This window comes from Curtobacterium sp. BH-2-1-1 (assembly GCF_001806325.1).
GTDB lineage: Bacteria > Actinomycetota > Actinomycetes > Actinomycetales > Microbacteriaceae > Curtobacterium.
The window spans coordinates 1,252,828-1,478,715 of sequence record NZ_CP017580.1; the positions used below are offsets into that span (position 1 = coordinate 1,252,828).

Annotated in this window: 222 protein-coding genes, 1 tRNA gene and 1 pseudogene (2 of these 224 cut by a window edge); 92 read left to right on the plus strand and 132 right to left on the minus strand. The window is 72.0% G+C overall.

Annotation, left to right across the window (positions count from 1 at the left end; genetic code table 11):
* Positions 1-492, plus strand: the final stretch of a protein-coding gene (locus tag BJK06_RS05785; RefSeq protein ID WP_070417083.1) for a polysaccharide biosynthesis tyrosine autokinase. 1,005 nt of this gene lie to the left of the window's left edge; the window shows 492 of its 1,497 coding nt (coding positions 1,006-1,497); the start codon falls outside the window, past its left edge; it ends in the stop codon at positions 490-492.
* Between the two features lie 67 nt (positions 493-559).
* Here BJK06_RS05785 and BJK06_RS05790 read toward each other — a convergent pair whose 3' ends face one another.
* From BJK06_RS05790 to BJK06_RS05805, 4 genes are all read right to left on the minus strand, one after another.
* Entirely contained in the window at positions 560-1,738 is a 1,179-nt protein-coding gene (locus BJK06_RS05790; protein WP_156794777.1) for a hypothetical protein, read from the minus strand.
* Positions 1,739-2,027: 289 nt separating this feature from the next.
* The gene (locus BJK06_RS05795; protein WP_070417085.1) at positions 2,028-3,338 is read right to left on the minus strand and encodes an oligosaccharide flippase family protein; all 1,311 of its coding nucleotides are present in this window, start codon (positions 3,336-3,338) and stop codon (positions 2,028-2,030) included.
* On the minus strand, positions 3,335-4,618 hold the full coding sequence (locus BJK06_RS18490; RefSeq protein ID WP_070417086.1) for a hypothetical protein: 1,284 nt from the start codon (positions 4,616-4,618) through the stop codon (positions 3,335-3,337). Before BJK06_RS18490 ends, BJK06_RS05795 begins: the two co-directional genes overlap by 4 nt.
* Positions 4,619-4,667: 49 nt before the next feature.
* Positions 4,668-5,534, minus strand: coding sequence for a hypothetical protein (locus tag BJK06_RS05805; RefSeq protein ID WP_156794778.1), 867 nt, complete (start codon positions 5,532-5,534; stop codon positions 4,668-4,670).
* A gap of 90 nt (positions 5,535-5,624) precedes the next feature.
* On the opposite strand from BJK06_RS05805, the gene BJK06_RS05810 reads away from it, so the two are divergent.
* A complete protein-coding gene (locus tag BJK06_RS05810; RefSeq protein ID WP_156794779.1) occupies positions 5,625-6,521 on the plus strand; it encodes a hypothetical protein in 897 nt (298 codons plus the stop codon).
* Between the two features lie 62 nt (positions 6,522-6,583).
* Here BJK06_RS05810 and BJK06_RS05815 read toward each other — a convergent pair whose 3' ends face one another.
* The 7 genes from BJK06_RS05815 to BJK06_RS05845 form a co-directional block, all read right to left on the minus strand.
* Complete coding sequence (locus BJK06_RS05815; protein ID WP_156794926.1) at positions 6,584-7,771, minus strand: family 1 glycosylhydrolase; 1,188 nt, start codon at positions 7,769-7,771, stop codon at positions 6,584-6,586.
* Positions 7,772-7,779: 8 nt separating this feature from the next.
* Positions 7,780-8,652, minus strand: coding sequence for an alpha/beta fold hydrolase (locus tag BJK06_RS05820; protein WP_070417089.1), 873 nt, complete (start codon positions 8,650-8,652; stop codon positions 7,780-7,782).
* Entirely contained in the window at positions 8,649-10,433 is a 1,785-nt protein-coding gene (locus tag BJK06_RS05825; protein ID WP_083295092.1) for an ABC transporter ATP-binding protein, read from the minus strand. Before BJK06_RS05825 ends, BJK06_RS05820 begins: the two co-directional genes overlap by 4 nt.
* Positions 10,430-11,362: an ABC transporter permease gene (locus BJK06_RS05830; RefSeq protein WP_070417090.1), complete on the minus strand. Its 933-nt coding sequence runs from the start codon at positions 11,360-11,362 to the stop codon at positions 10,430-10,432. Before BJK06_RS05830 ends, BJK06_RS05825 begins: the two co-directional genes overlap by 4 nt.
* Positions 11,359-12,339 carry an ABC transporter permease gene (locus BJK06_RS05835; RefSeq protein WP_070417091.1) on the minus strand — a complete coding sequence of 327 codons (981 nt, stop codon included), beginning with the start codon at positions 12,337-12,339 and terminating at the stop codon, positions 11,359-11,361. Before BJK06_RS05835 ends, BJK06_RS05830 begins: the two co-directional genes overlap by 4 nt.
* The gene (locus tag BJK06_RS05840; RefSeq protein WP_254789384.1) at positions 12,336-14,066 is read right to left on the minus strand and encodes an ABC transporter substrate-binding protein; all 1,731 of its coding nucleotides are present in this window, start codon (positions 14,064-14,066) and stop codon (positions 12,336-12,338) included. Before BJK06_RS05840 ends, BJK06_RS05835 begins: the two co-directional genes overlap by 4 nt.
* Positions 14,067-14,301: 235 nt before the next feature.
* Entirely contained in the window at positions 14,302-15,408 is a 1,107-nt protein-coding gene (locus BJK06_RS05845) for a LacI family DNA-binding transcriptional regulator (RefSeq protein WP_070417092.1), read from the minus strand.
* Between the two features lie 208 nt (positions 15,409-15,616).
* Between BJK06_RS05845 and BJK06_RS18495 the strand changes: the two genes are divergently transcribed.
* Positions 15,617-15,772, plus strand: a complete 156-nt coding sequence (locus BJK06_RS18495) for a hypothetical protein (protein WP_156794780.1) — start codon at positions 15,617-15,619, stop codon at positions 15,770-15,772.
* A gap of 81 nt (positions 15,773-15,853) precedes the next feature.
* Here BJK06_RS18495 and BJK06_RS05850 read toward each other — a convergent pair whose 3' ends face one another.
* Positions 15,854-16,555 (minus strand): GntR family transcriptional regulator, encoded by a 702-nt coding sequence (locus BJK06_RS05850; protein WP_254790679.1) that lies wholly within the window; start codon positions 16,553-16,555, stop codon positions 15,854-15,856.
* A gap of 107 nt (positions 16,556-16,662) precedes the next feature.
* On the opposite strand from BJK06_RS05850, the gene BJK06_RS05855 reads away from it, so the two are divergent.
* Positions 16,663-17,808 (plus strand): MFS transporter, encoded by a 1,146-nt coding sequence (locus tag BJK06_RS05855; protein WP_070419265.1) that lies wholly within the window; start codon positions 16,663-16,665, stop codon positions 17,806-17,808.
* A 68-nt stretch (positions 17,809-17,876) separates the two neighbouring features.
* Here BJK06_RS05855 and BJK06_RS05860 read toward each other — a convergent pair whose 3' ends face one another.
* Positions 17,877-19,040, minus strand: a complete 1,164-nt coding sequence (locus BJK06_RS05860) for a Vms1/Ankzf1 family peptidyl-tRNA hydrolase (RefSeq protein ID WP_070417093.1) — start codon at positions 19,038-19,040, stop codon at positions 17,877-17,879.
* A gap of 192 nt (positions 19,041-19,232) precedes the next feature.
* Between BJK06_RS05860 and BJK06_RS05865 the strand changes: the two genes are divergently transcribed.
* The 5 genes from BJK06_RS05865 to BJK06_RS05885 all read left to right on the plus strand — a co-directional run bounded on the left by BJK06_RS05865 (position 19,233) and on the right by BJK06_RS05885 (position 27,701).
* Complete coding sequence (locus BJK06_RS05865; RefSeq protein WP_070417094.1) at positions 19,233-20,597, plus strand: extracellular solute-binding protein; 1,365 nt, start codon at positions 19,233-19,235, stop codon at positions 20,595-20,597.
* Complete coding sequence (locus tag BJK06_RS05870; RefSeq protein WP_070417095.1) at positions 20,594-21,691, plus strand: carbohydrate ABC transporter permease; 1,098 nt, start codon at positions 20,594-20,596, stop codon at positions 21,689-21,691. The genes BJK06_RS05865 and BJK06_RS05870 overlap by 4 nt, the downstream gene beginning before the upstream one ends.
* The gene (locus BJK06_RS05875) at positions 21,688-22,623 is read left to right on the plus strand and encodes a carbohydrate ABC transporter permease (protein WP_092384698.1); all 936 of its coding nucleotides are present in this window, start codon (positions 21,688-21,690) and stop codon (positions 22,621-22,623) included. Before BJK06_RS05870 ends, BJK06_RS05875 begins: the two co-directional genes overlap by 4 nt.
* Positions 22,620-25,634, plus strand: coding sequence for a glycoside hydrolase family 2 TIM barrel-domain containing protein (locus tag BJK06_RS05880; protein WP_156794781.1), 3,015 nt, complete (start codon positions 22,620-22,622; stop codon positions 25,632-25,634). Before BJK06_RS05875 ends, BJK06_RS05880 begins: the two co-directional genes overlap by 4 nt.
* A 90-nt stretch (positions 25,635-25,724) precedes the next feature.
* Positions 25,725-27,701, plus strand: a complete 1,977-nt coding sequence (locus tag BJK06_RS05885; RefSeq protein ID WP_070417096.1) for an Ig-like domain-containing protein — start codon at positions 25,725-25,727, stop codon at positions 27,699-27,701.
* Positions 27,702-27,955: 254 nt separating this feature from the next.
* Here the strand turns inward: BJK06_RS05885 and BJK06_RS05890 are convergent, their stop codons facing one another.
* Entirely contained in the window at positions 27,956-28,375 is a 420-nt protein-coding gene (locus BJK06_RS05890; RefSeq protein WP_070417097.1) for a DUF3151 domain-containing protein, read from the minus strand.
* Between the two features lie 288 nt (positions 28,376-28,663).
* Between BJK06_RS05890 and BJK06_RS05895 the strand changes: the two genes are divergently transcribed.
* Positions 28,664-30,238: an ABC-F family ATP-binding cassette domain-containing protein gene (locus BJK06_RS05895; RefSeq protein ID WP_070417098.1), complete on the plus strand. Its 1,575-nt coding sequence runs from the start codon at positions 28,664-28,666 to the stop codon at positions 30,236-30,238.
* Between the two features lie 20 nt (positions 30,239-30,258).
* Here the strand turns inward: BJK06_RS05895 and BJK06_RS05900 are convergent, their stop codons facing one another.
* From BJK06_RS05900 to BJK06_RS05950, 11 genes are all read right to left on the minus strand, one after another.
* Complete coding sequence (locus BJK06_RS05900; RefSeq protein WP_070417099.1) at positions 30,259-30,954, minus strand: SDR family oxidoreductase; 696 nt, start codon at positions 30,952-30,954, stop codon at positions 30,259-30,261.
* 106 nt (positions 30,955-31,060) lie between these two features.
* Entirely contained in the window at positions 31,061-31,549 is a 489-nt protein-coding gene (locus BJK06_RS05905; protein ID WP_083295094.1) for a DedA family protein, read from the minus strand.
* 36 nt (positions 31,550-31,585) lie between these two features.
* Entirely contained in the window at positions 31,586-32,617 is a 1,032-nt protein-coding gene (locus BJK06_RS05910; protein ID WP_070417101.1) for a YihY/virulence factor BrkB family protein, read from the minus strand.
* Positions 32,618-32,621: 4 nt separating this feature from the next.
* Complete coding sequence (locus BJK06_RS05915) at positions 32,622-33,140, minus strand: hypothetical protein (RefSeq protein ID WP_070417102.1); 519 nt, start codon at positions 33,138-33,140, stop codon at positions 32,622-32,624.
* A 384-nt stretch (positions 33,141-33,524) separates the two neighbouring features.
* The gene (locus tag BJK06_RS05920) at positions 33,525-34,568 is read right to left on the minus strand and encodes a Gfo/Idh/MocA family protein (protein ID WP_070417103.1); all 1,044 of its coding nucleotides are present in this window, start codon (positions 34,566-34,568) and stop codon (positions 33,525-33,527) included.
* A 70-nt stretch (positions 34,569-34,638) separates the two neighbouring features.
* Positions 34,639-35,565, minus strand: a complete 927-nt coding sequence (locus BJK06_RS05925; protein ID WP_070417104.1) for a prenyltransferase — start codon at positions 35,563-35,565, stop codon at positions 34,639-34,641.
* Positions 35,562-35,942 carry a lycopene cyclase domain-containing protein gene (locus tag BJK06_RS05930; RefSeq protein ID WP_070417105.1) on the minus strand — a complete coding sequence of 127 codons (381 nt, stop codon included), beginning with the start codon at positions 35,940-35,942 and terminating at the stop codon, positions 35,562-35,564. The genes BJK06_RS05925 and BJK06_RS05930 overlap by 4 nt, the downstream gene beginning before the upstream one ends.
* The gene (locus BJK06_RS05935) at positions 35,939-36,280 is read right to left on the minus strand and encodes a lycopene cyclase domain-containing protein (RefSeq protein WP_070417106.1); all 342 of its coding nucleotides are present in this window, start codon (positions 36,278-36,280) and stop codon (positions 35,939-35,941) included. The genes BJK06_RS05930 and BJK06_RS05935 overlap by 4 nt, the downstream gene beginning before the upstream one ends.
* The gene (gene crtI, locus BJK06_RS05940) at positions 36,280-37,911 is read right to left on the minus strand and encodes a phytoene desaturase family protein (protein ID WP_083295095.1); all 1,632 of its coding nucleotides are present in this window, start codon (positions 37,909-37,911) and stop codon (positions 36,280-36,282) included. The genes BJK06_RS05935 and crtI overlap by 1 nt, the downstream gene beginning before the upstream one ends.
* Positions 37,908-38,840 (minus strand): phytoene/squalene synthase family protein, encoded by a 933-nt coding sequence (locus tag BJK06_RS05945; protein ID WP_070417107.1) that lies wholly within the window; start codon positions 38,838-38,840, stop codon positions 37,908-37,910. The genes crtI and BJK06_RS05945 overlap by 4 nt, the downstream gene beginning before the upstream one ends.
* Complete coding sequence (locus BJK06_RS05950; protein WP_070417108.1) at positions 38,837-39,895, minus strand: polyprenyl synthetase family protein; 1,059 nt, start codon at positions 39,893-39,895, stop codon at positions 38,837-38,839. The genes BJK06_RS05945 and BJK06_RS05950 overlap by 4 nt, the downstream gene beginning before the upstream one ends.
* 21 nt (positions 39,896-39,916) lie before the next feature.
* Between BJK06_RS05950 and idi the strand changes: the two genes are divergently transcribed.
* The 6 genes from idi to BJK06_RS05980 all read left to right on the plus strand — a co-directional run bounded on the left by idi (position 39,917) and on the right by BJK06_RS05980 (position 47,504).
* A complete protein-coding gene (idi, locus tag BJK06_RS05955; RefSeq protein WP_070417109.1) occupies positions 39,917-40,459 on the plus strand; it encodes an isopentenyl-diphosphate Delta-isomerase in 543 nt (180 codons plus the stop codon).
* Between the two features lie 285 nt (positions 40,460-40,744).
* A complete protein-coding gene (locus BJK06_RS05960) occupies positions 40,745-41,794 on the plus strand; it encodes a magnesium and cobalt transport protein CorA (protein ID WP_070417110.1) in 1,050 nt (349 codons plus the stop codon).
* A gap of 130 nt (positions 41,795-41,924) precedes the next feature.
* Positions 41,925-42,947, plus strand: coding sequence for a LacI family DNA-binding transcriptional regulator (locus tag BJK06_RS05965; RefSeq protein ID WP_070417111.1), 1,023 nt, complete (start codon positions 41,925-41,927; stop codon positions 42,945-42,947).
* A 559-nt stretch (positions 42,948-43,506) separates the two neighbouring features.
* Complete coding sequence (gene mmsA, locus BJK06_RS05970; RefSeq protein WP_181015175.1) at positions 43,507-45,030, plus strand: multiple monosaccharide ABC transporter ATP-binding protein; 1,524 nt, start codon at positions 43,507-43,509, stop codon at positions 45,028-45,030.
* Entirely contained in the window at positions 45,027-46,319 is a 1,293-nt protein-coding gene (mmsB, locus tag BJK06_RS05975; protein ID WP_070417112.1) for a multiple monosaccharide ABC transporter permease, read from the plus strand. The genes mmsA and mmsB overlap by 4 nt, the downstream gene beginning before the upstream one ends.
* A gap of 78 nt (positions 46,320-46,397) precedes the next feature.
* Positions 46,398-47,504 (plus strand): sugar-binding protein, encoded by a 1,107-nt coding sequence (locus tag BJK06_RS05980; RefSeq protein WP_070417113.1) that lies wholly within the window; start codon positions 46,398-46,400, stop codon positions 47,502-47,504.
* 122 nt (positions 47,505-47,626) lie between these two features.
* On the opposite strand, the gene BJK06_RS05985 is transcribed toward BJK06_RS05980, so the two are convergent.
* From BJK06_RS05985 to dcd, 3 genes are all read right to left on the minus strand, one after another.
* A complete protein-coding gene (locus tag BJK06_RS05985; protein ID WP_070417114.1) occupies positions 47,627-48,004 on the minus strand; it encodes a DUF86 domain-containing protein in 378 nt (125 codons plus the stop codon).
* Positions 48,001-48,516, minus strand: coding sequence for an XRE family transcriptional regulator (locus tag BJK06_RS05990; RefSeq protein ID WP_083295096.1), 516 nt, complete (start codon positions 48,514-48,516; stop codon positions 48,001-48,003). The genes BJK06_RS05985 and BJK06_RS05990 overlap by 4 nt, the downstream gene beginning before the upstream one ends.
* A 121-nt stretch (positions 48,517-48,637) precedes the next feature.
* On the minus strand, positions 48,638-49,225 hold the full coding sequence (gene dcd / locus BJK06_RS05995; RefSeq protein WP_070417116.1) for a dCTP deaminase: 588 nt from the start codon (positions 49,223-49,225) through the stop codon (positions 48,638-48,640).
* 88 nt (positions 49,226-49,313) lie between these two features.
* Here dcd and BJK06_RS06000 point away from each other — a divergent pair, with 88 nt between their 5' ends.
* Together BJK06_RS06000 and BJK06_RS06005 are read left to right on the plus strand one after the other, a co-directional pair.
* Positions 49,314-50,405, plus strand: coding sequence for a GNAT family N-acetyltransferase (locus BJK06_RS06000; protein WP_070417117.1), 1,092 nt, complete (start codon positions 49,314-49,316; stop codon positions 50,403-50,405).
* An 82-nt stretch (positions 50,406-50,487) separates the two neighbouring features.
* Positions 50,488-52,533 (plus strand): cytochrome c oxidase assembly protein, encoded by a 2,046-nt coding sequence (locus BJK06_RS06005; RefSeq protein ID WP_070417118.1) that lies wholly within the window; start codon positions 50,488-50,490, stop codon positions 52,531-52,533.
* Between the two features lie 69 nt (positions 52,534-52,602).
* Here BJK06_RS06005 and BJK06_RS06010 read toward each other — a convergent pair whose 3' ends face one another.
* The 3 genes from BJK06_RS06010 to BJK06_RS06020 form a co-directional block, all read right to left on the minus strand.
* The gene (locus tag BJK06_RS06010; RefSeq protein ID WP_070417119.1) at positions 52,603-55,536 is read right to left on the minus strand and encodes an Ig-like domain repeat protein; all 2,934 of its coding nucleotides are present in this window, start codon (positions 55,534-55,536) and stop codon (positions 52,603-52,605) included.
* A gap of 210 nt (positions 55,537-55,746) precedes the next feature.
* Positions 55,747-56,094 carry a hypothetical protein gene (locus tag BJK06_RS06015; protein ID WP_070417120.1) on the minus strand — a complete coding sequence of 116 codons (348 nt, stop codon included), beginning with the start codon at positions 56,092-56,094 and terminating at the stop codon, positions 55,747-55,749.
* Complete coding sequence (locus tag BJK06_RS06020) at positions 56,084-57,151, minus strand: DUF6177 family protein (protein WP_070417121.1); 1,068 nt, start codon at positions 57,149-57,151, stop codon at positions 56,084-56,086. Before BJK06_RS06020 ends, BJK06_RS06015 begins: the two co-directional genes overlap by 11 nt.
* Positions 57,152-57,361: 210 nt before the next feature.
* Here BJK06_RS06020 and BJK06_RS06025 point away from each other — a divergent pair.
* The 13 genes from BJK06_RS06025 (at position 57,362) to BJK06_RS06085 (ending at position 71,947) form a co-directional block, all read left to right on the plus strand.
* Positions 57,362-57,435 (plus strand) — tRNA-Gly (locus tag BJK06_RS06025).
* A 14-nt stretch (positions 57,436-57,449) separates the two neighbouring features.
* Positions 57,450-58,067, plus strand: a complete 618-nt coding sequence (locus BJK06_RS06030; RefSeq protein WP_070417122.1) for a GntR family transcriptional regulator — start codon at positions 57,450-57,452, stop codon at positions 58,065-58,067.
* Between the two features lie 303 nt (positions 58,068-58,370).
* Positions 58,371-59,699, plus strand: a complete 1,329-nt coding sequence (locus tag BJK06_RS06035; RefSeq protein ID WP_070417123.1) for an MFS transporter — start codon at positions 58,371-58,373, stop codon at positions 59,697-59,699.
* 71 nt (positions 59,700-59,770) lie between these two features.
* On the plus strand, positions 59,771-60,673 hold the full coding sequence (locus BJK06_RS06040; RefSeq protein ID WP_070417124.1) for an ABC transporter substrate-binding protein: 903 nt from the start codon (positions 59,771-59,773) through the stop codon (positions 60,671-60,673).
* Positions 60,670-61,680 carry an ornithine cyclodeaminase family protein gene (locus BJK06_RS06045; protein ID WP_070417125.1) on the plus strand — a complete coding sequence of 337 codons (1,011 nt, stop codon included), beginning with the start codon at positions 60,670-60,672 and terminating at the stop codon, positions 61,678-61,680. The genes BJK06_RS06040 and BJK06_RS06045 overlap by 4 nt, the downstream gene beginning before the upstream one ends.
* A 26-nt stretch (positions 61,681-61,706) precedes the next feature.
* Positions 61,707-62,669, plus strand: a complete 963-nt coding sequence (gene bla, locus BJK06_RS06050) for a class A beta-lactamase (protein WP_070417126.1) — start codon at positions 61,707-61,709, stop codon at positions 62,667-62,669.
* A gap of 69 nt (positions 62,670-62,738) precedes the next feature.
* Positions 62,739-64,007, plus strand: coding sequence for an FAD-binding oxidoreductase (locus BJK06_RS06055; RefSeq protein ID WP_070417127.1), 1,269 nt, complete (start codon positions 62,739-62,741; stop codon positions 64,005-64,007).
* Complete coding sequence (locus tag BJK06_RS06060) at positions 64,004-65,134, plus strand: FAD-dependent oxidoreductase (protein WP_070417128.1); 1,131 nt, start codon at positions 64,004-64,006, stop codon at positions 65,132-65,134. Before BJK06_RS06055 ends, BJK06_RS06060 begins: the two co-directional genes overlap by 4 nt.
* The gene (locus BJK06_RS06065) at positions 65,131-66,693 is read left to right on the plus strand and encodes an ABC transporter substrate-binding protein (protein ID WP_070417129.1); all 1,563 of its coding nucleotides are present in this window, start codon (positions 65,131-65,133) and stop codon (positions 66,691-66,693) included. The genes BJK06_RS06060 and BJK06_RS06065 overlap by 4 nt, the downstream gene beginning before the upstream one ends.
* The gene (locus tag BJK06_RS06070) at positions 66,690-68,045 is read left to right on the plus strand and encodes a M20/M25/M40 family metallo-hydrolase (protein WP_083295097.1); all 1,356 of its coding nucleotides are present in this window, start codon (positions 66,690-66,692) and stop codon (positions 68,043-68,045) included. Before BJK06_RS06065 ends, BJK06_RS06070 begins: the two co-directional genes overlap by 4 nt.
* 490 nt (positions 68,046-68,535) lie before the next feature.
* Positions 68,536-69,651: a glycerate kinase gene (locus BJK06_RS06075; RefSeq protein WP_070417130.1), complete on the plus strand. Its 1,116-nt coding sequence runs from the start codon at positions 68,536-68,538 to the stop codon at positions 69,649-69,651.
* A gap of 142 nt (positions 69,652-69,793) precedes the next feature.
* The gene (locus tag BJK06_RS06080) at positions 69,794-70,840 is read left to right on the plus strand and encodes an NAD(P)-dependent alcohol dehydrogenase (RefSeq protein ID WP_070419271.1); all 1,047 of its coding nucleotides are present in this window, start codon (positions 69,794-69,796) and stop codon (positions 70,838-70,840) included.
* A 147-nt stretch (positions 70,841-70,987) separates the two neighbouring features.
* Positions 70,988-71,947, plus strand: coding sequence for an AraC family transcriptional regulator (locus BJK06_RS06085; protein ID WP_070417131.1), 960 nt, complete (start codon positions 70,988-70,990; stop codon positions 71,945-71,947).
* Here the strand turns inward: BJK06_RS06085 and BJK06_RS06090 are convergent.
* The 4 genes from BJK06_RS06090 to BJK06_RS06105 form a co-directional block, all read right to left on the minus strand.
* Positions 71,944-73,344, minus strand: a complete 1,401-nt coding sequence (locus BJK06_RS06090; RefSeq protein WP_070417132.1) for a hypothetical protein — start codon at positions 73,342-73,344, stop codon at positions 71,944-71,946. The genes BJK06_RS06085 and BJK06_RS06090 overlap by 4 nt on opposite strands.
* On the minus strand, positions 73,334-74,113 hold the full coding sequence (locus BJK06_RS06095) for a TIGR03943 family putative permease subunit (protein WP_070417133.1): 780 nt from the start codon (positions 74,111-74,113) through the stop codon (positions 73,334-73,336). Before BJK06_RS06095 ends, BJK06_RS06090 begins: the two co-directional genes overlap by 11 nt.
* Entirely contained in the window at positions 74,100-75,131 is a 1,032-nt protein-coding gene (locus BJK06_RS06100; RefSeq protein WP_070417134.1) for a permease, read from the minus strand. Before BJK06_RS06100 ends, BJK06_RS06095 begins: the two co-directional genes overlap by 14 nt.
* 72 nt (positions 75,132-75,203) lie before the next feature.
* On the minus strand, positions 75,204-75,782 hold the full coding sequence (locus BJK06_RS06105; RefSeq protein WP_070417135.1) for a TetR/AcrR family transcriptional regulator: 579 nt from the start codon (positions 75,780-75,782) through the stop codon (positions 75,204-75,206).
* A gap of 97 nt (positions 75,783-75,879) precedes the next feature.
* Between BJK06_RS06105 and BJK06_RS06110 the strand changes: the two genes are divergently transcribed.
* A complete protein-coding gene (locus BJK06_RS06110) occupies positions 75,880-76,194 on the plus strand; it encodes a multidrug efflux SMR transporter (protein ID WP_070417136.1) in 315 nt (104 codons plus the stop codon).
* A 1-nt stretch (position 76,195) separates the two neighbouring features.
* A complete protein-coding gene (locus tag BJK06_RS06115) occupies positions 76,196-76,600 on the plus strand; it encodes a multidrug efflux SMR transporter (RefSeq protein WP_070417137.1) in 405 nt (134 codons plus the stop codon).
* Positions 76,601-76,761: 161 nt separating this feature from the next.
* Here the strand turns inward: BJK06_RS06115 and BJK06_RS06120 are convergent, their stop codons facing one another.
* From BJK06_RS06120 to BJK06_RS18795, 4 genes are all read right to left on the minus strand, one after another.
* A complete protein-coding gene (locus BJK06_RS06120) occupies positions 76,762-77,901 on the minus strand; it encodes an LLM class flavin-dependent oxidoreductase (RefSeq protein ID WP_070417138.1) in 1,140 nt (379 codons plus the stop codon).
* Positions 77,902-78,006: 105 nt separating this feature from the next.
* Positions 78,007-78,963 carry a DUF4436 family protein gene (locus tag BJK06_RS06125; protein ID WP_070417139.1) on the minus strand — a complete coding sequence of 319 codons (957 nt, stop codon included), beginning with the start codon at positions 78,961-78,963 and terminating at the stop codon, positions 78,007-78,009.
* Entirely contained in the window at positions 78,960-81,422 is a 2,463-nt protein-coding gene (locus tag BJK06_RS06130; RefSeq protein WP_156794783.1) for a hypothetical protein, read from the minus strand. The genes BJK06_RS06125 and BJK06_RS06130 overlap by 4 nt, the downstream gene beginning before the upstream one ends.
* A gap of 96 nt (positions 81,423-81,518) precedes the next feature.
* Positions 81,519-82,313 carry a phosphatase PAP2 family protein gene (locus BJK06_RS18795; RefSeq protein ID WP_181015154.1) on the minus strand — a complete coding sequence of 265 codons (795 nt, stop codon included), beginning with the start codon at positions 82,311-82,313 and terminating at the stop codon, positions 81,519-81,521.
* A gap of 340 nt (positions 82,314-82,653) precedes the next feature.
* Between BJK06_RS18795 and BJK06_RS18800 the strand changes: the two genes are divergently transcribed.
* Entirely contained in the window at positions 82,654-83,106 is a 453-nt protein-coding gene (locus BJK06_RS18800) for a DUF4383 domain-containing protein (protein ID WP_175473751.1), read from the plus strand.
* 111 nt (positions 83,107-83,217) lie between these two features.
* Here BJK06_RS18800 and BJK06_RS06145 read toward each other — a convergent pair whose 3' ends face one another.
* From BJK06_RS06145 to BJK06_RS06200, 12 genes and pseudogenes are all read right to left on the minus strand, one after another.
* Entirely contained in the window at positions 83,218-84,540 is a 1,323-nt protein-coding gene (locus tag BJK06_RS06145) for an ATP-dependent RecD-like DNA helicase (RefSeq protein WP_070417142.1), read from the minus strand.
* Complete coding sequence (locus tag BJK06_RS06150) at positions 84,537-86,471, minus strand: cytochrome c oxidase assembly protein (RefSeq protein WP_070417143.1); 1,935 nt, start codon at positions 86,469-86,471, stop codon at positions 84,537-84,539. The genes BJK06_RS06145 and BJK06_RS06150 overlap by 4 nt, the downstream gene beginning before the upstream one ends.
* A 166-nt stretch (positions 86,472-86,637) precedes the next feature.
* Positions 86,638-86,925 (minus strand): HU family DNA-binding protein, encoded by a 288-nt coding sequence (locus BJK06_RS06155; protein WP_022908191.1) that lies wholly within the window; start codon positions 86,923-86,925, stop codon positions 86,638-86,640.
* Positions 86,926-87,213: 288 nt separating this feature from the next.
* Positions 87,214-87,519: a 30S ribosomal protein S14 gene (gene rpsN / locus BJK06_RS06160; RefSeq protein WP_070417144.1), complete on the minus strand. Its 306-nt coding sequence runs from the start codon at positions 87,517-87,519 to the stop codon at positions 87,214-87,216.
* 2 nt (positions 87,520-87,521) lie between these two features.
* Complete coding sequence (gene rpmG / locus BJK06_RS06165; RefSeq protein WP_022908193.1) at positions 87,522-87,692, minus strand: 50S ribosomal protein L33; 171 nt, start codon at positions 87,690-87,692, stop codon at positions 87,522-87,524.
* Positions 87,692-87,928: a 50S ribosomal protein L28 gene (gene rpmB / locus BJK06_RS06170; RefSeq protein ID WP_022903747.1), complete on the minus strand. Its 237-nt coding sequence runs from the start codon at positions 87,926-87,928 to the stop codon at positions 87,692-87,694. The genes rpmG and rpmB overlap by 1 nt, the downstream gene beginning before the upstream one ends.
* Positions 87,929-88,333: 405 nt before the next feature.
* Entirely contained in the window at positions 88,334-89,029 is a 696-nt protein-coding gene (locus tag BJK06_RS06175) for an alpha/beta fold hydrolase (protein ID WP_070417145.1), read from the minus strand.
* A gap of 10 nt (positions 89,030-89,039) precedes the next feature.
* On the minus strand, positions 89,040-89,453 hold the full coding sequence (locus BJK06_RS06180; RefSeq protein WP_070417146.1) for a Fur family transcriptional regulator: 414 nt from the start codon (positions 89,451-89,453) through the stop codon (positions 89,040-89,042).
* A pseudogene (locus BJK06_RS06185) lies at positions 89,450-90,396 on the minus strand (metal ABC transporter permease). The gene BJK06_RS06180 and the pseudogene BJK06_RS06185 overlap by 4 nt, the downstream one beginning before the upstream one ends.
* Positions 90,396-91,277 (minus strand): ABC transporter ATP-binding protein, encoded by an 882-nt coding sequence (locus BJK06_RS06190; protein WP_083295100.1) that lies wholly within the window; start codon positions 91,275-91,277, stop codon positions 90,396-90,398. The pseudogene BJK06_RS06185 and the gene BJK06_RS06190 overlap by 1 nt, the downstream one beginning before the upstream one ends.
* Positions 91,274-92,185, minus strand: a complete 912-nt coding sequence (locus BJK06_RS06195; protein WP_070417147.1) for a metal ABC transporter solute-binding protein, Zn/Mn family — start codon at positions 92,183-92,185, stop codon at positions 91,274-91,276. Before BJK06_RS06195 ends, BJK06_RS06190 begins: the two co-directional genes overlap by 4 nt.
* 115 nt (positions 92,186-92,300) lie before the next feature.
* Positions 92,301-93,566, minus strand: a complete 1,266-nt coding sequence (locus tag BJK06_RS06200; RefSeq protein ID WP_070417148.1) for a PTS transporter subunit EIIC — start codon at positions 93,564-93,566, stop codon at positions 92,301-92,303.
* A 178-nt stretch (positions 93,567-93,744) separates the two neighbouring features.
* Between BJK06_RS06200 and BJK06_RS06205 the strand changes: the two genes are divergently transcribed.
* Together BJK06_RS06205 and BJK06_RS06210 are read left to right on the plus strand one after the other, a co-directional pair.
* Positions 93,745-93,981: a PTS transporter subunit EIIB gene (locus tag BJK06_RS06205; RefSeq protein ID WP_022907163.1), complete on the plus strand. Its 237-nt coding sequence runs from the start codon at positions 93,745-93,747 to the stop codon at positions 93,979-93,981.
* Positions 93,978-94,430 (plus strand): glucose PTS transporter subunit IIA, encoded by a 453-nt coding sequence (locus BJK06_RS06210; RefSeq protein WP_070417149.1) that lies wholly within the window; start codon positions 93,978-93,980, stop codon positions 94,428-94,430. The genes BJK06_RS06205 and BJK06_RS06210 overlap by 4 nt, the downstream gene beginning before the upstream one ends.
* Before the next feature lie 93 nt (positions 94,431-94,523).
* Here the strand turns inward: BJK06_RS06210 and BJK06_RS06215 are convergent, their stop codons facing one another.
* Positions 94,524-95,264 (minus strand): GntR family transcriptional regulator, encoded by a 741-nt coding sequence (locus BJK06_RS06215; RefSeq protein WP_070417150.1) that lies wholly within the window; start codon positions 95,262-95,264, stop codon positions 94,524-94,526.
* Between the two features lie 115 nt (positions 95,265-95,379).
* On the opposite strand from BJK06_RS06215, the gene BJK06_RS06220 reads away from it, so the two are divergent.
* From BJK06_RS06220 to BJK06_RS18500, 5 genes are all read left to right on the plus strand, one after another.
* Positions 95,380-96,003: a response regulator transcription factor gene (locus BJK06_RS06220; RefSeq protein WP_217647220.1), complete on the plus strand. Its 624-nt coding sequence runs from the start codon at positions 95,380-95,382 to the stop codon at positions 96,001-96,003.
* The gene (locus tag BJK06_RS06225; RefSeq protein WP_083295101.1) at positions 95,996-97,198 is read left to right on the plus strand and encodes a sensor histidine kinase; all 1,203 of its coding nucleotides are present in this window, start codon (positions 95,996-95,998) and stop codon (positions 97,196-97,198) included. Before BJK06_RS06220 ends, BJK06_RS06225 begins: the two co-directional genes overlap by 8 nt.
* Positions 97,199-97,295: 97 nt before the next feature.
* On the plus strand, positions 97,296-99,335 hold the full coding sequence (locus tag BJK06_RS06230; RefSeq protein ID WP_156794784.1) for a bifunctional lysylphosphatidylglycerol flippase/synthetase MprF: 2,040 nt from the start codon (positions 97,296-97,298) through the stop codon (positions 99,333-99,335).
* Complete coding sequence (locus BJK06_RS06235; RefSeq protein WP_156794785.1) at positions 99,332-100,612, plus strand: esterase family protein; 1,281 nt, start codon at positions 99,332-99,334, stop codon at positions 100,610-100,612. The genes BJK06_RS06230 and BJK06_RS06235 overlap by 4 nt, the downstream gene beginning before the upstream one ends.
* The gene (locus BJK06_RS18500) at positions 100,609-100,770 is read left to right on the plus strand and encodes a hypothetical protein (protein WP_156794786.1); all 162 of its coding nucleotides are present in this window, start codon (positions 100,609-100,611) and stop codon (positions 100,768-100,770) included. The genes BJK06_RS06235 and BJK06_RS18500 overlap by 4 nt, the downstream gene beginning before the upstream one ends.
* A gap of 40 nt (positions 100,771-100,810) precedes the next feature.
* Here BJK06_RS18500 and BJK06_RS06240 read toward each other — a convergent pair whose 3' ends face one another.
* The 5 genes from BJK06_RS06240 to BJK06_RS06260 all read right to left on the minus strand — a co-directional run bounded on the left by BJK06_RS06240 (position 100,811) and on the right by BJK06_RS06260 (position 106,394).
* Positions 100,811-101,386 carry a GNAT family N-acetyltransferase gene (locus tag BJK06_RS06240; RefSeq protein WP_083295102.1) on the minus strand — a complete coding sequence of 192 codons (576 nt, stop codon included), beginning with the start codon at positions 101,384-101,386 and terminating at the stop codon, positions 100,811-100,813.
* Between the two features lie 79 nt (positions 101,387-101,465).
* Positions 101,466-103,067 (minus strand): dihydrolipoamide acetyltransferase family protein, encoded by a 1,602-nt coding sequence (locus tag BJK06_RS06245; protein WP_070417154.1) that lies wholly within the window; start codon positions 103,065-103,067, stop codon positions 101,466-101,468.
* A gap of 41 nt (positions 103,068-103,108) precedes the next feature.
* Positions 103,109-104,068 (minus strand): alpha-ketoacid dehydrogenase subunit beta, encoded by a 960-nt coding sequence (locus tag BJK06_RS06250; protein WP_070419276.1) that lies wholly within the window; start codon positions 104,066-104,068, stop codon positions 103,109-103,111.
* A gap of 86 nt (positions 104,069-104,154) precedes the next feature.
* On the minus strand, positions 104,155-105,291 hold the full coding sequence (locus BJK06_RS06255; RefSeq protein WP_070417155.1) for a thiamine pyrophosphate-dependent dehydrogenase E1 component subunit alpha: 1,137 nt from the start codon (positions 105,289-105,291) through the stop codon (positions 104,155-104,157).
* Positions 105,292-105,314: 23 nt separating this feature from the next.
* Positions 105,315-106,394: a histidinol-phosphate transaminase gene (locus tag BJK06_RS06260; RefSeq protein ID WP_070417156.1), complete on the minus strand. Its 1,080-nt coding sequence runs from the start codon at positions 106,392-106,394 to the stop codon at positions 105,315-105,317.
* Positions 106,395-106,444: 50 nt separating this feature from the next.
* Here BJK06_RS06260 and BJK06_RS06265 point away from each other — a divergent pair, with 50 nt between their 5' ends.
* From BJK06_RS06265 to purB, 3 genes are all read left to right on the plus strand, one after another.
* Positions 106,445-106,843, plus strand: coding sequence for a phage holin family protein (locus tag BJK06_RS06265; RefSeq protein ID WP_070417157.1), 399 nt, complete (start codon positions 106,445-106,447; stop codon positions 106,841-106,843).
* Positions 106,844-106,962: 119 nt separating this feature from the next.
* Positions 106,963-107,475 carry a low molecular weight protein-tyrosine-phosphatase gene (locus tag BJK06_RS06270; RefSeq protein WP_070419277.1) on the plus strand — a complete coding sequence of 171 codons (513 nt, stop codon included), beginning with the start codon at positions 106,963-106,965 and terminating at the stop codon, positions 107,473-107,475.
* Positions 107,472-108,857: an adenylosuccinate lyase gene (gene purB / locus BJK06_RS06275; RefSeq protein WP_070417158.1), complete on the plus strand. Its 1,386-nt coding sequence runs from the start codon at positions 107,472-107,474 to the stop codon at positions 108,855-108,857. The genes BJK06_RS06270 and purB overlap by 4 nt, the downstream gene beginning before the upstream one ends.
* Before the next feature lie 125 nt (positions 108,858-108,982).
* On the opposite strand, the gene BJK06_RS06280 is transcribed toward purB, so the two are convergent.
* Complete coding sequence (locus BJK06_RS06280; protein ID WP_070417159.1) at positions 108,983-109,897, minus strand: LysR family transcriptional regulator; 915 nt, start codon at positions 109,895-109,897, stop codon at positions 108,983-108,985.
* A 72-nt stretch (positions 109,898-109,969) separates the two neighbouring features.
* Here BJK06_RS06280 and BJK06_RS06285 point away from each other — a divergent pair, with 72 nt between their 5' ends.
* Positions 109,970-111,073, plus strand: coding sequence for an EamA family transporter (locus tag BJK06_RS06285; protein ID WP_083295103.1), 1,104 nt, complete (start codon positions 109,970-109,972; stop codon positions 111,071-111,073).
* On the opposite strand, the gene BJK06_RS06290 is transcribed toward BJK06_RS06285, so the two are convergent.
* Positions 111,042-112,019 (minus strand): epimerase, encoded by a 978-nt coding sequence (locus BJK06_RS06290; RefSeq protein WP_070417160.1) that lies wholly within the window; start codon positions 112,017-112,019, stop codon positions 111,042-111,044. The two genes, BJK06_RS06285 and BJK06_RS06290, sit on opposite strands and share 32 nt — an antisense overlap.
* Before the next feature lies 1 nt (position 112,020).
* Entirely contained in the window at positions 112,021-112,686 is a 666-nt protein-coding gene (locus BJK06_RS06295; protein ID WP_070417161.1) for a DUF4166 domain-containing protein, read from the minus strand.
* Positions 112,687-112,733: 47 nt separating this feature from the next.
* Here BJK06_RS06295 and BJK06_RS06300 point away from each other — a divergent pair, with 47 nt between their 5' ends.
* Entirely contained in the window at positions 112,734-113,654 is a 921-nt protein-coding gene (locus tag BJK06_RS06300; protein WP_070419278.1) for a cation diffusion facilitator family transporter, read from the plus strand.
* A 37-nt stretch (positions 113,655-113,691) separates the two neighbouring features.
* Here BJK06_RS06300 and BJK06_RS06305 read toward each other — a convergent pair whose 3' ends face one another.
* Together BJK06_RS06305 and BJK06_RS06310 are read right to left on the minus strand one after the other, a co-directional pair.
* On the minus strand, positions 113,692-114,303 hold the full coding sequence (locus BJK06_RS06305; RefSeq protein ID WP_070417162.1) for a hypothetical protein: 612 nt from the start codon (positions 114,301-114,303) through the stop codon (positions 113,692-113,694).
* Between the two features lie 173 nt (positions 114,304-114,476).
* Positions 114,477-115,751, minus strand: coding sequence for an MFS transporter (locus BJK06_RS06310; protein ID WP_070417163.1), 1,275 nt, complete (start codon positions 115,749-115,751; stop codon positions 114,477-114,479).
* Positions 115,752-115,799: 48 nt separating this feature from the next.
* Between BJK06_RS06310 and BJK06_RS06315 the strand changes: the two genes are divergently transcribed.
* Complete coding sequence (locus tag BJK06_RS06315) at positions 115,800-116,729, plus strand: LysR family transcriptional regulator (protein WP_181015155.1); 930 nt, start codon at positions 115,800-115,802, stop codon at positions 116,727-116,729.
* 73 nt (positions 116,730-116,802) lie between these two features.
* On the opposite strand, the gene BJK06_RS06320 is transcribed toward BJK06_RS06315, so the two are convergent.
* From BJK06_RS06320 to BJK06_RS06350, 7 genes are all read right to left on the minus strand, one after another.
* Positions 116,803-117,582, minus strand: a complete 780-nt coding sequence (locus BJK06_RS06320; protein ID WP_156794787.1) for a hypothetical protein — start codon at positions 117,580-117,582, stop codon at positions 116,803-116,805.
* Positions 117,572-118,111 carry an RNA polymerase sigma factor gene (locus tag BJK06_RS06325; protein ID WP_083295411.1) on the minus strand — a complete coding sequence of 180 codons (540 nt, stop codon included), beginning with the start codon at positions 118,109-118,111 and terminating at the stop codon, positions 117,572-117,574. The genes BJK06_RS06320 and BJK06_RS06325 overlap by 11 nt, the downstream gene beginning before the upstream one ends.
* 104 nt (positions 118,112-118,215) lie before the next feature.
* Positions 118,216-119,664, minus strand: a complete 1,449-nt coding sequence (locus BJK06_RS06330) for a DHA2 family efflux MFS transporter permease subunit (protein WP_258027725.1) — start codon at positions 119,662-119,664, stop codon at positions 118,216-118,218.
* A gap of 19 nt (positions 119,665-119,683) precedes the next feature.
* Positions 119,684-119,947, minus strand: coding sequence for a hypothetical protein (locus BJK06_RS06335; protein WP_070417166.1), 264 nt, complete (start codon positions 119,945-119,947; stop codon positions 119,684-119,686).
* Positions 119,944-120,585, minus strand: coding sequence for a DUF308 domain-containing protein (locus tag BJK06_RS06340; protein ID WP_258027726.1), 642 nt, complete (start codon positions 120,583-120,585; stop codon positions 119,944-119,946). The genes BJK06_RS06335 and BJK06_RS06340 overlap by 4 nt, the downstream gene beginning before the upstream one ends.
* Before the next feature lie 118 nt (positions 120,586-120,703).
* Complete coding sequence (locus BJK06_RS06345; protein ID WP_070417168.1) at positions 120,704-122,674, minus strand: DUF11 domain-containing protein; 1,971 nt, start codon at positions 122,672-122,674, stop codon at positions 120,704-120,706.
* A gap of 98 nt (positions 122,675-122,772) precedes the next feature.
* Positions 122,773-124,410, minus strand: coding sequence for an alpha-amylase family glycosyl hydrolase (locus BJK06_RS06350; protein ID WP_070417169.1), 1,638 nt, complete (start codon positions 124,408-124,410; stop codon positions 122,773-122,775).
* 103 nt (positions 124,411-124,513) lie between these two features.
* Between BJK06_RS06350 and BJK06_RS06355 the strand changes: the two genes are divergently transcribed.
* From BJK06_RS06355 to BJK06_RS06375, 5 genes are all read left to right on the plus strand, one after another.
* A complete protein-coding gene (locus tag BJK06_RS06355) occupies positions 124,514-125,071 on the plus strand; it encodes an NADPH-dependent FMN reductase (protein ID WP_070417170.1) in 558 nt (185 codons plus the stop codon).
* 138 nt (positions 125,072-125,209) lie between these two features.
* Positions 125,210-125,722: a MarR family winged helix-turn-helix transcriptional regulator gene (locus BJK06_RS06360; RefSeq protein WP_070417171.1), complete on the plus strand. Its 513-nt coding sequence runs from the start codon at positions 125,210-125,212 to the stop codon at positions 125,720-125,722.
* Between the two features lie 92 nt (positions 125,723-125,814).
* Positions 125,815-126,321 carry a Dps family protein gene (locus tag BJK06_RS06365; RefSeq protein WP_070417172.1) on the plus strand — a complete coding sequence of 169 codons (507 nt, stop codon included), beginning with the start codon at positions 125,815-125,817 and terminating at the stop codon, positions 126,319-126,321.
* A 10-nt stretch (positions 126,322-126,331) separates the two neighbouring features.
* On the plus strand, positions 126,332-127,132 hold the full coding sequence (locus BJK06_RS06370) for an SDR family NAD(P)-dependent oxidoreductase (RefSeq protein ID WP_070417173.1): 801 nt from the start codon (positions 126,332-126,334) through the stop codon (positions 127,130-127,132).
* Between the two features lie 8 nt (positions 127,133-127,140).
* Entirely contained in the window at positions 127,141-128,334 is a 1,194-nt protein-coding gene (locus BJK06_RS06375) for an NAD(P)/FAD-dependent oxidoreductase (protein ID WP_070417174.1), read from the plus strand.
* 92 nt (positions 128,335-128,426) lie between these two features.
* Here the strand turns inward: BJK06_RS06375 and BJK06_RS06380 are convergent, their stop codons facing one another.
* The 5 genes from BJK06_RS06380 to BJK06_RS06400 all read right to left on the minus strand — a co-directional run bounded on the left by BJK06_RS06380 (position 128,427) and on the right by BJK06_RS06400 (position 133,507).
* Positions 128,427-129,506, minus strand: coding sequence for an alpha/beta fold hydrolase (locus BJK06_RS06380; RefSeq protein ID WP_070417175.1), 1,080 nt, complete (start codon positions 129,504-129,506; stop codon positions 128,427-128,429).
* A gap of 89 nt (positions 129,507-129,595) precedes the next feature.
* Complete coding sequence (locus tag BJK06_RS06385) at positions 129,596-130,471, minus strand: SMP-30/gluconolactonase/LRE family protein (RefSeq protein ID WP_070417176.1); 876 nt, start codon at positions 130,469-130,471, stop codon at positions 129,596-129,598.
* A 48-nt stretch (positions 130,472-130,519) separates the two neighbouring features.
* Entirely contained in the window at positions 130,520-131,353 is an 834-nt protein-coding gene (locus tag BJK06_RS06390; RefSeq protein ID WP_181015156.1) for a DUF1206 domain-containing protein, read from the minus strand.
* A 123-nt stretch (positions 131,354-131,476) separates the two neighbouring features.
* Positions 131,477-132,643: an RtcB family protein gene (locus BJK06_RS06395; RefSeq protein ID WP_070417177.1), complete on the minus strand. Its 1,167-nt coding sequence runs from the start codon at positions 132,641-132,643 to the stop codon at positions 131,477-131,479.
* Positions 132,644-133,033: 390 nt separating this feature from the next.
* On the minus strand, positions 133,034-133,507 hold the full coding sequence (locus BJK06_RS06400) for a MarR family winged helix-turn-helix transcriptional regulator (RefSeq protein ID WP_083295107.1): 474 nt from the start codon (positions 133,505-133,507) through the stop codon (positions 133,034-133,036).
* A 63-nt stretch (positions 133,508-133,570) separates the two neighbouring features.
* Between BJK06_RS06400 and BJK06_RS06405 the strand changes: the two genes are divergently transcribed.
* The 4 genes from BJK06_RS06405 to BJK06_RS06420 all read left to right on the plus strand — a co-directional run bounded on the left by BJK06_RS06405 (position 133,571) and on the right by BJK06_RS06420 (position 137,405).
* Positions 133,571-134,098, plus strand: coding sequence for a phenolic acid decarboxylase (locus BJK06_RS06405; protein ID WP_070417178.1), 528 nt, complete (start codon positions 133,571-133,573; stop codon positions 134,096-134,098).
* Positions 134,098-134,865: an alpha/beta fold hydrolase gene (locus BJK06_RS06410; protein ID WP_070417179.1), complete on the plus strand. Its 768-nt coding sequence runs from the start codon at positions 134,098-134,100 to the stop codon at positions 134,863-134,865. Before BJK06_RS06405 ends, BJK06_RS06410 begins: the two co-directional genes overlap by 1 nt.
* 94 nt (positions 134,866-134,959) lie before the next feature.
* On the plus strand, positions 134,960-136,789 hold the full coding sequence (locus BJK06_RS06415) for a glycoside hydrolase family 15 protein (RefSeq protein WP_070417180.1): 1,830 nt from the start codon (positions 134,960-134,962) through the stop codon (positions 136,787-136,789).
* Between the two features lie 13 nt (positions 136,790-136,802).
* Complete coding sequence (locus BJK06_RS06420) at positions 136,803-137,405, plus strand: DUF1992 domain-containing protein (protein WP_070417181.1); 603 nt, start codon at positions 136,803-136,805, stop codon at positions 137,403-137,405.
* 95 nt (positions 137,406-137,500) lie between these two features.
* Here the strand turns inward: BJK06_RS06420 and BJK06_RS06425 are convergent, their stop codons facing one another.
* Positions 137,501-138,181 (minus strand): hypothetical protein, encoded by a 681-nt coding sequence (locus tag BJK06_RS06425; RefSeq protein WP_070417182.1) that lies wholly within the window; start codon positions 138,179-138,181, stop codon positions 137,501-137,503.
* A gap of 209 nt (positions 138,182-138,390) precedes the next feature.
* Here BJK06_RS06425 and BJK06_RS06430 point away from each other — a divergent pair, with 209 nt between their 5' ends.
* From BJK06_RS06430 to BJK06_RS18505, 5 genes are all read left to right on the plus strand, one after another.
* Positions 138,391-140,862 carry a phosphoketolase gene (locus BJK06_RS06430; RefSeq protein ID WP_070417183.1) on the plus strand — a complete coding sequence of 824 codons (2,472 nt, stop codon included), beginning with the start codon at positions 138,391-138,393 and terminating at the stop codon, positions 140,860-140,862.
* Between the two features lie 434 nt (positions 140,863-141,296).
* Positions 141,297-141,512, plus strand: coding sequence for a hypothetical protein (locus BJK06_RS06435; protein WP_070417184.1), 216 nt, complete (start codon positions 141,297-141,299; stop codon positions 141,510-141,512).
* 34 nt (positions 141,513-141,546) lie between these two features.
* Positions 141,547-142,230: a fumarylacetoacetate hydrolase family protein gene (locus tag BJK06_RS06440; protein WP_070417185.1), complete on the plus strand. Its 684-nt coding sequence runs from the start codon at positions 141,547-141,549 to the stop codon at positions 142,228-142,230.
* 159 nt (positions 142,231-142,389) lie between these two features.
* Positions 142,390-143,352, plus strand: a complete 963-nt coding sequence (locus BJK06_RS06445) for a sugar phosphate isomerase/epimerase (RefSeq protein WP_070417186.1) — start codon at positions 142,390-142,392, stop codon at positions 143,350-143,352.
* A gap of 10 nt (positions 143,353-143,362) precedes the next feature.
* Entirely contained in the window at positions 143,363-143,539 is a 177-nt protein-coding gene (locus BJK06_RS18505) for a hypothetical protein (RefSeq protein ID WP_156794789.1), read from the plus strand.
* 27 nt (positions 143,540-143,566) lie between these two features.
* Here the strand turns inward: BJK06_RS18505 and BJK06_RS06450 are convergent, their stop codons facing one another.
* The 6 genes from BJK06_RS06450 to BJK06_RS06470 all read right to left on the minus strand — a co-directional run bounded on the left by BJK06_RS06450 (position 143,567) and on the right by BJK06_RS06470 (position 148,947).
* Positions 143,567-143,896, minus strand: coding sequence for a hypothetical protein (locus tag BJK06_RS06450; protein WP_070417187.1), 330 nt, complete (start codon positions 143,894-143,896; stop codon positions 143,567-143,569).
* Positions 143,893-144,462, minus strand: coding sequence for a hypothetical protein (locus BJK06_RS06455; protein WP_070419284.1), 570 nt, complete (start codon positions 144,460-144,462; stop codon positions 143,893-143,895). The genes BJK06_RS06450 and BJK06_RS06455 overlap by 4 nt, the downstream gene beginning before the upstream one ends.
* Positions 144,459-145,073 (minus strand): RNA polymerase sigma factor, encoded by a 615-nt coding sequence (locus BJK06_RS06460; RefSeq protein ID WP_258027727.1) that lies wholly within the window; start codon positions 145,071-145,073, stop codon positions 144,459-144,461. Before BJK06_RS06460 ends, BJK06_RS06455 begins: the two co-directional genes overlap by 4 nt.
* Before the next feature lie 173 nt (positions 145,074-145,246).
* On the minus strand, positions 145,247-145,402 hold the full coding sequence (locus tag BJK06_RS18510) for a hypothetical protein (RefSeq protein ID WP_156794790.1): 156 nt from the start codon (positions 145,400-145,402) through the stop codon (positions 145,247-145,249).
* 135 nt (positions 145,403-145,537) lie between these two features.
* Complete coding sequence (locus BJK06_RS06465) at positions 145,538-148,060, minus strand: ATP-dependent DNA ligase (protein ID WP_070417188.1); 2,523 nt, start codon at positions 148,058-148,060, stop codon at positions 145,538-145,540.
* Positions 148,057-148,947, minus strand: a complete 891-nt coding sequence (locus tag BJK06_RS06470; protein WP_070417189.1) for an SDR family oxidoreductase — start codon at positions 148,945-148,947, stop codon at positions 148,057-148,059. The genes BJK06_RS06465 and BJK06_RS06470 overlap by 4 nt, the downstream gene beginning before the upstream one ends.
* A 106-nt stretch (positions 148,948-149,053) precedes the next feature.
* Here BJK06_RS06470 and BJK06_RS06475 point away from each other — a divergent pair, with 106 nt between their 5' ends.
* Positions 149,054-150,031, plus strand: a complete 978-nt coding sequence (locus BJK06_RS06475) for a Ku protein (RefSeq protein WP_070417190.1) — start codon at positions 149,054-149,056, stop codon at positions 150,029-150,031.
* Between the two features lie 49 nt (positions 150,032-150,080).
* A complete protein-coding gene (locus BJK06_RS06480) occupies positions 150,081-150,686 on the plus strand; it encodes an antibiotic biosynthesis monooxygenase (protein ID WP_070417191.1) in 606 nt (201 codons plus the stop codon).
* Here the strand turns inward: BJK06_RS06480 and BJK06_RS06485 are convergent.
* Genes BJK06_RS06485 through BJK06_RS06500 form a run of 4 tightly spaced genes read right to left on the minus strand, consistent with a single transcriptional unit; the run spans position 150,683 to position 154,933 of the window.
* A complete protein-coding gene (locus tag BJK06_RS06485; RefSeq protein ID WP_070417192.1) occupies positions 150,683-151,618 on the minus strand; it encodes a Ppx/GppA phosphatase family protein in 936 nt (311 codons plus the stop codon). The genes BJK06_RS06480 and BJK06_RS06485 overlap by 4 nt on opposite strands.
* Positions 151,619-151,668: 50 nt before the next feature.
* Complete coding sequence (locus BJK06_RS06490; RefSeq protein ID WP_070417193.1) at positions 151,669-152,526, minus strand: ribokinase; 858 nt, start codon at positions 152,524-152,526, stop codon at positions 151,669-151,671.
* Positions 152,523-153,932 (minus strand): MFS transporter, encoded by a 1,410-nt coding sequence (locus tag BJK06_RS06495; RefSeq protein ID WP_070417194.1) that lies wholly within the window; start codon positions 153,930-153,932, stop codon positions 152,523-152,525. Before BJK06_RS06495 ends, BJK06_RS06490 begins: the two co-directional genes overlap by 4 nt.
* Before the next feature lie 5 nt (positions 153,933-153,937).
* Positions 153,938-154,933, minus strand: coding sequence for a nucleoside hydrolase (locus BJK06_RS06500; RefSeq protein ID WP_070417195.1), 996 nt, complete (start codon positions 154,931-154,933; stop codon positions 153,938-153,940).
* A gap of 179 nt (positions 154,934-155,112) precedes the next feature.
* Between BJK06_RS06500 and BJK06_RS06505 the strand changes: the two genes are divergently transcribed.
* Positions 155,113-156,111, plus strand: a complete 999-nt coding sequence (locus BJK06_RS06505; protein WP_258027729.1) for a LacI family DNA-binding transcriptional regulator — start codon at positions 155,113-155,115, stop codon at positions 156,109-156,111.
* 348 nt (positions 156,112-156,459) lie between these two features.
* Here BJK06_RS06505 and BJK06_RS06510 read toward each other — a convergent pair whose 3' ends face one another.
* From BJK06_RS06510 to BJK06_RS06565, 12 genes are all read right to left on the minus strand, one after another.
* Positions 156,460-158,154: an MDR family MFS transporter gene (locus BJK06_RS06510; RefSeq protein WP_070417196.1), complete on the minus strand. Its 1,695-nt coding sequence runs from the start codon at positions 158,152-158,154 to the stop codon at positions 156,460-156,462.
* Positions 158,151-158,771, minus strand: coding sequence for a TetR/AcrR family transcriptional regulator (locus BJK06_RS18910; RefSeq protein ID WP_070417197.1), 621 nt, complete (start codon positions 158,769-158,771; stop codon positions 158,151-158,153). The genes BJK06_RS06510 and BJK06_RS18910 overlap by 4 nt, the downstream gene beginning before the upstream one ends.
* A 53-nt stretch (positions 158,772-158,824) precedes the next feature.
* On the minus strand, positions 158,825-159,307 hold the full coding sequence (locus tag BJK06_RS06520) for a GNAT family N-acetyltransferase (protein WP_254790950.1): 483 nt from the start codon (positions 159,305-159,307) through the stop codon (positions 158,825-158,827).
* A gap of 14 nt (positions 159,308-159,321) precedes the next feature.
* On the minus strand, positions 159,322-159,834 hold the full coding sequence (locus BJK06_RS06525; protein WP_070417199.1) for a VOC family protein: 513 nt from the start codon (positions 159,832-159,834) through the stop codon (positions 159,322-159,324).
* Entirely contained in the window at positions 159,831-160,550 is a 720-nt protein-coding gene (locus BJK06_RS06530) for an HAD family hydrolase (RefSeq protein WP_070417200.1), read from the minus strand. The genes BJK06_RS06525 and BJK06_RS06530 overlap by 4 nt, the downstream gene beginning before the upstream one ends.
* Before the next feature lie 54 nt (positions 160,551-160,604).
* The gene (locus BJK06_RS06535) at positions 160,605-161,246 is read right to left on the minus strand and encodes an MBL fold metallo-hydrolase (RefSeq protein ID WP_070417201.1); all 642 of its coding nucleotides are present in this window, start codon (positions 161,244-161,246) and stop codon (positions 160,605-160,607) included.
* A gap of 58 nt (positions 161,247-161,304) precedes the next feature.
* Positions 161,305-161,736, minus strand: coding sequence for a MarR family winged helix-turn-helix transcriptional regulator (locus tag BJK06_RS06540; protein WP_070417202.1), 432 nt, complete (start codon positions 161,734-161,736; stop codon positions 161,305-161,307).
* 61 nt (positions 161,737-161,797) lie between these two features.
* Positions 161,798-163,705 (minus strand): amylo-alpha-1,6-glucosidase, encoded by a 1,908-nt coding sequence (locus BJK06_RS06545; RefSeq protein ID WP_070417203.1) that lies wholly within the window; start codon positions 163,703-163,705, stop codon positions 161,798-161,800.
* Entirely contained in the window at positions 163,702-164,526 is an 825-nt protein-coding gene (locus BJK06_RS06550; protein WP_070417204.1) for a Type 1 glutamine amidotransferase-like domain-containing protein, read from the minus strand. The genes BJK06_RS06545 and BJK06_RS06550 overlap by 4 nt, the downstream gene beginning before the upstream one ends.
* A 10-nt stretch (positions 164,527-164,536) precedes the next feature.
* The gene (locus tag BJK06_RS06555; protein ID WP_083295110.1) at positions 164,537-165,502 is read right to left on the minus strand and encodes a carbohydrate ABC transporter permease; all 966 of its coding nucleotides are present in this window, start codon (positions 165,500-165,502) and stop codon (positions 164,537-164,539) included.
* Positions 165,499-166,539 (minus strand): carbohydrate ABC transporter permease, encoded by a 1,041-nt coding sequence (locus BJK06_RS06560; RefSeq protein ID WP_229086498.1) that lies wholly within the window; start codon positions 166,537-166,539, stop codon positions 165,499-165,501. Before BJK06_RS06560 ends, BJK06_RS06555 begins: the two co-directional genes overlap by 4 nt.
* 5 nt (positions 166,540-166,544) lie before the next feature.
* Positions 166,545-167,810 (minus strand): extracellular solute-binding protein, encoded by a 1,266-nt coding sequence (locus BJK06_RS06565; RefSeq protein ID WP_070417207.1) that lies wholly within the window; start codon positions 167,808-167,810, stop codon positions 166,545-166,547.
* A gap of 96 nt (positions 167,811-167,906) precedes the next feature.
* Between BJK06_RS06565 and BJK06_RS06570 the strand changes: the two genes are divergently transcribed.
* Positions 167,907-168,893, plus strand: a complete 987-nt coding sequence (locus BJK06_RS06570) for a LacI family DNA-binding transcriptional regulator (protein ID WP_070417208.1) — start codon at positions 167,907-167,909, stop codon at positions 168,891-168,893.
* A gap of 28 nt (positions 168,894-168,921) precedes the next feature.
* Here BJK06_RS06570 and BJK06_RS06575 read toward each other — a convergent pair whose 3' ends face one another.
* The gene (locus BJK06_RS06575) at positions 168,922-169,893 is read right to left on the minus strand and encodes a nucleoside hydrolase (protein ID WP_070417209.1); all 972 of its coding nucleotides are present in this window, start codon (positions 169,891-169,893) and stop codon (positions 168,922-168,924) included.
* Positions 169,894-170,030: 137 nt separating this feature from the next.
* Here BJK06_RS06575 and BJK06_RS06580 point away from each other — a divergent pair, with 137 nt between their 5' ends.
* Positions 170,031-170,687: a hypothetical protein gene (locus tag BJK06_RS06580; protein ID WP_156794791.1), complete on the plus strand. Its 657-nt coding sequence runs from the start codon at positions 170,031-170,033 to the stop codon at positions 170,685-170,687.
* On the opposite strand, the gene BJK06_RS06585 is transcribed toward BJK06_RS06580, so the two are convergent.
* Positions 170,684-171,295: a helix-turn-helix domain-containing protein gene (locus tag BJK06_RS06585; RefSeq protein ID WP_181015157.1), complete on the minus strand. Its 612-nt coding sequence runs from the start codon at positions 171,293-171,295 to the stop codon at positions 170,684-170,686. The two genes, BJK06_RS06580 and BJK06_RS06585, sit on opposite strands and share 4 nt — an antisense overlap.
* Before the next feature lie 67 nt (positions 171,296-171,362).
* Between BJK06_RS06585 and BJK06_RS06590 the strand changes: the two genes are divergently transcribed.
* Positions 171,363-172,352 carry an NAD(P)/FAD-dependent oxidoreductase gene (locus BJK06_RS06590; RefSeq protein ID WP_070417212.1) on the plus strand — a complete coding sequence of 330 codons (990 nt, stop codon included), beginning with the start codon at positions 171,363-171,365 and terminating at the stop codon, positions 172,350-172,352.
* Here BJK06_RS06590 and BJK06_RS06595 read toward each other — a convergent pair.
* The 5 genes from BJK06_RS06595 to BJK06_RS06615 form a co-directional block, all read right to left on the minus strand.
* Complete coding sequence (locus BJK06_RS06595; protein ID WP_070417213.1) at positions 172,337-173,002, minus strand: pentapeptide repeat-containing protein; 666 nt, start codon at positions 173,000-173,002, stop codon at positions 172,337-172,339. The genes BJK06_RS06590 and BJK06_RS06595 overlap by 16 nt on opposite strands.
* A 4-nt stretch (positions 173,003-173,006) precedes the next feature.
* Entirely contained in the window at positions 173,007-173,426 is a 420-nt protein-coding gene (locus tag BJK06_RS06600) for a DUF6314 family protein (protein WP_070417214.1), read from the minus strand.
* 9 nt (positions 173,427-173,435) lie between these two features.
* Complete coding sequence (locus BJK06_RS06605) at positions 173,436-173,834, minus strand: SHOCT domain-containing protein (RefSeq protein ID WP_070417215.1); 399 nt, start codon at positions 173,832-173,834, stop codon at positions 173,436-173,438.
* Positions 173,835-173,910: 76 nt separating this feature from the next.
* The gene (locus BJK06_RS06610) at positions 173,911-174,948 is read right to left on the minus strand and encodes an NAD-dependent epimerase/dehydratase family protein (RefSeq protein ID WP_070417216.1); all 1,038 of its coding nucleotides are present in this window, start codon (positions 174,946-174,948) and stop codon (positions 173,911-173,913) included.
* On the minus strand, positions 174,948-176,141 hold the full coding sequence (locus BJK06_RS06615) for a zinc-dependent alcohol dehydrogenase (protein ID WP_070417217.1): 1,194 nt from the start codon (positions 176,139-176,141) through the stop codon (positions 174,948-174,950). The genes BJK06_RS06610 and BJK06_RS06615 overlap by 1 nt, the downstream gene beginning before the upstream one ends.
* A 233-nt stretch (positions 176,142-176,374) precedes the next feature.
* On the opposite strand from BJK06_RS06615, the gene BJK06_RS06620 reads away from it, so the two are divergent.
* Complete coding sequence (locus tag BJK06_RS06620) at positions 176,375-177,193, plus strand: polysaccharide deacetylase family protein (protein ID WP_070417218.1); 819 nt, start codon at positions 176,375-176,377, stop codon at positions 177,191-177,193.
* Here BJK06_RS06620 and BJK06_RS06625 read toward each other — a convergent pair.
* Complete coding sequence (locus BJK06_RS06625) at positions 177,185-177,829, minus strand: TetR/AcrR family transcriptional regulator (RefSeq protein WP_070417219.1); 645 nt, start codon at positions 177,827-177,829, stop codon at positions 177,185-177,187. The two genes, BJK06_RS06620 and BJK06_RS06625, sit on opposite strands and share 9 nt — an antisense overlap.
* 54 nt (positions 177,830-177,883) lie before the next feature.
* On the opposite strand from BJK06_RS06625, the gene BJK06_RS06630 reads away from it, so the two are divergent.
* The gene (locus tag BJK06_RS06630; protein ID WP_070417220.1) at positions 177,884-178,210 is read left to right on the plus strand and encodes a hypothetical protein; all 327 of its coding nucleotides are present in this window, start codon (positions 177,884-177,886) and stop codon (positions 178,208-178,210) included.
* Here BJK06_RS06630 and BJK06_RS06635 read toward each other — a convergent pair.
* Complete coding sequence (locus BJK06_RS06635; protein ID WP_070417221.1) at positions 178,194-178,694, minus strand: GNAT family N-acetyltransferase; 501 nt, start codon at positions 178,692-178,694, stop codon at positions 178,194-178,196. The two genes, BJK06_RS06630 and BJK06_RS06635, sit on opposite strands and share 17 nt — an antisense overlap.
* Before the next feature lie 51 nt (positions 178,695-178,745).
* Between BJK06_RS06635 and BJK06_RS06640 the strand changes: the two genes are divergently transcribed.
* The gene (locus tag BJK06_RS06640; protein WP_070417222.1) at positions 178,746-179,330 is read left to right on the plus strand and encodes a TetR/AcrR family transcriptional regulator; all 585 of its coding nucleotides are present in this window, start codon (positions 178,746-178,748) and stop codon (positions 179,328-179,330) included.
* Between the two features lie 84 nt (positions 179,331-179,414).
* Here the strand turns inward: BJK06_RS06640 and BJK06_RS06645 are convergent, their stop codons facing one another.
* Complete coding sequence (locus tag BJK06_RS06645) at positions 179,415-180,311, minus strand: aminoglycoside phosphotransferase family protein (protein ID WP_070417223.1); 897 nt, start codon at positions 180,309-180,311, stop codon at positions 179,415-179,417.
* Positions 180,312-180,333: 22 nt separating this feature from the next.
* Between BJK06_RS06645 and BJK06_RS06650 the strand changes: the two genes are divergently transcribed.
* Positions 180,334-180,702 carry a nuclear transport factor 2 family protein gene (locus BJK06_RS06650; RefSeq protein ID WP_070417224.1) on the plus strand — a complete coding sequence of 123 codons (369 nt, stop codon included), beginning with the start codon at positions 180,334-180,336 and terminating at the stop codon, positions 180,700-180,702.
* Positions 180,703-180,741: 39 nt separating this feature from the next.
* On the opposite strand, the gene BJK06_RS06655 is transcribed toward BJK06_RS06650, so the two are convergent.
* The 6 genes from BJK06_RS06655 to BJK06_RS06680 form a co-directional block, all read right to left on the minus strand.
* Entirely contained in the window at positions 180,742-181,392 is a 651-nt protein-coding gene (locus tag BJK06_RS06655; RefSeq protein ID WP_070417225.1) for a DNA alkylation repair protein, read from the minus strand.
* Complete coding sequence (locus BJK06_RS06660) at positions 181,389-182,192, minus strand: sulfite exporter TauE/SafE family protein (protein WP_070417226.1); 804 nt, start codon at positions 182,190-182,192, stop codon at positions 181,389-181,391. The genes BJK06_RS06655 and BJK06_RS06660 overlap by 4 nt, the downstream gene beginning before the upstream one ends.
* 38 nt (positions 182,193-182,230) lie before the next feature.
* Positions 182,231-182,632, minus strand: a complete 402-nt coding sequence (locus BJK06_RS06665) for a sigma factor-like helix-turn-helix DNA-binding protein (RefSeq protein WP_070419286.1) — start codon at positions 182,630-182,632, stop codon at positions 182,231-182,233.
* 205 nt (positions 182,633-182,837) lie between these two features.
* Positions 182,838-184,034 carry a peptidoglycan DD-metalloendopeptidase family protein gene (locus BJK06_RS06670; protein ID WP_070417227.1) on the minus strand — a complete coding sequence of 399 codons (1,197 nt, stop codon included), beginning with the start codon at positions 184,032-184,034 and terminating at the stop codon, positions 182,838-182,840.
* A gap of 152 nt (positions 184,035-184,186) precedes the next feature.
* Positions 184,187-184,663, minus strand: coding sequence for an SRPBCC domain-containing protein (locus BJK06_RS06675; protein ID WP_070417228.1), 477 nt, complete (start codon positions 184,661-184,663; stop codon positions 184,187-184,189).
* The gene (locus BJK06_RS06680) at positions 184,660-185,049 is read right to left on the minus strand and encodes a helix-turn-helix transcriptional regulator (RefSeq protein ID WP_070417229.1); all 390 of its coding nucleotides are present in this window, start codon (positions 185,047-185,049) and stop codon (positions 184,660-184,662) included. The genes BJK06_RS06675 and BJK06_RS06680 overlap by 4 nt, the downstream gene beginning before the upstream one ends.
* A gap of 89 nt (positions 185,050-185,138) precedes the next feature.
* On the opposite strand from BJK06_RS06680, the gene BJK06_RS06685 reads away from it, so the two are divergent.
* Positions 185,139-187,040 (plus strand): gamma-glutamyltransferase family protein, encoded by a 1,902-nt coding sequence (locus tag BJK06_RS06685; RefSeq protein ID WP_070417230.1) that lies wholly within the window; start codon positions 185,139-185,141, stop codon positions 187,038-187,040.
* Positions 187,041-187,059: 19 nt separating this feature from the next.
* Here the strand turns inward: BJK06_RS06685 and BJK06_RS06690 are convergent, their stop codons facing one another.
* Positions 187,060-188,103, minus strand: coding sequence for an NAD(P)-dependent alcohol dehydrogenase (locus BJK06_RS06690; RefSeq protein WP_070417231.1), 1,044 nt, complete (start codon positions 188,101-188,103; stop codon positions 187,060-187,062).
* A 239-nt stretch (positions 188,104-188,342) separates the two neighbouring features.
* Here BJK06_RS06690 and BJK06_RS06695 point away from each other — a divergent pair, with 239 nt between their 5' ends.
* The 3 genes from BJK06_RS06695 to BJK06_RS06705 all read left to right on the plus strand — a co-directional run bounded on the left by BJK06_RS06695 (position 188,343) and on the right by BJK06_RS06705 (position 190,698).
* Positions 188,343-188,783 (plus strand): OsmC family peroxiredoxin, encoded by a 441-nt coding sequence (locus BJK06_RS06695; protein ID WP_070417232.1) that lies wholly within the window; start codon positions 188,343-188,345, stop codon positions 188,781-188,783.
* 99 nt (positions 188,784-188,882) lie between these two features.
* Positions 188,883-189,140: a hypothetical protein gene (locus tag BJK06_RS06700; protein WP_070417233.1), complete on the plus strand. Its 258-nt coding sequence runs from the start codon at positions 188,883-188,885 to the stop codon at positions 189,138-189,140.
* A gap of 52 nt (positions 189,141-189,192) precedes the next feature.
* Positions 189,193-190,698: a threonine/serine exporter ThrE family protein gene (locus BJK06_RS06705; protein ID WP_070417234.1), complete on the plus strand. Its 1,506-nt coding sequence runs from the start codon at positions 189,193-189,195 to the stop codon at positions 190,696-190,698.
* 156 nt (positions 190,699-190,854) lie between these two features.
* Here the strand turns inward: BJK06_RS06705 and BJK06_RS06710 are convergent, their stop codons facing one another.
* Positions 190,855-191,529: a TetR/AcrR family transcriptional regulator gene (locus BJK06_RS06710; RefSeq protein WP_070417235.1), complete on the minus strand. Its 675-nt coding sequence runs from the start codon at positions 191,527-191,529 to the stop codon at positions 190,855-190,857.
* Positions 191,530-191,697: 168 nt separating this feature from the next.
* On the opposite strand from BJK06_RS06710, the gene BJK06_RS06715 reads away from it, so the two are divergent.
* Entirely contained in the window at positions 191,698-192,021 is a 324-nt protein-coding gene (locus tag BJK06_RS06715) for a hypothetical protein (protein WP_022907826.1), read from the plus strand.
* A gap of 73 nt (positions 192,022-192,094) precedes the next feature.
* On the opposite strand, the gene BJK06_RS06720 is transcribed toward BJK06_RS06715, so the two are convergent.
* Positions 192,095-193,006 (minus strand): SDR family oxidoreductase, encoded by a 912-nt coding sequence (locus BJK06_RS06720; protein WP_070417236.1) that lies wholly within the window; start codon positions 193,004-193,006, stop codon positions 192,095-192,097.
* Between the two features lie 194 nt (positions 193,007-193,200).
* Between BJK06_RS06720 and BJK06_RS06725 the strand changes: the two genes are divergently transcribed.
* Positions 193,201-194,004: a hypothetical protein gene (locus tag BJK06_RS06725; RefSeq protein ID WP_139219854.1), complete on the plus strand. Its 804-nt coding sequence runs from the start codon at positions 193,201-193,203 to the stop codon at positions 194,002-194,004.
* A 10-nt stretch (positions 194,005-194,014) separates the two neighbouring features.
* Here BJK06_RS06725 and BJK06_RS06730 read toward each other — a convergent pair whose 3' ends face one another.
* Both BJK06_RS06730 and BJK06_RS06735 read right to left on the minus strand, forming a co-directional pair.
* On the minus strand, positions 194,015-194,797 hold the full coding sequence (locus BJK06_RS06730; protein ID WP_070417238.1) for an endonuclease/exonuclease/phosphatase family protein: 783 nt from the start codon (positions 194,795-194,797) through the stop codon (positions 194,015-194,017).
* Between the two features lie 25 nt (positions 194,798-194,822).
* Positions 194,823-195,383 (minus strand): sigma-70 family RNA polymerase sigma factor, encoded by a 561-nt coding sequence (locus BJK06_RS06735; protein ID WP_156794792.1) that lies wholly within the window; start codon positions 195,381-195,383, stop codon positions 194,823-194,825.
* A gap of 48 nt (positions 195,384-195,431) precedes the next feature.
* Between BJK06_RS06735 and BJK06_RS06740 the strand changes: the two genes are divergently transcribed.
* Entirely contained in the window at positions 195,432-196,073 is a 642-nt protein-coding gene (locus BJK06_RS06740; RefSeq protein WP_070417239.1) for a TetR/AcrR family transcriptional regulator, read from the plus strand.
* On the opposite strand, the gene BJK06_RS06745 is transcribed toward BJK06_RS06740, so the two are convergent.
* Both BJK06_RS06745 and BJK06_RS06750 read right to left on the minus strand, forming a co-directional pair.
* Positions 196,066-197,601 (minus strand): LCP family protein, encoded by a 1,536-nt coding sequence (locus BJK06_RS06745; protein WP_070417240.1) that lies wholly within the window; start codon positions 197,599-197,601, stop codon positions 196,066-196,068. The two genes, BJK06_RS06740 and BJK06_RS06745, sit on opposite strands and share 8 nt — an antisense overlap.
* A gap of 138 nt (positions 197,602-197,739) precedes the next feature.
* A complete protein-coding gene (locus BJK06_RS06750) occupies positions 197,740-199,086 on the minus strand; it encodes an MFS transporter (RefSeq protein ID WP_083295113.1) in 1,347 nt (448 codons plus the stop codon).
* Between the two features lie 78 nt (positions 199,087-199,164).
* Between BJK06_RS06750 and BJK06_RS06755 the strand changes: the two genes are divergently transcribed.
* From BJK06_RS06755 to BJK06_RS06760, 3 genes are read left to right on the plus strand one after another with little or no spacing between them, the layout of a single operon-like run.
* Complete coding sequence (locus BJK06_RS06755) at positions 199,165-201,441, plus strand: FAD-dependent oxidoreductase (RefSeq protein ID WP_374930691.1); 2,277 nt, start codon at positions 199,165-199,167, stop codon at positions 201,439-201,441.
* Positions 201,442-201,486: 45 nt separating this feature from the next.
* A complete protein-coding gene (locus BJK06_RS18520; protein WP_156794793.1) occupies positions 201,487-201,660 on the plus strand; it encodes a hypothetical protein in 174 nt (57 codons plus the stop codon).
* 26 nt (positions 201,661-201,686) lie between these two features.
* Positions 201,687-202,463, plus strand: a complete 777-nt coding sequence (locus tag BJK06_RS06760; protein ID WP_070417242.1) for an IclR family transcriptional regulator — start codon at positions 201,687-201,689, stop codon at positions 202,461-202,463.
* A 120-nt stretch (positions 202,464-202,583) separates the two neighbouring features.
* On the opposite strand, the gene BJK06_RS06765 is transcribed toward BJK06_RS06760, so the two are convergent.
* Positions 202,584-203,234, minus strand: coding sequence for a GntR family transcriptional regulator (locus BJK06_RS06765; protein WP_083295114.1), 651 nt, complete (start codon positions 203,232-203,234; stop codon positions 202,584-202,586).
* Between the two features lie 12 nt (positions 203,235-203,246).
* Positions 203,247-205,373 (minus strand): efflux RND transporter permease subunit, encoded by a 2,127-nt coding sequence (locus tag BJK06_RS06770; RefSeq protein WP_070417244.1) that lies wholly within the window; start codon positions 205,371-205,373, stop codon positions 203,247-203,249.
* 76 nt (positions 205,374-205,449) lie between these two features.
* Here BJK06_RS06770 and BJK06_RS06775 point away from each other — a divergent pair, with 76 nt between their 5' ends.
* Positions 205,450-205,872, plus strand: coding sequence for a MarR family winged helix-turn-helix transcriptional regulator (locus BJK06_RS06775; RefSeq protein WP_070417245.1), 423 nt, complete (start codon positions 205,450-205,452; stop codon positions 205,870-205,872).
* A 63-nt stretch (positions 205,873-205,935) separates the two neighbouring features.
* Positions 205,936-207,150 carry an LCP family protein gene (locus BJK06_RS06780; RefSeq protein WP_083295115.1) on the plus strand — a complete coding sequence of 405 codons (1,215 nt, stop codon included), beginning with the start codon at positions 205,936-205,938 and terminating at the stop codon, positions 207,148-207,150.
* Positions 207,151-207,214: 64 nt separating this feature from the next.
* Here the strand turns inward: BJK06_RS06780 and BJK06_RS19105 are convergent, their stop codons facing one another.
* The 8 genes from BJK06_RS19105 to BJK06_RS06820 form a co-directional block, all read right to left on the minus strand.
* Entirely contained in the window at positions 207,215-207,898 is a 684-nt protein-coding gene (locus BJK06_RS19105; protein ID WP_070417246.1) for a transglycosylase family protein, read from the minus strand.
* Positions 207,899-208,233: 335 nt separating this feature from the next.
* On the minus strand, positions 208,234-209,385 hold the full coding sequence (gene rlmC, locus BJK06_RS06790; protein ID WP_070417247.1) for a 23S rRNA (uracil(747)-C(5))-methyltransferase RlmC: 1,152 nt from the start codon (positions 209,383-209,385) through the stop codon (positions 208,234-208,236).
* Between the two features lie 37 nt (positions 209,386-209,422).
* Positions 209,423-210,397, minus strand: a complete 975-nt coding sequence (locus BJK06_RS18525) for a hypothetical protein (protein ID WP_070417248.1) — start codon at positions 210,395-210,397, stop codon at positions 209,423-209,425.
* Positions 210,394-211,524 (minus strand): glycosyltransferase family 4 protein, encoded by a 1,131-nt coding sequence (locus BJK06_RS06800; RefSeq protein ID WP_156794794.1) that lies wholly within the window; start codon positions 211,522-211,524, stop codon positions 210,394-210,396. Before BJK06_RS06800 ends, BJK06_RS18525 begins: the two co-directional genes overlap by 4 nt.
* Positions 211,521-212,657, minus strand: a complete 1,137-nt coding sequence (locus BJK06_RS06805) for a DUF1972 domain-containing protein (RefSeq protein WP_070417250.1) — start codon at positions 212,655-212,657, stop codon at positions 211,521-211,523. Before BJK06_RS06805 ends, BJK06_RS06800 begins: the two co-directional genes overlap by 4 nt.
* 71 nt (positions 212,658-212,728) lie before the next feature.
* Positions 212,729-213,607, minus strand: a complete 879-nt coding sequence (locus BJK06_RS06810) for an SMP-30/gluconolactonase/LRE family protein (RefSeq protein WP_070417251.1) — start codon at positions 213,605-213,607, stop codon at positions 212,729-212,731.
* Between the two features lie 25 nt (positions 213,608-213,632).
* A complete protein-coding gene (locus tag BJK06_RS06815; protein WP_070417252.1) occupies positions 213,633-214,292 on the minus strand; it encodes a FadR/GntR family transcriptional regulator in 660 nt (219 codons plus the stop codon).
* Entirely contained in the window at positions 214,289-215,011 is a 723-nt protein-coding gene (locus tag BJK06_RS06820; RefSeq protein ID WP_070417253.1) for an SDR family oxidoreductase, read from the minus strand. The genes BJK06_RS06815 and BJK06_RS06820 overlap by 4 nt, the downstream gene beginning before the upstream one ends.
* Before the next feature lie 61 nt (positions 215,012-215,072).
* Here BJK06_RS06820 and BJK06_RS06825 point away from each other — a divergent pair, with 61 nt between their 5' ends.
* The gene (locus BJK06_RS06825; protein ID WP_070417254.1) at positions 215,073-215,873 is read left to right on the plus strand and encodes an SDR family NAD(P)-dependent oxidoreductase; all 801 of its coding nucleotides are present in this window, start codon (positions 215,073-215,075) and stop codon (positions 215,871-215,873) included.
* Between the two features lie 21 nt (positions 215,874-215,894).
* Here the strand turns inward: BJK06_RS06825 and BJK06_RS06830 are convergent, their stop codons facing one another.
* Positions 215,895-216,311 (minus strand): MarR family winged helix-turn-helix transcriptional regulator, encoded by a 417-nt coding sequence (locus tag BJK06_RS06830; RefSeq protein ID WP_070417255.1) that lies wholly within the window; start codon positions 216,309-216,311, stop codon positions 215,895-215,897.
* Positions 216,312-216,384: 73 nt separating this feature from the next.
* Here BJK06_RS06830 and BJK06_RS06835 point away from each other — a divergent pair, with 73 nt between their 5' ends.
* The 7 genes from BJK06_RS06835 to mnhG all read left to right on the plus strand — a co-directional run bounded on the left by BJK06_RS06835 (position 216,385) and on the right by mnhG (position 223,709).
* Positions 216,385-217,329: a zinc-binding alcohol dehydrogenase family protein gene (locus tag BJK06_RS06835; protein ID WP_070417256.1), complete on the plus strand. Its 945-nt coding sequence runs from the start codon at positions 216,385-216,387 to the stop codon at positions 217,327-217,329.
* Between the two features lie 109 nt (positions 217,330-217,438).
* Positions 217,439-220,327, plus strand: coding sequence for a Na+/H+ antiporter subunit A (locus BJK06_RS06840; RefSeq protein ID WP_070417257.1), 2,889 nt, complete (start codon positions 217,439-217,441; stop codon positions 220,325-220,327).
* On the plus strand, positions 220,324-220,734 hold the full coding sequence (locus BJK06_RS06845) for a Na(+)/H(+) antiporter subunit C (RefSeq protein WP_022907807.1): 411 nt from the start codon (positions 220,324-220,326) through the stop codon (positions 220,732-220,734). The genes BJK06_RS06840 and BJK06_RS06845 overlap by 4 nt, the downstream gene beginning before the upstream one ends.
* On the plus strand, positions 220,731-222,431 hold the full coding sequence (locus BJK06_RS06850; protein ID WP_070417258.1) for a Na+/H+ antiporter subunit D: 1,701 nt from the start codon (positions 220,731-220,733) through the stop codon (positions 222,429-222,431). The genes BJK06_RS06845 and BJK06_RS06850 overlap by 4 nt, the downstream gene beginning before the upstream one ends.
* Positions 222,428-223,015 carry a Na+/H+ antiporter subunit E gene (locus tag BJK06_RS06855; protein WP_070417259.1) on the plus strand — a complete coding sequence of 196 codons (588 nt, stop codon included), beginning with the start codon at positions 222,428-222,430 and terminating at the stop codon, positions 223,013-223,015. Before BJK06_RS06850 ends, BJK06_RS06855 begins: the two co-directional genes overlap by 4 nt.
* Positions 223,012-223,356: a hypothetical protein gene (locus tag BJK06_RS06860; protein WP_070417260.1), complete on the plus strand. Its 345-nt coding sequence runs from the start codon at positions 223,012-223,014 to the stop codon at positions 223,354-223,356. Before BJK06_RS06855 ends, BJK06_RS06860 begins: the two co-directional genes overlap by 4 nt.
* Positions 223,353-223,709, plus strand: coding sequence for a monovalent cation/H(+) antiporter subunit G (mnhG, locus tag BJK06_RS06865; protein WP_070417261.1), 357 nt, complete (start codon positions 223,353-223,355; stop codon positions 223,707-223,709). Before BJK06_RS06860 ends, mnhG begins: the two co-directional genes overlap by 4 nt.
* Positions 223,710-223,769: 60 nt before the next feature.
* Here the strand turns inward: mnhG and BJK06_RS06870 are convergent, their stop codons facing one another.
* Complete coding sequence (locus BJK06_RS06870) at positions 223,770-225,008, minus strand: MFS transporter (RefSeq protein WP_070417262.1); 1,239 nt, start codon at positions 225,006-225,008, stop codon at positions 223,770-223,772.
* A 188-nt stretch (positions 225,009-225,196) separates the two neighbouring features.
* On the opposite strand from BJK06_RS06870, the gene BJK06_RS06875 reads away from it, so the two are divergent.
* Positions 225,197-225,888: the 5' portion of an aldo/keto reductase gene (locus BJK06_RS06875; protein ID WP_070417263.1), read on the plus strand. Its footprint extends 337 nt past the window's final position; 692 of the gene's 1,029 nt are visible here — the first part of the coding sequence; the start codon lies at positions 225,197-225,199; its stop codon lies off the right edge, out of view.

Here is a 225,888-nt window from a genome sequence, read left to right on the forward strand (position 1 = left end):
TGGGGACACACCAAGCTCGACGTCCTGCCCGCGGGACTGGTCCCGCCGAACCCGAGCGAGCTGCTCGGATCGACGGCGATGCAGGCGCTGCTCGAACTCCTGACCGACCAGTACGACCACGTCCTCCTCGACGCTCCGCCGATCCTGCCGGTCACGGATGCGGCTGTGCTCGCCGCGATGACCTCCGGAGCGGTCGTCGTGACGTCCGCACGGAGCAGCAGGACACCGCAGCTCCGTGCTGCCGTCGACCGGCTCGAGCGGGTCGGGGCAACGGTGCTCGGCGTCGTGGTCAGCATGGCTGCGTTCCGTGGACGCCAGCGGTACGGCGGTGCGTACGGGAGCGCCTACGGCACCTACTACGGCGGTCAGGAGGCGGTCGACCTCTCGGCAGCCACGCCGAAGCGCGGTCGCCGTCTGCGCGACGAGGACTCCGCGACCTTCCCGGTCGCACCGGCGACGCCTGCGCGTCCACAGCGCGGAACGACTCGCTGAGCGGAAGGGAATGCCCGCCCCGGTCCTCAGGAGAAGGATCGGAGCGGGCGTTCGCTCGTCTCCGGGTTCAGGGGAGGGACGTGAAGGTCGATCGATGCTCCAGACCGGTGGCCGCGCTCCACGCCCGGTGCTCGGGCAGACGTTCCGACCGCTGCCACTGCAACCGGACGGAGTCGGCCAGCGCGATCGTGTTCTCGTCGCTGGTCAGCCCAGCGGGAACGCCGTCGTGCGCGTACAGGTACGCGTGAGCAGCTCCGGAGAAGTCGTTCCCGCGCACCGCGAGTCTCGGCCGCACGCCGTCTGCGTAGAACAGCAGATGGCTGCCCTTGCCTGCCCTGTCGGGCCGCACGGCAGCGCTCCAACTCGAACCGGCGTCGTGCGCTCGGTTGCCCCGCACGCTGCACGTCGAGGACCCGGCACTCTCGGTCCCGCCGGTCGACCAGTACTCGAAGGTCTGCATCGTCCGTTCGACGGAGTTGCCGTTGAACTCGACGTTCGACCACGACACACCCGTCGCGACGCCCGGACCCTGGATCGTCATCGCGGCGTCCCAGCAGTCGACGATCGTGTTGCCGCTGACGAGCACGCCGGACGCGCCGGACCACACCTGGACGCCGTTGCCCATCCGCGACACCCCGTCCGATGCCAGGGCACCGCCGGCCTCGCCGATGATGCAGTCCCGGACGACCGCGCCGTCGGTCCGGCTCGCTGACGTCGTCTGGACCGCGTTCCTCCCCGTTCCGACGACCGCGAGGTCGCGGACGGAGAGCCCCGACCGAACTTCCACGATGGGATCGGCGACGGCGAGCCACACACGACGGCCACCGGCGCTCGGGTTCGTGGCGCAGCGCACGGTGACGACGGATCCCCTCGACGTGAACTGCCAGTCGCGTACGAGCGCGCTGGGATCGGTCTTGCGATCGCCGTGGAGAGTCGAGCCGACCTTGAGGAAACCCACCTCGGTGGTCCACGAACTCACGTAGCCGTGGTGCGTCCGTCCGACGTTCGCCGCACTGATGTCGACCGACCAGAGACCGTCCCCGGCCCTCGTCCAGCACGCGGCGGCCTGCACGTACTTGTACGCCGTGACGACGGGCGGCTCCGGCTCGTCTCCCCACGATTCGAACCTGAGCGCGCCGACCGTACCCGGGCGGATCACTCCGGGGTGCCGCCGACCGCGTCGGAGCCGCACCGTGCTGCCCGGCGCGATGGTCGACGCCGTGAGTGCTGCGTTGACCCGCGCCATCGAGGCCCACGGCCGCGTGGGAACCGTCCCGTCGTCCGCATCGTCGCCGGCCGCCGGGTCGACGAAGTAGGTCGTCGACCCCGCACCGCGCGCTGGCCGAGTCCACAGGCTCAGCCCCACCGCGGCGCTTCCGACTGCGGCCCCGGTCAGGAGGGTCCTCCGACTCAGGGCGGTCGATTGCGGGATCGGGCTCTGTCGGTGTTCCATTGGTGCCTCTCCGCGCCGCTCCGGCAGCGACGCCGAGGGGAAACTAGTCGCTCCGCGTTCTTCGACACGAGGTTCCGGAATGTCACATGGCGTTGCGTCCCGCGAGTCGGCGGATCGCTCGCAGACACAACCGGATGTCGCTGCGTCGGACGCCGTAGAAGGACCTCGGGTCGATCCCGTGACGGTGCCACACCTGCAGCACGTTGAGCGAACTCGAGACGAAGCATCCGACCAGGGTCCCCGTCGCCGCCCCGAGGGCCCCGTGGGACGGCACCAGGGCGACGAGCAGCGCGGTGTTCACGAGCGCGGCGACGACGAGCGACATGCTGCGGCGGCCCGGGGCACCCCTCGCGCTGAGAGTGACCCCAGCGAGGGCGCCCTGTCCGCCGACCGCAGTCGCGAGCAGCAGCACCATGCAGGCCGGCATGGCATCGACGAACTCGGCTCCGAAGACGAGCGGGACCCACCACCAGGCGCTCGCGGCGAGCGCACCGGCCGCCACGACGGTCAGTGCCGAGGACATCCGTGAGGCGGCGAGCATCCGGGCGTCGTCCTGCTCGGCGGCGTCCGCGGCGAAGGAGACGTCGCGGACGGCGTTGCTGATGACGAGCGGCAGATCGGCGACGTTCACCGCCACGACGTACAAGCCGAGTTCCGCGGCGTCGGACAACGGAGCGATCAACGCCTGGTCGAGGCGGGTCAGGAGCACTCCGGCGATGGATCCGAACCAGACCCTGGCTCCGAACGACACCAGTGCACGGCTGCTCGGCGTCTCGGCGTCTTCAGGACGCGTCGCTCCTGTCCCGCGTCGCAGCCCGGTGTACGCGACGGCTCCGAGGATAGGCGAGACGGCGAGCACCCCGACCGCGTGGGCGATGTCGAGTGACCCGACAGCGGCGAACGACGCGAGCGCGATGAGCCGGACCCCGGCGGTGATCGCTCGCTCCACGGTCACCAGCCGCCACCGGTGCATGCCTGCTGCGACGGCCTGGAGCAACGCCACCATCAGCGTCGGCACCAACATGACCGACGCGAGGGTGACGAGTCGGACCAGGGCGTCGTCGCCGGCGGCGGAGAACGGCGCTGCGGCGATCAGGAGCGCGGTGACGACCACGCCTGCTCCACCCAGGACCGCGACGGCACGCCACACGAACCCGCCGCGCGCCCAGGGGTGCCGGGCGATCGTCCGTGTGACGGCAGCCGGGACGCCGAACGTCGCGACGGCCGTGGCGAGGAACAGCGGCGCCGTCACCGCTGCGACCGCTCCTCGTCCGTCGACTCCGAGGGTCTGCGCGAGGATCGGCGCCGTGGCGATCGAGGCGATCGGAGGGAACACGTTGCCGATCAGTGCGGCGACGATGTTGCCGACTCGATTCCGTCCGCCGACGCTCACCGGGGCACCGTCGCGGGGCGCGTGGACCGGACGAGGTCGTCGGGGAAGGGGCCGACGTGCGGGGCCCGTCCGGACGGTGGCGGAACGAGTGCGAGCAGGACGAAGACCAGCACGCCGGTGGGGGCGTTCGCGCTGAGGGAGTTGAAGCCCAGGATCGATGCCAGGACGAGGAGGGAGCCGAGCCGTGCCCCCCGCGCACCAGTGGTGTTCCCCGACGCACCGCGGAGTGCGAGGCTGACCAGGGCCCCGAAGAACAGCAGGGTCGCGAAGAGTCCGAAGTCGATGGAGAACATCAGGAACGGGTTCTCGAAGGTCGTGCCGATGAGCGCGTTGCGGGTGACCTGCTCGCTCGCGCCGAAACCCTTGCCGACGAGCATCGTGTCGGCCCAGCGCTCCACCGCGAGACCGACGGTCTTGAGCCGGGCCGACGACGATCCCCCGTCGTCGGCGAACCGCTCCGTGACGGTCATGCTCGCTTCACTGGCGAGGAACCCGACAGCGCCGATCGACGCGAGCGCAGCAGCCCCTGCCTTCGCGAAGACACCCCCGCGAGCCCGCAGGATCATCACCGCGACCGCGACGACCGCCACGAGCAGTGCGAACCGGGATCCGGTGAGGGCGATCCCCACGATGAGCAGGACCGGCGCAGCCACACGCATCCACGCCGTCCGGAGTGACGCGGTGAGCGGGACCGCAGCGGACATCCACAGCGCGGCGATGAGGGGATGGTCGAAGGTCCCCACCATGCGGCCGGCATCGGTCCCCCACCACCGGAGCCCCTCGAGCGTGGAGAGCCACGGCTGGGGAACCGCACCGGCCCAGACGGCCAGGACGAGCGCAGCTTGGGCACTCCCGATCAGGACCAGCAGCCGTGCAGCGCGTGTGGGGAAGTCGGCGCCGTCCGCACCCCGACTGCGGACCCAGAGGAAGAGCAGTGCCGGCCCGAGGAGCTGGAGCACCAGCGTGCCGAGGTCGCCGGCGCGGCCGGTGAACCACGACGTGGCGAACGCGATGACGAGGAACGTGCCGAGCATCGCGCAGACGACCAGGTGCTGTGCGACGACCCGTCCGATCCCACGCGGGTCACGGACGCAGTCGACGATGACGATGGCGAGTGCGAACGTCGTGGCTGGCTGCCAGCTCGTCCCGACGGCGGTCCGCACGACCTCGAACGGCAGGAGCGACGCAGCGACGAGGACGGCTCCGAACGCCCAGGTGGGGCGTCTGAGTGCGACGACCCCGACGACGATCGACAGCGCGAGTTGTGTGATGAAGAGCATCCGGTTGCCTTCCCTGTATGCCCTCCATTAGAACATAGAATGTGTTATTTCAACAGGCGTCCCAGTGGTCCTGGAGGACGATCCGCAGGTCGTCGGGAGACCACAACGCCGCGCGGACACGGTCGTTCCGACCCGCGCGGACGTTCTGGTCGAGCAACGCGGGCGACGGGCGGAGACCCCGGATCGGCCAGAAGCCCGCTCCTCGCAGCGTCACGACGGGGAGCACGGGGACGCCGGCGCGGAGTGAGCAGTGGTGGAGCCAGGTGTCGGACGAACCCGGAGCGACATCCGTGAAGCCGTCACCAGTCGCGCGCAACAGATCGAGGAACGCCGGCGGGTAGAGGACCCCCTTGACACCCACTGCGTAGTTGCGCGGCGTCGGCCGCTCGGACGTCGCCCGCCCCCAGCGTTCGTACGGCGCCACGGCGGCCCCGTCGACCACGATGCGGTTCACCCGGTGTGCGACGATCGCGTCCGGGTGCCGACCGTGATCGGCCACGAGCGTCTCCAGCCATCGCGGCGGGTAGAGCACGTCGTCGTCGGCCGTGACCATCGGGACCCGGTGCCGCGCGATGCTCGACACGTACGGGAAGTACTTCTTGTGCGGCCCGAGGTCGTCGCAGAGCCGGACCTCGACCCCGCGACGGCAGAGTCTGGACAGGCCCCGCGGCGGCGAACTGACGAGTGCCGCATCGTCGAGCCAGACGATGAGTCGAGAAGGTCGCACCGAGCCGCGTCCGATCGACGCGAGCGTGAGGTGGACCGACCTCGCCCGCACGCCGAAGGTCGTGAGCGACACCACGGGTCCACCGGGAGCCACCAGGGACCGTCGACCGAAGCGGCCCCGGATCGCCGCCGAGCTCATGGGAACGTACGAGGAGACGAGGCGGATCGGGTCGCGAGGCAGTCGGCGCATGCCCTCAGTCTGGGCGATCCGACCGGCCGATCCGAGCTTTTTGCATGTCATATACACAAGGTCGAATCATCGTGCCGGTAGGCTCGCACCGTGCGATGGAGTCGAGTGGGCTGGCCCGCGGTCGGGTACGTCTCCCTCGAGGACGTCGACGGCTACGCCGAGCACCTCGCGCGCCTGGTGTCGGACGCTCCGCCGTCCGTGGCCGCCCTCGCGTCCGTCACGTGGAGCGAGTCCCGCATCCAGAGCTGGCGCGTGGAAGAGGCCGGCCGCCATGGCGACGCCGGCGTCGACGCGACACCGACCCACACCGTCCACGCCGTGTTCGTCGTCCGCAACGACGAGGTGCTCGACACCCCGGACGGCCTCTGGCGCCGGTGGAACCACGCGCGGGTGTCCCTCCGCTTCGACCGTGCCGTCCTCGATCCGTCCGACACGGAGGCGCTCGACCTGCTGGCCGGTGACGTCCAAGTCTCCCGCGGTGAGATCGCACACGTGGACGCCGACGTCTGGGAACTGCGCCTGCTCGTCTCCCCCACCGGCGAGCTCGCGATCCACTTCCGCGACGTCGTGGTCGAGGTGCGGCCGGTCGACGAAGAGGACTGGGCAGCGCTCGAGTCACGCCCTGCCCACGGCTGGCACGGCCCGGTCCCGGACGGCTGGGTCGAGTGGGCGACCCCGGCGGTGCGGGCTGCGGCACACGGAGACGTCGGCGGCCTCTCGCTGGCGCTCGACGGCATCGGTCAGGACCCCGCTGGCATCGACGAGGTCGACCCGCGGTGGGGCTTCGCGCCGCTGCACGCGGCCGTCTGGTTCGACAACCGCGGCACGACCGAGGCACTGCTCGAACGCGGTGCGGACGTCCGGGTCGAGGACGCCGAGGGGCGCACCGCGATGGACATCGCCCACGAGCGCGGCGCACGCCGGGCGGAGGAGATCCTCCTGGCCTGGTTCGACCGGCCGGCGCACGAGACGACCCAAAGCGACTGACGACGGACGGGAGGCGCGGTGCCAGCTGGCACCGCGCCTCCCGTCCGCCGTCCGGCTGCGTCTCAGACCGTGAGCGCGTTGGCGGCGGCGACCCGCCCGTACCACCGCGCCGAGTCCTTCGGCGTCCGGGCGAACGTCACCGGGTCCCACGACACGAGCCCGAACGTCGGGCGGAAGCCCGACGCCCACTCGTAGTTGTCGAGCAGCGACCAGTGCTGGTAGCCGAGGACCTCGATGCCGTCCTCGATGCAGGCGTGGATCCCCTCGAGGGCACCCTGCGTGTAGGCCACCCGGCGGGAGTCGTCGGCGGTGGCGATCCCGTTCTCGGTGATCATGAGCGGCACGTGCCCGGAGAGCTCCCACGCGCTGCGGAGCCCGTCGGCCGAGGCCTCGGGGTAGAACTCCCACCCGGTCAGGGTCGTCTCGACGTCGTCGGCCACCGGGAGCGGGCCCGACGGTCCGATGAAGGTGCGGGTGTAGGCCTGCACGCCCAGGAAGTCGTCACCGGCGGCGTTCTCGAGGTACCAGTCGTCGCGCGGGTACCCGTACTCGCGGAGCATCTCGTCGGCACCGGGTTCGCCGTTGGACTTGAAGGCCTGCGTCGCGATCGTCCAGCCGGACTGCAGGCCGGACACTTGCGACAGGACCTCCCGCGAACGCTTGTGCGAGGCGAGCAGGGCGTCGGCGACCCCGAGGTCCGGGTTCGGCAGGCCGTAGGCGATCAGGTTCGCCGCGTCTTCACCGCCGGCGAGCATCGCCGCGATGTTCGGCTCGTTGATCGTGCAGACGTAGCGGACGCCGTCCTGCACGACGGGGAGCGCAGCCTCGGTGTAGCGGGCGAAGAGGTCGGCGGCGTCGGGGGCGCGCCAGAAGCCGTCGCGTTCGAACCAGCGCGGCACGGTGAAGTGCATGAGCGTGACGATCGGTTCGATGCCGAACTCGTGGCAGGTCTCGACCATGCGGCGGTAGTGGTCGATCTCGGCGCGGCTGACGAACCCGCGCTCGGGTTCGATCCGCGCCCACTCGATGCTGAACCGGTAGGAGTTCAGTCCGAGGTCGGCCGCGATGCGGATGTCCTCGCGGTACCGGTGGTAGCTGTCGGCGGCGTCACCCGAGGGCTCGACGATGGTGGTGTCGGGCTCGTGCTCGTGCACCCACCAGTTGCTGTTGACGTTGTTGCCCTCGATCTGGTGCGCGGCGGTGGCGGCGCCCCAGAGGAAGCCCTTCGGGAACTGCAGCGTGGTGATGATCGTGCCTTTCAGTGCTGTGACAGGAAGCGGTCGAAGGTGTGGAGCGTCGCCGACGGGTTCTCGACCTGCGGGCCGTGGTAGCTCTCCGGGATGACCTCGTAGGCGGCGCCGGTGTCCTCCGCCATCTGCCGCTGCCAGGGGATCGGCCAGGCGCCGTCCCACTCGCCGTGGGTCACGAGCACCGGGAGCCCGGTGGCACGGAGTGCGGCGGAGGAGTCGGTGTGGTCCTCGAGGATGTGCCCACCGGCGACGACGCTCGCGGGGTCGTGCGCGTCGAAGCGGTCACGGACGAACCGGGGGTCGTCGGGGAGTTCCTCGTCGGGCCGGTACGCCCAGAGCGGGTTGGTGGAGTCGAACAGCTGGCGGAGGTTGCCGCCGGTGTCGTGCAGGATCGTCAGCTCGGCGACCTTGCGGTAGGGCCAGCCGTACGGTCCGGAGCAGAACTGCACCACGTCGCGGAAGGCGCTGGGCTCGGCGATGGCCGCCTCGCGGACGATCACGCCGCCGAGCGAGTGGCCGATGAGGTGCACGGGAGCGCCGTCGTCGAGCAGCCGTGCGACCCGGACGACGTCGGCGGCCTCTTCCGCCAGCGTGTAGCCGGACGGCCCCGATGCGCGCGCCGAGTCGGCCTGGCCACGGCGGCTGATCGCCACCGCGGTCCAGCCGGCGTCCCGGAGGAGCGGCATGAACGTGCGCCAGTCCTCCTTCGAGCCGGTGTACCCCGGGACGACGAGGACGGTGCCCTTCGACGGCCCGGGAGGCACGACGCGGTAGGCGGTGAGTCGGCCGACGGGGAGGTCGATGCCGACGACGTCGACGCCCTCGGGGGTGGGCAGGTGGCCGAACGGCGGAACGGACGGGAAGTCGCGGAGCGTGCTCATGCCAGCAGCGCCCGTCGTGGGTTCGGTACCGCGTCGAGCAGCGCCACCGTGTAGTCGTCCTGCGGGTGCTGCAGCACCTCGGCCGTGCGGCCCCGTTCGACCACGGCACCGTCGTGCAACACCATGATGTCGTCCGTGATGAGCCGCGCGCTGAGCAGGTCGTGGGTGATGTAGAGGAGCGAGACGCCCCACTGCTCGCGGAGGTCCTCGAGCAGTGCGAGCACCCCGGCACGGAGCGTCACGTCGAGCATCGAGACCGGCTCGTCGGCGATGATCACCTGCGGGTCGGACGCGAGCGCCCGGGCGATGACCACGCGCTGGCGCTGGCCGCCCGAGAGCTGGTGCGGGAGCTTCTGCGCGAACTGCTCCACCGGGGTCAGGCCCACGGTCTCGAGCAGCTCGAGCACACGCTTCCGGGCATCGCGCCCGCGCAGGTTCGTGTAGTTCGCGACGGGGCGGGACAGCGTGTACTCGACCGTGTGCAGCGGGTTGAGTGCGGCGTACGGGTCCTGGAACACCATCTGCACCTCGGAGCGGAGGTCCTTCAGCCCCCGTCTTCCGAGCTTCGCCACGTCCGTGTCGCCGAACCGGACCGTGCCGGTCGTCGGCTTCTCGACGCCGGTCAGCATCTTCGCGATCGTCGACTTGCCGGATCCGGACTGGCCGACGAGGGCGAGCGACTGCCCGGGTTCGAGGGTGAACGACACGTCGCGCACCGCCTGCACCGGCTGCTCGCCGCGACGGGGTGCCGGGTAGGTCTTGACGAGGTGCTCGACCACGATCGGGTTGCGGGCGGCGCTGCGCTCGCGGGAGCCGACCGTGCTGAACGACGTCGTGGTCTCCTGGCGGGTCGCCGACGGGTCGCGCTGCGACCGGTCCGGGAAGCCCGGCAGGCTCACGACCTCGGCACGCGGGTCGGCGTAGTGCGACAGCAGCATCTGCGTGTACTCGTCCTGCGGGTCGCGGAGGATCTCCTTCGAGCCGCCGTCCTCGACGATGCGGCCCTCGTGCATGACGAGCACGCGCTCGGTCGCCTCGAGGACGATGCCGAGGTCGTGGCTGATCAGGATGGCCGTGAAGCCCTCGGCCTGCTGCAGCTCGATGATGGTGTCCATCACGGCGTGCTGCACGAGGACGTCGAGCGCGGTGGTCGGCTCGTCGAACACCATGAGCTGCGGCTCGAGAGAGAGCGCCAGGGCGATCGACACGCGCTGCCGCATGCCGCCGGACAGCTCTCCCGGGTACCGCGCGAGCATGGCGGTGGGGAGCTTCACCTTCTCGATGAGCTCCTTCATCCGGGCGTCCCAGCGATCACGCGACACGTGGCCGTGGGCCGTGAAGATGTCGATGAAGTGGTTGCGGATGGTCCGCACCGGGTTGAGCGCGTTCATGCCGGACTGCAGCACCATCGCGAACCCGCCCTGGCGCTGCTGCCGGAGCGCTTCCTCGTCGAGGTCGCGGATGTCGTGGCCGCCGAAGAAGATGTTGCCGCCGTTGGTCCGAGCCGGCGGCTTCTGCAGCCGGGTCAGCGCGTAGCCGAGGGTCGACTTGCCGGAACCCGACTCGCCGACCAGGCCGACGAACTCGCCCTTCCGCAGCTGGAAGGACACGTGGTCGACCGCCTGGACGGCCTCCTGACCGGCCGATTCGTACACGACCGACAGGTCGCGGACGTCGAGCAGCACGTCCTGCGTGGCGCTCGTGGTGTCGGACGGGAGGCGCGTGGCGGCGCCGTCCCGCGCCTCCAGGCCGTCGATCGGTTCGGAACGCGAGCCGCTCATGCGGTGGCCTCCTTGCGCTTGCGACGCGCGCCTTCGCGCAGTCGCGGGTTGGACACGGCGTCGACGCCGAAGTTGATCAGGGTCAGGCTCATCGCGAGGAGTGCGATGCAGAGACCCGGGGCGAACAGCAGGATCCACTGACCGGTCAGCAGGGCGTTCGAGTTCTGCGCCCAGTAGAGGATCGTGCCCCAGCTCACGATGGACGAGTCGCCGAGTCCGAGGAACTCGAGGCCCGCCTCGGCGAGGATCGCGCTCGTGGCCGCACCGAAGAACGAGCCGACGATGAGGCTCGTCATGTTCGGCAGGATCTCGCGGAACACGATGCGCGTCGCACCGTCCCCGGAGAACTGGGCCGCGGTCACGAAGTCACGACCGCGGAGGGACTGCGTCTGGCTGCGCAGGACGCGCGCGCCCCAGGCCCAGCCGGTGACCACGATCACCGCGATGATGACCGCGATGCCGCCGTTCTGCAGGTACGCGGCGATGACGATCATGAGCGGCAGACCGGGGATGACGAGGAAGAGGTTCACGATGAACCCGATGACCTCGGCGATCCAGCCGCGGACGTAGCCCCAGCTCAGGCCGATCGCGACGGCGACGAGCGTGGACAGGAGCCCCGCGACGGCACCGACGAGCACGGAGATCCGGGCGCCGTAGATGATCTGCGACAGGACGTCCTCGCCGGCGGCGGTCGTGCCCATCCAGTGCGCGCCGGTGGCGTCGGCGCTCCGCGCGAACCCGTTCTGGCTCGCGCCGTACGGGGCGAGGAGCGGGGCGAAGATCGCCACGATCACGAAGACGGCGAGGATGATGATGCCGATCCGGGCCTTGGTGTTGCTCCAGACGACGCCGAACTGGCGGGCGGCGGCTCGGAGTTTGCTCGGGGCGGTCGGTTCTTCTGCTTGCGTGCGAACTGCGATCGTGGTCATCGGCGCGTCCTCGGGTCCAGGACGCCGTAGAGGACGTCCACGATGAAGTTGGCGATGAGCACCGACACGGTGATCATCAGGAAGAGGGCCTGCATGAGCGGGTAGTCCTGCCCGATCACGGCGTTGAACAGCAGGTAGCCGATGCCCGGGTAGCCGAACACCTGCTCGACCAGGACCGAACCGCCGACCACACCACCGAGGGCCAGACCGAAGCCGGTCAGGTTCGGCAGGATCGCGTTGCGGGCCGCGTACCGGATCGCCACGGTGCGACCGCGGAGACCGTTCGCCTCGGCGAAGGTCACGTAGTCGTCACCGAGGGTGTTGATCATGGCGTTGCGCATGCCGATGATCCAGCCGCCGAGGCTCGTCACGAGGATCGTGATCGCCGGCAGGACCGCGTGCTGCAGGGCGTCCCCGAGGAACGCACCGTTCAGGCCCGGGGTCGTCGTCGCGGAGTAGGCGCCCGTGGTCGGGAACCAGTGCAGGACGTAGCCGAGGAAGAAGAGCAGCAGGAGCGCCGTCCAGAAGTACGGGAACGTCGACATGAACGAGCCCGACAGGGTCGGCAGCGAGTCCAGCCAGGTGCCGCGCTTCCAGGCCGCGCCGACACCGATCAGGGTGCCGAGCACGAACGCGAGGATCGTCACGACGCCGACGAGGATCAGCGTGTACGGCAGGGCCTGGGCGACGAGGTCCCCGACGGGCTGCGGGTAGAACGTGTAGCTCGTGCCGAAGTCGAGGGTGATGACCTGGTGCAGGTAGCTGACGTACTGGTCCCAGAGGTTGCCGCTCGGGACGCCGAGCTGGGCCTCGATGGCCTTCTTGGTGGCGTCGGTGACCGGGCCGTTCTGGCTGAGCTTCGCGAGAGCGGCGTCGGTCGGGCTGCCGGGCATGAGTCGCGGGAGCACGAAGTTCAGCGTGACCGCGGCCCAGAGGGTCAGGACGAAGAGGACGAGTTTCTGGAGGATGTACTTCACTTCTGGTCCTCTTCGGCCTTGATGATCGCCCGGCCGGCTGCGCTGTCGCGGAGCCGCAGCTTCGAGAAGATGAGCAGCGGTGCCGAGTCGTAGTTCTGCGGCGCCATGTACGGGTCCTCGGCGCTGGGCCAGCCGACGAACTTGCCGGTGTTGAACAGGCCCCAGAGTCCGCCGTAGTACATGCCGATCACGGGCAGGTCGTCGTACACGATCTCCTGCAGCTGGTTCAGGATCTCCTGCTGCTTCGCGGTGTCCGTCGTCGCCTTGTACTCGTCGAGGAGCTTCTGCGTGTCGGCGTTCTGGTACCGCTCGTAGTTGTTCACCGTCGACTTGCCGACCGGCTGGTAGAAGTCGCTCGAGAGCAGGGAGTTGAACGCCTGGTAGACGTCACCGTTGCCCATGCCGCCCATCGCCATGTCGAACTGGCCGTTGTTGAGGTTCGACTGGTAGCCGGCGGGCTGCGGCGCCTGGATCGACACCTTGATGCCGATGGCCGTCAGGTTGCGCTGGACGGTCTGCGCGGCGCGGAGCCAGTCCGAGTAGCCGTTCGCGGTCATGATCGTGATGGACAGCTGCTTGCCGTCCTTCATGATCTTGCCGTCCTGCTCGGTCCAGCCGGACTTCGCGAACGCCTGCTTCGCGGCGTCGACGTCCTGCGCGACCATGCCCTGGTCGGGGATGTCCGGGTTGAGGTACTTCTCCTGGTTCGGCAGGATCAGGCCGGTCTGGCCCGCCGCCGCCAGGTTGCCCTCGGACGCGGTCTCGGCGATGTCGTCGCGGTCCAGGGCGAGGGAGATGCCCTTCCGGACGTTGACGTCGTTGTACGGCGCCTTCGTCAGGTTCGGGATGAGGCCGATGACGCCGCCGGCCGGGAACCACCACGTGTTCGTCTTCGACGCCGCTCCCCAGGTGCCCTTCACGTCGGAGATGAAGGAGTACGCCCAGTCGTAGCCGCGCGTGACGGTGTCGAGCTGCGTGTTCGTCGCCGGGAGGATCAGGTGCTTGATGGCGATCTTGTCGGCCTGCCAGTACTTCGGGTTCTTGTCCATCGAGTACTGCTGGTCGGTGTAGTTGCCGAGCACGAACGGACCGGTCCCCACGGGGTTCGGGTCACGCCACGTCGTCGGGTCCTTCACGCCGCCGTAGTGCTTCTCACCGAGGATGTACGTCGCGCCGATGATGTTGAGGCTCGGCACGTCGTCGCCCTTGAGGTGGAAGACGACGTGGCCGTCCGTGCTCTCGATGCTGTCGATGTGCTGCCAGGCGCCCTTGACGTCCATCGCCGGGAACTTCTTGAGCAGGTCGAACGTGAAGACGACGTCCTTCGCGCTGAACGGCGAGCCGTCCGACCACTCGACGCCCTTGCGGATCGTCATGTCGATCGTGCGCGCGTCCGGCTGGTCCCAGCTGCTCGCGAGCCACGGGGTGCCCTTGCCGTCGAGGGGGTTGATCTCGATGAGCGGCTCGTACATCCACTTGCTCGCCGTGCGGGCGTTCGCGATGTACGGGTTGAAGTTGCGGTCGAACAGCGGGTTGCCGTGGTCCGCGTTGATGAGCATCGTGTCCTTGCCGATGCTCGGGTCCGGCTGGGACCGGACCTGGATGCTGCAGCCGGTGGCCGCGAGGGCCACGACCGCGATGCCGGCGATGGCCGCGATGAGGCGGCCTCTCCGTCCCCGGCGGGTGCCCGGGGTGCGCGCTGGGACGCGCTGTGGGGGAAGCGTCATTGCTCGGTCGACCTCCGTGTCGAGTCGGTACGGAGACAATGTATGCGCTTACATCGCGTCGCGCAACCGGGCGGGTTGTTTCGCGGGGCGGCACGTGTGGGCGCGCGGTCCGGACCGCAGTGTGCGAGGTTCCGACCAGCGTGCGGGGGCGCGAGCGTCCCACGGTGCGCGGAACCTCGCACACTGCAGCGACGCGGCACCGCGGGTCCTCGCGCACCGGCGCCGCAGCCGCCGCCTACAGCGCCGGCGGGCAGCTCTCGCGCAGGAGCACCTCGACCGGCAGGCGCATCGCCCGCGGCGGCCCCTCGCGGCGCTCCAGCCGGTCCACGATCGCCCGCACCGCCGCGCGCCCGAGCTCCCCCATCGGCTGGTGCACGGTGGTCAGCCGCGGCGACGAGAACCGACCCGCGTCGATGCCGTCGAAGCCCGTCACGACGAGGTCCTCCGGCACCCGCACACCACGCGCCCCCGCGGCGTCGAGCACCCCGAGCGCCGACTGGTCGTTCGAGCAGACGATCGCCCGCGGGACGGCGTCGCCGTCGAGCAGCTGTGCCGCGAGCTCCCGGGCCCGCGCACGCCCGAAGTCGCCGTGCACGACACGCACCGACGACGCCGGCACCCCGTGGTCCTCGAGCGCCTGACGGAACCCCGCGGAGCGTTCGATGTCGTCCGGCGAGTCGATCGGCCCCGCCAGGTACACGAGCGACGACCGGATGCCGAGCCGCCCGATGACGTGCGCGCCGAGCGTCCGCATGCCCGCGGCGTTGTCCACGCTCACCGAGTCGAACCCGTGCGAGCGCCGGTCGTCGGCGAGCACCACGACCGGGATCCGTCGGGCGACGTGTTCGAGCAGGTCGTCGGGCACCGTCTGCGCGAGCACCGCGAGACCGTCGACCCGGCCGGCGACGTCGTTCACGATGACGTCCCGCGAGGACCCCCGCCCCGCGGCCACCATCAGCGCCAGACCCCGCTGCCAGGCCTCGGTCTCGGCGCCGCGCAGGACCTCGTCGAAGTACAGGTTGGACGAGAACGGCTGCGTCACGTGCCGCCGGTCGTCGACGACCCGCACGCCGCCGTCCGTGACGAGGTCGGGGCGTTCGTCCGGCACGACGTCGAACCCGGGCAGCAGCAGTCCGACCACGCCGGTGCGCTTGCCCGCGAGGGCCCGTGCGTTCCCGGAGGGCACGTACCCGAGCGTCCGGATCGCCGCCTGGACCCGGTCGCGCGTGCCCTCGCGGACGGCATCCGGCGTGCGGAGCACGCGGGAGACGGTGGCGATGGAGACGCCCGCCGCGGAGGCCACGTCGTAGACCGTGGGAGGTGCGGTGCGCTGCTCGGCCAAGCCCGTCCCTCCTGTCCGACGTCCGCTGGTGTCGCGCCGCGAGCCGCGCGGCCGGACCATCCTAGGCATGGTGCCGGCCGGGACTTTCCCACATGTGACGGAAACCCCTTGCGCGATCCGGACAGCGCGCGCGACACTGTCACGACCTCAGCACGTCCCGTGAGGAAGCGCACCAACGACGGTGCCCACACACACAGGAGAAGACGCGATGTCCCAATCGACACGGTCCGGCAGCAAGAGCGCGATCCGGCTCACCACCGACGAGGCCGAGGTGCGCGACGCACTGCTCGACCACTCCGACGGCGGCAACGCCTGGATCTTCGACCAGATCGACGCGGCCGAGGACGCGGCGACGAAACCGTAGCGGCCTTCCCGGAGGCGCGGTGCGGGTCCGCCCCGCACCGCGCCCTCCGCAGGTGGGCGCGTCCACAGCACGGCCGTCGCGTCAGCGCTCGGTGCTGCCCACGATCGCCATGCCAGCGCCCCGCAGACGCCGGCGCTCCTGCGCGATCCACGCCAGTAGCCGGTCGTTCGTGCCGGCGACGTGCGCCGCGAGCAGCTCGGCTGCGCGGTCCGCGTCCCCGGAGCGCACGGCGTCGATGATGGCGCTGTGCTCCTCCCACGCGGCGTCGCGGGCCTCGGGCGTGCGCACCTCGATCCAGCGCGTGCGCTCCAGACGGGTGAGAGCGTCGGCGATGGCGTCGGTGATGAACCGGTTGCCGCCGAGCGCGGCGAGGTCGAGGTGGAACGTCGAGCCCATCCGGATGCCGGCCTGCTGGTCGGGCGTCGGCCGGAGGGTGTCGAGGTGGCCGCGGACCTCGGCGAGCTGCTCCTCGGACGCGCGTGCCACCGCGAGCCGGGCGGCGGCGGGTTCGAGGACGCCGCGGAGTTCCGCGAGCGAGGCGATCTCGTCGAGGTCGATCGGGGTGACCGTCCACGAACGACCCTCGTGCAGGATGAGCCCCTCGCGCTCGAGCCGCGACAGGGCTGCGCGCACGGGGGTCCGTGAGGCGTGGAACCGCGCCTCGAGCCCTCGCTCGGAGATGCGCTCCCCCGGGGCGATCTCGAGCGTGAGGATCGCGGCTCGGAGGTTGTCGTAGAGCTGGCTCGTCTGCGACACGGGCGCTGCATCGGTCGTCTCGGTCACGGCGATCCAGCCTAGCGGCGATCCGGACCGGATGGTATACCGTAATGGTATACCAATCCGTTCCACACTGAAACGATCTCGTGACCACCACCTCCCGCGCCTGGGCGATGCTCGGCCTCGGCGTCGCCGCCCAGGCCGCCGGCACCCTCGTGGTGTCCGCCCCCGCGCTGCTCATCCCGTACCTGCACGCCCACGGCACGACGCTCACCCTCGCCGGGCTCCTGGCCGCCGCACCGACGTTCGGCATGGTCCTGACGCTCATCGCCTGGGGTGCGATCACCGACCGCGTCGGCGAGCGCGCCGTCATCGCGGGCGGGCTCGTGCTCACGACCCTCGCGGTCGTCGGGGCCTGGCTGGCAGCGGGCGACCCGGTGCTGCTCGGCCTGGCGTTCCTCGCCGCCGGCATGACGAGCGCCTCGACGAACGCCGCGAGCGGACGGGTCGTGGTGGGGTGGTTCCCGAAGGAGCGGCGCGGCCTCGCGATGGGCATCCGGCAGATGTCGCAGCCGCTCGGGGTGACGCTCGCGGCCGTCACGGTCCCGCAGCTCGCCGAGGCGGACGGCATCCGCGTGGCCCTCGTCCTGCCCGTCGTCCTGTGCGCCGTGCTCGCCGTGCTGTGCGCGATCGGCATCGCGAACCCGCCCCGCCCCGCGCGTGCGTACGCCCCGGTGGAGCACGTCGCGAACCCGTACCGGGCGAACGGGTTCCTGTGGCGGATCCACGCGGTGTCGGTCCTGCTCGTCGTGCCGCAGTTCACGCTGTCCACGTACGGCCTGGTGTGGCTCGTCGGCCTCGGCTGGTCGACCCCGGCTGCGGGACTGCTCGTCGGGGCGTCGCAGTTCGTCGGCGCCGTCGGGAGGATCCTCGTCGGCGCCTGGAGCGACCGCGCCGCCTCGCGCGTCGGCCCGCTGCGGATCGTCGCGGTGAGCGCCGCCGTGGTGATGGGGCTGCTGGCGCTGGTGGACGCCACACACATCGCCGCCGCCGCAGTGTTCCTCGTCGTCGCCACGAGCGTCACCGTCGCGGACAACGGGCTCGCGTACACATCGGTGGCCGAGGCCGCGGGGCCGTTCTGGTCGGGACGGGCGCTCGGGGCACAGAACACCGGGCAGTTCATCGCGGCGAGCGCCGTGGGTCCCGGGGTCGGCGCGCTCGTCGGGGCGCTCGGGTTCGCGGCGTCGTTCTCGATCGTGGGGGTGTTGCCGCTGCTGGCGCTGCCGCTGGTGCCCCGGCGAGATCGTTCCCACGACTGACCGCGGGACGGACGGGAGGCGCGGCGCCAGCCGGCACCGCGCCTCCCGTCCGTCAGGTGCTCACCGCATCAGGCGGGGACGGCCGGCCCCACCGGCCACCGCAGCAACGCCGCCGCCGCGACCCCGCCCGGCAGCGACGCCGCGTTGACGAGCACGAGCTCCGCGTCCGTCAGCACCGCCGCACGCACGAGCGCGCACACCGCCGGCACCGCTCCGATGACGGGCGTCCCGGCAGCCTGTTCCGGCGCCGTCGCCACCCACGGGGCACCGGCGAGCGCGAGGAGCGTCCGCTCCCCGACCGCCACGGCGTCGAGCGCGACGACCGATCCCTGCGCCTGCTGCAGCGCCCCGACGACTGCTCCGAGCCCGGTCACCGCGAGGTTGTCGCCCCGACCGACGTGGGTGCGGAGCAGGTCCTCGAGGTCGTGGCGTCGGGTGGCGACGACCCGGGCGAGCGCGGTCTCGACGTGCTCGACGAACGCCTGCTTCGACGAGGCGTCGGCGCGGGGGTCGCCCGGGAAGACGGAGGTCAGCGCACGGGTCTCCGAGGACAGCGCCTTCACGAGGAGCTCCCGCGCGGTGACGTCCCCGGCGACCACGACGAGTCCGGGTCGGAGTGTCCGGACGGCCTCGTCCACGGCGGCGGCGGTCTCCGACGAGTTCTGCTTCCAGATCTCCTCGGTGTGCTGCTGCCAGTGCGGCTGCTTCCACCCGGTCCCGGCCTTGGCGTAGTGCAGGGTGTCGTTGCGCCCCTGGACCTGCTGCTCACCGCCGGTCGCGTCGAGCGGCGCGTGGCCGAGTCGGTAGGCACGGAAGGCTCCACCCTCCTTGCCGGCGTGCACCACCAGGAACGGCAGGTCGACGGGCCGGTGGGCGACGAGCGGCACGAGGTCGGGGACGGCACCGACGCCGACCGACTCCGCGCCGTGCAGGTGCCCGGGCAGGACCTCGCTCAGCACGATTGCACCGTCGTGGACCAGCACGTACCGGGTGACGGGCGAGGGGATGCCGGGTTCCTGCTCGAACTCGCCGGCGACGAGGTCGACCACGTCGTCGGTCGCACCCTGCGCACGCAGGGCCTCCTCGACCACACGCAGCTTCAGTGCCGCCTGCCGTCGGGGGTCCTCCACTTTGCCGGAGACGTCGGCGTACGCCCAGGCCCAGGTCCCACCGCCCTCCAGCCGCTGTCCCAGGATCCCGTGCAGTTCGCTCGTCGCGTTGGTCGACGTCATGGCAGCTCCTCTCGACGGATGCCGGGGCTGTCACGGACCCCGACGTTTCGTGTTGGCCCACACTCCACCCCGGCGGGGCACGGTGTTCCACGTCCGGAGGGAACGTCCAGAATCTTCGTGAAAGTACAGCTGCGCTCGGTTTTGTGGTTGGGTTGGAGGCATCCCGCTCGACGACGAACCGGAGTCCCGGCAATGACGCCTCCACCGAACCGACGGCCCATCTCCCGACGACAACTGCTGGGCTTCGGCCTCGGCGCGGCCGCGACCGGACTGCTCGCCGGCTGCGCGGTGCCGGGCTCGACCAACGTGAACAAGGCGGCGCTGATCCCCGCCGCCGCGAGCGGGCAGAAGGTCGAACTGACCTACTGGGCCTGGCTCAAGGACCTGCAGAAGGTCTGCGACGTCTGGAACAAGACGCACCCGGACATCCAGGTGACCGCGAACTGGATCCCGGGCGGCAACAGCGGCGGGTACCAGAAGATGTACTCCGCGCTCGCGGCCGGTGGTGGCCCGGACATCGGGCAGGTCGAGCTCCGTCAGATCCCCGAGTTCATGCTCGCCAACGGCTTGGTCGACCTCGCCCGCTACGGCGCGAAGGACTTCGAGTCGAAGTACGACGACGCCGCCTGGGCGCAGGTCTCGTTCGTGGACGGCATCTACGGCATCCCCCAGGACACCGGCCCCATGGGCTTCTACTACCAGACGGCGCTCCTGGAGCAGGCCGGCGGCGAACCCCCGACGACGTGGGACGAGTGGCGCGACCTCGCCGAGAAGGTCCGGAAGACCGGGGCGCAGAACTACCTCGAGGTCTTCCCGGTCTCGGACGCCTCGCCCTTCGCCGCGTACGCGCAGCAGGCCGGCGCCCGGTGGTTCAAGGTCGACGGCGACGAGTGGGTCGTCGACATGACCGACGAGAAGACCCTGATGGTCGCCGAGTTCTTCGACGGCGTGATCGACGACAAGCTCGTCGACACGAGCGCCGGCGCGTACTCCCCGGGCTGGTACGCCTCGGCTGCGAGCGGCAAGATCGCGGCCGTCACGAGCGCGAGCTGGGGCGACGCCCTCATCGAGTCCGTCCAGGGCGGCGAGGGGAAGTGGAAGGTCGCACCCATGCAGAAGTGGGGCGACACCGGGTTCGGGTCGAGCGCGATCGGCGGTTCGACGGCTGCGGTGCTCGCCAACGCGAAGCACCCGAAGGAAGCGCTCGAGTTCATCACGTGGATGACCACCTCGAAGGAGGGCATCGACGCGATGATCAAGTACTGCGGCATCGGGTGGTCGCCCGCGAAGGACTACATCGGGGCGCAGCGCGAACAGCCGAGCAAGTGGTTCTCCGGGCAGAACTACAACGAGGACGTCTTCGTCCCCGCCGCCCAGGAGCAGAACGTCGAGTGGTCCTGGTCGCCCGTGACGCAGTCGGCGTTCACGAGTCTGCAGAACCAGTTCCGCCGCAAGCTCACGAGTGGGCTGAAGCTCACCGACGCGGTGGAGCTCGCCCAGAAGGAGATCGTCCAGTCCTTCAAGGACAAGGGCCTCAGCGTGAGGACGGCACGATGACCACGACGCAGCCGAAGAACGGCTTCCGCACGAGCACGAAGGCCACGGTCGCCCAGAAGCGCGCCCCGTGGATCCTGCTCGCACCCTTCCTCGCCCTGTTCGTGCTGACGTTCATCATCCCGATCATCAGCGCGCTGTTCCAGTCGTTCACGACCGTCGACCGCGAGGGGCTGTTCGGCGAGGACGGCGTCGTCGGCAAGTTCGCCGGCTTCGACAACTACGCGATCGCCCTGCAGGACGCCGGCTTCGTCGCCTCGATCGGCCGCATGCTGCTGTTCGGCATCGTGCAGGTCCCGGTGATGATCATCGCCTGCACGATCCTCGCGCTGCTGCTCGAGTCGGCGAGCGCCCGCTGGCCGGGCTTCTTCCGTGCGATCTACTTCATGCCGTACGGCGTCCCCGGCGTCATCGCGACGATCCTGTGGTCGTTCCTGTACGTGCCGGGCCTGTCGCCGATCGTGTCGCTGCTGCAGGGGATCGGGCTCCAGCCGGACTTCCTCGGCGCGAACAGCGTGCTCTGGTCGATCGCGAACATCGTCACGTGGACGTACACCGGCTACAACATGCTCATCATCGTGGCGCAGCTGAAGTCCATCCCCGGCGAGGTCTACGAGGCCGCCAAGGTCGACGGCGCGAACGCGTTCCAGGTCGCGTGGCGGATCCAGATCCCCCTCATCGCGCCGGCACTCGTGCTCACGACGGTGTTCTCGATCATCGGCACGCTGCAGCTCTTCGCGGAGCCGCAGATCCTGTCCACGGTCGCCCCCGCGATCGACACCGAGTACACGCCGAACTACGCCGCCTACACGAACGCGTTCGCGTTCAACGAGTACGGCGTCGCGAGTGCGCAGGCGGTCATCATCGCGCTGGCCGCGTTCATCCTGTCGTTCGCGTTCCTCGCGTTGACGAACCGTCCGCCGAAGGACGAGCGGGATCGCCGCAAGCGGGCGAAGCGGGACGGCCAGGAGGCGCGGGTCGCGCTCCAGACGCGCGTCGCGTCCGCCGGGACGGTCACCACCCAGGCCGCACCGCACCTCCCGGGCCGCTCCGGTCCGGACCACGGCACCACCGTCACGAAGGGGGCGGACGCATGAGCAGCGAAGCCATCGAAGCGCCGGCCACCGCGAAGACCGCGGTCCCGGTGGACACCACGTCGATCTCGGCGCACCAGCGCCGCAAGCTCGACCGCTCCGGCAAGTCGCAGATCGTCGTGACGGGCATCCTCGTCATCGTCGCGATCTACTTCCTCGTCCCGCTGTACTGGGTGATCATCGCCGCGACGAAGACCACCGGCGCACTGTTCGCCACGAACGGGTTCTGGTTCGGCGGCGACTTCGCGCTGTTCAGCAACCTCCAGCAGGTGTTCACGTACGACGGCGGCATCTTCGTCCGCTGGATCGCGAACAGCATCCTGTACTCGGGCGTCGGCGCCGTCCTCGCGACGTACTTCGCCGCGGCGGGTGGCTACGCGCTCGCGAAGTACGAGTTCCGGGGTCGGCAGCTCGTGTTCGGCACGATCCTCGGCGGCGTGCTCGTGCCGGGGACGGCGACGGCGCTGCCGCTGTTCCTGCTGTTCTCGACGCTGGGCCTGACCGACACGTACTGGAGCGTGCTCATCCCGAGCCTCGTCTCACCGTTCGGCCTGTTCCTCTGCCGGGTGTACGCCGCGGCGTCGGTGGACACGGCGCTCCTCGAGCAGGCACGCATCGACGGGGCCGGCGAGCTCCGGATCTTCCACACGATCGTGCTCCGGCAGATGACGCCGGCACTCGTCACCGTGTTCCTGTTCCAGGTCGTCGGCATCTGGAACAACTTCTTCCTGCCGCTCATCATGCTGGCCGACCAGAAGCTGTACCCGATCACACTGGGACTCAACAACTGGCGCTCGCAGGTGGACCGGCTGCCGGAGTTCTACCAGCTCACCACCGGCGGGGTGCTCGTCTCGGTCATCCCGCTCGTCATCGCCATCATCGTCCTGCAGCGCTTCTGGCGCGGGGGCCTCACGGAAGGATCGGTCAAGGGTTGACCATCGCCGCACTCTCCTCCACCGCCCCCGGTTCGGACACCCGGCTGGCCCCACGGGCCTGGCTGCACACGGACGCTCCCGCCCTGTCGTTGGACGGGGAATGGGACTTCCGGTGGTCGCCCGTCGCGGACGTCCCCGAACCGGGGCCGGAGGACGAGTGGGGCACCATCCCGGTGCCGGCGCACTGGGTGCTGCACGGGCACGGCGCGCCGAGCTACACGAACCTGCAGTACCCGTTCCCGATCGACCCGCCGCACCCGCCGGAGGAGAACCCGACCGGCGACTACCGCCGCACCTTCGACCTCCCGTCGTCCTTCGACGCCGCGGCCCGGGTGCTGCTCCGGTTCGACGGGGTGGAGTCGCACTTCCGGGTGTGGGTGAACGGCGTCGTCATCGGATGGTCGACCGGGTCGCGGCTCGCGACGGAGTTCGACGTCACGTCCGTGCTGCGACCGGGGGCGAACGAGGTCCGCGTCCGGGTGCACCAGTGGTCGGCGGCCTCGTACCTCGAGGACCAGGACCAGTGGTGGCTGCCCGGGATCTTCCGCGACGTCACGCTGCTGGCGCGGCCGACCGCCCCGATCGACGACGTGTTCGTGCAGGCCGGCTGGACCGCCGTGCTCGGGAGTGCGGCGAGCGCCGGGACAGCGGCGTCCGGCCGACCGTCGACCGGCACGGGGACGATCTCGTTCCCGACCGTCGATGCTGCGTTCCCGGTGCGCTTCACGGTGCCCGCGCTCGGCGTCGACGTCTCGTGGGCGTCCGCCGACGAGGTCGGACCGATCACCGTCGAGGGGGTCGAGCCGTGGAGCGCCGAGCTCCCGACGCTGTACGACGCGACGCTGTCCACCGGGACCGCAGCCGGTGGGAGCGCCGGTGGTGAGACCGTGTCGCTGCGGCTCGGCTTCCGCACCGTGTCGATCGAGGGCGATCGGTTCCTGGTGAACGGCGAGCGCGTGGTGTTCCACGGCGTGAACCGGCACGAGACCCACCCCGTGCGCGGTCGGGTGTTCGACGAGGAGCACGCACGCGCCGACATGGCGCTCATGAAGCGGAACAACGTCAACGCCATCCGGACGTCGCACTACCCGCCGCACCCCCGCGTGCTCGACCTCGCCGACGAGCTGGGCTTCTGGGTGATCCTGGAGTGCGACCTCGAGACGCACGGGTTCATCTTCACCGGCTGGGTCGGCAACCCGTCGGACGACCCGGCCTGGCGCGACGCGTACCTCGACCGCATCGCGCGGACCGTCGAGCGCGACAAGAACCACGCGTCGATCGTGATGTGGTCGCTCGGCAACGAGTCCGGGACCGGCCGCAACCTCGCCGCGATGTCGCAGTGGGTGCACGACCGCGACGACGAACGTCCGGTCCACTACGAGGGCGACTACACGGGTGCCTACACCGACGTGTACTCGCGCATGTACCCGTCGCTGCAGGAGACCGAGTCGATCGGCGGCGGTCCGGCAACGCCCCTGCTCGGCTGCGGCCCGGCCGAGGCGGCTCGCCAGCGGTCGAAGCCGTTCATCCACTGCGAGTACGTGCACGCGATGGGCAACGGACCCGGCCAGATCGCCGAGTACGAGGCCCTCGTGGACAAGTACCCGCGGCTGCACGGTGGGTTCGTGTGGGAGTGGCGGGACCACGGGTTGCTCGCGCACACCCCCGACGGACAGCCTTACTACGCGTACGGCGGCGACTTCCACGAGGTCGTCCACGACGGCAACTTCGTGATGGACGGCCTGGTGCTGCCCGACGACACCCCGACGCCGGGGCTGGCCGAGTTCGCGGCCGTCGTGGCGCCGATCCGGCTGTCCGCGTCGGACACCACCGTCCTCGTCGAGAACCGGTACCACTCGGCCTCGACCGCGGGACTGCGGTTCCACTGGACGCTGTCCCGGAACGGCGTGGTGGAGCACGAGGGCCGGTTCTCGCCGGGCGTCGTCGCGGCGCGGTCCTCCGCCACGGTGCCGGTGCCGGACGAGGTGCTCGAGGCCGCGACCGCGACGCTCGCCCCCGGTGACGAGCTGTGGTTCGACGTCACGGCGGAACTGGCGGGGCCGACCGCGTGGGCGGACACCGGCCACGTCCTGGCACGCACCCAGACGCTCGTCGCATCGCGCGAGGCGGACGTGCCACGGGCCTCCGGTCAGGGGTGGGACGGCGACCGACTCGGCGACGGGACGTTCTCGGCCCGCGGTGACCTGGTGTCCTGGAAGGGGCACGAGGTGGCGGGGCCGCGACTCGAGCTGTGGCGCGCACCGACCGACAACGACAGTCTGGCGTCGCAGGGCGGGTACGAGACGGCCGACCCGGTGCTGACGCACGGCGTGGGCGACCCGGACGCTCCCCCGTCGGCCACACGCTGGCGGGAACGCGGGTTGGACCGGCTCACGCACCGGCTCGTGTCGGTGTCGCGGACGGACTCCGGGCTCGAGCAGCGGGTCCGCGTCGCGGCGGCGAACAGCGGGTGGGGCGTCGACGTCACGCACCGCTGGACCCTGACCGACGCCGGGCTGCTGCTCCAGACCGACGCGGTTCCGTTCGGCGCGTGGGACGTCACGTGGCCACGGATCGGGGTGCGGTTCGACCTGCCAGCGTCCCTGGCTGACTCGGACGCGTCGTGGTTCGGCACGGGGCCGCTCGAGTCGTACGCGGACTCGTCGCACGCCGCCCGCGTCGGACGCTTCTCGGCACCGGTGCGGTCGCTCGGCGTCGAGTACTCGATGCCGCAGGAGACCGGGCACCGGCCGTCGCTGCGCGAGCTGTCGGTCGGGCCGTTCACCGTGTCGACCGTCGGCTCGCACCGTGCGGGGTTCACCCTGTCGCCGTGGACCGCGCAGCAGATCGGTCGCGCGATGCACCCGTACGAGCTGCCGGTGTCGGAGCACCTGTACCTGTACCTCGACGCCGCGCAGCACGGCCTGGGGTCGCGTGCGTGCGGCCTCGACGTGCTGCCGGAGCACCAGCTCTGGCCGCAGGCGTTCTCGTGGAGCGTCGTGCTCGGCTGAGCGCAGCCCGGAAGTCGTATATCTGATACATATTCCTTGCGCCTGCGTCGGGCGTACGGAAGGGTCTTCTCCACCAGCAGAGAGGACCCCATGCACAGCACTCCCAGGCGCGCCGTCGCGAGCGCCGCCCTGACCGCCCTCGTGGTGGTCGGCGGCGGCCTCGCGACCGCGGTCGCCACGACGTCCCCCGCGCACGCGGTCGCGCCGTTCCCGGTCACCGACCCCTTCGTCGGACTGCCGGTCGGCACGACGATGCCCGCCGGCTGGACCCGGATCGCGACGGACGACGGACAGGCAGCGATCGTCGACCACGGCGCCGCCGGACGGTGGCTGCGGCTGACCGACGACACGAAGCGGGTGAGTTCCGCCGTCTACAACGAGTCGCCCTACGACTCCAGCCACGGCCTGACGGTCGAGTTCGACCAGCGGATGTGGAGCACGACGGACACCGGGTACGCCGACGGGATCGGGTTCTTCCTGCAGGACGCCGCCGTCCCGCTCGACGCGATCGGGCCCGTCGGTGCCGGCCTCGGCTACCACGACGGCACCCGCCCCTGCGAGGAAGGCCTCGACGGCGGGGTCGTCGGGATCGGGTTCGACCGGTTCGGCAACTTCGCGCGTCCCGACGTCGTCCCGAACGCGATCACCGTCCGGGGTCCGGAGCGCGAGTGCTACCCGGTCCTCGCGACCACCGGGGACCTCGGCGACGGGTTCCTCGAAGACCGCGAGACCACGGCCGAGGCGGCCACGCACCGCCACGTGAAGATCGATCTCCTGCCGACCGACGCCGGCGGGATCCGGGTGCTCGTCGCCATGTCCGAGCCGACCGACCCCGGCGCCGACGCGGGCGAGCTGCGCGAGGTCGTCAGCGCCGACCTCCCCGCCACGGCGCTGCCGGAACAGGTGCGGTTCGGCTTCAGCGCATCGACCGGTGGCCGGACGCAGTTCCACGAGATCCGGAACCTGCGGGCGACGCAGCCGACCGACGTCGTCACGACCGCCCACACGCTGACGAACGCGCCGGTCACACCCGGCGAGGACGTCACGTTCGAGCTGCGGTCGGTGAACGACGGGCCGGCGACGATCGGCGGAGCGGTCGACGCCGTCGCGCGCACGGTGGCGGTGACCGAGGGACTGCCGCTGACGGACGTGCGGTGGACGTGCCGTGCGGAGGCCGGGGCGACGTGCGGCACCGCGGCGGGACAGGGTGCGGTCGCCGCCGACTGGTCTGGCCCGCCCGGTGGTGCGGTCACGATCGCGGTGCGGGGGACGGTGCCGGTGACGACCCGCTCCGGCCTCCACACGATGCCCGTCGAGAGCGTCACGGACTTCACGAGCGACCGCCTCGACGCAGCCCGCCCCGCGATCGCACTCGACGGTTCGGTGACCGACGTCGACCTGTCGAACAACGCCGACCGGACCGCGTTCGAGGTCGTCCTGCCCGAGGCCGTCGCGGTCGACGACGAGGGCACGACGAAGCAGGGCGAGCCGGTGACGATCGACGTCCTCGGCAACGACCCGCTCGACGGGAGCTCGGCGGACCCGGACTTGCTGCGCTTGAGCGGCGACGGGATCGAGGGGGCGGAGCTCTCGGCGGACGGCAAGCGGCTCCGGGTCCCCGGCGAGGGCGTCTGGACGGTCGAGGGCGTGCAGGTGACGTTCACCCCGGAGTCGTCGTTCTCCGGACCGGCGACGGCGGTGCGGTACCAGGTGACAACGCACGCGGGGCAGACCGTGGTGGCGGTCGTCCGGGTCGTCGTGGAGCCCGTCGAGTCGGTGGTCGTACCGCCGACGCCTGGCCCGGGCGCGGGCTCGGGCGGCGGCGCGGGCTCCGGCTCGGGCTCCGGCGCGGGTGCCGGCTCGGGCTCGGGACCGGGCGCTGGTGCTGGTGCTGGTGACCGCGGGGCGTCCGACGCCGTGGCCGAGCGGGCGAGCGCGCGGGGAGTGCTGGCGTACACGGGCGTGTCCGGGCCGGCCGCTCTCGTCACCGGGGCCGTGGCGGCGCTGCTGCTCGCCGCGGGTGCGTGGGTGCTGCTCGCGCGGCGGCGCGCCGTGGCCGCGCGCTAGCCGCCGGCGGCTCGCCGCGGCTCGCACAACGGAAGTCACCTCGAACCAGGCGGAAGCGCGGTTCGAGGTGACTTTCGTCGTGCGCCAGCCGGGCGCGAGCCAGCCCGCTGCGCAGGCAGAGGGAGGTTCCACGGCGTTCGTGACCGTTCTGGTTCGCGATTCCCGGGTTTCACGAACCAGAACGGTCAGCGAGCCCGAAAGATGCGCGTACCGGCGGAGACGAGCGACGAACCGCCCGCGCCTGCGCTCGCCCGCTACGCGCTCAGCGCCGGGATCGCCGCCGGGTCGGACGCATCGAGGAACTCCGTCAGCCGCTCGGGCTCGCCCGGCTCCTCGATCGCCGAAGCCGCCCGCCGCAACGCGAACAGCGCCCGCAGCACGCCCCGGTTCGGCTCGTGCGACCACGGCACCGGCCCGGCGCCGCGCCAGCCCGCCTTCCGCAGCGCATCGAGCCCACGATGGTACCCCACCCGCGCGTAGGCGTAGGACTCGAGGGTCGCCCCACGCTCCCACGCCTCGTCGGCGAGCAGTGCCCACGCCAGGCTCGACGCCGGGTGCGACACCACGACGCTCGCGACGGGGGCGTCGGCGGCGAGGGCGGCGGTCACCTCCGGGTCGGCGGGCAGGAGCGTCTCGGGGTTCGCGGTCGGGTTCGGCAGCAGGTTCTCCGGCATGCCCCCAGCCTGTCACGGCTCGAGGGCCTTGCGCGGCGCGAGACTCCCGGCGTACCGTGGGCGGGTCCTCGTCGTCATCGCGAGGCCACCGGTGCGGGACGACCGACCGGCGGTGCGGGTGGCGGTCACGCAGGGCTCCCCGACGGAAGTGGACGCATTGCTGTCGATCACCGGATCTGCTCAGCCCTCGCGCTGACACCGTGATCGTCGCGCCCCGTCGGGCGCTCCGCCCTCCCGTGGCGGGTCCGGTGTCGTGCGCCCAGCATCGACCACCGGGGAGGCACCCGTATGCCCATCAGTCCGTCCGTCGTCCTGAACGACCTCAGTTTCGCCTGGCCCGACGGCACCGTCGCGCTCAGCCACCTCACCACCGCCTTCGGCCGTGGCCGGACCGGCCTGGTCGGGAGGAACGGTGCCGGCAAGTCGACCCTCGTCCGGCTGGCCACGGGTCGGCTCCACCCCACGTCGGGCACCATCACGACGTCCGGCCCCGTCGACCACCTGCCGCAACGCCTGCAACCGCAGAACGACGACGCGGTCGCCGACCTCCTGCGCATCCGTCCGACCCTGACGGCCCTCCGCGCGATCCTCGGCGGTGACGCCGCTCAGGAGCACTTCGACGCCGTGGGCGACGACTGGGACCTCGAGGAACGTGCGGCCGCGGCGCTCGACGGCATCGGCCTCGGCATCGGCGCCGAACTCGAGCGTCCGGTGAGCACCCTGTCCGGAGGTCAGGCCGTCCTCGTGGCGGTCGCCGGCATCCGGCTGCGGGGGCTCCCGATCGCGTTCCTCGACGAGCCGACGAACAACCTCGACCGTCGTGCGCGGAGCATGTTGCTCGACATGGTCGACGACTGGCCGGGCACCCTCGTCGTCGTCAGCCACGATCGCGAGCTCCTGGAGCACGTCGACGAGGTCGCCGAGCTCCGCGCGGGCGGCATGACCGTGTTCGGCGGGACCTTCAGCGCGTTCGAGGAGCACCTCGCGGTGCAGCAGGCTGCCGTCGAACGCGAGGTCCGGGTCGCCGAGCAGCGACACCGCACCGAGAAGCGCCAGCGCATCGAGGCCGAGACGAAGATCGCCCGTCGGGCCCGGTCCGGGGTGAAGGCCGCCGAGGGGATGCCGAAGATCTTCGCGAACGAGATGCGGAAGCGCGGCGAACAGACCGCCGGGCGGCTCCGCACCGGGTACGCCGAGGACGAGGCCGCCGCACTCGCCACCAAGCGCGAGGCGGAGGGACGGTTGCGCGCGGACGAGTCCATCCACGTGACGCTCCCCGACCCGGACGTGCCGGCGTCGCGGCAGATCGCGACCATCACGCTGCGCGGGCGGGCGACGATCGTGCAGGGTCCGGAGCGCATCGCGGTCGCCGGGGACAACGGCGTCGGCAAGACGACGCTCCTCGAGCAGCTCGTCGGGGTCCCCGGCGCGCGGGCGCACCCGTTGCCCGACACGACTGCGGTCCCGCACGTCGAGCGCATCGGCTACCTGCCGCAGCGGAAGGACTCACTCGACGACGCGCTGTCGGTGCTCGAGAACGTCCGGCGGGATGCCCCGCACGTCCCGCCGGCCGAGGTGCGGAACCGGCTGGCGAAGTTCCTGGTGCGCGGGGACACCGTCGACCGCCCGGCCGGCGCGCTCTCGGGCGGGGAGCGGTTCCGGGTGGCGCTGGCGAGCCTCGTGCTCGCGGATCCGCCGCCGCAGCTGCTGGTACTCGACGAGCCGACGAACGACCTCGACCTGACGAGTGTCGACCAGCTCGTGGACGCGCTCCGGGCGTACCGGGGAGCCCTCGTGGTGGTCAGTCACGACGAGACGTTCCTCGACCGCCTCGACCTCACCACGAGGATCGAGCTCGGGTGACCCGCCCCCGTCGCAGCGGGTCAGCGCCGCCGCGTCGGCCGGATCGCCAGCGACTCGATCGTGCCCCGCTCCGGCAGGTCGACCACGGTCCGGACGGCGTCGGCCACGTCCGAGGGCGCGAGGTAGTAGTCGGTGTCGTAGTCCTCGCCGAGCTTCTCGGTCAGCGCCCGCTGCATGTCCGAGTCCGTCCGGCCTGGGTGCACGCTCGACACCCGGACGCCGTTCGCCCGTTCCTCTTCCCGCAGGGCATCGGCGAACGCCCGCAGCGCGAACTTCGACGCCGCGTACACGCCGCCGCCGGGGCCGGAGTGGAACCCGGCTCCGCTGTTGATCGGCACGACGATGCCGTGCGCCGCGCGGAGGGCAGGGAGGGCGAGCCGCGTCAGCTCGGCGACCGCGAACACGTTCGTGGCGAAGACCTGCTCCCACACCTCGCGCGGGGTGTCCGCGACGGTCGAGCCCTGCTCGACCCCGGCGGAGTGCACGAGGACGTCGAGGCGCTCCGGCAGCGGCGGGAACTCGCCCGCGCCGAGGTCCCCCACGAACGGCGACGCGCTGGGCAGCTCGGCGACGAGCGCGTCCACGGCGGCGGCGGTCCGGCCGCCGACGAGCACGTGGTGCGTGCGTCCCAGGTCGAGCGCGATGGCCCGGCCGATCCCACGGGTCGCGCCCGTGACGAGTGCGGTCGGGCGGACGGGAGGCGCGGTGTCGGTCATGCGCACCACCCTACGGAAGGCGCGGGGCGGGCCGGCACCGCGTCTCCTGGGCTGTGGAGAACCGGACGACGGCCGCGGGGCGGGCCGGCACCGCGTCTCCTGGCCGTCAGACCCGGGACGTGTCCGCGGCGAGCCGGCGACGACGCCGGACCGTCCACACGGCGACCGCGGCGGCCGCCGCCAGCACGACGAGCACGATCACGCCCCACGGCGACCCCGCGAACGCCGCGAGCACCGCCCAGAACAGCGCGATCCCCACCGTCGCGTACACGAACGCCCACGCCACGCAGCCCGGGACCATCGCGATCGTGTACCGCCACCACGGCACCCGGGCGATGCCGGCAGCCGCGTTCATGATCGTCTGCAGCCCCACGGTGAGGAAGCTGACCGTGACGACGGGCAGCCCCCAGCGGTCGAGCAACGCCGAACCCCGACGGACCGCCGCCGAGTCGAGCCAGCGACCCCAGCGGGACCGCGCCGCGCCGGTGACCGCGAGCCGTGCCAGCCAGTAGGTCGCCTGCGCGCGGCAGAGCACCACGACGAAGAGCGCGAGGACCAGCCACCAGAACGGGAGCCCCTCGAGGAAGGACGGCACGGGCGAACCGTAGCGACCCCGACCGGGAATGTCCCGTCAGCGGCGGTCGGCGTCCTCGCGGATCTTGATGCCGTCCAGGACGTCCTGCGCGCGCTTCTCGTCCTGCTTCTCGATCTGCCGGGTGTCGCGTTCGGGGAGCTGGATGTCCTCCTCCGCACGGATGCCGGCCTGCAGCTGCCGTCCGCGCTCGAGCTCGGCGTCGAACTCCGCGCCGAAGAGCAGCGCATTGTTCGTGATCCACACCCACAGCAGGAAGACGATCACGCCACCGAGGGATCCGTACGTGGCGTTGTAGTTCGAGAAGTTCCCGACGTAGAAGCCGAACCCGACGCTGGCGATGACGAGGATCAGGATGGCCACGATCGACCCGCCGCTGACCCACCGGAACTTCGGCTGCTTGACGTTCGGCGCCCAGTAGTAGAGCACCGCGACGACGATGATCGCGATGACGAGCAGGATCGGCCACTGCACGATGCTCAGGACGGTCGCGGCGGCGTCGCCGAGCCCGATCACGTCGCCGAAGCTGCGAGCGAGCGGGCCGGACACGAGCGCGAGCAGCCCGAGGACGAGCAGGACCACGGTGAAGAGCGTGACACCGAGCATGGTCGGGCGGAGCTTCCAGATCGGACGCCCCTCGCGGACGTTGTAGATCCGGTTCATCGCGCGGCCGAACGCGCCGACGTACCCGGAGGCCGACCAGAGCGCACCGACCACACCGACGATGAACGTGATCGGCGCCGCTGGCGAGCGCACGAGTCCCTCGATGGGGTCCCGGAGCAGGCTGACGACCTGCTCGCCCCCGATGTTGTTGACGAGGTCGAGCAGCGTGTCGATCGTCTTCTTCGGGTCGGACACGAGCCCGAGGATCGACACCACGGCCAGCAGACCGGGGAAGAGCGCGAGCACGGTGTAGTAGGTCAGGCTCGCGGCGAGGTCGGTGCACTGGTCGCTGGAGAACTCGCGGAGCGTCTTCTTCAGCGTGTAGACCAGCGTGGGCTTGGTGAGGTCCGCCGGACTGTCGGGCTTGCGGGGGTCGTCGGGTTCGGGCTTGTGCTGCTCGCGTGCCACGGGACTACCCCCTCGCCTTCAGTGCCTGCTTCGAACGCTTGGCGGCCTGCTTGCGGTTCTTCGTCGCCCGGCGCTGGACCGCGGCGATGCCGGCGCGCTGCTTGACGCGTGCGCGGTGCTGCGGGTCGCGTTCGAGCGACTCCTCGGCGGCCTTCGCACGGGCCTTGCGCCCCTTGCGCCCGGGCTGGCTCTGCTCGGCGGCGCCCGGGCCGTCGCCACCACGGGCCCCGAACGGCAGCAGCGCGGTGAAGGCCGACGACGCGGGCGGCTCGGCGAGGTGCCCGGCGGGGTTGTTCCGGATCGCGATGCCGACGACGATCGCCGCGACACCGGCTGCAGCGGTCACGCCCATCGCCACGAGCGGGGTGGGGTCGCGGTGCCAGCGCTGCTTGGTCTTCGCGATCGCCAGGCGGGTGCGCGCCGGGATGTCCGCACGACGACGGATCTCGGTCACGGTGTCCGTGATGCCCTCACGTGTGCGGACGTTCGCGAGTTCGAGCTCGGGGAGACTGTCCTTGGCCATTCCCCATTTCGTACACGCTCGGGCCGGGGTCGTGTCCAGCCCCGGGCGTGTCCCGCGCACGGCGGACGCGGCCGGCGGGCACCGCCGGTGCCGGTGCCGGTCTCGCGAAAGCGACAGATCCGCGGGCCGGCCCGCCGTCCGTGTCGCGAAAGCGACAGGGTGCCGCGGGAACGCGACGGCAGACTGTCGCTTTCGCGGGGCGGGAGCGCGACCGGACGGCGGCCTGGAGGCGCGGGTCGGGCCCGCACCGCGCCTCCAGTCCGTGCCGCCGGAGCGACAGACCCGTGGGCCGGCCCGTCGTCTGTGCCGCGGAAGCGACAGGGTGCCGCGGGACCGCGGCGGCAGACTGTCGCTTTCGCGGGGCGGGGCGGGGCCCGCCGGGCGTCAGGATGGGACGACGACGTCCTCGGGCAAGCCCGACGCAGCGGAGCGGCCCGCCGCCTCCATGAGCGCGAGGCTCCGCAGGTTGTCGCGACCGCTCGTCGCCGGCGCGGGACCACCGGACACCGAACGCGCGAACGCCTGCAGCCCGCCCTGCCGGTCGGTGTGCGCCATCGTCGGCAGCTCGACCGCCTCGGCCTCGTCGTCCTGCGTCCGGCGGACGGTCACGCGGTCCCCGGCCACCGCGTTCGGCTCCCCCGAGCGGCTCGTGAACCACAGTTCGCCGTCCTCGCCCTGGATGCTCCACTCGCCCGCCCAGGCCGTCCGGGGGCCGCGCGAGAGCCAGCTGCCGCGGTAGCTGACCACGAGGCCGTCGTCGAGCTCGATGATCATCGAGGCGACGGCTTCGTCCTGGTACTTGCTGTACGACGGGTACGACGACTTCGCGAACACGCGGACGGCCTCGCGACCGGTGATCATCCGGAGGAGGTCGAAGTGGTGGATCGCCATGTCGTTGATCATCGCGTGCGGGAACCGGTAGTGCGGGTGCTCCTCGAACGCGAGGTCGTTGTCCCACTGCCGGAAGTCGACGTTGATCGCCGAGAGCTCGCCGACGGTGCTCGCGGCGAGCAGGTCCTGCACGACCCGGGGTGCGGGGTACCAGCGGTAGTTCTGGCTGACCTGGAGCACGAGCCCGAGCTCCTCGGCGCGACGGACCGCGGTGACGGCCTCGTCCGTGGTGTTGGCGAAGGGCTTCTCGACGAGGACGTGCTTGCCGGCCTCGAGCGCCTCGAGGGCGAGCGGCACGTGCGTCACGGCGGGGGCGGTGATCACGACGGCATCGGCTTCGACCCCGGCGAGCGCCTCGGTGAGGGACGCGAACGCCGCCGACTCGGGCAGGCCGAGGTCCGACCGCACGGCGTCCAGTGTCGCCGGGACCGGGTCGACGATCCCGACCACCTCCACTTCGGTGACCTCCGGGATGGCGGTGCGGGCCCAGTTGCCGCCCCACCCTCCGAGACCGACGTGGATGATCCGGACCGTCATGCGTGCACTCCTTCGTGGCTGGCGCCCCACGACTCCCGCGGCGCGTGCGTCCAGTCTGTCAGGGCACGGGTCAGTGCGTGAACGCGTACGCGATGAGTGCCATCGTCACGATGAACCCGGCGAGGTAGTTGATCCAGAGGAACCGCTTCCACCCGGCGTTCGCGGACTCGGCGCCCGCGTCGGTGACGTTCCACCACGGCAGCACGTTGAGGGCGTACGGCACCACCACGATCGCGGCGATCGGACCAGGGAACGCCGAGAACAGCAGCGCGACACCGGCCACGAGGTACGCCACGAACGCCAGGCGCACGGTGGCGCGGGCACCGATGACGGTCGCCACGGAGCCGATCCCGCCGGCCCGGTCGGCGAGGACGTCCTGCACGGCACCGAACGCGTGCGACGCCACGCCCCACAGGAAGAACGCCACGCACACGGCGACGAGCTGGCCGGTCCAGTGCGGGCCGGCGAGCGCCAGGCCGTAGATCGCCGGCGAGACGAAGTGGGTGCTCGACGTGAGCGAGTCGAGGAACGGCTTCTCCTTGAAGCGCAGCCCCGGTGCCGAGTAGGCGATGACGGCGAACACGCTGATCGCGAGCACGAGCCACGACCACGGCCCGTTGCCGGACACCGCGCCGAGCACGACGAGCGCGACCAGGAACGGCACGTTCGTGACGACGACGGCCCACAGTGTGGTGCGGTGCACGCTCTTGTCGAGCAGGGCACCCTCGACCCCGCCCTTGCGCGGGTTCCGCAGGTCGGACTCGTAGTCGAAGACGTCGTTGATGCCGTACATCGCCAGGTTGTAGGGCACGAGGAAGTACACGACGCCGACGAGGAACGCCACGAGCGAGAACCCGCCCCCGCCCTCGACGCCGACCCCGCTGCCGAGCAGGTACGCGGCGCCGAACGGGTACGCGGTGTTCACCCAGCTGATCGGGCGGGACGACACGAACAGGGCGCGCAGGGTCGACGGCCTGGAGGCGGTGCTCGCGTTCATCGGGTCGGTTCCTCTTCGTGGGATGGCCGGGTGGGTCGGTCGAACAGGACCCACAGGCTGGGGAGCAGCACGGTCGCGGCGATCGAGTACGCGAGGTCCTCGACCGGGATCGCCCCGATCTTCGCACCACTGATGAGCGCCGGGTCGTACGCCACGATCCGCAGCGTCACGATGACGTTGTCGAACACGATCGTCATGACGAGCAGGGCGATGCCGGCGACGAGTCCGGTCACGAGGGCGATCCGTCGGCCGGTCGGTGCGCGGCGGCCCCGGGCACGAGCACGTCGTGCGGCGACGACCCCGGCGGCGACGGCGACCACCGCGACCGCGGCGAAGAACGGCAGCGCGAGCAGGGCGTAGGCGCCGGAGCCGGTCACGATCGGCTCCGCTCGGCCCGCCGCAGGCCCCGCGCGACGAGGGGCTGCACGAAGCCGACCAGGTTCATGGTCGTGTAGCAGAGCAGCAGGAGGAAGAAGAGCTCCTCGAGCGGGACGTCCGGCGCGAGGAGGACCCCGGTCAGCAGGTTCTGCGGCCCGATGAAGAAGATGCCGAGGGCGACCCCGAGCACGTCCCACAGCAGGAAGAACGCCACGCCGACGACCATCACGGCCGCCGCCCGCCACGGCGCCCGCCAGAAGAACAGGTGGAGCCGGGCATCGAGCACGGTCATGCCGACGAGCGACACCAGCAGCCCGGCGAGGTAGAGCCCGGGCATCAGTCAGTGGCGCCGGGCCGCCGGAGCGGTGCCGGGAGCGGTTCGGTGCTGGTGTCCCCGTGGATGCGCTTGAGGAGCACCTCGGCGCTGATCAGGCACATCGGCAGCCCGATGCCCGGGATCGTCGAGGCACCGGCGTAGTAGAGCCCGTCGACCTTCGCCGAGGCGTTCTTCTCGCGGAAGAACGCGCTCTGCTTCAGGGTGTGCGCCGGCCCGAGCATCGAGCCGCTCCAGGCGTTGTAGTCGTCGGCGAAGTCCCGGGGACCGATCGTCCGGCGGACCCGGATCCGGTCGCGGAGGTCCGGCACCCCGGCGCGCTCGGCGACGACGTCGATGGCGCGGTCGGCGATCCGCTCGACCTCGTAGTCGCCGGCACCGTCGATGCCGCCCTTGCCGATCGACAGGTCGGCGGGCAGCGGCACGAGGATGAAGAGGTTGCTCGATCCCCGCGGGGCGACCGAGGCGTCGGTCTCCGAGGGAGCGCAGACGTAGATCGACGCCGGGTCGGGGACGTGCCGGTCGGCGCCGAAGATCGCGCCGAAGTTCGCCTTCCAGTCCTCGGTGAACACCAGCGTGTGGTGCAGCAGCCCCGGCACGGGCCCGTCGACGCCGAGGTAGACGAGCACCGCGCTCGGCCCCGGGTCACGCTTCGCCCAGTGCGCGGCGGGGTACGTGCGGTGCTCCGCGTCGAGCAGCTGCAGCTCGGTGTGCCGGAGGTCGGCGGCGCTCACCACGAGGTCGGCGGGCGCCGTGTGCTGCGCACCGGCGCGGTCGCGGTGGACGACACCGGTGACGTGGCCGTCCTCGACGACGATGCGCTCGACCTTGGCGCCGGCGATGATCTTCGCGCCCTCACGGCGGGCGACGCGTTCGACGGCGGAGATGACCTCGGTGATGCCGCCCTTCGGGTAGAGCACCCCGTCGGCGAGGTCGAGGTGGCTCATGAGGTGGTACATGCTCGGCGCCGCGTACGGGCTCGTACCGAGGAACACCGCCGGGTAGCCGAGGACCTGCCACAGGCGGCGGTCCTTGACCGCGGACTCGGCGAAGGTCGAGAGCGGCTCGATGAGGAGGCGCGCGAGCTTCGGCAGCCGTCGGAGGACGTCGGGGGCCGCGAGCTTCGTGAGGTCCTGGAAGGTCGTGTAGAGGAACCGGCGGATCGCCATCGCGTAGGTGTCCTCGGACGAGGCCAGGTACTTCCGCATCCGTCTGCCGGCGCCCGGCTCGACGGACTCGAACAGGGCGATGTTCGCCTCCCTGTCGGCACGGAGGTCGATCGGGTCGTCGTAGCCCTCGCTGTACACGCGGTACCCGGGGTCGAGCTTCTCGAGGTCGAGCTCGGCGTCGGCCGAGGTGCCGAGCAGCTGGAAGAAGTGGTCGAACACCTCGGGCATGAGGTACCAGGACGGACCGGTGTCGAACCGGAAGCCGTCCTGCTCCCACGACCCGGCGCGGCCGCCGAGCTGCCCGCGCTGCTCGAGCACGGTCACCGAGAAGCCGTCCCGCGCGAGCAGGGCGGCGGACGCGAGTCCGCTGATGCCGCCGCCGATGACGACGGCACGTCGGGCGGGCACCTTGCGCTTGGTCGTGGTGCCGGCATCCTTCGGACTGGAGGCGCGGGGCGGGGTCACGCCGTGCCTCCCGTCCGGTGGTGGGTCGCGCGCGACCGCAGCGGCGCACGTCCGGCGAGCACCTGCGCGGCCAGGCGGGCCTTCACCGGGTTCGGGACGCGCACCCGGGTGGTGACCAGGCGGTCGGCGGGCGTGGCGGCGATGCGGTCGTTGAGCTCCTGGAAGAGCGCGTGCGCGAGGCCGACGGCGTTCCGCGCGTCGGCCGGCAGCAGCCGGACGGTGCGGGCGGCCCGGTCGAGGTCGGACCGGACGTCGGCGACCAGCCGGTCCTTCGTCGCCTCGTCGAAGCTGCGGATGTCGACCCCCGGGAAGTAGGAGCGGCCGAGCACCTCGAAGTCGGCGTGCAGGTCGCGCAGGAAGTTCACCTTCTGGAACGCGGCACCGAGCGCTCGGGCGCCGTCGACGAGCACGGTGCCGTCGAACGTCGGCCGGCCGGCGCGGTGGACGAACGCACGCAGGCACATCAGGCCCACCACCTCGGCCGAGCCGTACACGTAGCGGTCGAAGGACTCCTGGTCGTGCTCGGTCCGCTCGAGGTCCATCCGCATCGAGGCGAAGAACGGCCGCGTGAGCTCCGGGCCGAACCCGGTGACCCGAGCGGTGCGGGCGAAGGCGTGCACCACCGGGTTGACGGAGAAGCCGAGCGCGATCGCCCGCTCGGTGTCGGCCTCGAGCTCGTCGAGGACCGTCCGGGCGAGGTCGTGGTCGAGTCCGGCCTCGGTCGCGGGCCCGTCGACGACCTCGTCGGCGACCCGGACGAGGGCGTACACGTTGCGGATGTGCTCACGCGTGTCCTTCGTGAGCAGCCGACTGGCGAGCCCGAAGGACGTCGAGTACCGGTCGATGACGACGCCCGACGCGGCCTCGGCCGTGGCGTCGTAGAGCGGGAGCCGGGTCGTGGGACGCGGCTCCGTTCGGCTGTGGCTCACCGGGCGCGCTCCACGAGTTCGGTCACGAGGGCCTCCAGGCGGTCGGCGAGGTCGTACGGCAGTCCGGCGAGCTCGGCACGGGCGAGTGCGGTGTGCTCGGCGATCCGCGATTCGGCGGCGGCCCGGGCGCCGCAGGTGACAAGGGTCGCACGGAGTTCGGCCGCGCGCTCCTCGCTGAGGTCCGGGTCGCCGAGGTACGGCGCGATGTCCGGCCAGCACTCGGTCGTCGCGGCGTGGGCGATCAGCATGGTGCGCTTGCCCTCGCGTAGGTCGCCGAGGACGGTCTTGCCGGTCGTGCCCTCGTCGCCGAAGACCCCCAGCAGGTCGTCCACGATCTGGTAGGCGATCCCGATCTCGCGGCCGAAGGCGCCGAGCGCCTCGACGATCGGTTCGGCGGCGCCGGCCAGCACCGCACCGGACTGCAGCGGGGCCTCGAACGAGTACACGCTCGTCTTCGCACGCTCCATCTGCAGGACCTCGTCCACCGTCGGCATCACCCCGAGGGCGAGGTCGACGTCGGTCATCTCGCCCGCGGCGCTGGCGAACACGGCCTCGTCGAGGAGTTCGAGCAGGCGGGCACGGCGGTCACCCGTGACACCGGCCGACTCGATGAACCGGGGTGCGCCCGCGAGCGCCAGGTCGCCGGCGATGACCGCGGCGCTCATGCCGCGGTGCTCGGCGGTGGGCAGCGGCAGGCCGCCCGTCGTGCCCGTGTCGCGGAAGGACCCGGCGACGTTCGGCTGGCCGCGGCGCGACCAGTCGCGGTCGATGACGTCGTCGTGCACGACGAGCGCGGTGTGCAGCAGCTCGTACGCGGCACCGACGTGCGCGGCCGCGTGCAGGTCGTCGCCGCCGAGGCCGGTGTAGGCGGTGAGGACCATGCGCGGGCGGAAGCGCTTGCCGCCCATGCTCGCCTTGCGGAGCACCCGCCAGAGTTCCCCGGACGGTCGTCCGTACCGCTCGGCGCGCGCCGACGACACGGCGAAGAAGCGCTCGAGGCATTCGTCGACGAGCGCGAGGTCGATGTGCGCCACGGTGGCCGCTTCCTCGCTCATTGGCCTAACCTATCGATGCAGATGACGACTTTCCCTGAATCCGTGGTGCTCCTGGCCGATGACCGTACCCCGATCGGTACGGCGGACAAGTTCACGGTGCACACCGACCACACGCCCCTCCACCTGGCCTTCTCGTGCCACGTGCGGAACACCGACGGCGACGTCCTGGTGACCCGTCGTGCGCTGTCGAAGAAGACGTGGCCCGGGGTGTGGACGAACACGTTCTGCGGCCACCCCGGCCCCGACGAGTCGTTCGAGGACGCGATCGCCCGACGGGCCTCGCGTGAACTCGGCATCACCGTCCGCGACGTCGAGCTCGTGCTGCCGGACTTCCGGTACCGCGCCGTCGACGCCTCCGGGATCGTCGAGAACGAGGTCTGCCCGGTCTTCCGCGCGGTCACCGACGACGTCCCGGCTCCGGCCGACGACGAGGTCGCCGAGTACGCCTGGGTCTCCGAGGCCGCGCTGCGCGAGTCGGTCGCCGGAGCACCGTTCGCGTGGAGCCCGTGGCTCGGGTGGCAGCTCACCGAGCTCGCGACGGCCGGTCTGCACATCACCCGCTGACCCCCGCCGCGGGCCGCCGAGGCAGTGGTGTGTGAGCGTTCGTTCACTTGGCTCCGCCGACCCGACGGAGTAGGGTCGGGCGTCGGTCACGGGTGTGGCCACGAGGCTGCGCACCGCGGCCGACGGACCGGCAGAAGGGCAGGTGAGGCGCGATGTCGGGTGACCATCCTCGATCGGGCCGGCCGCCCCTGACGGTCGTCGCCGAGCCCGTTCGCTGAGCAAACCCCTCCCCCGGACCACTCCGGGGTCACTTCGCGCCTGCCCGCTCCCGAGAGGAGCACGCACATGGCACTGATCGACAACGCGATCTACGTCGAGGGACGTCGCGTCGGGTCACCGTCGACCCTGTCGCTCGCCACCGGGGGCGACCTCGCCTGGATCGGGCTCTTCCGCCCCGACGACACCGAGCTCGAGGCCGTCGCGACCGAGTTCGACCTGCACGAGAACGCGGTGGAGGACGCCCGCAAGGGACACCAGCGCGCGAAGCTCGAGCGGTACGGCGACACACTCTTCCTGGTGCTCCGGCCGGCGTGGTTCGACACCACTGCGGAGACCGTCGAGTTCGGTGAGGTGCACCTGTTCGTCGGCGACCGGTTCGTGGTGAGCGTCCGGCACGCCGAGCGTCCCGACCTGGCGGCGCTCCGAGCCCGGGTCGAGGCCGACCCGGAGTTCCTCGCCCGGGGCTCCGAGGCCGTCACCGCCGCCGTCCTCGACGAGGTCGTCGACGGCTACGCCCCCGTGGTCGAGATCCTGCAGGACCACGTCGACGCCATCGAGGACCAGCTGTTCGCCGGGCAGGTCGACCCCGGCGTCTCGAAGCGGATCTACCAGCTCCTCAGCGAAGTGCTGGCCTTCCAGCGCGCCACGAAGCCGGTGCCCGCGATGGTGAAGGGGCTGCTCCGCGGCGCCGACAAGTACGGCGTCGACGACGAGGTCCAGCACCGCCTGCGGAACGTGCTCGACCACGCGCTGCGGGTCACCGAGCGGGTGGACTCGTTCCGGGCCCTGCTCGAGAACGCCCTGACGCTGCACGCGACCCTGGTGTCGCAGGAGCAGAACGAGGCGATGCGCCGCATGACGAGCGCCAGCCTCGCGCAGGGCGAGGAGAGCCGCCAGCTCGCACGCGCCGCGCACCGGCAGGGCGAGGAGGTCAAGAAGATCTCCTCGTGGGCGGCGATCCTCTTCGCTCCGGGGCTCATCGCGGGGGTCTACGGGATGAACTTCGACCACATGCCCGAGCTCCACTGGCGGTACGGCTACCCGGTCGCGATCCTCGGGATGCTCGCCCTGATGGGCGTGCTCTGGGCGATCTTCCGGAAGCGCAACTGGCTGTAGGCACGTCCTGCACCCGGCCAGGGAGCGACAACTCAGGTGGCGTGGATGCCGGAGGCGTGCATAATGATCTGGCTCGGAATGTGAACGTGCACATGGGCGTGCCACGGCCCCGGGCAGGAAACGAGTAGCAATGGCGTCGACGCGGGCACAGCAACCGCGGTCGCCCAGCATCCGCGACGTCGCGCGGGTTGCCGGTGTGTCCCACCAGACGGTGTCTCGGGTGCTCAACAACTCGGACGCGATCCGGGCCGAGACCCGCGACCGTGTCCTCGCGGCGATGGAGCAGCTGCAGTACCGGCCGAACCGTGCCGCACGGGCACTGGTCACCAGCCGGACGCGGACGATCGGTGTGCTCACCGCGCAGCGCTCGCACTACGGGCCGGCGGTGACGATGCAGGCGATCGAGGACGCCGCGGTCAGCCGCGGGTACTCCGTGACGACGGCGAACATCGCCGAGCCGACCGACACCGCCGTCCGCGACGGCCTCGGGCACCTGCTCGACCAGGACGTCGAGGGGATCGTGGTCATCGCGCCGCAGCAGCGGGTGTTCGACCTCATCGAGGAGCTCGGGATCCGGACGCCGTACGTCACGATGCGCTCGAGCGTCGGCGAGGACCCGACCGCGCTCTGGGTCGACCAGATGGAGGGCGCCCGGCTCGCGACGGCGCACCTGCTCGACCTCGGGCACGAGTACGTCCGGCACATCGCCGGACCGCAGGACTGGATCGAGGCGGACGCCCGGATGCAGGGCTTCCTGCGCGAGATGTCCGACCGCGACATGCCCGTCGTCCCGCCGATCCTGGGCGACTGGTCCGCCGACTTCGGGTACCACGCCGGCCGGGAGCTCCTGCGCTGGCGGGACTGCACCGCGATCTTCTGCTCGAACGACGCGATGGCGCTCGGGGTGGTGCACGCCGCGCGCTCGTACGGCCTCGACGTCCCCGGGGACCTGTCGGTGGTCGGTTACGACGACATCCCCGAGGCGAAGCACTTCTGGCCGCCGCTCACGACCGTGCAGGTGGACTTCGCCGAACTCGGCCGGCGGTGCGTGGACCTGCTCCTGCCCGGCGACGACGACGCCGTCCTCCGGCCGATCGACATCGTGCCCCAGCTCGTGGTGCGCGGCTCCACGGGCGCCCCGCGCAAGCGCTGAGGGCGGCGCGGGCGCGCGTCGCGCCGGCCTTCGTGAGCAGAAATGGTCGGGTCGGGGAACGCGACCCGACCATTTCTGCTCACGAAGCGGGGCGGGCGCGCCCGTGCGGGGCGGGCACGGCCCCGCGGGGCGGGCGCGGCCCTGCGGGGTGGGCGGGCGCGTGCGCGGACGGGAGGCGCGGGGCGGCGCCGACCCGCGCCTCCAGGCCGTCATCGACCCACCCGGGTACCCCAACGCGGGGGACGTGCGGTGCCCGGTTCCGCCAGATCACGCGGCCCGTTACACAAACGCGACCAAACCGAATTGACAGGCGCGCCGATCGCGTGCGTAGTATTACCTCCGTTCCGCCGATGTGAACGGTCACATGACCGTCACGACGCGGGACTCCGGACGCGACAACGAAGTCCACACAGGCCTCCTGTGCCCTTCGTCGCCGCTCGCAGAACCACCCGAAGGACTGCCGCATCGCAGCGGCAGAAGGAGATGCACCGTGGCGTCAACCCCGATCGACACCGGCCTCGAGACCCGGTCGATCACCGCACCCGAGACGATCCTCGAGATGCGCTCGATCACCAAGGAGTTCCCTGGTGTGAAGGCGCTGTCCGACGTCTCGCTCAGCGTCCGTGCCGGCGAGATCCACGCGATCTGCGGCGAGAACGGCGCCGGCAAGTCGACCCTCATGAAGGTCCTGTCCGGCGTCTACCCGTACGGCACCTACGACGGCGAGATCGTCTTCGAGGGCGAAGAGGTCCGGTTCAAGGACATCAAGCAGTCCGAGCAGTCCGGCATCGTGATCATCCACCAGGAGCTCGCGCTGATCCCGGAGCTCTCGATCACCGAGAACCTGTTCCTCGGCAACGAGCCGGGCAAGTTCGGCGTCATCGACTGGACGAGCGCCCAGCTCCGTGCACAGGACCTGCTCGCCCGCGTCGGCCTCGCCGACGACCCGGACACGCAGATCAAGAACATCGGCGTCGGCAAGCAGCAGCTCGTCGAGATCGCCAAGGCCCTGCACAAGGACGTCAAGCTCCTCATCCTCGACGAGCCGACCGCGGCGCTCAACGAGAACGACTCGCAGCACCTCCTCGACCTCATCGTCGGGCTGAAGGCCAAGGGCATCTCGAGCATCATCATCAGCCACAAGCTGAACGAGATCGAGCAGATCGCCGACGAGATCACGATCATCCGCGACGGCAAGACCATCGAGACGCTGAACGTCAAGGGCGACGGCGTCAACGAGGACCGCATCATCCGCGGCATGGTCGGCCGCTCGCTCGAGAGCCGCTTCCCGGACCGCACCCCGAAGATCGGCGAGACCTTCTTCGAGGTCCGCGACTGGACCGTCCAGCACCCGCTCGATTCCTCGCGCCTGGTCTGCAAGAGCTCGAACTTCCACGTGAAGCGCGGCGAGATCGTCGGCTTCGCGGGTCTGATGGGCGCCGGCCGCACCGAGCTCGCGATGAGCATCTTCGGCCGCTCCTACGGCACGTGGCTCGGCGGGCAGATCATCAAGGACGGCGAGGAGATCAAGGTCACCAACGTCCAGCAGGCGATCGAGCACGGCATCGGCTACGTCTCCGAGGACCGCAAGGCGCTCGGCCTCAACCTGCTCGACACGGTCAAGCGATCGACCGTCGCGGCCGACCTGCAGAAGATCTCGAAGGCCGGCGTCGTGGACTCCCTCGAGGAGTACAACGTCGCCGAGAAGTACCGGAAGCTGCTCCGCACGAAGGTGCCGACCGTCGAGGAGAACGTCGGCAAGCTCTCCGGCGGCAACCAGCAGAAGGTCGTCCTGTCGAAGTGGATGTTCACCGACCCGGACATCCTCATCCTCGACGAACCGACCCGCGGCATCGACGTGGGCGCCAAGTTCGAGATCTACGGCATCATCCAGCAACTCGCAGCCGAGGGGAAGGGCATCATCCTCATCTCCTCCGAGCTCCCCGAACTCCTCGGCCTCTCCGACCGGATCTACACGATCTTCGAGGGCCAGATCACGGCCGACATCCCCTCGGAACAGGCCGATCCAGAAACGCTCATGCGCAGCATGACCTCCGCGCGGAAGGGCGCTCTCGTCTCATGAAGAACCTGAAACTGCTGTTCGGCAAGGGCAACAGCATCGGCCAGTACGGCATGATCATCGCGTTGATCGCGATCGTGATCTTCTTCTCGATCACGACCAAGGGCCTGATCCTCGAGCCGACGAACGTCATCAACCTGTTCCTGCAGTACTCCTACATCCTCATCCTCGCGCTGGGGATGGTGATGGTGATCATCGCCGGCCACATCGACCTGTCGGTCGGTTCGGTCGCGGCGTTCGTCGGCATCATCGTCGCGCAGTCGATGTCCGTGTGGCACTGGCCGGCATGGGCCGCGATCATCCTCGGCCTGGCCGTCGGCGCCCTCGTCGGTGCCTGGCAGGGCTTCTGGGTGGCGTTCGTCCGGGTCCCCGCGTTCATCGTGACGCTCGCCGGTCAGCTCATCTTCCGCGGTGCGAACCAGATCATCGGCCAGTCGACCTCGGTGCCGACCCCGGACTCGTACAACGCCATCGGTGCCGGCTACCTCGGTGACTTCGGCCCGGACTTCGGGTACTCGAACGGCACGCTGCTCATCGGTCTGGCCACGATCATCGCCCTGATCGTCATCGAGGCCCGTGGCCGCTCCCGCCGCAAGAAGATGCAGGCCGAGGTCCCGCCGCTGTGGGTGTCGATCGTCCGCACGGGCGTCCTCGTCGCCGTCACGCTCGTCGCGACCTACCTGTTCGGCGCCGGCCCCGTCGGTACCTCGATCCCGATCGTCGCGATCATCCTCGGTGTCCTCACGATCATCTACGGCTTCATCACGAAGAACACGATCTTCGGTCGCCAGGTCTACGCGGTCGGCGGCAACGCGAGCGCCGCGGTGCTCTCCGGTGTCAGCGCCCGCAAGGTCAACTTCTTCGTCATGGCGAACATGTCCGTGCTCGCCGCGGTCGCCGGCATGGTGTTCGTCGGCTACTCGAACGCCTCGGGTCCGGCTGACGGCACCGGCTGGGAGCTCGACGCGATCGCCGCCGTGTTCGTCGGTGGCGCCGCGGTCGCGGGTGGCATCGGCACGATCTCCGGGTCGATCATCGGTGGCCTCGTGATGGCGCTCCTGTCGAACGGCCTCCAGCTCATGGGCATCGAGTCGAACAAGGTGCAGATCATCCGTGGTCTCGTCCTCCTCGTCGCGGTCGCCTTCGACGTCTACTCGAAGTCCCAGGGCCGCCCGTCGCTCATCGGCGGCATGATGCGGCAGTTCCAGAAGAAGGACACCGAGCAGAACACGGTGGCAGCCCAGCAGCCGCAGTCCATCCAGGACCAGCCGGACAAGGTCAACACCCAGTAAAGACGTGGCGCCCCGGGCTCCCGGGGCGCTCGAACCCCTCACCACAGCACCACCCCTCAACGAAGAGAAAGCACTCACATGCGCAAGAAGCTCATCGCCGGCATCGGCCTGGCGCTCGTCGCGGGCCTCGCCCTCAGCGGCTGCTCGGCTCGCGGCACCTCCGGCTCGGACTCGGGCTCGAGCACCGAGATCAAGAAGGGCGACCTCATCGGTGTCGCCCTGCCGGCCAAGACCTCGCAGAACTGGGTGCTCGCGGGCGCCGCGTTCGAGAAGTCGATCGAGGACGCCGGCTTCAAGGCCGACATCCAGTACGCCAACGCCGGCAACCCCGTCCCGGACCAGCAGTCGCAGATCTCGGGCATGGTCACCAAGGGCGCCAAGGTCGTCATCATCGGTGCCGCCGACGGTTCGCAGCTCGGCTCGCAGGTCAAGGCCGCCAAGGCGAAGGGCGTCACCGTCATCGCCTGGGACCGCAACATCCTGAACACCAAGAACGTCGACTACTACGTGGCGTTCAACAACTACAAGGTCGGCCAGCTGCAGGCGCAGGCACTCCTCGACGGCCTCAAGGCCGAGAAGGGTGACGGCCCCTACAACATCGAGCTCTTCGCCGGTTCGGCGGACGACGCGAACGCCACCGTGTTCTTCAACGGTGCGATGAACGTCCTCGAGCCGAAGATCAAGGACGGCACCGTCAAGGTCACGTCCGGCCAGGAGACCTTCCAGAAGGTCCAGACCAAGGGCTGGCTCGCGCAGAACGCCCAGTCCCGCATGACGGACCTCCTGTCGCAGTACTACTCGGGTGACACCAAGCTCGACGGCGTCCTGTCGCCGAACGACACCCTCGCCCGTGCGATCCTGACCGCGACGAAGGCCGCCGGCAAGCCGAACCCGGTCGTCACCGGCCAGGACTCGGAGACCGCGTCGATCCCGCTCATCATGCAGGGCACGCAGTACTCGACGATCTACAAGAACACCACCGAAGAGGCCCAGGCCGCCATCGACCTGGTGTCCGACCTCTCGAAGGGCAACAAGCCCGACACCAAGATCGACAAGACGAACAACTACAACGGCGTCAAGACGGTCCCGGCGATCGAGCTCACCCCGGTCCTCGTGACCAAGGAGAACGCGGTCGAGGCCTACAAGGGCAACGACACCCTCGAGGCACTCGCCAAGAAGGGCTGATCTCCCCGATCACACGACGACGGCCCCGTCTCGCTCCGGCGAGACGGGGCCGTCCCGCGTTCGCGGCGAGGGCACGGTCGGACGGGAGGCGCGGTCCGGGGCCGACCCGCGCCTCCCGTCCGTCACTGCGTCAGGTCCACTGCCCCTGCCGCGCCCCGACGGTCACCGCGCGCTGCGTGCGCGGCGCGCAGGCGGTGGACCGCCTCGCAGAGCGAGGGCACGTCCACCCGGGCCGTCCCGAACACGACGGCCGGCGTCGTGTCGAAGTACCGCCGGGTGAGGCGTTCGCCGAGGAGCGACACCCGCGACCACGGGATGCTCGGCTCGGTCGACGTCACCGCGCTCGGGAGCATCCGGACCGCCTCGCCGATCTCGACCAGTCGCATCCGGACCGCGTCGTACACGAGGCCCTCGGGCAGTGCGTCGTCGTCGACGTAGGCACGGATCACCCCGCAGGCACGGATCACGTCGTCGAGCCGGTCCCCGACGTCGCGGCTCACAGCGGCACCGCGTCCCGGACGGCGTCGGTCCCCATGCCGGCGGCGTCCACCACGTCCACCCGCACGCCGAGGAGCTGCTCCGCCTCGTCCTGGATCCGCATGAGCGCGAAGATGCCGAGTCCGGGGTCGAGGTCCACCATCAGGTCGACGTCGCTCGCCGGGCCGTCCTCGCCCCGGGCCACGCTGCCGAAGAGCCGGGGGTTGCGGCCACCGAGGCGCTGCACGATCGCGACGAGTTCCCGCCGTGCGGCCATCACCCGTTCGCGGAGGGGCGGCGGTTCCTCGACGGGGTGCAGGTCGATCGCGGCCGTGAACCCCGCTGCGAGCAAGAGCCGCTGCAGTGCGGCGAGGGACGGCTCGCGGCGTCCGTTCTCGTAGGTGCTGATGACGCTCTGCGTGACGCCGGCGCGGTCGGCGAGCTGCACCTGGGTGAGTTCGGCGCGGAGGCGGGCGTCCCGGATGAGCCCGGCTGCCGACACTGGCGGCGCGGGTCGTGGGAGTACTGCGGACATGGGGCCACGATACACAGAATGCGACATTTCTTTACGCACATCCTGCGGTTCGGAGTGCCGCGTCCAGAAGATTGCGACGGGCGATATCGCGGGCCGCGTTATGCCCAGCCAGCGGCGACCGTCAGGAGCGGCGGGAGACGTCCGTCCGCAGGAAGTTCTGCGCCGAACGGGACGGCGTCGGACCGCGCTGCCCCTGGTACCGCGACTGGTACTCGGCGGAGCCGTACGGCTTGTCGGCGGGGCTCGACAGCTGGAAGAAGCAGAGCTGGCCGATCTTCATGCCCGGCCAGAGCTTGATCGGCAGGGTCGCCACGTTCGAGAGCTCGAGGGTCACGTGCCCGGAGAAGCCCGGGTCGATGAAGCCTGCCGTGGAGTGGGTGAGGAGGCCGAGGCGCCCGAGCGAGCTCTTGCCCTCGAGCCGTGCCGCGATGTCGTCGGGCAGCGTGACGACCTCGTACGTCGAGCCGAGCACGAACTCCCCCGGGTGCAGGACGAACGCCTCGTCCGGGTCGGTCTCGACCAGCCGGGTGAGATCGGGCTGGTCGACCGCCGGGTCGATGTGCGGGTACTTGTGGTTGTCGAACAACCGGAAGAACTTGTCGAGCCGGACGTCGATGCTCGACGGCTGGACGAGCGAGGCGTCGTACGGGTCGAGGCCGATCCGGCCCTCGGCCAGCTGGGCGGTGATGTCGCGGTCGGAGAGCAGCACGCGACGAGCCTAGCGGCAGCGGAACGGCACCGGTAAGCTGCGAGGCTGCCCAGCGTCGGGCGGCGTCACACGGCCAGGAGGAACCGACATGACCGCGTACACCGTGCACGAACTCGACGTGCCCGCCACCATGGACGACGACGCCGCGACGGTGCAGGCCTTCCGCGACTGGGTCCGCGTGCAGAACGCCGCCGAGGTCGCCGTCACCCGGTTGCCCGAGATCCTCTGGACGCCCGAGGAACAGCTGCCGTACCTGCTCGACCCCGAGGCACCGAGCCGCCTCTTCGTCGTGCGCGATCCCGACGGCGACGTCGTGGCCGCCGGCTCCTACGACACCAAGCAGGCACCGGGGACCCCGAACTGCTGGATCGCGGTCGCCGTCGCGCCGGACCACCAGCGGCGAGGCATCGGCACGCTGCTGGCCGAGCACCTCGAGGGCATCGCCCGCGACGACGGTCGCACCCAGTGGAAGACGTACGCGGTGTCACGGCAGGTCGGGCCGGCGTCCGGACCGGGGTACCTCGTCCCGCCCACCGGCCACGGCGCCGTGCCCGAGGACGAAGCCGGCGCACGGTTCCTCACCGGGCGCGGCTGGCGCTTCGGGCAGGTCAACCGGATCAGCCGCCTGGCGCTGCCGGCCGACCACTCCGTGGTGCGCGAGCTCCACGACCGCGCAGCGGCCGCCGCCGGACCCGGCTACCGGGTGCACGCGTGGGCCGGGCCGACGCCGGAGCAGTGGCTCGACGGCATCGCGCTGCTCGAGACCCGGATGAGCACCGACGCTCCGGAGGGCGACATGGAGGAGCCGGAGGACGTCTGGACGCGCGAGCGCCTGCAGGAGCACGAGGCGCAGCTGCACCGCTCGCCGCGCACGATGGTCACGGTCGCGGTCGAACACCTCCCGACGACCACCTTGGCCGGTTTCACGCAGCTGGCAGTGCCGGACGCGGTGCACCAGCCGGTCATGCAGGGCGACACCCTCGTGCTGCGGGAGCACCGCGGGCACCGGCTCGGCTGGCTGCTCAAGGTGGCCGGGATCGAACGCGTCGAGCAGGACTTCCCGGGGCGACCCTCGATCATCACGTTCAACGCCGAGGAGAACCGCCCGATGCTCGACGTCAACGAGGCGGTCGGGTTCGTGGGCGTCGGGAGCGAGGGCATCTGGGAGCGCCGCGTCTGACGTCGTGACCTGAGGCGGGCCGCAGCCGGTGCGCGCGACGCACGCCGCGCCTCCAGGCCGACGCGCCTACGATTGGACGGTCATGACCGTCACGTCACCCGAAACCCAGCCAGGAGGCGCGGCGCCGGAATCGGCGCCCGTCACCGCGCGCACATCCACCGTCGCGACGGTCCTCGTCGTCGCCGTCCCGCTCGCGGTGGCGTGCTCGATCCTCGGGATGACGCTCACCGGCGCCTTCACCGCGAACCAGCAACTGGTGTCCGCCGGCGACCTCGTCGAGTACGGGCTGCCCGTCGCGCGCGTGGTGCACGACACCATGGCGGCGCTGACGATCGGCCTGCTCGTCGTCGCGGCGTTCGCGCTCCCGGCGCAGAAGAAGGACCACCGGGCGATGTCGAGCGTGCAGCACCGCGCCGCTCGCTGGGCTGCCGCGACGGGTTCGGTGTGGTTCCTCGCGGCCGTGGTGAGCATCGTGCTGACGGGCGCGAACACCCTCGGCGTCCCGCTGACGAACCCGGTGTTCGCGCGGAACTTCACCCTCTTCGCGTTCCAGGTCGAGATCGGGCAGGCGCTCGTGGTGTCGGCCGTGGCGATCCTCGTCGCGACCGTTGTCGCCGCCTTCGCCACCCGGGTGACGACGCTCGCGGTGGCGACGGTCGCCGGGCTGTTCGCGCTGCTGCCGCTCGCCCTGTCCGGGCACGCGGCCGGGTCGCTCGAGCACGCCAACGCGGTGAACTCGCTCGCGGTCCACCTCGTCGCCGTCTGCGTCTGGGCCGGTGGCCTCGTCGCCGTGCTCGTCCTGCGCACCCGGACGAAGGGCGCCACCGGGCGGGTCGTGTCGCGGTACTCGACGCTCGCGGGGTGGGCGTTCGCCGCGGTCGCGTTCTCGGGCATCGTGAACGCGTCGCTCCGCCTGACCGGCCCGCTCGACCTGTTCACGACGACCTACGGGTGGCTCATCACGGTCAAGGCCGCCATCCTCGTGCTGCTCGGGCTCGCCGGGGTCGTCCAGCGGCGGCGGCTCGTGCCGGGGCTCCTCCGCGCGCCGCTCGACCGCCGCGTGTTCGTGCGGTTCGCCCTCGCCGAGATCGTGTTCATGGCGATCGCCATCGGGGTCTCCGTCGCCGTCTCCCGCTCGCAGCCGCCGATCCCGCAGACGCCGGAGACCGGGGACGACACCCGCTCCGGACTCATCGGGTTCCCGTACCCGCCAGCGCAGACCGTGCAGACCTACCTGACCCAGTGGCACATCGACTGGGTGTGGCTGGCGCTCGCGGTGGTCGGGGCCGGCTGGTACCTGCTCGCCGTCCGGAAGCTCCGGAAGCGGGGGGACAAGTGGCCCGTCGGACGCACGATCGCGTGGCTGCTCGGGTGCGCGCTGTTCATCTGGACGACCTCGGCGGGGCCGGCGGTCTACGGGATGATCCACTTCTCGTCGCACATGCTCCAGCACATGCTGCTCATGATGTTCGTGCCGCTGCCGCTCGTGCTCGGCGGGCCGGTGCTGCTCGCGCTGCGGACCCTGCCGGTGCGGAACGACGGCTCGCGCGGTGCCCGTGAGTGGCTCATGCTCTTCACGCACTCGCGGTACATGCAGTTCCTCGCGAAGCCGGCCGTCGCCGGGGTGATCTTCGCCGGGTCCCTCGTCGTGTTCTACTTCACGCCCGCGTACGAGTACGCCATGCAGTCGCACGAGTGGCACGTGGCGATGATCGTGCACTTCGTCTTCAGCGGGTACCTGTTCTTCTGGGTGTTCGTCGGCGTCGACCCGGGCCCGAAGCGACCGCAGTACCCGATCCTCATCATCGCCCTGCTCGCGACCCTGGCGTTCCACGCGTTCTTCGGCGTCGCGGTGATGACGTCGGAGTCGGTCTTCGCGATCGACTGGTTCCACGCGCTCGGGCAGACCAACGACGCCGCACTCCTGGCCGACCAGCACACCGGGGGCGGGATCGCGTGGGGTGCGTCCGAGCTGCCGATGGTGTTCGTCGCGCTGCTCGTCGTGCGCAACTGGGTCAGGTCGGACACCCGTGACGCGAAGCGCCTCGACCGCAAGGCGGAGCGGGACGGGGACGCGGACCTCAAGGCGTACAACGAGCGCCTCGCCGCGATGCACGACCGCGACTGACGGGGACAGGGCCGTGCGCCGTGCGAGGTCGCACGGTGCACGGCCCTGTGGGTCGGCCCGACCTGCGTGCTACTCCGAGGCGTCCCGGGCAGCGCGGGTCCGGCGGACCATCAGCAGCACCAGGCCGCCGAGGAGCAGTGCGGCCGCGAGGCCGATGCCCGTGCCCATCGCGAGCGGCGACCCGGTGAACGCGAGCGCACCGGTGCCCGACCCGACCGGCGCGTGCGACGGAGTCGCCGCTGCGGTCGGGTCGGCGGTCGGGTCCGCTGCCGGGGTGACCGTGGCGGATGCGGCCACGACGACGACCTCGATCGTGGTGGTCGACGCCGCGAAGGACGCGTCCCCGCTGTAGGACACCGTCACGGTGTTCGTCCCGACGGGCAGCGCGTCGGTCTCGCAGCTCGTCTCGGGGAGCGTCGCCGTGCACAGGACGGTCCCGTCCGCCGCGGTGAAGGTCACCGTGCCGGTCGCGCCGGTCGGCAGGCCGGACGCACTGAGGCGGACCGTGGTGCCGACGACCGCGCGGGTCGTGTCGGTCGAGCCGACCAGCTCGGTCGGCTGCGCGGTCACGACCAGGTCGAAGGGGTCGCCCTCGGCCGGCTCGTAGTTGTCGTCGCCGCTGTACCGGGCGTGCACGCGGTAGGTGCCGCCGGCGAGGTCGGCGGGGACGTCGCAGGTCGTGTCGGGCAGGGTCGCGGTGCAGAGCACGGTGCCGTCGTCGGTGACGTAGTCGATCGTCCCGGTGGCGTCCTTCGGCACGTTCGGGCTCCCGAGCGTGGTGGTCTCGCCGTGCGTCACGGTCACCGTCGTGTCGGTGCCGGGGCCGGACGGGTCGGACGGTCCACTCGGGTCCGTCGGGTCGGACGTGCCCGGCGTGATGGTGGTCGCGGCCTTCCGGACGGTGAGGTCGACCGCCACGGCCGTGGAGCCCTCGTACCGACCGTCGCCCGAGTAGACCGCGGTCACCGAGTGCGTCCCGGCGGCGAGCCCGGAGACGTCGCAGCTCGTGGCCGGCAGGGTCGCCGTGCAGAGGACCTTCCCGCCGGCGCGGAACTCGACGGACCCGGTCGGTGCGGGCCGGTCGCCGTCGACGGCGTCGAGGCCGTCGACCGCGAGGGTCACGGACGCGCCGTACGTCGTGGACGCCGGCGTCGACGTCACGGTGATCGCGGTCGGGACCTTCGAGACGACGAGCGAGCCGTCACCCGTGGCCGAGGCGTGGTCGGCGTCACCCTGGTAGGTCGCGGTGATCCCGCGGGTGCCGACCGTCGAGGTCGGGACGTCGCAGGACGCGACTCCGGAGGCGAGCGTCGCGGTGCAGAGCACGGCGCCGGACTCGGTGTCCGTGAACACGACGGACCCGGTCGGCGTGGTCGCCCCGTCGGACTCACCGGAGGCGACGCTCGCCGTCAGGGTGGCGCGGTCGCCGACGACCGCTGCGGCCGCACCGACCGAGACGGTGCTCGACTGCGGCTGGACCTCGAGGGCACGGGTGACGGTCACGGCCTCGGCGTCGGTGGAGGCGACGACGGTGGAGACGGTGGCGGTGCGGGCGGCGCCGGACACCGTGTACGGGATCGTCAGCGTCGGCAGGACGGTACCCGGCGTGCGGTCCGCCGCGGCCTGGTCGCACGTGACGACCTGACCGGCGGCGGTGCAGCTCCAGCCGTCGCCGCTCGCCGTGGCGACGTCGGGCGTGACACCCGTCGGGAAGGTGGTGGTGGTGCGCACGAGCTGCGCTTCCGAGCCACCGTCGGCCGACACGGTGGGGGTGAGGGTGTACGTGCCCGAGCCGGCGTGCGCGACCTTCGCCGCGCCTCCCGTCTGGGCGGTCAGTACCGGCACCGGACCGGCGACGGTCGTGGTCTTGAGTGCGTTGACCTCGTGCACGTCGTTCGACCCACCGGTACCCGCGACCCATCCGTAGGTGAGCTTGTACGGGTACCCGGTGGTCTGGTCGACCCACGAGGACGGCACGCCCGCGACGTTGCTGCCGCCCTTCAGCGTCGGGAGCGCGCCGGCCAGGACCTGCCGGGTCCCACCGCTCGACGTGAAGACGACCTTGAACGTGCCGGGATCGACCGACACGTCCGTGTTCCCGGTGCCCTGCGCGCGCAGGGTCGAGGTCGTCGGGTTGATGACGATCTCGACGGGGACCTTCGCGGTGGTGCGGTCGGTCACCCCGGTCCGGCTGAGCGTGCCGTTGCCCGCGAGCGGGGTGCCCGCGGTCGTCGAGACGATGCAGTAGCCGTTCAGGCCGTTGCCGGGGCCCCGGACCGTGACGTTGTTCGCGTAGGCGGCAGCGGACGCGTCCGCGGTGCAGCCCGAGCCGCCGAACGCCTTGTTCGAGAAGTTGCCGAACCGGTCGAGGCCGACGCCGAGGTAGGCGTGGGAGAGCCCCGACGCCTTCGTGCCGATGGACGCGTTCTGGCTGTCGGTGATGCTCGCGCTGTAGCCCAGCGAGCCGCCGAGGTACCCGATCTTCTCGGGGACCTCGGGGTTGTACGGGTCGGTCGCGGCGAGGTAGAAGACGATCCCGTCCGCGCCGTTGCCGTTGTACTGGTAGCTGTGGAAGACGGCGTCGATGCCCTTGGTGATCGGGACCGACTGGCGGGAGCCGACGCCGCCGGCCTTGTCGCCCTGCGCGGTCGTCAGGCGGAGCGCCCCGTTGCCGCTGGCGTCACGGACCGAACCGGAGGCGATGCCCTTGCCGTCCGTGGTGCAGGTCGGGATGCTGCCGTCGTTGCTGGTGCCGGAGGCCGGGGCCGCGGTGAGGCACGCCTCGTTCGCCGCGCCGGACTGCGTGGACGGCAGGAGGTAGCCGTCGCCGACCGAACCGGTCGTGAACCCCTCGTTCACGAACGTGGTCTGCGCGGGAGCGGCGGCGGACGCGGTGGACGCACCCGCCCCCACGAGCGCGAGACCGGCGAGGCCGGCGACGACGACGCCGGAGAGGATGCTGCGAGCGCGCGCGACGGCACGCTTCTGGGGTTGTGTACGCACTGGAGCCCTGTTCAGTGAGAAGAGCGGTGCCGACGAGGAGCGTGCGCGCCCGGCTCGTCGGCTCGGGTCCTCACACCGTAGGGCCGGATCGGGTACCCGCGGGTCTCGAAACGACCGTTCGCACCACAACTGGGGACACGCCCGGGCCCGCGAGTCGCGTCGAGCGCTCGCGCTGACCCCACTCCGGGTGACCGCAGAGGCGGTCGGTGCTCAGTCGCCGTGGACGATGCAGACCGCGTCGAGGTCCATCGCGGCCTCGAGCGCGGCGGAGATCCCGGACTCGCCGTCCGCCCCCTCGGGCGTCACGGTGTCCACCCACCACAGCGGCGTCGACAGCGTCGGGGCGTCCGGCAGGATCCGCTCGACCTCGTCGAGGGCGTCCACGCGCCGCACCGCGAGCACGGTGATCACGGGGTGCGTGGCGTCCCGGCAGACCTGCATCATCGGGCCGTCGTCGAGCGCCCGGACACCCCAGGACTCGTCGTGCAGGAGCAGCGCCTCGGCGACGTCGCGCGTCTCCACCGGCCCGCGGCAGAGCAGGGTGACGTCACGGGGCACGGTGACCGCCGAACACGTGCGAACCGTCCCCGACGTGGCCGTCCAGCGTGCCCTCGTCGTGCGCCGGGTCGAGCGGGGCACCACCGACGAGCTGCAGGAACCGGTCCTCGTCGATGCGGTCGAGGAACGCCTCGAGCGCTTCCCAGCCGTCGTCGAAGCGCACGACGAGACCGCCGCCGCCGAACGTCGAGGTGGTCGTGCGCGGCGGGGGCCACACGCCGTCCCGGTCGAGGAACTCGGTCGCCTCGGGTCCGACCACGACCGCCAGCGGCGCGGGTTCGCCGTGCGAGACGGCACGGACGAGGTGGTCGGCGTCACCACGACGCTGCATCACCACACCGAAGACGGGTTCGACGTCCTCGGCGACGCGGTGCACGGCGTCGAGGAGCCGCGGCGCGAGCGTCTGGTCGGCACCGTCCTCGGGGATCGTGAGCACGGCGGACATCGTCTCGACGACCACGCCGTCGAGCAGGTGCGCGGTCATCGTCGCCGAGAAGCCCTCGCCCACGGCGTACGACGTCGACACCGCCGGGGCCTCGTGCTTGGCGTACTGCGTGACGACCCAGCGGTCCCACGGCACGGTGAGCGGTTCGGCGGTGCCCCAGCGCGTCGGGCAGGTGCCGACCGTCTCACACAGGGCCTCGATCGCGGACCCGATGTCGATCGCGCGTTCGGCGTGGTGACGCAGCGTGAGGTCGATGCTGATCTGCCGCACCGAGTCGCGCGCGACGGGGTGCTCCGGCGAGGGCGTGCCGACGAGCTCGGGTCCGCGGTGCACGAAGTCCTCGATGCGGGAGGCTGCGACGCCGGTCCGCCCGTCGCGGAGCGTGCCGTCGGGATCGGTGACGGCCCACGCGGCCCCGTACGCGCCGAGGGCGTGCCGGAGCGCCGGTGTGAGTGCAGAGCCGGGCCCGGTGCGGAGGACGACGAAGCGTCCGGACTCGGATGCCCGACGGAGCAGGGAGGCGAGCGCCTCGGTCAGCCACACCACCGGCGAGGCCGAGTCGACCACGATCGCGGGGCCGACCACGTCGTCGATGAGGGGATGTCTGACCATCCGGGTCCTCCTCGGGTTCGCGGGTCGCTCGATCCACCTGGACGGTACACACGGGGGCGACACCTGTCCGTCAGACGGACCGGCTCACAGCGGAGACACGGGTCCGGCCAGGAGGCGCGGTGCGGGTCGGCAGCGCCACGCTCGGCGGGCACTCGGCTGGCGTCCAGCGCGGAATCCGCTAGGCTTGCGACGTCCCGCTGAGCGGGGTGCGCGAGTGTAGTTCAATGGTAGAACTCCAGCTTCCCAAGCTGGTAGCGCGGGTTCGATTCCCGTCACTCGCTCCAACTAGCATCGTGCTGTGGAGTCCAAGCCGGCATCTGTCCTCAAGGCGATCAGGGCCGAGATCATCGCCGGTACGCTGCCACGCGGCTCCCGCCTGAAGGAAGACGCCCTGGCCGAACGCTTCGGGGTCTCACGGGTCCCCGTGCGTGAAGCACTCCGTCAGCTGGAGACCGAGGGGTTCGTCGAGTCCGAGAAGTTCAAGGGCGTCCGCGTCGCCGACTCCTCGACCGAGGTCGTCATCGAGCTCATGCAGATCCGCCGCGGACTCGAGGTGCTGGCTGCCGAGCTCGCCGCTCGTCGCCAGGGCGGCGAGTGCGCCGACCTGCTGCGCGCCGTCGGTCACGAGGAACGGTCCGACCAGGAGATCGAGGCCGCGCAGTCGCCGCGGTTCGCGTTCCACGGGCTGGTGGCGCGCGCCGCGGGGAACAGCCGACTCGAGACGATGATCGACCACCTGATCCACCAGACTGCCTGGGCCTTCGAGCGCGTGACGCAGGACGAGGTGGCGTCGAGCAGCGATGACCACACCGCCGTCGCCGGCGCGATCCTGCGCGGCGCCTCGGTGCAAGCGGGCCTGCTGATGGACGAGCACCTGCGCCGCGACGAAGCGATCTACCGGGCGCTGAACCCGTAGGAACGTATACGAAAACCCCCGAGGGGCTTGGTCGGCGCCAGCCGTGATGCTTGGATGTCCGGGTGACACAGGCAGCCGTAACGAACCGTCTCGTGTTCGAAACCAGCCTGAAACAGCTTTTCGTATACAAAAGAGTGACCGCACGGTGCACCGCCCTCACTCTTCCCCCGCTGGAGTCACGAATGTCCGCTGTCACCCGCTCCACCGCACCAAACCCGAACCGCGTCCGCCGCCCGACCCGAGGGCGGCATCGGATCCGCCCTCGACTCGATCGGCTTCACCCGGGCCCAGTTCTGGGTCCTCATGCTCATCCTCGCCGGGGAGTTCTTCGACACGCTCGAGCAGAACTCCGTCGGCGCGATGGCCACCAACATCAAGGCCTCGCTCGCCATCGGCGACGTGCAGCTCTCGACGATCAACACCGCCACCGTCCTGGGTGGCCTGGTCGGACGGTTCCTGGCCGGCTGGCTCGCCGACAAGTACGGCCGACGGTTCTCGCTCGGCCTCAACCTTCTCGTCTACACGCTCGGCGGCCTGCTCAGCGCGGTGTCGTTCAACTTCGACATGCTGCTCGTCAGTCGGTTCATCGTCGGCATCGGCGTCGGCGGCGAGTTCATGATCGGCATCGCGATGCTGTCCGAGATGGTGGCCACGAAGTACCGCGGTGGTCTCATCGCGACCATCAACGTCGGTGCCGGCGGCATCGGCAACTTCATCTCCTACGGCCTCTTCCTGCTGCTGCTCGGGCCGCTGGCCGTCCCGCTCGGTGGTGACGACCAGGTCTGGCGCTGGACCTTCGTGATCCTCGCGATCCCCGCACTGTTCGTCGTCCTGTACCGCCGCAAGCTGCCTGAGACGCCGCGCTGGTTGCTCTCGAAGGGCCGTGTCGACGAGGCGAACCGATCGCTCGCGATCCTCGCTTCGAACACGCTCACGCCGCCCGCCGAGACCGCGCCGCCGGTGCGTCTGACGCCGGCGGACCTGCCCCCGGTCGCACTGCACTCCTCGCCCGCCGCGGTCTTCCACAAGCTGATGCTCCGCCGGACGATCGCGATCGGCGTCGCGTCGTGGATGGCCTTCGGCGTCCAGGTCACGCTGAACTTCCTGATGCCGACCCTGCTCGTCGAGCGCGGCTACACGGTGTCGCAGAGCCTGCTCTACACGATGATCATGAACGTCGGTTCGCTCCTCGGGTGCACGGCAGCGGCACTCCTCGCCAACCGCGTCGGACGCCGGCCCCTCATCGCCGTCGCGGGCATCCTCGGCTGCCTCACCGCCCTGGCGTTCGCGGCGTTCGGCAACGACACCGCCGCGATCCTCGTGCTCGGCGCCCTCTTCCAGTTCTTCACGATGCTGACGAACACCACGCTCGCCGCCTGGACCGCCGAGGTCTACCCGACCGCGATCCGTGCATCCGGCGCCTCGATCGTCAACGGCATCGGCAACATCGCCGGAGCGGTCATGCCCTTCGCGGCCATCGCCCTGTACGGCTCGTGGGCCTTCGCCGGTGTCTTCGGACTCGCCGCCGTCATGTACGCGGTGCTCGTGGTCGCGTCGCGCTTCGCCCCCGAGACCCGCGGACGTTCCCTCGAGGACGTCAACGAGAACGCCCTCTCGACCTCCACCGCCTGACCGACGGCACCACCCGCACCACCCCGGTGGGCCGGACATCCCGGCCCACCACCCCACGATCGGAGAACACCATGGACACCCTGAAGATCTCGGCGACCGCGAACGGCCTGAACTACCTGCCCGAGTACGTCGCCGACGTCGGCGGACTGTTCGCCGAGCGCGGCCTGGCCGTCACCGCGAAGGCGTGCGACCCGTGGACCGGCGTGCTCGACGACATCGACTCGCACGAGGCCGACCTCGCGCTCGGCGGCCTGTGGGTCCCCGCGATGTACGCCGGCACCTCGAGGAAGCTCTCCGTCGTGGGACAGCTCAACCACGGGTTCCCGATGACCATCGTCGCCCGCGACGAGACCGCCCCGATCACCCTGGACTGGCTCGCCGGCAAGGTCGTCCTGGCGCCCGGGGCCGGCGGCAGCGCACCGTACGAGTTCACCGCCGGACTCGTCCGCGAGGCCGGGTTCGACGTCGCCGCGACCCGCTTCGTCCGTGACCTCTCCACCGCGATGCTCATCGAGCTCTACCAGGGCGGCCTCGGCGACGCGATCATCCTCGACCTCGTCTCCGCCCAGGAACTCGTCGCCGCCGGTGGGGGCACCATCGTCTTCCGGCACCTCGACGCCGGTGGCGTGATGCCGAACAGCGTCTACTACACGCGCACGGACCGCATGGACGAGCTCGGCGACCGGGTCGACCGGTTCGTCGACGGCATCGCCGCCGCGATGGCCAAGATCACCGCGGGCGACGCCGACGCCGAGATCGCGGCCGTGCTCGCCGCCCGGTGGCCGGAGAAGGACGCTGCCCTGCTGCGGCGGGCCGCCGACGAGATGGCCGCCGGGGGCGTCTGGGACACCGCGGTCGTCGACCGCGAGGCCTCCGACCGCTGGATGCGCATCCTGTTCGACGGCGGGCTCACGACCCACACCCCGTCGCTCGAGGAACTGCTCGGCGCCTCGACCGCCGTCGCCGCGTCGTGACCGTCGTCCTCGGCGCCGCCGACGTCGCCGGTCTCATCGACGCCGTCGACGTCGTCGGGGCCGTGGAGGCCGTCCACGCCGACCTCGGGACCGGCGCGATGCAGCAGCCGGCTCCGGTCGCCCTGACCGGCGCCGACGACGCGCTCTTCCTGCCGATGGCCGTGCGGTCCGACCGACTCGGGCTCGTGGCCGTCAAGCTGATGGCCGACATCCCCGAGAACAGCGCACGGGGGCTGCCCTCGCAGCGGTCGACGATCCTGGTGTCCTCATCGGTGACGGGTGAGTGCGTGGCGGTCCTCGACGGCATGGCCATCACCCGGGCCCGGACCGCGGCGACCAGCGTGGTCGCGACGAAGCACCTCGCCCGCTCGGGCAGCCGGACCCTCGGGATCCTCGGCGCGGGCAACCTCGCCGTCGAGCACGTCCGCGCGTTCGAGGCCGTGCGACCGTTCGAGCGGATCGTCCTCTGGTCGCGCTCGTCGGGAACGGTCGCCCGCTTCCTCGACGCCGTCGGCCCGGACGTCGCCGGGCGGTGCGGGGTGGTGCACGAGGCCCGTCGGGTGGTCGAGGGGTCCGACGTGCTCTGCACCCTCACGCCCTCGGTCGATCCCGTCGTCCGAGGAGCCTGGTTGCACGCGGGCCAGCACGTGAACGCGGTCGGAGCACGTCCGCGCCCGACCCACCGGGAGCTCGACGGCGCCGCGATGGCGCGCGGCACCCTGTTCGTCGACAGCCGTGCGACGGCCTGGACGAAGTCCGGCGACCTGCTCGAGGCCGTCGTCGAGGGGACGGTCCCGCAGGACCTCCACCCCGCTGAGCTCGGCGAGGTCGTCGCCGGGCGTGCCCCGGGCCGGACCACGGACGACGAAGTCACCGTGTTCGACTCGGTCGGGCTCGGCGCGCAGGACCTCGCCGTCGCCGCCCGCGTGATCGAGCTCGCGCGGGAACGGCGCGTCGGGACGGAGGTCGCGGTCGCACGGGTCGGGGTACCGGTTCCCGGCAGGTGACCAGGGTCGGGCGGCAGGGTGCTGCCATGCGCCGTGCTCTCCCCCTGGTCATCGCCGGCATCGTCGCCGCACTCGCCCTGACCGGCTGCAGCGGCGGGAGCCCGGGCATCACCGCGGCCGCACCGTCACCGACGCGCACAGCCCCGTCCTCACCGACGCCGACGCCCTCGCCGACCCCGACCATCACCGCCACCGACCGGGCTGCCGTCGACCGCACCCTCGCCGACCTCGAGCGGGAGTACGACGCCACGGTCGGCGTCGTCGCGACCGACACCACCACCGGCGAGACCGTCGCGTACAACGGCGACCGCCGCTTCGGCTACGCGTCGACCCTCAAGGCGTTCGCGGCGGCGCAGTTCCTCCGCGCGGTGCACGGTGCCGACCGGGACGAGCGGGTGCGCTGGAGTGCGGCGGACGCCACCGCCGCCGGCCACTCCCCCGTCACGAGCGAGCACGTCGCCGACGGCCTGACGGTCGCCCAGCTCGCCGAGGCCGCGGTCCGGCAGAGCGACAACCTGGCCCTGAACCTCGTCCTCGACCGCATCGGTGGCCCCGCGGGGCTCGACCGAGCCCTGGCGGAGCTCGGGGACCGCACCACCGAGGTCGTGCACGACGAACCGGCCCTCAACACGATCGAGCCCGGCAGCACCGAGGACACCACGACCCCGGCGGCGTTCGCGGCGACGCTCGCCACGGTGCTCGACGGCCAGACGCTCGGACGTTCCGACACCGCGCTGCTCGAGCACTGGATGAGCGGCAACGCCACCGGCGACACCCTCGTCCGCGCAGGCGCTCCCGAGGGCTGGACGGTGGTCGACAAGTCCGGCGGCGCGGGCGGCATCCGGAACGACGTCGCACGCGTGACCCGGCCGGACGGCGGCCCGATCGTCATCGCCGTCCTCACGACCCGCAACGCCCCCGACACCGCCTACGACGACGCCCTCGTCGCACGGTCCGCCGCGGCGGTGCTCGACGCGTTCGACGGCTGACGGCCGCCCGGCGTCACACGGCGTCATGCACGACACCTGTCGGGGACGCCGGGCAACTACGATCTGGTCATGTCCTCCCCCGACTCCCCCACGGTCGTCGTCGGCGCCGGCATCATCGGTCTGAGCACCGCGTGGCACCTCGCCGACCTCGGGCAGCGCGTCGTCCTCGTCGACAGCGGCCCCGCCGCCGGTGGCACGACAACCGCCGGTGCCGGGTTCGTGGGCCAGTGGGCAGCCGGGTACGCCTGGTACTGGAACGAGTCCGAACGCGACGTCGAGCAGTACGGCATCGACTTCTACCGGCGGCTGGACGAGTCCGGCCACGGTCCGACGGGCTACCGCCGCAACGGGAACGTCTGGCTGACGGTCACCGAACAGGGCCGCGCGGACCACATCCCGCCGTTCGAGGACCACCCGCTGCGCCCGGCCGGTGCGCGGACGCTCACCCCGGCGGAGGCGGCCGACCTCGTCCCCGGACTCGACCCGTCCGCCGTGACCGCCGGATTCCTCCACCCGGACGGCATCCAGATCAGCGCGCCCGACACGGCCGCCGCGCTGGTCGGTGCGCTGCGGGCGAAGGGCGTCGAGATCCGCGAGCACACCGCGGTCGCGGGCCTGGAGGCGCGGGACGGCTCCGTCACGGGCGTCCGGACCGCGGGCGGCGAGGTCATCGACGCCGCGCGGGTCGTCCTCGCCGCCGGCAGCTGGACGAACGCCCTGCTCGCGCCCCTCGGTCGCGAGCTCCCGACGGTGCGCGTGGTCGCGAGCCGCCTCGTGACGAAGCCGTTCGGCCTGCCGGGCACGCTGCCGACCCTGATGCTCCCCGAGCTCGAGGGGCTCTGGATCCGGGAGCACCGCGGCGGCCTGACCTACGGCGCCGGGAGCGGGTACGAGGCGCTGCACGTCGGTGGCGCGGACCGGGGCACCGATCCCGCGCGCCGCCCGGTCCGGACGGACCTGCTCGACGCCATGCGGACCTCCGTGCACCCGATCGTCGCGCGGCTCCTCCCAGCGGCGGCGAGCGTGCTCGGAGCGGACGAGACCCCGACGCAGGGCGTGGTGTCGATGACCGCCGACCGGAACTTCATCGTCGGCCCGGTCCCCGAGCTCGCCGGGCTCGTGGTTGCGGGCGGGGACAACGAGTCCGGCGTCACCCACGGCCCCGGTCTCGGCCGGATCGCCGCCGAGCTGAGCGTCGCGGGGACGACCACCCTCGGCGACGCGAGCCGGTACGACCCCGCACGCTTCCCGGCCCGTGCGCCGAGCGAGGCCGACGTCGTGGCGATGATGCCGGCCCGACGCGAGGCCGATGCCCGACGAGCCGGAGCGACGGCATGAGCGACCGGACGACGACGCACGTCGTGATCGGCGGCGGGGTCGTCGGTGCCGCCACCGCCTACGCCCTCACGCTCCGCGGCGAGCGCGTCGTGCTCGCCGAGCAGCACGAGCGGGGGCACCACCGGGGGTCGTCGCACGGCGCCACCCGGATCTTCCGGCAGGGCTACGCCGATGCCGAGTACGTCGCACTGACCACCCGGGCGCTCGCACTGTGGGAGGCGCTCGAGGCCGCGGCGGGCGAGGAGCTGATCGTCCGGACGGGCGCTGTCGACCACGGGCGGCCCGCGGTCGTCGACGCCATCGCCACGGCGCTCGCGGACGCCGGCATCCCCCATGAGACCCTCAGCCCGGACGCCGCCGCCGCGCGCTGGCCGGGCATCGCGTTCGAGGGGCACGTCCTGACGCACGCGACCGCGGGGCGGATCCGGTCCGACCGCGCGATCGAGGTGTTCCTCACGCTGGCCGACCGCACGGGGCTCGCCGACCTCCGCTTCGACACCCGGGTCACCGGGCTCGAGGACCACGGCGACGAGGTGACCGTGGCGCTGTCAGACGGGTCCACCCACCGCACGTCCTCGGTGATCGCGGCCGTGGGGTCGTGGGCACCCACGCTGGTGGGCGACCTGCTCGCGGAACGCGGGGCGCGCCTCCCGGCCCTCCGTGTCACGCAGGAGCAGCCCGCCCACTTCCCCAGCCACCTGCCGGACGAGGCCTGGCCGAGCTTCGTGCACTGGGCCGACGGCGACGACGTGTACGGCCTGCTGACCCCGGGCGAGGGCGTCAAGGTCGGGTTCCACGGCACCGGCCCCGTGGTCGACCCCGACCACCGCGACTTCACCCCCGTGCCCGCCGAGGCCGAGCGCCTGCAGGCGTACGTCGCCCGGTACGTGCCGGGTGTCGACGCGACGAAGCCGACGTTCATCAGCTGCCTGTACGACAACTCCCCCGACGAGGACTTCGTGATCGACCGTCGAGGTCCGGTCACGGTCGCGACCGGGTTCTCCGGCCACGGCTTCAAGTTCGCTCCGTTGCTCGGCGACATGATCGCCGACCTCGCGACCGACGGGCCACCACCCCCGGCCCGCTTCTCCCTCTCGAAGCACCACCCCACTCCCTCAGGACCATGACGACCCGACTCCTCAGCGCCATCGCGCTCACCGCCACCGCCGCCGCCGTGCTCACCGGTTGCGCGTCCACCGGCTCGTCCGGCACGGACCCCGTCGACGGGCTCGTCGTCGGCACCACCGACGTCGTGACGTCCCTCGACCCGGCCGGCGCCTGGGACCGCGGGAGCTACACGGTGCAGACGCAGCTCTACCAGCACCTGCTCACCTACCCCGCCGGGAAGACCACGACCAGCCCCGAGGTCGCGAAGTCCTGCGACTTCACCGACGGCACGCACTACGTGTGCGAGATCCGGGACGGCCTCACGTTCTCGAACGGCGACGACCTGACCGCGAAGGACGTGGTGTTCTCGTTCGAGCGCCAGGTGTCCCTCGGGTCGACGAACGGCCCGGGCTCGCTGCTGGCCAACATGGCGTCCGTGTCGGCGTCGGGCAGCACCGTGACGTTCACCCTGAAGCAGGCCGACGACCAGACGTTCCCGTACGTGCTCGCGAGCATGGCGGGGGCGATCGTGGACTCGAAGGTGTTCTCCGCGACGAAGGTGCACGCGAACGACGGGGTGGTGGGCTCCGGGCCCTACGCGCTGCAGGACGCCGCGGACGGCGGGGCGACGATCGCCCTCACCGCGAACACTCGGTACGACGGCGACGCGCCGGCCACGAAGAGCGTCACGATCAAGCAGTACACGAAGTCCGCGGACCTCAAGCTCGCCGTGCAGAAGGGAGACGCCGACGTCGCCTACCGCCAACTGACCCCGACCGAGGTGACGTCGCTGTCCTCGGACGACTCGCTGCAGACCGTGCACGGCGACTCCGGCGAGGTCCGGTTCCTGGCGTTCAACCTGCAGACGATGCCCGGGAAGGACGCCGCGCAGAAGCAGGCGATCCGGCAGGCCGTCGCGGCGACGATCGACCGCGAGGCGATCGCGAAGGACGTCTACCAGGGCACCTACACCCCGGCGTACTCGATCGTGCCGAACGGGTTCCAGGGCGCGACCGAGGCGTTCGAGGACGCGTACGACGGCGCCGACGCGAAGTCGATCCTGCGGGATGCCGGCGTGACCACTCCGGTGCGGCTGCCGATCGAGTACACGACCGACCACTACGGCTCGGGCTCCGACGACGAGTACGCGCTCATCCAGCAGCAGCTCGAGGACACCGGCCTGTTCACGGTCGACCTGCAGTCGGCCAGCTGGGACACCTACGTCGGGAACGTCGGCAAGGGCGAGTACCCCGTGTTCCAGCTCGGCTTCTTCCAGGACTACCCGGACGCCTCGTCGTACCTGACCCCGGCGTACGGCGCGACCGACGTGAACCTGCTCGCGAACCACTTCGACGACGCCACGGTGAACGGCCTCGTCGCGTCGCAGGCCGTCGAGCCGGATGCGGCCGAGCGGAAGCAGCAGATCGAGCAGATCCAGCAGGACACCGCCGAGTCGGTGCCGCTCATCCCGCTGCTCGCCGGGCAGGAGAACGTCATCGGGCAGGAGTCGCTGACCGGGCTGTCGAAGTCGGTCGACGCGTCCGGCGAGTTCCGGATCTGGGAGATCGGTCGCTCGTGAGCAGCTCCCCGCTGCGCGCCGCCGTCGGCGCCCGCATGCCCGCCGGGCTCGACGACCTCGCCGCGCTCGTCGCGGTCCCGTCGGTCCACGACCCCGCCGTGCAGTCGCTCGACGACTGCCACCGGGTCGCGGAGGCGGTGCGGGTCGCGTTCGGCGACCTCGGCCTGGAGGCGCGACTCGCCACCACCGCGGACGGCTCGCGGGCGGTCATCGCGACCCACCCCGCGCCGGCCGGAGCGCCGACGGTGCTGCTCTACGCGCACCACGACGTGCAGCCCGCGGGCGACCTCGCGGCCTGGACGAGCGATCCGTGGACCCTGACACCGCGGGACGGGCGGCTCTACGGCCGCGGCGCGGCGGACTGCAAGGGCGGGATCGTCACGCACCTCGTGGCACTCCGGGCGCTGCTCGACGTGCACGGAGCGTTCCCGGTCGGGCTCGTCGTGGTCGTCGAGGGTTCCGAGGAGCAGGGCACCGACGGCCTCGAGCAGTACGTGTCGTCGCACGCCGCCGACTTCCGGCACGTGGACACCGCCGTCGTGATGGACGCCGGGAACGCCGCGGTCGGGGTGCCGGCGCTCGTGACGACGCTGCGGGGCACCGCGTTCGTCGAGCTCCGGGTCCGCGCGCTGCGGGGCACCGTGCACTCCGGGATGTTCGGCGGGGCGGCGCCGGACGCGATCGCGGTGCTGGTCGCGCTCCTCGCCACGCTCCGGGACGAGGTCGGCGACACCACGGTCGACGGCCTCGACGCCTCGCAGACCTGGGACGGCCTGCCGTACGACGCCGACCGGTTCGCCGCCGACGCCGGGCTGCTCGACGGAGCGGAGCCGATCGGCTCGGCGGACCCGGCGTCCCAGGTCTGGGCACGCCCGGCCCTCACGGTCGTGGGCATCGACGCCCCGGCGGTCGCGGGGTCCTCGCCGGCCGTGCAGGCGACCGCCGGTGCCGCGCTGAACCTCCGCGTGCCGCCGGGTGTCGACCCCGCGGCGGCCGGCGAGCTGCTCGTCGCGCACCTGCTGCGGCGTGCACCGGCCGGCGTCGAGGTGACGGCTCGGGTCACCGGGGTGGGCGCCGGGTTCCGCGCCGAGGGCGGTCCGTCGTCGGCGGCGTTCCGCGCGGCGCTCTCGGAGGCGTACGACGGGGCCCCGGTCGGGTCGCTCGGCGGCGGCGGCTCGATCCCGCTGTGCGCGACGCTCGAGCGGGCGATCCCGGACGTCGAGGTGATCCTGGCCGGAGTGTCCGAGCCGGCGGCGAACGTGCACGGCCCCGACGAGAGCGTCGACCCGTCCGAGATCGAGCACATGGCCCTGGCCGAGGCGCTCTTCCTCGCCTCGCTCACCACCCCCTGACCCCGCGGCGGCCGATCACGCCGCGCGTTGGTGTCCGTGTTCGGTCTCGGCCGTGACCGTTCTGGTGCACGAATCCCGGGTCTCGCGAACCAGAACGGTCACCGACGCCGGCCGATGGCGGGTCCCGTGCAGGTGACGGACGGCGCCGGGCGTCCGGCCGTCGGAACCGCCGCTGCCGTCCGAGCGGGCCGGACCACCCGGGGCGCGCGGGCCGTCCGGACCACCCGGGCCGTCCGGGGCGCACGAGGCCCCCGGGCATTCCGGGGTGCGCGGGCCGTCCGGGGCGCACGAGGCCCCCGGGCATTCCGGGGTGCGCGGGCCGTCCGGGGCGCACGAGGCGCCCGGCCCGTCCGGGGCGCCGGGGCGCGCGAGGCGCCCGGGTCGTCCGGGGCGCGCGAGCCGTCCGGGGCGCACGAGGCGCCCGGCCCGTCCGGGGCGCCGGGGCGCGCGGGCCGTCCGGGGTGCGCCGGCCGTCCGCTACGGTGGTGCCGTGCGCATCGTGGTGGCTCCGGACTCGTTCAAGGGGACCGCGACGGCGGCCGAGATCGCAGCGGCCGTGCGCGACGGCTGGCTCGCCGAACGTCCGGGCGACGAGGTCGTCCTGGCACCGATGGCGGACGGCGGCGAGGGCACGCTCGACGCCTTCGAGACGGCGATCCCGCTGGCCGTCCGGGTGCCGATCACCGTCACCGGTCCCGCCGGCGCCCCCGTCGACACGCACTGGCTGCAGCTGCCCGACGGCCGCGCCGTGGTCGAGCTCGCCGCCACGAGCGGGCTCCCCCTGCTGTCCGAGGTCCTGCCCGACACCGCGACGAGCCGGGGCTTCGGCGAGGCGATCGCCGCCGCCCTCGACGACGGGGCGACCGGGCTCGTGCTCGGCGTCGGCGGCAGCGCCTCGACCGACGGCGGTGCCGACGCCCTGATCGGGCTGGGTGCACTCGTCCACCGGGATCCCGCGGTCCCCGAACACCCGCCGCGACCGCGTCAGGGCGCCGAGCTGCTCGACGACGTCACCGGCGTCGACACCACGTGGATGCGCCGGCTACCGGAGCACGGCGCCGTCGTGCTGACCGACGTGACCTCACCCCTGCTCGGACCGACCGGCGCTGCGGCGGTGTTCGGCCCGCAGAAGGGCATCGCACCAGAACGGATCGCCGCCTTCGACGCCCGGCTGGCCGACTGGGCGCGCTGCTTCCCCGACGTCGACCCGACGACCCCCGGCGCCGGAGCGGCCGGCGGAGTCGGGTTCGGACTGCTCGCCTGGGGTGCGACGCTGGCGGGCGGAGCGGCCGCCGTCGCCGAGGTCCTCGGGCTGCCGGCGCTCCTCGACGGCGCCGACGTCGTGATCACCGGCGAGGGTCGGTACGACGGGCAGTCCGCGGCCGGCAAGGTGCCGAGCGTGGTGCGGACCCTCGCGTCGACGCACGCACCGGGTGCCCGGGCGATGCTCGTGGCCGGTGCGATCGACGCCGCGCTCGACGACTTCGACGCTGCCGCCTCGCTCACCGTGCTGTCCACGCAGACGACGGGCGAGCCGGACGACGCCCTCGCCGACCCGCTGCGCTTCGCCCGGATCGCCGGCCAGCGACTCGCCCGCCTGGCCTGACGCACGGCGAGCCCTGCGCCCGCGCGCGACACGCCCGCATTCCGTGCAGGGGTGCCCCAACGGGACCTCCCACCCGATGGCGCGCTCCACCACACTGGTGGAGGGCCGGAACCGGCCCGGACGCACCACCCACGAGGAGACCATGCGCACCGTCAACGCGTACGCCGCACCGTCGGCCACCGAGCCGCTCGTCAAGACCACCATCACCCGTCGCGACGTCGGCCCGAACGACGTCGAGATCGACATCGCCTACGCCGGCATCTGCCACTCGGACATCCACACCGTCCGCGGCGAGTGGGGCGAGATCCAGTACCCGCAGGTCGTCGGCCACGAGATCGTCGGCCACGTCACCAGCGTCGGGGAGAACGTCACCAAGCACCAGGTCGGCGACCGCGTCGGCGTCGGCTGCATGGTGAACTCCTGCGGCGAGTGCGAGAACTGCGTCAAGGGCGAGGAGCAGTACTGCCTCAAGGGCAACATCCAGACCTACGCCGGCGTCGACCCCGCCGACGGCAGCATCACCCAGGGCGGCTACTCGCAGGCCGTCGTCGTGAACGAGGACTTCGTCCTCCGCGTCCCCGAGTCGCTCGACATCGAGAAGGTCGCGCCGCTGCTCTGCGCCGGCATCACCACCTACTCGCCGCTGCACCACTGGGGCGTCGGCCCCGGCTCGAAGGTCGCCGTGATCGGCATGGGCGGGCTCGGCCACATGGCCGTGAAGATCGCCGTCGCACTCGGCGCCGAGGTCACCGTCCTGTCGCAGACCACCTCCAAGCAGGAGGACTCGCTCCGCTTCGGCGCGACGGCGCACTACGCGACGAAGGACCCGGAGACGTTCGAGAAGCTCGCGAGCTCCTTCGAGCTGATCATCAACACGGTCTCCGCGAAGATCCCGATGGGCGCCTACCTCGGCCTCCTCAAGGTCGACGGCACCCTCGTCAACGTCGGCGCACCGTCCGAGCCGCTCGAGGTCCCGGCGTTCGCCCTGATCCCGCGCCGGCTCAGCTGGGCCGGGTCCGCGATCGGCGGCATCCGCGAGACCCAGGAGATGCTCGAGTTCTGCGCCGAGCACGGGATCCTGCCGGAGACCGAGCTCATCAGCGCCGACCAGATCAACGAGGCCTACGAGCGCGTCCTGTCCTCGGACGTCCGCTACCGCTTCGTGATCGACGCGGCGACGCTCGCGTAACACGCGACCACCAACGCGACGGGAGGCGCGGTGCCAGCTGGCACCGCGCCTCCCGTGCGTCCAGCGGTCTGTCCCCACAACGCGAGCCGGTCGTCCGGCTGGCGCAGCTGACGGGCCGGGCACAGCCGTTCACGCCAGACTCGATGCATGAGCAGCACGGCGGAGGAGGGCCCCGCATCCCTCGTGTCCGTCGCCGGGACGGACACCGACACCGCTGTCGCCGACCTCGCCGGCATGTACGCCGGCCGTGCGTGGCACTCCGGCCGCACCGACGGCGACTACTGGTACCGCTACGTCGGGATCGGCGACGAGCGGATGAGCATCCGACGGTCACAGATGCACGGATCGCTCCGCGGGGACGTCGCCGTCGAGGGCGAGGTCGTCGTCCAGTGGATCGACAGCGGCTCCGCGTCCATCGACGTCGGCCGCGACGAGATCCGCCTGCAGCACGGTGTCCCGACACTGTTCCCGATCGAGCGACGCTTCGACATGGACTACCGCGACTGGGACCAGCGGCTCGTGCACCTCGACCGTGACCTCGTGCTCGACGTCGCGTCGGAGCGGTACCTCGTCGACCGCACGGTCGACTTCGACCGGACGACGCCGCCGACGCCCGCGGCGATCGCCGAGTGGCGCCGAGCGGTCGCGCAGTCCGTGCAGGCACTGCGCACGTCGGGGAACGAGTCGCTCGCCTGGCACGAGGCGCAGCGCGGGGTCGCGTCGGCGCTCCTCGACCTGTACCGGTTCCGCGCCGAGGCGGTCCCGGCGGGATGGGGACAGCACCGCAACGCACGCATCCGGGCGGCCGTCGAGTACCTGCACGCCCACGCTCACGAGCCGTTGACGGTGTCGGACGTCGCACGGGCTTCCGACCTCAGCGTCCGCGGGCTGCAGGAGGCGTTCCAACGCGCCCTGGACCGGTCGCCGATGCAGTACCTGCGAGAGGTCCGCCTCCGTCGCGCCCACGAGGACCTCGTGGCCTCCCACGTCGGTCAGGTCTCCGTCGCGGACGTCGCCGCCCGGTGGGGTTTCACGCACATGGGCCGGTTCTCGGGCGAGTACCTGCGGCGGTTCGGGGAGTACCCGAAGCAGACGCTCCGCCGCTAGCCGACCTCGTCGCCGGACGGCAACGCCGTGCACCAGTCGACGGACCCGGCGTCGACGCTCGCCTCAAGCGCGCCGGACGCCGCGTCGACGATGCTCACGAGCACACCGCCGGCCGACTTCGTCGCCACGGCGACGAACTGCCCGTTCAGGGACGGGCAGACGGCCGTGACGCTCGCGTCGTCGGGGACGGAGACGGGCAGCCTGGAGGCGCGGCTCCCCTCCACGCGCACGATGCGTTGGGCGAGCGTCCCGTCGGCACGCACGTCGCCCACCACCCGCAGGTAGCCGTCGTCGGTGAGCGGGGCGATCCGGCCGAGGTACGCCGCGTCGGTGCTGCCGGCCGGTGCCTGCAGCTCGGTGCGCTTCCCGTCCGTCAGGTCGAGGCGGACGATCCCCGTGCCGGTCTCGACGACCGCCGTGGTGCCGGTGCCGACGAAGCCGTGCAGGTACGTGGCGCTCCCCAGCCGGACGGGGTCGGTCCGCCCGCTCATGTCGACGAGCACGAGGTCGTCGCTGCCGGTGCGGACGAGGGCGCTCTCCGTGCGGGGCACGTAGGCCCACTGCCCGACGCTCATCGGGACCGCCCCCGTCCTCGGCTTCCCGCTCGCGTCGATCGCGGTCGGCAGGTGGGTGCCGGTCATGTCGACGACGTAGAGCCCGACGTTGCGCGACTGACCGGTGGACGTGTCGGCGTACTCGAAGCCGAACGAGGCGCCGTCGTCGGCGGCGTGCAGGGCCGTGACACGTCCCTCAGCGGTCGGGAGCGTCAGGTGCTCGACCGGGAGGTCCTCGTCCTGCACCCCGCCGGCGAGCGGCACGATGTCGACCGACGACCCGGCGTCCGTGCCGCTCACAACGACGAGCGACCGGCCGAGGCGGACGTACTCCGAGATGCCGGTGCCCTCGTACACTGTGGTCGCGCCCCCGGCGTCGAGGGACCGGCGGACGATGCGGTCCTCGCTCCCGGCGGCACCCGGGACCAGCGCGAGCACGTCGGTGCTGCCCGTGCGGATCGACGTGCGGAGGTCGGCGGTCGCGCGCTGCCCCGGCGCCCGGACGCCCGCGACCGAGATCTCGTACGAGCGGTCGTAGGCCAAGGGGCCGGTGAACTCGACCGCGATGGTGTTGCCGCTCGACGTCACGGTGTGGGCCGCTGCCGGACTGACCCGGACGTCCTGCGCCGACACGCGCTCGATCGCCTGGTTCGCGGTGAGGATCACGCGCTGTGCCGGTCGGGACACCAGGCCGGAGGCGTCGTACGACACGTCGCGCAGCCGTGGGCCCTGCTGCGATCCGACGACCGCCGCGGCGCTGCCGACGACGACGAACACCAGGACGGTCGCGACGAGGCGACGGCGGAAGCGGTTCCGGGGGCGTTCTCGCAGCTCAGTACTCATACGGGTCCTCGGGCTGCTCGACGCCCCGCACCGTGGCGGCGCGGATGACGATGCGGGCATCGGCCGACTGGTCCGGGTTGGCGGCGAGCGCTCCGCGGACCCGGACCCACGCGCCCTGGGCCGGGACCGTCCCGTCGGTGTCGACCCCGATCCCGACGGGTTGGGCGTCCACCGCGCAGCAGCTGATCACGAACCGGGTGAGGGTGAAGGACCCGTCCGCGCCCGGGACGACGAAGCCCGTCAGGTCGACCCGCTTGCCGACGAGCGACGTGGTGTCGGTCGTCTGCCGGATGAGGGCGGCCCAGTCCTTGACGCCGTACTCCGAGGTGTCGACCGAGGTGCTGCCGAGCAGGGACACCGCGGCCTGGGACCCGGTGGCGTTCGACAGGGTCGCCGAGTCGACGCTCCGCTGCTGCGCGGTGCGGGCGGACAGCGTCGTCGGGGGCAGGACCAGCATGGCGGCGGTGACCCCGACGGTGACGAGGGCGGCCACGCCGCTGAGGACGATCCGTGTGCGGCGAGCCGCGCCTCCTGGGCGGTGTTCGTGCCCCTCGTCGTGATCGTGCCCGTGTCCGCGCGCGGTCACCACCAGGCCGGCGATCGACGCGGGCACCGCGACGGCCGCGAGCACGACCGTGAAGACCGAGTAGCGCGGGTTGATGTACAGGTCGAGGTGCCCGGCGAGGGCGATCCACAGCGTGCACAGCGCCACCGCGAGCACGGACCCGAGGCCGAGGGACGACGACAGGCGGGACTCAGACGAGGACATTCATCACCAACCCGACGGTCGCGGCGAACAGGACGCAGACGACGGCGAGCAGCACCAGGAAGCGCGCACGGAACGTCGTCCGGAGCAGGGCGATCATCTTCACGTCGATGATCGGCCCGATGATGAGGAACGCGGTGATCGACCCGGGGAGGAACGTCGACGCGAAGGACAGCGCGAAGAAGGCGTCGACGTTCGAGCACAGGGAGACCGTCATCGCGAGGAGCATCATCGCCGCGACGGAGAGCACCGGGTTCGCGCCGATCGACACGAGCGTGGACCGGGGCACGGCGACCTGGATCGCTGCGGCGAGCCCGGCGCCGACGAACAGCGCGGGCATCATCGTCGCGGTCTCGCCGCCGAACTGCGCGGCGCTGTCCCGCCAGCGGTTCCGGGACCGAGGCGCACCGACGGCCGCTCGGCAGCGGGCCTCGAACGCGGGCAGCAGCAGCTCGGTCGGACGACGGTGCGCGGCGACGATCCAGCCGACGAGGTTCGCGATGACGAAGCCGCCGACGATGCGCACGGGCAGGATCCAGCCGGACCACCCGAACGCCTGGGCGGTGCTGATGATCACGAGCGGGTTGAGGATCGGGGCGGCGACGAGGAAGGTGACGGCCTCGGCGGGCGTGAAGCCGCGCATCATGAGGCCGCGGGCGAGTGGCACGTTCCCGCACTCGCACACCGGGAAGAGCATGCCGATCAGGGAGATCACGGCCCGGCGCGGGATCGGCCGCTGCGGCAGGACCTTCTCGAGCGCGCCGACGGGGACCCACACCTCGACGACGATGGACAGCAGGATGCCGAGCACCACGAACGGCAGGGACTCGACGACGACGCTGATCGCGAGCGTGAGGAAGTCCTGCACGACGTTGGGCAGGCCCGCGGTGCCGACGGCCGGCGAGAGCAGGCGGATCCCGAGCAGCACGGCGACGGCGAGCAGCACCAGCCCGGGGCCGGTGAGGCTCCGGGAGCGGGACGCGGCGGTGGGGCGCTGCTGCGGCGGCGTGGTCGTCGTCACCGGGCAAGGATAGGCGACGCGCGGTGCACCGGGGTGGTGGCGCGGCGGCGCTGGGCGCGCGCCGTCCCGCGCTCAGCGCCGCGCGAGCCCGTCGAGGTGCCGGTCGAGCACGTCGATCGCCCAGTCGCCGGACTCCCCCGGGGCGACCCGCACGAGGTGCATCGCGAGCCCGTCGATCAGCGCGTGCAGCCGACGGACCTCGTACTCGCGATCGGCCGCCGGGACGCCCACGAGCTCGAGCACCTCCTCGCTCCACTCCCGCATCTCGACCACGACCAGGTCGAGCGCCGGCCGCAGTTCGGCGTCCGTGAGGGCCGCGTTCGCGAGCGCCAGGTACACCTCGAGCTCGATGACCCGCTCGTCGTCGAGGGGCAGCAGCTCGAGCAGGAGCTGGTGCGCGCGCTCGCGGGTCGGCAGCCCCTCGGGGATCGCGGCGATCCGTTCCCGGGTGCGGTCGAACACGAGCGTGATGGTGTGCTCGCGCAGGCTCGACTGCGTCGGGAAGACGTAGCGGACGGTGCTCGGCGGCAGCCCGGCCTCTGCCGCGACGTTCCGCACGCTCAGCGCGCCGAGGCCGTCACGCGCGAGGACCCGCCACGCCGCCTCGGACACGGAGCGACGTCGTTCCTCGATGTCGATGCTCCTGGCCACGGGCCAATACTCGCACAGTCGTACGAGTTCGTGCTACCGTGGAGTTCGTTGTCGCACAGTCGTGCGACTTGCGGAACGAGATCGAAGGGAGACCGTCATGGCGTGGACAGTCCTCGTCCTGTCGGGCGTGCTCGAGGCGGTGTGGGCCACTGCACTGAGCGCATCGAACGGCTTCAAGAAGGTCGTGCCGACGATCGTGTTCATCGTCGGCATGGCACTCAGCATGGTGGGGTTGGCGTTCGCCATGAAGGAGATCCCGGTCGGCACCGCCTACGCGGTCTGGGTCGGCATCGGCGCATCGCTCACCGTGATCGTCGCGATCCTCCGCAGGCAGGAGGCCGCGTCCGTCGCCCGGGTCGCCCTCGTGCTCGGGCTCGTGGCCTGCGTCGTCGGCCTGAAGGTGGTGAGCTGAGGTGCCGTGGATCGTCCTGTTCGTCAGCGCCGCGCTCGAGACCGTGTGGGCCACCGCCCTCGGTGCGAGCGACGGCTTCACCGAGCTCCGTCCGACGATCGTCTTCGCGATCACCATCGCGGTGAGCCTCGGGGCCTTCGGGTACGTGCTCAAGCACATCCCGATCAGCACCGCCTACGCGGTGTGGACGGGGACCGGAGCGGCGCTCACGGTCCTCTGGGGCATGGCCACCGGCGCGGAGCCCGTGACCGCACTCCGCCTGCTGCTCATCGCCGGGATCGTCGGCTGCGTGGTCGGCCTGAAGCTCGTCCCGGCCCGCCCGGCCGGCCCGGCGCGCCCGTCCGCGGCCGCGGCCCGCGCAGGCGCCGCGGCGCCGCCCGCGAAAGCGACAGAATCCCGCCCGTGAAAGGCGGCACGGTGCCGCTTCGACGGGAGCGACCGCGCGCCGCCCCTGGCAACTGTCGCTTTCGCGGACGGGTCGGCCGCAGCCTGATACGCGACCCGAGACGGACTGGAGGCGCGGTGCCAGCTGGCACCGCGCCTCCAGTCCGTCAAGCGGTCACGCGATCAGACGGACGCACCCGTCCACTCGTCCTCGGCGGCGACGTGGTCGCTGCCCAGGGTGCCGGCGGCCATCGCCGCGGCCACGCGGTCGGCGTGCGACGGCGGGTTCGAGGGGACACCTTCCGGGCGGCCCTCCTCGTTGATCTTCCGCAGCTCGGGGACGATGTCCTCGGCCAGGATGTCGATCTGCTCGAGCACCGTCTTGAGCGGCAGCCCGGCATGGTCGACGAGGAACAGCTGGCGCTGGTAGTGCCCGACGTGGTCCTTCATGGCGGCGTACCGGTCGATCACCTGCTGCGGCGAACCGACCGTGAGCGGGGTCTGCTCGGTGAAGTCCTCCATCGAGGGCCCGTGCCCGTAGACCGGCGCGTTGTCGAAGTACGGGCGGAACTCGTCGATCGCGTCCTGCGAGTTCTTCCGCGCGAAGAACTGGCCACCGAGTCCCACGATCGCCTGGTCGGCGCGGCCGTGCCCGTAGTGCTCGAAGCGCTGGCGGTACAGGCCCACCATCTGCTCGGTGTGCTGGATCGGCCAGAAGATGTTGTTGTGGAGGAATCCGTCGCCGTAGTAGGCGGCCTGCTCCGCGATCTCCGGCGTGCGGATCGAGCCGTGCCACACGAAGGGCGCGACACCGTCGAGCGGACGCGGCGTCGAGGTGAAGCCCTGCAGCGGCGTGCGGAACTTGCCCTGCCAGTTGACGACGTCGTTCTCCCAGAGCTGGCGGACGAGCGCGTAGTTCTCGATCGCGAGGTTGACGCCCTGGCGGATGTCCTGCCCGAACCACGGGTAGACCGGCCCGGTGTTGCCGCGGCCCATCATGAGGTCCATGCGGCCATCGGAGATGACCTGGAGCATCGCGTACTCCTCGGCGATGCGCACCGGGTCGTTCGTGGTGATGAGGGTCGTCGACGTCGAGAGCGTGATGTGCTTCGTGCGTCCCGCGAGGTAGCCGAGCATCGTCGTCGGGCTCGAGGCGACGAACGGCGGGTTGTGGTGCTCACCGGTCGCGAAGACGTCGAGTCCGGCCTGGTCGGCGTGCTCGGCGATCGTCAGGATGTCGCGGACCCGCTGGGTGTCGTCGGGGGTCCGGCCGGTGACCGGGTCGGTCGTGACGTCACTGACCGTGAAGATGCCGAACTGCATGATGCGCCGCCTTCCGCGGAGTCCCTCCGCCTGCGATTTCGATGCGTTTGCATCGACTTGCTCGGTACAACGTAACGCAGGCCGAGGCATTCCCGCCAGCGGCGACTACGCGGCGGCGTCGTCCAGCACGCGGTTCCGCAGCACCTTCGACTCCCGCCACAGCATGTACGCGCCGGTCCACACGAACATGATCGCCACCAGGGCCAGGCAGGGGAAGAGGAAGACGAAGTCGAGCGTCGTCCCGATCGGCGGGGCGCCGGGCATCGCCGACCGCAGCGCCGGGAACGACAGCAGCGTGGCGCTCAGCCAGATCACGTTCGCGAACTCGAGCTTCCGCCGGAGGATCGCGCTGCCGATCGTGACGACGGCCATCAGCGTCGTGAACAGGATCGCCATGATGTAGAACGACACGATCACGACGCTCAGGGTGTCCCGGTGCCCGTCGATCTGCATCGGGACGAGGGTGCGGTCGCTCTGCACCTCGGCGGCGCTCCGCTCGGCGTTCATCACCCACGGCCGGGCGGAGTTCGACATGTCGACCTCGAACGGCACGGCGTCCCCGGAGTCGTCGTCCTGCACGCTCAGCTGGAAGTTCGCGAACGGCTGGTCGAACGGGTACGAGGTGTCGCCCCGGTCGAGTGTCAGCGTCAACGAGGTCGCGTCCACCACCGACTGCCCCGGGAACGTCACGACGCTCGTCGTCACCCCGCCGCTCGAGACCTCGATGCGCAGCGGCTGCGAGATCTCGCCGGCCTTCTCGCCCTCGAACGAGCCGTGCGGGATCGGCAGGACGTTCGCCTGCATCACCCTGTTCGAGAGGTCGACGTCCTGCACGCTCATCCGCAGCGTCATGTAGTCGCCGGACTGGCTGTTCGACCCGCTCACCGGGACGGCGGTCGTCGTCTTGAGCGCTCCGGAGAGGCCGATCACGACGTAGTACACGGCCAGGAGGACCACCGCCACGAGCAGGATGACCGGCGCGGGGTTCCTCCGGGTGCGCTTCGCGGTCGGGGTACCGGGAGCGCCGGGTGCGTCGGTCGGGGCGTCGGTCGTGTGGGTCATCGGTTGCTCCCGGACGGTGGGTCGGTGGTGCGTCGGCTCGGGTCGGTGGCGGGGCCGCTCGGACCGTTCGGTGCGGCGGTCGGACCGCTCGGTGCGGCGCTCGGACCGGTCGGTGCGGCGGTCGGACTGGAGGCGCGGTTCCCGTCCGATGGTCCGGACCCGGTCGGCGAGGCGGTCGCCGCTGCGGCGGGGCCGCTCGTCGCCCGCCGGCCGACGACGGTCGCGGCGAGCGCGAAGAGCAGCATCGCGAGGAGCGGCACCATCGCACCGGGGAACTCCGTCGCGTTGAAGGTCGTGATCTGGTCGGCCAGCTGCGACGCCTCGGTCTCGCCCTTCGCCACGGCCGTGGTCACCGTCATCGCGTTGGACTGCGACGCCCGGTTCGACGCGAGCGAGATCTGCTGGACGGCGGTGTCCGGCGCGTTCACCGGGTCGGCGTACACCCGGACGTCGACGTCCGCCTGCTGCCCGGGGTCGAGCGGGATCATGCACGAGAACGAGCTCGTGGCGACGGTGCAGTCGAGCGGGGAGTCGTCGACCTCGACGTTCACGTTCCGGTAGACCATGCCGGTGGTGATCCGGGCCTCGAACGTGATCGCGACGGTCGCCCCGGAGGCGTTCGGGCCCAGCGTGCCCCGCATGTCGGCCGCGGTGCCGGGCACGATGCGCTGCGTGCCGAAACGGAGGTCCATCGCGAGCGGACCGTCGTCCGTGCCGCCGCTGCCCGCGCCAGCACCGCCGGTGCCGCCGCCGCCGCCGCCGCCCCCGCTGCCGTTGCCGTTGCCGTTGCCGTTGCCGTTGCCGGCGCTCTCCCCCGGCGCGGGCGGTGTGGTCGAGGGCGGCGACGACGGACCGGTGCTGCCGCCCACGTCTCCCGACCCGACCCCCTGGCCGGCGCCCGAACCGCTCCCGGCTCCCGTGCTCGGGCTGCCGGGTGCGGTCGGCGCGGTCGGCGCGGTCCCGCCACCGGCGCCGCCGGGACCGCCCGTGGAACCGCCCCCGGTGCCGGGGAGGCCACCCGCGCCTCCTGGAGGGGCCGGTGTCGCGACCGTCACCGTGAAGGCGGTCGATGCGCGCGCGGACTCGACGCCCCCGTACGTCTGGGTCGCCGTCAGGGCGACCGCACCGAGGGCGAATGCACGCTCCGGCGTGCAGGCGAAGGAGGTGCCACGAGTCGCGGTGGCCGTGCAGACCACGGTCTCGCCCTGCCGGACGGTCACGACGGCGTTCGGGATCACGCCGCGGCCGCGGACCTCGGGTGTGCGGTCCGTCGTCGACGTGCGGTTGCCCGGAGCGGTGATCACCGGCGCTCCGGGAGCGATCGTGCGGACGGTGCTGCCGGACTCGACCGGTGAGACGGCCGCGGTGGTGGAGGACGCCCGGGCCGTGATGGTGAACGCCGATGCGGGGACGGTCCCGGACCGGGCGGCGACCGTCAGCCGGAGGACGTGCCGGTCGCCGGGAGCGATCGTGCCGAGGTCGACCCCGGCGGCGAGGCCGGCGCAGTCGATCGTGGCGCCGTCGAGCTCGCACACGGGGACCTGCAGGCCGCCGGTGTCGGCGGTGAGGAGGACGCCTCTCGCCTCGCCCTCGCCGGTGTTGGCCAGGGTGACCGTCCGGATCGCCGGGAAGCCCGCGTAGAGCTGCGTCGCACCGGCCTGTGTCACGCTGAGGCCGGCCGGCGCCAGGACCGTGAACGTGCTCGTCACCGCCGGGGAGACCTGCCCGAAGCGGTCCGTCTGGGTCGCGCTGACGGTGTGCTGTCCGACCGCGAGCGGCTCGGTCGGCGTGCACGACCAGTCGGGGGTCGTCGCCGGGTCGACGGTGCACAGCGGCTCGCCGTCGATCGTGGCCGCGAGGGTGGTTCCCGTCGTGTCCGCCGCACCGGCCACCTTCGTGCCGGTGATCGTCGGCTGCGTCGTGATCGACTCGTCGCCCGCGGGCGGGGCGGTGATGGTGGGGGCGGCGGGGGCCGGGGGCGCGACGACCGTGATCGAGTAGGGCGCGGCGGCCTCGAACGGGCTGATCTCGGACGAACCGGCGACGGTCCCGAGCGGCGAAGCCGGATCGATCGTCATCGTGATGGCGACCTGGTTGCCGGTCCCCCACGTGCTGGCGCCGCACGCCGCCTGCGTCCCGCCGTTCGTGGGCACGCAGGTGAACTGTCCGAGCCCGGGTGCGGGGACCGACTGCGCAGCCGTGATCGTCGTGTTGGGCGGCGCGGTGATCGTCCAGGTCCCGGTGCCGGCGGACTGGTTCTGCACGATCGCCGTGGCGGTACCACCGGGTGTTCCTTCGTCGGCCGGCCCGTTCGGGACCTGGGTCATGGCGGATGCGGAGGTCGCGGGGACGAGCACCCCGGTGGCGACGAGGAGCGCCCCGAGGGCAGCGGCGACGGTGCCACGGACCCGACGTGCCCGCGTCGGGGTGTGCTCCACCCGCATGTGTTCCCCGTCCACGCCGGCTCCCGAGGCCGGCGTGTGGACGACGCTAGTCGGCCAACGGCCGTCGGGTCCGGAGGCGTTACAGGCCTGTAACCCTTACGGATGCGATGGCTACCGGCCCGGGAGCGCCTCGGAGTCCGTCCGCGCCGCGTGGTGCATGCCGTCGGCGATCCACACGATCGTCACGACGGCCAGCACGCTCGCGCTCGACGCCATCCGGCCCGCGACGAGGATCGCACCGTGGTCGTGTGCCCCGCCCGAGATGCCGTACACGAGCGCCGCGACACCGACCAGGAACGTCACCCCGGTGGCGACGAGGAGGACCCAGGTCACCAACCGACGCGGACCGCGGTGGCCGTCGCGGTCGCCGCGCGCGCCACGGTCGACCCGTGGTCCGAACGCCCGGACGGCCCCGACCCAGAAGAGCGCGATCGCGCACGCGCCGATGATGTCGCTGACCCGGTGCCAGCCGTAGACCACGGTCTGGTTCGCGACGAAGACCGCGTAGGCGGCGCCGACGATCACGACGAGCGGGCGGAACCGACGCGGCGTGACCATGAGCACGGCGAACAGGGCGGCGAGGGCGATCGTGGCGTGACCGGACGGGAACGAGTTCGGCGTGGTCGACTGGGCGATCTCCGGGCGCTCGGCGATACGCTTGACGAGCGTCGAGGTGGCCGCCGAAGCGAGCACGACGACACCGGCTCCGAGCCCCACTGCGAGCCGGCGCCGAGCGAGCGCGACGGCGGCGATCACGACCACGAGCAACAGGATCACCGGTACCGAGATGACGTTCAGGGCAGTGTCCGACGAGAACAGGTCGGATTCCCGGACCCCGCCGAGTGCGGCGTCCTCGACCCGCTGCCCCACCGGCGTCAGCACCGCCACCGCGTAGACGAGAGGCACGATCACGAACCCCAGAGCCGACAACAGTCCCCACCGCAACCGCCGTGAGACGCTCGGTCCACGCGACTCGGGTGCGCTGCGTTCGGGCGTTCGGGTCACCGGGCTGGTCCTCCTCGGGGTGCTGGTCGTCGGTGTCGTCGCACGCCTGTTCACGCGCGTGCGATTCGGACGGTCGGGGTCCGACACGATACCGTTGGGACGCCGGTCGGAGCCTGGGAACCGCGGGACAGCGACCTTCGGATCCGGCAACGCACCGACCGGCCGCGCGCGGGCGAACGCACCGGCGCGCATCGCCGGACCGACGTACACGGCGTCGGCTGCGTACGAGGAGGAAACCGAAGTGGCCATCAAGGAACCGAGCATCACCGCTTCCCCGAACCGCGGTCTCGCGCTCACCGTGGGCGCGCTGCTCCTCATCTGGGGCATCCTCGGGTTCTTCTTCGCCGCCGACGGCGACCCCGGCTTCTTCAGCCGCAAGGGCGGCATGCTCTGGAACGCGTTCGGCGTCAACCCGCCGCTGGCACTGCTGTGGGTCCTGCTCGCGGCCGTGCTGCTCATCGTCGGGCTCGGAAACACGATCGGTTCGCGGAACGCGAACGTGCTCGTGGGCGCCGTCCTCGTCGTGCTCGCGGTCTACGGCTTCGTGTTCGTGAACACCTCGGCGAACGTGTTCGCGCTCAACACGACCGACAACGTCTTCCACGCGATCGTCGGTGTCATCCTGCTCCTCACGGCGTTCGGCGCCGACAAGGAGAACCTCCGCGCGCTGCGTGCGGACACCGCTCGCGCCTGATCCCGCGCGTCCCCGACGCCCCGCCCGCCCCTCGTGGCCGGCGGGGCGTCGTGCGTCCGGGCCGTCGCACGCCCGGGCCGCCGCGCGCCTGGGCCGTCGCGCGGGGGCGGGTCAGTCGCCGTCGTCGGCGTCCGGGGCGGGAGCGGGAGCCGCCTCGAGCTCCGTCGCCACCACCCGGGGCGCCTCGGACATGAACCGCCGGACGTCGAGGTCCACGATGATGTCCTGCGGCCGCAGCGGACGCGTGAGGTACAGCCCCTCGAGCGAGGTGAGCCGTGACAGCGCCACGTACGTCTGCCCGGCGCTGAACACCCGGTTGCCGAGGTCGACCACCGCCCGGTCGTAGGTGCTGCCCTGCGACTTGTGGATCGTCACCGCCCACGCGAGCCGGAGCGGGAACTGCTGGAACTCGCCGACGGTGTCCTTCTTGAGTTCCTTCTTGTCGGCGTCGTAGGAGTACTTGAACTTCTCCCACACCGACGGCTGGACCTCGAACGACTCCCCGTCGACGTCCACCCACACGGTGTCGCGGATCGTCTGCACGACCCCCAGGGTGCCGTTCACCCAGCGCTGGTCGGGGTCGTTGCGCAGGAACATCACGTGCGCGCCGGGCTTCAGCTCGAGGGCTTCGTCCGCCGGGAAGTTCCGTCCGCCGAAGTCGCCGTTGACGTCGGCCCGCGCGGTCCGCACCTTGCCGGGCAGCCGGTCGAGCGCGGCCTTGTTGATGCGCGCCACGGTGTCGTTCCGGGTCGCCAGGGTGATCGCGTCGTCCGGGGCGGGCCGGGCGCCCGCCGCGTTGAGCTGCCCGGCGACGTCCGCTGTCACCCGCCCGTGCCGCACGGCCGTCAGCATCGCGGCGAAGGCATCGTCGCGCTGCCGGTGGACGGTCGCGAGCTCGACGATGTTGAGCTCCGCCTCGAGCCAGACCTTGGCGTCGAAGAACCACATCGAGCGGTAGTGGTCGGTGAAGTACGCGCGCTCGTCCCCGTCGCCCGGCACCGGCGGCAGCTGGTACGGGTCACCGAACATGACCACCTGCACGCCGCCGAACGCCTCGAACTGGCGCCCGCGGGCCTTGCGCAGCGAGCGGTCCATGGCGTCGAGGAGGTCGGCGTTCACCATCGAGACCTCGTCGATCACGAGGGTGTCGATCGTGTTGAGGAGCTTGCGGGTGTCCGGCCCCTGCCGGAGTTCGGCGTCGGCGATGAGCCCGATCGGCAGGCGGAAGAGCGAGTGGATCGTCTGCCCACCGACGTTCAGCGCCGCGACACCGGTCGGCGCGCAGATCACGACCTGCTTCTCGGTGTTCCACGACAGGTGGTTCAGGAGCGTCGACTTGCCCGTCCCCGCACGCCCGGTGATGAACACGTGGTCGCGGGTGTGCTCGATGTACTCGAAGACGGCCCGCTGCTCGGCACTGAGCTCGACGCTCATCGGGTCGCCACCCGGTCGCCGCTGCGCGGTCCGTCGACGGCGGGCTCCGCCACGGCGCGGCGCACCCGGACCAGCACCACCACGACGACGGTCACGACGACGGCGACACCGGCGACCACGAGCAGCGCGCCCGCGCGGGCCTGGTCGACGAGCGGATCCGGTCCCCACGTCCGGCCCATCGCGCCGAACCACGACGCCTGCAGGAGCCCGAGCGGCCCGCGCATCGCGACGCCGAGCGACACCAGACCGGCCGCGACGACCACCGCCCCGGCGATCCGGACGAGCGCCGCGGGCATCGAAGCGCGCCGCGCGCCGACCGCGATCGGCGTGAGCAGGGTGGGGACGGCGAGGAGCCCGACGAGCAGGAACCCGACGTCGATGACGGTGCGGCCCGTCGAGTCGCTGACCGACCACCGGAGTGCGTCGGTCACGAAGAACGCCCACCACGCCGCCGCCAGGACCAGGAACGCCGGGAACGGCTGCACGAGGTACCGCACCGCCTGGTTGTCGACCAGGACGCCCGTCCACTCGCGGACACCGGTGCTGCCGTCGTCGCGGGGGTGGACGGCGGCACGGATGAGTTTCACGGGTGCCGACGCCCAGACGAGCGCCGGCACGACGAGCCCGAGGAGCACGTGCGACCCGACGTTGGCGGACACGAGGAAGCGGTCGTAGGTGTGCAGCGAGCCCGAGGTCGCGACGACGAGCGAGACGATCGCGATGCCGGCGGCGACCGTCCGGCGCACGGGCCAGCGCACACCGGCGCGACGCAGGCGGACGATGCCGGCGGTGTAGGTCGCTGCGAGCAGGACAGCGGCCATCAGCCAGAACAGGTCGATGTTCCACGCCGTCAGCCATCCCCAGGCACCCGGAGCGTGCGGCAGGGCGTCGTCGGTCAGCAACTCGGCCGGCGACGGGTTCGTGGTCTTGCTCAGCGCGACCTGGTCGACGGGGGTCGCGGTGCGGCCGAGCGCCGCGGCGAACCCGCTGGCGACGCCCATCACAGCGAGCTCCGCCACGATCAGGAACCAGAACGGACGACGGCGCTCGGGGGCGGTGCTGAGCGCGCGGATCGCCCGTCGACGCTGCACGACCCCGAGCACACCCATCGCGACGATGGCCGCGATCTTCACGAGCACCAGGACGCCGTACGCGGTGAAGAGGTTCGAGAGCGCCCCGACCCGGATCTGCGCCGAGGCCACACCGGACACGGCGACGAGCACGAAGCACCCGAGCGCGATGCTCGAGTACCGCCCGACGACGACGGCCCAGCGGTCGCCGTCGATCACCGGGCGCAACAGCACGAGCATCACGAGTCCGCCGACCCAGAGCGCGGCGCCGACGAGGTGCAGCCCGAGTGCGGTGACGGCCGCGTCGTGGCTCGCCGTGCCCGCGGCGTGCCCCTGCTGGGCGAGCGGGACGAGCCCGATCATCGCGACCCCCGCGGTCAGGGCGACCATCCCGCGGGAGCGCACGGCGAAGCACAGCACCGTGACGGCCGCGGCGACGAGGACGGTGACGAGCCACGCGAGGCCGAGGTCCGTCCCGGTGAGGAACACCCCCATCGACTGCCCGAACTGCTCGTCGATGCTGATCCTCGAGCCGGCGACGCTGAGGAAGGTGAAGAACGTCGTCACGGCCGACGACACGGTCCAGACGCCCGCCGCACCGGCGGCCACGTCGATCGCGCGGTTCCACTCGGGCGCGGTGCGGGACAGCCCGACGGTCGCGAGTGCGAGACCACCGATCGCGGCCGCGGCGGAGAGGTCGACCACCAGTCGGGCGATCGGCAAGCCGAACCGGACGACGGCGCCGGGGTCGGCGATGAGCGCGGCGTTCGCGCCGCCCCCGATGACGAGGGCGACGAGGAGTGACACGAACCCGACGAGCAGCAGCACGGCGGGGCCGGCGATGCGCGCGATCCGATTCACCCGTCAAGCCTAGGCGCTGCCCCACCCGGCCACGGAATCGAGCGGGGCGACCTGTGGAGGGCGATCCGCGCCTCCTGGATGTGGAGGACCGACCACGGACCCATCGCAGGCCGGGAACGACGAAAGGGACGGCCGAAGCCGTCCCTTTCGTGGCGCGGGAGCAGTCTTACTTGACGGCAGCCTTGAGCTTCGAGCCGGCGCTGACCTTGACCGAGTCGCTCGCGGCGATCTCGATGGCCTCGCCGGTCTGCGGGTTGCGGCCGGTGCGGGCGGCACGGTGGGTCTTCTCGAAGGCGATCCAACCGGGGATCGTGACCTTGGTGCCGTCGGCGACCGAGCCGGAGACGACGGAGAAGAGCGCGTCGACGACGCCGTTGACGGTGGCCTGGCTCTGGCCGGACTCAGCGGCGACGGCAGCGACGAGCTCGGTGCGGTTCAGGGACTTGTCAGCCATGGATGTCCTCCTCGGACTTCTTGCAGTATCGGTCGGACGACTTCTCGTCCGGCGCCCGGAGCGGGTGCTCCGTGCCACGGTGCCGGTGGGCGCGAGACCCTGCGGAACCGGAGTCGAACGTACCAGCCACCAGAGACGAAACCTGCCGACTCGCCCGGATTTCCGGGGTTGTCGGGGTACTGGAGGGGCGGAAGTGACCGATGTGACGAAGATGTCCCCCGAAACGGCCCGGGAACGGCGAACGCCCCGCCACCACTGGGGTGACGGGGCGTCCGCGGAAGCTGGTGCTTACCAGGAGCTCTTCGTGATGCCCGGCAGCTCGCCACGGTGGGCCATGTCGCGGAAGCGGACACGGCTGATGCCGAACTCACCGAGGTGGCCACGGGGGCGACCGTCGATGGCGTCGCGGTTGCGGTAGCGGACCGGCGACGCGTCGCGCGGGAGCTTCTGCAGGCCGACGCGGGCGGCCTCACGCGACTCGTCGGAGCCGTTCGGGTCCACGAGGGCCTTCTTCAGCTCGAGACGACGCTCGGCGTAGCGCGCGATGATCTCGGCGCGCTGGTTGTTCTTCGCGATCTTGCTCTTCTTCGCCATGCTTAGCGCTCCTCACGGAAGTCGACGTGCTTGCGGATCACCGGGTCGTACTTCTTCAGCACGAGGCGGTCCGGGTTGTTGCGACGGTTCTTCTTGGTCACGTAGGTGAACCCGGTGCCCGCCGTGGAGCGGAGCTTGATGATCGGACGAACGTCCTGACCCTTCTTGGCCATCAGATCTTCTCCCCACGGGCGAGGAGATCCTTGACGACGGACTCGATGCCGCGTGCGTCGATCACCTTGATGCCCTTCGCGCTGAGCGTGAGCGTGACGTTACGACGAAGCGAGGGCACGTAGTACGTCTTCTTCTGCACGTTCGGGTCGAAGCGACGCTTCGTCCGGCGGTGCGAGTGCGAGATGTTGTGTCCGAAGCCGGGGGTGGCTCCGGTCACCTGGCACACTGCTGCCATGGTTTCCTCCTGAGGTACCGTGCGACCGGACGGCCGCACCCAAGGTCACTTGCCTGGCGCGCACGCGCTGCGTCGCCGAGCGACGGAGCGAGGGGGTTGTGCGCACCGCCCAGGCCCGCGATCCCTGTCGAAGGGGCCGTGGACACCGCGCGACCGCGGCGTACGCGACGGTCGGAGGGCTTGGAACAACTGGGCTCGCCACGCGGACGCGGAGAACCAAGGGTCAAGCGTACGCGACGACCGGGCGTGTCGCAAACTGCCGCAGCTGCGTGGGTCGCCCTCGAGGCGCGCCCCACCTCCGGCGGGCGCGTTCGTGAGCAGAAATGGTCGGGTCACGGTCGGCCGCCCGACACCTTCTGCTCACCAAGTGAGCACGGCCCGGGCGCCCCGGGCGCCCGCCCCGCGCTACGGCGCCTCGGCCGGCCTCGGCGCCAGCGCCTGCACCATGAGCTCGCCGAGCTCCCGCGGCGCCGTCAACATCGGCCAGTGCCCCGTCTCGAGCCCGAGGATCGCGAGCTCCTCCGTCGCCACGAGCTCCGCCGCCCAGGCCTGGTGGTCGGCCACCATCGTCGCGAGGTCCGCCGCCGGGATCTCGCACGTGATCACCGTCGCCGGGATCGTGTGCCGCGTGGCGTCGGCGTAGTGGAACCGGTCGGACGGCACCGCGGCGGGCTCCGGGATCGCGCGGTGCTCGAACTCCGACCGCAGTGCCGGTGTCATCCCCCGCACGGTCGCCGGCTCCCACACGTCCCACGAGGGCAGCGGCACGACACCGTCCACCACGGGCAGCTCGTCGTTGACGCAGCCGCCCTCGGGTCCCGGGAAGGTGTCGACGTAGAGCAGGTGCGCGACGAGCGAGGGCCGCTGGTCGGCGGCCATGTACGCGATCGGCCCCGCGCCGGAGTGTCCCGCCAGCACCACGGGCTCCTCCGGCGTCGCGACGTCGTCGAGCAGCTCGACCAGGGCGGCCACCTGCTCGTCCAGCGTGTCGCCGTCGCGGGTGACCGCCTCGACCGAGTGGCCCGCTGCTCGGAGCACCGGGGCCACCTCGTCCCAGGCGCTCGCGTCGAGCCAGAAGCCGGGCACCAGGATCACGTGCATGACGCGGAGACTACGCGCCGGTGCGCGCGGCCGTGCAGGACGCGCACTCCCCGAAGATGTCCACCACGTGGCTGGCGTTCGTGAACCCGTTCGCCGCCGCGACCTCCTGCGCCCACCGCTCCACCGGATCCGCCTCGATCTCGACCGTGCGGCCGCAGTTCCGGCAGATCAGGTGGTGGTGGTGCGCGTCGGTCGTGCACGCGCGGTACAGCGATTCACCGTCCTGCTGCAGCGAGTCGGCGTCGCCCTCGGTCGCCAGGTCGGAGAGCGCCCGGTAGACGGTCGCGAGTCCGATCGTGGAGCCGTCGTCCCGCAGGTGCTGGTGCAACGCCTGCGCGCTGACGAACCCCTCGGTGCTGGACAACGCGGTGCGCACCGCTTCGCGCTGCCACGTGTTCCGCTTCGGCTTCTGCACGGCGTTCATGCGGTCGCTCCTTCCTTCCGGCCGGCGGCGGACCGGTGGTCCGCATCGTCGGCCTGGAGGCGCGGTGCGCCTCCGTCACGCTGGTCACGGCGCACGATCCGGTCGCGTCCGCGCTTGTCCTTGCGCCCGCCGACGATCCGGCAGACCACCCAGATCACGAACGAGATCGTCGTGACGTACGGGCTGATGGGGAGCCCCCGCCGAGGGCGAGCAGGATGCCGCCGACGACCGAGACGACGGCGAACACCGTCGACAGGACCGGGACGACGACCGGGTGGGAGCTGAGGCGCAGGGCAGCGGCCGCGGGGGTGACGAGCAGCGAGAGCACGAGCAGCGCGCCGACGATCTGCACCGACACCGCGGTCGCGAGTCCGAGCACGAGCATGAACACGAGCGCCAGCGTCCGGACCGGCACCCCGGCGGCAGCGGCCACGTCGGGGTCGACCGACGAGAACATCAACGGGCGCCAGATCACGAGCAGCGTCACGACGACGATCGCGGCGACGACGACGAGGAACGTCAGCTGGGGGTTGTCGACCGAGACGATCTGCCCGGTGAGCAGGCCGAACTTGTTCGCGGCGCGGCCCTTGTACAGCGCGAGGCAGAGGATGCCGAGGCCGAGGCCGAACGGCATGAGCACGGCGATGATCGAGTTGCGGTCCCGCGCCCTCGACCCGAGCAGCCCGATGAGCAGCGCCGCGATCACCGACCCGACGAGCGACCCGGTCACCACGTTCACCCCGAGCAGCAGCGATGCCGAGGCGCCCGCGAACGACAGCTCCGAGATGCCGTGCACGGCGAAGGGCATGTTCCGGGCGACGACGAACGGCCCGATGAGCCCGCCGACGATGCCGAGCACCGCGCCGGCCCAGATCGAGTTCTGCACGAGCACGACGAGCTCGCCGTAGTCCTGGAAGGAGAAGACCTGCGACCAGATGTCCATCAGATCCGCCCGTCGTCGGGCGTCGCGGCGTTCGGGTCCGCGTCGCAGTGGTGGTCGTGCGCGTCGTTCGCGCCGACGATGACGATCCGCCCCATCGTGCGGACGACGTCGACGGGGGTGCCGTACAGGTCGGAGAGCACGTCCGTGCGGAGGACCTCGTCGGGGGATCCGATCCGGAACCGGCCGCCGGCGATGTAGAGCACCCGGTCGACGACGTCGAGGATCGGGTTCACGTCGTGGGTGACGAACAGCACGGCAGCGTCCTGCTGCCGACGCTGCCGGTCGATGAGCTCGGTGACGCCGCGCTGGTGCCGGAGGTCGAGCGAGATGAGCGGCTCGTCGCAGAGGAGCAGCGCGGGGTCGGCGGCGATGGCCTGCCCGACGCGGGTGCGCTGCTGCTCGCCGCCGGACAGCTCGGCGACCGGGGCGTCCGCGAACGCGGTGGCCCCGACCTCGTCGAGGATGCGATCGACCCGGGACCGTTCGGCACGGCTCGCGGGCTTGATGCCCCACCGGGAGCCGGTCACGCCCTGCGCGATCATGTCCCGCGCCCGGAGCGGGGTCCCCGCGTCCATCAGGCGCTGCTGTGGGATGTACCCGATCTTGCGGTGCCCGCGCCGGACGGGCTGGCCGAGGAACGACATCGTGCCGCTCGTCAGCCGCTGCTGCCCGAGGACCGTGCGGAGGAGCGAGGTCTTGCCCGCCCCGTTCGGCCCGAGCACCGCGACGAACTCGCCCGGCGCCAGGTCGAGGTCGAGGTGCGACCAGAGTGCACGGGAGCCGTACGACAGCCCGGCGTCGCGGAGTTCGAGCACGGCGGAACCGCCACTGCCCGGGGCAGTGGCGGTCCGCTCGGTCGTCGGGTGGGAGACGGTCGTCACTTCTGGAGCGCCGCCTGCACCTGGTCGATGTTCGCCTGCTGCCACGAGACGTAATCCTCCCCCTTCGGGAGCGTCTCCGTGACACCGACGACCGGGACGCCGTTCTCGTCGGCGGCCTTCTTGACCTCCTCCGTCTCCGGGCTCGAGGTCTGGTCGTTGTAGGCGAGGAGCTTCACGGTCTTGTTCGTGAACAGCTTGAGCGTGTCGTTGAGCGCCGCCGGCGGCACGTCGTCGCCTTCCTCGATCGCCTCGGAGAAGGCGTCCGGCGTGACGTTGTCGAGGCCGATCGCGTCGAAGAGGTACCCCGGGACCGGCTCGGTGTACGCGACCTTCTCGCCGCCGTACGTCTTCTCGAGCTCGGCCGTCTTCGCCTCGAGCCCCTCGAGCTTCGTCGTCAGGGCGTCGGCGTTCTTCGTGAAGGTGTCCGCGTCCGCCTGGTCGAGGTCGCCGAGGCGCTTCGCCACGTCGTCGGCGAGCTTCACCATCGTCGGGTAGCTGTAGAACACGTGCTCGTTGAACTCGGTGTCGCCACCCTTGTCGAGACCGGAGAGCTCGACGACGTTGATCGTGTCCGCCTTCGTGCTGGACGCGTCGGCGAGGGTCGTCATGAAGTCGTCGTACCCGCCGCCGTTCTCGATGAGGAGGTCGGCCTTGGACACCGCGAGCTGTGTCGTTGCGCTCGACTCGAACGAGTGGGGGTCCTGCGACGGGTCGTCCAGGATGCTCGTGACGGAGACGTGGTCGCCGCCGATCGCCTCGACGATCGAGCCGTAGACGTTGGTGGAGGCGACGACCCGGACGGTGCCGTCGCCCGAGGCGTCGCCGGAGGCGGAGGACGTCGCGCAGCCCGTCAGGGCGAGCGCGGCTGCGCCGGCGACGAGCGGCAGGGCGAGGAGACGGTTGTGCATGTCGACGAGCGTAGAGCTAGTTGATAACGGTTGTCAAAACCAGTATCAGCCGGATGACGGACGGGAGGCGCGGTGCCAGCCGGCACCGCGCCTCCCGTCCGTTGCATGGTGACGGCTACGGCTTCGTGGCCGCCTCGATCGTGTTCTCCGCGATCGTGTCGTCCTCACGCCCGGGCGTGCGGAGGTTCCACTTCTTGATCACGAAACTGAACAGGAAGTAGTAGATCACCGCGTAGCCGAGGCCGATCGGGATGAGCCAGATGGCCCCGTCCGCCTTGCCGAAGTTCAGCACGAAGTCGATCGCGCCGGCCGAGAACGAGAAGCCGTCGTGGATCCCGAGCGCGTTCACCAGCGCCAGCGAGGTACCCGTGAGGACCGCGTGGATGATGTAGAGCGGGAACGCGACGAACATGAACGAGTACTCGAGGGGCTCGGTGATGCCGGTCACGAACGAGGTGAGCGCGGCCGAGAGCATGATGCCGCCGACGAGCTTGCGGTTCTGCGGCTTGGCGTTGCGCCAGATCGCCAGGGCACCGGCCGGCAGGGCGAACATCATGATCGGGAAGAAGCCGGTCTGGAAGATGCCGGCCGTCGGGTCGCCGGCGAGGAACCGGGCGATGTCACCGTGGTAGGTCGTGCCGCCGGTGGTGAAGCTGCCGAGCTGGAACCACGGGAAGAAGTTCAGCAGCTGGTGCAGCCCGATCGGGATGAGCATGCGGTTGACGAACCCGAAGATGCCACCGCCGATGACGGCGTTGTCCGCCACGGCCTGGCCGGCAGCGGTCAAGGCGATGTCGAAGTACCGGTAGAAGAACGACATCACGACGGCGATGAGGAGACCGGCGACCGCGGTGAGGATCGGCACCAGGCGGCGCCCGGAGAAGAAGCCGAGGAAGTCGGGCATCTTCGTCCGGTGGAACTTCTCCCACAGGAACGCCGACACGAGCCCCATCACGATGCCGCCGAGGACACCGAAGTTGATCGTGGCCTGGTTGCCGTTCGCGTCCTTCACCCCGTCGAGCACGATCGGGGACATGGCCGCGAACACCTGGTACATGACCATGTAGCCGACGACCGCGGCGAGCGCCGTGGTGCCGTCCGACTTCTTCGCCCAGCCGATCGCGATGCCGACGGCGAAGAGCAGCGGCAGCCAGGTGAAGACACCGTTGCCGGCGGCGGCGATGATCGTCGCGCCCTTCTCGAAGCCGGGGATCGCTCCGAGCATGTCGGCCTGGCCGAGGCGGAGCAGGATGCCCGCTGCCGGCATGACCGCGATCGGCAGGAGCAGGCTCCGGCCGAGGCGCTGGGCGTTGGCGAAGACGCGCGACTGCTTCTTCGGGGTCTTCTTCTCCGGCACATCCGTGGCAGTGGTGGTGCTCATCGGAGGTCCTCTCGTCGTTGGGTGGAGCTGTCGGGGTGAGTTGAGTCGTACAGTCAGCGCAGGTAACCTCGGCGGTGTCGCCAGGTCCGGTCCTGTCCGGTCATGACCAGTTCCGTAGTCTGAACCGCGACCACACGCCTGTCAACCCGGCACGCGTTTTCGTAACGAGGAGGAAACGATGGCTGACATCAAGGCCGCTGACATCATCGCCGCGCTGGGTGGCGCCGAGAACATCGACGAGGTCGAGGGCTGCATCACGCGCCTGCGCGTCGAGGTCGAGGACGGGGACCTCGTCGACAAGGACGCACTGAAGGCCGCTGGCGCACAGGCCGTCGTCGGTGGCGGCACGGGGTGGCAGGTCATCGTCGGCCCGATCGCCGACAACCTCGCGCAGGACATCCAGGACGAGCTGTGACCGCCGTCCGGACCCCGTTCCAGGGCCCGGTCGTCTCGCTCGCCGACGTGCCGGACCCGGTCTTCGCCGGGCAGCTCGTCGGCGCCGGCGTCGCGGTGGACCCGACCGGGGTCGAGGGTGCCGTCACGGCGGTCGCACCGGTCGACGGCACGATCGTGAAGCTGCACCCGCACGCGTTCGCGCTGCAGGGTGCCGCGGGCACCGACGTGCTCGTGCACGTGGGCATCGACACCGTGAAGCTCTCGGGCGAGGGCTTCGAGCTCATCGCTGCCGAGGGTGACACCGTCGTCGCGGGCGACCCGGTCGTCCGGTTCACCCCCTCGGTGATCTCGGCCGCCGGCTACTCGCCGATCTGCCCCGTGGTCGTGCTCGGCTCCGCGCCGGACTCGATCGCGCAGGACGCGGTCGGCACCACGGTGCGCGACGGCGACACCCTGTTCGAGGCTTAGCACGCGACACCCTGCCGCGAGACTCGGCTCCGCGGACACTTTCGGGCCCGATCGGTCGCGAATGTGTCCGCCGGGCCGAGTCTGGGCGAGCGGCTACGCGACCGCGTGCGCCGCCGTCGCTGTGACCTCCATCTGCACCCGGTACCGGTCCGAGCGGTACCAGCTCCGCGTGTGCTCCACGGGGCGCTCCCCCGCGTAGGACACCCGGTCGAACTCCAGCAGCGGCGCCCCGGTCTTCGTGCCGAGCAGCGTCGCCACGTCGTCCGCCGCCGGGTTCGCCGCGACGGTCTGCTGCGCGCGGTCGATCGGCGTGCCGTACTCGGTCGCGATGATCGAGTAGACCGACCCGGACAGGTCGTGTTCGAGCAGCCCGGGGAACGCGTCCGCGACGAGCCAGGCGTCGTCGATCGACACCGGCGCCCCGTCGGCCATGCGCAGGCGCTTCACGTGGAAGGCCGCGACGTCGGGGTCGAGCCGCAGGGCCGCGGCGGTGTCGGACGGCGGGACCCGCTCCTCGCGCACGAGCACGACGGTCGTCGGCACGTGCCCCATCGCCCGCATCTCCTCGGTGAAGGACGCCAGGTGCAGCGTCGACTGCACGGGGCGGTGCGCCACGAAGGTGCCCTTGCCGCGCACGCGTTCGAGGTAGCCCTCGTTCACGAGCTGGCCGAGGGCCTCGCGCACGGTGATCCGGGACACCCCGTACTCGGCGATGAGCTGGCGTTCCGACGGGATCGCCGCCCCGGGTGCGAGCCGGACCGTGGCGAGCTCGAGGAGGATGCGCCGCAGCTGCTGGTGCTTCGGTTCGGCACCCTCGGTGATCCGGCTCGTCATGCGGTCCTCGTGCTCCGTCGCTGGTCGTGCGGGTGGTCATGCGCGGACATGACCAGTGCCTGCCACAGTAGCGAGTCCCCCTTGGAACGCCAACGTGCATGACAAGATGACGCGCGTGACAACCGTGGTGATCGTCGACGACGAGACGCTCGTCCGCTACGGCTTCGAGCTGATCCTCGGCGCCGCACCGGACATCGACGTCGTCGCCACCACCGGGGACGTGGACGCCGTGCAGGTCATCCGGTCGCACGCGCCCGACGTCGTGCTCCTCGACGTGCGGATGCCGCGGGTGAACGGCCTCGAGGTCCTCCGCGAGCTGCAGGCCTTCCCCGAACCACCGGCGGTCGCGATGCTCACGACCTTCGACACCGACGAGTACGTCGGTCGGGCGATGGAGCTGGGCGCCGCCGGCTTCCTGCTCAAGGACACCGACCCCGAGGGCCTCGCCGAGTACGTCCGGGTCCTCGCCCGCGGCGGGGTCGTCCTGGCACCGGGCGTCGACCGGACCCGGCTGTTCGCGGCACGTCCGGCAGCCCCCGCGCCGTCCGTCAGCGACCGGGAGCACGCGGTGCTCCGGCTCGTCGCGGACGGCGTGAGCAACCCGGACATCGGCCGACGGCTCGGCGTGAGCACCGGGACCGTCAAGGAGGACATCCGGTCGCTGCTCGCCGCGTTCGGCGTCCCGACGCGCGTCCAGCTCGCGCTGCGCGCGGCCGAGGCAGGACTCCTGGATGGCTGACACGCAGCGGTCGGGGCGCGTCCGGCGGGTGCTCGCGGCGACCGACGGGAGGCTCGACCGCCTCGTCGACGTCGGCCTGCGGTGGGCGCGCACCCGCCGTGCACCGTGGTGGCTGGTCGACGCCCTGTTCATCTCCGCCGCCGTCGCGGACGCCGTGCTCGACATCTCCGGGGCGACCGCCCTCGAGACGTGGTTGTCGCTGCTCGCGGCCGCCGCCCTGTTGCTCCGTCGTCGCTTCCCCGTGCTCGCGTTCGCCCTGACGGTGCCGGGGTTGTTCGTCGGTTCCGCGGTGGTGGCGGCGAGCGTGGCGCTGTTCACCCTCGGGGAGCGCACGAGCCGCCGGTGGCTGATGCTCCTCGCCGCGCTGGTGCAGTTCGTCGGCTTCAGCGGGTTCGTCGGGCCGCCGCAGACCCTCGACGAGATCGTCGTCTCCGTCGTCTACGCGCTCATCTTCGCGCTCGGACCGCTCGCCGTCGGGCTGCTCGTGCAGACCCGCGCGCGGCTGACCGACCAGCTCGTCGAGTCCCGCCGGGCCCGCGAGGACGAACGCCGGCAGGCCGCGGCCGTCGCCCTGTCCCGCGAGCGGGCGCTGCTCGCGCGGGAGATGCACGACGTCGTCTCGCACCAGGTGACCCTGATCGCGGTGCAGGCCGGCGCGATGCAGATGGCCGGACGCGACGAGGCCGAGCGCGGGTTCGCCCGGACGATCCGGCAGCTGTGCGTGATCACCCTGCAGGAGCTCCGCGAGATGGTGCAGGTGCTCCGCGCCTCCGGCGGCACCGACCGCGAGATCGCGCCCCAGCCGGTGCTCACCGACCTCCCCCGGCTCATCGCCGAGAGCGGGCTCGAGACGAGCACGACCGTCGACCTGCCGGACACCCTCGCCCAGCCGCTCCAGCGCGCGGTGTACCGGTTCGTGCAGGAGGGGCTGACGAACGTCCGCAAGCACGCCCCCGACGCGACCGTGCGGGTGAGTGGTCGGATCCACGGCGAGCACGTCCTCGTCGACGTCGTGAACGGCCCGGCGCGTTCCGAACGCCTCGAACTGCCGGGGTCCGGGCTCGGGCTGATCGGGCTCGGGGAGCGGGCGTCGCTCCTCGGCGGGAGCATGGAGTCGGGCCCGCAGCCGGACGACGGGTTCGCGCTGCACCTGCGGCTGCCGGTGGAGCACGTGCCGGCTGCCCGGGCGGTCTGACGGTCATCCTCGGAGCCAGCCCGGCCTGGCCGATCGGCCATCGCGGTTCACGCCGTGGAGCGATGCCCCGGCGGGGGCGATCGGCTGGGATGGGACCGTGGCACCAGCAGCGCTCCTCGGACGACTCCGTCGATCCCCCGTCTCCGTCGCCGTGGCGGTGGTCGCGGTCGCGCTCGTCGTGACCGCACGGATGGCGCACTCCGAGCCGGACTTCCCGCACCACCCGCCCGTCGCGTGCCTCGCCCTCGTGGCGGTGGTCCTGACGACCGTCCTCGCCGAGCGCTCCCTCGGATCACTCCGGACCCTCGTGATCGGGGTCGGCGCGCCGCTGCTCGGGGTCCTCGCGACCCTCCTCACCGTCACGATCGGTTCGGCGCTGGGCGAGGCACACGCCGAGTTCGCCGTCGGACAGCCGCTCTTCGCCCCCTCCGTCGTCGCCGCCGCGTTGCTCGGGGCCGCGTCGGCGGCGATGCCCGCGCAGCGCCGCTGGCGGACACGCGCCGCGCTCTGGACCGTGGTGCTGACCCTCGTGCTCTTCGCGGGCCACGGGTCGGACCTGGCCCGCGCCCTGGCGACCCTGCTCGGGACCGCAGCCGGCGCGTGGATCGTGCGCCGCGCCTCCAGGCCCCAGAGCCGCACCACCCGCGTCACCGCACGGACGGTCGTGGTGAGCGCCCTCATCGCGCTCGGTGCCGGCACCCTGGTGACCCCGATCGTGCCGGACCCGGACGGCGTGCTCTCGCCGTTCGCCGACGCGATGCCGGACCGTTCCGTGGTCGTCGTCGGGGTGCTGCTGCTCCTGGCCGCCTGGCTCGTGCACCGCGGTCGCCGAACGGGCATCGCGCTGGCGATCGGCGTGCTCCTGACGCTCACGGTCGTGCTCGCCGACGTCTTCCTCATCGAGCCGGTCAAGGACGACGCGGTGCAGTGGCAGGGGCTCGGACTCGACGCGATCGAGTGGCAAGTCACCCTGCTCGGCGCGTGGATCGTGCCAGCCGCCGTGCTGCTCGCCGTGCTCCTCCTCCGACCGCGGCTCGTCCGCGCGCGGTTCCGGGCCGCCGGTGCACGCCGTGACGACCTCGTCGAGATGCTCCGCGACGGCGACGCCGGGACCCTCGGGCACATGGGGACCTGGCGCGGGAACGCGACCTGGACCCACCCGGACGGACGCGGCGCCGTGGCCTACCGGGTGCGCGGCGAGGTCGCCCTCGCCGTCTCGGACCCGGCGTGCGCCACCGCCGACCGCGCCGAGGTCCTCGCCGGCTTCACCGCGTTCTGCGAGCGCAACGGCTGGGTGCCCGCGTTCACGAGCGTGCACGAACCCGTCCGCGCGATCCTCGGTGCCGAGGGGTGGACCGCGCTGCCGGTGGGCGTCGAGTGCGTGCTCGACGTGACGACGTTCGACCTGCGCGGCAAGAAGCGGCAGGACCTCCGGACCGCGTCGAACCGGGCCGACCGCGAGGGTGTCCGCGACGAGTGGACCACCCTGGACGCGCTCGACGCCGGCCGTCGTGCCGAGGTCGAGGCGATCTGCACGCGGTGGGCCTCCGATCGGCGTCTGCCGGAGATGGGCTTCACGCTCGGCGGGTTCCGCGAGCTCGACGACCCGGACGTCCGGCTCATGCTCGCCGTCGACGCCGACGGGCACGTCACCGCGGTCACGAGCTGGCTGCCCGTCCACGAGCGGGGAGCGCTGACCGGCTACACGCTCGACGTCATGCGCCGCGGTGACGACGGGATGCCCGGGGTGATGGAGTTCCTCATCGCCCGGACCGCGCTCCGTGCCCGCGAGGCCGGCCTCACCACGATCAGCCTCTCCGGCACGCCGCTGGCCGCCCACGCCGGGGCCCGGTCGCTGGTCGTCCGTGGGTCGGTGCTCCTCGCCCGCGTGCTCGAGCCGGTGTACGGGTTCCGGTCGCTGCAACGCTTCAAGGAGAAGTTCGGCGCGCGGCACGAGCCCCTGTGGTTGGTCGTCCCGACGCCGTTGCACGTGCCGCGGGTCGCCCGGGCCCTGGCGTCGGCGTACGTGCCGGGCCTGCGGCCGAAGCACCTGTGGGCGCTCCGGCAGGCGCACCGTGCGGCGGCGGACGCCCGAGCGGTGGCCGAGGCCCGTGCCGCGGGTGCGGCGCGCTCGTGAGTCCGACCGAGTGGCTGCTCGCCACCCAGCTGCAGGCGCCGTCGAAGCTCGTCCCGGTGGACATAGCGTTCGCGGTGCTCGCCGTCGCGGTGCTGATTCCCGGTCTCCGGCACACCCGGTCCGGGTCCGCCTGGCGTGCCGTCCGGCTGCGCGCCGTGGTCGCCGTCGGGGCCGCCGTCGCCGTGCTCCTCGTCTGCTGGGTCCTGAGCGACGTCCTGAACCTGTTCGGCGTCGCCCTGAGTCCAGTCACGCGGATGTGGGTCGCGATCGCCACCGCCGCACTCGCCCTGGCGGTCACCGGCATCGTGCAGGGCGGTCGCGGACGCCGGGTGCTCGCCGCCGTGCTCGTCCCGGCGGCGCTGCTCGTCCCCGCGCTCGGGGTGAACGTCGAGTTCGCCAAGTACCCGACCCTCGGCACCGTCGTGCAGAGCGACCCGTACCCGGCGCTCGACCTGCACGCGGCCCCAGCAGCCGCGCTCCCGGCGCACGGCGAGGTCCGGACGGTGGACATCCCCGGGACCCGCTCCGGCTTCCCGGCCCGCCCCGCCGTCGTCTACCTGCCGCCGGCCGCGCTCGTCCGGGACCCGGCACGCCTGCCGGTCGTCCTCGCGTTCGCCGGGCAGCCCGGGGCACCGAGCGACATGTTCACCGCCGGGCAGATGGGGACCGTGCTCGACGCCTACGCGGCCGCGCACCACGGATCGGCACCGATCGTCGTGTCCGTCGACCAGCTGTCGGCTCCCGGTCGGAACCCGATGTGCGTCGACTCGACGCTCGGGAATTCCGCGACCTACGTCACCGAGGACGTGCCCGCCTGGATCACCGCGCGCCTCCCCGCGACGCCGGACCGGCACGCCTGGGGCCTCGTCGGGTTCTCGCAGGGGGCGACCTGCGCGATGCAGTTCGTCACCGCCCACCCGGGGTCGTTCGGCGCCGCGCTGGCGATCTCCAGCGAACTGCAGCCGATCGACCAGAACCCGCGGCACAGCGCCGACCAGGCGTTCGGTGGGTCGGTGGCCCGCTGGAAGGCCGCCGCCCCGATCGCGCAGATGCGGGCGAACGGGCTCGGTGGTCACGCGCTCTGGCTCACGGCCGGGTCCGCCGACCACGAGTTCAGCCGGAACGCCCGGGCACTCGGCAGTGCGGCCCGGACGGCGGGCGCGGACACCGTGGTCGCGTTCGCGCCGGGGAGCGGGCACGACTGGAACACCGTGCAGTGGTCGCTGCGCACGGAGCTGCCGCACGAGGCCGACACCCTGTTCGGGGCCCTCGGGTGAGGCCCGTCGTGCTGGCGGTGGTCGCCCTCGTGGCGGTGCTGTTGCTGACGGTGGGGCCGGTCGCCGTGGCGCCGGTCGCCGCCGTGCTCCTGCTGCTCTGCGTGGGTGCTGCTGCCCTCGCGACCGGGGACGACGGCTCGGGGCCGTTGGGCTCCTGACCGGTGCGCTCGGGGCCGTCGGGCTCCTTGCCGGTGCGGGTCAGGCGTTCGCGACGAGCCAGGCCCGCTGCGTCCGCGAGAGCGCCCGGTCGGCCCAGACCTGCCGCTCGACACCGTCCGGCAGCGTCGATGACGTCGAGCCCTGCCACACCAGCTGCAGCCCCGCGCGGTCGAGCACGGCCGCCGAGGCGGGGTTGTTCGTCAGCACCCGCCCGGTGACCGCGACGTCGGGAGCGACATCCGCCGCGGCAGCCACCGCCGCGAGCGCGATCTCCGTCGCGTAGCCGTTGCCCCACGCCGCCGGTGCCAACCGGTAGCCGAGGTTCCACACCCCGGCCGCGGTCATGTCCACGCCGCCGACACCGAGGAACGCGTGGTCGGCCGCGGCGCGGACCGCCCACGAGCCGAGCCCGTGTCGTGCCCGACCGCCGATCTTGCGCTGGACGAGGTCGACCGTCGAGGCCCGCACCGCGTGCCGTCCCGCGGGGAGGTGGGTCCACGTCCGGGCGTCGGAGAAGACCGCGTGCACGTCGTCGATGTCCGCCGGCGACAGCGGGGTGAGCAGGAGGCGATCCGTTCGGATCTCCTGCGAGGGCATCAGGAGCTGGTGGACCATGTCTCGATCATCCCGCCGCCCACCGACATCCGTGTGAACACCACGCGACGAATGCGGGAGTCCGCAACGGCGGTGGCGGTCAGTCGAGCAGCAGCGCCGGCTCCTCGAGCACCGAGGCCACGTCGTGCACGAAGCGCGATGCCACGTCGCCGTCGACGACCCGGTGGTCGAACGAGGCGCCGATCGTCGTCACCATGCGCGACCGGACCTCGCCGTCGACGACCCACGGCTTCGGCTTGATCGTGCCCATCGCCACGATCGCGACCTCGCCCGGGTTGAGGATCGGGGTGCCGGTGTCCATGCCGAACACGCCGATGTTCGTGATCGACACCGTGCCGTTCGCCATCTGCGCCGGGGTGGTCTTGCCGTCGCGGGCGGTCAGGGTGAGCTGCTCGAGGGCCTGGGCGAGCTCGAGCAGGGACATGTCCTGCGCGTCCTTGATGTTCGGCACGATGAGGCCACGCGGGGTGGCCGCTGCGATGCCGAGGTTCACGAAGTGGTGGACGATGATCTCGCGGTCGGTCCAGGTGGAGTTCACCGAACGGTTGCGGCGGACCGCCCAGATCACGGCCTTCGCCACGAGGAGCAGCGGCGACACCTTCACGCCCGCGAACGTCGGCGAGGACTTCAGCCGCTTGACGAACTCCATCGTGCGGGTGGCGTCCACGTCCACGAACAGCGAGACGTGCGGTGCGGTGAACGCCGACGTGGTCATCGCGGTCGCGATGGCCTTGCGGACGCCCTTGACCGGGATCGTCTCGCTGCGGACGTCGCCCCACTCGGGGGTCTCGATGTTGCGGAAGACGCTGGCCTGCTTCGCGTGCCGGATGACGTCGTCGCGGGTGACCTCGCCCGCGAGGCCGGTCGCGACGATCTCGCTCAGCTCGACGCCGAGGTCCTTCGCGAGCTTCCGGATCGGGGGCTTCGCGAGGACGTTCGTCGCCACACCGTGCTTGCGCGCGGAGCCGGACCCGAGGGCGGAGATCGCCTCGGCGGTGGTCTCCTCGCCGGGGTCGGTGGCGGCTTCGGCCGCTGCAGCAGCGTCGGCACTGGAGGCGCGGCTCGCCTCGGCCGCGAGCGCTGCGGCCCGGCGGGCGCCCGGCTTCCGGCGGGACGGCGACGAGGTCGCGGAGCCGTAGCCGACGAGGACGGCGCCGGAGGACTCGTCCGTGCCGACGACGGAGGCGTCGACGGCGACCGGCTGGCCGGGCGCGGCTGCGGGCTGCGCGGGAGCGGCGGCGGGTGCCGGCGCCGGCGCCGCGGCCCGCGGCGGGGTCGGCGCGCTGACCGGAGCGGGTGCGGCGGGGGTCTGCGTGACCGGGGCGGCGGGAGCGGCCGGTGCCGGCGGGGTGGCGGTGACGTCCGGCGAGGTCGGGACGCTCTGGTCGACGTGCGCCGCGCCTCCTGGGCCGGCGACCGGCGCACCGGACGCGACCTGCGCGTCGGACTCCACGCGGATGATCGGCTTGCCGACCTCGACGGTGTCGCCCTCGGAGACGAGCAGGCCGGTGACGGTGCCGGAGAACGGCGACGGGAGCTCGACGAGGGACTTCGCCGTCTCGATCTCGACGAGGACCTGGTCGACGGTGATCTCGTCACCGATCGCGACGCGCCACTGCACGATCTCGGCCTCGGTGAGGCCCTCACCCACGTCGGGCAGGGGGAATTCGGCGACGGCCACTACGGCTCCTTCGGCGTTCTGGTCGAGCTCGGACAGGGAGGTCAGTAGGCGAGGGCGCGGTCGACGGCCTCGAGGACGCGGTCGGCGTCCGGCAGGTGCAGGTGCTCCAGCTTCGACACCGGGAACGGGACGTCGAACCCGGAGACCCGGAGCGGCGGGGCCTGCATCGTGTAGAACGCCTTCTCGGCGACGGTCGCGGCGATCTCGCTGCCGACGCTGACGAAGCCGGAGGCCTCTTGCGCGATGACGAGACGACCGGTCTTCCGGACCGATGCCAGGAGCGGCTCCCAGTCGATCGGCGAGATCGAGCGGAGGTCGATGACCTCGCAGCTCGTGCCCTCGCCCTCGGCGATCTCCGCCGCCTGCATGAGCGTGGCGACCATCGCGCCGTGGCCGACGAGGGTGACCTCGGTGCCGGTGCGGGCGACGCGCGTCGTGTGCATCGGGACGTGCCCGTCGACGAGGTCCACCTGACCCTTCGGCCAGTAGCGCGACTTCGGCTCGAGGAAGACGACCGGGTCCTTCGAGGCCACTGCTTCCTGGATCATCCAGTAGGCGTCGTTCGGCGTGCTCGGGCTGACCACGCGGAGACCAGGGGTGTGCGCGAAGTACGCCTCGGGCGACTCCTGGTGGTGCTCCACGGCGCCGATGTGGCCGCCGTAGGGGATGCGGATGACGACGGGCAGCGACATGTGCGCCGGCAGCCGGTTCGCCATCTTCGCGAGCTGCGAGGTGATCTGGTCGAAGCCCGGCCAGACGAAGCCGTCGAACTGGATCTCGACGACCGGGCGGTAGCCGCGCAGGGCCAGGCCGATCGCGGTGCCGATGATGCCGGCCTCGGCGAGCGGGGTGTCCCGCACACGCTCGGGGCCGAACTTCTCCTGCAGGCCCTCGGTGATGCGGAACACACCGCCGAGTGCGCCGATGTCCTCGCCCATCAGCAGGACCTTGTCGTCCGCCTGCATCGCGGCGGCGAGCCCGGCGTTGAGCGCCTTGGCCATCGTCAGGGTCGGGGTGGGGTCGCTCGGGACCTCGCCGGCGCCCGGGTGGGAGCGCAGGGTGTAGTCGAAGAGCTGCTCGGTGGTGCTCATGCGTGGGCGCCCCCTTCGAAGCCGGCCTCGTACTGTTCGAGCCAGGCCTTCTGCTCGGCGATCAGCGGGTGCGGCTCGCGGTAGACGTTGTCGAACATGACGTCGACGGACGGCGGTGTCAGGGCCACGGTGCGGCGGCGGACGTCGGCGGCGATGTCCTCGCCCTCTTCGTCGAACGCGGCGAACCGCTCGTCGGTCGCGCCCTTGGAGCGCAGGTACGCCTCGGAGCGGACGATCGGGTCGCGGCGGACCCAGTCCTCGAGCTCGCCCTCGGCGCGGTAGCGGCTCGGGTCGTCGGAGCTGGTGTGCGCGCCGATGCGGTACGTGTCGGCCTCGATGAACGCCGGGCCCTGGCCGCTGCGGGCGTGGTCGGTGGCGACGACCGAGGCCGTGTAGGAGGCGAGGATGTCGTTGCCGTCGATGAGGACGCTCGGGATCCCGAAGCCGCGCGGACGGTCGACGAGCGGGGTCGGCGACTGGACCGACACCGGTACCGAGATCGCCCAGTGGTTGTTCTGCAGGAAGAAGACGACGGGGGCCTTCGTCGAGGCCGAGAACACGTACGCCTCGTTCACGTCGCCCTGGCTCGTCGCGCCGTCGCCGAAGTACACGATCGAGCACGCGTCGCGGTCGGGGTCACCCGTGCCGACGTCGCCGTCGAGCTTCTGCCCGAGCGCGTACCCGGTGGCGTGCAGGGTCTGCGAGCCGATCACCAGGGTGGAGATGTGGGTGTTGCCGCGCTCGTCCGGGTCCCACCCGCCGTGCGTCTGGCCGCGGTACATCGCGATGATCTCCATCGGCTCGACGCCGCGGTGCATCGTGACCGCGTGCTCGCGGTAGGACGGGAAGACGTGGTCCTGCGCACGGAGGGCGAAGGCGGAGCCGGTCTGTGCGGCTTCCTGCCCGTGGCTCGGCACCCAGAGGCCGAGCTGACCGGTGCGCTGGAGGTTGTGACCGGCGTGGTCGAACCGTCGGGTGAGGACCATCCGGCGGTGCATCGCCAGCAGGGTCTCGTCCGGGATCGCCCGCGCGGCGGCGGCGAACTCGGCGTTCTCGTCGGTCTCCACGAACCGGCCCTCGGGGTCGAGGAGCCGGACGGTGGTCGTCGCGGGGGCCGCGGCGCGGAATGACATGCGGGCCAGCGTAGCGGCAGCGACTACTCGGCTGCCTGGAGGTCCCCCACAAGCGAGCGTGCTGTTTCGAGGAGCGTTCCCACAGCCTCGTGCTCCCCGATCGAGATGCGGATGCCCTCGTTCCCGAAGGCCCGGACGATGATGCCGGCCTGCTCGAAGCGCTCCGTCGCGTGCGCCGTCAGCTCGCCGGTCGGCAGCCACACGAAGTTGCCCTGGGCGTCGGGCACGTCCCAGCCCTGCTCGCGGAGCGACGTGACGACGCGGTCCCGCAGGACAGCGATCTCGGTCACACGCTCGAGCAGTTCGGACTCGCGTTCGAGGCTCGCGAGTGCCGCCGCCTGGCCCTGCGCCGTGACTGAGAGCGGGATGGCGCAGGCGCGTACGGCATCGAGCACGTACGCCGGGCCGAGGGCGTACCCGACGCGGAGTCCGGCCAGCCCGTACGCCTTCGAGAAGGTGCGGAGCACGACGAGGTTCGGGTACCGCTCGAGCAGCGGGGCGCCACGGACGGCGGTCGGCTCGGTGACGAACTCGGCGTAGGCCTCGTCGAGGACCACGAGCACGGTCGCGGGCACCTGCGCCATGAACGCCTCGAACTCCGCGCCGGTCACGATCGGGCCGGTCGGGTTGTTCGGCGTGCAGACGATCACGAGGCGGGTGCGCTCGGTGACGGCGGCGGACATCGCGTCGAGGTCGTGACCGCCGTCGGGGCGGTTCGGCACCTGCACGCTCGTGGCGCCGGCGACCGTGACGACGCCGGGGTAGGCCTCGAAGGAACGCCACGCGTAGACGATCTCGTCGCCGGGGCCGGAGGTGGCCTTGGCGAGTTCGTGGAGGATCGCGACGCTGCCGGGGGCGACGTGGACCTCGTCGACGGTGGTGCCGAAGCGGTTCGCGAGCACGGCTCGGACGGCCAGGGCGGTGGCGTCGGGGTAGCGGTTGAACGCGGTCTGCGCATGCACGGCCTCGACGACGCCGGGCAGCGGCGGGAACGGGTTCTCGTTGCTCGACAGCTTGAAGGCGTCGGCCGCGGCCTGGCGCCCCTGCTTGTAGGCGGGGAGAACGGCGATCTCGGGCCGGATGTGCACGCGCTCGTCAGTCACGGGATCAGGCTACCGGCCCGTCCGCGGGTACCGGAGGGCATCATGGACGCATGCGATTCCTCGTCCGCCTCGTCGTCAACGCCGTCGCCCTCTGGCTCACCACGCTGATCGTCAGCGGCGTCTCCGTCACGCCCTTCGGCGACGGCGGCACCACGGCCACCGTGCTCACCTACCTGCTCGTGGCGTTCGTGTTCGGCCTCGTGAACGCGGTCATCGGCACGCTCATCCGGATCGTGGCCTTCCCGATCTACATCCTCACGCTCGGGCTCATCTCGTTCGTCGTGAACGCGATCCTGCTGCTCATCGTCGCCGGGATCTCGGACGCCTTCGGCTTCGGGCTGCAGGTCGACTCGTTCGGCTGGGGCATCGTCGGCGCCTTCGTGCTCGCGGTGTTCGCGTGGCTGATCGGGCTGTTCGTGCGGCCGGTGCTGAACCGCCCGCGCGCGTGACGCTGGCCGACGACCCGTCGGCGAGCACCCCGTCGGGGTGGGCCGACGACCGGACCGGCACCGCGCCTCCCGACGGCAGCAGCGTCGCGGACGGACGCTCCCTGCGCCATGATGTCCCCATGACCCCGGACGCCGACGCCCCCTTCCGGGTCTCGTTCGTCTGCAGCGGCAACATCTGCCGCTCCCCCATGGCCGGCATCGTCTTCGCCCAGCTCGCGGCGGACGCCGGCATGGCCGACCGGTTCCAGGTCGAGTCCGCCGGCACCGGCGACTGGCACGTCGGCGAGCCCGCCGACGAGCGCACGATCGCAGCACTCGCAGCGCGCGGATACGATGGCAGCAGGCATCGCGCCCGTCAGTTCGATCCGGACCGGTTCCCGGACCTCGACCTGGTGGTCGCACTCGACCGCTCCCACGAACGCATCCTGCGCTCGTGGGCACCGACCATGGACGACGCCGCGAAGGTGACGCTCCTGCTGCGGTACGACGACGCCTGGCCCCAGCAGACCGACGTACCGGATCCGTACTACGCGGACCGGCACGAGTTCGACCGAGTGCTCTCGACCGTCGAACGGGCCTGCCGGGCGCTCTTCCGCCAACTCGAGCCGGCAGTCCGTCAGGGAGCCCCATGACCCCCCTTCCCCCGCAGCCGATCAGCCCGCTCGACGGGCGCTACTACCCGATCGTGCACACGGTGGGCGAGCACCTCTCCGAGGCCGGGCTCAACCGCGCGCGCATCGTGGTCGAGGTCGAGTGGCTCATCTTCCTGACCGACCACGCGATGTTCACCACGTCGCCGCTCAGCGTCGACGACAAGGCCGCGCTCCGCCGGGTCGTGGAGACCTTCGGCCAGGAGCAGATCGCCGAGCTCGCCGAGATCGAGGCCACGACGCGGCACGACGTCAAGGCGGTCGAGTACTTCGTCCGTCGCCGTCTGTCCGAGCTCGGGCTCGACGCGATCGCCGAGCTCACGCACTTCGCCGCGACGAGCGAGGACGTCAACAACCTCTCGTACGCGCTGACCGTCCGCGACACCGTCGACCAGGTGTGGCTGCCGGCCTACCGCGCCGTCGTGGCGAGGCTCCGCGAGCTCGCCGACGAGCTGAAGAGCGTCCCGATGCTCTCGCACACGCACGGGCAGCCGGCGACGCCGACGACGCTCGGCAAGGAGCTCGCGGTTGTCGTGTACCGCCTCGAGCGGGTGCTGTCCCAGATCGAGGGCGGCGAGTACCTCGGCAAGTTCTCCGGCGCGACCGGCACGTTCTCGGCGCACCTCGCGGCCGACCCCGAAGCCGACTGGCCCGCACTCTCCCGCGAGTTCGTCGAGGGTCTCGGGCTCACCTGGAACCCCCTCACGACGCAGATCGAGTCGCACGACTGGCAGGCCGAGCTGTACGACCGGGTGCGCCACGCGAACCGGATCCTGCACAACCTCGCGACCGACGTGTGGACCTACATCTCGATGGGGTACTTCACGCAGATCCCGGTGGCGGGTGCCACGGGCTCGTCGACGATGCCGCACAAGATCAACCCGATCCGGTTCGAGAACGCCGAGGCGAACCTCGAGATCTCGTCGGCGCTGTTCTCCACGCTGTCCGAGACGCTCGTGACGTCGCGGCTCCAGCGTGACCTCACCGACTCGACCACGCAGCGGAACATCGGCGTCGCGTTCGGGCACTCGCTGCTCGCGCTCGACAACCTGCGCCGTGGCCTCGGTGAGATCGCCGTGAACGAGGTCCGTCTCGCCGAGGACCTCGACCGCAACTGGGAGGTGCTGGCCGAGGCCATCCAGACGGTCATCCGCGCCGAGGTCACCGCCGGGCAGTCGAACATCGAGGACCCGTACGCGATGCTCAAGGAGCTCACGCGCGGGAAGCGCATCGGGCAGGCGGAGCTCGTCGCGTTCGTGAACGGCCTGGACATCTCGTCCGGCGCGAAGGCCCGGCTGACGAACCTCACCCCGGCGACCTACACGGGCCTCGCCGACGAGCTGGTCGACCACCTCGACGTGTAGCGCGCCGCGCGCGGCGCTCGCTTCGTGAGCAGAAATGGTCGGGTCCCGAGCAGGGACCCGACCATTTCTGCTCACCAAGCGCCGGACTGGAGGCGCGGGGCGGCCCCGCCGGCAGCGTCACCGGCTCAGGTGGTGACGTCCAGGGCTTCGGCGACCAGCGCCTCCAGGACCGTCCGGACCACGGGGCGGACCGCACGGTCCGGCCGGACGAGCGCCTCGATCCGCCGCCCCGCGCGGACGTCGGCGAGCTCGGCGAGGTGGAAGCGACCGGACGCCCGGGTCCCCGAGGTGTACCGCGGCACGAGCGCCACCCCGTGTCCGGCGGCGACGAGGTTCTCGATGACGGGCAGGTGGATCGTCCGGAAGCCGACGCTCGGCGGTGTGTCCGTCGCCGCCGCCATGGCCGTGAGCACCCGGTCGATCGGGTAGCCCTCCGGCACCCCGATCCAGGACTCCCCGACGACGTCGTCGATGCGGACGCGCTCACGGGCGGCCAGCCGGTGGTCGAGCGGGAGCGCGACGTCGAGCGGCTCGCGGAGGAGCGGGACGGTCTCGAGCGCCTCCCGGCCGGCCGGTGGGGCGCCGTCCGGCCGGTGCCCGATGACGACGTCGTGGTCGGCGGCGAGGGGGCCGAACGCGTCCTCGCTGACGTCGACGTCGACGAGCACCAGGTCGATGCCGGGGTGCTCGCGCATCCGGGTGAGCAGGCCGGGCAGCAGGAGTTCCGCGGCCGACGGGAACACAGCGAGGTCCACCCGCCCGGTCGCGCCGCCGAGGTGCTCCTGCCACGCCGCGTCCACCGTGGCGATCGCCGTCGCCACGCCGCTCGCCAGCCCGGCGAGCACCCGGCCGTGCTCGGTGAGCCGGACCCCGCGGCCGACCCGTTCGACGAGGGGGAGGCCGACCTGTCGCTGCAGGGCCTGGAGCTGCTGCGAGACGGCGCTGGGCGTGCGGTGCGTGGCCTCGGCGACGGCGGTGACGCTCCCCCGCTCGGCGAGTTCGCGGAGGACGGCGAGGAGCTGCACGTCGAAGCCGACCATGCAGGTAGCCTACAACGTCGATGCGGAACTCTTCGCTGGTGCTGAACGGTGCGTCTGGGTCACGATCGACCCGTGCGCACCCGTGACCGTCTCCTCGCCGTGGTCGTCGCCGTCGTGTGGGGGCTCAACTTCCCCGCGACGGCCCTCGCCCTCGAGCACTTCCCGCCGTTCCTGCTCGCCGCGCTGCGGTTCACGCTGCTCGCGGTCCCGACCGTGCTGCTCGTCCCGCGCCCGAGGATCCCGTTCGGCCGGCTCCTGCTCGTCGGCTTCGGGCTCGGGGTCCTGCAGTTCGCGTTCCTGTACCTCGGCATGGCCGCGGGGCTCCCGTCCGGGTTGGCGTCGCTCGTCCTGCAGGCGTCGGCGCCGTTCACGGTGGTGCTCGCCGGGGTGTTCCTGCGCGAGCGGCTCACCGGTCGGCAGGTGATCGGGGTCACGATCGCGGTGGCGGCCCTGGCGGCGATCGCCGTGCACCGGGCGCAGGCGGCGGCGCTAATGCCCGTCGTGCTCGCGCTGTGCGGGGCGCTCGGGTGGGCGATCGGCAACGTCGCGACCCGGCGGGCCGGGGCGGCCAACCCGCTGCACCTGACGCTGTGGTGGTCGATCGTGCCGCCCGTGCCGATGGCCGTCCTTTCGTTCGTCGTCGAGGGGCCGTCGCGCATCGGGAACGCGCTCGGGACGGCGTTCACCGCAGAGGCGCTGCCGGCCGACCTCGGGCTGCTCTACATCGTGCTGGTGGCGACCCTCGTCGGGTACGGCATCTGGTCGCGGCTGATGGCGGCGTACCCGTCGAGCACCGTCGCGCCGTTCTCGATGCTCGTGCCCGTGGTCGGGGTGTTCGCCTCGTGGGTGGCGTTCGGGGAGGTGCCGGACGCGGTGGAGATCGCGGCCGGGGTCGTCGTGGTGGCCGCCGTGCTGTGGTCGTCCCGGCCCGCGCGGTCCCGCCCGGCACGGGTCCGCCCGACACGGGCCCGCCCTGCGCGGGTCCGCCCGGCGTCGTCGCCGGTCGAGGTCGCACCACACGCCGCGGACGCTCCGCCGAGGTCGCACGACGTGCCACCCGCCGACGGGCTGGGCGGCAGCTCGAGCGACCTCGGCGACCCGCCCCCGCCCCCGCCGGCACCGGCACCGACGCCGACGCCGGCGCTCAGCCCCGGTGCTGCCGACGCTCCGCGATGATCCCGGCGAGTGCGCCGCGCAGGTGCGGGTAGCGGAACTCGTACCCGGCCTCCACCAGGCGCGTCGGCACCACCCACCGGCTCTTCAGCACGAGCTCGGTCTCGGTCCGGATCGCGAACGATCCGAGCTCGAGCATCCACCGCCACGTCGGGATCCCGAAGCGTCGCCCGACGGCGTCCCGGATGGTGGCCATCACGGTGCGGTTGTCCGACGGGTTCGGGCTCGACACGTTGACCGCGCCGTCGATGTTGTCGTGGTCGCGGACGAAGCGGATCGCCCCGAGGACGTCCGCGATGTGCACCCAGCTGAACCGCTGCCGGCCCCGGGTGTGGCGGTTCACGTGGTACGTGCCGGCACGGAGCCGGGAGCGCGTCGGCAACCACGGGCCGTCGTACTGCGGCCCGCCGAGTCCCGCCTGCGCCAACCGGAGCAACGGCACGAGGGCGCTGCCGTCGCCGAACACGATCGCCATCCGGAGCGCCACGCGGCGGGTGCCGGGCAGGTCGACCGCGGACAGGGCGTCCTCCCACGCCTTCGCGACCGAGACCGAGAACCCCTCGCCGAGCTCGCCCGTCGCCTCGTCCTGGGGGCGGTCGTCGGCGTGCCGGTAGATCGTCGCCGTCGAGGCGTTCACCCACAGCGGCGGCGGGTGCTCGCTCGTGCGGATCGCCTCGGCCAGTTCGAGCGTGGTGTCGACCCGGGAGCGGATGATCTCCGCCCGGTTCCGGCGCCCGTACCGGCAGTTGACGCTCTTGCCGGCCATGTTCACGACGAGCGCGGCCCCGTCCACGAGCTCCCGGATCCGCATGGTGTTGCCCCACACGGCGTCCCCGGTGCGGCCGATCGTGACGACCTCGTAGCCCTCGTCGCGGAAGGCGTCCTGCAGGTACTGCCCGACGAAGCCGCTCGCCCCCGCGATCACGGCGCGGCCCTTGTGGTCGCTCATCTCATCCCCGTCCTGTGTCCGGCGCGATCTCGTACCGGAACGCCCCCTCGTACCGGTACAGCGTGCCGACCAGCGGGGCCGAGAGCACCAGGGACACGCGCTGCTGGTCGGCATCGTCATCGAATCGTTCCACGAGCGTCACATGCGGTGCGATGCGGCTCGGGAGGCGCGTCTCGCGTCCCAGCGCACGGAACGACACACGGGTGGAGACCAGGCGCAGGGCGCCCGCGTCCGGCCCCTGCGCGTCGACCTCCGCCCGGAGCAGGGCGCTGACGCGCCCACGGCGACCGAGGTGGTCGACGAGCCCGTCGGGTCCGGCGGTGATGGCGTCGACCATCGTGCGGGAGCCGGAGCGGAAGCGGAAGGTGCGGTGCGCGCGGACGGCGACCCGGACCTCCTGGACCGCCTGCCCGCGACCGACGCGAGCCGGGCGGTTCTCGACCGTGAAGGGGACGTCCCGTTCCCAGACCGGGAACATGACGGCGTCGCGGGCGAACCACGCGAGTACCGGCCAGAGCCAGCGGCGGGGCGTGCCGACGACGTCGAAGAGGCCCTCGCCACGGCCGACGTGTCCGGGCGGGATCGCGCCGAAGTAGGTCGACAGTCGCGGGTGCAACCGGGCCAGCACGTCGGGCGGTGTGGACAGCTCGTATGGCGACCGGGTCACGTCCCGATCCTGGCATGTCGTCGGTGCGGATCCCTACGATGATGCGCATGGGACACGACCACGGAGCAGGGCACTCGCACGGGCACGCGTCCGAGCGCGCACTGCTCATCGCGTTCTGCATCTCGGCGACGATCCTGCTGGCCGAGGTCGTCGGTGCCGTCGTGACCGGATCGCTCGCCCTGCTCGTCGACGCCGGGCACATGGTCGTCGACACCGGCGGGCTCGGCATCGGCCTCGTGGCGACGCGGCTCGCACGACGCTCGCCGACCGCGCAGCGCACGTGGGGCTTCCAGCGCGCCGAGGTGCTCGGGGCCACGGCGCAGGCGGCGATCCTGCTCGCCGTCGGCGTCTACGTGATCATCTCGGCGATCCAGCGGCTGTTCGTGCCGGCGGAGATCCACTCCGGTCCGCTGCTCGTGTTCGGGATCATCGGCCTCGTCGGCAACCTCGTGGCGTACGCCGTGCTGCTCCGGGCCTCCGGCGAGGGGTTCACCTCGCGGGCCGCCCGGCTCGAGGTCCTCAACGACACCCTCGGCTCCGTCGCGGTCATCGCCGCCGCGGTCGTCCTCATGCTGACCGGGTGGGAGCGTGCGGACTCGGTCGCGGCGATCCTGATCGGGCTGCTCATCCTGCCGCGGGCCATCCGGCTGCTGCGCGAGACCGCCAACGTCCTGCTCGAGTCGACGCCCCCGGGGCTCGACCTCGACGACGTCCGGGGGCACATCCTCGAACTCGACCACGTCATCGCCGTGCACGACCTGCACGCGACCCTCGTGGCCACCGGGGTGCCAAACCTGACCGCGCACGTGGTGGTGGACGACGAGTGCTTCTCGACGGCGCACGCCCCGCGGATCCTCGACGAGCTGCAGCAGTGCGTGGCGGAGCACTTCGACGTCCCCGTGGAGCACTCGACGTTCCAGCTGGAGCCGGCGTCGCACCGGCGGCACGAGCACGAGGTGCACGCCTAGGCGGTGCCCGCCGCGCCACCGTCGCCCGGGGACGAGGTCAGCAGCCGCCGTCGCTCGTGGGGAACGCCGTGATCACGCGGTCGGTGGTGGCCGACACGATCACGCGGACGAACGGCTCGGCCGCGGGGCGAGACCCGTCGTCGAACCGCACGGGAGCGGCGAAGCAGACCTTGCCGTCGCCGGCGTCCTGCGGGTACCCGGTCGCCGGTGCCTCGAGGGCGGACTGCACCGCGGTGAGCATCGCGTCGTCCCAGTCCCGGGAGCCGTGGCCGGTCACGACGTCCTCCCAGTCCGCGGTGTGTCGGACCCGGATGTGCTCGTAGCCCTGGCCGGAGTTCCCGCACTGCAGCACGACCGTGCCGAGCGCCTCGGTGTCGTACCGGGCCACGGTCTCGCGGGTGCTCCGGTCGCAGCGGTCGAGGACGGCGTCGCCGGGCAGGTCCGGGCCGGTGCGGGTGATCGTCACCGTGCCGTCCTTCGTCGCGCCCCCGCCGGCGGTCGCACTCGGGACGACGGTGGCCGCCGTGCCCCCGAGCACCGGGTCGTCCGCACCGCGCTGCGCCGTCAGTGCGACGCCACCGGCCACGAGGCCGGCGGCCAGCACGGCGGCGACGCCGGTGATGACGGAACGGTTGCGCTTCTGGGACACGCGCCCAGTATGCCGGACGGGTGTCGCGCCTCCTGGACCGGCCGCGGGACGCAGTCGAACCACGTTCCCGACATCGCACCGCGCCCCAGCGGTGGTGCGATGTCGGAAACGTGGTTCGGCGTGGCCGAACGCGCAACGTGGCCGAACGCGCAACGCGGGACGCGGACCAGCGCTCAGGCCCGCGCCGCCAGGCGGGTCCCGGCGACGACGGCCAGTACGACCACGAACACGACGTACCCGAGCAGCACGGGCAGCGTCGGCAGCACGAGGAGCGCAGCCCCGACCGCCACCACCGGCACGGTCAGCCCGGCGTAGGCGATGAGGAAGGTCGCGGCGAGGACGCCGCCGCGACGTTCCGGGCCGACGAGGGCGCCCGCGCTGCCGATCGACGCGCGGAACAGCAGCCCGACGCCGGCTCCCGCGACGACCCCGCCGCCGATGAACCCGGCCACCTGCAGCACCACCGCGGCACCGGCCAGGACGACCAGACCACCGACGAGCAGGACCATCCCGAGGCGGATCTGCGCCCGCTGCGACAGCCGGGCGAAGACGATCTGCGACACCGCGCTCGCCGCGAACACCCCGAACGTGGTGGCTCCGGCGGCGAGCCGGTCGGTCACGTGGAAGGTCGTCCCGAGGAAGGTCGGCGCGACCGAGGTGAAGAGTCCCTGCACCGCGAGCGCGGCGAACGCGGCGGTGCCGGCGGTCCAGAACGCTCCGGCCTGCCCCTCCGGCGCCTGCAGTCGCTGCGGGCGGTAGGGCACGGGCGACGTGGGACGGTCGACGGTCTCCGGGGCGGCGAGCACCACCACGAACGCGACGGCCAGCGCCACGACGAACACGACGTACGGCACCATGAGCGGCTGCCCGACGAACTCCGCGAGCGCTCCACCGACGAGGGCGCCGAGCGACAGCCCGCCGAGGTTCACGACCCCCGCAACCACGCCCGCCCCACCGGCCGACGACTGCGAGCCCGTCGCCCGGACCCGCAGCTCGCCGAGGTGCGCGGTCGCCGTCGCCGTCAGGAGCCCGACCCCGAGCCCGGTCACGAGCCGGGCGACGATGAGGCCGCTGACGTCGTTCCAGAGCAGGAAGAGCACCGCTGCGACGAGCTCGAGCGCCACCGACACGAGGATGAGCGGGCGCCGTCCGTGCACGTCGCTGAGGTGTCCGGCGAGGTACAGGGACCCGACGACGCCCACGCCGTACGCCGCGAAGACCACGGTCGTCGTGAAGGTCGGGAAGCCGTCGCGTGCCTGGTAGATGACGTAGAGCGGTGCGGGCACGGTCGCGAACGCCATCACCGCGAGGAACGCGAACGCCACGGCCCAGAACCCGACGCCGTGCCGACGGCGCGTGTGCGCTCGTCGTCCACGCGGGGCGGCGACGCGCTCGCTCGCGGTGGCGACGGTCGACGACGTGGGAGCGGATGCGGTGGCGGTTGACATGCTCCGATCGTGCCGCCGAACACCCATCGAGTCCAACGGATGCTCTTGATGTCGTCCATCGACCTGATCGATACTGAACCGGTGGAGACCCGCCTGCTCGAACAGTTCGTCACCGTCGCCGCCGAGGGCAGCGTCACCCGCGCCGCCGAACGGCTCTGGGCGGCGCAGTCCACGGTGTCCGCGGGGATCGCGTCACTCGAGCGGAGCTTCGGGGTCCGGCTGTTCGACCGCACCGGACGGCACCTCGTGCTGACGACCGCTGGTGAGGACCTGCTCCCCCACGCCCGCGCCGTGCTGGAGTCCCTCGACCGGATGCACGACCTCGCGACCGTCGACGACGCCGACCTGCGGGGACGGGTCCGGCTCGGCATCTTCACGAGCATGGACATCGTCGACCTCACGGGCGTACTGCGGCGGTTCCGGCAGCGGCACCCGCTGGTCGCGGTGGAGCTCATGACCTCGCCCTCCGGGACGACCGGGCTCGTGCAGGATCTGGTCGCCGGGCGGCTCGACATCGCCTACACGGGCCTCCCGGCGGTCCCGGCCGGGGTCGAGGTGGCGCCGCTCCGAGAGATGCCGTTCCGGGTCTTCACGGCCGCCGACCACCGCTTCGCCGGTCGTCGCTCGGTCTCGCTCGCCGAGCTCGCCGACGAGCCGTTCATCGACACCGCGCACGGTTTCGGCAACCGGATCATCCTCGACACCGCGCTGGAGCGGCTCGGGATCCGGCGGCGGATCGTCGCGGAGATGAACGACATGCCCGCGGTGATCCGGTTCGCGTCGGCCGGCCTCGGCGTCGGCGTCGTCCCGGACTCCGGGGTGCGCCACGACGGTGCGGTGCTCGAGCTCGAGGACGAGGTCGACCCCCTGCGCATCGGCCTCGCGATGCGGACGAGTCCGGAGCCGAACCGAGCGGTGCGCACGCTGGCGCGCGACATCGTGGCGGCGCGCGTCGACGTCGCTGCGCAGCCGGGCTGAGCGGCCGGATCCCGGTCGTACCCCACCGACGGACTGGAGGCGCGGGTCGTCCCCGCCACGCGCCTCCAGGCCGTCAGTCCCCCCAGATCTCCCCGACGATCGCACCCAGCAGGTTGTCGGTCGGGAAGTCGCTCTGCGTGATCTCGATGGAGAGGTTGCCCCGGACGAAGAACGTGCCCGCGACGTCGGCTCCGCTGTCGGTTCCGGGTCGGAAACTGCAGACGCGCCCCCCGAGGCGGTCGGCGCAGGACGGCGAGTACTCGTTGACGGCCTCCGCGACCATCCGGTTCCCCTCCGACGTGACGGGTCGGACGGTCACGCTGATGCCCGCCGCCACGCCTTCGTTCTGCCACTGGCAGTTCAGGGCCTCGTCCGGATCGACCAGTCCGTTGATACGGTCGTTCCCATCGGGTTCGCGAACAGGTCCTTCCGCGGTCCAGATCTGGGACGTGCTCCGCGCTGCACCGAAGAACCGCGCGTAGTCGGACTGCGGGACAAGCAGGTAGCAGTCCCCGGGGATGCGCACATCCGCTTCACTCGCCGCCGTCGGGGTCGGCGTCGGACGCGGTGTCGGGCGCTGCGTGATCGGCGCGGACGTCGGGGTCGTCGCGGACGGTGCGGGCTCCGGTGCGCGGCTCGTCGTCGGCGCGGCGACGGGCGACTCCTGCTGGGACAGCGACAGGGCCACGGCGCCCGTTGCGGTCCCGATCGCCAGCAGGCCGATGACGCCGAGCGCGATGCCCGGACGGAACCGACGCCGCTTCGGACGCGGGGTGGCACGTTCGAGGACGTTCTGCTTCATCGAGACGAGCATGCGCTGCAGGTCGTCTCCCTCGGGGGGCTCAGTGTTCATCGTGCATCACCACCTTCTTGAGTCGGCGTCGGGAGCGGGAGACCCGCTGGGTGACCGCACCGACGCTGAGGCCCAGCATCTCGGCGGCCTCGGCGTAGGAGTGCCCCTCGAGGAGGCACAGTTCGCAGATGCGTCGGTCGGTCTCGGGCAGCGCGGCGATCTCGTCGCGGACCCAGCGGAGGCGCTCACGGGCCTCGGCGTGGTCGTCGGGTGCGGCGAGCTGCTCGGGGAGCTCGTCGGCGCGACGGCGGGCCTGCTTCCGGCCGGTGTTGAACGCGTGGTTCCGGCACACGACGAGCAGCCACGGGAGCATCGTGTCCGCCGGGAGCTCGAGGGTCTCGGCACGCTGCCAGAGCGTCAGGAAGGCGTCCTGCACGATCTCCTCGACGTCCTGGCGGTCGTCGACGAGTGCCCAGGCGTAGCGGGTGAGGGTCGCGGCGTACCGGTCGAACGCCCGGGCGAGCGCGCTCTTGTCGCCCCGTGCCACCGCACGGACGATCGCCTCGTCCGTGTCGGTACCGGTCGTCACGTCCACATCCCACCTCCTTCACTCCAGAGGTGTCGGCTGCACGCGCGATCGTGACAGGACCGTGGCGAAAACGTGATCCCGGGCGTGTCGGTCGCCTGAGCGGTTCAGGCGTCGAGCAGGTGCGCGATGCCGGCGACCGAGCGCTTCGCCGCAGCCGAGGTCGACAGGTACCCGACGAGGACGATCCCAGCTCCGATCCCGACGACGATCCACCACATCGCGTGCGTGGCCACGGCGAACCCGGCGCCGACGGTCGCGACCGCACTCGCGCCGGTCACGGTGCCGGCGAGTGCGACCCCGAGCGACACCCCGGTCTGCCGGCTCGTGGACGCGACGGCCGCAGCGGACCCGGACTGCGCGCGGGGCATGCCCGAGACGGCCGTGTTCGTGATCGGCGCGTTCACCATGCCGAACCCGAACCCGAACAGCACGAAGGCGACGACGAGCACCCGCATCGGTGTCGTGGCGTCGATCGTCGTGAGGATCGCCCCGGCGCCGCCGACGCCGATGCCGGCGAGGACGAGCGGGACCCGGGTGCCGATCGAGCCGACGAGCCGCCCGGACAGCGGCGAGACGAGCATCGTCGCGACCGCGGCGGGCAGCGTCCACAGGCCGGCCTGGAACGGCGACATGCCCCGGACCTCCTGCAGGTAGAGCGCGTTGAGGAAGAGGAACGCCCCGTTGGCGCCGAACGCGCCGATCGCAGTGACGACCGCGGCCGAGAACGGGATGCTCCGGAAGAACCGGACGTCGATGAGCGGTTCGCGGCGACGGCGCTCGACGGCGACGAGCACGACGAGCGACGCCGCGGCGAGGACGAACAGCCCGAGGGCGGCCGGTGACGTCCAGCCGAGCCGCGGCCCCTCGATGAGCCCGCCGACGAGCGTCGCCAGGAGCACGATCACGAGCACCTGGCCGACGGGGTCGAGCCGTCGGGGCTCCGGCGACTTCGACTCGGGGATGAACAGGAACGTCAGCACGATCGCCGCGATGCCGATCGGCACGTTGATCCAGAAGATCGCGCGCCAGCCGACGGTGTCCGTCAGCGCGCCGCCGACCAGCGGACCGAGCCCCATCGACACACCGACGACGGCACCCCAGACGCCGACGGCACGGGCACGCTCCTTCGCGTCGTCGAAGGTGGCCGTGATGATCGACATCGCGACCGGGTTCATCATCGAACCGCCCACCGCCTGGACCATGCGGAAGACGACGAGCCAGCCCACCCCGGGCGCGAGCGAGCACAGCAGCGACCCGACCGTGAAGAGCGCGAGCCCGATCTGGAAGGTGGTGCGGCGGCCGATGCGGTCGGCGGTGGAGCCGGAGAGCAGGAGCAGGCTGGCGAGGACGAGCGTGTAGGCGTCGATCGTCCACTGCAGCCCGGAGATGGAGCTGCCGAGTTCACGCCCGATCGAGGGCAGGGCGACGTTCACCACGGTGGCGTCCATCGAGACGATGAACAGGCTCATGCAGCAGACCGCGAGGATGAGGTACCGGTGCCGGTACCGCTGCGGCAGGCCCGGGTCGCCCTGGAACGGCCGCCGTGACGGCACCGCGGGGGCGGCCTCCGACTCAGTGGAAGTCGTTGCCGTCTCCTTCACCCGGGGTCTTGTGACCACCGAGCATGTCGTTGTCGTCCTGGTCGCTCGTCGACGCGAGCTGCAGCATCGCGAGGACGACCACGACGACGATGAACGCGATGCCGAGGAAGATCGCGGCGAGCTGGAGCTCACGCGTGGCGAGCAGCACGACGAGCCCGGTGAAGACCGCGACGATCGCGGAGATCCCGAGGAGCTCGACCGGGCGCAGGCGGTCGCGACGGCTGGGGGTGGTCATGCGTGTGGTGCTCCGTCCGGGGTTGCGGCCGGGGCCGCCGTTCCCCACTTGTGCGAGAGGCCGGCGATCACGTGGAAGACCGCGGTGATGGCGAGGTAGGCGCCGAGCAGGCCGACGAGGACGATCGAGGCGTCCAGCGTGCCGGTGACCCGCTCGACACCGCCGAGCTCCTGCGAGTAGTCGGGCGGCGTCACCAGGAAGGCGACGGCGAGCAGCAGCGTCAGGCCGCCGACGGTCGTCCAGTCGCGCGCGAACGGCGAACGCCCACGGGCGCGGAGCCCCTGCGTGAGCTCGAGCGCCCCGGTGAGGACGGCGAAGGCGACGACGACCGCGATGAACGCCGGCAGGCCGAGGCCGTTGCACGCGAACGCGGCGACCGCGGCGACGAGGGTGATCACCGCCTGCAGGAGGGTCGTCCGGCGCGACCGTCCGTCCGCCGGGAGCCGAGTCGCGCCCGCGAGCAGCAGCACGAGTCCGTCCACCGCCGCGAACCCACCGAACAGCAGCAGGCCGTAGCCCGCCGCGTGGTTGGACGAGAAGGTGATGACGATGGCCACGATCGCGGCTGGCACAGCCCGGAGGACGGGGATCGGCCAGTACCGCGCGCGCTGGCCGGAGTCGTCCACGGAGTCGGACACGAGACCTCTTTCGGGCATGCGGATCGTGGTTCGATCCTACCGCCGCACGGTGCAGCGGCCGACCGCGCGGGGCGATCGGCCGCTGAGGATGCTCGAACCAGCAGGCGTCGGCGAGGGGTCAGCGGGGCGTCGACCCGACCTCGTCCTCCGCCGCACGTCGGCGCGCACGCCGCCGCGCGAGCCACCAGCACGTCGCCCCGGCCGCCACACCGACGGCCGCCACCGCCGCGACCACGCCGAGGTCCTCCGTGCCGGTGTAGGCGAGCGCTCCGGTCCGGGCCGGCCCGGCGTCCCCGCCGTCTCCACCGTCCCCTGCGGGACGGGCCCCGCGGTCGTCGGGCGCCCGGTCGCGCGGACCCGTGTCAGCGTCCCCGCCGTCACCCGGCCCGTCGGGGCCGCCGTCGCCGCCGTCACCACCGCCGTCGCTGCCGGGGACCACCACGATCCCGACGCCCGGCGAGGGGTCGCCGCCGTCCGGATCGCTCGGCGACGTCGCGGTCGCGACGTTCACCACGTCCGACCCGTCCCCGGAGTACGCCGGGTCGAGCTGCGCCCGGACTCGGAACGACACGGTCTCCCCCGCGGCGAGCGCGGCACCGGAGCGACAGGTCACGTCCTGCCCCTCGGCCGTGCAGTCGTCCGGCGACCCGACGAACCGCATCGCACTCGGCAGCTCGTCGACCGCCCCGACGTCCTCGGCGGTACCCGGGCCCCGGTTGCGGGCGGTGATCGTGTACTCGACCTCGTCACCGGGCTCGACCGCGGTCGAGGGGGACACGGACTTGTCCGTCTCGACGTGTGCGTCCACCCGGGCAGCGACCGTGGTGCTCGCCGCCGAGGTGTTGTCGTCCTCGTTCGTGTCGGCGGTGCGGGGCGCCGGTCGGATCGTGGCGACGCTCTCGAGCGTGCCCTCGGCGTCGTCGGCGGTGCGGCCGCGGATCGTCACCGTGGCCGTCCCGTCGCGCGGCAGGCCGAGATCGGTGGCGACGTCGCCGGTGCCCGATTCGGTCCCGCACGACGACCCAGCGGCCGCCGAGCAGGTCCACGTGACGTCGCGCAGGGCGTCGGGCGCGTCGACCTCGAGCGCGCTCGGGTCCGACGCGTTCACGCCGGCGTTCCGTGCGGTCACCGTGTACTCGACGTCGGCACCCGCCGGGACGCTCGGCGCGAGGTCGTGCGTGACGGCGACGTCCGTCGGGGTCCAGACGCGCAGGGCGTCGACCTCGTGCACGTTGACGTGGCTGCCCGTCGCCCCCGCGAAGCCGAGGCGGAGCGTGCTCGGCAGCGGTGCCTGGCCGTCGCCGTGCAGGGGGACCCGGTCGAGCACGGTCCGCATCCGGTCCCCGTCCTGCAGCCGGACGGTGACCGCGAGTTCTCCGGCGTCACCGGGGAGCAGGGTTACGCGGACCTTCCGGAGCGTCGCCCCGGCGGTCTCCGTGCCACCGGGAGCGGGGGCAGCGCCGACCCAGCGGTAGCCGAGCACCCCGTCGCCGGAGCCACGGATCGACACAGTGTCCGGGCGCGCCCCGGGACCGGAGTAGTTGATCGGCGTCGAGAAGTTGCCGTAGTGGTCGACCGCGATGCCCGCGAAGCCGCCGGGCACCCCGGGCAGGTCGCAGGAGAGGCCACCGCCCTGGGACGTCTCGCGTCGGCACGCGTACCCGAGCCCGGCCCCGAACGACCCGACGCCCTGCTCGGCGGCGCCGTCCGCGAGGAACAGCAGCAGGCCGTCGGCACCCGGGTCGTCCACGTCGCGGTACATCGCGTAGCTGAACTCGATCTCGAGCCCGAGGTCGGACGGGAACGTGTCCTGCATCGACCACGCTCCCGCCTGGTCCTTGACGTCGTCGGTCAGCCGGAGCCGACCGTCGACGATCGCCGCGTCGCCGTGCAGGGCGCCGCCGGCAGCGGTGGAGAACTGGTTCTCGTAGGGGAAGGCGAGCTCGTCGGCCGAGGAGGCCGACGGCACGAGGCCGGGTGCCGCGAGGACACCGAGCGCGGTCAGGACGGACGCGACGGCCGCGACGCGGCGGAGCCGGCGTGACCTGGCGGGCGGTCGACCGCCCGGCGGGGTGTTGGGAGCTGTCATGCCCCGATCGTCGCGACCGGAGGGTCCCCGTCAGGCGGGCATCGGCCGATCTGTGGAACGCGTCCCCGCGCCTCCTGGCTGTGGAGGAAGAGTCCGGCTCAGCGCAACCAGACGGTGGTCTCCCCGGGGAGCACCCCGTCGCCGAGCGGACCGGACGACACGACGACCTCGCCGGCGGGCAGCTCCACCGGCTCGGTCCCGAAGTTCGTGACGGAACGCCACCCGTCGTGCCGCGCGAACGCCACGACCCCGTCCGGCGCCTCGATCCACGCGAGGTCCTCGCCCCGCTGCAGGTCCCGTCGGGCAGCGGTCGCCGCGCGGTACAGGCAGAGGGTCGACGCGGGGTCGCCGTCCTCCGCCTCGACCGAGGACGCGCCGAAGTCGGCCGGCTGCGGCAGGTGCGGTGCGACCGCCCCGAACCCGAACGACGGCCCGGACGTGGTCCACGGGATCGGCACGCGACACCCGTCCCGCCCCTTCACGGTGTGCCCGGTGCGGATCCACTTCGGGTCCTGCAGCGCCTCGTGCGGGATCGCCGCGGCTTCTTGCAGCCCGAGTTCCTCGCCCTGGTAGACGTACGACGAACCGGGCAGCGCCAGCATCAGCAGCGTCGCCGCCCGCGCCCGCCGGAGCCCCCGTGCACGATCGAGCGACGGTGTCGTGCCGTCGGTCATGAGCCACGCATCGGTGTCCGTGCCGTCCGGCAGGCCGTACCGGGTCGCGTGCCGGACGACGTCGTGGTTCGACAGCACCCAGGTGCTCGACGCGCCGGACTGCGCCGACGCCGACAGGTTCCGGTCGATGATGCCCCGGAACGCCGCGTCCTCGAACGGCGCCTCGAGCAGGTCGAAGTTGAAGGCCTGCCCGAGCTCGGTCGGCCGGGCGTAGAGCACGCGGCGCGGCGCGGGCGCCCAGGCCTCCGCCACGGCGGCTCGCGGCGGGTCGTACTCGTCGAGCACCCGGCGCCACGCCGCGAAGATCTCGTGCACCTCGTCGCGGTCGTAGAGCGGGTCGGAGCCGTCGAGCGGCAGGTGGTGCTCGTCGGACGGACGGTACGGGGTCGACAGGTCCTTCGCCAGGCCGTGCGCGACGTCCACCCGGAAGCCGTCGACCCCGCGGTCGGACCAGAAGCGCAGCGTGTCCTCGAAGTCGGCACGGACCTCCGGGTTCGACCAGTCGAGGTCCGGCTGCTCGGGCGCGAACAGGTGCAGGTACCACTGGCCGTCGGGCACGCGGGTCCAGGCGCTGCCGCCGAAGTTCGACACCCAGTCGCTCGGCGGGAGCGACCCGTCGGCACCGGCACCGTCCCGGAACACGTACCGAGCGCGCTCGGGCGAGCCGGGGCCCGCGGCGAGCGCGGCACGGAACCACGCGTGCTCGTCCGAGGTGTGGTTCGGGACGATGTCCGCAATCAGCCGGATGTCGTGCTCGTGGAGGGCACGGACCAGTGCGTCGAAGTCGTCGAGTGTGCCCAGGCGATCGTCGACGTCCCGGTAGTCGGCGACGTCGTAGCCGCCGTCCGCCAGCGGGGAGGGGAAGAACGGCGACAGCCAGACCGCGTCGACGCCGAGCGACGCCAGGTAGGGCACGCGGCTCGTCACGCCCGCGAGGTCGCCGAGCCCGTCGGCGTCCGTGTCCGCGAAGCTCCGCGGGTAGACCTGGTAGACGACGGCGTTCCGCCACCAGTCCGGGTCGGTCGTGCGGGGCGTGCTGGCCGGCGTCCGAAGCGTGCTCACGTCGCCAACGTACCGACGATCCACGGGACCGGGAATAGGGGTCCACGCGCACGCATTGGTTGTCGATGACACCTTTCCGTCACAGAACCAGTAAGGATCCCCGATGACGAACGTCCTCGCCCTCGTCGGCAGCCTCCGCGCCGAGTCCATCAACCGCAAGCTCGCCGAGGCGGCTGCGCACCACGCCCCGGAGGGCATCGAGCTGTCGACCTTCGACGGCATCGTCGACCTGCCCTTCTACAACGAGGACATCGACGGCGACACCCCGCCCGCCTCGGCCGTCGCCTTCCGCGACGCGGTCGCCGCCGCCGACGCCGTCCTGCTCGTCACCCCCGAGTACAACGGCACCATCCCGGCCGTCCTGAAGAACGCGCTGGACTGGGGTTCGCGTCCGTTCGGCGCCTCGCCGCTGTCCGGCAAGCCGCTCGCCGTCATCGGCTCGGCCTTCGGCCAGTTCGGCGGCGTCTGGGCGCACGACGACGCCCGCAAGGTCGCCGGGATCGCCGGCGCGAAGGTCCTCGAGGACGTCAAGGTCGCCATCCCGCAGTCGGTGGTCCGGTTCGCCGAGACCCACCCGCGCGAGGACGCCGAGGTCACCACGCTCGTCCAGGGCGCCCTCACCGCGCTCGCCGAGGCGACCGAGGAGCAGGCCGCAGCCTGACGACGTCACGCACGTGACGACGGACGGGAGGCGCGGTGCGGGCCCGCACCGCGCCTCCCGTCCGTCCACGGGTGCGGGAGACCGCATCCCGTGAGATCCCTAGACGCTCTAGCAACGAGACGGGCTACCCTGAACGCCATGTCCACGCAGGAGATCACGGAAGCGTCCGGGTACTGGTTCCCCGATGACGACGCGACCCAGCGGGGCGTCACCGTCCTGAACGCCCTCCGCCGGTACCGCGCCGCCGAGACCGCGATGCGTCGACGCACCCGCGACTCGATGGGCATGGGCGAGACCGACCTGCTCGCGGTGCGCTTCCTGTTGCAGGCGCAGCGCGCCGGACGCACCGTGAAGCCGAAGGACCTGGCGGCGTACCTCAAGATCTCGTCGGCCTCGACCACGATCCTCATCGACCGCCTCGTGAAGTCGAACCACGTCCGCCGCGACCCGCACCCGACCGACCGCCGCGCGCTCGTGATCACCCCGACCACCGAGACCGACGAAGAGGTCCGTGCGACCCTCGGCATCATGCACCGTCGGATGATGGGCATCGCCGAGGGCCTCTCCCCCGAGGACGCCCGCGTCGTCGCCGTGTTCCTCGAGCAGATGCGCTCCGCCGTCGACCAGGTCGACCCCGCCGTCACGCACTGATCGGACCACGGGGGACGCGTCCTCTGAGCGGACGTCCTGCCGCACCGCGTAGACCGGTCTGGTACCGGTCACCAACGCGGAAGGAACCGATCATGCACGCATCGGACAAGCTCGCCAAGAACCTCCAGGCGGTCCTCGTGGACCTCATCGACCTGCACCTGCAGGGCAAGCAGGCCCACTGGAACATCCTCGGGACCAACTTCCGGGACCTCCACCTCCAGCTCGACGAGATCGTCGACGCCGCACGTGAGTTCGCCGACGACACCGCCGAGCGCATGCGCGCCCTGTACGCGGTCCCGGACGGCCGCTCGAGCACCGTCGCGGCGTCGAGCCACCTCGACCAGTTCCCCGAGGGCGAGATCACCACGCACGACGCCATCGACCAGGTGACGCTCCGCCTCTACCAGGCGACCGGCACCATGCGCGACGTCCACGACGAGGTCGACGAGGAAGACCCGACGACGGCCGACCTGCTGCACGGCTTCATCGAGCGCCTCGAGCAGCTCGCGTGGATGGTCTCGGCCGAGAACCGCGCACCGAGCACCCCGCTCGCCTCGGCCACCACGCCCGCGGTCGCGGACGCCTCGGCGCACGCGTAGCGGCCACCAGGTGGACCTCGGGATCCAGGGCAAGACCGCCCTGGTCTTCGGCGCGGACTCCGGCATCGGCTGGAACACGGCTCGCATCCTCCTCGCGGAGGGTGCGACCGTGGTCGTGTCGGACCTCGACCAGTCGCAGCTCGACAACAGCGCCGACCAGCTCGAGGCGCCGTACGGCAGGCTGCACGCCTTCGCCGCGGACGTCACGAGCGCCGCGAGCCTGGCCGACCTGCACACCAGGGTGCGCGACGCCGTCGGCGAGATCGACATCCTCGTGCAGTCCTCCGGCGTCACGGGCGCCCAGGGCCTGTTCCACGAGATCGACGAACAGGGATGGCTCGACACCATCGACGTCGACCTGATGGGGCCGGTGCGGATCACGCGTGAGTTCATCGGCGACCTGCGCCAGGGCGGCTGGGGTCGCCTCGTCTACCTCGTGTCCGAGGACGCGTCGCAGCCGTACGACGACGAGCTCCCCTACTGCGCGGCCAAGGCCGGGGTGCTGTCCTTCGCGAAGGGCCTCTCCCGCACCTACGCGAAGGAGGGCCTGCTCGTGAACACCGTGTCGCCGGCGTTCATCCACACGCCGATGACCGACGCGATGATGAAGAAGCGCGCCGAGGAGACCGGCCAGACCTTCGACGAGGCGATCGCGTCGTTCCTCGACGACGAGCGCCCGTACATGGAGCTGCAGCGTCGCGGCGAACCGGAGGAGGTCGCGAACGTCATCGCGTTCCTCTGCTCCGACCTCGCCAGCTTCGTGAACGGCTCGAACTACCGGGTCGACTCCGGCTCGGTCGCAACGATCTAGGAGACGCCATGACCGACTTCCGCTACCTCGTCGTCGGCGGCGGGATGGTCGCCGACGCCGCTGCCCGCGGTGTCCGCGAACTCGATGCCGACGGCTCGATCGGCATCATCAGCGAGGACGTCGACCGGCCGTACGCCCGGCCGGCGCTCTCGAAGAAGCTGTGGACCGACCCGGACTTCAGCTGGGACGAGAAGGTCGACCTGCACACCGAGGAGACCGGCGCGACGTTCGTGCTCGGGACCGCGGTGACGGCGATCGACCGCGCGGCGAAGACCGTCACGACCTCGGACGGGCACACCCACGGCTACGAGCGACTGCTCCTCGCGACCGGCGGCAAGCCCCGCGGGCTCCCCGGGCTGTCGCCGTCCGACCGGGTGCTCGACTACCGGAGCGCCACCGACTACCGACGCCTCCGTGAGCTCGCCGACGCCGGGGCCCACGTGGCCGTCGTCGGTGGCGGGTACATCGGCACCGAGATCGCGGCCGGCGTCGTGCAGAACGGCGCCCGGGTGACGCTCGTCGACCCGGACGAGGTCGTCGGCGGCCGGATGTTCCCGGAGGACCTCGCCCGGGCGTTCCAGCAGCGCTTCGTCGACCACGGCGTGGAGCTCCGGCTCGGGCGCCGGGTGGACCACGGGTCCGAGCACGAGGGTGGCGTCACGCTGACCCTCGACGACGGGTCCGAGGTGTCCGCCGACGCGGTCGTGGTCGGACTCGGCATCGAACCGGCGACCCGGCTCGCCGCCGACGCCGGGCTCACCGTCCGGGACGGCATCGTCGTCTCCTCGACGCTCCTCACCGACGACGACTCGGTGTTCGCCGCTGGCGACGTCGCCGAGTACCCCGACCGGATCCTCGGCACGCGCCGGGTCGAGCACGTCGACAACGCCCAGCAGCAGGGCCGGCAGGCGGGGCGCAACCTCGCCGACGCCGACGAGACCTACGACCACACGCCGATGTTCTACTCCGACGTCTTCGACATGGGGTACGAGGCGGTCGGGCAGGTCACCACGAAGCTGCGCACCGTCGAGGACTGGCAGGACCCGACGGTCACAGGTGTCGTCTACTACCTCGACGACGACGACCTCGTGCGCGGCGTCCTGCTCTGGAACGTCTGGGACAAGACCGACGAGGCCCGCAAGGTCCTCGCCGAGGCCCACGCGCTCACGCCGGACATGCTGATCGGGCGCATCACGCCGTAGCGTCGCGTCCACCCTGGAGGCGCGGTGCCGGCTGACGAGACCGGCACCGCGCCTCCTGTGGGTCGCGTCCGTCCGCGGGCCGGCCCGCGGGATCAGCCCGCCTTGCGCGTCTCCGGAGCCACCTCGTCGACGATCTCGCGGCGATCCGCCGGGTCGACCGGCAGGTCGTCGCCGTCCGCCATCGCGACCGCGTGCGCGGACTTCGCCGCCTCGAGCGTCTCGTCGTCGTTCTTCGCCATGCCGAGCAGTTCGACGAAGCGCGACTTGACGAGCATCCAGGCCTCGCGCGGGCCGAGCCGCGACAGGTCCGACGCCGTCGAGTCGTCGCGGACGCGCTGCAGCGAGGACACGCCGCGGTCGGGGAGCCGGCCGGCGACGTGGTCCACCGCGAGCCGTGCCACCGCGTCTGCCTGTGCGTGCATCACCGAGTGCGCGCCGTCGACGACCTCGCGCAGCACCGCGTACGGGAACACCCGGGCGAGCCGACGCACCCAGTCCCGCGGGACCATCGCGTCGTGCTCGCCGCGCACGATGAGCGTCCGTGCCTGCACGTGGGCGGCGCGCTCCTCGATCGGGAAGGCGATCATCCGCGGCAGCACCTTCGAGAACCAGTGCCAGCCGCACAGGGCGTACGCCGTGATGCCGTGCCAGCGGACGGCCGCCGGCTCGTGCAGCGTGGACCGGAGGAACCGGAACGCCGACTGCCGGACCGTGCGCGCGTGCGAGTCGACCACCGGGCTGATGAGCACCAGGTCGGAGATGTCCGGACGACGCGCTGCCACCTCGGTCACGACCTGGGTGCCCATCGAGTGGCCGACGAGCACCGGGTCGACGAGTCGGAGGTCGTCGATGACCTTCTCGACCGCGTCGGCGTACCGCTCGATCGAGACCTTCCCGCGGAAGCGCGGGACACCGGCGAACCCGGGCAGGTCGAGGGCGTGCACGGGGCCGTTCTCGTTGAGGTGCGGGGCGAGCCGCTCGTAGTAGGTGGCGGCGATGCCGAGCCCCGCGACGAGCAGGAAGGCGCGGTCGCCGGGTTCGCCGACGGAGCTGACGCGCACGTACGTGCCGTCGACCGCGACCCGGTCGACCTCGACCGTGACGTCGGCGTTCTCGGCCTCGCCCAGTCGCTTCGCGGGGTCCGGTGTCGTGTCCGTGTGCTCGTCGTCCACTTCGGTCTCCTCGGGTCGGGCGTCGCTCCTCGGTTCGGGCGATCGCCCAGGATACCCGCGGCGCCGCCGATCCCGCCGTCGGCGCCCCGTCAGCCGCTGAAGGTGTTCGCGGGGAACCCGTGCACCCGCGTCGGCACTGCGAAGACGGCACCGGAGTGCGGGTGCGCGCCGAGCTGCTCCTCGGTGAGGTTCTCCCGCGCCGAGGCGACGAACAGCGTCGACATGTCCGGGCCGCCGAACGCCACCGACGTCACGTTCGGCACCGGGAGCTCGACGGTCTCGAGGTGCGACCCGTCCGGACCGTACCGCTCGACCCGACCGCCGCCGTAGACCGCGCTCCACGAGCAGCCCTCGTCGTCGCGGACGAGTCCGTCGTGGGCGGACCCGACGACGAACGGCTCGAGCTCGCCGAGCTCCCCGTCGGGGCCGTACGACCCGCGGTAGATCGTCGACGCGCTCGTGTCCGTGACGTACATGACCGTGCCGTCCTCCGACCACTCGATGCCGTTCGTCACGCCGAAGCCACCGCGGAGGAGTCTCGTGGTGCCGTCCGGCTCGATCGAGTACAGGGCACCGTCCGGCTCCCCCGTGGTGAGGTTCATGCTGCCCACGAGGAACCGGCCGAACGGATCGCACTTGCCCTCGTTGAACCGGAGGCCGGCCGTGGCGTGCTCGACCCGGGCGATCTCGCGCTCGACGACGCCCTGGGCGTCCGTCACGACGACGGAGTCGCCGAGGGCCGCGACGAACCCACCGCCCGCGCGGGGCTGGAAGCTCGCCAGCGGGGGCGGCAGCTGCACCGTGGTCGTGGTCGTGCCGTGGGCGTCCGCGGTGGTGAGGGTGCCGAGGGTGATGTCGACCCACCGCAGCTCGTTCGTCCCGGGGTCCCACACGATGCTCTCCGCGAGGACGGCTCCGGCGTCGGAGAAGACGGTCACGGGTCCGGTCGTCGCGCTGCTGCTCATGACACCGGTCTACCGGCGCCGCCTCCGCGCGCGTCCACCGTGTCCGTGTCAGAGGCGGGCGTAGCGGGCGCGGAAGAAGCTGAAGACGCCGAACGCGAGGAACCCGATGCCGATCGCGACGAGCACGAACACCCCGCCCGGCATCGAGCGCAGCGCGTCGAACGCACCGTCGAGCCCGGTCGCCTGGTCGGGGTCGCTCCGGAAGCCGGCGACCGCGATGAGCACGCCGACGACCACCACGGCGATCCCCTTCAGCACGTACCCCACGACGCCGAGCACGGTGACGACACGGTCGAGGGGCTGCCGCGGGCGCACCAGCTGCTTCCAGAACGAGCGCCGGCAGCCGATCACCACGAGGCCGACGCCGATCGCGACGGCGACCGCGGCGACGAGCAGCAGGAGGAACACGCCGCCGGGGGTTGCGAGGGCCTTCGCCGCAGCGCTCCGCGACGACCCGCTCGAACTCGTGCCGGCTCCGACCGCGTAGGACGCTGCCGAGTAGGCGATGAGCCCGTAGACCACGGCCTTCCCGACGTTCTTCAAGCGGTTGCCCCAGGCGCGGGCGCTGTCCGTCCTCCCACCGACCACGGCTTCGAGCACCAGCCGGATCGTCAGCGCAGCACAACCGACGGCCATGACCCAGAGCAGGACGACCCCGCCGGGGACCGCGGCGAGCTGCTGCAGCGCACCCGACTGGTCGGTCTCGCTGCCCGACGACGCGTTGCCGACGCCGAGCAGGATCGCCAGGTAGCCGATCAGCAGGTGCACGATGCCGCTGCCGACGAACCCGGCGCGCGCCGTCAGCTCGAACCACCGGCTGTCGGCCACGCGCTTCGCTCCACGACCGGTCTTCCGGGCCGCCTGTTCCGCCTGTTCACTCACGCCATCGAGCGTGCCCGACGGAACGGGCCGTGTCCGGCACGGGCGGTGACACCCGGCCGTCTGGCAGACGGGAGGCGCGGTGCGGGCCCGCACCGCGCCTCCCGACCCGGCGTGGCGGCGACGTCAGTCGCCCTTCACGTTGACGACCTGCCGCAGCGTGTGCCGGATCGACACGAGCTCCGAGGCGTCGGCCATGACCTGGTCGATCGGTTTGTACGCCGCCGGGATCTCGTCGAGGAACGCGTCCGTGTCGCGGTACTCGATGCCGACCATCGCCTCGCGCAGCTGGTCGTGCGTGAACGTCCGCCGGGCGGCGCTCCGCGAGAACAGCCGACCGGCACCGTGCGGCGACGACTCGAGCGACGGCTTGTTGCCGAGGCCCTCGACGACGTACGACGCGGTGCCCATCGACCCCGGGATCAGCCCGGGCTGGCCGGCCGTCGCCTGGATCGCACCCTTCCGGGACACCCACACCGACTTCCCCCAGTGCGTCTCGCGCTGCGTGAAGTTGTGGTGGCAGTTGATCCGCTCCTGCTCGTCGACCGGGGTGCCGACGGCCTCGGACAGCTGCCGGACGACGCGGTCCATCATCTCCTCGCGGTTGAGGAGCGCGAAGTGCTGCGCCCACCGCAGCTCGGCGATGTACCGGTCGAACTCCGGGGTCCCCTCGACCAGGTACGCCAGGTCGGGGTCGGGCAGCTCGATCCACCAGCGCTGCATTGCCTTCTTGGCGACCGCGATGTGCCGCTGGGCGATCTTGTTGCCGACGCCCCGCGACCCGGAGTGCAGGAACAGCCAGACGCGGTCCGCCTCGTCGAGCGACACCTCGATGAAGTGGTTGCCGGACCCGAGCGTGCCGAGCTGGTTGCGCCAGCCGCCGTGCGCTCCGGCGGGGTCGAACCCGGCGGCCTCGGCCATCGTCTCGAGCTCCGCGATCCGGGGCTCGGCCGTGGCGACGATCTTCCGGTTCGACGCACCGGCCGACAGCGGGATCGCCCGCTCGATCTGCTCGCGCAGCTCCTGCAGGTCGTCGGGCAGGTCGGCCTCGGTGAACTGGGTCCGGACCGCGATCATGCCGCAGCCGATGTCCACGCCGACGGCTGCCGGCATCACCGCGCCGAGGGTCGGGATGACCGACCCGACGGTGGCGCCGAGGCCCAGGTGGGCGTCCGGCATGAGGGCCAGGTGCGGGAACACGAACGGCATGCGAGCGGTCGTGCGGGCCTGCTGCTCGGTGTTCTCCTCGAGCATCGAGGCCCAGCTCAGCAGCCGGTCGGTGATCTTCTCCATTGCTTCGTCTCGCTTTCGTGACGGTCTTCGGTGACGGTCCGGGGCGAGGTCCTGCTGCCGTCCGGCACCACGAGGCGTGGCGTTCGGAGGGCAGCGTCGTGGAGAGGACGCCCCGGGCCGGGTGGGCACGGGGCGTCGGGTGACGTCGCGTGCCTACGCGGGATAGCGGTCGGACTGCTGCTGGTTGCGCTGTTCGGGCAGCACGAGGAGCGTGTCGAGCTGGAGCTCGACTCGCTGTTCGTGGTGCTGCACGGTGCGCACGCGCGGTCCTTCCGGTGGTGCCCGGGACGGGCGGTCCTGCCGATGGGCAGGAGGACGACAGTAGTGCGACACGCCCGAGGTGCACAAGCGCGACACGCCCGGGATGCGCTGGACCTGATGGCCGAGGGGTCAGGCGCCCCCGCGCTCGTCGAGTCGTGCTCGCAGGCGCTCGAGTGCCGGCACGGCCGCCACGAGCGCTCGCCGGTCGTCCTCGGAGAGCGTGTCCATCGCGTCGACGAGGACCCGCTCGGCGGATGCGTCGTAGTCCGCGAGGCGGCGTTCGGCGAGGCCGGTCAACCCGACCTCGGTACTCCGCCCGTCACCACGCGCGAGACGACGCTCGACCAGGCCGTCCCGCTCCATCGCCTGGACGAGGTTGCTCACCGTCGACCGCGCGAGCCCGAGCGACCGGCCCAGCGCGGTGGGACTCGACCACCCGTCCTCCCCCAGACGCCGGAGCACCTCGATCTGCGCGTCGGGGATGACGGGCAGGGCCACCGAGCGGCGGGCCGTGGCGAGCAGTGTCCGACGGAACGGGCCGATCTCCGCGCTCAACCGCCGCGCGACCCGGGGCAGGTCGGGGTCGTCCGGTCGCTTGTCCACACTCCCAGGGTAGTCACCGCAGATGCGCTTGCAACAAACGCACTTCGGGAGCAAACTCGAACCATGGACATCATCACCAGCGTCGAACACCCCGTTCCCGAGCAGGACCTCTCCGGCATCGTCGGGTACCGCTTCGTCTACACGTACGCGAACGGCTGGCAGTACGAGATGTACGTCAAGAACGCGACGACGATCGACTACCGCATCCACTCCGGCATGGTCGGCGGACAATGGGTGAAGGACCAGCAGGTCGACCTCGTCGCGCTCACCACCGGCGTCTACAAGGTGTCCTGGAACGAACCGACCGGCACCAGCGTCGTCGTCACGGTGGTCCCCGGTGAGCGGGTCCTGCACGGCACGATCTTCTTCCCGCACTGGGTCGAGGAGGACGGCAGCAAGACGGTGCTGTTCCAGAACGACCACCTCGACCGCATGCGCGAGTACCGCGACCAGGGGCCCACCTACCCGATCTACGTCGTGCCCGAGTTCGCGCACATCACCCTGTTCGAGCACGTCGGCGAGGACGACGAGACCGTCGTCGACACCGCGCCCGGCGACCTGCCCGCAGGCTTCGCCGACCGGTCCAACTGATGCGCGCGTTCGCCCCGGTGACGCTCGGGCACGGCGGTCGCACCCTCCGCGGCTGGCAGCTCGGCACCGTCTCGCGGGACGCCTCCGCGGCCCTGCTCGTGCACGGCTTCGGCAGCACGGACACCGGCGGACAGCAGCTGTTCGTGCAGACCGCGCGCACCCTGGCCGAGCACGGCTCCGTGGTCCGGTCGTACAGCCGGCTCGGGCACGGGACGAGCGACGGCGACTTCGCCGACATCACCATCGGCGACGAAGTCGACCAGGTCGTCGCGATGATCCGCGCGCTCGCGGCGGACGCGGCCGGGCCGGTGCACGTCGTGGCGCACAGCCTCGGGGCGGTGGAGTCCGCCATGGCGGCCGCACGCGTGCCGGAACTCGTCGCGACGCTGACCCTGTGGTCACCGGCCGGTGTCGTCGTGGACGACATCGCACGGCACGACCGGATCCAGGGCCAGCCGCTCGCCCGCGCACGGGAACAGGGCTGGTTCGACTTCGGCGGCATGGCCCTCGGCACGGCGTTCATCGACGAGGTGACGGCCGGCCTCGACGTGTACGCGACGATCGACCGCTACACCGGTCACGCCGAGGTCCTGCACGGCACCGCGGACCAGATCGTCCCCGTCCGGTACGGGCAGCGCTACGGCGAGGTGCTCCCCGGGGCGACGTTCACCGCGGTGGAGGGCGCCGACCACGGCTGGTCGTCCGTCCCGTGGCGACGGACGTTGCTCGACCACCTGGTCGCCTCGACGGGCGGCGGCGCCCGCTGAAGGCTCCTCCACAGCCTGGAGGAACGGCGGGCGTCCTCCACAGCGGGGTACGCCCGCCTGATGGTCGGGCCCAGGGCGCGGGCAGGCTGGGAGCATGACCGAGCGGACCCGAGACACCCCTGACGTGATCGACGACGAGGAGCGCACCGACGGCTACGCACCGCTCCGGTCCTACGGCGCGATCGGCGACGGTCGGACGGTGGCGCTCGTCGCACGGGACGGCCGGATCGACTGGCTGCCCATCCCCTCGATGGACTCGCCGCCGGTCTTCGCGAGCATCCTCGACGCCGAGCACGGCGGACACATCGCCCTCCGGCCGGTCGACGCCGACGCCGAGGTCTCGCGCGAGTACCTGCCGGGCACGAACGTGCTCGTCACCACCTGGACCACGCGGTCGGGCTCCGTGACCGTGACCGACGCGATGGTGACCGGCGTCGCGGGACGCCTGCCCTGGGCCGAGGTCGCCCGGTGCGTGCAGGGTGTCGACGGCACGGTCGAGATGGAGTGGGCGGTGGTGCCGGGGACCCTGCTCAACACGGCCGAACCGAGACGTCTCGACACCGCGAACGGCGCCGTGATCGGCATCGACGGCATCACGATCGCCATCGTCGAGCAGGGTTTCGAGCCCGTGCACGACGACGGCCCCCGGTTCTCCGGCCGCTTCACCACGGCCGAGGGCTCGAAGCACATCCTGACCATCGTCGGGACCCACGACGAGCCGATCTTCATGCCCCGGCCGGAGAGCGCGCTCCAGGCGATGGACCGGACGATCGACAACTGGGCGACCTGGTCGGAGGAGTTCTCGTACGACGGGCCGTGGGCCGAGCCGGTGCAGCGGAGCGCCCTCGCCCTCAAGCTGCTCATCTTCTCGCCGACCGGCGCGATCGCAGCGGCTCCGACGACGAGCCTGCCCGAGGACCGCACCGGCGGCAAGAACTGGGACTACCGGTTCGCCTGGGTACGCGACCTGTCGTACACGGTGCACGCGCTGACCCGCTTCGGGCTGCGCGAGGAGACCCACGCCGCGGTGTCCTGGGTGATGCGCACGATCGCCGAGCACGACGAGGACATGCCGATCTTCTACGAGCTCGACGGCTCGAAGAGCGACGGCGTCGAGGAGCGCGACGTCCCCGGTTGGAACGGCATCGGCCCCGTGACCATCGGGAACCGCGCCGGCGACCAGCTGCAGCTCGGGGTGTGGGGCGACGTCTTCGAGATCCTGCGCCAGTACGTCCGCGCCGGCAACGTCCTCGACCGGAAGACCGCGGCCGTCCTGCAGGAGCTCGCCGACGACGCCTGCCACCGGTGGGAGGAGCCGGACTCGGGCATGTGGGAGCTCCAGGACACGCAGCACTACGTCTCGAGCAAGATCGGCTGCCGGCAGGCGCTCGACGCCGCGGCCGAGCTGCACGAGGCCGGGATGATCGACGGGCCGCGCGACAAGTGGATCGAGAACCGCGAGCTCATCGAGCAGTGGGTCGCCGAGCACGGGTGGGACGAGGAACGCGGGTACTACGTGATGCACCCGGGCTCCGACAAGCTCGACACGTCAATCCTGCTGCACGCGATGAGCGCCTTCGACCGGGGTCCCCGCATGGAGTCGACCATCCGGGCGATCGAGGAGCAGCTGCAGCACGGCCCGCTCGTGTACCGGTACTCGGGCATGGAGTCCGAGGAGTCGCCGTTCGTGGCGTGCTCGTTCTGGCTCGCGGCCGCGATGGCCTGTGTCGGACGGGTCGACGACGCCCGCGACCTCATGGACGAGATGGTGGAGCAGGCGAACGACGTCGGCATGTTCAGCGAGATGATCAGCGAGGACGGCACGTTCATGGGCAACATCCCGCAGGGGCTGTCGCACCTGGCGCTCATCCAGGCAGCGCTCACGATCGAGGAGGTCGCTGGCGAGGAGCGCTCCGGGGAGTGATCATGGAGGGGTCATGAACGACGTCGATGCACGCATGGACCGGTTGCGACGGGCCGCCCGCTACCGGTACCAGCAGCTCGTGGACAGCGAGATCGAACGCGGCTCCCTCGACCCCGACGAGGTGCGCGAGGAGCGACGGCTCCTGAAGGCCGCCGACGTCGCGGCGCACGCTCGGGCCCAGATCGAGGAGGCCGAGCGTCGGGGTGTCTTCGAGGGCAACCCGTACCACGGCAAGCGGCTCCCGGGGAACGACGGACGCCACGACCCCGACTGGTGGATCAAGGCGAAGATCGAGCGCGAGGAGATCACCGGCATCGCCCCGCCCGCCCTGGCGCTGCGGAAGGAGGACGCCGAGCTCGACGAGCACCTCGACGCCCTCTCCGCCGAGTCCGACGTCCGTGACGTGCTCGACGACTTCAACGCCCGCGTGAAGGAGGCCCGCCGGCAGCTCCTCGGTGGGCCGCCGGTGGTGACCCCGCTCCGAGACGTCGAGACCGAGGTCGCCGGCTGGCGGGCGCGTCGGCACGAGCGACTGGCGACCGAGGCGCAGGCGGCCGCGGACCGGGCCGCTGCCGAGGCGGACCAACCACGGCGATGGTGGCGCCGACGTCGGTGAGGTGACCCGCGCCTCCTGGACCGCCCCCGGACACGGGAACGACCGCAGCACCGCGCTCGTGGCGCGGTGCTGCGGTCGTCCCTGGCGTGGGGGTGTTACTTGATCTTGGCGGTGATGGTGGCGGTGCCGACGAGGAGGCCGGACTTCACGGCGTCGGTCTTGAAGGTGCTGTTGAGCAGCTTCGCGGCGTCACCCGAGACGTGCACCGTGGTGCCGGTCAGGATCGCGTTGTCACCCTCGAGCTGCAGCGGCTTGAGCGTGCCACCGTGCAGCGAGAACAGGTACGCGTTGTTCACCGCGACCTTGCCGTTGACCAGCACGTCACCGTAGAGCTTGGACGAGCCCGGGTTCACGACGAAGTTCTCCAGCGTGACCGTCGTCTCACCGGCGGTGAGGGTCAGACCCGAGTCGTCGTGGTTCAGCAGACCCTGCACGTACGGACGGTAGTCACCGTCCGGCGACCAGTACGTCACCGAACCGGACGTGATCGGGAACGACACGGACCCGTCGGCGAGCTTGGCGTCACCGGAGACACCCGGGGTCAGCTTCAGCGCGGTCAGGGCGTCGGTGAAGCCGGAGTCGAGCTTCACGGCGGTGTCGCCACCGAGGACCTCGGGCACCGACGCGACGGGGCCGGGGATCTTCGACGAGGACGACGACACGGTGTGCACCGACGGGGTCGAGGCCTGCGCCGAGGTGATGCCGAACGCGGCACCACCCAGCACGAGCGCACCCGTCGTGGCGAGCGTGATGGAGGTCTTCAGGGACTTGCGCATGGGTTGGGTCCTTTGCTGTCTCGGGGGCTCCGGCCGGTGGCGACGTGCTCCTGTGCACGCGCCGTGCTGTGTGCTTGCTGTGGCCCGGCCGTTCGTGACCGGAGAGCGCCCTGGGCGTTTGCCCTTGTGACATGCATTCGGCACCCCCTGCCGAACGGTTTGGAACTTTTTCTGGGATTCCCCCGCGACCGCCTCCGTACCGTGGGGGCATGGCCCCCGCATCCCCCTCGAGCACCGACCGGATCCGCGCGATCGACGCCTGGTGGCGCGCCGCGAACTACCTCACCGTCGGGCAGATCTACCTGCTCGACAACCCGCTGCTCGACCGCTCGATCACGCCGGACGACGTGAAGCCCCGGCTGCTCGGACACTGGGGCACCTCGCCGGCGCTCAACCTCGTCTACGCGCACTGCAACGCGCTCATCGCCGAGACGGACCGGCAGCTCCTGTACATCTGCGGGCCCGGTCACGGCGGTCCCGCGATGAACGCCAACGCGCTGCTCGACGGCACGTGGGGCGAGCTCTACCCGGACATCACGCCGGACCCGGACGGGCTGCGGCAGTTCTTCCGGCAGTTCTCCTTCCCCGGTGGGATCCCCTCGCACGCGGCGCCCGAGACCCCGGGGTCGATCAACGAGGGCGGCGAGCTCGGCTACTCCCTCGCGCACGCGTACGGAGCGGCACTCGACAACCCGGACCTCGTCGTCGCGTGCGTCGTCGGCGACGGTGAGGCCGAGACCGGGCCGCTCGCCGGGTCCTGGCAGGCGCACACGTTCCTCGACCCGGTGTCGGACGGCGCCGTGCTGCCGATCCTCAACCTGAACGGGTGGAAGATCGCGAACCCGACGGTCCTCGCACGCATCCCGCACGACGACCTGCACGCCTACTTCCGTGGGCTCGGGTACGAGCCGATCGTGGTCGACTCCGCCCGCGTCGACGACGACCCGTTCGCCGTGCACGCCCTGTTCGACGGTGCGCTCCGGCGTGCACTCGCGACGATCGACGACATCCAGGCCGCGGCCCGCGCCCAGGCGCAGCGAGCGGCCGCCGGGCAGCCGGCCGGTGCTGCGGACCTCCGACCGCGCTGGCCGATGATCATCCTCCGCACGCCCAAGGGCTGGACCGGCCCGAAGGTCGTCGACGGCCAGCAGGTCGAGGGGACCTTCCGCGCCCACCAGGTCCCCCTGCCCGCCGTCCGCGAGGACGACGACCACCGCCGGCAGCTCGAGGAGTGGATGCGGTCCTACCGCCCCGAGGAGCTGTTCGACGACGACGGCCAGCCGATCGGCATCCTCACAACCATCCGGCCCACCGGCGACCTGCGGATGAGTGCGACCCCGCACGCGAACGGCGGCCGGCTCCGCACCGCACTCGACCGCCCCGGGCTCGAGGAGTTCGGCGTCCCCGTCGGCGAGGACGCGAGCGCCACCGGCACGCTCGGCCCCTGGCTCGCTGCCCTCATCCAGCGGAACCCCTCGTCCTTCCGGCTCTTCGGCCCGGACGAGACGGTGTCGAACAAGCTCGACGCGGTCTTCGACGTGACGTCGCGGGTCTGGCGTGCCCAGCGTGGCGTCGGAGACGAGCACCTCGGCGCACACGGTCGGGTCACCGAAGTGCTGTCCGAGCACCTGCTCGAGGGGATGCTCGAGGGCTACGTGCTGAGCGGCCGCCACGGTGTCCTCAACACCTACGAGGCGTTCGCGCACATCATCGACTCCATGGTCGGCCAGTACGCGAAGTGGCTCGAGTCCTCGACGGACATCGACTGGCGTGCACCCGTCTCGAACCTGTCGATCCTGCTGTCGTCGCACGTCTGGCGCCAGGACCACAACGGCTTCTCGCACCAGGACCCGGGGTTCCTCGACGTCGTCGCGTCGAAGCAGCAGGACCTCGTCCGCATCAAGCTGCCGGCCGACGCGAACACCCTGCTGGCCGTCGCCGCGCACGCACTGGAGACGACCGACCGCATCGAGGTGATCGTCGCCGGCAAGCACCCCGAGCCGGTCTTCCTGTCGCTGCCCGACGCGGTCGAGCACGTCGCCGCGGGGCTCGGGGTCTGGGACTGGGCCGGCACCGAGGAGTCCGTCGGTCGCGTCGACGTCGTGCTCGCCTGTGCCGGGGACGTCCCCACCGTCGAGGCCGTGGCCGCCGCGGACATCATCCGCCAGCACGCTCCCGAGGTCGGCGTCCGTGTCGTGAACGTCGTCGACCTGCTGTCCATCGGCGACCCCCGGAAGCACGAGCACCCGGTCCCCGACGAGCGCTACGACGAACTGTTCCTGCCCGGCACCCCGACCGTCTTCGCGTTCCACGGGTACCCGTCCCTCGTGCACCAACTCACCTACCGCCGGAACGGGCACGACGACCTGCACGTGCACGGGTTCCTCGAGCAGGGCACGACGACGACCCCGTTCGACATGCTCATGCGCAACGAGATGGACCGGTTCGCGCTCGCGCACGACGCCCTGACCCGAGTGGACGCGTCGGCGCACGACGCGCTGCGCACGCGGCTGTCCGAGGCCCGCACGGCGGCCCGCGAGTACGCGTACACGAAGGGCGAGGACCACCCGAGCGTCGGGGCGTGGCGGTTCTCGGGGTGGCCGCAGGACGAGGCGGCATCGGAGGGCACGGGTGGCGACCCGGGCGAGGGGGAGACCGAGGGGGCTGCGCCCGGCAACTGACGCGCGTCCGCGCACTCCTCCACATCCAGGAGGCGCGGATCACGTTCCACAGGACCGGTCACGCTCGGCGCGTGGCCGGTCCTGTCGCGTCAGGGTGGTCGGCATGGATGCAGGCTGGACGAGCGCGAGCGTGTCGTTGCTCAGCGCCTTGGTGGCGGTCGCGAGCGTGGTGGTGACGGTGGTCGAGGGGCGTCGGGCGCGGCGGAATACAGAGTTCTTGGGGCATCGGGACCACTGGTGGCAGCGTTGGTCGTGGGTGGTCGCACGTGCCGTCTCAGAGGACGAACGGCAGCGGGATGCGGCGGCTCTGATGACGGACGCTCTCATGTCCCGGCCCTGGGTCACCGATGACGACGAGTGGGTCCGACGAGCGCTCGACGACCACGAGACGATGGCTGCGCGACGGCGCCGATCTGGGAAGGAACGACAGGACGATGATCTCCGACGAGGATGACCGGTCCTTCAAGGCACGGCTCGACCGGATGGAGCGGCGCACGCCCAAGCTCCTCGCGCACCCGCACTACGGGCCGCTCGTCCGTGCGGCCGGTGACCTCGAACGACTCGAGGAGATGCGCATCGAGTGGCGCGAACGACAGGAACGGGCACGAGCACGGAAGCTCCGGTGGGAGGCCTCGATCAGCGAGGGCTGACCGAACGCCGCGCGGCCGGTGGCACGCTGGACGGGTGAGCGACCTCGTCATCCCGGCCCCGACCCTCCCGACCGTCCCCACCACCACCGGCGGACGCTTCCCCGTCCGGCGGGTGTTCTGCGTGGGCCGCAACTACGCCGCGCACGCTCGCGAGATGGGCCACGACCCGGACCGCGAGCCGCCGTTCTTCTTCATGAAGCCGGCGGGCGCGGTGGTGACCGACGACGCGGACACCCCGTACCCGTCCGTCACCGAGCGCCTCGAGCACGAGGTCGAGCTCGTCGTGGCGATCGGTCGCGGCGGAACGGACATCCCGGTCGACACGGCCCTCGACCACGTCTGGGGCTACGCCGTCGGGATCGACCTCACGCGGCGCGACCTGCAGGCCGAGGCGAAGCGGCTCGGCCGCCCCTGGGACACCGCCAAGGGCTTCGACGCCTCGGCCCCGGTCGGCGCGATCGTCCCCGCAGCCGACGTCGACCCGACCTCGGGCACGATCGAACTGCGGGTGGGCGGCGAGCTCCGACAGTCGGGGGACCTCGCCGACCAGATCTGGTCCGTCGCCGAGACCATCGCGGAGCTCTCGCGGTTCGTGTCCCTCGCGCCGGGCGACCTCCTGCTCACCGGCACGCCGGACGGTGTCGGGGTCCTCGCCCGCGGGGACCTCCTCGAGGGCACGATCGCCGGCGTGGGCTCGGTCCGGACCGTGATCGTGTGATCCCACGCGTTTCCCCCGTGTGTCGGCGGCCTGGGAGGGCTCGCAGCACCACCGAGTAGCAATGTCTCGACGCCGCTGCGGGGTGCGCGGTGTCGCCACACTGGGGACACCCGACCGCGACGGGGCGGGGCGGCGTGTCCGGAGAACGGAGGTGCCGCCGTGCAGGAACACGACCTGCTCGCGACGTCCTGGACATGGGCCGGGACCGAACCGATCGGCGAGCGCATCGACGCCGTCGGTGCTGCCGGCTTCGCCGGACTCTCGCTGTCGCTCGGTGACCTGCACGAGGTGCGGGCGACGATCGGGTTCGCCGCCCTCCGCCGCATGCTCGACGGTGCGGGGATCGTCTGGGTCCAGCTGGGGCCGCTCGAACAATGGTGGACCTGCTCGAGCCACACCACCGACCAGGACGCCGACCGCGGTGTGGTGCTCGAGGCCGCCGCGACCCTGAGCGCCTGGCAGGTCGTCGCGCGTGCGGACGTCACGCTGCCGGGCGTCTCGCCGTCCGCCATGGTCGACGACTGGAACGAACTGGCCGGGCAGGCCGCGAAGGTCGGTGCGCAGCTCGTCCTCGAGCCCGAGCCGTGGTCGAACCTGCCGACGGTGGAGCGCGCGTCCCGGTTCGTCACCGCCGCCGGTCACCCGAACGGCGGGCTCCTGGTCGACGTGATGCACGCACTGCGCGGCGGGTCCACGCTCGCCTCCATCCGCGAGGGCGTCGCGCCCGCGACGCTCGCCGCGGTCGAGCTGAGCGACGGCCTGCTCCACACGCCGGCGGGCATGACCCTCGCCGAGGAGGCCCGCGAAGCTCGCCACCTGCCCGGAGCCGGCGCCTGGGACGTCCCGGGGTTCGTCCGCACCGTGCGCGACCTCGGGTTCGACGAGCCGTGGGGTGTCGAGGTCCGGACGGCAGCACACCGGGCGATGCCGATCGGGGACGCCCTCCGGACCGCTGCCGCGGCGACACGGGCGGTGCTCGACGCCGCCGACGCCTTCGGGACGCCCGCCGTCCCCGCGATGCCGACGACCCCGGCGCCGACCTCGGCGGTGGACTTCGAGCCGCCGGCTGCTCCCCCGTCGAGCGACCGTCGCCGCGATGCCGACTCAGGAGCTCCGGCGTAGCGTCATCGGCATGACCGACCAGCCAGCACACGACGACGACCTGCTCCGCCGCTCCCAGGAGTCCATCGACGAGGCGAAGGCGGCTGCGGCCGAGGTGGTCGAACCGGACGAGGACGACCTCATCGACGAGGACCTCCCGGTCGCCGACGACGCCGAGCCCGCCGACGGTCCCGCGCCCGCTCCCTGAGTTCCCCCGGCCGGTGGTCTCCGGCGCTCAGTCGATCTCGACGACCCGCACGGTGACGTCCGACGGTCGACGTCCCAGCAACGCCGTCCCCTCGGCGACCACCGCGTCGCGGACGCTCCGGACGAGCCCGAGCGTCGGGACCCGCCGGTCGGTCGTCACGACCACGCGGATCCGGGCGCCCTCGCGTCGATCCTGCACGAGGACCGCGCCACCGTCTCGGGGCAGGTCGAGCACCGAACGGACGTCGCGGACGAGCGTGGCGAGGTTCGGCCCCGGCGGCAGCACCGAGCGGACCCCGGGGACCCCGAGCACGACCGCGGTCAGTCCGCGCGAGACACTGCGCACGTCGTCGGTCACGGTCGTCCTCCCTCGATGAGGTCCGCCACCCGCACCTCGAGCGACCGCACCACGAAGGGTGCGTGCGCCGCGAGCGCGTCCTCGATGATCGACCGGAGTGCCTCGGCGCGGAGGTGCACCGGCCCGTCGGCGCTCGCGGCGATCGACACCTCGACGTCGACCGATCCGCCGGCCGTGCCGACGTCGCCCGTGAACCGGGTCCGTCGGACGACCACGCCGGGTACCTCGTCGCCGAGCGCCCGCACGAGTCCGCGGAGTGCGCCTTCGGTCACGACGAGCGTCGACGCGGGGTCGTCGTCCGGGACGGGGATGTCCCGCCCCGCGTGCGCCGTCGTCCGCACCGACGCGAGCACGCTGGCGATCCAACCGGCGTCGGCCCCGGCGGCCTCCGCGGCCTCGGCGTCGAGCAGGTCCCGCGAGGCCGTCCGCAGCGACTCGAGCCGCACCAACGCGGCGGCTGCCTCGGGGTCGCCGTCGATGTCCGGCCGCGCCGGGGTGCGGTCGGTGTCCAGGTAGTCGGAGAGTTCCTCGAGGGTGAACGCGCCGAACCGTTCGTCGTCGGTCATCGCCACCCCTCCATCTGCTCGAGGACACGACGTCGTGCCCGCGCCAGCACCCCGCGCACCGTCGCCTGCGGCATCCCCGTCGCCTCGGCGATCTCGGCGTACGACGCCCCACCGATCTCCTGCATCACCCAGACGGCACGGTGCGCGTCCGGGAGTGCCTGCACGATACGCGCGAGTTCCTGGACCTGCAGCCGCGTGCTGACGACCTCGTCGACGGGGCGGTCGTCGGCCGAGTCGACCACCGCTTCGAGGTCCAGGTGTGGATGCCGCCGACGGAGGCGGTCGAGCGCCTTGTTCGCCGCGATCCGGAACAGCCAGTTCCGCACACGGTCGGGGTCGTCCACCCGGTCGATGCGCTGCCAGGCCTGGAGCGCCGCCTCCTGCACGGCGTCCTCGGCCTCGCCGTCGCCGTGTCCGAGGATCCGAGCGGCGTAGGCGCGCATGTGCGGGCCGTAGCGGCGGATCAGCACCCCGAACGCGACCGTGTCGCCGTCGGCGCTGCGCGCGACGAGGGAGGCGTCCGACAGGGACGCCAGGGCGTCAGCGTCGCTCAGGGTCGGCTCCTCGTCGATTTTCTTCGGTTCTCGCGTGACGATCGCGGTCGTCGTCACGTCTTACGTACGGGTCTACCAGGAGCGCGGTGCGTGCCTGGTGCGAAGCGCGTCGTGACCGGTCATCCCTGAACGACCGGTCACGGCGCCCCGACGGCGGCCCGTGCGTCCCCTGATCCGGCGCACGGGCCGTCTTCACCCGTCGATGCCCCGGGTGCGTCGTTCTCCAGGTGCTACTCGTCGACCTCGTCACCGAGGAAGTCCGCGTAGGTCACCTCGGACTCCGTCACCGCGACCCCCGGGTCCACGGGTGTGCGCGCCGATCGGTCCCTTGCGATCGTGACTCGTTCCTCCGCGGTGAACGGGGGCAGGTACTTGCTCGCGCTCATGCTCGCGCCCTTTCGTCCCGGCGAACGTAACAGCCCGTACCGGAATCCCGGGGGATGACCCCCGATTCGTCCCCCGGTCGAGGATGGAACGGGGGACGGAAGTTCGCCCCGGGCTGACCCCATGCGGATGCATGCTCACGATTCCCGGACGACGTCCGCGGGGTCCTTGTCCACCCGCCACCCACGCCACGAGGGCTGTCGCAACCGGCCGTCCGACGTCCACTCGGCGAACTCGACCTCGCCCACGCGCTTCGGCGTCACCCAGTGCGCGTCGCGGGCATCGGGCCGAGGGACGTCGACGAACGGCGAGGTCTTCCGCTCGAGCGCGCCGAGTGTCGCGCCGATCTCGTCGAGGTCGCGGTCGCGGAAGCCGGTGCCGACCTTCCCGATGTACTCGAGCCCGTCCGGCCCCGGGACGCCGAGGAGCAGCGAGCCGACCCCACCCGCACGCCGACCACTCCCCGGTTTCCACCCGCCGACCACGACCTCCTGCGTGGCGTGGTGCTTCAGCTTGAGCCACGCCTCGGATCGCCGACCCTCGGCGTACTTCGACGTCCGCTTCTTCGCGACGACCCCTTCGAGTCCCTGCTCCGCCGAGTCCGACATCGCCCGGGCGAGGTCGCCCTGGTACGCGGGCGGGACGTCGATCGCACCGCCCGGTTCGACCACCGTCTCGAGCGCCTGGCGACGCGCGTCGTACCCGAGGCGGGTGAGCTCGTGCCCGTCCGCCTCGAGCACGTCGAAGAGCAACAGCCGGACCGGTGTCTCCCGTCGCGCCGCCTCGACCTCGCGCGACTTCGTCAGTCCCATCCGGTTCTGCAGCAGCTGGAACGAAGGCCGCCCCCGATCGTCGAGGGCCACGATCTCGCCGTCGAACACGCCGTCCACCCCGGCGCGGTCGCCGAGTTCCCGGAGCTCGGGGTACTGCACCGTCAGGTCGTTGTCGTTGCGGCTGCGGAGTGTCACCGAACCGTCCCGGACGGTTGCGAGCGCGCGGATGCCGTCCCACTTCATCTCGAACGCCCAGTCCGACTCGTCCAGCGTCGGCTCGCCCGTCGCGAGGGTCGCCTGCATCGTGCGGCGGTCAGCCGGAGTGGTGTCCGACGCGGCCGTCCGGTCGATGCGCGCGGTCGGGTCGCCGCCGGCGGGTGCGGGCCGGGAGGCGCGGCTCGTCCCCGCCCCGTCCCCGCCGTCCGCCAGGCGGTCCGGCTGGTCCTTCGTGCGGTGGATGAGCCAGTTCTTCTCGTCGCCGTCGCGCCCACGACCCCGCCCGCGGGTGTGCAGCAGCGCCAGTCGGCGAGCGCCGCCGGTCCGGCCGTGCAGCGTGACGATGACCTCTTCGCCCTCGCGCCACTTCTCGAGCTCGTACGTGCCGTCGTCCCAGATCGTGACCGTCCCGCCGCCGTACTCGTCCTTCGGGATCGTGCCCTCGAATGCGCCGTACTCGAGCGGGTGGTCCTCGGTCTGCACCGCCAGGTGGTTCTTCCCCGGGTCGGTGGGTTCACCCTTCGGCAGCGCCCAGCTGACCAGGACCCCGTCGTGCTCGAGCCGGAAGTCGTAGTGGTCGCGTGTGGCGTGGTGTTCCTGGATGACGAACGTCGGGGTGCCGTCCTTCCGCACCGTCGGCGCGTCCTCGGGCACGGGTTCCGGGGTCTTCGACGCGTCGCGCTTTGCGCGGTACGCGGCGAGCCGGTCGCGCGCGGGCTGCTCCGCGTCGTTCGCCTGCTGGGTCCGGTCGCTGTCCCAGTGACCGTGGTCGTCCCGTCCGACCGCCAACGAGGCGGAGGCGACCGGGTGCAGGTGGTCGCCCCGTTCCTCCAGGCGTTCGAGGACCTCGTCCAGGGTGAGCTGCGCGAGCCCGCGTTCGGTGAGTTCCTTCCAGGTGCGCGGCGCGGCGACCGTCGGCCGGTCACGGCCGCGCAGGGAGTACGGCGCGATCGTCGTCTTGTTGCCGTTGTTCTGCGACCAGTCGACGAACACCTTGCCCGTCCGCTCCGCCCGGCTCATCGAGGAGAGCACGAGGTCCGGCAGGTCCTGCTCGAGCGCCTTCGCGAGTTCGTGCGCCACCTCGGAGACGTGTGCGGTGGAGGCCCCGCCGTCGAGCGCGGCGTAGAGGTGGATGCCCTTCGACCCGGACGTGACCGGGTACGGGTCGAGCCCCATGCCGTGCAGGATCTCGCGTGCTGCGAGGGCGACCTCGACGCACTCGGGCAGCCCGACACCGTCGCCGGGGTCGAGGTCGAGGACGAGCCGGTCCGGGTTCTGCTGCCCGCCGCGGGGGCCGAACCGCCACTGCGGCACGTGAAGCTCCAGCGCGGCCTGCTGCGCCATCCACACGAGGGTCGGCAGGTCGTCGACGATCGGGTACTCGTTGTCGTGCTCGGCGTGGTGGATGGTGTGGTGCCGGACCCAGTCGGGCGCGGAGTCCGGCAGGTTCTTCTCGAAGAACACCTTGCCGTCGACGCCGTTCGCCCAGCGTTTCCGGGTCACGGGGCGGTCCTTCACGTGCGGGATCATCCACGGCGCGACCCGCTCGTAGTACTCGATCACGCGTCCCTTGGTGGTGCCAGTCTCCGGGTAGAGCACCTTGTCGGTGTTCGTCAGGGCGATGCGGCGGTCCCCCACCAGGACCACGGTCTTGCGCGCGGTCGGACTCACAGCGCCACCCCGGTCGCCCCCGCCACCGTGAGGGTCGTCCCCGACGTGTACGACGACTCGGGGCCGGCCAGGTACACGTACGCGCTGCCGAGCTCGACCGGCTGTGCAGGTCGGCCGAAGGGCGTGTCCTGCCCGTAGGAGGCGATCTCGTCGCCCGGGTAGCTGATCGGCTGCAGCGGCGTCCACACCGGGCCCGGGACGACGGTGTTCGCCCGGATCCCCTTCGCCGCGAGCTGCCGCGCCAACCCGTTCGTGTACGTGATGATGGCGGCCTTCGTCGCCGCGTAGTCGATCATCCGGTCCTGCGGTTGGTAGGCGGACACCGAGCTCGTCGTGACGATCGCACTGCCGGGCGCCATGTGTGGAACGGCCGCACGCACCAGCCAGAACAGCGAGTACAGGTTGACCTTCATCGTGCGGTCGAAGTCCTCGGTCGACTGCGCCGTCACGTCGTCGTGCACCTTCTGGTGGCCGGCGACGAGGACCAGCGCGTCGAGCCCCCCGAGCTCGCTGACCGCGTCCCGCACGAGTGTGTCGCAGAACCCCTCGTCGGTCAGGTCGCCGGGGAGCAGCACGGCCTTCCGCCCGAGGTCGCCCACGATGTCCCGCACGGCTTCGAGGTCGTCGCGTTCCTCGGGCAGGGCGTTCAGGGCGACGTCCGCGCCCTCCTTCGCCATCGCGATCGCCGCTGCCCGCCCGATGCCCGAATCGGCCCCGGTGACGAGCACACGGTAGCCGGGCATGCGGCCCGTGCCGAGGTAGCTCGTCTCGCCGTGGTCCGGTGCCGGGTCCATCGCGCTCGCCAGTCCGGATCCCTGCTGCGTCTGCGCCGGGAAGGGCGGACGGGGAAACTGGTCGCGCGGGTCCTGCTTGTCGAGCTGGCTCATGGGCCCATGGTGCTCGCGCCGCGGCCACCGCGGTTCAGCGAAGCGGGATCTGTGGAGAACCCGTCCGCTGCGGGCGCTCCCGTGGAGAGACGGGCATCATGTGCCCATGAGGTCGATCTGGAAGGGCTCCATCGCGTTCGGGCTCGTCAACGTGCCGATCAAGGTCTACGCGGCAACCGAGACGCACGACGTGTCGCTGCACCAGGTCCACGACGAGGACAAGGGCCGCATCCGGTACAAGCGCGTCTGCGAGTTCGGCCACGAGGTCGAGTACGCCGACATCCAGCGCGCCTACGACGACGGCGACAAGACGGTGGTGCTCACCGCCGACGACTTCAAGCAGCTCCCCGAGGAGCAGTCGCACGAGATCGAGGTCCTCGAGTTCGTCCCCGTCGACCAGGTCGACCCGATGATGTTCGAGAAGTCCTACTACCTCGAGCCCGACTCCCGCTCCCCCAAGGCGTACGTGCTCCTGCGCGAGACCCTCGCGAAGACCGACCGGCTGGCGATCGTGCAGTTCACGCTCCGGCAGAAGACCCGGCTCGGCGTCCTGCGGGTGAACGACGACGTGATCCTGCTGCAGGGGCTGCTCTGGGGCGACGAGGTCCGCGCTGCCGACTTCAAGGGGTTGGACGCAGCGGTGAAGGTCAGCGCGAACGAGCTGAAGATGTCGTCGTCGCTCGTCGACAGCATGTCCACGGACTTCGACCCCGACCGCTACACCGACGCCTACCAGGTGGAGCTGCAGCAGCTCATCGACGCGAAGCTGGAGTCCGGCGACGACATCGACACCGAGAAGACCTTCGGTGAGCGCTCCGAGGACGACGATGATGACGAGGGTGGCGACGTCATCGACCTGATGGCCGCCCTGCGCGCGTCGGTGGACAAGAAGCGGTCCGGTTCGGGAGGCACGGGGTCGCGTTCCCGGAGCGGGTCCCGTTCCACGAAGCAGGACTCCACGGCCGACGAGTCACCGGAGAAGGCCCCGGCCGAGAAGGCACCCGCGAAGAAGGCACCCACGAAGAAGACCCCGGCGAAGAAGGCCCCCGCCAAGAAGCCGGCCGCCAAGAAGCAGGCCAGCTAGCCGGACCGCCCGACACGAGCAGGAAACACGCGTCGGCCAGACTTGACGCATGACTCCAGAAGAGCCTGGGGCCTTGTCGTCGCCACCCGCGACCGATGGCCCGCCCGTCACCGTCTCCATCACCCGGCTCGTCGAACCCGAACGGATCCCCGACGTCACCCGCTGGGTGCAGTCCGGCGTGAACCTCGCCAACCGCTACCCGGGCTTCCTCGGCTCGGGCTGGGTCCGCTCGCACGCGACGAGCCGTGAGTGGCACATGCTGTACCGGTTCGCCGACCACGACTCCCTCGCCACGTGGGAGAACTCCGACGACCGGCTGCGGTGGCTCGACCTCGGCCGTGACCTCGTGGTGGAGTCCCGCGTCGAGAAGCGCACCGGGATCGAGGGGTGGTTCGACGCACCGGCCGATGCCCCGGCGTCGAGCGCACCGCCGCGGTGGAAGCAGGCCGTGAGCATCTGGCTCGGGTTCTTCCCGGTCAACCTGGCGTTCACGTACCTCGTCAGCTGGCTCGTCCCCGCGTTCGGCGCACTCCCCGTGCTGCCGCGCGTCCTCGTCACGACGCTCGTGCTCACGCCGATCATGACGTTCTGGGTGCTGCCGTTCGTCACGCGGATGATCCGCCCGTGGCTCCTCGCACCGCCGAGGAACAGCTAGCCGAGCACCGACAGCTGGTCGAGCCGCTCGAGGATCACGCCCTCGCGGAGCGCCCACGGGCAGATCTCGAGCGCCGGCAGGTCGAAGATGTCCAGGCAGGCCTCGGCGACGAGGGCTCCCGGCACCACCTGGTGCGCCCGGCTCGGCGACACCCCGGGGAGCTCGGCCAGCTCGGCGACCGACATCGTCAGGAGCGCCGGCAGCTTCGCGCGGAGCACGCCGCCGTCGAGCGCGCGCGGAACGAGCGGCCCCGCACCCGAGGGCGCCGCGCCGCAGATCCGTGCGATCGACCGGAACGTCTTCGAGGTCGCCACGGCACGGTCCGGCCGCCCGGCGCGCAGCAGCAGCCCGGCGTCGCGGGCGATCTCCACCCGGATCTCGTGGCGGATCCGGCGCACGTCGTCCTCGGTCGGGGTCCCCGCCGCGAAGTACGACCGGGCGAGCCGCGCGGCGCCGATCGGCATCGACCACGCGACGTCGGGCGCTTCGTCCGCTCCGCCGGCGATCTCGAGCGACCCGCCGCCGATGTCGAACACGGCCAGGCGACCGGCGGACCACCCGAACCACCGCCGCACGGCGAGGAACGTCAAGCGCGCTTCGTCCCCGCCGGACAGCACGGCGAGCTCGACCCCGGTCGCCCGTTCGACGTGGGCGAGCACCGCGTCGGAGTTCACGGCGTCGCGGACGGCCGAGGTCGCGAACGCGAGCATGTCCTCGCACCCGCGGTCCTCGGCGACGCGGACGGCGTCGGCGACGAACGAGGTCAGGGCGTCGACGCCCGCCTCCGTCACCGCGCCGGCGTCGTCGAGGTGCTCGGCGAGGCGCAGCGGTTGCTTGAACGACGACGCCGGCAGCGGGGCGGCACCGCCGTGGGCGTCCACCACGAGCAGGTGGCCGGTGTTGGACCCGATGTCGAGGACTCCCACGCGCATGCCACAACGCTAGTGGCCCCGTCGGACGGGCACGGCCCGGGAGGCGCGGTTCAGCCCCGCAGGAACGACTCCAGTTCCGCGGTGGTCGGGTACGACGCCTGCGCGCCCGCCTTCGTCGCGGCGTACGCCCCGACACCGACCGCGAACCGCGCGGCCTCGACCAGCGGGTCCCCGGCGGCGAGGCGGAGCGCCACCGCACCCATGAACGCGTCGCCGCAGCCCGTGGTGTCCACCGGGTCGACCCGCACGGCGTCGATCGACACCGGCTCGGCGTCACCGTCGTGCACGATGCAGCCAGAGCCGCCCCGGGTCACGATCGACCGTCGGACGCCGTGCTCCCCGAGCTCGGCGGCCTCGTGCTCGTTGACGAGCAGGACGTCGGTCAGCTCGAGCAGCTCCACCGGGACGGCACCGAACGGGGACAGGTTCGTGAGCACCGTGACCCCGGCGGCGTGCGCTGCGCGGGCGGCGGCCAGGACGACGTCGATCGAGACCTCGAGGCAGAGACCGAGCACGCCGGCACCGTCGAGGGCATCGGCGGGGACGTCGTCCGGGGTCAGCGTGCCGTTCGCGCCGGCGGAGATCACGATGGTGTTCTCCCCTGCGCGGTCGACCGTGATGACGGCGGTGCCGGTGGCCACGCCCTCCCGGACGGCGACGTGCGTCGTGTCGACACCCGCCGCCGCGACGGAGTCGCGCAGCAGTCGACCGTTCCCGTCGTCGCCGACCGCGCCGATCATGCGCACGGTGCCCCCGAGCCTCCCGGCAGCCACCGCCTGGTTGGCGGACTTGCCGCCCGGCAGGATCGCGAGGTCGGACCCCTGGAGGGTCTCACCGGGCTTCGGGAAGCGCTCCGTGCGGACCACCAGGTCCGCGTTGAGGCTCCCCACGACGACGATGCCGGTCATGCGGCGGCTCCTGTCTCGGCCGAGGCCGGGCGCGGGATGAGGAAGGACGTGGCGAGTGCCGCGCAGGTGATCACGGCACCGAGCAGCATGCCACCGGAGTACCCGGCGGTGCCCGCGGACCCGCCGGTCCCGAGCGCGATCTGCAGGGCCGGCAGGACGGCGAAGCTGATGCCGGCACCGAGGTTGAACGCACCGGCGTTGAGGCCGGGCAGGAAGCCGGGGTTCGACTCCGGCGAGAGCACGATGCCGAGCCCGTTCAGGATGATGTTCGCGATGCCGGCGTACGTGATGCCGATCAGCACGGTCGCGGCGATGAGCACCGGCAGCGAGTGCACGCCGACGAACGCCATGACGAGCGTCGCGACGATGCTCCCGACCAGGCCGACGCGCAGCACGGCGCGGTAGCCGAGGGTCGGCGCGAGCCGGCCGGCGAAGGGTCCGACGACCCAGCCGACCAGCGCGTACGGGGTGAGGAACGCGAGCGAGGCGAGGTCGGCCTCCATCCCGAAGCCCGCGTCCGGGTTCTGCGCGAGGCTCGTGACGAGGCCGTTCACGACCGCGAACACGCCCGTCATGGTGAGCAGGGTCGTGACGAGCAACGCCCAGGTCGCACGGCGCTTGAGGAACCGTGTCTCGACGAGGGGCTCGCGCACCCGCGACTCGACGGCCCAGAAGACGCCGAAGGCCACGAGGGCCAGGACGATGCCAGAGGCCACGAGCCCCCAGTCGGCGGCTGCGAGCTTGCCCGCCTCGTTGAACGCGGTGAGCAGTGCGCCGACGCTGACGACGAGCGGCAGGACACCCCACCAGTCCATCCGGGTGCCGGCCGACGGCTTCGACTCGACGCCCCACGCAGCGACCATCAGCGCCGCGACGACGGTGACGATCGCGATGACCCAGAAGATCCCGCGGAACCCGAAGTGCGTCGCGATCCACCCACCGGCGAGCGCGTCGACGCCCGCGATGCCGCCGTTCACCGCGGTGAGCAGGCCGAGGGCGGCGCCGTAGCGCTTCGGGTCGGCGATCTCGTTGCGGAGGATGAGCAGGCCGATCGGGACGACCGGGCCGGTGACGCCCTGGATCATGCGGCCGACGAACAGCATCGGGACGTTGACCGCGAGCGCCGCCACGATGCTGCCGACGAGCATCACCGCGAGCATGCCGAGCAGGACGCGCTTGCGGCCGACGATGTCGGACAGGCGCGGCAGGAAGAGCGAGAACAGCGCCGCCAGGGTGAAGAACAGCGTCTGCGACAGGCCGATCGTGGCGTCGTCGGTGTGCAGCTCGCGGGCCATCGTGACCAGGGCGGGGCTGAGCATGCTCGCGTTCAGCTGGAACGCGATGCAGGCTGCGAGGAGTGCGGCAGTGAGGGCGCCGATCGACTTCTTCGTCGATGTGGTGGTCATGGGGGTCAGTGCTCCGTGGTGGTCGTGGTGGCTGCGGTCCGGGGCGTCCAGCCGGTGTCCGGGGTCTCGCCGATGCGCTCGAGGGCGTCGACGACGAGGTCCCAGAACCGGCCGTGGTCGAGCTCCATCGCGGCGCTCGTGCGGCAGTCCTCCGGCGCGGGCGCGCGGAAGTCGGCGACGGTCATGCCGAGGGTCAGGGTGCCCTGCGTCTCGACGTGGATCGGGACCTTCACGGCACGGACGACGGTCGGGTCGATGACGTACGCGACGGCGCAGGGGTCGTGCACGGGCGGGGCGTCGAAGCCCTGCGCGTCCTTGTACGTCTGGCCGAAGAAGTCGAGCAGCTCGCCGACGAAGGCGGCGGGGGCCGTGCCGACGGCGGCGATGCGCTCGGCGACCTCGGGCGTCGCGAGCGCCTGGTGCGTCAGGTCGAGGCCGACCATGACGACGTCCCAGCCCGCGTCGAAGACGATCGAGGCGGCCTCGGGGTCGATGACGATGTTGAACTCGGCGACCGGGCTCCAGTTGCCGACGTGCACCCCGCCGCCCATCAGGACGACCTGCTTGACGCGCTCGACGATGCGGGGCTCCTTGCGGGCCGCGAGGGCGATGTTCGTCAGGCCGCCGGTCGGCACCAGGGTGACCGTGCCGGGCTCGTGCGCCATGACGGTCTCGATGATGAGGTCGACCGCGTGCCGCTCGTCCAGCTCGAACGACGGCGAGGGGAGCATCGGCCCGTCGAGACCGCTCTCGCCGTGGATGTCACCGGCGACCTCGATCTCGCGGAGCAGCGGACGGTCGGCACCGGCGGCGAACGGGACCCCGGTGATCCCGGCGATGCGGGCGACGGCGAGGGCGTTGCGGGTGACCTTCGGGAGCGTCTGGTTGCCGACGACGGTCGTCACGGCGAGGAGCTCGATGTCCGGGTTGCCGTGGGCCAGCAGGATCGCGACGGCGTCGTCGTGGCCGGGGTCGCAGTCGAGGATGATCTTCTCGGGCACGCGGGGCGCTCCACTTCTTCGGGGATCAGGAGGTCGAGGCTCGACGAGGTGGGGATCCGCGGCGAGGATCAGCTCCCGCGGCACGTCAAGCGTTTGACATGGAAACACGTCAAGCGTTTGACGTCAAGTCATCGGCGGCGGACCCGAACTGCGCGGTCCACGCTCGGTAGCATCGACGCGTGCCATCCTCCGCCGCCCCCGGCCGTCGTGTGACCGCTGCGATGGTGGCCGAGCGCGCGGGGACGAGCATCGCCACGGTGTCGCTCGTCGTGAACGGCAAGGACCGCGGCCGGGTCTCCGTGCCGATCGCCACGAGGGTGCGCGACGCCGTCGACGAGCTCGGCTACGTCGTCGACCACGCTGCAAGTTCCCTCGCGCGGGGCAGCGGCGACCTCGTCGTCCTGATCGCCCCCGACCTGTCGAACCCCTTCTTCGCCGAGGTGATCCGCGGCGTGCGCGACACCGTCGGCGACCGCTTCCAGCTCGTGCTCTCCGTCACGGAGCGCGGGGCCCAGCCGGTGGCCGCCGACGTCCGGCGGTTCGAGCGGCTCCGACCGGCCGGCATCCTCGTGGACGCGCCCGCCGCCGACGAGACGATGACCGCCACCGTCCCCGTGGTGCTGCTCGATGCACCGGGCGGCCCCGAGGCCGTCAACTACGACCTCTCCCCCGGTGTCCACGAGCTCGTCGCCCACCTGCACGAGCGCGGGCACCGGCGGGTGGGGTACCTCGACGGGACCTCGCGGGCTGCGACGTTCGGCGTCCGTCGGGAGCTCTTCGAACAGGAGTGCGCAGCCGTCGGCATCGAGGTCTCCGAGGTCACCGCCCGCGCCGACCTCACGGTGGACGCCGCGGCCTCGGCGACCGAGTACGTCCTCGAGGCCTGGCAGGACGACGACGTCACGGCGGTCGTCGCGGCTGCCGACACCCTCGCGTACGGGGTGCTCCGGGTCGCCGGGCAGCTCGGCATCGCGGTCCCCGGCGAACTCGCCGTCGCGGGGTTCGACGACCTGCCGTCGTCCTCGGTCACGGCACCGGCCCTGACGAGCGTCGCACTCCCCGGCGCGGACCTCGGCCGGGCCGCGGCGCTGCGGTTGCTCGCGACGCTCGACGGCACCGCGCCGGAGGCCGCGGCGCTCCCCACGCGCCTGGTGCGCCGCGCGAGCACGGGCGCGTAGCGCGCCGCCGCGGCGGCGCGCGGGCGACGCGCGCGGTCGCGGACTGCGGCGGTTCGTGCCGCGAGAGCGACGATGTGCCGCGACCGCGCGGCGATCACCCCGCGGAAGCGACAGGTGCCCGCCGAGATCCGGCGGCAGCCTGTCGCTTTCGCGAGCGGGGCGCGGTGGGCGCGCGCCGTGGCGGACGGGAGGCGCGGTGCGAGCTGGCACCGCGCCTCCTGGCCGGCGGTGGTCCGGACCACCCCGCCGAAGCGACAGGTCGGCGCCGCGGTGGCGGGTCCGTGCCGGGGAAGCGACAGTCCCCCGCAGGGATCCTGCGGGGGACTGTCGCTTTCGTGGATCGCGCGGTCAGCGCTCCGAACGGTCCGGACCGGCATCTGCCGGCTCCGGCTGCGGCTCGGCCGCGCCGGCCGTGTGCCCCGCGCGCTGCGCCCGCTCGAGCTCGTCGGCCTCGGCTCCGCCGACCGCCTCGCCACGGGCGACCATGCCGGCCGTGTCGGAGAGCCTGATCTGCGGGAGGAACAGCGCGAGCAGGAACGCCACCGCGATGAACGGCAGCAGGTACCAGAACACGGGCGCCAGGGAGTCGGCGTACGCGTTCACGATGCCGTCCTGCACCGCCTCCGGCAGCTTCGCCACGGTCGCGGGGTCGATGCTGCCCGCCGACGACGCCGCGTCGGTCGCCGATCCGCCGGCGCCGCGGAACACGTCGGTGAGCGACGTCGTGAGCCGCGCCGTGAAGAGCGCACCGAAGACGGCGGTGCCGAGGGAGGCGCCGACCTCGCGGAAGTAGTTGTTCGTCGACGTGGCGGTACCGACCTGCTCGGCGGGCACCGCGTTCTGCGCCACGAGGACGACCACCTGCATGATGAGGCCGAGGCCCGCACCGAAGACGAACAGGTACGCGCAGATGAGCCAGATCGGGGTGTCCGCCGCGAGCTGGGTCATCGCGAGCATCGCCAGGGCGACCAGGATCGTCCCGATGATCGGGAACATCCGGTAGCGACCGGTCTTGGTGATCAGGTTGCCAGACGCGATCGAGGTCCCGATCAGGCCGACCATCATCGGCAGCATCAGGAGACCCGAGACCGCCGCCGAGGTGCCGGACGCCATCTGCAGGAACGTCGGGACGAAGCCGATCGCCGCGAACATGCCGATGCCGAGCACGAGGCCGATGCCGGTCGCGAGCAGGAAGGTGCGGTTCCGGAAGAACGACAGCGGCAGGACGGGGTCCGCCGCACGCGACTCGACGAGCACGAGGAGCGCTGCCGACACGACGAGACCGGCGAACCAGGCCCACGTCTCCGGGGCGTCCCAGCCGTGGTCCTTGCTGCCGCCGAACTCCGAGAAGAACACCAGGCACGTCGTCGCGGCGGACATGAAGAGCACGCCGAGGACGTCGATGCGCTTCGTCGCCTTCTTGCTCGGCAGGGTCAGCGCGAACCACGCCACGAAGAACGCGGCGATGCCGACCGGGATGTTGATGTAGAACGCCCAGTTCCAGGTGAGGTGGTCGACGAAGAACCCGCCGAGCAGCGGGCCGCCGATCGCCGAGAGGCCGAAGATCGCACCGAGCGGGCCGAGGTACTTGCCGCGCTGGGAGGCCGGCACGATGTCCGCGATGATCGCCTGCGACAGGATCATCAGGCCGCCGCCGCCGAGGCCCTGCATAGCGCGGAAGACCACGAGCTGGGTGAAGTCGCCGGCGAAGGCACACCCGGCCGACGCGACGGTGAACAGGGCGATCGCGATGAGGAACAGGTTGCGACGGCCGAGGACGTCACCGAACTTGCCGTAGACGGGCATCACGATGGTCGAGGCGAGCAGGTACCCGGTCGTCAGCCACGCCTGGTGCGCGACGCCGCCGAGCTCGCCGACGATGGTGGGCATCGCCGTGGAGACGATGGTCTGGTCGAGGCTGGAGAGCAGCATCCCCGCGATGAGCGCGGAGAAGATGATCCAGATCCGGCGCTGCGTGAGGAGCAGCGGTCCGTCGGAGCCTGGGCGGGCACGCTTGGTCGTGCCCGGCGCGGTGGCGCTCATTCGGTGGTGTCCTGTCCGGTCGTGATGGCCGCCCTCATCAGGCGGAGGTTCTGGGTGAGCAGCTCGTCGAACGCGGGGCCAGTGGCTTCGTCGAACGCGTCGTCGAAGTAGGTCTCCGCCGTCACCTTGAGCAGCCCTGCGGCGGCCTCGGTGACGAGCCGCGCACGGCGGTCGGTGGCGTCGCCCCAACCGAACCGCGCTCGTACGGCGTCGGTGATGCGGCCGAGCTGCACGTCGGTGGCCGAGAGGAACCGGGCGACGAGCGCCGGCTCCCGTTCGAAGACCCCGCGGACGAGGACCTCGTCGGCGCGGTCGATGCCGGCCCGGTGGAACTGGTCGATCGCCAGCGCGACGATGGAGTCCAGCGGCTCGAGGTCGGCCGCGACGACACCGCCGGCGGCGTACGCGTCGATGGCTTCGACGTCCGCGTTGATCTCGATGCCGAGCACGGCGTCGTCCTTCGACGCGAAGTGGTTGAAGAACGTCCGCCGGGACACCCCGACCGTCTCGCAGAGCTGCTCGATCGTGAAGCCGTGCAGCCCGTGCTCGATGGTCGCCCGACGTGCCTCGACGATCATGCGTCGGCGCAGCGCGCGGGTGCGTTCGGTGGTGCTCACCGGACAAGAATTGCACTATCGGACTGAGAGTGCAATGTGGAAGTGGGGTACCGCTAGAGCGCCTTCTCGAAGCAGAACGACCACGGCATCGTCGCGGCGTACGGCTCGTACACCGGGATCGGGGTCCAGCCGGTCTTCTCGTAGAGCGCCACGGCCTCGGGCTGCTTGTCGCCGGTCTGCAGGATGAGCCGCGCGGCGCCCTCCTCACGCCCGACACGCTCCCCCTCGGTGAGCAGCGCGGTGGCCGCACCCTTCCCGCGGGCGGCGGCGAGGACGATGAGGCGCTTCAGTTCGACCTCGTCACCGAGACGCCGGACGGCGATGTGCCCGAGGGCCTCGCCGTCCTCGTCGATCGCGAGGATCGAGGTGATGACCGTCGCCGGGTCCACGGCGAGCGCCCGGCCACGCTCGGCCGTCACCGCCGGGTCCTCGTCGCCGTTCGCGGCGCCGTAGCGCTCGTGCATCTCCTCGTCCATGCGGGCGCGGAGCGCCACACCACGGGGGTCGTCCCACCGAACGCGTTCGATCGTGATCACGACCGACGATCCTGTCACGGATGCCAGCGTCGGCGCGACGTGTGCTCCTCGTAGGGCTGGGGATCGGGGTAGGTCAGGAGCTCGACGGTGCTGCCCCACGGGGTGCGGACGTACACGAACCGGTTCCGGTCGCCGGCTTCGGGCCCCGGGAGCGGGCGGGGTGCGCCGAGCGCGGTCGCCCCGGCGGCCACGACCCGGTCGAGCGTGGCGTCGAGGTCGTCGACGTACAGCGCGAGGTGCTGCCACCCGAGGTCGGAGGGCACCGCCGGGGTGTCCTGCTCGACGTGGTCGAAGGCGAACAGCTCGATGCCGGGGCCGTCGGGCAGCGCGAGCATCCGGATCCGCACCTCACGGGCGTCTCCGGGGACACCGAGGCGCGACGTCGTCGCCTCGCCGCCCTTCGGAGGCCGGTCGGCGGGGAGCGTGTCGTAGAGCACCTCGGCACCGAACGCGTCGACGAGGAACGCGCTGGCCGCGTCGACGTCGGGCACGGTCAGTCCGATGTGGTCGACGCCGCGGACGCTCATGCGCCCGCCCCGCTGCCGGCGGCTCCCCCGGCGCGGCTCGCCAGGTCCGCGATGGGGCCCCGGCCCGCCCGCAGGTCGGCGAGGACCGCTGCCGCGTCGTCGTACACCCGGACCGCCCCGGCCCGGCGCAGTTCGTCGCCGCCGATCCCGCCCGTCATCACGGCGACGCAGGGCACACCGACCCGTCCGGCGGACTCGACGTCCCACATCGCGTCGCCGACCATCACGGCGGCATCGGCGGACACGCCGACCTTCCGGAGTGCGACCTCGATGATCCCGGGGTCCGGCTTGGCCTGTTCGACGTCCTCCGAGCTCGTGACGGCGGTGATCCACGCCTCGGCGTCGAGCAGTTCGCGCAGGCGCACGAGCTCGTCCTCGGGCGCGCTCGTGGCCAGCACGACGGCGTGACCGGCCTCGGCGACGGACCGGAGCAGCTCACGGGCACCCGGGAGGAGCCGCAACCGCGGCATCTGCTCGGCGTAGTACGCGGTGTGGAACTGCTTGACGGTGTCGCGCTGCTCGTCCGTGGCGTCCGGCAGCAGCTCCTCGAGCAGCTTCGCCGAGTCCATGCCGATCGCGCGGTGGATCCGCCAGGCGTCGACGGACTCGCCCGCTGCCGTGCACGCCCGCCACCAGGCGTCGATGTGCGGGTAGTTCGAGTCGACGAGGGTCCCGTCGATGTCGAAGAGGACGGCGGTGGAGGGTGCGTCGGGCATCCCTCCACCCTGCCCTGGAGGCGCGGATCGCCTCTCAGGGGCGCGTCACGTCCGTCAGACGGTGATCGACTCGCCGGCGGGCAGGATCTGCACCGGCACCGGTCCGAGACCGTCCGGGCCGAGGAACCGCGCGGCGGACTGCTGCCCGAGTTCGCTGAGCATCGCCTCGTGGATCTGCACGGCGTGCTCCGGGGAGACCGCGCGGACGTAGTCGACGGCCTCGGCGGTGCTCGTCCACGGGCCGCTGGTCGGCAGCAGCAGGGTCCGCACCGGGACGCCGGGCACGAGGTAGGCGTCGCCGGGGTGGAACACGGCGCCGTTCACGAGGTAGCCGACGTTCGCGATCGTCGGGATGTCGCCGTGGATGACGGCGTGCTCCTCACCGAAGACCTGCACCGAGAACGGGCCGACCTCGAACGCGTCACCGGCCGAGACCGCGGCGACGCGGCCGTCGTGCGCGCCGAGCTGGTCGACGATCGCGGCGGGCCCACGGACCACGAGGGCGTCGTTCGCGGCGAGGGCGGCACGGACGGCGTCGACGTCGAAGTGGTCGAAGTGCTCGTGGGTGACGAGGACGGCGACGGCGGCCGTCGCGAGGTCGGCGCCCTCCGGCGTGAACGTGCCCGGGTCGATGACGAGGGTGGCGCCGTCCTGCTCGAGGACGACGGTGGCGTGGTTGTACTTCGTCAGCTCCATGTCGACGAGTCTACAACAGTGTTGTACATCGACGTGGTCGATCCGGATGAGAGGGCGTTCACCGTTCGAGTCTCGCCGCGATGCGGTCGAACAGTCCCGGCACCCTGGCGAGTGCCGCACGCTCGGCCTCGGACAGCTCGGATCCGATCACCGACGCGAACGCCCCGGCTCGGGCGCTCCGTTCCCGGAGCATGACCGTGCGGCCCGAGTCCGTCAGCCGGATCACCGAGACCCGCCGGTCCCCGTCGGAGACGCCTCGCTCCACGAAGCCGCGCTCCTCGAGCTCCGCGACGGTCCGCGACTGTCCCTGGTGCTTCACGCCGCGGGCCCGGGCGAGCTCGGCGATGGTCTGCGGCCCCTGCCGGTCGAGCAGGCCCAGGCTCGCGCTCTGCGCCTGCGGCAGCTCGTCGGTGAGTGCCCGGGTGGCCCGCACGATCCGGCCGATCGACTCGCGGAGCTCCTCGGCGAGGTCGTCCGGGGTCGTCGTCATGCCCTCGACCGTACCGCCGGATCCCTGCGACGGCGGTCTACCGGAGTCCTGCGACGGCGGCCTACCGGAGCGCGACCCAGACGGGGAAGGCGGCGGCGGCACTCCAGGCCTGCGGGCGGCAGGCGGCCGGGTACGGGGCCGGACGTGTGACGGCGGACGCGTCGTCGCCGGCGTGCAGCTCGGGCATCCGGAAGTCGAACGCCACCGCCGCGGCGAGCAGCTGCTCGGACAGGACCCGGGCCTCGTCGTGGTGTCCGGACCGGATGAGGCCCGTGATCACCACGGCGGTGTCGTGCGCCCAGACGGTGCCCCCGTGGTAGCTGAGCGGCCAGTACCCGGCGGCGGTCGTGGAGAGGGTCCGGAGGCCGAAGCCGCTCGCCAGGTCCGGGCTCACGACGCGTGCTGCGACGACGGCTTCCTCGTCCGGGGTGAGCAGGCCGGTGCCGAGCAGGTGGCCGATGTTGCTCGTGGCGGAGTCGACGGGGCGCTTGCGGGCGTCGAGGGCGATCGCCGGGTACCGACCGATGTCGTCGGCCACCCAGAAGGCGTCGCGGAAGCGATCGGCCAGGCGAGCGGCCCAGGCACGCCACTCGTCGCCGCCGGGACGGCCGAACGCATCGAGCAGGTCGGCACCGTGCACCGCGGCCTCGTGCGCGTAGCCCTGCACTTCGCACAGGGCGATCGGGCCGTCGGCGAGGGTGCCGTCCCGCCACTGCACGCTGTCCCCGGAGTCCTTCCAGCCCTGGTTCGCCAGCCCTCGGCCGGACTCGTCGACGTACTCGAGCAGCCCGTCGCCGTCCGCGTCGCCGTGGTCGCGCATCCACGCCAGGGCGCGTTCGAGCGTCGGCAGGAGCGCCTCGACCTCGGCGTCGGGGAGCCCCGCACGCCAGGCGTCGTGGAGCAGGCACGCCCAGAGCGCCGTCGCGTCGACGGTCCCGTAGTAGAGCGGTGGCAGGGAGATCTCGTCGTTGTCGACCGGCAGGGACGCCTGGCGCAGCTCGTGCATGATCTTGCCGGGCTGCTCGGCGGTCGCGGGGTCGTCCGCGGTGCCCTGCAGCGCGGCGAGGACCCGGAGGGTGCCCCCGGCGGTGCTGGTGTCGACGGGCAGCAGGAAGCGGGCGGCCCAGATCGCGTCGCGGCCGAACAGGGTGAAGAACCAGGGGGCGCCGGCCGCGATGAACTCGCCCTCGGGCCGCGCCAGCCGGAGTGCGTCGAGATCGTCGGTGGCACGCTCCAGCCAGCGCCGGAGCCGGTCGTCCTGCACGCCGGCCGGGACGTCGAACGGGCGCGGGGTCGTCACGCCGGTGACGACGGCGTCGGGCGTCTCCACGGCGCAGTCCCACGCGAGGTCGACCTCGTGCGCGCGCTCCGTCCGCCAGCGCAGCACGACGTCACCGTCCTCGACGCGGACGGATGCTCCGGGGGCGTCGAGCCGGACCCGTACGGAGCCCGAGGTCCACGATGCGGTCTGCTCCGAGGCGTCGGCGGGGACCGGCTGGGGGCCGTGACCGGCCTTCACCGCGTCCATCCCGGCGGCGTCCGGGGTCAGCCTGACGGTCACGACGAGCTCCGCGGTGCTCGCGCCGGGCCCCTGGAGCCGATCGGTGACGCGCAGACGTTCCGCCACCCCGTCGATGCGCACCGTCCGACGCCGGTCGAGGCGGACGTCCGGATCGGCGCCGGTACCGTCGAGGCCGCGCAGGAGTCCGGTGAAGACGACCTCGCGGGCACCGGCGGGCACGACGGCGACCGGTTCCACCGCGGAGTGCTCGACGCTGACGCGCACGGCGGAGACGAACCGCTGGTCACCGGTCCAGTAGCCGTGCACGGGGTTCGCGCCGATGGCACCGTCCCGACCGGACCATGCCTGCGTCGGTGCCGCGATGACGGCGACCTCGTCGTGGAGCAGGGGCTGCAGCGTGGCGGTCGTGGCGGCGGCGGTGGTGGTGTTCGTGGTGGTGGAGGTCATGGGGCTTCCTCGTCGACGGGTTCGGGGGACGGGGTCCAGGCGCTGGGTGTCCAGCTCGGTAGGGATCGGGGTGCGTCCGGCAGGCGACGCACGGGCAGGGGCTCGGCACGGATGCCGGTCGGGTCGCCGGGGGCACGGGTGATCCGCACCGCGCCGCCTCCGTCGTGGTCGGTGACGGCTTCGACGAACGTGGCCGAGCGCCCACGGTGGACGACACCGACGCCCTCGTCGAGCTCGATGCCCGCCGGGAGGTCCCCCGCCGCGACGGCTGCCCGGAAGACCGGCGACCGGTGCGGGTCCGAGTCGGTGTGGACACCGAGCGAGCCGGACACGAAGCCGAGTCCGTCGGCGAGGACCGACGGCTGCGGGCCGTGGCTCTGCGTGACGCCGCCGGTGTGCCAGCAGAGCGCGCCGGCCGAACCACCGGCGAGCACCACCCCGGCTCCCCAGGCCTCACGCAGGACCTCGTCGAGACCGTGGGCACGCCACACGGCGAGGAGGTTGACCACGGAGCCGCCCGAGACCCAGACGACGTCCGCACCGAGGACGGCGTCGCGCAGGGACGGCACGTTCCGTCTCGGGAAGAACCGCAGGTGCGACGCCTCGACACCGGCCGTACGGGCCGCTGCGAGCTCTGCCCCCTCGACGGTCCGCTGGTCGCCGCCGGCGGTGTTCACGTGCAACACGCGTGGCGGCCGACCGGCGGGGACGCGGGCGAGCCGGACGGCCTCGAACAGGAGCGGACCGTAGGCCGAGTCGTCCCACTCGCCGCCGACCAGACCGCCGCAGGTGGCCAGGATCGTGGGTTCGGTGGCGGTCACGTCGGGGTGCTCATTCCTTGACCGCCCCGTCGCTGCCGTTCATGATGCGCTTCTGGAACACGAAGAACGCGACCGCCACGGGGATGGTCATGACGAAGGCCGCCGCGAGCTTGACCGGGAACTGGTTCCCGGCGCTCAGCGCGCCCGACGCCAGTGATGCGACGCCCTTCGTGAGCGTGGTGAGGTCGGGCGACGAGGTCGACACGATGAAGTGCGCGAGCTCGTTCCACGAGCCCTGGAACGACAGGATGGTGATCGTCACGACGGCCGGACGCGCCATCGGGAGCACGACCGACCAGAAGGTCCGGAACGTGCCGGCACCGTCGATCTTCGCCTGCTCCTCGACGCTCACCGGGATCGATTCGAAGAAGTTCTTCATGATGAACACCCCGGCGGCGTCCACGAGCAACGGCACGATCATGCCCGAGTACGAGTCGTACATGCCGAGCTGGTTGATCACGAGGAACTTCGGGATGAGCAGAACCACGCCCGGCACCGCCATGACGGCGATGAGCAGGGCGAAGACGGTCTGGCGACCCGGGAACCGCAGTCGCGCCAACGCGTACCCGGCGAGGGAGTCGAAGAAGATCCGGCCGAGCGTGACGAAGACCGCGACGATGATCGAGTTCATCGCCCAGATCCCGAAGTCGGAGTTCTCGAAGAGGGTCTGGAACGCCGCGCCGGTCCAGGTGACGGGGAGCGCCAGCGGGTGCAGGGAGGCGTCCTGGTCGGTCTTGAACGCGTTCACGATCGCGACGTAGAACGGCAGCAGGTAGACGACGGCGATCAGGACGCCGAACACCAGCAGCACCACGCTCCGCGGCGTGAGCCGACGTGGCCGCCGGCCCGGGCCGGGTGCCTGCGTGACGGTGGTGGCGCCGAGGTCCGGCACCGCGCCTCCTGGCACTGCCGCCCTGGAGGCGCGGGTCGGCTCGGTCCCGCCGCCTGCGGTCGCCGGGGTGGGTGCGCTGGTCATCGTGTGCTCCCCTTCTCGATCCACCGCATCCGACGGCGGGACACCGGGCGGTCGCGCAGCGCCCACCGCTGCAGCAGCGTGAAGACGACGATGATGCCGAACAGGATGAAGGCGATGGCTGCGCCGACGCCCCACTGCTGGCTCTGGAACGCGGACGTGTACGACAGGAACGCCGGCGTGAGCGTCGTGTTCGCCGGGGCGCCCTTCGTGCCCGTGTAGATCTGGTCGAAGACCTGCCACGTCCCGATCAGCCCGAGCGTCAGCACCGTGAAGAGCGTCGGGCGAAGCTGCGGCAGGGTGACCCGCCAGAACCGCGTCCAGGACCCGGCGCCGTCGATCATCGCCGCCTCGTCGACCTCCGGCGAGAGGTTCTGCAGCGCCGCGATGAACAGCAGCATGAAGGTGCCGCTCGTCGTGAACACCGCGAGCAGGATGAACGCGGTCATCGCGACCGACGGACCCGCGAGCCACTCCCACCACGAGATGCCGAGCATCGTGTGGTCGGCGAGGAAGGCCGGTGGTGTGCCTGCGCCGAGGTGGAACAGGCCGGTGGGCTCGTTGAACCAGTTCGGTCCGTTGATCCCCGCCCAGCTGATGATCTTGTTGACGGCTCCCGTCGACGAGAACAGGAACAGCCAGAGGACGGTGATGGCGACCGAGCTCGTCACCGAGGGGAAGTAGAACGCGGTCCGGAAGAACCCGCGCCCGCGCAGTGCCCGACCGCTGACGAGCAGGGCGAGCCCGAGCGCCACGGCGGTCTGCAGCGGGACGACGAACACGACGTACCAGAGGTTGTTCCGCAGCGCGGTGCCGAAGTTCTGCTCGTCGAGGCCCCCGCCGCCGAGGATCTTGGCGTAGTTCTGCCCGCCGACGAAGGAGACGTCGGACGAGAACGGGCTGCCGACACCCCGCCAGTCGGACACGCTGACCCAGGCCGCCATGACCACCGGCACGGCGAGGAACAGGCCGAGGACGATGATCGTCGGCGCGGTGAACAGCCAGCCCGAGACGGCTTCGGCACGGTTCTTCCGGGACACGTCCGTCAGCCCTTCAGCGCGGCGGCCATGTTCTTCTGGACGCCCTCGAGCAGGGTCTTGGTGTCGGTCGTCCTGAGGCTGCCGAGCTTCGAGTCGAAGTCGGCGATCACGTCGGCGGTCCCGGACGCGTTCGGCAGGCCCTGGGCGGCGTCCGCCTGGTCGAGGAACGCGGCGTACTGCGGGTACTCCTGCTTCCAGGTGCCGGCGGCCGACTCGACCGAGGGCATCACACCGAACGCCTTCGCGAAGGCGAGCTGCTGGTCGGTGCTCGTCATCTTCTCGACGAAGGACAGCGCTGCCTTCTGGTTCGGGGAGTCCTTCGCGATGCCCCAGCAGTTCGTGAACTGCAGCGTGCCGGCACCCTTGGGGCCCTTCGGCAGGGCGACGACCTTGTAGTCCACGCTCGGGTAGCTCGACGACATCGCCCCGGTGAGCCAGTTGCCCTCGATGGTCATCGCGGCCTTGTCCTTGCCGAACGCGTCACCTCCCCAGCTCTCGCCGAGGTCGCTCGAGAACTTCATCGAGCCGTCGTCGAGCAGGCCCTTCACGTAGTCGAGGGCCTCGACGTTCGCGGCCGAGTCGACCGTCGCCTTCGTCTGGGCGCTGTTCGTCAGGGCACCGCCGGCCTGGGTCATGAACGCCCCGAGACGCTCGATCTGCGGGCTGGTCGTGAGTCCGACCCGTCCGTCGCGGGTGAGCTTCTCGGAGACCGTCCGCAACTGGTCCCAGGTGGTCGGGACGTCGCTGTCGGTCAGCCCGGCGGCCTTCCAGTCCTTCGTGTTGATGAACAGCGCGAGGGTGGAGAAGTCCTTCGGCGCGCAGTAGAGCTGGTCGTCCACGGTGAACGACTTCGTGAGCGTCGGGTAGAAGTCGCTCGTGTCCTCGAGCTGGTCGCCGTAGGCCAACAGCGAGCCGTTCGCGGCGTACCCGGCGAGGGACGACGTGCTGACGTAGAACACGTCGGCGGGCTTGCCGGCCGCGAAGCCCTGGGCGAGCTGCTGGTCGAGGTTGTTCGCCGGCTGCACCGTCGCGTCGGTGCCCGAGGACTTCGACCACGCGGCGGCGGCGCTCTTCACGGCGGCGGTCTCGGCGTCACCCGACGAGCCGATGAGGACGGTGAGGGGGTCGTCGCTCGAGGTGAGCTTCGCGGCGCCACCGCCGGAACCGTTGCCGCCCGAGCTCGAGAAGCCGGAGCCACAGGCGGAGAGGGTCAGAGCTGCGGTGAGCGCCATCGCTCCCGCGGTCAGCATGCGTGCTGTGCGTCGTTGCATCAGGGGGACTCCTCGTCGAGTGCAGTACTTCGATCGTTCAAATTTGATCGATCAAACGAGTCGACCATACACCTGCGAGGCGCTACGGTGAACCCCATGTCGCATCCCGCCACCGTCGCCGACGTCGCCCTCGCCGCGGGCGTCTCACGGCAGACCGTGTCGAACGCGTTGAACCGGCCCGAGGTCGTCCGCCCCGCGACGCTCACCAGGGTCCGGGCCGCCATCGACGACCTCGGGTACCGACCGCACGCATCCGCCCGTCGGCTCCGCACCCGCCAGAGCTCCACGCTCGGCGTCCGGCTGGAACCGGTGCACGGCATCTCCGGCGCCGTGCTCGACCGCTTCCTGCACGCGCTCGTCGAGTGTGCCGACCTGCGCGGGATGCGCATCCTGCTCTTCACCGCCACCGACGTCGACGACGAACTCGCACACATCGAACGCCTCGTCGAGGGCTCGGACGTCGACGGGTTCGTCCTCACCTCGACGTTCCACGGCGATCCCCGCGCGGCGTGGCTCGGCGCCCGGGACATCCCCTTCGTGACCTTCGGCCGGCCGTGGGGTCTGCCGGACATGGACGCCGCGCCGCACCCCTGGGTCGACGTCGACGGGTACGCGGGCGTGCACGTCGCGACCGAGCACCTGGTGGCGCAGGGGCACCGCCGGATCGGGTTCCTGGGCTGGCCGAGCCCGTCCGGACAGGGTGACGAGCGCCGACGGGGCTGGCGGGACGCGATGCGCGCGGCCGGGCTGCCCGACGACCCCGGGCTCACGTGCGAGGACGACGTCACCGCGGCCACCGGCACGGTCGCGGGGGCGGTCGAGGACGGCGCCGGGTTCGACGCCCTCGTCTGCGCGTCGGACACCCTCGCCCTCGGAGCCCGGTTCGCGCTCGGGGCGGCGGTGCCGGTGGTGGGCTACGACGACACCCCGGTGGCCGAGGCGGTGGGCATCTCCAGCGTGGAGCAGCCCCTGGTCGAGGTCGCCGCGGCCGCGGTCGAGCTGCTCATGGGCACCGGTCGGACCGTCCTGCCCGCGTCGACCGGACACCGTCTGCTGGGTCCGCGGGTGGTCTGGCGGAGCTGAGACCGCGCGACCACACCCTGCCGCTGCGCTACCGACCGACGCCGTCGCGCCCGACCGACCCGCTCGACACCGTGCCGACGTGGAGGATGCGCTCGCGGATGACGTCCGCCGCACGGTCGTCGGCCGTCACCACGACACGGACCGCCGGCCCGTCCGCAGCGGGGACCGTCCGGCCGTGCTCGGCCCCACCGACCACCACGTCGAGCGGCGTCGTGCGGACGGTGGGCTCGACCTCGCCCGCCGCGACTGCCGCCGCCAGCGGGTCGTGGAGCGGTGCGCGGCGGACGTGGTCGACCGACTCGTAGAAGTCGACGTAGCTGCGCAGCATCGTGCCGAGCGCGACCCGGAGTGGATCGCCGGCCGCCGTGAACCGGTCGGCATCGGCGTCGTCGAAGCGGTGCTGCCGGGTGACGTCGAGCGGCACGAGCACGAGGTCGAATCCGGCGCGGAGGACCCGCCTGGCGGCCTCGGCGTCGTTGTGGACGTTCGCCTCGGCGGTGGGCGACACGTTGCCCGCGTCCCACACGGCACCGCCCATGATCGTCAGCGTGCCGACGAGCTCCGGCAGACGCGGCTCGGCCTCGAGCGCGACGGCGAGGTTCGTGAGCGGGCCGATGGCCAGGACGTCGAGCTTCCGGTCACCGGCTGCGTGGTCGCGGGCCAGCCGGACGAGGAGCTCGGCGGCGGGGTCCTCCGCGGCCGCGACACCCGGCGGGAGGTCGACCCCGCCGATGCCGTTCGCCCCGTGCACGTGCGGTGCGCCGCCGCCGTACGAGCCGCCGATCGGGTCGTGCGCGCCGACCGCGACGGGCACGGTCCGGCCGCACAGGGCCAGCAGCGCCGCGGTGTTGACGGCAGCGGTCGCCGCGTCGGTGTTGCCGGAGACCGTACCGATGCCGACGAGGTCGACGTGCGGGACGTCGAGCAGGTACGTGAGGGCGAGGGCGTCGTCGACGCCGGTGTCGCAGTCGAGGAAGAGCGGGACGGTGGGCGTGGTCACCCGGTCATCCTCCCATCGCCGGCGGGAACCGCCCCGGACACGATCCGATGACGATCGGATCGGTCCGCGGACGCCGACGACTACGGTCGGCTGCGGGGCCGCCGACCGGCCCGTGATCGCGGCACCAGGGGGAGCACATGCGACGGATGACGACCACGGGGAGCACGGTGATCGCGATCGCGCTCGCAGCACTGGCCCTCACCGGCTGCGCCCAGGGCTCGACCGGCGCCGACCCTGCCCCGACCGGGACGACGTCCGCCACCGCTCCGAGCGCCTCGCCGACCACGCCGGGCTCGACCCCGCGTCCGACCTCGACGATCACCCCGGTGCCCGGGGTCGACGACGACGCCGGCCGGATCCCCGACTCGTGCGAGGCGCTCATCACGGCGGGCAAGTGGGACTCCTCGTTCGCGGGCTCGCCCCTGAACGACCCCACGGTGGTCGGCGACCCGGTGGTGGTGCCGAAGGACGAGCTCACCCCGGTGCTCCAGCCGGACGGCAAGCAGCTCTCCTGCGTCTGGAAGGACCCGCGGGCGGACATCTCGTTCCTGTCGATCCGGGTCGCGACCGTCGACTCGACCAAGGCGTACCCGCACCTGAAGACGGCACTGGACGGGTACGACTGCTCCCTCGACGGCTACGGGTACCGCTGCCAGAAGATCACGCAGAACGCCGAGTACCCGGTCACCGACGGCGACACGTACTACACCCGCGGCGACGTCGGCATCCACGTCCAGCAGTCGAACACGCCGACGTCGGGCCTCCTCGACGACGTCATCGCACACGTCTTCTAGCGGTCGGCGGGCCGCGACCGGATGTGCGCCCGCTCGCCCTGCGGCCCGTACAGGCACAGCACCTCGGTCACCTCGTCCGTGGTGTTCCCGACCCAGTGCGGCGTGTGCGTGTCGAACTCGACGACCTCGCCCGGCCCGAGGTCGAAGTCACGGTCGCCGAGGAGCAGCCGGAGCCGTCCGGACAGCACGTAGAGCCACTCGTAGCCCTCGTGCGTCCGGAGGGATCGATCGGTGTTCGCGGGCTCCGGCGGGATCAGCTGCTTGAAGGAGCGCACGCCGCCGGTCCGTCGGGTGAGCGGCACCACCACCCGGCCGCCGTGCAGCTCCGGCGCGAGGTGCACGCGTGGATCCCCGGTCCTCGGCGCCCCGACCAGGTCGTCGAGGGGCACCTGGTACGCCCGTGCGAGCGGCAACAGGAGCTCGAGCGTGGGCTTCCGCTGACCCGACTCGAGCCGCGACAGCGTCGACACCGAGATCCCGGTCTCGGCGGCGAGCGCCGCGAGCGTGACGGCACGGCGCGTCCGCAGCGCGCGCAGTCGTGGGCCGACCCCGTCGACGACCTCGGCCGTCGTGCGCGAGGTGATCCGTTCCTCCCGATCCGTCGCCATGCCGACCATGTTGCCAGACCGGCAAGGATGTTTGCCATCTGGGCGCGTGGGTCCGCAGGATGCAGGCATGCGTGATCACTACGACGTCATCGTGGTCTGCGGAGCAGCCGCCGGCCTGTCAGCAGCACTCGTCCTCGGCCGGTCGCGACGGTCCGTGCTCGTCGTCGACTCCGGCGAGCCGCGGAACGCCCGCGCCGAGGGGGTCCACAACTACCTGGGGCGCGAGGGCGCCTCGCCAGCGGAGCTCGGCTCGGTCGGCCGCGACGAGGTGGCCGCCTACGGCGTCGAGGTGACGACCGGGAGGATCGTGGCCGCGTCCGCCACGGACGGTGACGGTGTCAACCCGGTCGGCTTCTCGGTCACGCTGGAGTCCGGCGCGGTCGTCGCGACACGCAGGGTGGTCGTCGCCTCCGGCGCCGTGGACGTCCTGCCGGAGGTCCCGGGCCTCGCCGAGCAGTGGGGGCGCGGTGTGGTGCACTGCCCGTTCTGCCACGGGTGGGAGATCCGCGACCAGCGCATCGGCGTGCTCGTGACGTCGCCGATCGGGGCGCACCAGGTGCTCATGTTCCGCGCGCTGAGCGAGGACGTGACGGCCTTCGTCACGGACCCGGCGCTCGTCGACGACACCACCCTGGCCGGTTTTGCCGCCCGCGGTGTCCGGGTCGTGACGGGACCGGTGCGCGAGGTGGTGTCCGACGGTGATCGGCTCACCGGTGTCGCGCTGGCGTCCGGCGAGTTCGTGGCGCTCGACGCCCTGGCCGCCGCGAGCACGGCGGAGGCGCGCATCGGGTTCCTCGAGGGACTCGGGCTCGAGGCCACCGACCAGTTCATGGGTGACCACCGGTACGCGAGCACCCTGACGGTGGACGCCTCCGGACAGACGAGCGTGCGGGGCGTGTACGCGGCCGGGAACGTGGCGGCGCCGATGGCGACCGTCATCGCGTCGGCGACGGCCGGGACGCAGGCGGGCGCGGCGGTGCACGGCGACCTCGTGCAGGCGGACCTGGCGCGCGCGCTGGCGACCGCGTCCGCGCCGGCGGGTCAGTCGACGCGGTAGCCCGCCTGGGCAGCGAGGAGCGGCGCGAGCGTGTACAGCTGGTCGGCGGCGATCGTCGCGCCGCGGAACCCCTCGAGCCGCTCCACCCGGTCGAGGTCGGCAGCGCGGAGGTCGACGTGCTCGATCCGGGTGTTCGACCCCTCGGCCGCGCGGATCCTCGTCCCCTCGAACGACACCCGCAGCAGTCGGGCGTCGGCGATGTCGAGCTCGTCGACGACGCAGTCGCGGAACACCACGTCGGTGAGCGTCGACCCGCGGAGGTTCACGAACCCGAGCTTCATCCCGACGAACTCGACGCCGTTCAGCCCCGCGTCGTACAGCTCGGCGGAACCGATGCGGCCGCCGGCGATCCGGACCTCGCGCCAGGAGCTGCTCGATGCCCGGAGCACCGGCGCGTCGAGCGTCTCGACGACCGAGTCACGCACCCGCAGTCCCCGGAGGTCGGCGCCGTCGACCCGGAGGGTGCCGATCACCGACTCCTCGATCTCGAGGTCCGGCAGCCGCTCCCCCGCGAGGTCGAACACGTCGATGCGCTTCCCCTCGATCCGGTCGCCCGTGAGGACGTCGCCGGGGCCGGGCGTCCAGTCGTCGAGGTCCGTCGGTTCGGTCAGGGTGATGCGCGGGGCGTCGGTACCGGAGCTGCGGGGCATGCGATCAGTCTGCCGCGTGGGACCGACGTCGCAGCGTGCTGTCGAGGACGTAGTCCTTCGCGGGGCCGTGTGCCTCCCACCGGACCGTCCACCGTTCGGCGTCCCCGGCGAGCACCCCGGAGTAGTCGTCGGGCGCGCACGCGTGCGACACCGCCGATCCCCAGACCCAGTCGTGGAACACCCGGCCGTCGGCGAAGTGCACGGTCCAGCGGTCGTCCGGGCTCCGGCGCACCCGGAGCGTCCGTGCCACGGGGACGGTCCGCCCGTCGAAGGCCATCGTGCCGGTCTCGTCCCAGCGGACCTCGTCCGGGGCCTCGCGTGTCAACGTGGTCGTCCCGGTCACGAGGCCGTCGACCCCGGCACGCCGATCGTGGACCGTGCGGCGCAGGGTCCACTCCCCGAGCAGGTCGATGGGCTGCAGCACCCGCCCAGGCTAGCCGCGGAGGGCCTCGGTGCGGGCAGTGCGGTGCTCCTCGTCGGAGATGACGCCGCGGGCGCGCAGGTCGTCGAGCTCGGCGAGCCGCTGCTCGAGCGTCTTCTCGGGCGCGAGCGTCCGGCTCTGCATGGCCTGGTACGCCAGGTCCTCCTCCATGGTGAACGGGTTCTGGCCCCGCTTCGCCATCCGGGCGCTGCGGAGGACGATCGTCACGACGATCGCGACGACCCCGAGGCCGATCACGGCCGAGCCCACGCCGAACAGGACCCCGAACGCGCCGAAGTCGCCGAAGCCGAAGCTCCCGAACCCGCCGTCGGAGCCACTGCCGAACTGCGAGACGTCCGGCCCCTCGAACTCGACGGAGGCCATCGGGCTGGACAGCATCGCGAACATCATCGGGCCCCCTCGTGGACTGGTGGTGCGATCGTAGTCCGCGCGAGCCACCGCACGCTGCCCCGCGAAGGGGCCACCCTCACCCGCTCAACGGCCCCGACCCCGGCACCCGCGCCCCGTCCGCGAACCCGGCCACGAGCTCACGCAAGGCCTCCTCGGAAGTGTGCCGCGCCTCCCATCCGAGCACCGACCGCGCCCGCTCCGTCCGCATGATCGGCACCTGGGCCGCGATGTCCACCCACCCCGCGTCCGTCGGCTGCAACCGCAACCGCCACGTGAGCGTGACGAGCCCACGGATCAGCCACATCGGCGCCCGGATCGCCCCGAGCATCCCGAACGCCCGCGCCATCCTCGGCGGGTTGAGCACGGGTGTGGCAGCGATGTTGAACGCCCCGCCGGCACGTCGGTCGATCGCGCGCCAGAAGGCATCGGCGACGTCGTCGGCGTGCACGGCCTGGAACACGAACGGCAGCGGCAACGGCAGGACCGCCCAGCGGATCCACCGGACGATCGACATCGGCACGAGTCGTCCGAGGAACAGTCCGCGGAGCTCGGCGGCGGCGCTGCGCTGGAAGACCAGTCCGGGGCGGAGCCGGGTCACGACGATGTCCGGGTGGCGAGCGGCGAAGGCGTCCATCGCCGCCTCGTTCTCGGCCTTGTGGATCGAGTACGTGGCGGTCGGGATGCCGGTGACGGGGAACTCCTCGTCGACGGGCGTCCGCTTGCCGTCCACGTCGACCCCGCGGTACGCCCCCACGGACGAGGCGACGACGACCTGGGGGACGCCGACGCGCGCCACGGCCTCGAGGACGTTGGCGGTCCCGGTCACGTTCGTCCGGTACTGCGCCGGGATGTCGTGCGTCGGTTGCAGGGCCCAGCCGAGGTGGACCACCGCGTCGGCACTCCGGAACACGGCGGCCAACTGGTCGACCGCGTCCGGGGCGCCGATGTCGACGGCGTGCCAGACGGCCGTCCCGTACGGCTCGGCACGGAGGTCCGGCAGCCGCCGAGCGATCCCGACGACCTCGACGGAAGTGCCCTCGGCACGGACCGCTGCCAACCGCCGCAGCACGGCGGTCCCCAGGTTGCCGGTCGCGCCGACGACGACGATCCGCATCAGGCGGCGGCCAGTGCGGGGTCGAGCACGACCTTCACGCAGCCGTCCTCCTTCTTCTGGAACACCTCGTACATGTGCGGGGCGTCCTCGAGCGAGACCCGGTGGGTCGTCAGGTCGAGCGTGCCGAGCGGATCCGACGGGTCCTGCACGAGCGGCATGATGTCGTCGATCCAGCGCTTCACGTTGCACTGCCCCTCGCGGACGGTGATCTGCTTGTCGAACAGCGTGAACATCGGCATCGGGTCCGCTCGACCGCCGTAGACACCGCTCAGCGAGACCGTGCCGCCACGGCGGACCAGGTCGATCGCCGCGTGCACGGCGGCGAGCCGGTCGACACCGGCGACCTCGATGGCCTTCTGCGCGATCGCATCGGGCAGGAGTCCGGCGGCGCGCTGCGCGAACCCCGCGACCGGGTTGCCGTGCGCCTCCATGCCGACCGCGTCGACGACACCGTCGGGACCGCGACCGTCGGTCAGGTCGATGAGCTGCGGCACGACGTCCTTCGTCAGGTCGAACACCTCGGCACCGTGCTTCGCCCCGAGGTCGCGGCGGACCTGCTCGGGGTCGACGGCGAGCACCCGGTAGCCGAGGTGCGCACCGATCCGGGCCGCGAACTGTCCGACCGGACCGAGGCCGAGCACCGCGAGCGTCCCACCCTCGGGCACGTCGGCGTACTGGACGGCCTGCCAGGCGGTCGGAAGGATGTCGCTGAGGAACAGCCAGCGGTCGTCGGGCGTGCCGTCGTCCGGGATGACGATGGGCCCGTAGTCGGCGTGCGGCACACGGAGGTACTCGGCCTGTCCGCCGGGGACCTGGCCGTACATCTTCGTGTAGCCGAACAGCGAGGCGCCCGTCCCGTACTCGGCGGTCTGGGTGGTCTCGCACTGCGACTGCAGGCCGTTGCGGCACATCCAGCAGTGGCCGCACGAGATGTTGAACGGGACGACGACGCGGTCGCCCACCTTGAGGTTCGTGACGGCGGAGCCGACCTCGTCGACGATGCCCATCGGCTCGTGGCCGAGGACGTCGCCCTTGTCGATGTAGGCGCCGAGCACCCGGTAGAGGTGCAGGTCGGAGCCGCAGATCGCGGTCGAGGTGATCCGCACGATCGCGTCGGTCGGCTCCTGGATGGTCGGGTCGGGGACGGTCTCGACGGACACCTTCTCGGTGCCCTGCCAGGTCAGTGCGCGCACGTCGCGTTCCTCTCGTGGTCGCTTCGGGCCGGCCAGGAGGCGCGGCTCGTCTCCCCACGTCGGTACCCGCCCGCCCCGTGGTGCGTTCCCAGCCCCGTCCGGTCAGCGCGTTCCGTGGCGGACGCGAGCCGCGCCTCCTGGCCCGCCCGCGGCGACCCCGGTGGCCGACCGGCCAACCGGATCGTCCCGCCAGCCGATGTGCCCGACCGGCCGGTCGACCGAAGCTGGTGCCGATGGACCACCGCACCACCCGCCGCTCCCTGCTCGCCGGAGCGGGCGCCCTGCTCGCCGCCGGGGCGCTCTCCGCCTGCTCGCCGACCGGACCACGACGGGAGGCCGTCGCGACGCACCCGCCGACCCCGACGCGTTCCCCGACACCGACGCCCACTCCGACGCCGACACCGACGTGGGTGCAGCCGACGATCTCGAGGACGCCGCTCCCGGCGGGCACCGTGACCGGACTGCCGGCGGGGACGCCCGGGATCGCGTGGACCGTCGACGACGGAGCGTCCTCCGCCGTCGTCGGTGCCTACGCCCGCTTCGCCGCCGCGACCGGCACTCGGTTGACGTTCTTCGTGAACGGGGCGCGGCCCTCCTGGACGGAGCACGCCGACGTGCTCCGGCCCCTCGTCGAGTCGGGGCAGGTGCAGATGGGCAACCACACCTGGGACCACCCGGCGCTGACGAAGCTCGGCGACCAGGCCATCGAGGACGAACTCACGCGCAACCACGAGTTCATCGAGCGCACGTTCGGCGTCGACGCGCGCCCGTACTTCCGGCCGCCGTTCGGGTACCACGACGCCCGGGTCGACGCGGTGGCCGCTCGGGTCGGCTACACCACGCCGTTGCTCTGGTACGGCACGCTCGCGGACTCCGGAGACATCGGTGCCGGGCAGATCGTCGGGTTCGCGGACCAGTGGTTCACGCCGTGCCGGATCGTGATCGGGCACGCGAACTTCCCGGGGACGATCGACGCGCTCCCCCGGCTGGGCGCGCTCGTCCGGCAGCGTCGGCTCGGGACGTACACGTTGGACGACGTGTTCTCACGCTGACCGCGGACCCGGCGCGGGACCGGGGCCGGGGTCGCCGGGGTCGGCGGGGTCGGCGGGGTCGGCGGGGTCGTGCCGGGTGGCCGTGACCCCGGGTCCTGCTCCGATGAGTGCCAGCGCGCGACGGGCCGCGGTGCGGACCTCGGCAGCGGTCGGAGCCGGTTCGAGGCCCAGCAGTCGCCGACGGTGTCGCTCCCCGAGGAGCAGCGTGAAGAGCGCTTCCGCCTCGCCCGGGTCCGCACCGGCGCGGACGAGCGCGGCCTGCGCCGTGAGCGGGCCGGCCTCGTGGAAGCCCCGGGCGAGTTCGGGCGAGCTGACGGCCGTGGCGATGACCAGCCGGTGCAGCGCGACCGCGCGGTCCGAGAGCAACGCCTCGACCACGGCGGTCGCGGTCGACTCGAGGTCGGGGTGCGCGTCGTCGCTGTACCCGTGGTGCCGCTGGACGACCGCCCGGAGCAGGGCCGCCTTGTCGCCGAAGGCCGTGTAGATCGTCCGCTTCGTGACCTCGGCCGCTGCGGCGACGCGGTCGAGCGAGACGTCCGCGAAGCCACGCGCCAAGAAGAGGTCGGTCGCGACGTCGAGCACCCGCTCGTCGCGTGCAGCACGCTCGTCCGCGGTCGGTCGCCCTCGCTTGCCCATGGTCCGAGTGTACCGGTAATGATACGTTGGCGTTTCATTAGGAGAGGATGCGCAATGGACGACGTGATCTGCCACGTGGCGATCGCCGACGACTGGGAGATGAGCCGCGGGTTCGGCGTGTACGAGGTCGCGACCCGGAACGTGCCGCTCGAACCCGGCGACCACGTCCGTGTGACCACCCCTGCGGAGGTCGATGCGATCGTGGCCGAGCGCTACGCCGACCTGTCCATCCCACTGCTCCGGATCGACCTGAGCGTCGCCGGACTCCGGGCCGGCGGCGTGGAGGTCGCCTGGCACGAGGGCACACCCCGGGTCCTCGGAGGCATCCCGATGGACCCGGACGTCGTCCTGGCCGAGACGCCCATCAGTCCGCGGCGCTGACCGCGGGGACCACGTCGAGTCGCCGACCGAAGCACACCGAGTTCGTCGACCCGGCGTAGGCGCCGAAGAGCGGGATGGCCGTGTACCCCTCGCGCTCGTAGAACCGGATCGCGTCGGGCTGCGCCGTGCCGGTCTCGAGGACCACCGAGCCAGCGCCCGCCCGCACCGCTTCCCGCTCGAGCCGCCGGAGCACCGCCGTCGCCACACCGGTCCCCCGAGCGGACGGCGCCGTGTACATCCGCTTGATCTCCACGACCCCGGCACCGAGGACGTGGTCCGGGAGCGGCCGGAGTCCGCCGCAGGCGATCGCGGAGCCGTGCTCGTCACAGGCCAGGACGAACACCGGAACGTCGGCCGCGGTCGGCGGGACGCCGGGCTCGTGGTCGCTCGTTCCGTACCGCTCGTCGAGCTCCTGCCGCTGCGCTCGGCGGAGCCGGTCGGCGTCCGGGTGGTCGAACGGGACGGTCGTGATGGTCCAGCGCATGGCGATCCTTTCGGTAACGACCGTTACGGTAACACCTGTTACGCTTCCGGTGTGCCCCGGACCCGAGACGATGCCGCCCAGCGGACCCGGCTGTCCGAGGCCGTCTTCACCACCCTCGCCGACCTCGGTCCGACGGGCCTGACGCTCCGTGCGGTCGCCGAACGCGCCGGGTGCACGACGGGGCTCGTCCTCCACACGTTCCCCGACAAGCGCGCCCTCCTCCTGCACGCCCGGGACGTCCTGCACGACCGCACGAGGGTCCGTGCCGACGCGCTCGAGGCGAACGCCCCGGATGCGGCATCAGCAGTGCGAGCCGTGGCCGGCGGCGCACTCGCGGTCGATGCCGGACGCCTCGCCGAGGCGCGGGCGTGGGTCGCGTTCCTCGCCGCTGCGCTCGGCGACCCGGTGCTGCGTGATCGGCACGTGACGAACAGCCGCGCCTTCGCCGAGCGACTCGCTCGACTGCTCGCGCTCGCGACCGGCCTCGCGGGTGCGGTGTGTGACGACCGCGCGGCTGCCCTGGCCGCGACCGTCGAGGGGATCACCGCGTTGGCCGCGGGCGACCCGGAGCGGTGGAGGCCCGAGCGACAGTTCGCGGCACTCGACCTCGTGCTGGACGCGGTGCTGACGCCCTAGTCCCGCCGGCCCCGGCCCGGCGGGCGGTCCGGCTCCTCGGGTAGGCCGGGCTGCGCGGGGCGGCCCGGCTGCGCGACGCGCAGCTCAGGTCGCTACCGGATCGGCGAGGACCGCCCGCAGCACCGCCTCGTGCTCACTCCGGTCCCCCGGCCCGGCGCTCCCCGCGAGCATGATGAGCGCCTTCCACAGCGCCCAGCCCCGAGCACGCGCCCACGTGTCCCCGTCGAGACCCACCGCGTCACGGAAGTCCCGGCGGGCATCGCCGTCGAGGAACGTCCACGCGAGGACGAGGTCGCACGCCGGGTCGCCGACGCCGCACGTGCCGAAGTCGATCACCGCGGAGAGCCGACCGTCCGCGCCGACGAGCAGGTTGCCCGGGGCGACGTCACCGTGGAACCACACGGCGGGCCCGCCCCAGACCGAGGCCGTCGCAGCGTCCCAGACCGCTTCGCAGGCACGGCGGTCGACGGCGTCCCCGAGCGCGTCGAGCGCCGCCACCACCTCGGCCGCGTAGTGCGACGGGTGCGCTCCCCGGTGGAACGAGTGCGCCCCGGCGACCGGCCCGTCACCGGCCGGCACGGCCCGGAGCTGCCGGAGCACCGCGCCGACGTCGGCGGCGAAGACCCGTCGGTCGAGGTCCGTCGCCCGGAGCGCGACCGTGCCGTCGATCCAGCGCCGGACCGACCACGGGAACGGGTACCCGTCGGCGGGGACGCCCAGGCCGACGGACTCCGGCACCGGGACGTCGAGCCGCGACGCGAGGTACGGCAGCACCCGCTGCTCCTTCTCGACCGCCGCCACGTACCCGGCGGCGCTCGGCAGCCGGACCGCGAGCTCGCTGCCGAGTCGGTAGGTGCGGTTGTCCCACCCCTGCGGATCGACCTCGCGCACGGGCAGCCCGGACCACTGCGGGAACTGCGCGGCCACGAGCCGTTCCACGAGTGCGGGATCGATGCGGGGTCGGGGCACCTCGGTGTGCATGCCCCCAGGCTAGGCTCCGGGCATGGCCACCGTGTCCGAGCTGCTGACCGCGAACCTCCACGACGTCTTCGGGAACCGCGACGCCGCCTCCCGCCGTGCCGCGATCGAGCGGACGTACTCCCCCGACGTGACCTTCACCGACCCGGAGGGCACCGCCGTCGGCTGGGACGCCCTCGAGCAGAAGGCCGCCGAACTCCTCGAGACCGTGCCCGGCGCCTTCCAGTTCGTCGAGGAGGGGCGTCGCTACGTCTCGGAGACGCACGGCGCACTCGCGTGGGGCTTCGGCCCGGTCGGGGCGCCCGCCGTGCGCGGGATCGACGTCGTCGAGGTCCGCGACGGTGTCGTCGTGTCGCTCACGACGTTCTTCGCGGAGCCCACCGAGTCCGACTGAGGGCACTCGCCGCGTCCGACCTGACGGCCGGCGGTCGCCTCAGCCGCGCAACCGGTCGCGTTCGGCCGCCGGCAGGTGCTCGGTCGCCGTCGACCGCGCCGCCGGGCTGAGGAACCGCCCCTGCCGCTCGAGGAACGCCACGAGCGCGTCCTCCGACGCCCGCTTGCCGGTCTCGCGCAGCACCCACCCGAGTGCCGACTGCACGGTGTCGCTCCGCTCCCGCACGAGTCGCCCCGCGATGGCGAGCGGCACCTCGGCGTCGCCCTGCTTCACGAACGCCAGGGTCGCGACCAGAGCGATCTGCCGGACCATCGCCACGTCGGACTTCACGAGCGCGAACAGCGGTCCGGTCGAGCCGCCGACGAGCGGGGCGCCCACGAGCTCCTCCGCCCCGAGGTCGACCAGCACCGTGTCGTCGAAGCGCTCCGCCTTCGCCGCCGACAGGTACTCGTCGGTCAGCTCAGGGTCCGGGTGCTCCCGCATCGCCTGCACCATCAGGAGGACCGCGACGAGCCGTGCCCCCGCGTCCTCGCTCCAGAGCAGCGCGGACCGCTCGCCCTCGCCGAGGTCGGCGAACTGCCGCGCGACGCGTCGCGCCGCCGGCACGTCACCGCTCGTCCGTGCGAACGCCGCGAGCACGGCCTCCGCATCCGCCGGGTTCCGTCCACCACCGGCCTGGAGGCGCGTCACGCGACCTCCCCGTCCGTCGCCTCGTTCCGCGGCAGGGCCCGGCGACCACGGCGCAGGACGATCACCGCGACCACCACGAGGAACGCGGCGAAGAGCCAGGTACCCACCTGCGGATCGACGAGGCGGGCGATCCACGCGCCTCCTGGAGAGCAGACCGCGGCCGTGATGCCGATCGTGAGGCCGACCCGCAGCTCCACCGCACGGCGCCGGAGGTTCGCCACCGTGCCGGAGACCGACGTCGGCACCATCGTGAGGAGCGAGGTGCCCTTCGCCAGCAGGTCGCCCGCGCCGAGGACGACCTCGAGCCCCGGCACGATGACGACCCCGCCGCCGACCCCGACGAGCCCCGACAGCACGCCCGAGAGCAGCCCGAGCAGCAGGAGCACGATCGCCTCGACGACCCCGAAGTGCACGTCGCCCCCACGCGTCGGCACCGTCGTGAACAGCGAGACGAGCACGACCGCGATGAACCCGACGAAGATCCACGGCAGGACGCGCAGCGGGAGCGCCCGGAGGAGCCGCGCACCGATCGGGGCCCCGATGACGCTGCCGACCGCCAGGGTCAGGGCCGCGAGCCAGTGCACCTCGCCCTGCACGGCGTAGGTGATCGCACCGACGACGGCCGCGGGGGCGATCGCCACGAGGGACGTCGCCGAGGCCCGACGCTGGTCGAGGTGGAGGAACGCCATCAGCGCGGGCACGACGATGACCCCGCCGCCGACGCCGAACAGGCCGGAGAGCACCCCCGCGACCACCCCGATCGCTACCAACACGAGCACCCGGCCGCCGCGCTTCTCCATCCCGACAACCCTACGGCGCTGGAGGAACGGCTCGGCCGTCAGGAGGCGACCGCCACCGCAGAGTCGTCCTCGTGCACCAGCTGGTGCACGCGCTGGTACGAGACGCCGAGCACGACCGCGATGTCGCGCAAGGTCATGCCGTCACCCTGCAACGCCACGGCGATCGCCCGGCGGAGGGAGAGCGCACGCGCTTCCTTGGCTTCGGCCTCTGCCCGGAGCGCGGTCGCTTCTTCGAGGGATCGGGCGAGGGCCGGCTCGAGCTCAGCGCGGATGACGACCACGACGTCCGTCTGGTCGACATCCGCCACGAACGCGATCGCCTCGCGCTGCGCTGCGGCGGCGAGGTCGAGTCGCTTGACCTGCGAGATGGCGCCCGGGTGCTGGTCGTTCTGCACGACCCACCAACCGCCGTCTCGGTGCGCGTGTGACGTGTAGGTCATCGCCACCACCCCTTTCCGAGCTCCTGCTCCGAGTACTCCCGACGATCACACCCGTGTGGTTGGTCGACTCGACCTCACGATGATCCAGGCCTGCTCTGCCCGCGGCGATCTTGATTCGTTTGAGGACCGCCTGACGCTTCACAGCGTATGTCTAACGCCCTTGACGCATCAAGTCAATAGCGTTAGACGACGCCAGCGGCTTGCGTCAGCGGAAGTGCAGCAGCGTCAACGGGTCGAAGAGCGACCCCGCCCGCCGCGTCTCCACGTGCACGTGCGGCCCCGTCGACTGCCCGGTGTTCCCGGACCGCCCGATCTCGCTCCGCACGGACACGATCTGCCCCTGCTTGACCTCGATCTTGCTGAGGTGCGCCGTGAGCACGGTGACGTTGCCGTAGGTCACGACGATGTAGTTGCCGTACGAGGCGTTGTTCGCGACGGTGCTCGTCACGGTGCCGGTCCCGGAGGCGTACACGGGCGTGCCCACCGCGACCGGGGCATCGGCACCCTGGTGGTAGCGCGGGACGTGTCCGGCCCCGCGGTCGTCGCCGTAGCGCCCGGAGATCTTCGTGCTCGCGACCGGCCACATCATGCCGGTGACGGGCTTCGTCGACCACACTCGGGTGTCCTTGCCGCCGTAGAGCACGACGTTGCCGTCCACCTGCACCATGAGCGTGCCGGCGCCCGCCGTGCCGGTCCGCGAGTTCCAGAGCGTGACCTTCTTCTGGGCGGCGTCGCGACCGACGACGGCGAAGTTGCCGTCCTTGCGCAGCTCGGCCCACGCGCCCTTGTGGCCGGCGGTGCCGGACTGCCAGACGACCTTGCGGTTCACCGTCTGCACGAGGTTGCCGTCGGCCTGCATGGAGAGACGACGGGCACCGCTGGTGTCGGAGCTGAGCACGGTGCCGGAGTAGATCGAGTTGCCGGCGGGGACGGTGCCCTGCTGGCTCGTCCAGTTCACGATCGCGGTCTTGCCGGAGTAGAGCCCCATCGTGCCGTCGGCGCGGACGGCGAACGACGTGGACTGCGCGGTGCCGGCCGAGGCCCAGCGGACGATCCGCTTCCCGCCCCGCAGCAGGTCGACGGCTCGGTTGCGGCCGATCGTCACGATCGCGCCGGGCTGGTTCGAGGTGTTCGATGCCCAGAGCACCTGGTTCCCGACGCCGTACTCGACGAGGTTGCCGTCGCCCTGCAGGATCAGCCGGAACTGCCCGTTCGGCGAGGTCACCGAATCGCCGGGCTGGAGGGTCGTGCCGGCCGGGACGGAGCCCTTGTAGACGACGGCGGCGGACGCCGGTGCGGCGATCCCGACGACACCGCCGGCGACCACGGCGATGGCCACGACCGCGGCGGCGAGTCGAGGGAGTCGGCGTGCGTGCGCGACGGAGGACGGTGTGCTGGTCATGGAACCCCTGATCTGGAACCGGCCGAGCCCCTGCGCGGCCGTTCGGCGACGTGCTCTCGACACGCCGCCGAACGATGGTCACCTTTTCGTGACGAGTCCACAACCCCGTTGCCCGGACCGGACAACCCCAGTTCCGGGGGCAACGACCGTCGTCACGGGGCCTGGAGGAACTCCTTCGGCGACCCCAGGAGCGCCTCGAGCTTGTGGAACGACTGCGTCCAACCGGCGATGTTCATGTCGCGCATGACCTCGGGGAATGGGCCCTGGGTGAGCGTGACGATCGTCCCGTCGCCGTCCTCGGCGAACTCGAGCGTGAGGGACAGCGGCGTCCCGTCCTCGATCCCGGGGATCCCCTGGGCGGTCGAGGTACCGACGATGATCCGGTTCTCCTCGATCTGCTCGAGCACCGAGGTCACGGGCGACGTCCACTCGGGGTTGTCGTTGCTCACCATCGTCAGGTTCCACGCCCCGCCGGCCCGGGCGTCGACCTCGACGGTGGCTGCCGGGACGTGGAAGCCGAGCGGCCCGAACCACAGCGCGAGCAGGGTGGGGTCGACGAAGGCGCGGTAGACGTCCGCGACGGGGTACGCGAACCGGTGCGTGGCGTGGGCGGTGAACTGTTCGGTCATGACTGCTCCTGGTGATCGACGGACGTGACGGTCGGTGCGGTGGATGCGCCACCCACCGGGGCGGGCGGTCGCTGGGAGGCGAGCAGCGCCTCCAGGCTGTCGAACCGGCGGTCCCAGTCGGGCCGCAACCGGCCCACCCAGGTGCCGAGCTCGTCGACGGCCTCCTGCCGGAGGCGGCACGTGCGCCAGGTGCCGTGCCGTTCGCGGGTGATGAGGCCGGCGCGTTCGAGGATGCCGAGGTGCCGGGAGATCGCCGGCGCACTGACGTCGAACGGCGCCGAGAGGTCGGTGACGGTGGCTTCGCCCTTGCCGAGTCGTTCGACGATGCGGCGGCGGATGGGGTCGGCGAGCGCCGACAGGACGGCGTCGGTGCGGTCGGTCTCCATCGTCGCCTCCTCGGTGAACTCTGCGGTTAATTAACCGTTGGGTTCAGTATGGACGCACGCGCACATCGGCACAAGGGGAAGATGGACGCATGCCGAACCCCGCGTTCACGCCGCCCACCGCACACCCCACCCGCCCGTACATCCGCGGCACGTTCGGCACGGCGGCGGCCACGCACTGGATCGCGACCGCCACGGCGCAGTCCGTCCTCGAGCGCGGCGGGAACGCCTTCGACGCAGCGGTCGCGGGGGCGTTCGTCCTGCAGGTCGTCGAACCGCACCTGAACGGCCCCGGAGGCGACCTCACCGCGGTGTTCGCCACCGCCACGGACCCGACGCCGACGGTGCTCGTCGGGCAGGGTCCGGCCCCGGCCGGTGCGACGCCGGAGCACTACCGCGCCGAGGGCCTCGACCTCGTCCCCGGTTCCGGTGCCCTCGCCGCCACCGTCCTCGGCGCCGTCGACGCCTGGCTCCTGCTGCTCCGCGACCACGGCACGTGGGAACTCGCGGACGTGCTCGCACCGGCGGTCGGCTACGCACGCGACGGCCACCCCGTCACGCCCGCGGTGGTCCGGACGATCACCGCCGTGCGGGACCTGTTCCGGCAGCACTGGCCCACCTCCGCAGCGCAGTGGCTGCCAGGAGGCGCGGTGCCCGTCCCCGGGGAACTGGTGCGCAACGAGGCGCTCGCCTCGGTGTTCGAGCGGCTCGTCGCCGCCGGTGCCGACGCCGACACCCGGACCGCCCGCATCGACGCCGCCCGCGGCGAGTGGGCCGAGGGCTTCGTCGCCGAGGCGATCGACCGGTTCGTCCGCGAACCGCACCGGCACGCGTCCGGGACCGACCACGCCGGGGTGATCCGGGCGTCGGACCTCGCGGCGTTCCGGGCGTCCTACGAACCCGCGACGACGGCGGAGTTCCGCGGCTGCACGATCGCGAAGACCGGCCCGTGGGGTCAGGGCCCGGCGCTCCTGCAGACCCTCCGGCTGCTCGAACCGCTCGACGACGCCCGGCTCGACCCCTCGACCGAGCTCGGCGCGCACACGATCGCCGAGGCCCTGAAGCTCGCGCTGGCCGACCGCGAGGCGTTCTACGGTGACGGGGACGTGCCCCTCGACGTGCTGCTCTCGGACGAGTACACCGACGCGCGCCGGGCACTGATCGGCGAGCGTGCGTCGGCCGAACTGCGTCCGGGGACGGTCGACGGGGTCGTGCACGCCATGCCGCCGGTCCGGACGTCGTACGCGACCGGTGCCGCGGCGGGGCTCGGCGAACCGACCGTGCAGGTCGCTCGGGACCGGACCCCAGCCGCGGCTGCCGCACCCGCCGCGCCCGCCGCGCCTGCTGCTCCCGCCGCTCCCGTCGAGGACCGCGGCGAGCCGTTCGTCGCCCCGGACGGCGAGACCCGCGGCGACACCTGCCACATCGACGTCGTCGACCGCTGGGGCAACATCGTCAGCGCGACCCCGTCCGGTGGCTGGCTGCAGTCGTCCCCGACGATCCCCGAGCTCGGCTTCTGCCTCGGCACCCGGCTGCAGATGACCTGGCTCGAACCGGGCACGGCGTCGACGCTGCGCCCCGGCGAGCGCCCGCGCACCACACTCACCCCGACGCTGGTGCTCCGCGACGGCGAACCGGTCGCCGCGCTCGGCTCACCCGGCGGCGACCAGCAGGACCAGTGGCAGCTGCTGTTCCTGCTGCGGTGGATCGTCGGCGGGTACTCCCCGCAGCAGGCGATCGACGCCCCCGCGCTGCACACCACGTCGTTCCCGGGGTCCTTCTGGCCGCGCACGTGGGAACCGGCGGGGCTCGTGGTCGAGGACCGCCTCGGGGACGACGTGATCGCCGGCCTCGAGGCCCGCGGGCACGTCGTCACCCGGGCGGGCGACTGGGCGCTCGGTCGACTGTCCTGCGTGACGCGGGACCCCGCGACCGGCGTGCTCGGCGCTGCGGCGAACTCGCGGGGCGCGCAGGGCTACGCCGCCGGACGCTGACCGCCCCGAGGGGACGGGGTCAGAGCGTCGGGACGACCACCGCGCGGCCCGAGAGCTCGCCGGCCTCGAGCTTCCGGTACGCCTCGAGCGCGTCGGACAGGGCGTAGCGCTCGACGTCGGGGACGATCTGCCCCGCACGGTACATCGCGACGACCTCGTGCAGGTCCTCGATGGTGCCCCAGTACGTGTTCGTGATGGTCGACTCGTACGGCGTCCGGAAGAAGTTCCACTCGGTGGTGCCACCGGCGATCCCGACGACGGTGAACCGGCCACCGATGGCCATGGACGCCTGGGCGACCGTGATCGTCGGCGTCGCCCCGACGAAGTCGAACGCGGCGTCCACCCCGCGGCCGCCGGTGATCTCGCGGATCGCAGCGGCCTGGTCCGGGCCGCCCGGCACCGTGATCGCCCCGCGGGCAGCAGCGCGGTCCATGGCGTCCTGCTTCATGTCCGTCGCGATGACGGTCGCACCGGTGAGCGCCGTGAGGATCTGCACGGCGATCTGCCCGAGGCCGCCGAGTCCGACGACGAGGGCGTACTTGCCGCCGCCGGCCAGGTTCGGCAGGGAGTTCTTGATGGCGTGGTACGGCGTGAGGGCCGCGTCGCTGAGCGGTGCGGCGGCGACCGGGTCGGCGTCGCCGAGCGGCACGAGGTTGCGCGCCGGCACGGTGACGTACTCCGCCATGCCGCCGTCGCGCCCGAGGCCGATGCCCATGTACGGGTTCGTGGCGGCGTTCTCGCAGTAGGTGTCCTGCCCCTTCGAGCAGTACGAGCAGTGCCCGCAGCCGACCGGGCCGTAGACGAGGTAGGCGTCGCCCACCGTGAAGCCGGAGACGCCGTCGCCGAGTTCCTCGACCCAACCGGAGTTCTCGTGCCCGAGGACGAACGGGGGCTGCTGCGCGCCCGGCTGCCCCGCCTGGAACTCGCGGTAGACGGCGACGTCCGAGTGGCACGCACCGGCACCGGCGACCTTGAGGAGCACCTCCCCCGGACCCGGGGTGGGCTTCGGGACGTCCGTGAGGGACGGGAACGTCTGGAACTGTTCGAACACGACGGCGCGCATGGTGGGTCTCCTTTGAACACCCCCAGATTACACCCGTCGTTCAGGGCAACACGTGTCGCGCATCCGGCCGGACCGCCGCACGACCGGCGAAGAGCCCGCGGTCACACTGTCCCCCATGCGCCCGATCGTCGGGCAGACCTGCGTCTTCCCCGAGAGCCGGTGCGAGAACGGTCGTTCTCTGATTGACTCGGCGTCGGCGGTCCCGATCGGGACCGATCCCCCACACGAAAGGAGCGGCCATGCCCACGCGCACCGCACGCACTGCTTGGAACGGCGGCCTCGAGGACGGCACCGGCCAGGTCGAGCTCTCCAGTTCGAAGGTCGGCACGTACGACGTCTCGTTCCCCAAGCGCGCCGCCGAGGACGCCGACGGCACCACCAGCCCCGAGGAGCTCATCGCCGCCGCGCACTCCGCGTGCTACGCCATGCAGTTCTCCGCCGTCCTCGGTGAGGCCGGCGGCACGGTCGAGGCCCTCGATGTCAAGGCCGACGTCTCGCTCGGCCCGGACAGCGCGGGCGGGTTCAAGCTCACCGGCATCGTCCTCACCGTGAACGGCGAGGTCTCCGGCATCGACGAGGCGGCCTTCCTCAAGGCCGCCGAGGGCGCCAAGGCCACCTGCCCCGTCAGCAAGGCACTCACCGGCGTCGACATCACGCTGCACGCGACGTTCGAGCAGTAGGCGAGCGACGCGGGAGCCGTCACCCAGTGACGGACGGGAGGCGCGGTGTCGGCTGGCACCGCGCCTCTCGTCCGTCGGTCACCACGTACGCTGGCGGACGTGATCCGACGTCTCTTCGCCACCCCGACCGGCATCGCGTTCTGGGCGGGACTCGTCGCGGTGGTCGCGGGACTCGTGGTCGCGGCCACCGCGCCGCCGGCCGCGTTCGGATGGTTCGCGTACGCCCCACTGTCGGACTACGCCTTCGTCCCGGGGACCAACTCGTGGCAGCGGGTCGTCGGGCAGCTGCTCGTCGTCGTGGGCGCCGTGGTCGCCGCGTTCGCCGCCGGTCGGCTGAGCGTCCGTCGCCCGCGCTGAGGCGTTCAGCGCGCGTCCGGACTCGGCGGAGCGCGCCTGGCACGATGGCGTGATGGCCGAGCAGTCCCTCCCCGGAGCCAGACCCGGGCGTCCACCACGGCCACGCGTCCGGAGCCTCGCGCAGCACGACATCCGCGACGCCCGGGCACGCCTCCGCGGCACCATCTACGAAGAGGTCGCCCCCGACACCCGACCGCTCGAGCAGTACTCGCCGGTGCAGATCGTGGACTTCTGCCTCGACCTCGCCGAGGTGATGCTCGCGTCCGGTGCGGACACCCGCAGCGTCGAGACGGCCGTCGTCGCGGTGTCGACGAAGTGGAACCTCGCACCACTCGACCTCGACTTCTCCGGCAGCTCGGTGACGATCCAGTACGCACCGGCCGACCACCCGCCGCTCGTGAAGGTCCGCACGGTGCAGTCCGACGGATCCGACCTCGACCGCCTGGCGCGGGCGAACCAGATCGTCGACGACCTCGTGCACGACGAGCGCGACATGACCTCCGCCGTGAGCGCCCTGGTCGCGGTGCTCCGGCTCCCGCCGCGCTGGCCGCGGTGGACGGCCGACGTGGGGCTGTCGATCCTCGGCATCTCGATCGCGATGCAGGCCGGCGGTGGCTGGCGTGCCGGACTCGGCGCCTTCGTGCTCATGCTCGGGATCATCGTCTCGGGCCGGTGGCTGACCGGCCGGGGCTTCCCGCAGTTCTTCGTCTCCGGTGCGCAGGGTGCGGTGGCGTCGGCGATCGGCACCCTCGCGATCTGGGCGGGTGTGCTGCACCCGGGGCAGGCGGCGACGATGGTGGCCGCGCTCGTGGTGCTCCTGCTCCCGCACCCGTCGCTCGTCACCTGGGCGCAGGACGCGATCTCGGGCTTCCGGGCGATGGCGGTGGCCCGGGCGTTCTACATCGGGCTCGTCATCGCCGCGATCGTGGTCGGGGTGCCCGCGGGCATCGCCGTGACGAAGTGGCTCCGGATCGAGGTCGACCCGTCCGGCATCGTCACGCAGACGCTGCCGCTGTGGGCGTCACTGCTGCTCACCGTGGTGTCGGCCGCGGCGAACTGCTTCGTGCAGCAGGCCAGCGCGCGGGTGATCCCGGTCGCGGTGGTCTTCTCGGTCGCCGCCGGTGCCGCGCTGCGGGGCCTCCGGGAGCTCGGCATCCCGTTGCTCGGTGCGACGTTCCTCGCCGCCGTGCTGCTGGGCGTCCTCGCGACGATCGCGGCCGCGCGGATGCGGACGGCGGTGGCGGCGATCTCCGTGCCGGCGTTCTGCGGCGCCCTGCTGCCCGGTGTTGCGGTGTCGAACGCGCTGCTCAACTTCATGTCCGGGTCGTCGAGTGCCGCGCTGGACTTCGTCGCGGCGGTCTCGGTCGCGCTGGCGATCGGGGCGGGGCTGGTCCTCGGCGGCCTCGTGGCGACGCCGGGGGCGCGGCGGGCGCTCCGGCGGTCCCGACGGGTGGTCGTGCACTCGGTGCACAACGACACGACGGCGATCAAGGTCATCCGCGACTCGGGCTACGACCCCGGCAACGGCTCGGTGCCGCGGGGGCCGCGCCCGCGCTGACGGGCTGGCGCCGGCGCCGCGCCGGCCGGCCGGCCGGCGAGCCGGCCAGCCGACGACTTCGCGGGCTGGGCGACATCTCACGGGCCTCGACGCGCGTGAAGTGTCGCCCAGCCCGTGAGACCGCGAGGCCGCGGGGCTGCGCACCGCCGCGCGGCGTCAGAGCTCCCAGCCGCCGTCGCTCCACGTCGAGAGCCGCCGGGCCGCCTGCGGCTCGTACCGCTCCATCCAGCCCCGCTCGAGCCGCGCGACGGCCCGGTCGAACGCCGGCACGAGGTCGAGGTCCGACCGCAGCAACGCCTGCAACTGGAGTCCCTCGTACAGCGCGATGAGCTGCTCGGCCCCTCGGCGCGGGTCCATCGTGTGCGGCGCCCGACCGACCGCGATGTCGTGCTCGAGGCCACGCTTGATCTGCGCGTAGAAGAGCTGGTAGCGCGACCGGAGGTACGTCGCCATGGGGTGCTGCGGGTTGCCCGCGACCGAGAGCAGCGCCACGAGGAGCCGCATGAGCGCCGGGTCCTCGGCGTTCGACGCGACGATCCCGCGCAGGAGCTGGACGGTCGAGCCGTCCCCGACCTCGCGCGCGACCTCGTCCATGCGGCCGCCGTTCCACCGGTCGACGGCGGCGAGCACGAGTCCGTCCCACGAGGGGAAGTGCTGCCGGAGCTCCTCGACGGTGATCCCCAGTCGCTGGGCGACGAGTCCCGCGTCGGCCTCGTGGAAGGGCACGTCCCGCAGCAGGTCGACGGTCGCCCCTACGATCGTGATCCGCAGGTGCAGGGTCGCGGCCGCGGCGGCTGCCGCCTGCGTGTCCGCGCTGGTGTGTTCGAGCATCGTGCCCTCCGTCGGTCCCCGGACGTCCTGTCCGTGTCGCCCCTGGGGGCAGGTCCATCCAAACGGAGATCGGGGGACACCAGAATCCCCGGTCCGGGTGTCGGCATGTCGGGGGACAAGCGATGCGGTTCGCAGCGCGTTCGCGGTCATCCGTGTGACGATGCCGTCATGACCCCGAACGACCCCACCGCGCAGGGACTGGCGACCATGGCCTCGGCCGGCTTCGAGTTCGGCGGCGACCCGGATCAGGTCGCCCACGACGTCCGGACCATGTGGGAGCAACTCGGGCGGCCGACCGGCGCGTTCGACGCCGCGGCCCGGGCGATCGCCGCACTCCCGCAGCGCCCCGAGGTCCCGATCGCCGACCAGGCCCGGCGCCGCGCGTTCGAACGGGCCGTCGGCATCAACCCGGTCGAGGTCGAGCTGGCCGCGGCACTCTCCGCGCGCGAACTGCTCGAGCGTCTGGCGCGCACCTGCACCGCGCCCTGCTGACGACCGATTGACGGACTGACGGGAGGGACGGTGCCAGCTGGCCCCGTCCCTCCCGTCCGTCGCCGGGTCGCGACTACGGCGTCGGCATGCCCCCGTCGACGTGGAGCGTCTCACCCACGACGTACGACGACTCGCCGCTCGCCAGGAACACGTACGCGGGCGCGAGCTCGGCCGGCTGACCCCAGCGGCCGAGGTAGGTCTGCTCACCGGCGGACGGCAGGGCCTCCGGCGGCTGGCCACCGGCGGGCTGGAGCGGGGTCCAGATCGGCCCCGGTGCGACGGCGTTCACGCGGATGCCCTTCGGCGCGAGCTGCGCGGCGAGGCCCTTCGCGAGGTTGTTCACGGTCGACTTCGTCGCCGCGTAGTGCACCAGGTGCGGCGACGGCGCGTACGCCTGGATCGAGGTCGTGTTGATGATGGTCGATCCCGGCTGCAGGTGCGGCACGGCCGCCTTCGTGATCCGGAACGTCGCGTAGACGTTGGTCTTGAACGTCTCGTCGAACTCCTCGTCCGAGATGTCCTCGATCGAGGACACGTTCTGCTGCTTGCCCGCGTTGTTCACGAGGATGTCGAGCCCGCCGAGCTGCTCGACGGTGTCCGCCACGAGCTGCTCGCAGGTCGCGAGCGAGGTGATGTCACCGGGCAGGGCGACGGCCTTGCGACCGGCGGCCTCGACGAGGGCGATGATCCGGTCGGCGTCCTCCTGCTCCTCGGGGAGGTACGAGATCGCGACGTCGGCACCCTCTCGTGCGTAGGCGATCGCGACGGCGGCCCCGATGCCCGAGTCACCGCCGGTGATGAGCGCCTTGCGGCCGGTGAGTCGACCGGAGCCGCGGTAGGTGTCCTCGCCGTGGTCGGCCGGGACGTTCTCCGCCATCTCCTCGTCCGTGCCGGCACCCTCGAGGTACTGCTCGTCGGGCTTCTTGTCGGCGTACATCTTCGTCGGGTCCTGCATGCTGTACTGGTCGATCTGCTGGTCCGTCATGCCGCCGACGGTACGCACGCGGTGCCCCCGCACCGTCCAGGAGGCTGTCCCCCGTTCGGCCGACAGGCCCCCGTCGGCGGGGCTTGCCGAGGGCATGTGACGCGTCACCGACGAATGTCACGGTCCGGTGACGACCAGGCTCCGATTCGGTAACACCCGTCGTCCAGACGGGTCGGGCGTCGTACCGTCGAGTGGTGACCTTCCGGACCGTGCTGGCGTTGAGCGCCGCCGTGCTCGCCTTCTCGGCCGGCACGGTCGCCGTCGACGGCACGGTCGGGACCGGGGTCGCAGCGACCCCGGCGAGCGCGGCCGAGCTCGGTCCGGACCCGGTGCACCACGAGCCCGTCCGGGTCACGAACGCGAAGCTCAAGCGGGTCGACTCGATCGAGCTCGACGCCGAATCGCTCGTGTTCCGGCGCGGCGACAAGACCGTGACCGAGGCGTCGATGCGTGACTCCCGCACGACGGTCAGCCTCCTGAACCGCCTGCTCGGCACCGCGTCGCGCACGCAGACGGCCGAGGGTGACGGCGGCGCGTGCTTCCCCGCCGGGACGACCTACACGTGGGGCGGGGCGGTCCGCGTGGCTGCCCTGACGTCCCCGGCCGCTGCCGGCAACGCGGTGGAGATCCGCGTCCTGCGCGAGACGGTGCGGTCCCGCTTCGGCGGCGACGTCGAACTGACCGGACCCGACGGTGTCCAGGTGGGCGACGACATCCGCACGGCGATCCGGGACGCCCCGAAGTCCGACCGGATGTCGTTCGGCTCCGCGGACGCCCGCGCGTTCCAGCTCCTGCTCGAGCCCGGGTGGGCCCCGCAGCACGACACCGCGAGCCCGCCCGACAGCCGCGGCACGGGCACCGAGACGGACACGAGCACGCCGTCCGACACGGACGCTGCCGCCGACCTCGGGACGAACGGCGTCTCGGCCCTGACCGACGACACCACGGTCACGGTGCTCGGGTCGCCGATGCCGGTGCACGCCAAGCGCACCTGCTGACCGACCCCGGTCAGACCCGCAGCGTCGCCACGACCGGGAAGTGATCGCTCGCGAACCACGTCTCCGGGCCGTCGTGGTCGATGACGACGCGGTCGACGCCGGAGATCCCCCGGGTGAACACCCAGTCGATGCGCTCCCCGGAGTCGACCGGCGGCTGCCAGTCGTTGAAGGTGGCCGTCCGGTCCGCCGGGTCGCCACCGACCAGCCAGGCGTCCTCGAACCCGGCCTCGACGAGCACCCGCGACGCAGGCCCCGCTCCGGCCGGCTCGTTGCAGTCCCCCGCCACGATGACCGGGCCGTCCGCCGTGCTCAGGCGTTCGACGATGAGCGCCGCGCTCCGCGCCCGGACGTCGTCCCCGTGCGGTCCGACCTCGTGGTCGAGGTGCGTCGTCAGGAGCGTGAACGCCTCGCCCTCGGCGTCGAGGAACCGCGCGTGGTTCGCCACTCGGGGGAACAGGCTCCCCCAGGTGTTCGACACGGGCTCGTCCGGGGTGTCCGAGAGCCAGAAGGCGCCCTCGTCGATCGGCCGGAGTCGGCTGCGACGGAAGAAGACGGCCGCGTGCTCACCGGCCGTGCCGCCCTCGCGACCCTGGCCGACGTCGCCGTGGTCGGGCAGACCGGCGCGGAGGTCGTCCAGCTGGTGCGCGAAGGCCTCCTGGACGCACACGAGGTCGGGGTCGTGCCGCCGGACCACGTCGAGCAGTACCGGCAACCGGGCGGGCCAGTCGTGGGCCGGATCCGGGTTCTTGACGTTGTAGGTCATCAGGGTGATCGGACGCGCTGCGTTGCTCACCCGTCGAACCTACCGACGGGCACGCTCAGGGCACCATGACCCGCCGCAGTGCGATGACCCCGTCGCGCGCCCGGGTCTTGGCGGTGCCGACCGGGACCCCGAGCCGCGCCGCGACCTCGGGCCCGGTCATCCCCACCAGGTGCCGGAGGACGACGGCGTCGCGCTGGCGCCCGGGGAGCGCGGCGACGGCGCGGCGGAGCTCGGCACGGTCGAGGACGCTCTCGGCCCGCTCCACGCTCGAATGGTCCACGAGGTCGGCGTCCCTGGTGCCGATCCGCAGGTCGCGGTCGCGGTCCGCCCGGCTCTTCCGGACCCGGTCGATCGCCCGGCGCTGCGCGATCGTGCGGATCCACGCGATGGCCGAGTGGGCCGGGTCGAACCGGCCGGCGATCTGCCAGATCTCGAGGAAGACGTCCTGCACGACCTCTTCCGCCTGCCACGCATCGACGAGCTGGTGGCGGACGTACCGCTCGACGAGCGGTCGGAAGCGGTCGTGCAGCCGGGTGAAGGCGGCGCGGTCACCGGCGGCCACCGCGAGGAGGAGCATGCGTTCTTCGTCGCGCTTGGCGAGGAGTTCGTCGTTCACGACTCGAATGTCACATACTGTAAATGTACTCGCAAGTACACTCCGAGCATGCGCCCCGAATACACCCCGAAGACCCTTCGACGCACGACGCCCAAAGGACTGGCGACCCGCAGCCGGATCGTCGCCGCCGCGGCCGACCTGATGCTGACGCGCGGCATCTCGGGGACGACGCTCGACGACATCGGCGCCGCCGCCACGGTCGGACGGTCGCAGATGTACCACTACTTCGCCGACAAGCAGGAGCTCGTGCGCGACGTCGTCCGGCAGCAGACCGACGCGATCATCGCGCACCAGGGGCCGGACTACGGCGACCTCACCACGTGGGACGCCTGGCAGCGGTGGCGGGACCGAACGGTCGCCGACGCCGAGGCCGGCGGCTGCGTGGGCGGCTGTCCGCTCGGGTCCCTCGGGACCGAGGTCGCCGAGCGCGACGCCGACACCCGCGACCTCGTCGCCGCCGGCTTCGCCCGCTGGGAGCAGGGGTTCCACGACGGCATCCGCACGATGCGCGAACGCGGGCTGCTCGGACCGGACGCCGACCCCGCCGCGCTGGCGACGACCGTGATGGTTGCGCTACAGGGCGGGCTGCTCCTGGCGCAGGTCCAGCGGGACGTCCGCCCGCTCGCGATCGGGCTCGACACCGCGATCACGACCATCCGCCGGCACGCGACCGGCTCCGGCGTCAGTTGATGCAGACGCCTGCCTTGCCGTAGCTCTTCACGTCGGTCGACGACGGCTTCGGCTCGGGCGCGGCGGGCTTCGAGGCCGCGGGCTTCGAAGCCGCAGCGCCGGATCCGGTCGAACCGGCATCGGACGATCCGGAGCCGGCAGCGGGGCTCGAGGCGGCACCACCGGCAGCGGCGACCGGGGTCACCGTCTTGCCGTCCGACCCGAGCACCAGCGTCACGCCGGTGACCGCGTTCGTCCGCACCGCGACGGCACCGGGCACGACGGCCGCGACCGCCTTCGCCTGCTTCTCCATGCCGGCCGGGTACTGCACCTGGGTCGTCTTCGTCAGGTCGGAGGACCCGGGTGCACCGACCTGGAAGCCGCGCGCGGTGAGGACGGTCCCGGCGGCTCCTGCGGCACCCGTGACACCGCTGCCGTTCAGCACGGTGACCGAGGTGCTCGCCGGCTGGGCGCGACCGGCCTTGCTGTACTCCGCGGGCTCACCGACGAGGCCCTGCACGAAGGCCGGCAGCCCGACGGTGTCGACCTCGACGATCGACAGCGGCGAGCCGTTGACGGTGATCGTCGGGGTACCGAGCGTGGGGATCGTCGCCGACTGGATGTTGCCCGGGCGCAGGTTCCGCATCTGGGTCGCCAGGTTGACCAGGTCGGTGTCGGTCTGGATCGAGCCACCGACCGCCTTGAGGATGTTGCCCATCTTGATCGGGTTGAGCAGCGTCCCCGCGGAGAGCACCTTGCGGGCCTCCTGCGAGAGGAAGTACTGCTGCCGGACGTTGCGGTCGAGGTCCCCGTTGGGCAGCCCGTGCCGCTGTCGGACGAAGGACAGCGCCTGCTTCGCGTCGAGGGTGGACTTGCCCTTCGGCAGGTTCACGCCCGAGTACGGGTCGTTGACGGCGTTGTTGAGGCAGACGTCGACCGGCCCGAGCTCCTTGACCACCTGGTAGAAGCCGAGCAGCGAGACGCGCACGTAGTGGTCGATCGTCAGGCCGCTGAGGTTCTGGATCGTCTTGATGAGCAGCTTCGCGCCCCCGGTGTCCCCGCCGCCGTTGAGGGTGCCGAAGTAGAACGCGCTGTTGAGCTTGCCCTTGCCGACACCCGGGATGTCGACGTACGAGTCGCGCGGGAACGAGATCATCGTCGCCTGCGAGCCGTCCTCGTTGATGTGCAGGACGATCATCGTGTCGGTGTTCGTCGCACCGCCGTCCGACTCGGTGCTGAGCTCCGCCATCTCCTCCGGCGTCGCGTTGTCCGGGCGGTGGTCGTCGCCGACCAGCAGGATGTTCTGCGCCTGGCCGTCGACGTCGTCCTTCGTCGCGGTACTCCCGGTGATCGCGTTGATCTTGGTGACGCCGTTCGACAGCGATCCGTAGGCGTACGCGGCGTAGCCGCCGCCGAGCAGGAGCGCCATGGTGAGCACACCCGCGACGGCGGGCAGGACCACCCCGCCACGTCGCTTCTGGCGGCCGTGCCGCGGTGGCGTGAAGCCGCGGCGGCCACGACCGGTCGTCTGCTCGGGCTCGTTCGTCACCCGGAAACCATAACGGGCGTGTGTGCCGACAACATCAAACCGTCCTGGCAGGTCGCCGCGATCCCGCCGTGACCGACCGGCGGACGGGAGGCGCGGTGCCAGCCGGCACCGCGCCTCCCGTCCGTGTTCGGTCGCGTCTCAGGACGCGAGCTTGCCCTTGTTGGTCTCCCGCGCCCGCAACACCGTGATCCCGGTGATCGCCGCGGCCGCCATCACGTAGAACGCCGGCGCGAACGTGTTGCCCGTCGCCGTGATCAGCCAGGTGGCGAAGTACGGCGTGATCCCGCCGAAGAGCGCGACGCTGATGTTGTACGCGATGCCCATCGACCCGTAACGGATCGCGGTCGGGAAGAGCTCGGCCATCGCAGCGCTCACGGCACCATCGAAGGCCGCCATGAACAGCCCGAGGAGCACCATCGCGCCGGCGGCAGCCCAGAAGTTGCCGGCGTTCATGAGCATGAGCGTCGGGTAGGTGAGCACGAGGAAGCCGCCGCAGCCGGCGAGCATCACGGGCTTCCGGCCGATCTTGTCCGAGAGCAGCCCGAAGAACGGCACGAGTCCGGCGATCACGATGAACCCGATGACGACCACGCCGTACGACACGAGCGGCGAGTAGCCGAGGTCGGCCTGCAGGTACGACGGCATGAACGTCTGCAGGATCCAGTGCCCGACGGCCTTGAGGACGACGAACCCGACGCAGAAGAGCAGTGCCTTCCACCCGGTGCGGAGCGATCGCCGGAGCGGGTTCTTCGCGAGGTCGCCCTTGGCCTTGAGCGCGCGGAACTCCGGGGTGTCCTCGAGCTTCGAGCGGAGGTAGAGCCCGACGAGCCCGAGCGGCAGCGCGATGAGGAACAGCACGCGCCAGCCCCACGACTCGAGGGCGCCGTCGCCCGCGATCGCCGTGAACAGGAAGACCAGTCCGCCACCCACGATGAACGCCGCGAAGCCGAAGACGTCGATGAAGCTCGTGACGAAGCCGCGTCGGTTCGAGGGCGCGGACTCGGCGAGGAGCGTGGTCGCCCCCGCTCCCTCACCACCGGCGGCGAAGCCCTGCACGAGCCGCACCACGACGAGGAGGATCGGCGCCAGCAGCCCGACGCTCTGGTACGTCGGCAGGATGCCCATCACCGCGGTCGCGCCGCTCGTGATGAGGATGACCGTCGCGAGGGTCGTCTTCCGGCCCACCCGGTCGCCGAGCGAGCCCCAGAAGAGTCCTCCGAGCGGACGCATCACGAACCCGGCGCCGAACACGGCGAAGGCCGAGAGCAGCGCGACCTGCGGGTCTCCCTGCTTGAAGAAGTACAGCGAGATGACCGTCGCCAGGGTGCCGTAGAGGCCGAAGTCGAACCACTCCACGAAGTGGCCGACGCCGGCCGCCACGATCACCTTCCGCATGCTCCGGCGGCGGGCGTCGTCGCCGAACACGTCCGGGACGGGGGCGTTGGCGGCGTCGGCGCTGGTGCGCGTCTGGGTTCCGTCGCTCATGGGGAGACCTCACACTTCGTTGTCGAGAGTTGGTTGACGATAGCACTCGCCGGGCACACTTTGCCACACAGTGGGAAAGTGTCGCCAGCAAGTGATACCGTCGCCGCCATGCAGTCCCGTGAACAGCACCACGACGTCGTGGTCGTCGGAGGTGGCCTCGCCGGTGTGAGCGCCGCCGTCGCCGCCGCCCGCCTCGGCTCCAGCGTCGCCCTCGTCACCAACCGCCCGGTCCTCGGCGGGAACTCCTCGAGCGAGATCCGCGTGTGGGTCGTCGGCGCCACCGCCCACGGCACACAGCGGTTCGCCCGCGAGACCGGGATCATGGGCGAGCTGTTCCTCGAGAACCAGTACCGGAACCCGCAGGGCAACGCGATCTACTGGGACCAGGTCGTGCTCGACCTCGTGCGCGCCGAGCCGAACGTCCACCTGCACCTCAACACCGACGTGCGGACCGTGACGACGGTGGACGACGAGACCGGCGCACCGCGCATCGCGTCCGTCACCGGCTGGACGATGGGCTCCGAGATCGAGACGACGTTCACCGCCCCGGTGTTCCTCGACTGCACGGGAGACGGGCTCGTCGGTGCCCTCGCCGGGGCGTCGTACCGGATCGGGCGCGAGGGCCGCGACGAACACGGCGAGGAGTGGGCGCCCGAACAACCGGACGACGAACTGCTCGGCAGCTCGATCTTCTTCTCCACGCACGACACCGGCCGCCCGGAGAAGTTCGTGCCGCCGTCGATCGCGAAGGACCTCAGCACGACGCCGATCCTGGCGAACCGGGCGATCAAGACCGGGGACAACGGCTGCAACTACTGGTGGATCGAGTGGGGCGGCGAGCTCGACACCGTCACCGAGAACGAACGGATCCGCGACGAGCTGTGGGGCGTCGTCTACGGCATCTGGGACCACATCAAGAACTCCGGCGCGTTCGACGCCGACTCGCTCACCCTCGACTGGGTCGGCGCGATCCCGGGCAAGCGGGAGTACCGACGGTTCGTGGGCGACCACACCCTCACCCAGCAGGACCTCCTCTCGCAGCGGACCTTCCCGGACACGGTCGCGTTCGGCGGGTGGTCGATCGACCTGCACCCGGTCGAGGGCGTCTACGCCGAGACCGCTGGGGCGCAGCAGCGGTACACCGACGGCACGTACGACATCCCGTTCCGCTCCCTCTACTCGGCGGACGTCGCCAACCTGCTCTTCGCCGGCCGGAACATCTCCGCGTCGCACGTCGCGTTCGGGTCGACCCGCGTGATGGCCACCTGCGCCACCCAGGGCCAGGCCGCCGGGACCGCCGCGCACCTCGCCGCCCGTCACGGCGTCACGCCGCGCGAGCTCGGCACCGACCACGTCGCAATGCTGCAGCAGACGCTCCTCCGCGAGGACGCGCCGCTCATCGGCGTCCGGGCCCACGACGGGGCGGACCTCGCCCAGCGCGCCCGGATCAGCGCGAGCAGCGAACTCGTCCGGCTCGACACCACCCCGTGGGCGACCGAGGACACCTTCGCGCTCGACCGCGACGCGGCGCTGGTCGTACCGGTCGACCCCGTGCTCGGTTCCGTCGCGTTCCGGACCGTCGCCGGCCACGACACCGACGTCACGATCGAGCTCTGGACCACGGGCCGGCCGCAGAACTACGCCCCGATCGCGCACGTCTCGACGCACACCGCGAGCGTCCCCGCCGGGGCGGGCGAGGCGGTCGTCGACCTCGGGTTCCGGCCGGACGAGCCGTGCAACGCCGTGGTCGTGGTCCGCCGGACCCCCGGCGTGCGCCTGGTCCTCACCGACGGGCACCCGTACGGCGTCCTCGCGCTCCGCGCCCGCACGGCCGACGACGAGCAGTTCGACGACCACATCCCCGAGGAGGCCGACCAGCCGGTCACCGACTGGGAGGCGCGGGCCCTGCGCGGACGCTCCTTCGCGTTCACGGCAGCCGACGCGTCGGACGCGTGGCGCGCCTCCCGGGTCGCCGACGGCTACCAGCGCCCCTTCGGCGGACCGCACCTGTGGTCGTCGGAGCCGGACGACGGTGCGGCGACCCTCACCCTCGACTGGGCGGAGCCCGTCGACGTCCGCGAGGTCCGCATCGTCTGGAACGACGACGTCGATGCCGACCTCATCAACCTGCACCACCACCGCACGCCGTGGGACGCGGTGCCCACCCTGGCCCGCGACTACCGGATCGAGGCGTGCGTCGACGGATCGTGGCAGGGACTCGTGACCGTCACCGACAACCGGCACCGGCACCGCGTGCACGACGTCGCGCCGACGCGGACCGCCTCGCTCCGCGTCGTCGTGACCGCCACGAACGGTTCACCGTTCGTGTCGGCGAGCGCCGTGAAGGTCTACTGACCCACCGCACCACCCGCAGCACCACCACGATCAAGGGAGATCGCCATGCGCCTGCGCGCACTGACCATCGCGACGGCCGTCGCACTGTCGCTGTCCGGGTGGGACGCGACGCACGGGGTGTCGGGCGTCGCCCTTGAGGACGTCGCGCTCGACGGCGCACCCCTCACCACGGCACAGGTGCGGACGAACCAGTTCGTCAGCGGTGTCACGGTGTCCTGATCGACTCCACGGGACAGAATGGGCGGATGGCCACCACCCCTCCGAACCAGAGCATCGAGCGCGCCGCGGCGGTCCTCGGCGCGCTCGGTGCCGCCGACGGGGCGATGCGCGCCTCCGACATCGCACGGGCGATCGGCCTCGGCACGTCGACGACCGGGCGGCTCCTCGCCACGCTCGAGTCGCTCGAGTACGTGCGACGCGACCCCGAGTCGCAGGGGTACTCCGTCGGACGGGCCGTCCTCGAGCTCGCCAGCCAGGGGCTCAACCACAACCCTGTCCACCGCGAGAGCCGGGCCGCCGCGCAGGAGCTCGCGCACCGCATCGGCCTCACCGCGAACGTCGGGGTGCAGGACGACGCGGCCTGCATCTACCTCTGCCACTTCGAGGGCTCACTCGCTCCGAAGTCGCACACCATGATCGGCATGCGGCAGCCGCTGCACGCCTCGGCGCTCGGCAAGGCGCTCATGCTCGACCTGTCACAGGCCGAGCGGGAGGCCCTGCTCGGCGCGGACCTCGCGCGCTACACGGACCACACGATCACGTCGCACGACGCGCTGACGGCGGACCTCGAGGCCTCCGCGAAGCGCGGCTGGTGCGTCGAGAACCAAGAGGTCGCGCTCGGCCGGTTCTGCATCGCGGCACCGATCCGGAACGCGTCGGGGCGCATCGTCGCGGCGCTGTCGATCTCCGGGCGGGTGACGCAGCTGCGGGACCGCGACACCGCGTCGCTCGCCGAGGACCTCATCGAGGTGGCCGACCGCATCAGCGTCGGCCTCGGCATGATCAGCGCGGTCGCGCACTGACGGACGGGAGGGACGGTGCGGGCCCGCACCGCGCCTCCTGGCCGTCAGGTGGTTGCGCCGGTCGCGTCAGTCGCGCTCGTCGCGTCAGTCGCGCTCGTCGCGCCGGTCGCGCTCGTCGCCTCAGTCGCGCGACGGCAGCAGGTGGATCGCCTCCATGGCGAGCTCGGCGGCGATCGGGTCCTTCGCGACGACTGCGGCCTTGAGCTTCTCGAGCTCCGGCAGCACGACCTCGGCCGGCACCAGCTCGGCCAGCTCCGGCACCCGCAGCTTGAACGCGAGCCCGTCCGTCGTCGCCTTGCAGAGCTGCTCGAGCGACGGGTTGCCGCAGTGGTCGGCCCACATCGCGTAGATGTCCGCGCCGTGCTGGGCGACCTCGCCCTGGTGCCGGGCCTCGACCTGCGCCGTGACGTCGTCGAGGGTCTTCACGACCTTCTTGCGCTGCGCGTCCGTGAAGCGCGGCGTCGCGAGGCGGGCGACACCGCCGTAGATCACGCCGAGCGTGCGGTAGGCGTCGAGGAGCTCGTCCTTCGTCGGGGCGGCGACGCGGGTGTACCGGTTCGGCGCCATCTCGATGAGTCCGGCACGGGCGAGCTCGGCGAGGGCTTCACGGATGGGGGTGCGGGAGACACCGAGCCAGGCGATGAGGTCGTCGTCGTTGAGCCGTTCGCCCGGCTCGAGGGTGCCGTCCATGATCGCGTCCCGGATCTTGTCCTGCACGGTGTCACGGAGGAGCTTCCGCTCGGCGGCGGGCTGCGTCGAAGGAACTGGCATGCGCCCAGCGTGTCACATGTGATGGGCCGGACGCGACAGGCGCGACGGCCACCAGGCCCGGCGCCCGAGGTCGTACGCCAGCGCCGGGACGAGCAGCGAGCGGACCACGATCGTGTCGAGCAGCACGCCGAAGGCGACCACGAACGCGATCTGCACGAGGAACAGGATCGGGATCACGCCGAGCGCCGCGAACGTCGCCGCGAGGACGACCCCGGCCGAGGTGATCACGCCGCCCGTGACCCCGAGCCCGCGCAGGACGCCCTCGTGCGGACCGTGCCGCAGGGCCTCCTCGCGCACCCGGGTCATGAGGAAGATGTTGTAGTCCACGCCGAGCGCCACGAGGAACACGAACGAGTACAGCGGGACGCTCGGGTCGGCCCCGGGGAAGTGGAACACGTGGTCGAACACGAGGGCACCGACGCCGAGCGCCGCGGCGAAGGACACGATGACGCTGCCGATGAGCACGAGCGGCGCCACGATGCTCCGGAGCAGCAGCATCAGGATGAGCAGGATGACCGCGAGCACCACGGGGATGATCAGCGTGCGGTCCCGGATGCCGGTGTCGTTCGTGTCGACGGCGGTCGCGGTCGCGCCACCGACGATCGCGCCGGGGTCCACCCGCTCGACCGCCGTGCGGAGGGCACGCACGGTCTGTTCGGCGGCGTCGGAGTCGGCCGGGTCGGACAGGGTGGCCTCGAGCAGGACGTCGCCGCGGGAGACGGTCGGGGTCCCACCGGCGGCGCCGCCCGGGTTGCCGCTCGTCGTCACGGGGACGGTGCCGGACGGGGCGTCCTTCGCGGCCGCCACGACGCTGTCCACGCCGTCCACGCCCGTGATCGCAGCGGCGAGCTCGTCGGTCTCCGCCGCGGCGCCGATGACCTGTGCCGGGCTGCCGGACCCGCCCGGGAAGTGGTCCGCGAGCACGTCCTGACCGTCGCGCGCCTGCGAGCTCCCGATGACCAGGTCGCTCTGCGGGACCCCGTCCGCCTTGAGTCCGACGAGGCCGGTGCCCATCGCGAGGAGCCCGACGGTGCACACGATCCAGACCACCCGGGAGCGGCGCGCCACGAGCCGACCCACCCGTGCCCAGAGCCCGCGGGCGTCGGGCCCGGTGAGGACGGGGTGCGCGCTGCCGTACTTCGGGCGGAGCGGCCAGAACGCCGCGCGCCGGAACGCCAGCAGGAGCGCGGGCAGCAGGGTGAGCGCGGCGAGGAGGCTGAACGCGATGCCGATGGCCGCGACGGGACCGAGCGCCTTGTTCGAGTTGAGGTCGGAGAGCAGCAGGCAGAGCACGCCGACGATCACGGTCCCGCCCGAGGCGAGGATCGGCTCGAGGCTCCCCCGCAGGGCGGCCTTCGTCGCGTCCCACCCGGTGCGGTGGTCGCGCAGTGCCTCGCGGAAGCGTGCGGTGTAGAGGAGCGCGTAGTCGGTCGCGGCACCGATGACGAGGATCGACAGGATCCCCTGCACCTGGCCGTTCACGGTCACGATGTCGGCCTTGGCGAGCCACCACACGACGAGGATCGACGCGCACAGGGCGAACGTCGCGGTACCGAGCACGAGGATCGGCAGGAGCGGTGAGCGGTAGACGATGATGAGGATCACGAAGACCGCGGCGAGCGCCACACCGAGCAGCAGCCCGTCGATGCCCGCGAAGGCCTCGGTGAGGTCGGCGGTGAAGCCCGCCGGACCCGTGACGTAGCCCTGCACCCCCGACGGCAGCGCGTCCTCGACGTCGGCGCGGACGGCCTCGACGGCGTCACCGGTGTCCGCGCTCTGGGTCAGCGTGGCGACGATCTCGACCGCGTCGCCGTCCTCGCTCGGGATCACCGGGCTGACGCCCTGCACGTCGTCGCGGTCCCCGAGCCGGTCGGCCAGGGTGGTCGCGGCACGCTGGTCCGCAGCCGTCATGCCGCCGTCGCGCTCGAGCACGATGATCGCCGGTGCGCCCGACGCCTGCCGGAACTCGGACGCGCGTTCCTGCACCTTGGTGGCGTCCGCCGATGCCGGCAGGAACGACGTCTGGTCGTTCGTGGAGACCTCGGAGATCTTGCCGAAGAACGGACCGCCGACGGAGGCGATCGCGAGCCAGACCACGATGACGAGCGCGGGGAGGACGATGCGGAGGAAGCGGGACACGTCCGTGAGCGTACTCCAATCGTCAGCATGCTGATTACTAGAGAGGGCGAAGGAACGGGATCCGTAGACTCGGAGCATGGACGACACCCCCGACGCATGGCCGCTGGGGCGTCTCCTCTCCGCCGCTGCCCGGGCGATCGAACGGGACTGGGACGAGCGTCTGCGTGCGATCGGCCTCCCGCACGCGGCGCTCATCGCGATCGACATCCTCGTGCGGACCGGCCCGACGGGCGCGGACACCCTGGCCCGGACGGCACGCGTGCAGCCGCAGACGATGTCCCGCACGCTCGAGCGGATGGAGCGCGACGGCCTCGTCGAACGCTCGCCGCACCCGGATGACCGGCGACGGCGGATCGTCACCGTGACGGAGCACGGGCGCGAGGCGTGGGAGACCGCCCGGCACATCGAGCGTGACGTCTTGCCGGACGACGCCGCACTGCGGGGCGCCCTGACCCTGCTGCTCGAGAAGCACCGGCCGAACCGAACACCTAGCGGTTGATATACCACATACGGTAGACTCGCGGAGTCGGTAGCACGACCGACCCGACCCGCAGGAGACCCGATGTCCGAGCACCGAGCAGCCCGTCAGGCCGCCGAACGAGCCGAAGCAGCCGATGCGGCCGAACTGGCCGAGGCGGCAGCGCAGGCAGCATCGATCGCCGCCGCCGACGCCAGCACCGACGCGGGCACCGACGCCCCCGCACCGCGGGCACCCCGGAGCGGATCGAGCGCCCGCAGGCCACACAGCAGCGGCTCGAGCCGGAGCGGGAGCTGGAGCAGGAACGGCCGGAAGCGGCGCCGACGCCGCCGGAAGCGCCCGTTCCTCGTCGCCGTCCTCGGCACCGCCGGCTCGCTCGTCGCCGTCGCCACGGTGCTCGCCGTCGTCGCCGGCCTCTTCATCGCGGGCCTCGTCCGCAGCTTCGACGCCGACGTCCTCGCCGACCCGTTCCCGACCGGCGCGCGCCCCGCTCCGACCGAGGGCGCGCAGAACATCCTGCTCATCGGATCGGACTCCCGCCAGGGCGCCGACCCCGACGGCGACCGCGCTGCCGGTGGTCGCTCGGACACCCTGATGCTCGCCCACGTCCCGGCCGACAAGCGGGCCGTGTACCTCATGTCGATCATGCGCGACTCGTGGGTCGAGGTCCCCGGCCACGGCACCGCGAAGATCAACGCGGCGTACTCCTGGGGCGGGGTTCCGCTGACGGTGCAGACGGTCGAACGCCTGCTCGACGTGCGCATCGACCACGTCGCCGAGATCGACTTCGCCGGCTTCTCGGGCATGACCGACGCGCTCGGCGGGGTGACGGTGCAGTCACGGACGGCGTTCTCGGCCCGCGGGCACGAGTTCACTGCCGGCGCGAACCACCTCGACGGCGACGCGGCCCTGGCGTTCGTCCGCGAGCGGTACGCCTTCGCCGACGCCGACCACACCCGCGTCCGGAACCAGCAGGCGTTCATGCGCGGGATCGTCGACGGACTCCTCTCGCGCGACACCCTCACGAACCCCGGGCGCGTGCAGGACTTCGTCCGGGCGACGAGCGAGTACCTGTCGGTGGACGCCGGTCTGACCGTCCGCACGATGGTCGACCTCGGCTGGTCCCTGCGTGACGTCCGGCCGTCGGACCTGCGGACGTTCACGATGCCGACCGCGGGCGGCGGGACCTCGGCGGACGGACAGTCCTACGTCGCGGTGAACACCATCGCCGTGCAGTCGCTGTCCCAGGCGCTCCGGTCGAACGACGTCGCCGGGTGGCTGGCCGACAACCCGCAGTAGCCGGACGCAGCAGGACGCCCGGTGACCACTCGGTCACCGGGCGTCCTGTCGATCGGAGGAACGATCAGGCGGGGAGCTGGAGCTCCTGGCCGGCGTAGATCAGGTTCGCGTCGTCGATGGTCGACGTGTTCGCGGCCCAGAGCTTGTTCCAGCCGCCGTCGATGTGCAGCTTCGTCGCGATGCTGTCGAGGGTCTCGCCCGACACGACCGTGTAGGTCTTGCCGCTCGTCTTGACGGCCGCGGGCTTGCTCGGGGCAGCCGGAGCCGCCTCGGTCGCGGGGGCCGGGGTCGACGGCGCGGCCTGCTGCGGGGCGGCCTGCTGCACCGGCGCCTGCTGCTGCGGGGCAGCCTGCTGGGTCGGGGCGGCGGGAGCCGGAGCGGCGGCCTGCGGGGCGGCGCCGGTCGTGCCGCTCAGCCCGAGCTGGGCGGAGCAGGCCGGCCATGCGCCCCAGCCCTGCGAGGCGAGGACGCGCTCGGCGACGGCGATCTGGGTCGCACGGCTCGCGGAGGCCGGGTTGCCCGTGCCGCCGTTCGCCTGCCAGGTGCCGAGGTTGAACTGGAGGCCGCCGTAGTAGCCGTTGCCGGTGTTGATCGCCCAGTTGCCGCCGGACTCGCACTGCGCGAGGGCGTCCCAGGTCGAGCCGGATGCTGCGTTCGCGGGCGCCGCCGCGAGGCCGACACCCGTCGCGGCGATGCCTGCGAAGGCGAGGCCACCGACGATGGTGCGGGTACGAGAAAGCTTCTTCATGGTTGATTGCTCCACCGGGACCACGGATCGAGAGCCGATCGCCACTGCCCGTCCCGACCGATCGCGGTCGTGTCGTGGGGTGCGCCACCGGGGGCAGTGGTCTCGTGCCGGTGGCGCCTCGGTCGGCCACCATAGGAAACTCTTCACCGTTATCAAACCGAGACAAACGGTTCTACCCGTTGGTGCTATGTCTCCGGGGACGGAACCTGTACGCGTGGATCCCCATGGGCATGGTCATCGCGGCGGACCCGGGTACGTCACCTTGGCAATTCCCTGGCAATGACGACCAGGAGGCACGTGGCGGCGCCGACCCGCGCCTCCCGTCCGCCGGTCGGTCACCCTCGGGACAGCAGCGTCACCGCTTCCAGGTGGCCCGTCTGCGGGAACATGTCGAGCACCCGCGCGCGCCGCAGGCGCAGCGACGGCATCCGCGCGAGGTCCTTCGCCAGGGTCACCGGGTTGCAGCTCGAGTAGACGACGTGCCGCACGTCCGACTCCTCGAGCCAGGTCGACAGCGTCTCGCCGATCCCGCGCCGCGGCGGGTTGACGACGACGAGCTCGGGGACCGCGTCGGGTCGGGCACGGAGCGCGTGCTCGGTCGCGTCGTCCGCGGCGAAGCGGACGCCCTCGAGGCCGGCCTCGCGCGCCGACTGCCCCGCCGACCGGACGGCCTCGCGGCTGGTCTCGATGCCCGTCACCGCGCGACCGGGGCGGACGGCGTGCAGGGCGAAGCCGCCGACGCCGCAGTAGAGGTCCCACATCGACGCGGGCGCCACCTCGTCGATCCACGCCGAGGCCTGGGCGTACAGCTCGGTGGCCACGTGCGTGTTCGTCTGGAAGAAGCTCTGCGGGCGGAGGTGCATCGTGACGTCACCGAGTCGCATCGAGAGCGTCTCCCGCTCGGTGAGCACGATCTCCCGCTCCCCCTCGGTGACGGCCTTGTGCTCCGGGAGCAGGTTCACGGTGACGACGACGGCGTTCGGCAGCACCCGGTGGAGCGCGTCGAGGTGCTGCCGGAGGCGCACCAGCTGTCCCTCGGAGCGCAGGACGAACCGCACCATGAGCTCCCCGTCCGGCGACTCCGTCACGAGCACGAACTTCAGCTCGCCCCGGCGGGTGGCGACGTCGTACGGGATGAGCCCGGCGTCCGCGATGAACCCGGCGAGGATCGGGAGCGCGTGCTGGATCCCGGGCGTGCAGATGCCGCAGTGCCGGAGGTCCACCCCGCGCTGCCGGTGGTCGAGGATGCCGACCGTCGGGTGCTGGACGGTCCCGCCGACCACCATCTTCGCCTTGTTGCGGTACGCGGACTCGGGGCTGGTGATCGCGGGCAGCCACTCGACCGAGCCCGGACCCCCGGCGGCCTCGACCGCGTCGTGCAGGAGTTCGCGCGTGCGGAGTTCCTTGTCGAGGACCTGCTCGGCGTACGGCTGCCCCATGAGCGTGCACGAGCGGCACACCCCGCGGTCGAAGTAGTCGCACTGCATGGCCGAGTCAGGATACGGCAGCGGCCGCCGGTCGCGATCAGCGCATCAGCCACTCCGCCCAGGCCGCACGGCAGACGCGGTCGGCTCGCGACGCCACGGCACGCGTTTCGTCGCGCTCCGCGGCGGAGGCCGACGAGATCGCGTCGCACCAGGACGACACCGAATCGTCGCCGAGGTAGCGGTCGTCCGGGTAGAGGTCGGCGATGCTCGAACCAGCGGGACCGACCGCGGGCGTCCCGACCTCGAGCGAGCGGATCGCGATGCCGGACTGGAAGAACCGCTTGTAGGGCACGACGACGGCGTCCGCAGTGGCCAGGAGCTCGTCGAGCCGGTCCTCGTCGACGAAGGCGTCCGTCACGGACCACCCGTCGACCTCGGGCCACCGTCGCCCGACGATCTCGAGGCGGTGCGAGTGTCCGATCTCCTGACCGATCCCGGCGAGCAGCGCGAGGTCGCGGTCGGGCTTGAACTGCCCGAGGACCCGGACCACCGGACGGTCGCTCGACATCGACACCGTGTCGGGGACCGCGCGTGGGACGACGGGGTGCGGCAGCAGCTCGGGCTCGGTGCCCGGACAGTCGTCTCGCAGGGCGGTCGCGGCGGTCCCGCTGTGCACGATCAGGCGGACACCACGCGCGAGCGCACCGAACCGACGCGCGACGACGCCGTACCCGCGGGCTCGCACGAGCGGGTGGGGATCGTGCACGACGAGGGCCGCCTCGGCCCGTCGGCCGAGGACGACGCGCATGATCACGCGATCCAGGTGGCCGAGGACCGGCCACGTCACGATGACCCGGGTCCCACCACGACGGCCATCCCGGCGAGCGGCCCACAATGCGAGGAGGTACCGCCGCACCCAGCCGGCACCCGAGCCTCCTGCGACGCTCGGCTCGTGCACGTCGGTGACCGACACCCGTGCTCCGGAGGCGCTGAGTGTCGCAGCCAGCCCGTGGGCGTAGTGGTGCAGCGCACCGCCGAGTGTGTTCACCACGATGACGTCGCGTGCACTCATGCGACGACTCCGATCGGGCGGGTCGGCACGTCGGCGACGAGTCGTGCCTGCTGACCGTGCAACCAGGCGTCGGCAGCGAGTCGGCCGTCCCGCTCGGGCAGCGCAGCTCGCACCTGCTCTCGGTCCAGCGGCGCCCGCAGGGCGCTCGTGATCGCTCGCGCGAGTCGCCGGGTGAACGCCGGGGCCGTCGGCGGGACGACGCCGTGACCGTGGTCGCGCAGCCAGCCGGCGAGCCCGGTCTGGTCGGTGGTCACGATCGTCAGGCCAGCGGCGAGGGCTTCCTTGATCGGCAGACCGATCTGCTCCCGCCAGCGTCCGTCGGCGACCGAGGGAGCGACGAGGACCGCAGACGAGCGGACCACGGCGGTAGCGGCAGCGTGCGGGAGTCGTCCCGTCACTCGCCGTGTCGACGGGGACGAGGCGGCCCACTCGGCTGCCAGTGGCTCGAGTGGCCCTGGCCCGATCAGCACGATCGTCGCGCCGGGAACGGTGCGTTCGACGGCGGGCCAGGCATCCATCAGCTCCCGCACGCCCTTGCGCTGCTCCATCGCCCCGACGAACACGCATGTCAGCGGGCTCGGATCGACCGGGGCATCGTCGGGGCGGGGCAGTTCGAGTGTCGACGACTGTTCGATCGCCGCGGTGAACGGGAGGGACGCGTAGGTGGCTCGTGCGTCGTCGCTCGCGAACGCGATGCGGTCGATGGTCAGTCGAGCAACGGCGCCGACGAGCAGACCCACGAGCCGGACGACGACGCCCGGCACCCGGCGACGCCCGCCCACGAGGGTCGCGAGGTCGTTGTTCTCCATCGCGTACGTGACCACCCGGTGCCGACGACGCCGGAGCACCCCCGCAGCGCGGAACCCGGCCGCGAGCAGCACGTGCTTCGGCCAGAACCGCATCCACAGCGGTTCCGGGACCTCGAGCGTGGTGGCCGTGGTGGTCAAGAACCGACGGAGCGCTCCCGTCATGGTCACTCGCTGGATGGCGGGAGCGAGGTCCGTCCCGGCGAGGTCGTAGTTCACGTCGAGGTAGAGGAGCTCTGCGGGTGTGCCGCGCAGGTGGCGCTCGATGTGGGCGGCCCGCAACTCGGGGACGATCCGCATGCTCCCCACCGATGCGCTCACGCCGCCACCGCCTGGCGGGTCGCGACGCCGGCCTGCTCGGCGAGGGCGTGCTCGTACGCGCCGCAGACGCCCGACCACGTGTACGCCGAGCGGGCCCGGTCACGCACGCTGCCCCGGAGCAGCTCCTGCTCGACGGGGTCGGCGAGCAGGTCGAGGACGGCATCGGCGATCGCGCCGGGGTCGGGCTGGACGAACCGGACGCCGGTGCCGGCGAGGACCTCGCGGTTGTACACGGTGTCGCGGGCCACGGTGGGCGCCCCGCAGTGCATCGCCTGCACGAGGGCCGGGTTCGTGCCGCCGACGCTGTGCCCGTGGAAGTACGCGCCGGCGTGCTGCCACAGTGCGAAGAGCCGGTCGTCGTCGGACACGTGGCCGAGCCAGGTCGCGTCCGGGTTCCGGTCGGCGAGGTCCTGCGCGGCGGTGTCGAGCTCCCCGCCGTAGCCCGTCGACCCGACGATGACGACCGGGTGGCGCTCGGCGATGCGCTCCGCGGCGACGAGGAACTCGGCCACCGTGTTCTCCGGCACGAACCGCGCCACCACGAGGGCGAACGGTCGCCCGGCGAGGTGCGCGTCGTCGGGGTGCAGCGGCAGGAGGTCGGACTCCGTGCCGCCGTAGGGGATCATCACGCCGGAGCGGCCGAACTCGTGGCGCCAGTAGTCCCCGATGGCGTCGGCGTCGAAGACGAGCCGGTCGGCGAACCGTGCGGTGGCCCGGGCGCCGGTCTTGAACACCGCCTTGGCGAGCCGCCCCCACTTCGCGCGCTCCCACTCGATCCCGTCGACGTTGACCACGGTGGGGATGCCGGCGAGCCGCAGGAGCGGGAGCCAGTACCCGTTCGCGCAGTTCATCACGAGCGCGACGTCCGGCCGTCGTCGGATCGTGTCGAGCACGGCGGTCAGGCCGTACGTGAGGGTCGAGAGCGACCGCGACTCGAGGCCACGGGTCGTGCGTCGGGTCACCCGGTGGTCGAGCGACGGATCGTCCACCCGCTCCTGTCCGGGACGGCCGTAGACCGTGACGTCCCAGCCGACGTCGGCCAGGTGCGGTGCGATGTGCCGCACGGCCGTCTCGAACCCGCCGTAGTAGGACGGGTACCCGCGCGTCCCGATGATCGCCACACGCTTGGACATACCCGCTCCCTCGTTCACCTGATGACTGCAATGATATTCTACATTGCAGTTCCAGGTGGCGGAAGAGCGGGTTACTCGGCAGCGGCGTCCTGGATCGTGGTCGCGATCCGGTAGATCGACGTCGTCGCGGCGAGGAACAGCGTCGTGCCGTCGTCGCCGCCGAAGCAGAGGTTCGCGGTGACCTCGGGGACCGCGATCTCGCCGAGTCGGGTGCCGTCCGGGTCGAACACGACCACGCCCCGGTGCGACGAGGACCACACGTTGCCGTGCACGTCGACGCGGATGCCGTCCGGAGCGCCCTCGCCGGGCTCCAACCGTGCGAACACCCGACCGTTCTTGAGCAGGTCGCCCCGGTCGCCCCGCCGGTCGTACGCCCGGATGACCGGGTCGTCGCCGGACGAGCTCGCGACGTAGAGCACCTGCTCGGTCGGGTCGAACGCCAACCCGTTCGGTTCGTCGAGGTCGGTGGCGACCGGCCGCAGGTCCGCACCGTCCGGGCCGCAGCGGAACACCCAGTGGTCGCCGTACTCCCGCTCGCCCGGGTGCCCCTCGCGCGGCTGGGTGATGCCGTACGCCGGGTCGGTGAACCACACGCTGCCGTCCCGCGCGACGACGACGTCGTTCGGGGAGTTCAGCCGGACGCCGTCCCACGCGTCCACGATCGGTGTGACGATCCCGTCCCGGTCGCGCTCGACCCGTCGGTTCCCGTGCGAGCACTGCACGACGCTGCCGTCGCGGTCGAGGGTGCGGCCGTTCGTGAACTCGACCCCCTCCGCGTACACCGACGTCTCGCCGGAGTCGGCGTGCCACTGCAGGATCCGGTCGCCCGGGATGTCCGACCACCGCAGGGTCCGGCTCGCGGGGATCCAGCACGGCCCCTCGGCCCAGGTACTGCCCGTCGCGATGCGCTCGACGGCGCCGGGGTCGGGGACGAGATCGGTGAACGACATGTGCTCTCCTTCGAACACCTCGACCCTATTCGCCCGTGCGGTCGATGATCTCGGTCATCGCCCCGGCGGCTCCGTCCGCGTCTCCGTCGGCCACCGCGCGGGCGAGTCGGACGTGCAGTCCGACGTCGTGGAGACCCGGCCGGATCCCGGCCCGGTCGTCGAGTGCGCGCGCGACCACGCGGTGCAGCCGCCCGTACATCGCGTTCCCGGACAGCTCCAGCACCAGTCGGTGGACCTCGCGGTCTGCCTGGAGGAACGTGGCCGCGTCGTCCGGACCCGTGGCGGCGGCGAGGCGGTCGGCGGCGGCGAGCAGCGCCTCCAGGTCGGCACGGTGCGACGCGTCGGACGCGCGCCCGGCGGCGGCCGCCGCGGCCACCGGCTCGACCGCGCGGCGCAGCGCGCGCAACTCCCCGAGGACGACCCCACGCTCCGGACCGGCGAGCCGCCAGCCGATGACGCGCGGGTCGAGGACGTCCCACTCCGACGCGGGCAGGACCCGGAGCCCGACGCGACGACCGGCGCTGAGGAGGCCGAGGCCGACGAGGACGCGGACGGCCTCGCGGACGATGCTGCGGCTCGAGCCCGTGCGGGTGACGAACCCGTCGATGCTGTCGCGGTGCCCCGTCGGCAGCGATCCGTCGACGATCGCGGCGCCGAGCCCGTCGAGCACCCGGTCGAAGATCACCGCTGGGAGACCGGGCTGACCACGAGCTCGTCGACGCGCATGTGCGACGGGGCCTCGAGCACGAACGAGACCGAGCGGGCGATGTCCTCCGGCTGGAGCATGACCGCGCGTGCGGCCGAGTCCGGCACCGAGGGGCGCTGGTCGAGGAAGTCGGTGGCGACGTCGCCGGGGCACAGGTGGGTCGCGCGGACGCCGTGCCCGGCCTCCTGCTGGTTGAGCGTCCGGACGACAGAGCCGAGCGCGGTCTTCGACGCCGAGTAGGCGACCCCGGCCCCGGGTTGGAACGACCAGCCCGCGTACGACGACACGACCACGACGATCCCGCCGGACTCGCGCAGCGCGGGCAGCGCCGCGTCGACGACCGTGACGACGGCGGTGAGGTTGGTGTCGACGATGGCGCGGAAGTCCGACAGCGACTGGTCGTCCCACCGACGCTGGGGGCTGTTGAGCCCGGCGGCGAGGACGAGTCCGTCGAGCCGCCCGTACTGCGCGAGCAGGGTGTCGCGGGCAGCGGTGACGTCCTCCGGGTCGTTCGCGTCGAGGGGCAGCACGTCCGCCGTCCCACCCTCGGCGCGGATCTCGGTCGCGACCTCGGCGAGTCGGTCCGCCCGGCGTCCGCTGAGCACCACCGTCCAGCCGTCGCGGGCGGCCGCACGAGCGCTCGCCGCTCCCATGCCGCTGCCGCCGCCGGTGATCCAGAGCACGCGTGCGTCGTTCATGGGGGAATAGTATGCCTATTGCTGCGACCGGACCACGGGCGCACCGACGACGGGAGCGACGATGCACCTCGACCTGACCGACCGCGTGGTCGTCGTGACCGGAGCCGCGCGCGGCATCGGCGCCACGATCGCCGCACGGTTCCACGCGGAGGGGTGCCGGGTCGTCGCGCTCGACCTGGCGTTCGACGAACCCGCTGCCGCGGACGCGCCCGCGGCCGGGGACGGGGCCGCCGCCGGCGCCGCGCTGCCGGTCGACCGGGTGCGCTGCAACGTCGCCGACCCCGACTCCGTCCGCGCCGCCGTGGACGAGGTCGTCGCCCGGCACGGCACGATCGACGTGCTCGTGAACAACGCCGGCATCAACGTCGAGGGAGTGGTCGGCGACCTGCAGTGGGACGACTGGCGCCGATGCATGGACGTGAACCTCGGCGGGACCTTCCTGATGAGCCAGGCCGTGGCACCCGTGATGCAGGCCGCCGGGCGCGGACGGATCATCAACGCGGCGTCGTTCGCGGCGATCGTGCCGAGTGTCGGGAGCGCTGCCTACGCGGCGTCGAAGTCGGCGGTCGTGGCGTTCACCCGGGTGCTCGCATCGGAGCTCGGCCCGTGGGACATCACCGTGAACGCGTACGCCCCGGGGATGGTGCCGACGGCGATGAACGGCTTCGCGACGATGCCCGCCGAGGCCCAGGACCGCCTGCTCGACACTCTGTCGCTCCGTCGGTGGGAGACGGCCGACGACGTGGCCGACCTGCTCGTGTTCGTGGCGAGCGACGCCGCCGGGTACGTCACGGGGACGCTGCTGGACGTGTCCGGCGGCAAGTTGGCGACCCAGATCCCGGCGCGGGCGCACGGGCGCTGAGTCCATCGTCACCCGGGGTGGTCAGCGCAGCATCCGCTCCAGCAACGCCCGCAGCGCGCCCCGCTCCCCCACGGACAACCGGGTGGTCAGGGGCAGCAGCGACTCCCGGATCGCCGCCTCGAGCGATCGGGCGACGTCGAGCCCGGCATCGGTGATGACGACGTCCACCGCCCGGGCGTCCTCCGCGTTCGGCACCCGCCCGAGCAGCCCCTTGGCCGACGCGCGCGCCACCAGCCCGGTCATCGTCGACTTCTCGAGGCCGAGGTACTGCGCCAGGTCGCCGATCCGCATCCGCCGGTCACGCAGGATCGCGAGCACCCGCAGCTGCGTCAGCGACAACCCGGCATCCGCCGCGATGCCGGTCAGGGCACCCATCGTCCGGAACGCACTCTCACCGAGAGCGTCGACGAGCCGCTCGTCCTCCGTCATCTCCTGCATGCCGTCAGCCTACTTGACTCACTTCGTGTTACGAACTACTTTGTTCGCAACACGAACCTTTCAGGAGGCAGTCATGCACGCAGCCGTCGTCGCCGAGTTCAGCCGGTCCCCGGTCTGGCAGGAGTTCACCGACCCCGTCCCCACCGCCGACGAGGTGGTCGTCGACGTCGTCGCCGCCGGACTCCACCCACGGGTGCGGTCCCAGGCCGACGGGTCGCACTACACCAGCGAGGGGGCGCTCCCCCTCGTCCCGGGCGTCGACGCAGTCGGGCGGTTCCCGGACGGGACGCTCCGCTACTTCGCCGTCGCGAGCGACACCCGCGGCACGATGGCCGAACGGGTCGCCGTGGACCCGCGGGCGAGCGTCGTCCTGCCCGAGGGTGCCGACCCGGTGGCGGTCGCCGCCGGCGCGAACCCCGTGATGTCCTCGTGGGTCGCGCTCCGACACCGCATCGACTTCGCGCCCGGCAGCCGCGTCCTCGTGCTCGGCGCGACGGGTGCCTCCGGCTCCGCGGCGGTGCAGGTCGCGAAGCACCTCGGCGCCGAGCACGTCGTCGCGAGCGGACGGGACGCGACACGACTCGGAGCGCTGCCGGCAGTCGGCGCGGACGTCGTGGTCCCGCTCGACGACGTCGACGCGGTGGGTGCGGCAGCCGCGGACGTCGACGTCGTGATCGACTACGTCTGGGGCCAGCCCGCCGCGGACGTCATGCGCGCACTCGTCACGGCGCGGCAGGAGCGCGGACGCCGGCTCGACTGGGTGGCGATCGGCTCCACGGCGGGCCAGGAGGCGCGGATCCCCTCCGCAGCGCTCCGTGCGTCCGGCCTGACCATCGTCGGGAGCGGCCAGGGTTCCGTCGGTCGGGCGGCGTTCGTCGCGGAGCTCCCGGGGATCGTGGCGGCGATCGCCGACGGCACGATCCGGGTGGACGCGACGGCGGTGCGCATGGCGGAGGTCCAGGCGGCCTGGGCCGGACAGGTCGGTGGGTCGACGGGCAGAGTGGTGCTGGAAGCCTGATCCTCGATCGGCCTCCCTGTCCGCCCACTCAGGAACTCCACATCCCCCTCTCCGTAGGCTGTGAGGGCCCAGTGAGCCGGACTGCAGCCCGACCCCGAGGAGGTGCCCGATGGTCATCGTCCTCGTCGCGTTCGCGATCGTCACCCTGATCGTCCCCGCCCTGACCCCCGTCCTCGGCCGCCGCGTCTTCACCGTGGCGGCCCTCGCACCGGCAGCAGCCGCGGTCCTGACCGTCGCGCAGACCGGTCCGGCGTTGCACGGCGCGGTCACGGAGCGGTTCCAGTGGGTGCCGCAGCTCGACCTCGCGATCGCCCTGCGGATGGACGCCCTCTCGTGGATCCTCGCCCTCGTGGTGAGCGTGGTCGGTGCCCTCGTGCTCGTGTACTGCGCCACGTACTTCGGGCCGGACGAACCCGGACTCGGTCGGTTCGCCGGGGTCCTCACCGCCTTCGCCGGGTCGATGTACGGGCTCGTGGTCGCCGACGACGTCATCGTGCTGTTCGTCCTCTGGGAAGCGACGACGGTCTTCTCCTACCTGCTGATCGGCCACGACTCGGTGAAGCGTGCCAGTCGCGCGGCGGCGATGCAGGCGCTCGTGGTCACCACCGCCGGTGGTCTGGCGATGCTCGCCGGTCTCGTGGTGCTGTCGGTGACCGCCGGGACGACGTCGCTCTCCGGGATCGTCCAGGACCCTCCGTCGGGGACGATCGTCTCGGTGTCCGTCGTGCTCGTCCTGCTCGGCGCGCTGACGAAGTCCGCCATCGTGCCGTTCCACTTCTGGCTCCCCGCCGCGATGGCCGCCCCGACCCCGGTCAGCGCGTACCTCCACGCCGCGGCGATGGTCAAGGCCGGCATCTACCTCGTCGCCCGGCTCGCGCCCGCGTTCGCGCTCCTCGGCGGGTGGCGCGAGACCATCACCGTGCTCGGGGTGCTCGGCATGCTCATCGGTGGGTACCGTGCGCTCCGGCAGACCGACATCAAGCTCCTGCTCGCCTACGGCACGGTCGCCCAGCTCGGGTTCCTCGTGCTCGCGGCCGGGTGGGGTGCGCCCGAGGTCGCCCTCGGCGGGGTGGCGCTGCTGGTGGCCCACGCGGCGTTCAAGTCGACCCTGTTCCTCGTCGTCGGTGCGATCGACCACGTCACGGGTACCCGCGACCTCGCGCGCCTGAGCGGCCTCGGACGCCGGATGCCCTGGCTCACCGTCGTGGCCGTCCTCGCACTGCTGTCGATGGCGGGCATCCCGCCGACGATCGGCTTCGTCGCGAAGGAGGCCGTGCTCACCGGCTTCATCGACTCGCTGCACGGCCCCGACGCCGGGTGGGCGTGGTTCGCGCTCATCGGCGTGACGATCGGCTCGGTGCTCACCGTGGCCTACTCGCTGCGGTTCCTGTGGGGCGCCTTCGCCCGGAAGCCCGGCGTGCCCGACACCGAACCGCACGGCCTGCACGGCCTCGGCGTCGTCCCGTCGGTCCTCGCGCTCACGGGTCTCGCGCTCGGCCTCGCGACGCCCCTCGTGGCGCACGGCATCGAGCCGGCCGCGCACGCCGCCGCCCTCCCCGGCGAGGTCCCGCACCTCGCGCTCTGGCACGGTCTCGAGCCGGCGCTCGGCCTCTCCGCGGTGACGCTCGTCGGCGGTCTCGCGCTGTTCGCCCTGCGCCGCCCGGTCGAGGCGCTCCAGCACCGCCTCGCGGGTTCCCCCAGCGCGTCGAGCATCTACCGACACCTCATGCGCGGGCTCGACCGGGTGGCCACGGGCCTCACCGCCGGGGTCCAGCGCGGTTCGCTCCCCTACTACCTGACCGTCATCCTGTCGGTGTTCGTCGCCGGGGCGCTCGTCAACCTGGTCATCGGCGGGCCGTGGGCGTTCCACGTCCGGTTCGCCGACTCGTGGGGACAGATCCCCGTCGTCCTCGTCATGTCGATCGCCGCGATCGCCGTCCTCACCGCCAAGACCCGGTTCGCCGCGGCGGTGCTGGTCGGTGTGACCGGGTACGGCATGTCCGTCCTGTTCGTGCTGCACGGAGCGGTCGACCTCGCGCTGACCCAGCTCGTGGTCGAGACGGTGACGCTCATCGCGTTCGTGCTCGTGCTGCGCCGGCTCCCCCCGCGGATCGCCACCGCGAACCCGTCCCGCTTCCGGGTCGTGCGGGCGCTCTTCGCGGGCCTCGCCGGGCTGACCCTCGCGATCGTGGTCGTCGTCGCCGCATCGGCACGGACGGCCGAGCCGCTCTGGCCGGACCTGCCGGCGTTGACGAGCTCGTTCGGGCACGGCCTGAACGTCGTGAACGTGGCCCTCGTCGACCTCCGAGGCTGGGACACCCTCGGCGAGCTGACCGTCGTGGTCGCCGCCGCGACGGGCGTCGCGAGCCTGATCTTCGTGAACTCCCGCGAGGACACGCTCCCCCGCCTCCGCGACCTGCCGGCCCGGCTGACCGCCGACCGCGACGAGCGCACGGACGGCGAGCCCCGCGCCTGGCTGCCGACGAGCGCCGCGATCCCGACCGGCCGCTCGGCGCTGCTCGACGTCGTCGTCCGCCTGCTGTTCCACGGCCTGATCGTCCTGTCGGTCTACCTGCTCTTCGCCGGGCACAACGCGGCGGGCGGCGGGTTCGCCGGCGGTCTCGTCGCGGGCATCGCCCTCGCGGCCCGGTACCTCGCGGGTGGCCCGGCCGAGCTCGGCGCCGCAGCCCCGGTCCGGGCCGGACGCCTGCTCGGGCTCGGCGTCGCCACGGCCGCGATCACCGCCCTCGTGCCGATGTTCTTCGGCAGGGAAGCCCTGTACTCCGAGTTCTTCGAGGCCACCGTCCCGGTGCTCGGCCACGTCGAGTTCGTCACCGCCACGTTCTTCGACATCGGCGTGTACCTCGTGGTCGTCGGCCTGGTGCTCGACGTCCTCCGCAGCCTCGGCGCCGAGGTCGACCGGCAGCGACTCGAGGACGCCTCGACGCCCGTGCAGGACATGACCGAAGCCCCCACCCCGGAAGGGAGCGCCACGTGACCGTCACCCTCGTGCTCGTCATCGCGATGGCGGTGCTGTTCTCCTGCGGGGTCTACCTGCTCCTCGAACGCTCGCTGACCCGGATGCTGCTCGGCTTCCTCCTGCTCGGCAACGCCCTCAACCTGCTGCTCCTCGTGATGTCCGGTGCTGCCGGCAACCCGCCGATCGGCAAGAGCTCCGAGGGCATCACGGACCCGCTCCCCCAGGCGTTCGCCCTGACCGCGATCGTCATCACCTTCGCCGTGAGCGCGTTCCTGTTGGCCCTCATCCACCGCTCGTGGAAGCTCTCCCGCGCCGACGAGGTCGAGGTCGACGAGGCCGACGTCGCGATCGGTCGGGAACGCGACGAACCCGCCGACGAAGACCCCGAGACCACCACCGACGCAGAACAGGAGGCGACCCGATGACCTGGCTCGTCCCGCTCCTCGTCCTCGTCCCGCTGCTCGGCGCCGCGGTCGCGCTCGGACTCCTCAACCACCAGAAACTGCAGCGCGCGATCACCGTCGTGGTGCTCGTCGTCGCCCTGGCCGTCGCCGCGACCCTCATGGTGCTCGTCGACCAGCACGGCACGATCGTGGTGCAGGTCGGCGGGTGGGACGCGCCGTACGGCATCTCGCTCGTGGTCGACCGGCTGAGCGCGCTGCTCCTCACCGTGAGCGCGAGCGTGCTCCTCGTCGTCCTGCTGTTCTCGATCGGCCAGGGGCTCGCGGCCGACGACGGCGAGGCGCCGGTCACGATCTTCTACCCGACGTACCTCGTGCTCGCCGCCGGCGTGCTCGACTCCTTCATCGCCGGGGACCTCTTCAACCTGTACGTCGCGTTCGAGATGCTGCTGGTGGCGAGCTACGTGCTCATCACCCTCGGCGGCAGCGAACAGCGCGTGCGGGCGGGCACCACCTACATCGTCACGAGCCTCATCGCGTCGGCGATCTTCCTCGCGGCGATCGGCCTCGTGTACGGCGCCACCGGCACGGTCAACATCGCCCAGATCAGCGAGCGGATGGCTGCCCTGCCCGAGCACGTGCAGCTGCTCCTCCACACGATGCTGCTCATCGGGTTCGGCATCAAGGCCGCCGTGTTCCCGCTGGCGTTCTGGCTGCCGGACTCCTACCCGACCGCGCCGGCCCCGGTGACGGCGGTGTTCGCGGGCCTGCTCACGAAGGTCGGCATCTACGCGATCATCCGGCTCGAGACGATCATCTTCCCGAGACCGCAGCTCAACACCGTGCTCCTCATCGTGGCGATCCTGACGATGGTGGTGGGCGTGCTCGGTGCGGTGTCGCAGACCGACGTGAAACGACTGCTGTCCTTCACGCTCATCAGCCACATCGGGTTCATGGTGATGGGCGTCGGCCTCGGTTCGGTCGCCGGGACGGCCGCCGCGGTGTTCTACACGGTCCACCACATCGTCGTGCAGACGACGCTCTTCCTGGTCTCCGGGCTGATGGAACGCGTCGGCGGCACGACCTCGACCCGATCGCTCGGCGGGCTGCTCAAGGCCGCCCCGCTGCTCGCCGCGCTCTACCTCGTGCCGGCGTTCAACCTCGGTGGCATCCCGCCGTTCTCCGGCTTCATCGGCAAGCTCGGCCTCTTCCGTGCCGCGGCGATCGACGGCTCACCCCTCGCCTACGCGACGATCGCCGCCGGTGTCGTGACGAGCCTCCTGACCCTGTACGCGCTCATGCGCGTCTGGGACGCCGCGTTCTGGCGTCCGAAGCCCGCGGCCGAGGCAGCGGCCCCGCACGCGAGCACCGCAGAGCCGCACGCCCACCTGCGGTCGCCGGAACCGGCGCCGCTGACCGTGTCCGAGGACACGGGCAAGGCGTTCCACCCAGGAGGCTCGGTGACGGTCACCGACGCACCCCACGCGAGTCGCGCCTCCAGTCCGGAGACCGCACCGACGGCCACGCAGGACGGCGTCGGCGAAGCCCCCACGCGCGTGAAGCTGCCGCGCATGCTCGTCGGCGTGACGACCGTGGCCGTCCTCGGGTCGGTCGCCCTGACCGTCGTGGCCGGCCCGCTGTACGGCTACGCGACCCGCGCGGCGGAGTCGCTCGAGTCCCCGGACCGCTACGTGCAGGCCGTGCTCGGGGGGACGCGATGACCGCGGACAGCACCCGTCGGATCACGAACGCGCGGCGCATCGCCGTCGCGTGGCGCTACGACGTCCCGCTCGTCGCCGGGCTGACCGTGCTCTGGGCGCTGCTCTGGGGTTCGTGGACGCCGCTGACCCTGCTGTGCGGGATCGTCGTCGCGCTGCTCGTGACGCAGTTGCTCCCGCTGCCGCCGGTGCCGCTGTCCGCCCGGTTCTCGATCCCGCACGCCGCGTGGTTCCTGGTGGTGTGGTCGGGACTGGTCGTGCTCGCCTCGTTCCGGGTCGCCTGGGTCGCCCTCCGCCCACGCGGGGTCCGGCGGAGTTCGATCACGCTCGTCCAGCTCCACACCACCTCCGAGATGACGTTCACCCTGGCGACGCTCGCGATCTCCCTCGTGCCGGGGTCGTACGTCGCCGACGTCGACCTGCGACGCCGCCGGCTGCTCCTGCACGTCCTCGACACCGAGCGGGTCGAGCAGGTCGACGCGGCCCGCCGTGAGGCCCTCGGCATCGAGACGCTCGTCATCCGGGCGCTCGGGTCGAAGCAGGACCTCTCCGAACTGTCCGAACCCCTGCCGGAGGTCACGCGATGAGCGCCGCAGTCGTCGTCATGGGCATCGCGATCGCCCTGGTGCTCGCGCTGCTCGGGGCCACCCTCGTGCTCGCCGTCCTCCGCATCGTGCGGGGCCCGACCATCCTCGACCGGATGATCGGCTCGGACATGGTGCTGACGACCGCGCTCGTGGTGATCGGCGCCGCGATGGTGATCCGGCGGGACCTGACGGCCGTACCCGTCCTCGTGGTGATCGCAGCGACGAGCGTCTTCGCCACGATCGCCGTCGCCCGTGCGGTCACCCCGTCCTCCGATCCGTCCGACGAGGGGCTGACCGTGACCACGCCCGAGCACGCCGACGACCAGGAGCGTCCCCAGTGATCGACATCATCCAGGGGTTCATCGACGGCGCCGGGGTCCGCGCGTGGATCGCCGTCGGGCTGCTGCTCGTCGGGGCGGTGCTGTCGCTCGGCGCCGGCGTCGGGATCGTCCGGTTCCCCGACCCGCTCGTCCGGCTGCACGCGATGGCGAAGCCGCAGGTGCTCGGGCTGGCGTTCGCCCTCGCCGCGATCGTGGTCGCCGTGTGGACGTGGACGGCGCTGTGGGTCGTCCTGCCGATCATGGTGTTCCAGCTGTTCCTCGTGCCGGTGTCGACGCACATGATCGCCCGCGCGGGGCTGCGGGCGGACGACTACCGCCACGAGGACCTGCTGGTCGACGACACGGAGTCGTGACCAGGTGACGGAATGGAGGGGCGGTGCGGGCCCGCACCGTCCCTCCAGGCCGTCAAGCGGTCACGCGTGTGCGCGACGCGAGAGCACGAGGTTCGCCACCGCGGCGAGCACGACGACCGCCGCGGACGCGGCCGGCAGCAGCATCGCGGCGTCGGCCCCGTGCTGCTGGGCGACGTCGCCCGTGATCGCCGACGCGATGGACTGCCCCACGATCACGGCGGAACCGAGGATCGTCATGGTGGTCGCCGAGCGCCCGACGGGTGAGCGGTCGGAACCGAGACTGTACTGCGCGACCAGGGTCGGACCGATCCCGATCCCCATCACCGCGAGCACGACCCCCACGGCGACGACGGAACCGGCCTGCGAGAACCAGACGGCACCGCCGAGCAGCACGACGCCGAACACGAGCCACCGCCACCCGAGGGCGAACCCGCGCGGGAACGCCGCCGAGCCGAGGGCGAGCCCCGCGGAGCCGATGCCCATCAGGCCGTAGAGCAATCCCGCCTGCGAGGGCTCGCCGTGGGTCTCCATGAAGGCGGTCAGCGCGGTGAGCGTCGAGCCGAAGAACAGGCCGACGCCGAGGATCCCGAGGACCACCACGACGAGCCGGGGCCGCAGGAGCTGACGGGCCGGTGCCTGCGCGAGCTCCTCGTGGCGGCCGACGACGAGCTTGCCGGTCGGGTGCAGCGCGAACGCCGTGACGAAGACGAACGTCAGCGCGGAGGCACCGGCGACGGCGACCCACGGGGCGATCGCACTCGCGAGGATCCCGACGAGGAACGGGCCGATGATGAACACCGTCTCGTCGGCCGCGGACTCGTAGGCCATCGTGCCGCTGAGGACCTTGCCGCGACGTGCCGGGGCCATCCGCTGCCCGATGATCGCGACGAGTCGGGTCCGGGACATCGGGGCGACCTGGGGCGCCGAGGCCCCGATGCAGAACGCGAGTGCGAGCACGGCGACGTCCGGCGCGGTGCCGTCCACCACGAACGGGAACACCCCGAGCAGCACGGCGTTCACCAGGCCGACGGGGACGAGCACGTTCCGCTGGCCGAAGCGGTCCGCGGCGGCACCGACCAGCGGGCCGAAGACCGCGGCGCCGATGCCGACCGACGCGGAGTTGACGCCGCCGAGCGCCACGGAGTCGCGCGCGGAGACGACGAGCGTCAGCACGCCGACGACCATCATCGCGAAGGGGAGCCGGGCGACGAACGCGACGGGGAAGTACCAGCGTCCGGCGTGGGCGACGAGCGAGCGGTCGTCGGTGGTCGCGGGCGCGGTGGAACTGGTGTGGAGCATGGAGGTGTGCCTTCTCGGCCCGGCCGGGGATCTCCTGGGGCGGACCCATCGGGTGCCGCCGTTGTCCGTCGGGGTGCCGACGGCCGGTAGATACACACTGCGTGTTGGTGGAGCGGCCCCAGGGTACCAGCGGTAACGGTTCGTCACCCGGGGCCCGGTGTCACGGGCGTCCTCCTATCGTGGCCGCCATGGAACAGCGACGCATGGGGCGGACGGGGGCTCCCGTCAGCGCGCTGACCCTGGGGAGCCGTGCCGTGTCGACGGTCGCCGAGCGGGACGTGGACGACGCCGTCCGACTCGTCCACGAGGCGCTCGGGCGCGGGGTCACCGCGGTGGACGTGTCCGACGCCGAGGGGGCGGGCCTCGCCGAGACCGTCCTCGGTGCCGCACTCGGCGACCGCCGCGACGACGTGTTCCTGGCGGTGCGGTTCGGGGACCCGGTCGACCGGGACCCGTCGCACCACGGCAACGGACGGCGGTGGATGTTCCGCGCGGTCGAACGGAGTCTCGAACGGCTCGGTACCGACGTCATCGACCTCTACCAGCCGGCGCACCCGGACCCGGCGACCTCGCTCGACGAGACCCTCGACGCGCTCGCCGACCTCGTCACGCAGGGCAAGATCCGCGCCTTCGGGATCCCGGGCTTCCCGGCCGAGGAGCTCGTCGAGGCGCAGTGGCTCCGGTCGGGCGGGAAGAGTGCCAACGCGACGCACGCCCCGTACTCGATCCTCACCCGGACGGCGGAGCGGACGACCTTCCCGGTCGCCCGACGGTTCGGGCTCGGTGTGCTCGCGGCCGCGCCCCTCGCGAGTGGCTGGCTCGCGGGCGCGTACCGGAACGGCACCGTGCAGCCCCGGTCGCCGCGGGTGGTGGAGCAGCC

Excerpts from the sequence above, each read along its gene's own strand:
- BJK06_RS06300 (WP_070419278.1), top strand. The coding sequence starts at position 112,734 with ATGGGACACGACCACGGAGCAGGGCACTCGCACGGGCACGCGTCCGAG.
- BJK06_RS06095 (WP_070417133.1), bottom strand. The coding sequence starts at position 74,113 with ATGTCCTCGTCTGAGTCCCGCCTGTCGTCGTCCCTCGGCCTCGGGTCC.
- BJK06_RS06420 (WP_070417181.1), top strand. The coding sequence starts at position 136,803 with ATGAACGACGTCGATGCACGCATGGACCGGTTGCGACGGGCCGCCCGC.
- BJK06_RS05895 (WP_070417098.1), top strand. The coding sequence starts at position 28,664 with ATGCCCATCAGTCCGTCCGTCGTCCTGAACGACCTCAGTTTCGCCTGG.
- BJK06_RS06590 (WP_070417212.1), top strand. The coding sequence starts at position 171,363 with ATGCGTGATCACTACGACGTCATCGTGGTCTGCGGAGCAGCCGCCGGC.
- BJK06_RS06690 (WP_070417231.1), bottom strand. The coding sequence starts at position 188,103 with ATGCGCGCCGTCGTGTTCGAACAGTTCCAGACGTTCCCGTCCCTCACG.
- BJK06_RS06250 (WP_070419276.1), bottom strand. The coding sequence starts at position 104,068 with ATGGCCAAGGCGCTCAACGCCGGGCTCGCCGCCGCGATGCAGGCGGAC.
- BJK06_RS06625 (WP_070417219.1), bottom strand. The coding sequence starts at position 177,829 with ATGGGCAAGCGAGGGCGACCGACCGCGGACGAGCGTGCTGCACGCGAC.
- BJK06_RS06475 (WP_070417190.1), top strand. The coding sequence starts at position 149,054 with ATGAGGTCGATCTGGAAGGGCTCCATCGCGTTCGGGCTCGTCAACGTG.
- BJK06_RS06435 (WP_070417184.1), top strand. The coding sequence starts at position 141,297 with ATGATCTCCGACGAGGATGACCGGTCCTTCAAGGCACGGCTCGACCGG.
- BJK06_RS05900 (WP_070417099.1), bottom strand. The coding sequence starts at position 30,954 with ATGACCGACACCGCGCCTCCCGTCCGCCCGACCGCACTCGTCACGGGC.
- BJK06_RS18520 (WP_156794793.1), top strand. The coding sequence starts at position 201,487 with ATGCGCCTGCGCGCACTGACCATCGCGACGGCCGTCGCACTGTCGCTG.
- BJK06_RS05875 (WP_092384698.1), top strand. The coding sequence starts at position 21,688 with ATGAGCAGCGAAGCCATCGAAGCGCCGGCCACCGCGAAGACCGCGGTC.
- BJK06_RS06750 (WP_083295113.1), bottom strand. The coding sequence starts at position 199,086 with ATGAGCGACGGAACCCAGACGCGCACCAGCGCCGACGCCGCCAACGCC.
- BJK06_RS06110 (WP_070417136.1), top strand. The coding sequence starts at position 75,880 with ATGGCGTGGACAGTCCTCGTCCTGTCGGGCGTGCTCGAGGCGGTGTGG.
- BJK06_RS06195 (WP_070417147.1), bottom strand. The coding sequence starts at position 92,185 with ATGCACAACCGTCTCCTCGCCCTGCCGCTCGTCGCCGGCGCAGCCGCG.
- BJK06_RS06085 (WP_070417131.1), top strand. The coding sequence starts at position 70,988 with ATGAGCAGCACGGCGGAGGAGGGCCCCGCATCCCTCGTGTCCGTCGCC.
- BJK06_RS06610 (WP_070417216.1), bottom strand. The coding sequence starts at position 174,948 with ATGCGGATCGTCGTCGTCGGCGCGACCGGCAACCTGGGGACCGCCGTG.
- BJK06_RS06765 (WP_083295114.1), bottom strand. The coding sequence starts at position 203,234 with ATGCCAGTTCCTTCGACGCAGCCCGCCGCCGAGCGGAAGCTCCTCCGT.
- BJK06_RS05865 (WP_070417094.1), top strand. The coding sequence starts at position 19,233 with ATGACGCCTCCACCGAACCGACGGCCCATCTCCCGACGACAACTGCTG.
- BJK06_RS06855 (WP_070417259.1), top strand. The coding sequence starts at position 222,428 with ATGACCGCGGACAGCACCCGTCGGATCACGAACGCGCGGCGCATCGCC.
- BJK06_RS06320 (WP_156794787.1), bottom strand. The coding sequence starts at position 117,582 with ATGAACACTGAGCCCCCCGAGGGAGACGACCTGCAGCGCATGCTCGTC.
- BJK06_RS06660 (WP_070417226.1), bottom strand. The coding sequence starts at position 182,192 with ATGGAGAAGCGCGGCGGCCGGGTGCTCGTGTTGGTAGCGATCGGGGTG.
- BJK06_RS05855 (WP_070419265.1), top strand. The coding sequence starts at position 16,663 with ATGCTCGGCCTCGGCGTCGCCGCCCAGGCCGCCGGCACCCTCGTGGTG.
- BJK06_RS06645 (WP_070417223.1), bottom strand. The coding sequence starts at position 180,311 with ATGCACACCGAGGTGCCCCGACCCCGCATCGATCCCGCACTCGTGGAA.
- BJK06_RS06825 (WP_070417254.1), top strand. The coding sequence starts at position 215,073 with ATGCACCTCGACCTGACCGACCGCGTGGTCGTCGTGACCGGAGCCGCG.
- mmsB (WP_070417112.1), top strand. The coding sequence starts at position 45,027 with ATGAAGAACCTGAAACTGCTGTTCGGCAAGGGCAACAGCATCGGCCAG.
- rlmC (WP_070417247.1), bottom strand. The coding sequence starts at position 209,385 with ATGCAGTGCGACTACTTCGACCGCGGGGTGTGCCGCTCGTGCACGCTC.
- BJK06_RS06175 (WP_070417145.1), bottom strand. The coding sequence starts at position 89,029 with ATGCACGTGATCCTGGTGCCCGGCTTCTGGCTCGACGCGAGCGCCTGG.
- BJK06_RS06535 (WP_070417201.1), bottom strand. The coding sequence starts at position 161,246 with ATGGAGCTGACGAAGTACAACCACGCCACCGTCGTCCTCGAGCAGGAC.
- BJK06_RS06490 (WP_070417193.1), bottom strand. The coding sequence starts at position 152,526 with ATGACCGGCATCGTCGTCGTGGGGAGCCTCAACGCGGACCTGGTGGTC.
- BJK06_RS06155 (WP_022908191.1), bottom strand. The coding sequence starts at position 86,925 with ATGGCTGACAAGTCCCTGAACCGCACCGAGCTCGTCGCTGCCGTCGCC.
- BJK06_RS05935 (WP_070417106.1), bottom strand. The coding sequence starts at position 36,280 with ATGCCCGGGCTCTACCTCGCCGGGCTGCTGGTGTCGCTCGTCGGCATG.
- BJK06_RS05990 (WP_083295096.1), bottom strand. The coding sequence starts at position 48,516 with ATGTCCGCAGTACTCCCACGACCCGCGCCGCCAGTGTCGGCAGCCGGG.
- BJK06_RS06565 (WP_070417207.1), bottom strand. The coding sequence starts at position 167,810 with ATGCAACGACGCACAGCACGCATGCTGACCGCGGGAGCGATGGCGCTC.
- BJK06_RS06555 (WP_083295110.1), bottom strand. The coding sequence starts at position 165,502 with ATGACCAGCGCACCCACCCCGGCGACCGCAGGCGGCGGGACCGAGCCG.
- BJK06_RS06310 (WP_070417163.1), bottom strand. The coding sequence starts at position 115,751 with ATGTCAACCGCCACCGCATCCGCTCCCACGTCGTCGACCGTCGCCACC.
- BJK06_RS06680 (WP_070417229.1), bottom strand. The coding sequence starts at position 185,049 with ATGGAGACCGACCGCACCGACGCCGTCCTGTCGGCGCTCGCCGACCCC.
- BJK06_RS06120 (WP_070417138.1), bottom strand. The coding sequence starts at position 77,901 with ATGCAGTTCGGCATCTTCACGGTCAGTGACGTCACGACCGACCCGGTC.
- rpmB (WP_022903747.1), bottom strand. The coding sequence starts at position 87,928 with ATGGCAGCAGTGTGCCAGGTGACCGGAGCCACCCCCGGCTTCGGACAC.
- BJK06_RS06090 (WP_070417132.1), bottom strand. The coding sequence starts at position 73,344 with ATGAGTACTGAGCTGCGAGAACGCCCCCGGAACCGCTTCCGCCGTCGC.
- BJK06_RS06415 (WP_070417180.1), top strand. The coding sequence starts at position 134,960 with ATGACCGAGCGGACCCGAGACACCCCTGACGTGATCGACGACGAGGAG.
- BJK06_RS06630 (WP_070417220.1), top strand. The coding sequence starts at position 177,884 with ATGGACGACGTGATCTGCCACGTGGCGATCGCCGACGACTGGGAGATG.
- BJK06_RS05925 (WP_070417104.1), bottom strand. The coding sequence starts at position 35,565 with ATGAACGCGAGCACCGCCTCCAGGCCGTCGACCCTGCGCGCCCTGTTC.
- BJK06_RS06080 (WP_070419271.1), top strand. The coding sequence starts at position 69,794 with ATGCGCACCGTCAACGCGTACGCCGCACCGTCGGCCACCGAGCCGCTC.
- BJK06_RS18505 (WP_156794789.1), top strand. The coding sequence starts at position 143,363 with ATGACCGACCAGCCAGCACACGACGACGACCTGCTCCGCCGCTCCCAG.
- BJK06_RS06020 (WP_070417121.1), bottom strand. The coding sequence starts at position 57,151 with ATGGTCAGACATCCCCTCATCGACGACGTGGTCGGCCCCGCGATCGTG.
- BJK06_RS06620 (WP_070417218.1), top strand. The coding sequence starts at position 176,375 with ATGGACCACCGCACCACCCGCCGCTCCCTGCTCGCCGGAGCGGGCGCC.
- BJK06_RS06545 (WP_070417203.1), bottom strand. The coding sequence starts at position 163,705 with ATGACCTCCACCACCACGAACACCACCACCGCCGCCGCCACGACCGCC.
- BJK06_RS06540 (WP_070417202.1), bottom strand. The coding sequence starts at position 161,736 with ATGACGACGACCCCGGACGACCTCGCCGAGGAGCTCCGCGAGTCGATC.
- BJK06_RS06470 (WP_070417189.1), bottom strand. The coding sequence starts at position 148,947 with ATGAGCCAGCTCGACAAGCAGGACCCGCGCGACCAGTTTCCCCGTCCG.
- BJK06_RS06525 (WP_070417199.1), bottom strand. The coding sequence starts at position 159,834 with ATGAGCGTCCGCGGCGTCGACCACATCGGACTGACCGTGCCCGACGTC.
- BJK06_RS06065 (WP_070417129.1), top strand. The coding sequence starts at position 65,131 with ATGACGACCCGACTCCTCAGCGCCATCGCGCTCACCGCCACCGCCGCC.
- BJK06_RS06860 (WP_070417260.1), top strand. The coding sequence starts at position 223,012 with ATGAGCGCCGCAGTCGTCGTCATGGGCATCGCGATCGCCCTGGTGCTC.
- BJK06_RS06715 (WP_022907826.1), top strand. The coding sequence starts at position 191,698 with ATGACCCCGAACGACCCCACCGCGCAGGGACTGGCGACCATGGCCTCG.
- BJK06_RS05960 (WP_070417110.1), top strand. The coding sequence starts at position 40,745 with ATGGCACTGATCGACAACGCGATCTACGTCGAGGGACGTCGCGTCGGG.
- BJK06_RS06280 (WP_070417159.1), bottom strand. The coding sequence starts at position 109,897 with ATGGTCGGCTTCGACGTGCAGCTCCTCGCCGTCCTCCGCGAACTCGCC.
- idi (WP_070417109.1), top strand. The coding sequence starts at position 39,917 with ATGACGACTTTCCCTGAATCCGTGGTGCTCCTGGCCGATGACCGTACC.
- BJK06_RS18510 (WP_156794790.1), bottom strand. The coding sequence starts at position 145,402 with ATGAGCGCGAGCAAGTACCTGCCCCCGTTCACCGCGGAGGAACGAGTC.
- BJK06_RS06595 (WP_070417213.1), bottom strand. The coding sequence starts at position 173,002 with ATGCCCCGCAGCTCCGGTACCGACGCCCCGCGCATCACCCTGACCGAA.
- BJK06_RS06215 (WP_070417150.1), bottom strand. The coding sequence starts at position 95,264 with ATGACGAGCCGGATCACCGAGGGTGCCGAACCGAAGCACCAGCAGCTG.
- rpmG (WP_022908193.1), bottom strand. The coding sequence starts at position 87,692 with ATGGCCAAGAAGGGTCAGGACGTTCGTCCGATCATCAAGCTCCGCTCC.
- BJK06_RS06005 (WP_070417118.1), top strand. The coding sequence starts at position 50,488 with ATGACCGTCACGTCACCCGAAACCCAGCCAGGAGGCGCGGCGCCGGAA.
- BJK06_RS06255 (WP_070417155.1), bottom strand. The coding sequence starts at position 105,291 with ATGTCATTCCGCGCCGCGGCCCCCGCGACGACCACCGTCCGGCTCCTC.
- BJK06_RS06405 (WP_070417178.1), top strand. The coding sequence starts at position 133,571 with ATGGACATCATCACCAGCGTCGAACACCCCGTTCCCGAGCAGGACCTC.
- BJK06_RS05885 (WP_070417096.1), top strand. The coding sequence starts at position 25,725 with ATGCACAGCACTCCCAGGCGCGCCGTCGCGAGCGCCGCCCTGACCGCC.
- BJK06_RS06265 (WP_070417157.1), top strand. The coding sequence starts at position 106,445 with ATGCGATTCCTCGTCCGCCTCGTCGTCAACGCCGTCGCCCTCTGGCTC.
- BJK06_RS06605 (WP_070417215.1), bottom strand. The coding sequence starts at position 173,834 with ATGATGTTCGCGATGCTGTCCAGCCCGATGGCCTCCGTCGAGTTCGAG.
- BJK06_RS06205 (WP_022907163.1), top strand. The coding sequence starts at position 93,745 with ATGGCTGACATCAAGGCCGCTGACATCATCGCCGCGCTGGGTGGCGCC.
- BJK06_RS05890 (WP_070417097.1), bottom strand. The coding sequence starts at position 28,375 with ATGCCGGAGAACCTGCTGCCGAACCCGACCGCGAACCCCGAGACGCTC.
- BJK06_RS05920 (WP_070417103.1), bottom strand. The coding sequence starts at position 34,568 with ATGACGGTCCGGATCATCCACGTCGGTCTCGGAGGGTGGGGCGGCAAC.
- BJK06_RS06360 (WP_070417171.1), top strand. The coding sequence starts at position 125,210 with ATGTCCACGCAGGAGATCACGGAAGCGTCCGGGTACTGGTTCCCCGAT.
- BJK06_RS06430 (WP_070417183.1), top strand. The coding sequence starts at position 138,391 with ATGGCCCCCGCATCCCCCTCGAGCACCGACCGGATCCGCGCGATCGAC.
- BJK06_RS18525 (WP_070417248.1), bottom strand. The coding sequence starts at position 210,397 with ATGAGTGCACGCGACGTCATCGTGGTGAACACACTCGGCGGTGCGCTG.
- BJK06_RS06145 (WP_070417142.1), bottom strand. The coding sequence starts at position 84,540 with ATGAGCGTCGAGCTCAGTGCCGAGCAGCGGGCCGTCTTCGAGTACATC.
- bla (WP_070417126.1), top strand. The coding sequence starts at position 61,707 with ATGCGCCGTGCTCTCCCCCTGGTCATCGCCGGCATCGTCGCCGCACTC.
- BJK06_RS05805 (WP_156794778.1), bottom strand. The coding sequence starts at position 5,534 with ATGCGCCGACTGCCTCGCGACCCGATCCGCCTCGTCTCCTCGTACGTT.
- BJK06_RS06830 (WP_070417255.1), bottom strand. The coding sequence starts at position 216,311 with ATGCAGGAGATGACGGAGGACGAGCGGCTCGTCGACGCTCTCGGTGAG.
- BJK06_RS06335 (WP_070417166.1), bottom strand. The coding sequence starts at position 119,947 with ATGACCACCCCCAGCCGTCGCGACCGCCTGCGCCCGGTCGAGCTCCTC.
- BJK06_RS06530 (WP_070417200.1), bottom strand. The coding sequence starts at position 160,550 with ATGCCCGACGCACCCTCCACCGCCGTCCTCTTCGACATCGACGGGACC.
- BJK06_RS05860 (WP_070417093.1), bottom strand. The coding sequence starts at position 19,040 with ATGACGTCGACCAACGCGACGAGCGAACTGCACGGGATCCTGGGACAG.
- BJK06_RS06290 (WP_070417160.1), bottom strand. The coding sequence starts at position 112,019 with ATGAGCGACCACAAGGGCCGCGCCGTGATCGCGGGGGCGAGCGGCTTC.
- BJK06_RS05965 (WP_070417111.1), top strand. The coding sequence starts at position 41,925 with ATGGCGTCGACGCGGGCACAGCAACCGCGGTCGCCCAGCATCCGCGAC.
- BJK06_RS05950 (WP_070417108.1), bottom strand. The coding sequence starts at position 39,895 with ATGAGCGAGGAAGCGGCCACCGTGGCGCACATCGACCTCGCGCTCGTC.
- BJK06_RS06570 (WP_070417208.1), top strand. The coding sequence starts at position 167,907 with ATGTCGCATCCCGCCACCGTCGCCGACGTCGCCCTCGCCGCGGGCGTC.
- BJK06_RS06410 (WP_070417179.1), top strand. The coding sequence starts at position 134,098 with ATGCGCGCGTTCGCCCCGGTGACGCTCGGGCACGGCGGTCGCACCCTC.
- BJK06_RS06125 (WP_070417139.1), bottom strand. The coding sequence starts at position 78,963 with ATGACCCACACGACCGACGCCCCGACCGACGCACCCGGCGCTCCCGGT.
- BJK06_RS06180 (WP_070417146.1), bottom strand. The coding sequence starts at position 89,453 with ATGAACGCCGTGCAGAAGCCGAAGCGGAACACGTGGCAGCGCGAAGCG.
- BJK06_RS06780 (WP_083295115.1), top strand. The coding sequence starts at position 205,936 with ATGTCCGAGCACCGAGCAGCCCGTCAGGCCGCCGAACGAGCCGAAGCA.
- BJK06_RS06870 (WP_070417262.1), bottom strand. The coding sequence starts at position 225,008 with ATGCTCCACACCAGTTCCACCGCGCCCGCGACCACCGACGACCGCTCG.
- BJK06_RS06685 (WP_070417230.1), top strand. The coding sequence starts at position 185,139 with ATGCCGAACCCCGCGTTCACGCCGCCCACCGCACACCCCACCCGCCCG.
- BJK06_RS06705 (WP_070417234.1), top strand. The coding sequence starts at position 189,193 with ATGGCCGAGCAGTCCCTCCCCGGAGCCAGACCCGGGCGTCCACCACGG.
- BJK06_RS06670 (WP_070417227.1), bottom strand. The coding sequence starts at position 184,034 with ATGACCAGCACACCGTCCTCCGTCGCGCACGCACGCCGACTCCCTCGA.
- BJK06_RS06665 (WP_070419286.1), bottom strand. The coding sequence starts at position 182,632 with ATGACCTACACGTCACACGCGCACCGAGACGGCGGTTGGTGGGTCGTG.
- mmsA (WP_181015175.1), top strand. The coding sequence starts at position 43,507 with ATGCGCTCGATCACCAAGGAGTTCCCTGGTGTGAAGGCGCTGTCCGAC.
- BJK06_RS18490 (WP_070417086.1), bottom strand. The coding sequence starts at position 4,618 with ATGCTCTTCATCACACAACTCGCGCTGTCGATCGTCGTCGGGGTCGTC.
- BJK06_RS06480 (WP_070417191.1), top strand. The coding sequence starts at position 150,081 with ATGACTCCAGAAGAGCCTGGGGCCTTGTCGTCGCCACCCGCGACCGAT.
- BJK06_RS06675 (WP_070417228.1), bottom strand. The coding sequence starts at position 184,663 with ATGACCGAACAGTTCACCGCCCACGCCACGCACCGGTTCGCGTACCCC.
- BJK06_RS06805 (WP_070417250.1), bottom strand. The coding sequence starts at position 212,657 with ATGTCCAAGCGTGTGGCGATCATCGGGACGCGCGGGTACCCGTCCTAC.
- BJK06_RS06425 (WP_070417182.1), bottom strand. The coding sequence starts at position 138,181 with ATGCGCAAGTCCCTGAAGACCTCCATCACGCTCGCCACGACGGGTGCG.
- BJK06_RS05840 (WP_254789384.1), bottom strand. The coding sequence starts at position 14,066 with ATGACGCTTCCCCCACAGCGCGTCCCAGCGCGCACCCCGGGCACCCGC.
- BJK06_RS06495 (WP_070417194.1), bottom strand. The coding sequence starts at position 153,932 with ATGACCACCACATCGACGAAGAAGTCGATCGGCGCCCTCACTGCCGCA.
- BJK06_RS06055 (WP_070417127.1), top strand. The coding sequence starts at position 62,739 with ATGTCCTCCCCCGACTCCCCCACGGTCGTCGTCGGCGCCGGCATCATC.
- BJK06_RS06650 (WP_070417224.1), top strand. The coding sequence starts at position 180,334 with ATGGCCACCGTGTCCGAGCTGCTGACCGCGAACCTCCACGACGTCTTC.
- BJK06_RS06315 (WP_181015155.1), top strand. The coding sequence starts at position 115,800 with ATGTCGTCCATCGACCTGATCGATACTGAACCGGTGGAGACCCGCCTG.
- BJK06_RS06695 (WP_070417232.1), top strand. The coding sequence starts at position 188,343 with ATGCCCACGCGCACCGCACGCACTGCTTGGAACGGCGGCCTCGAGGAC.
- BJK06_RS06345 (WP_070417168.1), bottom strand. The coding sequence starts at position 122,674 with ATGACAGCTCCCAACACCCCGCCGGGCGGTCGACCGCCCGCCAGGTCA.
- BJK06_RS06585 (WP_181015157.1), bottom strand. The coding sequence starts at position 171,295 with ATGGCGACGGATCGGGAGGAACGGATCACCTCGCGCACGACGGCCGAG.
- BJK06_RS06385 (WP_070417176.1), bottom strand. The coding sequence starts at position 130,471 with ATGAGCAGCAGCGCGACGACCGGACCCGTGACCGTCTTCTCCGACGCC.
- BJK06_RS05915 (WP_070417102.1), bottom strand. The coding sequence starts at position 33,140 with ATGGCCAAGGACAGTCTCCCCGAGCTCGAACTCGCGAACGTCCGCACA.
- BJK06_RS06200 (WP_070417148.1), bottom strand. The coding sequence starts at position 93,566 with ATGAGCACCACCACTGCCACGGATGTGCCGGAGAAGAAGACCCCGAAG.
- BJK06_RS06710 (WP_070417235.1), bottom strand. The coding sequence starts at position 191,529 with ATGCTCGAACACACCAGCGCGGACACGCAGGCGGCAGCCGCCGCGGCC.
- BJK06_RS06775 (WP_070417245.1), top strand. The coding sequence starts at position 205,450 with ATGGACGACACCCCCGACGCATGGCCGCTGGGGCGTCTCCTCTCCGCC.
- BJK06_RS06035 (WP_070417123.1), top strand. The coding sequence starts at position 58,371 with ATGCTCATCCTCGCCGGGGAGTTCTTCGACACGCTCGAGCAGAACTCC.
- BJK06_RS05820 (WP_070417089.1), bottom strand. The coding sequence starts at position 8,652 with ATGAGCACGCTCCGCGACTTCCCGTCCGTTCCGCCGTTCGGCCACCTG.
- BJK06_RS06635 (WP_070417221.1), bottom strand. The coding sequence starts at position 178,694 with ATGCGCTGGACCATCACGACCGTCCCGTTCGACCACCCGGACGCCGAC.
- BJK06_RS05825 (WP_083295092.1), bottom strand. The coding sequence starts at position 10,433 with ATGAGCGGCTCGCGTTCCGAACCGATCGACGGCCTGGAGGCGCGGGAC.
- BJK06_RS06040 (WP_070417124.1), top strand. The coding sequence starts at position 59,771 with ATGGACACCCTGAAGATCTCGGCGACCGCGAACGGCCTGAACTACCTG.
- BJK06_RS05830 (WP_070417090.1), bottom strand. The coding sequence starts at position 11,362 with ATGACCACGATCGCAGTTCGCACGCAAGCAGAAGAACCGACCGCCCCG.
- BJK06_RS06510 (WP_070417196.1), bottom strand. The coding sequence starts at position 158,154 with ATGAGCGCCACCGCGCCGGGCACGACCAAGCGTGCCCGCCCAGGCTCC.
- BJK06_RS06000 (WP_070417117.1), top strand. The coding sequence starts at position 49,314 with ATGACCGCGTACACCGTGCACGAACTCGACGTGCCCGCCACCATGGAC.
- BJK06_RS06365 (WP_070417172.1), top strand. The coding sequence starts at position 125,815 with ATGCACGCATCGGACAAGCTCGCCAAGAACCTCCAGGCGGTCCTCGTG.
- BJK06_RS06840 (WP_070417257.1), top strand. The coding sequence starts at position 217,439 with ATGGTCATCGTCCTCGTCGCGTTCGCGATCGTCACCCTGATCGTCCCC.
- BJK06_RS06760 (WP_070417242.1), top strand. The coding sequence starts at position 201,687 with ATGGCCACCACCCCTCCGAACCAGAGCATCGAGCGCGCCGCGGCGGTC.
- BJK06_RS06485 (WP_070417192.1), bottom strand. The coding sequence starts at position 151,618 with ATGCGCGTGGGAGTCCTCGACATCGGGTCCAACACCGGCCACCTGCTC.
- BJK06_RS05870 (WP_070417095.1), top strand. The coding sequence starts at position 20,594 with ATGACCACGACGCAGCCGAAGAACGGCTTCCGCACGAGCACGAAGGCC.
- rpsN (WP_070417144.1), bottom strand. The coding sequence starts at position 87,519 with ATGGCGAAGAAGAGCAAGATCGCGAAGAACAACCAGCGCGCCGAGATC.
- BJK06_RS19105 (WP_070417246.1), bottom strand. The coding sequence starts at position 207,898 with ATGAAGAAGCTTTCTCGTACCCGCACCATCGTCGGTGGCCTCGCCTTC.
- BJK06_RS06810 (WP_070417251.1), bottom strand. The coding sequence starts at position 213,607 with ATGTCGTTCACCGATCTCGTCCCCGACCCCGGCGCCGTCGAGCGCATC.
- purB (WP_070417158.1), top strand. The coding sequence starts at position 107,472 with ATGACCCCCCTTCCCCCGCAGCCGATCAGCCCGCTCGACGGGCGCTAC.
- BJK06_RS06060 (WP_070417128.1), top strand. The coding sequence starts at position 64,004 with ATGAGCGACCGGACGACGACGCACGTCGTGATCGGCGGCGGGGTCGTC.
- BJK06_RS06375 (WP_070417174.1), top strand. The coding sequence starts at position 127,141 with ATGACCGACTTCCGCTACCTCGTCGTCGGCGGCGGGATGGTCGCCGAC.
- BJK06_RS06270 (WP_070419277.1), top strand. The coding sequence starts at position 106,963 with ATGACCCCGGACGCCGACGCCCCCTTCCGGGTCTCGTTCGTCTGCAGC.
- BJK06_RS06850 (WP_070417258.1), top strand. The coding sequence starts at position 220,731 with ATGACCTGGCTCGTCCCGCTCCTCGTCCTCGTCCCGCTGCTCGGCGCC.
- BJK06_RS06355 (WP_070417170.1), top strand. The coding sequence starts at position 124,514 with ATGACGAACGTCCTCGCCCTCGTCGGCAGCCTCCGCGCCGAGTCCATC.
- BJK06_RS06820 (WP_070417253.1), bottom strand. The coding sequence starts at position 215,011 with ATGAACGACGCACGCGTGCTCTGGATCACCGGCGGCGGCAGCGGCATG.
- BJK06_RS06395 (WP_070417177.1), bottom strand. The coding sequence starts at position 132,643 with ATGGAGAAGATCACCGACCGGCTGCTGAGCTGGGCCTCGATGCTCGAG.
- BJK06_RS06835 (WP_070417256.1), top strand. The coding sequence starts at position 216,385 with ATGCACGCAGCCGTCGTCGCCGAGTTCAGCCGGTCCCCGGTCTGGCAG.
- BJK06_RS05980 (WP_070417113.1), top strand. The coding sequence starts at position 46,398 with ATGCGCAAGAAGCTCATCGCCGGCATCGGCCTGGCGCTCGTCGCGGGC.
- BJK06_RS06740 (WP_070417239.1), top strand. The coding sequence starts at position 195,432 with ATGCGCCCCGAATACACCCCGAAGACCCTTCGACGCACGACGCCCAAA.
- BJK06_RS06720 (WP_070417236.1), bottom strand. The coding sequence starts at position 193,006 with ATGACGGACCAGCAGATCGACCAGTACAGCATGCAGGACCCGACGAAG.
- BJK06_RS06225 (WP_083295101.1), top strand. The coding sequence starts at position 95,996 with ATGGCTGACACGCAGCGGTCGGGGCGCGTCCGGCGGGTGCTCGCGGCG.
- BJK06_RS18495 (WP_156794780.1), top strand. The coding sequence starts at position 15,617 with ATGTCCCAATCGACACGGTCCGGCAGCAAGAGCGCGATCCGGCTCACC.
- BJK06_RS06455 (WP_070419284.1), bottom strand. The coding sequence starts at position 144,462 with ATGACCGACGACGAACGGTTCGGCGCGTTCACCCTCGAGGAACTCTCC.
- BJK06_RS06580 (WP_156794791.1), top strand. The coding sequence starts at position 170,031 with ATGCGACGGATGACGACCACGGGGAGCACGGTGATCGCGATCGCGCTC.
- BJK06_RS06240 (WP_083295102.1), bottom strand. The coding sequence starts at position 101,386 with ATGGTCCACCAGCTCCTGATGCCCTCGCAGGAGATCCGAACGGATCGC.
- BJK06_RS05790 (WP_156794777.1), bottom strand. The coding sequence starts at position 1,738 with ATGGCGCGGGTCAACGCAGCACTCACGGCGTCGACCATCGCGCCGGGC.